Source organism: Microcoleus sp. Pol12B3 (genome assembly GCF_036701355.1).
In the GTDB taxonomy this organism is placed as follows: Bacteria; Cyanobacteriota; Cyanobacteriia; order Cyanobacteriales; family Microcoleaceae; genus Microcoleus.
Genome location: NZ_JAUBQS010000005.1, coordinates 1 through 195,828 on the forward strand (window position 1 = coordinate 1; position 195,828 = coordinate 195,828).

The 195,828-nt window shown below is 45.2% G+C and carries 156 protein-coding genes, 2 tRNA genes, 5 pseudogenes and 2 riboswitches; of the genes and pseudogenes, 84 read left to right on the top strand and 79 right to left on the bottom strand.

Annotated features, from left to right (window positions below):
- Nucleotides 1-76 precede the first annotated feature (76 nt).
- From QUA53_RS03595 to QUA53_RS03625, 7 genes and pseudogenes are all read left to right on the top strand, one after another.
- A pseudogene (locus QUA53_RS03595) lies at nt 77-1,399 on the top strand (ATP-binding protein); the annotation flags it as partial.
- A gap of 51 nt (nt 1,400-1,450) precedes the next feature.
- Nucleotides 1,451-6,280, top strand: a complete 4,830-nt coding sequence (locus tag QUA53_RS29125; RefSeq protein ID WP_445305230.1) for an ATP-binding protein — start codon at nt 1,451-1,453, stop codon at nt 6,278-6,280.
- Nucleotides 6,277-7,308: a response regulator gene (locus QUA53_RS03605; RefSeq protein ID WP_333095417.1), complete on the top strand. Its 1,032-nt coding sequence runs from the start codon at nt 6,277-6,279 to the stop codon at nt 7,306-7,308. The genes QUA53_RS29125 and QUA53_RS03605 overlap by 4 nt, the downstream gene beginning before the upstream one ends.
- An 84-nt stretch (nt 7,309-7,392) precedes the next feature.
- Complete coding sequence (locus QUA53_RS03610) at nt 7,393-8,022, top strand: response regulator transcription factor (protein ID WP_333095426.1); 630 nt, start codon at nt 7,393-7,395, stop codon at nt 8,020-8,022.
- 142 nt (nt 8,023-8,164) lie between these two features.
- Nucleotides 8,165-10,327 (top strand): flotillin family protein, encoded by a 2,163-nt coding sequence (locus QUA53_RS03615; RefSeq protein WP_333095415.1) that lies wholly within the window; start codon nt 8,165-8,167, stop codon nt 10,325-10,327.
- 749 nt (nt 10,328-11,076) lie between these two features.
- A complete protein-coding gene (locus tag QUA53_RS03620) occupies nt 11,077-11,439 on the top strand; it encodes a DUF2470 domain-containing protein (protein ID WP_333095413.1) in 363 nt (120 codons plus the stop codon).
- Nucleotides 11,440-11,625: 186 nt separating this feature from the next.
- Complete coding sequence (locus QUA53_RS03625; protein WP_333095410.1) at nt 11,626-13,263, top strand: AAA family ATPase; 1,638 nt, start codon at nt 11,626-11,628, stop codon at nt 13,261-13,263.
- A gap of 80 nt (nt 13,264-13,343) precedes the next feature.
- On the opposite strand, the gene QUA53_RS03630 is transcribed toward QUA53_RS03625, so the two are convergent.
- Nucleotides 13,344-14,417 carry a DUF3616 domain-containing protein gene (locus tag QUA53_RS03630; protein ID WP_333095409.1) on the bottom strand — a complete coding sequence of 358 codons (1,074 nt, stop codon included), beginning with the start codon at nt 14,415-14,417 and terminating at the stop codon, nt 13,344-13,346.
- A gap of 497 nt (nt 14,418-14,914) precedes the next feature.
- Between QUA53_RS03630 and QUA53_RS03635 the strand changes: the two genes are divergently transcribed.
- Complete coding sequence (locus QUA53_RS03635; RefSeq protein WP_333095407.1) at nt 14,915-16,018, top strand: site-2 protease family protein; 1,104 nt, start codon at nt 14,915-14,917, stop codon at nt 16,016-16,018.
- Between the two features lie 567 nt (nt 16,019-16,585).
- On the opposite strand, the gene QUA53_RS03640 is transcribed toward QUA53_RS03635, so the two are convergent.
- Both QUA53_RS03640 and QUA53_RS03645 read right to left on the bottom strand, forming a co-directional pair.
- Nucleotides 16,586-20,254 (bottom strand): PAS domain S-box protein, encoded by a 3,669-nt coding sequence (locus tag QUA53_RS03640; protein WP_333095405.1) that lies wholly within the window; start codon nt 20,252-20,254, stop codon nt 16,586-16,588.
- A 675-nt stretch (nt 20,255-20,929) separates the two neighbouring features.
- Nucleotides 20,930-21,319 carry an AbrB family transcriptional regulator gene (locus QUA53_RS03645; RefSeq protein WP_015179394.1) on the bottom strand — a complete coding sequence of 130 codons (390 nt, stop codon included), beginning with the start codon at nt 21,317-21,319 and terminating at the stop codon, nt 20,930-20,932.
- A 265-nt stretch (nt 21,320-21,584) separates the two neighbouring features.
- Between QUA53_RS03645 and QUA53_RS03650 the strand changes: the two genes are divergently transcribed.
- From QUA53_RS03650 to pyrR, 4 genes are all read left to right on the top strand, one after another.
- Nucleotides 21,585-22,028 carry an Rrf2 family transcriptional regulator gene (locus QUA53_RS03650; protein WP_190656033.1) on the top strand — a complete coding sequence of 148 codons (444 nt, stop codon included), beginning with the start codon at nt 21,585-21,587 and terminating at the stop codon, nt 22,026-22,028.
- A gap of 37 nt (nt 22,029-22,065) precedes the next feature.
- Complete coding sequence (locus tag QUA53_RS03655; RefSeq protein WP_333095400.1) at nt 22,066-22,467, top strand: GFA family protein; 402 nt, start codon at nt 22,066-22,068, stop codon at nt 22,465-22,467.
- A 108-nt stretch (nt 22,468-22,575) separates the two neighbouring features.
- Nucleotides 22,576-23,655, top strand: a complete 1,080-nt coding sequence (gene cbiB, locus QUA53_RS03660) for an adenosylcobinamide-phosphate synthase CbiB (RefSeq protein ID WP_333095397.1) — start codon at nt 22,576-22,578, stop codon at nt 23,653-23,655.
- 269 nt (nt 23,656-23,924) lie between these two features.
- Complete coding sequence (gene pyrR / locus QUA53_RS03665; protein WP_333095395.1) at nt 23,925-24,458, top strand: bifunctional pyr operon transcriptional regulator/uracil phosphoribosyltransferase PyrR; 534 nt, start codon at nt 23,925-23,927, stop codon at nt 24,456-24,458.
- A gap of 350 nt (nt 24,459-24,808) precedes the next feature.
- Here pyrR and QUA53_RS03670 read toward each other — a convergent pair.
- Nucleotides 24,809-24,881: transfer RNA gene (locus QUA53_RS03670), tRNA-Ile, on the bottom strand.
- A gap of 184 nt (nt 24,882-25,065) precedes the next feature.
- Here QUA53_RS03670 and QUA53_RS03675 point away from each other — a divergent pair.
- Nucleotides 25,066-25,755 (top strand): hypothetical protein, encoded by a 690-nt coding sequence (locus QUA53_RS03675; protein WP_333095393.1) that lies wholly within the window; start codon nt 25,066-25,068, stop codon nt 25,753-25,755.
- 68 nt (nt 25,756-25,823) lie between these two features.
- Complete coding sequence (locus QUA53_RS03680; protein ID WP_333147066.1) at nt 25,824-27,302, top strand: hemolysin family protein; 1,479 nt, start codon at nt 25,824-25,826, stop codon at nt 27,300-27,302.
- Between the two features lie 140 nt (nt 27,303-27,442).
- Here QUA53_RS03680 and queC read toward each other — a convergent pair whose 3' ends face one another.
- Nucleotides 27,443-28,117: a 7-cyano-7-deazaguanine synthase QueC gene (queC, locus tag QUA53_RS03685; protein WP_333095391.1), complete on the bottom strand. Its 675-nt coding sequence runs from the start codon at nt 28,115-28,117 to the stop codon at nt 27,443-27,445.
- A 312-nt stretch (nt 28,118-28,429) separates the two neighbouring features.
- Complete coding sequence (locus QUA53_RS03690; RefSeq protein WP_333095390.1) at nt 28,430-29,764, bottom strand: cytosine deaminase; 1,335 nt, start codon at nt 29,762-29,764, stop codon at nt 28,430-28,432.
- 403 nt (nt 29,765-30,167) lie between these two features.
- Between QUA53_RS03690 and QUA53_RS03695 the strand changes: the two genes are divergently transcribed.
- The 3 genes from QUA53_RS03695 (at nt 30,168) to QUA53_RS03705 (ending at nt 33,831) form a co-directional block, all read left to right on the top strand.
- On the top strand, nt 30,168-31,415 hold the full coding sequence (locus QUA53_RS03695) for a GTP cyclohydrolase II (protein ID WP_333095388.1): 1,248 nt from the start codon (nt 30,168-30,170) through the stop codon (nt 31,413-31,415).
- An 89-nt stretch (nt 31,416-31,504) separates the two neighbouring features.
- The gene (locus QUA53_RS03700) at nt 31,505-32,587 is read left to right on the top strand and encodes an adenylate/guanylate cyclase domain-containing protein (protein ID WP_333077304.1); all 1,083 of its coding nucleotides are present in this window, start codon (nt 31,505-31,507) and stop codon (nt 32,585-32,587) included.
- Complete coding sequence (locus QUA53_RS03705; protein WP_333095386.1) at nt 32,584-33,831, top strand: URC4/urg3 family protein; 1,248 nt, start codon at nt 32,584-32,586, stop codon at nt 33,829-33,831. The genes QUA53_RS03700 and QUA53_RS03705 overlap by 4 nt, the downstream gene beginning before the upstream one ends.
- Nucleotides 33,832-33,929: 98 nt before the next feature.
- Here QUA53_RS03705 and QUA53_RS03710 read toward each other — a convergent pair whose 3' ends face one another.
- Entirely contained in the window at nt 33,930-34,502 is a 573-nt protein-coding gene (locus QUA53_RS03710) for a DUF4360 domain-containing protein (protein ID WP_333095384.1), read from the bottom strand.
- A gap of 599 nt (nt 34,503-35,101) precedes the next feature.
- Between QUA53_RS03710 and upp the strand changes: the two genes are divergently transcribed.
- Nucleotides 35,102-35,737 carry a uracil phosphoribosyltransferase gene (gene upp / locus QUA53_RS03715; protein ID WP_333095382.1) on the top strand — a complete coding sequence of 212 codons (636 nt, stop codon included), beginning with the start codon at nt 35,102-35,104 and terminating at the stop codon, nt 35,735-35,737.
- 319 nt (nt 35,738-36,056) lie between these two features.
- Nucleotides 36,057-36,203: a hypothetical protein gene (locus tag QUA53_RS03720; protein ID WP_333095379.1), complete on the top strand. Its 147-nt coding sequence runs from the start codon at nt 36,057-36,059 to the stop codon at nt 36,201-36,203.
- Nucleotides 36,204-36,507: 304 nt separating this feature from the next.
- Here the strand turns inward: QUA53_RS03720 and QUA53_RS03725 are convergent, their stop codons facing one another.
- Together QUA53_RS03725 and QUA53_RS03730 are read right to left on the bottom strand one after the other, a co-directional pair.
- Entirely contained in the window at nt 36,508-38,430 is a 1,923-nt protein-coding gene (locus QUA53_RS03725) for a hypothetical protein (protein ID WP_333095377.1), read from the bottom strand.
- Between the two features lie 34 nt (nt 38,431-38,464).
- A complete protein-coding gene (locus QUA53_RS03730; protein WP_333095375.1) occupies nt 38,465-39,808 on the bottom strand; it encodes a glycosyltransferase family 4 protein in 1,344 nt (447 codons plus the stop codon).
- A gap of 76 nt (nt 39,809-39,884) precedes the next feature.
- Here QUA53_RS03730 and QUA53_RS03735 point away from each other — a divergent pair, with 76 nt between their 5' ends.
- Together QUA53_RS03735 and QUA53_RS03740 are read left to right on the top strand one after the other, a co-directional pair.
- The gene (locus QUA53_RS03735; protein ID WP_333095374.1) at nt 39,885-40,355 is read left to right on the top strand and encodes a tetratricopeptide repeat protein; all 471 of its coding nucleotides are present in this window, start codon (nt 39,885-39,887) and stop codon (nt 40,353-40,355) included.
- Between the two features lie 186 nt (nt 40,356-40,541).
- On the top strand, nt 40,542-41,498 hold the full coding sequence (locus QUA53_RS03740; RefSeq protein ID WP_333095425.1) for a glycosyltransferase: 957 nt from the start codon (nt 40,542-40,544) through the stop codon (nt 41,496-41,498).
- A gap of 232 nt (nt 41,499-41,730) precedes the next feature.
- Here the strand turns inward: QUA53_RS03740 and QUA53_RS03745 are convergent, their stop codons facing one another.
- Both QUA53_RS03745 and QUA53_RS03750 read right to left on the bottom strand, forming a co-directional pair.
- Nucleotides 41,731-42,237 carry a DinB family protein gene (locus QUA53_RS03745; RefSeq protein ID WP_333095372.1) on the bottom strand — a complete coding sequence of 169 codons (507 nt, stop codon included), beginning with the start codon at nt 42,235-42,237 and terminating at the stop codon, nt 41,731-41,733.
- A 53-nt stretch (nt 42,238-42,290) separates the two neighbouring features.
- Nucleotides 42,291-42,572, bottom strand: a complete 282-nt coding sequence (locus QUA53_RS03750; RefSeq protein WP_333084020.1) for an antibiotic biosynthesis monooxygenase — start codon at nt 42,570-42,572, stop codon at nt 42,291-42,293.
- A 206-nt stretch (nt 42,573-42,778) separates the two neighbouring features.
- Between QUA53_RS03750 and QUA53_RS03755 the strand changes: the two genes are divergently transcribed.
- The gene (locus QUA53_RS03755; RefSeq protein WP_333095370.1) at nt 42,779-43,480 is read left to right on the top strand and encodes a diacylglycerol/polyprenol kinase family protein; all 702 of its coding nucleotides are present in this window, start codon (nt 42,779-42,781) and stop codon (nt 43,478-43,480) included.
- A gap of 156 nt (nt 43,481-43,636) precedes the next feature.
- Here the strand turns inward: QUA53_RS03755 and QUA53_RS03760 are convergent, their stop codons facing one another.
- The 8 genes from QUA53_RS03760 to QUA53_RS03795 all read right to left on the bottom strand — a co-directional run bounded on the left by QUA53_RS03760 (nt 43,637) and on the right by QUA53_RS03795 (nt 50,728).
- The gene (locus QUA53_RS03760) at nt 43,637-44,485 is read right to left on the bottom strand and encodes an ABC transporter ATP-binding protein (protein WP_333095368.1); all 849 of its coding nucleotides are present in this window, start codon (nt 44,483-44,485) and stop codon (nt 43,637-43,639) included.
- A gap of 202 nt (nt 44,486-44,687) precedes the next feature.
- On the bottom strand, nt 44,688-45,554 hold the full coding sequence (locus QUA53_RS03765; RefSeq protein ID WP_333095365.1) for a methyltransferase domain-containing protein: 867 nt from the start codon (nt 45,552-45,554) through the stop codon (nt 44,688-44,690).
- 19 nt (nt 45,555-45,573) lie between these two features.
- The gene (locus tag QUA53_RS03770; RefSeq protein WP_333095363.1) at nt 45,574-46,014 is read right to left on the bottom strand and encodes a hypothetical protein; all 441 of its coding nucleotides are present in this window, start codon (nt 46,012-46,014) and stop codon (nt 45,574-45,576) included.
- Nucleotides 46,015-46,170: 156 nt separating this feature from the next.
- Nucleotides 46,171-46,315, bottom strand: a riboswitch (cobalamin riboswitch).
- Between the two features lie 38 nt (nt 46,316-46,353).
- A complete protein-coding gene (locus QUA53_RS03775) occupies nt 46,354-46,935 on the bottom strand; it encodes a Uma2 family endonuclease (RefSeq protein ID WP_333095361.1) in 582 nt (193 codons plus the stop codon).
- A gap of 217 nt (nt 46,936-47,152) precedes the next feature.
- On the bottom strand, nt 47,153-48,577 hold the full coding sequence (locus QUA53_RS03780; RefSeq protein WP_333095359.1) for an ABC transporter substrate-binding protein: 1,425 nt from the start codon (nt 48,575-48,577) through the stop codon (nt 47,153-47,155).
- A gap of 298 nt (nt 48,578-48,875) precedes the next feature.
- A complete protein-coding gene (cbiQ, locus tag QUA53_RS03785) occupies nt 48,876-49,676 on the bottom strand; it encodes a cobalt ECF transporter T component CbiQ (RefSeq protein ID WP_333095357.1) in 801 nt (266 codons plus the stop codon).
- Complete coding sequence (locus tag QUA53_RS03790) at nt 49,673-50,005, bottom strand: energy-coupling factor ABC transporter substrate-binding protein (protein ID WP_333095355.1); 333 nt, start codon at nt 50,003-50,005, stop codon at nt 49,673-49,675. Before QUA53_RS03790 ends, cbiQ begins: the two co-directional genes overlap by 4 nt.
- Nucleotides 50,006-50,008: 3 nt before the next feature.
- Entirely contained in the window at nt 50,009-50,728 is a 720-nt protein-coding gene (locus QUA53_RS03795; protein WP_333047166.1) for an energy-coupling factor ABC transporter permease, read from the bottom strand.
- A 61-nt stretch (nt 50,729-50,789) separates the two neighbouring features.
- Nucleotides 50,790-50,936: riboswitch (cobalamin riboswitch) on the bottom strand.
- Between the two features lie 174 nt (nt 50,937-51,110).
- Here QUA53_RS03795 and QUA53_RS03800 point away from each other — a divergent pair.
- Together QUA53_RS03800 and QUA53_RS03805 are read left to right on the top strand one after the other, a co-directional pair.
- Entirely contained in the window at nt 51,111-51,851 is a 741-nt protein-coding gene (locus QUA53_RS03800) for a Uma2 family endonuclease (RefSeq protein ID WP_333095353.1), read from the top strand.
- Between the two features lie 248 nt (nt 51,852-52,099).
- A complete protein-coding gene (locus tag QUA53_RS03805; RefSeq protein WP_333248682.1) occupies nt 52,100-53,674 on the top strand; it encodes an FAD-dependent oxidoreductase in 1,575 nt (524 codons plus the stop codon).
- A gap of 422 nt (nt 53,675-54,096) precedes the next feature.
- Here the strand turns inward: QUA53_RS03805 and QUA53_RS03810 are convergent, their stop codons facing one another.
- Genes QUA53_RS03810 through QUA53_RS03820 form a run of 3 tightly spaced genes read right to left on the bottom strand, consistent with a single transcriptional unit; the run spans nt 54,097 to nt 56,949 of the window.
- Nucleotides 54,097-54,417 (bottom strand): DUF2834 domain-containing protein, encoded by a 321-nt coding sequence (locus QUA53_RS03810; RefSeq protein ID WP_333095351.1) that lies wholly within the window; start codon nt 54,415-54,417, stop codon nt 54,097-54,099.
- Between the two features lie 57 nt (nt 54,418-54,474).
- Nucleotides 54,475-56,607: a pentapeptide repeat-containing protein gene (locus tag QUA53_RS03815; RefSeq protein ID WP_333095350.1), complete on the bottom strand. Its 2,133-nt coding sequence runs from the start codon at nt 56,605-56,607 to the stop codon at nt 54,475-54,477.
- A 15-nt stretch (nt 56,608-56,622) separates the two neighbouring features.
- The gene (locus tag QUA53_RS03820; RefSeq protein ID WP_333095349.1) at nt 56,623-56,949 is read right to left on the bottom strand and encodes a hypothetical protein; all 327 of its coding nucleotides are present in this window, start codon (nt 56,947-56,949) and stop codon (nt 56,623-56,625) included.
- A 97-nt stretch (nt 56,950-57,046) separates the two neighbouring features.
- Between QUA53_RS03820 and QUA53_RS03825 the strand changes: the two genes are divergently transcribed.
- Nucleotides 57,047-57,496, top strand: a complete 450-nt coding sequence (locus QUA53_RS03825; protein WP_333095347.1) for a hypothetical protein — start codon at nt 57,047-57,049, stop codon at nt 57,494-57,496.
- Nucleotides 57,497-57,598: 102 nt separating this feature from the next.
- On the opposite strand, the gene QUA53_RS03830 is transcribed toward QUA53_RS03825, so the two are convergent.
- From QUA53_RS03830 to folK, 4 genes are all read right to left on the bottom strand, one after another.
- A complete protein-coding gene (locus QUA53_RS03830) occupies nt 57,599-58,198 on the bottom strand; it encodes a Uma2 family endonuclease (protein ID WP_333095346.1) in 600 nt (199 codons plus the stop codon).
- 160 nt (nt 58,199-58,358) lie between these two features.
- Complete coding sequence (locus tag QUA53_RS03835) at nt 58,359-59,810, bottom strand: FAD-binding domain-containing protein (protein WP_333095345.1); 1,452 nt, start codon at nt 59,808-59,810, stop codon at nt 58,359-58,361.
- A 140-nt stretch (nt 59,811-59,950) separates the two neighbouring features.
- Nucleotides 59,951-60,499, bottom strand: coding sequence for an NUDIX hydrolase (locus tag QUA53_RS03840; protein WP_333095344.1), 549 nt, complete (start codon nt 60,497-60,499; stop codon nt 59,951-59,953).
- A 179-nt stretch (nt 60,500-60,678) separates the two neighbouring features.
- Nucleotides 60,679-61,167 carry a 2-amino-4-hydroxy-6-hydroxymethyldihydropteridine diphosphokinase gene (gene folK, locus QUA53_RS03845; RefSeq protein WP_333095342.1) on the bottom strand — a complete coding sequence of 163 codons (489 nt, stop codon included), beginning with the start codon at nt 61,165-61,167 and terminating at the stop codon, nt 60,679-60,681.
- 274 nt (nt 61,168-61,441) lie between these two features.
- Between folK and QUA53_RS03850 the strand changes: the two genes are divergently transcribed.
- Entirely contained in the window at nt 61,442-61,909 is a 468-nt protein-coding gene (locus QUA53_RS03850) for a hypothetical protein (protein WP_333095341.1), read from the top strand.
- Nucleotides 61,910-62,107: 198 nt separating this feature from the next.
- Complete coding sequence (locus QUA53_RS03855; protein WP_333095340.1) at nt 62,108-64,459, top strand: PhoX family phosphatase; 2,352 nt, start codon at nt 62,108-62,110, stop codon at nt 64,457-64,459.
- 304 nt (nt 64,460-64,763) lie between these two features.
- On the opposite strand, the gene QUA53_RS03860 is transcribed toward QUA53_RS03855, so the two are convergent.
- Both QUA53_RS03860 and QUA53_RS03865 read right to left on the bottom strand, forming a co-directional pair.
- Nucleotides 64,764-66,164 carry a serine/threonine-protein kinase gene (locus QUA53_RS03860; RefSeq protein ID WP_333095339.1) on the bottom strand — a complete coding sequence of 467 codons (1,401 nt, stop codon included), beginning with the start codon at nt 66,162-66,164 and terminating at the stop codon, nt 64,764-64,766.
- 54 nt (nt 66,165-66,218) lie between these two features.
- Nucleotides 66,219-67,640 (bottom strand): serine/threonine-protein kinase, encoded by a 1,422-nt coding sequence (locus tag QUA53_RS03865; protein WP_333095337.1) that lies wholly within the window; start codon nt 67,638-67,640, stop codon nt 66,219-66,221.
- Between the two features lie 175 nt (nt 67,641-67,815).
- Between QUA53_RS03865 and QUA53_RS03870 the strand changes: the two genes are divergently transcribed.
- Nucleotides 67,816-68,466, top strand: coding sequence for an ATP-binding cassette domain-containing protein (locus tag QUA53_RS03870; RefSeq protein ID WP_333095423.1), 651 nt, complete (start codon nt 67,816-67,818; stop codon nt 68,464-68,466).
- A 96-nt stretch (nt 68,467-68,562) separates the two neighbouring features.
- Here the strand turns inward: QUA53_RS03870 and larC are convergent, their stop codons facing one another.
- Nucleotides 68,563-69,972 (bottom strand): nickel pincer cofactor biosynthesis protein LarC, encoded by a 1,410-nt coding sequence (larC, locus tag QUA53_RS03875; protein WP_333095335.1) that lies wholly within the window; start codon nt 69,970-69,972, stop codon nt 68,563-68,565.
- Between the two features lie 75 nt (nt 69,973-70,047).
- On the opposite strand from larC, the gene QUA53_RS03880 reads away from it, so the two are divergent.
- Complete coding sequence (locus QUA53_RS03880) at nt 70,048-70,713, top strand: L-threonylcarbamoyladenylate synthase (protein ID WP_333095334.1); 666 nt, start codon at nt 70,048-70,050, stop codon at nt 70,711-70,713.
- Between the two features lie 68 nt (nt 70,714-70,781).
- On the opposite strand, the gene QUA53_RS03885 is transcribed toward QUA53_RS03880, so the two are convergent.
- Nucleotides 70,782-71,066 (bottom strand): DUF427 domain-containing protein, encoded by a 285-nt coding sequence (locus tag QUA53_RS03885; RefSeq protein ID WP_333037862.1) that lies wholly within the window; start codon nt 71,064-71,066, stop codon nt 70,782-70,784.
- Nucleotides 71,067-71,163: 97 nt separating this feature from the next.
- Between QUA53_RS03885 and recQ the strand changes: the two genes are divergently transcribed.
- A complete protein-coding gene (recQ, locus tag QUA53_RS03890; protein ID WP_333095333.1) occupies nt 71,164-73,359 on the top strand; it encodes a DNA helicase RecQ in 2,196 nt (731 codons plus the stop codon).
- Nucleotides 73,360-74,192: 833 nt separating this feature from the next.
- Here the strand turns inward: recQ and QUA53_RS03895 are convergent.
- Together QUA53_RS03895 and QUA53_RS03900 are read right to left on the bottom strand one after the other, a co-directional pair.
- A complete protein-coding gene (locus QUA53_RS03895) occupies nt 74,193-74,933 on the bottom strand; it encodes a peptidylprolyl isomerase (RefSeq protein ID WP_333095332.1) in 741 nt (246 codons plus the stop codon).
- Between the two features lie 85 nt (nt 74,934-75,018).
- Nucleotides 75,019-75,627, bottom strand: coding sequence for a hypothetical protein (locus QUA53_RS03900; protein ID WP_333095330.1), 609 nt, complete (start codon nt 75,625-75,627; stop codon nt 75,019-75,021).
- 28 nt (nt 75,628-75,655) lie between these two features.
- On the opposite strand from QUA53_RS03900, the gene QUA53_RS03905 reads away from it, so the two are divergent.
- The 3 genes from QUA53_RS03905 to QUA53_RS03915 are packed head-to-tail and all read left to right on the top strand — an operon-like array spanning nt 75,656 to nt 76,831.
- Complete coding sequence (locus QUA53_RS03905) at nt 75,656-76,282, top strand: hypothetical protein (protein WP_333248686.1); 627 nt, start codon at nt 75,656-75,658, stop codon at nt 76,280-76,282.
- Nucleotides 76,283-76,540 (top strand): hypothetical protein, encoded by a 258-nt coding sequence (locus tag QUA53_RS03910; RefSeq protein ID WP_333095328.1) that lies wholly within the window; start codon nt 76,283-76,285, stop codon nt 76,538-76,540.
- Between the two features lie 36 nt (nt 76,541-76,576).
- Nucleotides 76,577-76,831: a hypothetical protein gene (locus QUA53_RS03915; protein WP_333095327.1), complete on the top strand. Its 255-nt coding sequence runs from the start codon at nt 76,577-76,579 to the stop codon at nt 76,829-76,831.
- Between the two features lie 551 nt (nt 76,832-77,382).
- Here QUA53_RS03915 and QUA53_RS03920 read toward each other — a convergent pair.
- From QUA53_RS03920 to QUA53_RS03960, 9 genes are all read right to left on the bottom strand, one after another.
- Nucleotides 77,383-77,514, bottom strand: a complete 132-nt coding sequence (locus QUA53_RS03920) for a hypothetical protein (RefSeq protein WP_333095326.1) — start codon at nt 77,512-77,514, stop codon at nt 77,383-77,385.
- A 116-nt stretch (nt 77,515-77,630) separates the two neighbouring features.
- Nucleotides 77,631-77,954 (bottom strand): hypothetical protein, encoded by a 324-nt coding sequence (locus tag QUA53_RS03925; RefSeq protein ID WP_333095325.1) that lies wholly within the window; start codon nt 77,952-77,954, stop codon nt 77,631-77,633.
- 41 nt (nt 77,955-77,995) lie between these two features.
- Entirely contained in the window at nt 77,996-79,762 is a 1,767-nt protein-coding gene (locus QUA53_RS03930) for a GNAT family N-acetyltransferase (protein WP_333095324.1), read from the bottom strand.
- A gap of 143 nt (nt 79,763-79,905) precedes the next feature.
- Complete coding sequence (locus tag QUA53_RS03935; RefSeq protein ID WP_333095322.1) at nt 79,906-80,226, bottom strand: TonB-dependent receptor; 321 nt, start codon at nt 80,224-80,226, stop codon at nt 79,906-79,908.
- A 212-nt stretch (nt 80,227-80,438) separates the two neighbouring features.
- Nucleotides 80,439-80,696, bottom strand: coding sequence for a hypothetical protein (locus tag QUA53_RS03940; RefSeq protein WP_333095320.1), 258 nt, complete (start codon nt 80,694-80,696; stop codon nt 80,439-80,441).
- 242 nt (nt 80,697-80,938) lie between these two features.
- Nucleotides 80,939-81,073 (bottom strand): hypothetical protein, encoded by a 135-nt coding sequence (locus QUA53_RS03945; protein ID WP_333219660.1) that lies wholly within the window; start codon nt 81,071-81,073, stop codon nt 80,939-80,941.
- A gap of 527 nt (nt 81,074-81,600) precedes the next feature.
- A complete protein-coding gene (locus QUA53_RS03950) occupies nt 81,601-82,071 on the bottom strand; it encodes a HetP family heterocyst commitment protein (RefSeq protein WP_333095317.1) in 471 nt (156 codons plus the stop codon).
- 59 nt (nt 82,072-82,130) lie between these two features.
- Nucleotides 82,131-83,933, bottom strand: a complete 1,803-nt coding sequence (locus QUA53_RS03955) for an HlyD family efflux transporter periplasmic adaptor subunit (protein WP_333095316.1) — start codon at nt 83,931-83,933, stop codon at nt 82,131-82,133.
- A 244-nt stretch (nt 83,934-84,177) separates the two neighbouring features.
- Nucleotides 84,178-87,324: a peptidase domain-containing ABC transporter gene (locus QUA53_RS03960; protein ID WP_333095315.1), complete on the bottom strand. Its 3,147-nt coding sequence runs from the start codon at nt 87,322-87,324 to the stop codon at nt 84,178-84,180.
- Nucleotides 87,325-88,141: 817 nt separating this feature from the next.
- On the opposite strand from QUA53_RS03960, the gene QUA53_RS03965 reads away from it, so the two are divergent.
- Complete coding sequence (locus tag QUA53_RS03965) at nt 88,142-88,465, top strand: transposase family protein (protein WP_333095313.1); 324 nt, start codon at nt 88,142-88,144, stop codon at nt 88,463-88,465.
- Between the two features lie 1,299 nt (nt 88,466-89,764).
- Entirely contained in the window at nt 89,765-92,686 is a 2,922-nt protein-coding gene (urtA, locus tag QUA53_RS03970) for an urea ABC transporter substrate-binding protein (RefSeq protein ID WP_333095311.1), read from the top strand.
- Between the two features lie 495 nt (nt 92,687-93,181).
- Here the strand turns inward: urtA and QUA53_RS03975 are convergent, their stop codons facing one another.
- Both QUA53_RS03975 and QUA53_RS03980 read right to left on the bottom strand, forming a co-directional pair.
- Nucleotides 93,182-93,874: a histidine phosphatase family protein gene (locus tag QUA53_RS03975; protein WP_333095310.1), complete on the bottom strand. Its 693-nt coding sequence runs from the start codon at nt 93,872-93,874 to the stop codon at nt 93,182-93,184.
- A gap of 292 nt (nt 93,875-94,166) precedes the next feature.
- A complete protein-coding gene (locus tag QUA53_RS03980) occupies nt 94,167-94,649 on the bottom strand; it encodes a hypothetical protein (RefSeq protein ID WP_333095307.1) in 483 nt (160 codons plus the stop codon).
- Between the two features lie 180 nt (nt 94,650-94,829).
- Here QUA53_RS03980 and uvrB point away from each other — a divergent pair, with 180 nt between their 5' ends.
- Entirely contained in the window at nt 94,830-96,842 is a 2,013-nt protein-coding gene (uvrB, locus tag QUA53_RS03985; protein WP_333095305.1) for an excinuclease ABC subunit UvrB, read from the top strand.
- Nucleotides 96,843-96,914: 72 nt separating this feature from the next.
- On the opposite strand, the gene QUA53_RS03990 is transcribed toward uvrB, so the two are convergent.
- The 5 genes from QUA53_RS03990 to QUA53_RS04010 form a co-directional block, all read right to left on the bottom strand.
- Complete coding sequence (locus QUA53_RS03990; protein WP_333095303.1) at nt 96,915-97,292, bottom strand: type II toxin-antitoxin system PemK/MazF family toxin; 378 nt, start codon at nt 97,290-97,292, stop codon at nt 96,915-96,917.
- Nucleotides 97,276-97,956 (bottom strand): DUF433 domain-containing protein, encoded by a 681-nt coding sequence (locus QUA53_RS03995; protein ID WP_333095302.1) that lies wholly within the window; start codon nt 97,954-97,956, stop codon nt 97,276-97,278. Before QUA53_RS03995 ends, QUA53_RS03990 begins: the two co-directional genes overlap by 17 nt.
- An 87-nt stretch (nt 97,957-98,043) precedes the next feature.
- Nucleotides 98,044-98,394: a hypothetical protein gene (locus tag QUA53_RS04000; RefSeq protein WP_333095301.1), complete on the bottom strand. Its 351-nt coding sequence runs from the start codon at nt 98,392-98,394 to the stop codon at nt 98,044-98,046.
- Nucleotides 98,395-98,980: 586 nt separating this feature from the next.
- Nucleotides 98,981-99,505, bottom strand: a complete 525-nt coding sequence (locus QUA53_RS04005; RefSeq protein ID WP_333095300.1) for a hypothetical protein — start codon at nt 99,503-99,505, stop codon at nt 98,981-98,983.
- Nucleotides 99,506-99,679: 174 nt separating this feature from the next.
- Nucleotides 99,680-100,717: an NADP(H)-dependent aldo-keto reductase gene (locus QUA53_RS04010; RefSeq protein ID WP_333095299.1), complete on the bottom strand. Its 1,038-nt coding sequence runs from the start codon at nt 100,715-100,717 to the stop codon at nt 99,680-99,682.
- 189 nt (nt 100,718-100,906) lie between these two features.
- On the opposite strand from QUA53_RS04010, the gene QUA53_RS04015 reads away from it, so the two are divergent.
- The 5 genes from QUA53_RS04015 to QUA53_RS04035 all read left to right on the top strand — a co-directional run bounded on the left by QUA53_RS04015 (nt 100,907) and on the right by QUA53_RS04035 (nt 107,946).
- Nucleotides 100,907-102,046, top strand: a complete 1,140-nt coding sequence (locus QUA53_RS04015) for a DegT/DnrJ/EryC1/StrS family aminotransferase (protein ID WP_333095298.1) — start codon at nt 100,907-100,909, stop codon at nt 102,044-102,046.
- Between the two features lie 149 nt (nt 102,047-102,195).
- Nucleotides 102,196-103,071 carry a cyanoexosortase B gene (gene crtB / locus QUA53_RS04020; RefSeq protein WP_333095422.1) on the top strand — a complete coding sequence of 292 codons (876 nt, stop codon included), beginning with the start codon at nt 102,196-102,198 and terminating at the stop codon, nt 103,069-103,071.
- On the top strand, nt 103,071-103,787 hold the full coding sequence (locus QUA53_RS04025; protein ID WP_333095297.1) for a cyanoexosortase B system-associated protein: 717 nt from the start codon (nt 103,071-103,073) through the stop codon (nt 103,785-103,787). The genes crtB and QUA53_RS04025 overlap by 1 nt, the downstream gene beginning before the upstream one ends.
- A 132-nt stretch (nt 103,788-103,919) precedes the next feature.
- Nucleotides 103,920-105,497 (top strand): polysaccharide biosynthesis/export family protein, encoded by a 1,578-nt coding sequence (locus QUA53_RS04030; RefSeq protein WP_333095295.1) that lies wholly within the window; start codon nt 103,920-103,922, stop codon nt 105,495-105,497.
- A gap of 172 nt (nt 105,498-105,669) precedes the next feature.
- A complete protein-coding gene (locus QUA53_RS04035; protein WP_333095294.1) occupies nt 105,670-107,946 on the top strand; it encodes a lipopolysaccharide biosynthesis in 2,277 nt (758 codons plus the stop codon).
- A 256-nt stretch (nt 107,947-108,202) separates the two neighbouring features.
- On the opposite strand, the gene QUA53_RS04040 is transcribed toward QUA53_RS04035, so the two are convergent.
- Nucleotides 108,203-108,469 carry a hypothetical protein gene (locus QUA53_RS04040; RefSeq protein ID WP_333078867.1) on the bottom strand — a complete coding sequence of 89 codons (267 nt, stop codon included), beginning with the start codon at nt 108,467-108,469 and terminating at the stop codon, nt 108,203-108,205.
- 446 nt (nt 108,470-108,915) lie between these two features.
- Between QUA53_RS04040 and lpdA the strand changes: the two genes are divergently transcribed.
- Nucleotides 108,916-110,352 (top strand): dihydrolipoyl dehydrogenase, encoded by a 1,437-nt coding sequence (lpdA, locus tag QUA53_RS04045; RefSeq protein WP_333095293.1) that lies wholly within the window; start codon nt 108,916-108,918, stop codon nt 110,350-110,352.
- Between the two features lie 185 nt (nt 110,353-110,537).
- Here the strand turns inward: lpdA and QUA53_RS04050 are convergent.
- The 3 genes and pseudogenes from QUA53_RS04050 to QUA53_RS04060 all read right to left on the bottom strand — a co-directional run.
- Nucleotides 110,538-110,831: pseudogene (locus QUA53_RS04050) on the bottom strand (HEPN domain-containing protein); the annotation flags it as partial.
- A 92-nt stretch (nt 110,832-110,923) separates the two neighbouring features.
- A complete protein-coding gene (locus QUA53_RS04055; protein ID WP_333095291.1) occupies nt 110,924-111,217 on the bottom strand; it encodes a nucleotidyltransferase domain-containing protein in 294 nt (97 codons plus the stop codon).
- A gap of 386 nt (nt 111,218-111,603) precedes the next feature.
- Nucleotides 111,604-111,999, bottom strand: a complete 396-nt coding sequence (locus tag QUA53_RS04060; RefSeq protein WP_333219683.1) for a hypothetical protein — start codon at nt 111,997-111,999, stop codon at nt 111,604-111,606.
- A 161-nt stretch (nt 112,000-112,160) separates the two neighbouring features.
- Between QUA53_RS04060 and QUA53_RS04065 the strand changes: the two genes are divergently transcribed.
- The 6 genes from QUA53_RS04065 to QUA53_RS04090 all read left to right on the top strand — a co-directional run bounded on the left by QUA53_RS04065 (nt 112,161) and on the right by QUA53_RS04090 (nt 117,180).
- The gene (locus QUA53_RS04065; protein WP_333095289.1) at nt 112,161-113,612 is read left to right on the top strand and encodes an NB-ARC domain-containing protein; all 1,452 of its coding nucleotides are present in this window, start codon (nt 112,161-112,163) and stop codon (nt 113,610-113,612) included.
- 85 nt (nt 113,613-113,697) lie between these two features.
- Nucleotides 113,698-113,997: a type II toxin-antitoxin system HigB family toxin gene (locus QUA53_RS04070; protein WP_333095288.1), complete on the top strand. Its 300-nt coding sequence runs from the start codon at nt 113,698-113,700 to the stop codon at nt 113,995-113,997.
- A complete protein-coding gene (locus tag QUA53_RS04075; RefSeq protein WP_333095287.1) occupies nt 113,960-114,385 on the top strand; it encodes a transcriptional regulator in 426 nt (141 codons plus the stop codon). The genes QUA53_RS04070 and QUA53_RS04075 overlap by 38 nt, the downstream gene beginning before the upstream one ends.
- Before the next feature lie 58 nt (nt 114,386-114,443).
- Nucleotides 114,444-115,343 carry an indole-3-glycerol phosphate synthase TrpC gene (gene trpC, locus QUA53_RS04080; protein ID WP_333095420.1) on the top strand — a complete coding sequence of 300 codons (900 nt, stop codon included), beginning with the start codon at nt 114,444-114,446 and terminating at the stop codon, nt 115,341-115,343.
- 350 nt (nt 115,344-115,693) lie between these two features.
- Nucleotides 115,694-115,939, top strand: a complete 246-nt coding sequence (locus tag QUA53_RS04085; RefSeq protein WP_333055069.1) for a DUF5340 domain-containing protein — start codon at nt 115,694-115,696, stop codon at nt 115,937-115,939.
- Nucleotides 115,940-116,022: 83 nt separating this feature from the next.
- Nucleotides 116,023-117,180 (top strand): alanine--glyoxylate aminotransferase family protein, encoded by a 1,158-nt coding sequence (locus tag QUA53_RS04090; RefSeq protein WP_333095285.1) that lies wholly within the window; start codon nt 116,023-116,025, stop codon nt 117,178-117,180.
- A 55-nt stretch (nt 117,181-117,235) separates the two neighbouring features.
- Here the strand turns inward: QUA53_RS04090 and QUA53_RS04095 are convergent, their stop codons facing one another.
- The 4 genes from QUA53_RS04095 to nblR all read right to left on the bottom strand — a co-directional run bounded on the left by QUA53_RS04095 (nt 117,236) and on the right by nblR (nt 119,589).
- Nucleotides 117,236-117,451, bottom strand: coding sequence for a DUF2949 domain-containing protein (locus QUA53_RS04095; protein ID WP_333095284.1), 216 nt, complete (start codon nt 117,449-117,451; stop codon nt 117,236-117,238).
- A 115-nt stretch (nt 117,452-117,566) separates the two neighbouring features.
- Nucleotides 117,567-117,779, bottom strand: coding sequence for a hypothetical protein (locus QUA53_RS04100; RefSeq protein ID WP_333095283.1), 213 nt, complete (start codon nt 117,777-117,779; stop codon nt 117,567-117,569).
- Between the two features lie 457 nt (nt 117,780-118,236).
- A complete protein-coding gene (locus QUA53_RS04105; protein WP_333095280.1) occupies nt 118,237-118,767 on the bottom strand; it encodes a DUF192 domain-containing protein in 531 nt (176 codons plus the stop codon).
- Nucleotides 118,768-118,893: 126 nt separating this feature from the next.
- Nucleotides 118,894-119,589: a response regulator transcription factor NblR gene (nblR, locus tag QUA53_RS04110; RefSeq protein WP_333037968.1), complete on the bottom strand. Its 696-nt coding sequence runs from the start codon at nt 119,587-119,589 to the stop codon at nt 118,894-118,896.
- Nucleotides 119,590-119,847: 258 nt separating this feature from the next.
- On the opposite strand from nblR, the gene rbsK reads away from it, so the two are divergent.
- Complete coding sequence (gene rbsK, locus QUA53_RS04115) at nt 119,848-120,768, top strand: ribokinase (RefSeq protein ID WP_333095279.1); 921 nt, start codon at nt 119,848-119,850, stop codon at nt 120,766-120,768.
- 132 nt (nt 120,769-120,900) lie between these two features.
- Here the strand turns inward: rbsK and QUA53_RS04120 are convergent, their stop codons facing one another.
- Entirely contained in the window at nt 120,901-121,215 is a 315-nt protein-coding gene (locus tag QUA53_RS04120; protein WP_333082373.1) for a TRADD-N-associated membrane domain-containing protein, read from the bottom strand.
- 251 nt (nt 121,216-121,466) lie between these two features.
- Here QUA53_RS04120 and QUA53_RS04125 point away from each other — a divergent pair, with 251 nt between their 5' ends.
- A complete protein-coding gene (locus QUA53_RS04125) occupies nt 121,467-122,630 on the top strand; it encodes an nSTAND1 domain-containing NTPase (protein ID WP_333095277.1) in 1,164 nt (387 codons plus the stop codon).
- Between the two features lie 14 nt (nt 122,631-122,644).
- The gene (locus QUA53_RS04130) at nt 122,645-122,899 is read left to right on the top strand and encodes a hypothetical protein (protein ID WP_333095276.1); all 255 of its coding nucleotides are present in this window, start codon (nt 122,645-122,647) and stop codon (nt 122,897-122,899) included.
- 93 nt (nt 122,900-122,992) lie between these two features.
- On the opposite strand, the gene QUA53_RS04135 is transcribed toward QUA53_RS04130, so the two are convergent.
- A complete protein-coding gene (locus QUA53_RS04135; protein ID WP_333095274.1) occupies nt 122,993-124,273 on the bottom strand; it encodes a ribulose bisphosphate carboxylase small subunit in 1,281 nt (426 codons plus the stop codon).
- Nucleotides 124,274-124,401: 128 nt separating this feature from the next.
- Between QUA53_RS04135 and QUA53_RS04140 the strand changes: the two genes are divergently transcribed.
- The 3 genes from QUA53_RS04140 to QUA53_RS04150 all read left to right on the top strand — a co-directional run bounded on the left by QUA53_RS04140 (nt 124,402) and on the right by QUA53_RS04150 (nt 131,129).
- Entirely contained in the window at nt 124,402-125,673 is a 1,272-nt protein-coding gene (locus tag QUA53_RS04140) for an aspartate aminotransferase family protein (protein ID WP_333095271.1), read from the top strand.
- A gap of 568 nt (nt 125,674-126,241) precedes the next feature.
- Nucleotides 126,242-127,432: a transposase gene (locus QUA53_RS04145; protein ID WP_333095270.1), complete on the top strand. Its 1,191-nt coding sequence runs from the start codon at nt 126,242-126,244 to the stop codon at nt 127,430-127,432.
- A 40-nt stretch (nt 127,433-127,472) separates the two neighbouring features.
- The gene (locus QUA53_RS04150; RefSeq protein WP_333095269.1) at nt 127,473-131,129 is read left to right on the top strand and encodes a CHAT domain-containing tetratricopeptide repeat protein; all 3,657 of its coding nucleotides are present in this window, start codon (nt 127,473-127,475) and stop codon (nt 131,127-131,129) included.
- A 92-nt stretch (nt 131,130-131,221) separates the two neighbouring features.
- On the opposite strand, the gene QUA53_RS04155 is transcribed toward QUA53_RS04150, so the two are convergent.
- Nucleotides 131,222-131,656, bottom strand: coding sequence for a CAAD domain-containing protein (locus QUA53_RS04155; protein ID WP_333095419.1), 435 nt, complete (start codon nt 131,654-131,656; stop codon nt 131,222-131,224).
- 348 nt (nt 131,657-132,004) lie between these two features.
- A pseudogene (gltX, locus tag QUA53_RS04160) lies at nt 132,005-133,447 on the bottom strand (glutamate--tRNA ligase); the annotation flags it as partial.
- Between the two features lie 300 nt (nt 133,448-133,747).
- Here gltX and QUA53_RS04165 point away from each other — a divergent pair.
- Complete coding sequence (locus QUA53_RS04165) at nt 133,748-134,296, top strand: DUF393 domain-containing protein (RefSeq protein WP_333248691.1); 549 nt, start codon at nt 133,748-133,750, stop codon at nt 134,294-134,296.
- Between the two features lie 97 nt (nt 134,297-134,393).
- Nucleotides 134,394-134,603, top strand: a complete 210-nt coding sequence (locus tag QUA53_RS04170; protein ID WP_333095267.1) for a hypothetical protein — start codon at nt 134,394-134,396, stop codon at nt 134,601-134,603.
- 58 nt (nt 134,604-134,661) lie between these two features.
- Here QUA53_RS04170 and QUA53_RS04175 read toward each other — a convergent pair whose 3' ends face one another.
- From QUA53_RS04175 to QUA53_RS04190, 4 genes are all read right to left on the bottom strand, one after another.
- Nucleotides 134,662-135,324 carry a Uma2 family endonuclease gene (locus QUA53_RS04175; protein WP_333095266.1) on the bottom strand — a complete coding sequence of 221 codons (663 nt, stop codon included), beginning with the start codon at nt 135,322-135,324 and terminating at the stop codon, nt 134,662-134,664.
- 78 nt (nt 135,325-135,402) lie between these two features.
- Nucleotides 135,403-135,476, bottom strand: a tRNA-Asp gene (locus QUA53_RS04180).
- Between the two features lie 56 nt (nt 135,477-135,532).
- Nucleotides 135,533-136,615 (bottom strand): esterase-like activity of phytase family protein, encoded by a 1,083-nt coding sequence (locus tag QUA53_RS04185; protein WP_333164676.1) that lies wholly within the window; start codon nt 136,613-136,615, stop codon nt 135,533-135,535.
- 133 nt (nt 136,616-136,748) lie between these two features.
- Nucleotides 136,749-138,584, bottom strand: coding sequence for a TM0106 family RecB-like putative nuclease (locus QUA53_RS04190; RefSeq protein WP_333095263.1), 1,836 nt, complete (start codon nt 138,582-138,584; stop codon nt 136,749-136,751).
- A gap of 160 nt (nt 138,585-138,744) precedes the next feature.
- On the opposite strand from QUA53_RS04190, the gene QUA53_RS04195 reads away from it, so the two are divergent.
- On the top strand, nt 138,745-140,025 hold the full coding sequence (locus QUA53_RS04195) for an aminotransferase class V-fold PLP-dependent enzyme (protein ID WP_333095262.1): 1,281 nt from the start codon (nt 138,745-138,747) through the stop codon (nt 140,023-140,025).
- An 11-nt stretch (nt 140,026-140,036) separates the two neighbouring features.
- On the opposite strand, the gene QUA53_RS04200 is transcribed toward QUA53_RS04195, so the two are convergent.
- The 3 genes from QUA53_RS04200 to QUA53_RS04210 all read right to left on the bottom strand — a co-directional run bounded on the left by QUA53_RS04200 (nt 140,037) and on the right by QUA53_RS04210 (nt 143,675).
- Complete coding sequence (locus QUA53_RS04200) at nt 140,037-140,636, bottom strand: hypothetical protein (protein ID WP_333095261.1); 600 nt, start codon at nt 140,634-140,636, stop codon at nt 140,037-140,039.
- Nucleotides 140,620-142,059, bottom strand: coding sequence for an AAA family ATPase (locus QUA53_RS04205; protein WP_333095260.1), 1,440 nt, complete (start codon nt 142,057-142,059; stop codon nt 140,620-140,622). Before QUA53_RS04205 ends, QUA53_RS04200 begins: the two co-directional genes overlap by 17 nt.
- A 386-nt stretch (nt 142,060-142,445) precedes the next feature.
- Nucleotides 142,446-143,675, bottom strand: a complete 1,230-nt coding sequence (locus QUA53_RS04210; RefSeq protein WP_333095259.1) for a ferrochelatase — start codon at nt 143,673-143,675, stop codon at nt 142,446-142,448.
- A gap of 715 nt (nt 143,676-144,390) precedes the next feature.
- Between QUA53_RS04210 and QUA53_RS04215 the strand changes: the two genes are divergently transcribed.
- The 4 genes from QUA53_RS04215 (at nt 144,391) to QUA53_RS04230 (ending at nt 148,080) form a co-directional block, all read left to right on the top strand.
- Nucleotides 144,391-144,975 (top strand): hypothetical protein, encoded by a 585-nt coding sequence (locus tag QUA53_RS04215; RefSeq protein WP_333095258.1) that lies wholly within the window; start codon nt 144,391-144,393, stop codon nt 144,973-144,975.
- Nucleotides 144,968-145,693 carry a DUF3120 domain-containing protein gene (locus QUA53_RS04220; RefSeq protein WP_333095257.1) on the top strand — a complete coding sequence of 242 codons (726 nt, stop codon included), beginning with the start codon at nt 144,968-144,970 and terminating at the stop codon, nt 145,691-145,693. The genes QUA53_RS04215 and QUA53_RS04220 overlap by 8 nt, the downstream gene beginning before the upstream one ends.
- 197 nt (nt 145,694-145,890) lie before the next feature.
- Complete coding sequence (locus tag QUA53_RS04225; RefSeq protein WP_333095256.1) at nt 145,891-146,739, top strand: alpha/beta hydrolase; 849 nt, start codon at nt 145,891-145,893, stop codon at nt 146,737-146,739.
- Nucleotides 146,740-146,847: 108 nt separating this feature from the next.
- Nucleotides 146,848-148,080: a pentapeptide repeat-containing protein gene (locus QUA53_RS04230; RefSeq protein WP_333095255.1), complete on the top strand. Its 1,233-nt coding sequence runs from the start codon at nt 146,848-146,850 to the stop codon at nt 148,078-148,080.
- Nucleotides 148,081-148,490: 410 nt separating this feature from the next.
- Here QUA53_RS04230 and QUA53_RS04235 read toward each other — a convergent pair whose 3' ends face one another.
- A complete protein-coding gene (locus QUA53_RS04235) occupies nt 148,491-149,372 on the bottom strand; it encodes a choice-of-anchor L family PEP-CTERM protein (RefSeq protein ID WP_333095253.1) in 882 nt (293 codons plus the stop codon).
- A gap of 484 nt (nt 149,373-149,856) precedes the next feature.
- Nucleotides 149,857-151,587: a gamma-glutamyltransferase gene (ggt, locus tag QUA53_RS04240; protein WP_333095252.1), complete on the bottom strand. Its 1,731-nt coding sequence runs from the start codon at nt 151,585-151,587 to the stop codon at nt 149,857-149,859.
- Between the two features lie 814 nt (nt 151,588-152,401).
- Between ggt and QUA53_RS04245 the strand changes: the two genes are divergently transcribed.
- The 8 genes and pseudogenes from QUA53_RS04245 (at nt 152,402) to QUA53_RS04280 (ending at nt 162,086) form a co-directional block, all read left to right on the top strand.
- Nucleotides 152,402-153,586, top strand: coding sequence for a glycosyltransferase family 2 protein (locus tag QUA53_RS04245; RefSeq protein ID WP_333095250.1), 1,185 nt, complete (start codon nt 152,402-152,404; stop codon nt 153,584-153,586).
- Between the two features lie 27 nt (nt 153,587-153,613).
- Nucleotides 153,614-153,910 carry a hypothetical protein gene (locus QUA53_RS04250; protein ID WP_333248694.1) on the top strand — a complete coding sequence of 99 codons (297 nt, stop codon included), beginning with the start codon at nt 153,614-153,616 and terminating at the stop codon, nt 153,908-153,910.
- A gap of 155 nt (nt 153,911-154,065) precedes the next feature.
- Nucleotides 154,066-154,842, top strand: coding sequence for a DUF1350 family protein (locus QUA53_RS04255; protein ID WP_333095246.1), 777 nt, complete (start codon nt 154,066-154,068; stop codon nt 154,840-154,842).
- Between the two features lie 379 nt (nt 154,843-155,221).
- On the top strand, nt 155,222-156,394 hold the full coding sequence (locus QUA53_RS04260) for a sigma-70 family RNA polymerase sigma factor (RefSeq protein ID WP_333095245.1): 1,173 nt from the start codon (nt 155,222-155,224) through the stop codon (nt 156,392-156,394).
- A gap of 407 nt (nt 156,395-156,801) precedes the next feature.
- A complete protein-coding gene (locus tag QUA53_RS04265) occupies nt 156,802-157,221 on the top strand; it encodes a hypothetical protein (protein ID WP_333095244.1) in 420 nt (139 codons plus the stop codon).
- A gap of 184 nt (nt 157,222-157,405) precedes the next feature.
- Nucleotides 157,406-157,923: pseudogene (locus QUA53_RS04270) on the top strand (DUF4347 domain-containing protein).
- A 163-nt stretch (nt 157,924-158,086) separates the two neighbouring features.
- Complete coding sequence (locus QUA53_RS04275; RefSeq protein WP_333095241.1) at nt 158,087-159,001, top strand: cadherin domain-containing protein; 915 nt, start codon at nt 158,087-158,089, stop codon at nt 158,999-159,001.
- Between the two features lie 373 nt (nt 159,002-159,374).
- Nucleotides 159,375-162,086, top strand: coding sequence for a hypothetical protein (locus QUA53_RS04280; RefSeq protein ID WP_333095240.1), 2,712 nt, complete (start codon nt 159,375-159,377; stop codon nt 162,084-162,086).
- Between the two features lie 338 nt (nt 162,087-162,424).
- On the opposite strand, the gene QUA53_RS04285 is transcribed toward QUA53_RS04280, so the two are convergent.
- Entirely contained in the window at nt 162,425-162,904 is a 480-nt protein-coding gene (locus tag QUA53_RS04285; protein ID WP_333095238.1) for an anti-sigma regulatory factor, read from the bottom strand.
- A gap of 432 nt (nt 162,905-163,336) precedes the next feature.
- On the opposite strand from QUA53_RS04285, the gene QUA53_RS04290 reads away from it, so the two are divergent.
- Nucleotides 163,337-164,473: a PP2C family protein-serine/threonine phosphatase gene (locus tag QUA53_RS04290; RefSeq protein ID WP_006632014.1), complete on the top strand. Its 1,137-nt coding sequence runs from the start codon at nt 163,337-163,339 to the stop codon at nt 164,471-164,473.
- Nucleotides 164,474-164,529: 56 nt separating this feature from the next.
- Here QUA53_RS04290 and QUA53_RS04295 read toward each other — a convergent pair whose 3' ends face one another.
- The 4 genes from QUA53_RS04295 to QUA53_RS04310 form a co-directional block, all read right to left on the bottom strand.
- The gene (locus tag QUA53_RS04295) at nt 164,530-164,856 is read right to left on the bottom strand and encodes an STAS domain-containing protein (RefSeq protein ID WP_333095236.1); all 327 of its coding nucleotides are present in this window, start codon (nt 164,854-164,856) and stop codon (nt 164,530-164,532) included.
- A 239-nt stretch (nt 164,857-165,095) separates the two neighbouring features.
- Entirely contained in the window at nt 165,096-165,800 is a 705-nt protein-coding gene (locus QUA53_RS04300) for a helix-turn-helix transcriptional regulator (protein ID WP_333095235.1), read from the bottom strand.
- Between the two features lie 44 nt (nt 165,801-165,844).
- Complete coding sequence (dps, locus tag QUA53_RS04305; RefSeq protein ID WP_333095233.1) at nt 165,845-166,393, bottom strand: DNA starvation/stationary phase protection protein Dps; 549 nt, start codon at nt 166,391-166,393, stop codon at nt 165,845-165,847.
- A 95-nt stretch (nt 166,394-166,488) separates the two neighbouring features.
- Entirely contained in the window at nt 166,489-166,749 is a 261-nt protein-coding gene (locus QUA53_RS04310; RefSeq protein ID WP_333095231.1) for a sulfiredoxin, read from the bottom strand.
- Nucleotides 166,750-167,203: 454 nt separating this feature from the next.
- On the opposite strand from QUA53_RS04310, the gene QUA53_RS04315 reads away from it, so the two are divergent.
- The gene (locus tag QUA53_RS04315; protein WP_333095230.1) at nt 167,204-169,285 is read left to right on the top strand and encodes a hypothetical protein; all 2,082 of its coding nucleotides are present in this window, start codon (nt 167,204-167,206) and stop codon (nt 169,283-169,285) included.
- A 233-nt stretch (nt 169,286-169,518) separates the two neighbouring features.
- On the opposite strand, the gene QUA53_RS04320 is transcribed toward QUA53_RS04315, so the two are convergent.
- Nucleotides 169,519-170,142 carry a DUF1345 domain-containing protein gene (locus tag QUA53_RS04320; RefSeq protein WP_333248697.1) on the bottom strand — a complete coding sequence of 208 codons (624 nt, stop codon included), beginning with the start codon at nt 170,140-170,142 and terminating at the stop codon, nt 169,519-169,521.
- A gap of 253 nt (nt 170,143-170,395) precedes the next feature.
- Here QUA53_RS04320 and QUA53_RS04325 point away from each other — a divergent pair, with 253 nt between their 5' ends.
- Nucleotides 170,396-170,650 carry a hypothetical protein gene (locus QUA53_RS04325; protein ID WP_333095228.1) on the top strand — a complete coding sequence of 85 codons (255 nt, stop codon included), beginning with the start codon at nt 170,396-170,398 and terminating at the stop codon, nt 170,648-170,650.
- A gap of 82 nt (nt 170,651-170,732) precedes the next feature.
- Nucleotides 170,733-171,791, top strand: a complete 1,059-nt coding sequence (locus QUA53_RS04330) for an Hpt domain-containing protein (protein WP_333095227.1) — start codon at nt 170,733-170,735, stop codon at nt 171,789-171,791.
- Here QUA53_RS04330 and QUA53_RS04335 read toward each other — a convergent pair.
- Entirely contained in the window at nt 171,775-171,900 is a 126-nt protein-coding gene (locus QUA53_RS04335) for a hypothetical protein (RefSeq protein WP_333069419.1), read from the bottom strand. The two genes, QUA53_RS04330 and QUA53_RS04335, sit on opposite strands and share 17 nt — an antisense overlap.
- A 120-nt stretch (nt 171,901-172,020) precedes the next feature.
- Here QUA53_RS04335 and QUA53_RS04340 point away from each other — a divergent pair, with 120 nt between their 5' ends.
- The 6 genes from QUA53_RS04340 to QUA53_RS04365 all read left to right on the top strand — a co-directional run bounded on the left by QUA53_RS04340 (nt 172,021) and on the right by QUA53_RS04365 (nt 181,479).
- Nucleotides 172,021-172,482, top strand: a complete 462-nt coding sequence (locus tag QUA53_RS04340) for a Fur family transcriptional regulator (RefSeq protein ID WP_333095226.1) — start codon at nt 172,021-172,023, stop codon at nt 172,480-172,482.
- A gap of 727 nt (nt 172,483-173,209) precedes the next feature.
- On the top strand, nt 173,210-175,426 hold the full coding sequence (locus QUA53_RS04345) for a hypothetical protein (protein WP_333095225.1): 2,217 nt from the start codon (nt 173,210-173,212) through the stop codon (nt 175,424-175,426).
- Between the two features lie 47 nt (nt 175,427-175,473).
- Nucleotides 175,474-177,402, top strand: coding sequence for a DUF3685 domain-containing protein (locus QUA53_RS04350; protein WP_333095224.1), 1,929 nt, complete (start codon nt 175,474-175,476; stop codon nt 177,400-177,402).
- Nucleotides 177,403-177,614: 212 nt separating this feature from the next.
- Nucleotides 177,615-178,100, top strand: a complete 486-nt coding sequence (locus tag QUA53_RS04355) for a CRR6 family NdhI maturation factor (RefSeq protein ID WP_333095223.1) — start codon at nt 177,615-177,617, stop codon at nt 178,098-178,100.
- Between the two features lie 302 nt (nt 178,101-178,402).
- Entirely contained in the window at nt 178,403-179,935 is a 1,533-nt protein-coding gene (locus tag QUA53_RS04360; protein WP_333095222.1) for an NAD(P)/FAD-dependent oxidoreductase, read from the top strand.
- Nucleotides 179,936-180,264: 329 nt separating this feature from the next.
- Nucleotides 180,265-181,479 carry an FAD-dependent oxidoreductase gene (locus QUA53_RS04365; RefSeq protein ID WP_333095221.1) on the top strand — a complete coding sequence of 405 codons (1,215 nt, stop codon included), beginning with the start codon at nt 180,265-180,267 and terminating at the stop codon, nt 181,477-181,479.
- 146 nt (nt 181,480-181,625) lie between these two features.
- Here QUA53_RS04365 and QUA53_RS04370 read toward each other — a convergent pair whose 3' ends face one another.
- Together QUA53_RS04370 and surE are read right to left on the bottom strand one after the other, a co-directional pair.
- Nucleotides 181,626-182,498 (bottom strand): pentapeptide repeat-containing protein, encoded by an 873-nt coding sequence (locus tag QUA53_RS04370; RefSeq protein WP_333095220.1) that lies wholly within the window; start codon nt 182,496-182,498, stop codon nt 181,626-181,628.
- Between the two features lie 1,141 nt (nt 182,499-183,639).
- Nucleotides 183,640-184,317, bottom strand: a complete 678-nt coding sequence (gene surE, locus QUA53_RS04375) for a 5'/3'-nucleotidase SurE (RefSeq protein WP_333095219.1) — start codon at nt 184,315-184,317, stop codon at nt 183,640-183,642.
- Between the two features lie 577 nt (nt 184,318-184,894).
- Here surE and QUA53_RS04380 point away from each other — a divergent pair.
- The 5 genes from QUA53_RS04380 to QUA53_RS04400 all read left to right on the top strand — a co-directional run bounded on the left by QUA53_RS04380 (nt 184,895) and on the right by QUA53_RS04400 (nt 195,293).
- Nucleotides 184,895-186,964: a carotenoid oxygenase family protein gene (locus tag QUA53_RS04380; protein ID WP_333095218.1), complete on the top strand. Its 2,070-nt coding sequence runs from the start codon at nt 184,895-184,897 to the stop codon at nt 186,962-186,964.
- Between the two features lie 108 nt (nt 186,965-187,072).
- A complete protein-coding gene (locus tag QUA53_RS04385; RefSeq protein WP_333095217.1) occupies nt 187,073-192,373 on the top strand; it encodes an AAA family ATPase in 5,301 nt (1,766 codons plus the stop codon).
- Nucleotides 192,374-192,414: 41 nt separating this feature from the next.
- Nucleotides 192,415-192,612: a hypothetical protein gene (locus QUA53_RS04390; RefSeq protein WP_333095216.1), complete on the top strand. Its 198-nt coding sequence runs from the start codon at nt 192,415-192,417 to the stop codon at nt 192,610-192,612.
- Nucleotides 192,613-192,832: 220 nt separating this feature from the next.
- Nucleotides 192,833-193,567, top strand: a complete 735-nt coding sequence (locus QUA53_RS04395) for a PEP-CTERM sorting domain-containing protein (RefSeq protein ID WP_333095214.1) — start codon at nt 192,833-192,835, stop codon at nt 193,565-193,567.
- A 295-nt stretch (nt 193,568-193,862) separates the two neighbouring features.
- Nucleotides 193,863-195,293, top strand: coding sequence for a DUF3370 domain-containing protein (locus QUA53_RS04400; RefSeq protein ID WP_333095213.1), 1,431 nt, complete (start codon nt 193,863-193,865; stop codon nt 195,291-195,293).
- 206 nt (nt 195,294-195,499) lie between these two features.
- Here QUA53_RS04400 and QUA53_RS04405 read toward each other — a convergent pair.
- Nucleotides 195,500-195,828, bottom strand: a pseudogene (locus tag QUA53_RS04405) (IS4 family transposase); the annotation flags it as partial.

The window sequence follows — 195,828 nt, forward strand, 5'->3', positions numbered from 1 at the left end:
CAATCACCAAATCCGATTAGCAATTCTGAAGGCTCAACCGCCTCTATTTTCTCCATCCTTTACATAAAAGCACTACCAAATCATCGACTTTGGGATTTCGACGCAGTTGACGCGGGAGAATAACACCCTAAAAAATCCCAACATTTTAGAGGGAACTCTTGCTTATATGTCGCCGGAACAAACTGGCAGAATGAATAGAAGTTTAGATTACCGCACAGATTTTTATTCCCTGGGCGCTACCTTTTACGAACTGCTGACATACCAACTGCCTTTTGACACCCATGATGTGCTGGAATTAGTACACAGTCATCTCGCTAAACAGCCCTTGTCTCCATCTCAGGTGAATCCTGAAATTCCGCAAATTATTTCCGATATTGTCATGAAATTGATGGCAAAAAACGCTGAGGAGCGCTATCAAAGTGCGATCGGAATAAAAGCGGATTTAGAAGAATGTTTAAATCAACTGCACAGCCACAACAATATATCAGTTTTTACCCTAGGGAGTCAAGATATTTCTAACCGTTTTCAAATTCCACAAAAACTTTATGGCAGAGATCGAGAAATTGATAGCTTACTGACAGCTTTTGCACAAGTCAGCCAACAAGGAAAAGATGTCTGTGGCACAAGTTCACTGATGCTGATTTCGGGATATTCGGGTATCGGCAAATCAGCTTTGGTGCAAGAATTATACAAGCCGATTACTCAACAGCGCGGTTATTTTATATCGGGCAAATTTGACCAGTATCAGCGCAACATTCCCTACAGCGCAATTGTCAGCGCTTTTCAGGATTTAGCCAAACAACTGTTAACAGAAAGCGAAGCGCAACTTAAAGAATGGCGGGAAAAATTATTAGATGCATTGGGAATCAACGCTCAAGTCATTATTGACGTAATTCCCGAAATTGAATTAATTATCGGCAAGCAACCCGCGCCGCCAGAATTGGGTGCGGCAGAAGCAGAAAACCGCTTTAACTTTGTGTTTCAAAACTTCATTAAAGTTTTTACTAAACCCGAACATCCTCTGACAATATTTATCGATGATTTGCAGTGGGCTGACGGGGCATCTCTGAAACTGATGCAACTGCTGCTCGGCGCTTCGTCAACGGGACTGTTTTTAATTGGGGCCTATCGGGATAACGAAGTTTCTGCGGCTCATCCGTTAATGCTAACGATTGCAGAGATTATCAAAACAGGGGCAAATGTCGATCGCATTTTCCTGTCACCTTTAGATTTAGCCTCTGTTACTCAACTAATTTCCGATGCCCTGAATTGCCAGGAAGCAAGAGTCAACTCCCTTGCGGAGTTAGTCTTTTTCAAAACGGGTGGGAATCCTTTCTTTATGAATGAATTTCTCAAATCGCTTTATACAGAAGGGCTATTACAATTCGACTTTACCCCCAGGGCTGTTTCATTCTCACAAAAACCAGGGTTTTGTAGGGGCGGTGCCCCCGTGCCCCCCCAGCCGATAGACGAGGGCGATTCCCTACGGGATAGCTTCGCCGCGCGTGGGGAGATTGCCCCTACAGGGCTTTCAGATATTGTGGCAACCACGGGGGGATTGCCCCTACAAGAGAATGAAACAGACCAGTCTTACCAAGAGGGGAGCCAGGGGAGTTGGCAGTGGGATTTAGATAAAATTCAAGCGAGAAATTTCACTGATAATGTTGTCGAATTGATGGCTGGCAAAATTAAACAACTGTCACAGAATACGCAGGAAACGTTAAAAATAGCAGCCTGCATTGGCAATCAATTCGATCTGAAAACCCTCGCCTCACTTTGCGGAAAATCTGTGGGACAAACGGCGGATGAGTTGTACGCCGCCGTTGCTGAAAATTTAGTCGTGTTGCTGGGGAACATGGGAGATGTGGAATTAGAAATTGCAGGGAAATTACCCAAGTCCCAATTCCTAGAATTCAAATTTGTCCATGACAGAATTCAGCAAGCGGCGTATTCGCTAATTTCCGAACATGGTAAGCCAATTTTACATCAAAAAATTGGGCGATTTTTGCTGCAAAATAGCCGCGTAGATGGCAGCCCAAATGCCTATCCTACAGAAGAAAAAATTTTTGAAATTGTCAATCAACTAAATTTTGGTTGCGATCTAATTTCCCATCAGCGAGAAAGAGATGAACTGGCGCATCTAAACCTGATAGCAGGTCAAAAGGCTAAAGCATCAACTGCTTATGAAGCAGCGTTTGAGCATTTTAATGTTGGTCTAAAAATGTTGAGTGCAGATAGTTGGAAAAATTCCTATAACTTAACTTTGTGCCTTTATGAAGAAGCAGTAGAGACAGCCTATCTAACAGGTAATTTTATCATCATGAATCAGTTATCAGAGATTGCATTAAAATCTACAGTAATAGTAATTTCTAAAGCAAAAATTTACGATGTGATTATTCAAGCTCATATGTCTCAAGGCAACTTTAAAAAAGGAGTGCAAACAGGTTTATTTTTTCTTAAGTTGTTAGGAATTGATTTACCAGAACAGCCCAAAACTGAGGAGATTAAAAAGGGTTTTGAAGAAACAAATACCCTGTTAAAGGGACGAGAAATAAAAGAATTATTTGAGTTGCCTGAAATGACGCAACCAGAAGCTCGAACCGCTTTATTTATTTGTTCAAGAATGATAGGTACTACCTATTTAACTAATCCTGATTTAATGACACTAATTGTTTTAGCTAATGTCAATTTATCCATCAAATACGGAAATTCAATCTGGTCTGCTTTTGCTTATGCAGCCTACGGCGTTGTTTTGTGTGGAATTGTTGTAGATATTGAGGCAGGTTATGAATTCTCCCAGCTAGCCTTAAAGTTAATAGAACGCTTTAATGCTCGCCAAGTTAAGGCTAGAGTTTTAGATGCTTTTGGCAATCACATTATACATTGGAAAAAGCATCTAAAAGAAAGTAGAAAAATTTTACTTGAAGCTTATTATAGTGCAGTGGAAACAGGAGATTTTGAATTTATTGGTTATGCTTTATTCGATCGCTGCTTTAATTCATATTCAATGGGTTATGAACTTGTTGCACTAGAACAGGAAATAATAAATTATTGTGAAATTCTTAGCAAAACTCGACAAAAAAGTAGCTTTAATTGGGTAGTAATGTATTTACAAATAGTTCGCAATTTACAAAAAAAAAATACCAACACTCTTGATTTAAATAGTGATGATTATAATGAAAACGAATTTTTATCTATACATCAAGCTACTCAAGACAAACAAGGTTTAGCTTTATTTTATTTGAATAAATTAATTTTATGCTATTTATTTGATGAAGCTCATCAGGCAGCAGATAATGCAGTAACTGCCGAACAGTATTTAATTGGTATGACAGGAATGGTTGCTGTTCCTGTTTTTTATTTTTATGACTCTCTCGCGCATTTAACTATATTTAAGAAATCTGCAAACTCCGAACGAAATGCTATACTAAATCGCGTGAATAGCAGCCAAGAGAAAATGCGTACTTGGGCGCATCATGCTCCCATGAATCACTTGCATAAATTTTATTTAGTAGAAGCACTTCGGAGTGAAGTTTTGGGTCAAGTTGTGGAAGCAATCGACTATTACGATCGCGCCATCTCCCTCGCCAAAGAAAACGAGTACATCCACGAAGCCGCTCTCGCTTACGAACTCGCTGCCAAGTTCTATTTATCCAGGGGGAAAGAATTAACAGCCAAAGCTTATATGCAGGAATCCTGTTACTGCTATCAACTCTGGGGTGCGGCGGCTAAAGTTAAAGATTTAGAAACGCGATATCCGCAATTATTTACGATTGATCGACCTGTAAGTAAAAAAAGTTCAACTACATCTACTACGAACAGCCGTTCTAGTTCTTCCTTGGATATCGCTACAGTCATGAAAGCTTCCGAAGCAATTGCTGGGGAAATTGTACAGGATAAATTACTGTCCAGATTGATGAAAATTTTGATTGAAAATGTCGGGGCTCAAAAAGGATATTTACTTTTAGAAAGTCAAGGCAAATTGCTGATTGAAGCTGAAGGTGCAGTGAACGACGAACGGATAACGGTGTTGCAATCTGAACCAGTTGAAAATTGCCAGAAACTTTCTGAAACAATTATCAATTATGTCGCCCGAACCAAAGAAAATGTGGTTTTAAATAATGCCCCTCGTGAAGGCAATTTTACGAATGATTCTTACATCAAAGCTCGTCAGCCCAAATCTATTTTGTGTGCTGCTTTGATGAATCAAGGTCAACTGGCTGCTATTGTTTATCTCGAAAATAACCTCACTACACAAGCTTTTACTCCCGAACGTTTAGAAGTTTTGCAATTGCTATCGGGACAAGCGGCGATCGCACTTACCAATGCTAAACTTTATGCAGAAGTAAAAGAACGCGAAAATCGCCTTACTCAATTTATCAATGCGATGCCGATTGGAGTAACAGTAATTGACAGCGCCGGACAAATTTCCTACGCAAATCCCACAGCTTCCCAACTCAGTGGCATCAATTATATACCCGAATTAAATGCCGCTCAATTTGCCGAAATTGGTCAAGCTTATTTAGCAGGAACTAACGAGTTATATCCCACCGCACAAATGCCAATAGTGCGTTCTTTGACGGGTGAAACTGTCAAAGTAGATGATATGGAGTTCCGCCGACCTGATAAGATTGTTTCCTTGGAAGTTTCCAGCACACCAATTATGGATGAAACTGGTAAAATTAATTATGCGATCGCCACATTTCAAGATATCACCGATCGCAAACAAGCCGAAAAAGTTTTAGCCGACTACAACCGCACTTTAGAACAGCAAGTGAGCGATCGCACTCTCGAACTCCAGCGAGAAATTATCGAGCGACAACGAGCCGAACACGCAGCACAAGAAGCCAACCGAGCAAAAAGCATATTCCTCGCAAATATGAGCCACGAATTGCGGACTCCCCTCAATGCAATTCTGGGTTTTTCCCAACTGTTGAATCGCGGTTCTAACCTATTGCAGGAACAGCAAGAACACCTGGATATTATCACCCGCAGCGGAGAACATTTGCTCGGACTGATTAACCAAGTATTAGATTTATCCAAAATAGAAGCGGGGCGCACGACGCTCAACCCGACAAATTTTGACCTCCACCGCCTACTGGACGACATCGAAAATATGTTCCAACTGCCGGCAGAAAATAAGGGATTGCAGTTCTTAGTCGAGCGGATGTCAGACCTTCCCCAATATGTGCAAACTGATGAAATTAAATTGCGCCAAATCTTGATTAACTTGATTTCTAACGCGATTAAATTCACATCGGAAGGTGGCATTTATGTGAAAATTAAAAATCAGAATCTTGCTCAGCAAATCTGCTTTGAGATAGAAGACACGGGAGAGGGAATTGATGGTAGTGAATTAAACAAGCTTTTTGAAGCTTTTGTGCAAACTAAAACTGGGGAAGAATCGCAACAAGGAACAGGATTAGGTTTAGCTATCGCGCGTTCTTTTGTACAGTTAATGGGCGGTGAAATGACAGTCAGTTCTCGTGCTGGAGGCGGTACTATCTTCAAATTTGACATTAAATTTAATGTAGTTGAAAGTACCGATCGCCAACGGGAACAGCCAACTAGACGAGTTATTGCGATCGCACCCAATCAACCCCGCTATCGAATTCTCGTTGCAGACGACGCTTTTGACAACCGCCAACTGCTGGTTAAACTGCTTTCCGCGATCGGTTTTGAAGTCTACGAAGCCAAAAATGGGATGGAAGCAATAGAAAAGTGGGAGCAATATTCACCGCATTTAATCTTTATGGATATGCGGATGCCGGTGATGGATGGGTATGAAGCTACCAAACAAATTAAAGCCAAAGCATCATCTACTTCCCCCCTTGTTAAAGGTGGCGAAGATGTGAGCGAAACTCAAGCTACAGCAATTGTTGCCATAACAGCAAGTAGTTTTGAGGAAGAAAAAGCCGTTGTTCTTTCTACCGGATGCGATGATTTTGTTCGCAAACCATTTAGAGAAGCAAACATATTTGATGTTTTGCACAAACATATCGGGGTGCAATTCGTTTTTGAAGAACTAAATGCTGCCCCCAGTTTCCCAGAAAATGAAGTAAATGTATTGACAAAAACCGCATTTTCTGAATTGCCTCCTGAGTTAGTAGCCAATCTGCAGCAAGCTATTAGCAATCTCGATTTGGAACAGATGCAAACAGTAATCAGTCAAATTCGCGAAATCAATCAGCCCTTAGCTAGGGCGAGCGCAGCTTGCATTAAAAATTTTCAGTACGAACAGTTGCTAAATTTAATACACACATTGAGGGATGAGACATGAACAAAAACCTCAGTTTTACCGGCGAAGAAAGTATTTTAGTGATTGATGATTGTCCTGAGAACTTAAAACTTTTAAGTGGCATACTATCTGTCGCTGGGTATAAAGTTTACCTAGCTCCCAGTGGCCAATTAGCTCTAAACTTTATCAAAGCAAACTTACCAGACTTAATTTTACTGGATATTATGATGCCTCAAATGGATGGCTACGAAATCTGCGAGCAGATCAAAGCTACTCCAAAAACTCAAGATATCCCAATAATTTTCATCAGCGCTTTGCAAGAAGTTTTCGATAAGGTAAAAGCATTTTCTCTGGGGGGAGTAGACTATATTACAAAACCTTTTCAACAACAAGAAGTTTTAGTGCGCGTCGAAAATCAATTGCATCTGAGAAGGATGTCTAAACAACTCATAGACCAAAATATTCTAGAAGAGCGCAACCGCATGGCGCGGGAAATTCACGACACTTTAGCACAAACTTTTGCAGGCATTATCATACATTTGGGAGCTGCAGAACGGGTAATGGCAGCGAATCCAGAACAAGCACAGGGACACATGAAAACAGTCTGCGAATTGGCTCGCTCTGGACTTGCTGAAGCACGGCGCTCCGTAGAATCTCTGCGCCCGCAACTTTTAGAAGATGGCGATTTGTATAGCGCTTTCAACCAAATTGCTCAACAAATGTCATCAGATACTGATACGCGCACTATTATTGAAATGGTTGGCACGCCATATTCCCTACCATTAGAGGTAGAAAATAATCTGTTGCGGATCGGGCAGGAAGCATTAACAAATACTTTTAAATATGCCAAAGCTACAGCGATCAAAATTGAGTTTATTTACGAAACAGCCAAGTTTATTTTGCGGGTGCAAGACAACGGACAGGGATTTAATACGGAAAGTATCGGTTTGAGCAATGGCTTTGGTTTATTGGGGATGAGAGAACGCGCCGATCGCATTAACGCGCAGCTAACTGTAAACAGCAGCCCTGGAAACGGAACAGAAGTTATAGTTTCAGTTAATTGCCAGTAAAGTAAGATGCACATTTCGTACCATACATAGTAAGTTTGTAGTGATATTTTCGTTTTTTTTGATAAAATTAACAGGGTAAACATGATTAACCAATCAAATATTATTCGCGTTTTAATTGCCGACGATCATTATATTGTGCGGCAAGGTTTAGTGGCGCTGCTGGAGCAGGAATCAGATGTTAAAGTTGTGGCGCAAGCAAGCAACGGCGAAGAAGCTGTGACAATGTTCCGCCAACATCAGCCCGATGTAACGCTGATGGATTGGCGGATGCCGGTGATGGATGGAGTCGCCGCCATTGCTGCGATTTGTGCGGAGTTTCCCAGCGCCCGGATTGTGGTGCTGACGACTTATGACGGCGATGAAAACATCTATCGCGGATTGCAAGCTGGTGCTAAGGGCTATCTGCTGAAGGATGCGGAACCAGAGGAGCTTTTAGCAGCAATTCGGGCTGTTTTTGAGGGTAAAAAGTACATTCCGCTGGCAGTGGGTGTTAAGTTAGCCGATCGCCTGAGTGGGCCTGAATTGAGCGATCGCGAATTAGAAGTCATCCGCCTCATAGTCGCTGGTAAAAGCAACAGCGAGATTAGTGAAGTTCTGCACATCAGCGAAAGCACCGTCAAGTTTCACATCAACAATATTTTGAGCAAGATGGGAGTTAGCGATCGCACGCAGGCCGCGATTTCCGCATTAAAACGGGGGATTGTCAGCCTGTAGTTTAATGAGCAGTATTTTTTTTACTGAGAAATATGACTATTATGACCGCAAATAATGATAAATAAGACCTTAAGTTTTATGTAAAAACTTTTTAGTAAGGCTAAGCTGGAACTCCTAGGACAAATTAGCCCCGATCAAAAAAATGCTTTATTCATTTTTGTCCAAATCTCAAGTCAAAGTCCGCGTTTTAAAACAGTTTGCAGCGGCTGTTTCGGCGTCTTTAGCCCTCAGTGCAATAACCAGTTTGAAACCCTCGCCAGTATTAGCGGCTAGCAATATCCCCCCCGCAAATCAAACCTCGACTCAGTTAGTCGCAAAATCAGATTCTAGCTTGCAGTTAGGGCAGTTACGCACCACTGTTCCCGTGCAGACAATGCAGCTCGGTCCGGGTGGATTTATCCCGATCGCGATCGGCGGTATGATAATTATTCTGGTGCTGCCGCTATTTTTTGGCGGATTGGTGGTAATTGGCGATCGTGAAGTCGGAATTGTCAGTAAAAAGTTTAGCTTCGGCGGCAAGTCTTTACCCCCCGGAGATTTAATTGCCTTAAACGGAGAAGCTGGATATCAAGCTGATACTTTGCCCCCCGGTTGGCACTGGGGTTATTGGCCTTTGCAGTACAACGTTCGCAAAGAGTCTCTAACTGTGGTTCCCCAAGGTGAAATTGCTTTAATTATCGCCGCCGCCGGCGAGTCGATTCCGCCGCAGCGCATCCTAGGCAAAATCACAGAATGCGACAATTTTCAAGATGCTCGCAAATTTCTTAAAAGCGGTGGAGAAAAAGGTCGCCAACTCGGCCTTCTGACGGGCGGTAGCTATCGGATAAATACGGCATTATTTACGGTAATTACAGCAGCTAATGCTCCCAAACACGGGATGACAGCGGAACAGTTGAAACTGTACAAAATTGCTCCCGATAAAGTGGGAGTCGTGACAACTTATGACGGCGTTCCGATCCAAGATGGAGAAATTGCAGGACCGATTATTCCGAATCACGACAACTTCCAAAACGCCCAGAAATTTATCAGTGGCGGCGGGCGGCGCGGCTTGCAGGAACAGGTTTTGCTTTCAGGTTCTTGGAACTTAAATCCTTGGTTTGTCGGGGTGGAACAAGTGCCGATGACGGAAATCCCGATCGGCTATGTCGGCGCGGTTATTTCTTATGTAGGCAAAACCTCAGAAGATGTGAGTGGCGCTGCTTTCACTCACGGAAATTTAGTAAATGTCGGCAATAAAGGCGTGTGGGTGACTCCTCTTTATCCGGGGAAACATCCGCTGAACACTCGCATTTTGAAAGTAGAGTTAGTGCCGACTACTAATATAGTATTGAATTGGTCGGGCAAAACAGAAAGGCACAGTTACGATTCTAAACTTTCGTCTTTAACAGTGCGTTCTCAAGACGGTTTTGCCTTTGATTTAGAAGTAGCTCAAATTATTCACGTCGGCGCTTTGGATGCTCCGAAAGTCATCTCCCGCGTCGGTTCGATGCAGAATTTAGTAGACCACGTTTTGCAGCCGACAATTGGGAATTATTTCCGCAATTCTGCTCAAGCTTATTCTGTATTAGATTTTCTCTCGGCAAGAAGCGGCAGGCAAGCCGAAGCCGCCGAGTATATCAAAGCAGCTTTGCGTACCTACGACGTGCAGGCAATTGATACTTTAATCGGGGATATTTTGCCGCCAGCAGAGTTGATGCAAACTCAAACAGATCGCAAAATTGCTGAGGAACAGTGCAAGACTTATGAGGTGCAGCAATTAGCACAAACTCAGCGGCAACAATTGGTGCGGGAAACGGCGCTGGCTGAGATTCAACAAGAGATGGTCAAATCCGAACAAGGCGTGAAAATTTCTGAGTTGAAAGCGAATTCTCAGGTTAAACAAGCTCAAGGCGAAGCTGAGTCGATTCGGGTGAAGGGAAATGCTCAAGCTGAAGCTTATCGCGCGGGTGTTGTTGCTTTGGGAGGTTCGGGTTATACGGCTTTGCAGTTAATGCAAATTATAGGCGATCGCAAAGTGCGAGTTGTGCCGGATGTTGCGGTAACAGGCAACGGTAGCGGTGGCGGTTTGGTTGATGGTTTGCTGGGAATGATGTTGTGGAATCAAACGGGTAAAAATGGAGAAAATGGCGGGGAGTTGCCGGTAGTTAACCTACAGAAATCGGAATCTGCAACAAAGTTACCAGTAGCAAAGGTGCATTCAGCAAAGCCGCCGGCATCTCGCGCTAATTCCCCTGTTGCGAATTCTGAGGCTGAGATTGATTCGCAGTTTGATGAATTGCCTTTTGACGATCGATCTTTTAGTTAGGTAGTTTTTGGCAAGTTAAATGATTCGTATTTGATCATTCGTAGGGCGCGCAATGCGCACCTTCTACTACACCAGATTTGTAGGGTTCGCATTGCGCACCTTACACGGAATTTAGTCTTTTTTATTTCAGTCCGCGAAGGCGGACTTTGTTTGTGCAGACGCGAATTCTATCGGCCATAAAATTTATGTTTGTGTAGACGCCATTTTTACTCATTGCGAGTTATTAGGTGTTGGATGCAGTGGAAAGAAAACAGCCAACGAGACACCGAAAAAACCTGCAATTTTTTGTATATGTTCTGTTGTAAGTTGACGCTTTTAATGAAATATATCTGAGACAATATACTCGGCTTTCAAAATAGAAACTACGTCTTTTTGTCTAAGGCTAAATTCTTATATCAAAGCTTTTAACAGTTCTATTCCATAAATGTCAGGTATGGGTTCTCAAGTATGCTCGCATTCATAAACTAGAGTTCTAAGTACGTTTAGATAGTCGCGTTCGTCTGGAGTCAGTTCGCCTTTGTCCCACAGAGAATCGATCGCTTTTTGAGTTACAATTAATTCCTACTCAGCAGTTATGCGTCGGGGAGGAAATGTTTTGAGTAGTTCGATATAAGCGCTAGAGTTGTTCATGTGAGTACCCTCTATTGAGAAAGTAATATTTTATCATTGTAGTTGAATGATTGGATTTTTTACCGCAGATGAACGCCGATTAACGCGGATATAATTTAGTTAGTTGTCACGGATAAATCTTGAGGCAATTCATCGCGGTTGAAAACTTTGTACCGATCGCAGTACAATCGATCGATATTGCATCTGAGGAATCTCCCATGTCAGAACCGTTTTCCACTGAGATTAGCGATCGCATCTGCACTCACATGAACGAAGACCACGCGAGTGCTGTCGTGCTATATGCTCAAGCATTTGGCGACCAACCGCAGGCAACGGAAGCTCAAATGCTCGCTATTGATGCCAACGGTATGGATTTAAGCGCTAAAGTCAACGACGAAACAGTGCCTGTTAGAGTAAATTTCGATCGCACTTTAAAAGACGCCGAAGATGCTCACCACACTCTCATTGAAATGGTTAAACAAGCTCGAAAAGTTGCTAAGTAGTCAATTGCGTACTATTCTGTTATAGTTTTAACATTTGCAGTACGGACTTTAGTCTGGTTCAATAGTTGTTAAGGACTCAAGTCCTTATGGAAAACCTTTAGTTGTGTTAATTTTATTTAAAAGACTAAAATCCGTACTGCAAAAAAAATTAATAAAGTTTAATTTTACTCTAAAATACCAAATAAAATGACCGATACTTACCCCAAATCCAAAGAATTAGAGGCTGTCAATGGCAGTAAAAATAACCATTTCGACCCACTGGTAAAGCGACTAGATTTGATGATTCGCGCCCGCTATTCGCTGCTGTACATTGTCAGCGCGGAGGAGGAACCGGTCGAAGCCGTAATTGCCCAAGTAGCACTGCAAGTAACTCCCGCGCGCCGGGTGTTGTTCTGGGATCTTGTGCGCGGCTGGGAGGATAACGGTTCTGGGAAAGGTTCGGTAATGGCGGCGCTCGATCGCGTCAGCAAAACTGCTGTTGAAGAATATACCATATTTGTACTGCGGGATTTGCACCCTATTTTGAAATATCCCTACAGCGAAAAAAGCGCGGCGGTAGTGCGAGAATTGCGGAATTTAACGCGAGAATTGAAGCGCAGCAAAAAAACTATAGTTCTTACTTCTCACACGCTGGAATTGCCGGAGGAATTGAAAGAAGAAGTAACAGTAATTGATTTTCCTTTGCCCAACGTCCAAGAAATCGACAGTTTAATTTCCCACGTTGTGGAAAAGCCACAACAGTTGCAAGTTAGCGGGTTAGCAAGAGAACAGTTGGTTAAAGCTTGTCAGGGTTTGAGCCGCGCTAGAATCGGGCGGGTTTTAGCTAAAGCTTTGGCTGCAAAACAGCAAATTAACGACTCAGATATTGACGGAGTTTTGGAGGAAAAACAGCAAGCAATTCGCCAAACGGGAATTTTGGAGTTTTTCAACTCCAGAGAATCCCTAAAAAGTGTGGGCGGCTTGGAAAATTTGAAACAGTGGGTAAAAATGCGGCAAGATGCTTTTACTGACGAAGCGCGTCGCTACGGAATACCCAATCCGAAAGGCGTTTTGTTAGTAGGAATTCAAGGAACGGGCAAATCTTTATCTGCGAAAACAATAGCCTCAGAATGGCGTTTGCCGCTGTTGCGGTTGGATACTGGGAGATTGTTTGGCGGCGTGGTCGGGGAAAGCGAAAGCCGCGTCAGGCAAATGATACAATTAGCAGAGGCGATCGCACCTTGCGTTTTGTGGATAGATGAAATAGATAAAGCCTTCGGCAACATTATCAGCGGTAGCGACGGCGATTCGGGAACTTCGCGGCGGGTATTCGGCAGTTTGATAACTTGGATGCAGGAAAAAACCAGTCCGGTATTTATTGTCGCAACTGCAAATAACGTCAGGATTTTGCCGGCAGAGTTGCTGAGAAAAGGCAGGTTTGATGAAATTTTCTTTTTAAATTTGCCCTCAGAATCGGAACGGCAAGATATTTTTAAAGTGCATTTGCAGCGACTGCGGCCTACTAGATTGCGCGAGTTTGATTTGGCTGTTTTGGCGAAACGCGCTGAGAATTTTAGCGGTGCAGAAATCGAGCAAGTTGTAATAGATGGATTGTATCGGGCGTTTGGAACGTTTGTAAACGGACAGCGCCGGGATTTGATGACGGAGGATATTTTGAGGTCGATCGAGGATACTGTACCTCTAGCTGCGATCGCGCGATCGCAAATTGAAGATTTGAAGCGCTGGGCGGCGGAAGCGGGCGCGAGAACAGCTTCTAACGATACTCACTTAATTGATGAATTGAAACGCTACAGCCAGCGGCGGAGGGATGCGATCGACAATTAACTTAATTTTGCATCTGTTTGTAGTCAGGACTTTAGTCCTTATTCCTGATTCACCAAAACTTGCTCGGACTCATTTCCTCACTACAAACCCAACCTAAAAATATCCGCATAAATAGAATTTCCCTCAACCATTCTCCCCGCATCCGGCGAATCGTAAACCACTAACAGCGAATTCTGCCCACCCAAATACGAAAACAGCGACAACCCCTCAGCATTGTCCGCCCCCACCTTAAAAGGCAAGTCAAACAATACCTCCAAATCTCCCCCATCTTGTCCAGTAATACTGTCGCCCGATCGCCCTAAAATTCCCTTTAACCGACACACCCTCATCTCTCCAGATAACGTCATCGTCGGCCCGGCTAAAACAATCAAATCTTCCCCATTCCAGCACAATTCTCTCACGCCCAGACCGTTCAAATCAACAAAATGTTTCTTGTAAAATTTCTCTCCTTCCCCAATCGCCTTAAGCCTTAAAACTCCCGGTTCTGCCTCTTCAACTTCTATCTCTAAAATTATTGCCCAACCCCGCAGCACCGGCCCCCGCAAACCGAGGAAAATACGATCGCCCCGCACCGCTAACCCTTCAATATCAAAGCCATTTTCTTTACTCGGAATCGGCACAGATAAATATAGACCGAGGTGGCTGTCATCTTTGAGCGCATCTGTCAGCAAATTGCCCGTTTCTGTCCGCTGAAGGCATCCAACTTTCTGTTCTCTTTGATTGTCTGAATGGGAAATTGACTCGCACAACATTCCGTCTTTCATAGGAAGGCGCGCCAGCAAATAGCGGTTGACTTCTGTCTCGATTTGTGCTAATCTTTCAATGTCTTTTTCGGGGTTTTTGCCTTTAGCTTTTTTGCGTTTTGTGCTGTGAGAACCGACCACCCAAAGATAATCGCTGCAGAAATCAATTCCTTCGATATCGATTTCGCATTCTCCCGAAAGTTCGAGAAAATCTGCGATCGCAAATCTTTGATGTTCTCCAAAAATATGAGGCGCGACAGGCGACAAACGCTCGATCGAAGTCGTTTCATCTGAACCCAGCCACAAATTGCCGTCGGGAGTTAAAACAACAGCGGATAAGTCTGTAATAATATCAGCCGCTTCGCTGTTAAATTGCAGCAGCAGCCGACCGAGCAAAAAGGATTCTGGCATAATTATTAGGATCGAAACTATTCTTAGGGTAAGTCATTATAGTTAAACCTGCTTGAAACTGAGATCTTGCCACAGGTGTAATAGTCCGCCGGGAATTCCTTCTCCGTCTCAAATCTTGCATTCAGTTAAAACAGAAATGTTGCACCATTCTCAATAAAGCTTTTATGGGCCGGCTAGGAGCAACGGCCCACAAGAAAATTTAATTTTTGTGGAACAGGCACCTTGCCTGTTCATCAAAGAGGTGCAAGATTTGAGTTAAAACCGACAGAAAACTAAAACAGATATCCTCCTCAAGCCTCATAGCAAGAACTTCCGTTTTGAGATAAGGATTTTTAACCCCTAGCGGGTCAAACAGCAGTCGGCGGTAATTATTCCGCAAACCGAACCTCCACAGACGGATAACACCCTAATTTAAGCATTAACATCGCCGTTACCTTTCGTTACGATAAGGAGACAGAGAGAAAAACCTCTCATTCGTAAAATCAGAGGTAGCCATTATGAACGGTACATTTCGCGTCGGCAACCTGTTTGGGATTCCCTTCTTTGTCAACGCATCTTGGTTTTTAGTTCTGGGTTTAGTAACCTGGCAGTACGGCGGCGCATTAGCTGCCCTGTTTCCCACATTGGGCCCCGTAGCGCCCTGGATGCTGGGATTATTCACAGCGTTACTGTTATTTGCTTCCGTCTTGGCCCACGAATTAGGACACAGTTGGGTAGCCATAAAACAGGGAATTGGCGTGAAATCGATTTCGCTATTTCTGTTTGGCGGACTGGCTAATTTAGATAGAGAATCTAAAACCCCCGCAGAAGCATTTTGGGTAGCGATTGCAGGCCCGTTGGTGAGCTTATTTTTATCCGGTTTGTTAACAGCGATCGGCATCGGTGCTGGTCTCACAGGCCCCGCAGCCGCCATTGTCGGACTTTTAGCTTCCATCAACTTAGTTCTAGCCTTATTTAACTTAATTCCCGGCTTGCCCCTCGACGGCGGCAACATCCTCAAAGCGATCGTCTGGAAAATTACTGGCAACCCTTACAAAGGTGTAATTTTTGCTAGCCGCGTCGGTCAAATAATTGGTTGGATTGCCATTGCTACAGGCGTATTCGGCAATATTTGGAATCTAGTAATCGGTTGGTTCTTACTGCAAAATGCCGGTCAATCTGCCCAATATGCCACAGTCCAAAATAAACTGGCAGGGCTGACAGCCGCAGATGCTGTGACCCCCGAAAGTCCGATCGTCTCGCAAGACTTGTCCCTCAGAGAATTTGCCAACAACTACGTGATCGGTAGCACTCAAACCTGGCGCAGGTTCCTGGCAACAGATGATGCCGGACAATTGGTAGGGGCGATCGACCTAGACGACCTCAAAACCATTCCTACCGGAACTTGGCCCCAAGTTTTAGTTAAAGAACTCCTGAAGCCGATCGAATTTTCCACAACCGTCAAACCAGAATTATCTCTCCTCGAAGTCGTCACCCTTCTAGAACAACTCAAAGTACAAGAGCTCCCCGTCATTCGCGAAAACGGTGTCCTCGTCGGACTTGTAGAAAAAGCTGAAATTGCCCGCCTGCTACAAAGACGAGCCGAAGCGAACCCTGCGTAATATCCTCAGATACTTGACAAATAACACCTGTTTCCCCGAGAAAATGCAACTGTAGCCCCGTGCTTCAAAGTCTGGCAGTCATCAGCCATACCCAATTCTTCAATCGAAAATCGAAAATCGAAAATCGAAAATCGTATAACAGTTAACCCCCTCGATTTCCCCTTACCAAAAGGGCGATCGGGGGGGTTAACAATAGCTTCAAAAAAGTCACATTCAAACACAAATAGTCCTGGACGCAACTGTCACAATAGTTAAAGATTTTTAAGGTGCCAGTTGCGTCTAGGACTGACTAAATACTGACTAAATTATTAAGCTCCCATCAAGAATGATAATTATTATATAGTCTTTCTCAACTTTCGTGAGGTACGCTGGTGAGCAATTCCATATCTATTGCAAATACCCTGCAGATCTTGAAATTATCAGTGTTAATCTTTGTTCATCTGCCTTAATCTGCGGTTTGTCTATTAATCCAAAATTTAGGCACTCTTGTCTACTGATTACCTGACCATTCTCAACCGTACCGTACTGTTACTGAGAAAGGCTGTATCAGTTAATCTTCGGCACACTCTACCGCTCAATTTCATTAATCAAATCTATAATTTTTTGATAATCAAAATTATATAGATGATTCATCAGAACTTCCGCAAAAACATCATTATCGCTGCCGATTTCCTCAATAGTTCTGGCAATCAAGTCGAAGTCGGCCTCACGGACGGCCTGTTTTAGATTGCTCGTCCATTCTGGGGGAACTTTCGGCTTGGAGTCCAGCGTAGTAAATATTGCAGCACTATCAGATATTTTTTTTTGTACCATACTTGAACTTTGCGGTAAATCATTGACTTCAACATATTTATTGATGACTTCACCAGCACCCGCTGCGGTAACAACTTGAATGTCAAACGTGAAGACTGTCCCCTGTCCCAATTCGCTCTCTACAGTAATGTCGCCGCCCATTAATCTTATGAACTCGCGGCTGATGTTTAATCCTAAACCCGTACCTGTTTTAACTTTCTTTTCTGAGGAAGTTTGCACCAATAATTCAAATATACTTTCTAACTTTTCCGGGGAAATCCCAACTCCTGTATCGGCTATTTCAAAGCAAATAAAAACTATTTCTTGATGTTCCGCAGTATTTAAACAATCGTTTTTTGTAGGGCTAATTAGTCCTGATTCATTTTGCCATACTGTGATTGAAACAGAACCAGATTGGGTAAATTTAATTGCATTATCTAAGAGATTAATCAGCACTTGTCGCAACTTGACATCATCACTTTGCACGTATTGGGGAACATCGGGAGAGCAGTCAATAATTAATTGCAATCCTTTATTTGTCGCCGGAATCTGAAACATATTTTGCACGTCCTCCAGCAAGCGGTACAAGTCAAAAAGTTTGGCGTTGAGTTTCATGCGCCCCGCTTCAATTTTAGATAAGTCTAAGACTTGATTGATCACTTGAAGCAGGTGCTCTCCGCTGCGGCGAATAATTTTGATATTTTCTTTTTCCGGCAAAGTTAAATTAGCGCTTGGTTCCATTAATTGAGCGAAGCCGAGAATGGCGTTGAGGGGGGTTCGCAATTCGTGGCTCATGTTGGCGAGAAAAAGGCTTTTAGTTTTGTTGGCAGCTTCTGCGGCTTCTTTGGCTTGTTGGAGTTCTTGTTCTGCTTGTTTGCGATCGCTCGTATCAATGATTATGCCGTGCCAGACAATATCTCCATTTTCGCGCAATTCTGGTCGAGAATAACCTTGCAGCCATTTGAGTTTTCCCGATGCTGTCACAATCCGCCACTCGTGGGAAAATGGTTCTAGATCGGTGGCACTTTTGACAATTGCCTCAAAGTGACTGGATCGATCGTCCGGGTGCATTTGTTCGTAGAGTAAAGCAGAGTTGTTCTGGATTTCCTCTGGCTCTAATTCTTGAATTTCTCGGCACAGAGGGCTGATATATTCCATCTTGACTGAGCCGTCGGGATGCTGCACGAATATGTAAAGCTCTCCGGGAACAGTGTTGGCTAATTTGTGAAACAGAGCTTCGCTTTTTTGCAAGGCTAATTGTGCTTGTTTGCGATCGCCAATATCAATCCCAAATCCAAACAAGAAATCCAGGCTGCCACCTTCGTCGAGTACCGGTGTGCCGTACCACTCGACTAACAAAGTTCGATCGTCCGAAGTGAGAATGCGATGTTCGTTAACCGTTTGCTCCCGCGCTGTTACGCCCGTAAAAATCGAATGTAATCCGGCTCGATCGCTTGGGGGTACAAATGTAGCTAAGTAATCTTTACCTGCAACTTCTGTGGCAGTATAGCCCACAGCTTCCAGCATACTGTTATTCGCCAGCAGGATTTTACCCTCAGAGTCGATCGCCACAAAAAAAATCGGAGAATTTTCGATAATCTTTAAGTTAAAGTCCCGCTCTTGACGGATAATTTTTTCAGCTTGCTTGCGCTCCTCAATTTCGAGCTGCAAGCGGGCATTGATCGAGGCTAGCTCGATCGTGCGATAGACTACTTCAATCTCGAGGGTACGGTTGTAGTCAGCCAATATTTGCTCTGCGTGTTTGCGAGCCGTAATATCTTTAAAAACAGTAAGAACATAAAGGATATTCCCCGCACCGTCAAACACCGGCAGCGCTCGCACTTCCAAACGAATATTTTTCCCGTCTCGGCGAATTTCCATATCTTCAGCAATCACCTCGAAGCCACTCAACGCCCGCACAAACGGCATTTGCTCGGCCGGGTAGAGTTGATTAGTGCCTGCTATATAAATTTGATAAGCTTGTGGTAGCTCTTGTGCGGTAGCATCGGGCATTTCTCCCCTACCCAATATTTGCTCTCCCGCCGAATTGATGAAAATAACTGCGCCACGCGGATTGATCGCCGACACTCCAAGAGGCAAATTTTCTACCAGCTTGGCAAATTTTTCTTCACTTTCTGCCAAAGCTTGAAAAGACTGTTTCAGTTGAGCTGCCATCTCGTTAAAAGACTCGGCTAATTCGCCGACTTCCTCCAGCCTACTGACGCTAACAGCGCGATCGAACTTTCTGGCGGCAATATCTTTAGCTGCTTCGTTGAGCCGCAGCAGTGGCAGTGTTACCCACCTAGCTGTCAGCACTCCAGCAATTGTCGATAGCAGTAGCGCCACCAAACAAAGTAAAATTGTAGTGCGGGTATTTTTGTTAATTTGCCCCATGAAATCGGATTCGGGAACTGCGATCGCAATCAGCCAGTTCAAACCGTAAACATCAGAAAACGGCAGCACTTCCACAAAATATTCCTGCCCGTCTCGACTAAATTTAAGTTGCTGCGGCTGCTTAATGTCGTCCAAGTCCCCAAAGTGTTGGTACAAATATTTAGCTGCGGTGCGAATGACAGGAGTTTGGCTGTCTAAAACATTCAGCCGCTGCATTTGCTGCTTTCTTGGCATCTTTCTAAAGGGTGATTCTTGACTAGAACTGGCAACCAGCAAGCCCGATCGTTCGATCACGAAAATTTGTCCGGTTTTGCTAAACTTGATGCGATGGAGATATTGCTGAAGTTCCAAGAGCGAAAAGTGTACTGCACTAACTCCCAGCAATTTACCCTTTCGATCGCGAATCGGTTGGCTGGCAGCAATAAAAACATTCCCAGGAGTAAAACCTTGATAAATGCTCGTCCAAATCGGCTTGTTAGCTGCGACAGCTTCTTTGTACCAGGGCCGGAGGCGGGCATCGTAGACTCCGGGTTCTACCTTTAATTTAGCGGTGCGAGTTCCTAGGGCATCTGTAGCGTAGTATATGTTCTGAGACTTGCTAGACTTGTTCGCCACGACAATTTGCAAGCTGTTATCCGTGGGGTTGCGCCAAATGCCGAGATATTCTCCTGATTTTTCAGCACCGAAGGATATCCATTGAATGCTTTTAAACGATCGCATTTGCAGCCACAGGAACTTCTCTCCCCGAGGCTGCGGCTTTTCTAACTGTAAATTTAATTCACCGCGCTCGATGGCTTCAGCGTTAAGTTGATTTACCCACTGGGTATGTTCAAAAAAAGAAATCAGCTTTTCTTCAACTCTCTTTCCCGTCTCCGCGATCAAGTTCTGGGCGAGCTCTTCGACTGCTTTGTCTCCGTTGCGAAATGACAGATACCCGACAATCCCGACTCCTGCGACGATTTGCAGCACAAAAGAGGCCACTAGAAGGTGACGCAGGGAGATTTTTGTTTGGTGTTGAGAAGTTTTACTGGCGAATCGGGGCAACGGCATAGGCTGATGACTAATTGCTCCCTAACACTTTAACTGTTCCAGCCTGTAATTTCACTTACGGGCGATCGAGGTGTTTCCTGGACCTCAAAACCCCTCCCACACAGACACAAATCAGGAGCAAGCACGAGACTTATACAATTTTAGATTTTAGATTTTAAATTTTAGGTCAAATAATTGGGAATTAATGATTAAGCTCGTGCTTTCGAGCTTGGCTACAGTTGCATTCTTTTTTTTCAACTGGTATGACGCACTGTTAGCTGAGAATACCTCAGCCATTTTCTTGCTTTGGTGGATTTCCTAGCTCAACCAAACCTAATTCTTCCTTCAAACCTCTTCAGTTAATCAATTACATCCGTTAAATCCCGTACACAATTGGCGACAGAACATCCATCAATTACATCCGTTAAACCCCGTACACAATTGGTGGCAGAACTTCTCTTTAACAGGTACGCGGAAAATCCCCCGCTTGTCCACACGGATATAGCGAGGGGCGAGAATAGGTATTCTCGGAAAATATAAAGTAGTGGCAGTGGCTTTTGTCCAGCCATTGCCATCTATAGAAGCCATACTGTTTTAGGCTCACAGAAAGATTTCCGAGCCAATTCTCTGCTTGCAGTCAATGCTTGAAGCCAAACCAACCAGTTCAAGCAAGAAGTCAAAGCAAGTCGTAAAAGCCTAGGATTCTTCTTCTTCTCTATCGATTTGGCGCAGGTGAATGTGCTTGCGTCCCAGAGAGATTTCAAATTCATCTCCCGGCTGGAGTTCCATTTGTTTGGTGTAGGCGGCTCCAATCAGTAAGTTGCCGTTAGATTGAACGCTAATCCGATAGCTGGCAGAGCGTCCGCCGCGTCCATTGCCGTTTTGCTTCCCGTCTAGCTGAATGCCTTCTGCATCAATCAGCGCATTCAGGAATTTCATCATGTTGACCCGTTCTACGCCGTTCTTAGTAACGGTGTAGTAGCCACAGGCTCTAGCTTTTTCTTCCTTGGTAAGGTTCTCTAGGTCTTTGACCTTTTTGATCAGATCTTCGCCTTCAAGGGGTTCGATATTTTTCTTTTTAGCCATTTACTGAGTCCTGAAATATTCAACTGGTGTACGGATTTTTTCTCGGTTGGTTTTTGGTTTGACCAAGAAACTTTAGCTTTATAGCTGGTCGTAAAACCATATTACACCGATCGGCTCAATTGTTAACCACTATTATCTAAATATTTTTAACAACCTGTAGTCTTTCTTGAGGAGTAGCTGCAGCCGGTGCGAGCAATCTCTAAACTCGGTAGCATAAGCTATCAGCTATCAGCTAGCTGAATATTTGCCCCGCTCTTAAAATCCCATGAAGTTAACCACACGCGGACACTACAGTGTCAAAGCATTACTGGATCTAAGTTTGCAACCTCGCTTTGGCCCGACATCGGTGAAATCGATAGCGAAGCGACAGGAGTTACCCGCTCCGTATCTAGAAAAATTGCTGATTGAAATGCGACGAGCCGGTTTAGTCCAATCTGTTCGGGGTGCCCAAGGAGGATATCAATTAGCCCGCCAGCCAGCTCAAATCTCTTTAGGACAAATCTTAGAGGCTGTAGGTGAAACTATTGAACCTTTACCTCGACATTTTCCAGATGCGACGCAAGCAGAGGACTGGGTAACATTCAGTTTGTGGAACCGATTGCACAAAAAACTTGCCGAAGCGCTGTACAGTATTTCCCTCGAAGACTTATACTATGATGTCCGCAGTTGGCAAGCGGCTCTTGGGGAAGAAACTAGCTTTATCATTTAAATGGTAAGTTCATTCATTCGATCGCCAGCAATCACACATGGACGCAACACTTGTTACTTACTTTGGCGGCTGTCACTGCGGAGCTGTCCGCTTCCGTGTCGCCGTTGACAAACACGAAGCATCAGATTGCAACTGCTCTATCTGCAAAAAGAAGGGATTTTTGCACCTCATTGTGCCGCCGGAACGTTTTACCTTGCTCAGTGGCCAAGATGTTTTGACCACCTATACATTTAATACAGGAACTGCTCAACATACTTTCTGCCGAATTTGCGGCATTCACTCGTTCTATCGCCCCCGATCGCATCCCGATCAATTCGATGTCAACGTCCGCTGTCTTGACGGCGATGCCATCAAACACTTTGAGATTCTACCCTTTGACGGTGTTAATTGGGAGGAGAACGTACACTTGCTCCGCGACGAAAGTAATCTCAGCAGTTAAAATTGCTGCTAAAAAATTAAAGTGTCCAAAGGTAGCAGCACTTAAAACCTGCGCTACCCTGACGCTCGCTCCTGGCCGGATGGACTATCAAGTTTGACAAAATATATAATGATGCCGCATGAATTTCCTGTTTTGATTTTAGCTGCGGTGTTGGATTATTCGATCGGCGATCCTTGGGGTTGGCCGCATCCCGTGCAGGCGATGGGTTGGGCGATCGACCGCTATACTCGACTTGTCTTTAATATATGGAATAATCCCGCAGGCAAAATGCCTCCTGCTGGCGATCGTCCCGCTGGCGAGCAGCACAAACTGCTGCTACGATGTGCTGGTACAATACTAGCGATCGGGCTGATTGTAGGCAGTTATACTGTCAGTTGGTCGATCGTCCAAGCTGCTAGTTGGGTGCATCCTCTTTTAGGTATTGCCATACAGACGATTTTGCTGGCAAGCTGTTTTGCAGGTCGCAGTTTGAGGGCGGCTGCAGAGGACGTGCTAGCACCTTTAAATGTTGGAGATTTAGTCAAGGCGCGAGAAAGGTTGAGCCTTTACGTCGGCAGGGATACCGAAAACTTATCCGAGTCAGAAATTCTGCGAGCATTGTTAGAAACTGTAACAGAGAATGCAGTCGATGGCGTGACAGCACCGCTATTTTATGCCTTACTTGGGTTCGCTCTGCCGCATCTATTATTAAGTGTTACCGGTTCGCCGATCGATCCTAACTCGATGTGTGCGAGTGCTATAGTCCCCTTGGCGATCGCTTACAAAGCAGCCAGCACATTAGATTCTACGATCGGCTACAAAGAAGCGCCATACACAGATTTAGGATGGTTTAGCGCCAAACTAGAAGACGTGCTGACGTGGATTCCTTGCCGGCTAACAGTGATTACTTTAGCCGTTATATCTGGCAAACCGATTTACATTTGGCAAATTTGTCAGAGAGATGCTGTTAAAGATGCCAGTCCCAATTCCGGTTGGAGCGAGTGCGTTTACGCCGCCATCTTGGGAGTGCAACTAGGAGGTACTAATTCCTATCGCGGAGTTATCAAACACAAACCGTTATTAGGCGAGCCGGTACACCGTATCACAGCGCCGCTAATTTGCCAAGCATTGCAATTAACTCGGTATTGCTTTCTGATTTGGTTGGGACTATCATTGCTTTTTTATACCTTATTAGGTTTGAGCCGCTAACTGATGACCTCAGCCGAACAGTCCAGGAGGCATAAATAACTTATTTCTGTGATTGTTAGTCCTCGCCTAAGCAATCGCAGCATCTGCTTTTCATCCGTTCGGGGTAAGTCCTGCAGAAGACAGAGATCCGCCACCGACAGCACCAAAAAAAGTTTTGACTTGAGTTCAAACCCCCAGATTCATCTGTCAAGTCAATAATCTCAAATCTCAAATCTCAAATCTCAAATTGTTCGATATGCCAACAGCCAACAATTAGCTCGCAGCAACCCATGACTAAAATTATCCAAATTTTATCCCCTGATGAAGTGAGGCGCACTCTCACCCGCGTCGCTTCCCAGATTGTCGAAAAATCAGGGAATCCCTCGGAGTTAGTGTTGTTGGGGATTCATAGTAGAGGAGTGCCTTTAGCTCAAATTTTGGCAGATCAAATTGAAGTTCTCGAACAAGTCAAAGTACCCGTGGGCGCTTTAGATATTACCTTTTACCGAGATGACTTGGATCGAGTTGCGATGCGGACACCGGCTAAAACAGAAATTCCTTTCGATTTGACGGGCAAAACTGTGGTGTTGGTAGATGACGTTATATATAAAGGCAGAACGAGTCGAGCGGCTTTGAATGCGGTCAACGATTACGGGCGGCCGGAGAAAATTTGGTTAGCGGTATTAGTCGATCGCGGCCACCGAGAAGTCCCGATTCAGCCGGATTTTACGGGTAAAAAGTTGCCGACTGCAAAGGAAGAACAAGTTAAGGTTTACGTTCAAGATCTCGACGGGCGCGACGGAGTAGAGTTAATTAAGAGTTGATAAGTAGAAGGAAGAAGGAAGAAGACTTACACAGCAAGCTTGAGCGCGATCCGTATTTTTCGTTTAATTAGGTGGATCTACCGATCGTTTCCGTTGGCATTGGAATCATAATTTTCTGAGGTCGCAAGTGCGATGGACGCGCGCGGAGCCAAGATATCTCTGCAAGGAGTCGATCGATCAAATGTCTAGTTTGCCGCGCTCGCACTTGCGACCTCAGAAACCGGGTTTCTACGTATATTTATCGTTACTCAACGTAAAAATTAGTAGAAACCCGGTTTCTTGCCTCCCATGCGTCGAGGGAATAAACCCGGTTTTGGGTTCACGGGGGGAGCGTCGTGATTGATTTTAAATCGGCAGTGCAGGAGTTGAACCTGCCTGGGGCGAATTATGAGTTCGCTGCCTAAACCGCTCGGCCAACTGCCGTTAAATCGATTTCTTCGATCTAACTGAAAATGAAGTATAACATAATTTCCCAGTCCGTGCTAGAACTAGAGAACAAAAATCAAAATCTTTAGACCTGCTGAGTCCCGATCGCCTGTTAGCCAATGTGCTGGAGCCGATCGACCGGACAAAGCAGTTTCTAGGGCTCGGCATAAACTTATAGGCAATGGCAGTGAATTCGACGGTAGTGCTGACTCTAATTCTGCTCGCTCTAATGTTTGGAGCAGGCGTGACGAGTTCTGTTTGGGGATTTACTATAGGTCGCGAAGCCTTGCAAGGAACGACTCAACCCGATGTTCGTCCCAGCAACAATGCGGGCAGCGGCAAGCCTGGAACGACGGCTAGCAAAGACCAAGTGAGCATTTTGAAAGAAAAAGACATTCTCACAACCGTCAAAGCACGGATAGAAGGTCGCGATCCCGAAAAAACGGCCGGGGCAAATACTAAAACAGAGAAGGCAAGCTCTAAACCAGCCGCAGCCAAAAAACCCGCTGCACAAAATGCTAGCGCCAAGTTTCCTCTGAACAGTCGCGACGGGGGAATAACCCTGGAAGTGAGCGCGGCCAGTCAGCGCAACAATTCCATGCTGCTAGACGTGAGCATGAAAAATGAAGGCTCGCAAGCTGTGAGGTTTCTCTACAGTTTCTTGAACGTCACTGACGATCGCGGCCGGGCCCTGAGCGCGACTGCCGAGGATTTACCGTCGGAACTCCCCCCCAACGGGCAGGTGTTTTACGGTACGGTGAGTATTCCCACAGCTTTGCTGGAAAATGCTAAAGAAGTTTCGCTGACGCTGACAGATTATCCAGGTCAAAAACTTCAGTTGCAAATATCTGGCATTCCAGTGGCGAAGTAAAATAAAAGAAGACCAAACCTGTAGAGGGATTCTCAGGTTTGATCGAGAAAGTTTTTTTAGGGAGCATTGTGTCACTTTTAGGGGCGAGAGTGCAGGAGATATCTGATTTACCCGCGATGAGTTCGACAGAGGTGCTGTCGCGGTTGCTGTCAGTGCTGTTGCTGATTGCGATTAATGCTTTTTTTGTGGCGGCTGAGTTTTCGATGGTGACGGTACGCCGATCGCGCATCAATCAGTTAGTGGAAGCTGGCGACGTTGCAGCTTTAACTGTGCAATCTTTGCAGCAAAGTATTGAGCGATTGCTCTCGACAATGCAGTTGGGAATCACTCTTTCTAGTTTAGCTCTCGGCTGGATTGGGGAAAGTACGATCGCCGTGCTAGTCCGAATGTCTATCGGCTATTTGCCGCTGCCAATTTACATCAAGTCGGCGATCGCCCATTCTTTTAGCATCTCAATAGTAACTTTTTTGTTGCTAGCTTACCTGCAAATCGTACTGGGCGAACTCTTTCCCAAATCTGTAGCGTTACTGTATTCCGAACAGCTAGCCAGAACTTTAGGACCTCCGAGTTTATTGATTGCCCGTGTGTTCAAGCCCTTTGTGTCGTTTCTCAATCAATCTACTCGATCGCTCTTGCGGTTTGCGGGCATCGAATACGATCTAAGGCATCGCCCGGTTACTCCCGAAGAACTGCAATTAATTATAGCTACTTCCAGCGAATCGAGCGGCTTGGAAGCTGAAAAGCGAGAATTGCTCAACAACGTGTTTGAATTTGGCGAAGTTTGGGTAGAAGAAGTAATGGTGCCGAGGCCTAGCATTGTTGCACTTCCCAAGACAGCAACCTTTCAAACTTTGCTCGACGAAATGGCGATTTCTCACCATTCCCGCTATCCCGTGACGGGAGATTCTTTAGACGACATTATTGGGATTATTGGCTTCAAACAACTTGCAAAACCCCTAGCTGAAGGTTTGCTATCTCCCGACACGCCAATTTTACCTTGGATGGATTCGGTGAGGTTTGTGCCGGAGATGATGCTGCTGGGGGAACTGCTGCCTTTGATGCAGAGTTCGTCGGAAGAAATTGCGATCGTAGTTGATGAATTTGGCGGCATTTCCGGGTTAGTGACGCTGAGGGATTTGATTGCGGAAATTATCGGCCGCAGCTACGAGTCACCCGACAGTAAAGAAATTGCTTTGCAAGTATTGGACGATCGCACTTATTTAGTGCAAGCGCAGTTAAATGTAGATGATGTGAATCAAATATTGAATTTGGATTTGCCAGTAACTGACGAATATCAGACAATCGGAGGTTTTCTGAGCTATCAGTTGCAAAGAATGCCGGCTGTGGGGGAAGTTTGGCGCGGCGACAACGTAGAACTTACGGTTGTTTCTGTGTCCGGGCCGCGGTTGGATCAACTTCAAATTCACTTGTTGGAAGGGGCTGCGGGCGATCGAGCTTTGAGTGCAGTTGCAGCAGCGGATGAGGAAGTTGTGGGGCAAGGTCGAAAGAATAGCGGGTTGAGTAGTGTGGGAAAATTTTCTCATTAAGATTTTGATGAAAAGGGCTATCGAAATAGGGCAACTTTTTATACCAAATCTGAGTTAGCAACCCCGTTTATTCTTTAGTCTCTTAGAGAGAAACGAGAGTTGAGGGAGAAGCAATTTCAACCGCCGACTCGGAATACAGTTTAAGCATAAGCCACCGGATCTTTCAGCCCCAATTCCTCAAAAGCCGCCCGCCGCAGCCGACAAGAATCGCAAACGCCGCAGGCATTTTCCCCGCCTGCGTAGCAAGACCAAGTTTGCTCCCAAGGTACTCCTAATTTGTTGCCTAATTGAATAATTTCTGTTTTTTTAAGTTCGATCAAAGGTGTTACAATATTAATAGCATTTCCTTCTCGACCCTGCTTTGTTCCTAACCGAAATACTTCCTGCATGGCTTGGATGTAATCGAGGCGGCAGTCGGGATATCCAGAATAATCTAAAGCGTTGACACCGATGTAAATGCGCTCGGCTTCTAGAGTTTCTGCGTAGGCGAGGGCAAAGCTGAGAAAGATCGTGTTTCTAGCAGGAACGTAGGTAATTGGGATGTTTTGGGACATTTCTGCAAGATTGCGATCGATCGGCAATTCCATCTCATTATCCGTCAAAGCGGAACCGCCCCAAAGCGTCAGGTCAAAGTTTACTATCTGATGTGCCTTAACGCCTGCACCAAGTGCGATCGCCCTTGCTGATTCCAACTCCCGCCGATGCCTTTGCTTGTAGTCAAAGGAAATCGCGTAACACTCGCAGCCGTCGGCTTTGGCTTGATACAAAACTGTTGAGGAATCCAGCCCTCCCGACAATAAAATAACTGCTTTCACTTAAAACATCCTCAATAAAATTAGCTTTTATATTTATATCAAATTAGTCGCAAATTGACAATAATAATAGTTGTGTAGAACATCTAAATGTAGCTTAGGCACTGCACAGCTTACCTAAAAATTAACTGCTTCCTAGGCTCTGCCTGGGAACCGAGATTTAGAGGCTCTGCCTCGCATTACGGCCAGGAAAATTGGATGCAGAGCCTCCAGATATACGTTACCAGGCAGAGCCTAGTAACGAGTATAAAGAAAATTCATCTTTTGTAGAACAGACAAGATGCCTGTTCTTGAGATTGATGCAGGATGTCAGATTTAAGTTGCTAATAAATCATCGAGTTCGCGGTAATCGGGCAAAGTTGTATCAATTTTAATGCCCTGCCGCAAAACTGTGCGATCGCCCTGCGCTCTAGATAACAATTCGCTGAAATTCCGCGCCTTAAACAAAATCAAATCTGCAGGTAAACCCACTGCAACTCGTCCTAAATTCGGCAATCCTATTAAATCGGCTGGAGTCTTTGTAACTGCACAGGGCCAGTCTCCATAAGGCCTATCTAAATGAGCGATGCGGACTGCCATATTAAAAACTTCCAAAACATCATGGTCGCCAAATCCGTAAAACGGATCGCGACAATTGTCGCTAGCAACTGCAACGGGAATTCCTGCTGCTTTGAGTTCGTGCAGCAGTGTCACTCCCCGCCAGCGCGGTGTATGCTGAGATTCTCGGTCTTGCAAGTAAAGGTTGCACATCGGCAAGCTGACAATGCCGATATTTGCTTCCTTGACTAATTCCAGAGTTTCTGTTACTAAATCTGAGGGTTGTACGGCTAAACTACAGCAGTGTCCGCAGATAATTTGACCGGAAAATTCATGGCGGATGGCGGTTTTTGCGACTTCCCGCAATGTTACTGATTCTGGATCGTCGTTTTCGTCGGTGTGGAAGTCGAGGTTTAAATTTCGTTCTTTGGCTAAGGCAAAAACTCGATCGAGTTGTTTGTCTAAGTCGGGGTTCATATAGGCGACGCCGCCGAGAATGCCGCCAATTTGGGCAATGCGATCGGCTAATTTTTCGCCTGCGGGTGTCAGGTAATAGTCGAGGGAAACCAGGGAAGCTGCTTGTAAGATCAGCCGATCGCCCCATTCGGCTTGCAGCGCTTCAAATACTCCCAAACTAACGGTTCCCTGTTCGCCCGCGCTGTCGATGTGAGTCCGGATGGCCTTGGTTCCGCGGGCGTAGCTGCACTTTAGGCCAAATTCCATTCGCCGGTAAACATCCTCTGCATTCCAGTTTTTTTTGGCATCAGCGCACACTGCTTCGATCGCGCTGGCAAAAGTTCCATCGGGATTGGGCGATCGTTCCCAAATGTGGCCTTTGTCTAAATGGGTGTGCATATCCACAAAACAAGGCCAGATTAAGCCGCCCTGCAAATCTACAACTGAGATATCTCCAGAGGAGGATACAGGTTTTGTACCTACTGGCATAATTTGGGCGATCGTACCCGCTGCAATTTCGATATCCACCAAACAAAAATTGTTCTCACTCCCCGTTGTCGCCCCAGTAGAAGCTGAGGGCGCGAGCGATTTCATCTCTAGAAGAGACGCTGGTACGCGACCATTTTTGAGCAAATAATTAGATGTACTTGGCAACATTAATTTTGTGAGTTAGTATTTTGTTGATAATTACTGGCTACCAGTTGTAACTATAACAACCCTTGCAGGAATTGTGAACATCTCTCTTTTCCTCTTTCTCTATTTTCTAGATTCTCTACGCCCTCTGCAGTTAGTTAAACAAATATCATGCAGAAAGAAAATATAAATGCTAGAGAAACTTGGATTAAATAGGTAGCTTTGCTGTTGGTACTCCCGCCCTAATCACTGAAGCAATTATGCAAAATTTTTATATTTTCAGGACAGCGCGAAAATCAGCGTCACGAGTTTGGCTATGCCGGATACTTCCACAGCCTGAATCCTTTTGCTATCATAAATCACTGCTTCAAATTGCAATTTCACTTTCAATTAACAGCAGCATCCATAGCAATATCCCAAAAAAACTGTGTCAAAACCCAAGCATATAGTTTTAACATCTCATCCCGACAGATCTGGCACAAAATCTCATCCCATTTACTGGGGAGAAATCGATCCGCTGAAACGGGGGCCTGTGATTGGTAGCCTCACCAAATCGTCTCACCGGAATGCGATCGGCACTCATTCGGGTTCCTACTCTGTTTATCGCGCACTAGCAGTGGCTTCCGGGGCACTGCAAGCCGATCACCGCCCGGATTTTACCAACACCTCTCCGGCCGCACACATCGGGCCGCACCCGAGTTGGGGCGATCGCAATTTGATTGTTTCTCTCGATCCCTTTGGGGGTTTAGTCAGCGAAGTTTATACTTCATTTATCCAGCAGGGATACGATATTCGACCGACAATTGCGGTCACTAAAGCTCACATTAATATGCCGGAATTGCAAGATGCTATCGCTAAGGGGCGGGTGCAAATTGATGGCAAAATAGTCAAAGCAGGTGGCAATTTAGCAGTCACTAAAATTGCGATCGATCCGGTGTGGTATTTGCCGGGAATTGCGAGGCGGATTGGGGCCCAAGAAAGCGTTCTCCGCCGTGTCCTGTTCGAGCAAACAGGCGGAATGTTCTCAGACTTAGTGACGCGGCCGGACTTACACGTTTTCTTACCACCAATTGGCGGAACTACGGTTTATATTATTGGCGATGTCGCGAATATTTCTGACCCGGATAAGCAGTTGGCGGTACGGGTACACGATGAATGCAACGGTTCTGATGTCTTCAGTTCCGATATCTGCACTTGTCGCCCTTATTTGGTACACGGGATGGAAATTTGCATCCAAACGGCACAATCAGGCGGTTCTGGGGTAATAGTTTACTTCCGCAAGGAAGGGAGAGCTTTGGGGGAAGTGACTAAGTTTTTGGTGTACAATGCCAGAAAACGGCAGGAAGGCGGCGATCGCGCTGATGCCTATTTTACGCGCACTGAATGTGTTGCGGGAGTTCAAGATATGCGGTTTCAAGAACTAATGCCAGACGTGCTGCACTGGTTGGGGATCTCTCGAATTGACAGTTTAGTTTCTATGAGCGATATGAAATACAATGCGATTATCAATTCTGGCATTCAGGTGGTCGATCGCATCCCCATTCCAGAAGATTGGATTCCCGCAGACGCACAAGTCGAAATCGTCGCCAAAAAAGCCGCCGGCTACTACACGCCAGACCCGGTGCCAGATGCTACAATTCTTGCAGAAGCGATCGGACGCGATTTAGGAGATTAAGAGGGCAAAGACGCGACCGATGGGACGCGAACAATCGCGTCTTTGCTAAACAAAATTTATTGCTGGTTTTTGATCAGTCAGGGTAGGTTATGGCTAATTTGCGTTCTAGTGTGATCGTAAAAACAGATATTTGCGGATATACCGTCAGAGTCAAAAAATTATCTCAGTCGGACTTAAGTAGTTTGTTAAACGAGCATAAAACTTTTGTTTCAGATATTAGCGCCAGAAATGAAGGCAGCGTGATTAAAGGGGAAGGTGATTCATTTTGGATAATTTTTCCCAGCGTCACAGCAGCGGCGGTAGCAGCCATAGAAATGCAGCAAGAATTGAGAGCGCAACAATCTAGCAAGGCGAACGACGAACGATTGGCTATTCGCGTGTCGATTACATTAGGAGATGTCTTGCATCAAGATAAAGATATCTTTGGCGATACGGTGAATTTAACAGCGCGCATAGAATCAGTAACTCCGCCCGATGAAATATATTTGTCCCAAGCAGCATGGCTGGCACTCAACAAAGCAGAAGTGCAAACGTCTTTTGTCAACGAGTTTTCTTTGAAAGGGATGAGCGAACCTGAAAAAGTGTACAAAGTTGACCAAAGTTATAAAACGCGAATCATCAAGAATCAAGCAATAATTAAAGCAGATCTGAGAGGTTTTATTGCTTATCAAGAATCTAATTCTATCAAAGATGTTGAATATTTGCTCACCAACTTTGATACTTTTGAAAAAACAATTTGCGAAGAATACGGAGGCACAATTCGGAGTATTGTTGGTGATTCGCATTTGTTGACTTTCCCGGAAGCTCACTCAGCCTTAGCGGCAATGGAAAGTCTGTGTGAGAATTGGAAACTTTTTATTAACGCCAATCAAATACCTTGTGGCTTGTCGGTGGGAGTTGCGAAGGGCAATCTATATATATTTAGGTCTTGCACTTACGGAAAAGATATTCACATAGCCGACAGGCTGGAAGATTTAAGTAAAATAGTATCTCCGGGAAAAGAAAAAAACTCAGTGATAGTTTCCGATCACATAAAACGCGAAGTCAGCGGGTCGAAGTGGGAATATAAGCTGATCAAAATCGATAAAAATGCGATTTTAGATAATCTTTTAGATTACAGTCAGTTTGACTTTTTTCGAGAAAACGATGTTTACCGCTGTTTGGTGGTATGAAGTTGCAAAATATTGAACTTGAGACTGTAGAATATCTGAGAACGCCGGCTGCTATTCGCCAAAAGTGCGATCGGCTTTTTGATTTAGCCTGCCTGGACAAACTTCGCTACTTCCGCGTAGATTTATCCCAACTCGACAAAGCAGCAAATTATGTAATTGACACAACGCGCCAAAATTATCCCGATTTTAACATTCCCTTTCACAGTCGCTGGCGACATTTTGAGGCCGGCAACTTGTCGCGACTCGCCGAATTGGATGCAGCTTTAGCAGAATTTGCACCAGTTGAAAAAGCTAAGATCAAATTTGATTTAGCAATTATCAGCGTTTTGCTTGATGCCGGTGCTGGTGCAGATTGGCAGTATTGCGAACCAGAAACCGGGCAGGTTTACCGCCGTTCTGAAGGGTTAGCAATAGCCAGCTTGCGGATGTTTTGTCAAGGTGTTTTTTCCAGCAATCCCGCTTTTCCTTGGCAAGCTAATTATCGCGGACTTTCTCAATTAAAACTAGAAACCTTAGCTGCGGGATTTCAGGTAAGTAGAGACAATCCGCTAGTTGGTTTAACAGGCAGATTAGAATTATTGCAGCGTTTGGGAAATGCGATTTGCCAGCATCCATTATTATTTGGCACCGAAAACCCGCGTCCCGGCAATTTAGCAAAATACTTGCTCGACAGTCAGGTTTCTGGAGTCAACACTGTGAATGCTGCGATCGTATTGAGCGCTGTTTTGACAGGTTTTGGGGAAATTTGGCCGGGAAGATATGCAATTGGTGGCGTTAATTTAGGCGATGTTTGGCGGCATCCGGCTTTAACAGGAGAAAATCTGGGAGATGAATTCGTGCCGTTTCACAAACTCTCGCAGTGGTTGGCTTATTCGCTGTTGGAACCGCTGCAAGAACTTGGTTTAGAAGTCGCCGGATTGGATGAGTTAACGGGATTGCCGGAGTACCGCAACGGCGGTTTGTGTTTGGATATCGGGCTGCTGCAGGCAAAAGATTCGGCTATTTTTGAGCAGAGTTACTTGCCAGGTTCGGAAGTTATAGTAGAATGGCGATCGCTCACTGTCAATCTTTTAGATAAAATTGCTGCAGCTATTCGAGAAAAGCTGCATTTGAGTGCGGAACAATTGCCGCTGGTGAAGATTTTGCAAGGAGGAACTTGGGCGGCGGGGCGGAAGATTGCCGCCGAATTGAGGGCTGGTGGACTGCCCCCAATTCAGATTCAAAGTGACGGCACTGTGTTTTAGAAGCAAGAAGGAAGAGAGAAAATTATCCCCTCTTCCAACTTAAAATTCAAAATTCAAACCTGAAAACTATACCTCACACTACACTCCCAACAAGCTGCTTAGCGACAAGTGCGATATTTGACGTGATAAACTAAACCGCGATGAGCCAAATCGAAGGAGTCAACGGTGGCCATGCCGGTACCGCGGGCTGTCATTGCAGCATTTACTCTCATATTTACACTGTCACCACAGCGAGACCAAACATTCGCTACAGTGGCTAAGCTATCTCGAACATTGTAGTTAGTTTCACCGCTGAGATTCCGATTAAAAATGGGGCCGCGGGTTCCAGCGAAAAAGTATTCTGCTCGCAGGTTGCCTGTGGTTTTGGGTGCAACGTAGCCGCGATAATCAGCATCGTAGATAGAAATTTGGTAGCCTTGGGGTACTTTGATAGGAATGCTCAGATTGCAGCTTTTTCTGCTTTCTGTTGAGACATTTCCCAGGGCTGCAAACTTATCAAATAGGATGGTGAGTTCTTGACCGTCGGGGCTGACGCTGACGCTGGCGGAGCGATCTGGGCAACCGCTACCGCCGTAGCTTGCACCTAAAATTTGAACTGCCGGATTAGCCAAGGCGGGGCTGATAGAAGCAGTCATTAATGCCGTAGCTAGCAATAGTTTTACAAACTTCATGGATGTTCTCCTTAATAGTTCACTTGTGTGTTAGGAGCACCCTAAAAAATTGGAACTGAATTTAGGTAAGGTTTTTTACACTTGGATATGGTCACTTTCATGTGGAAAGATGAAAAGCCAGTTAAGCCAAGCTTATGACCTCATGTGCTGTTCCTATTCAGGTTTTTTCGATTAGTGAATTAATCGAAAAAAATATTTTCTGCTGATACTTCTTAAGATTCGTATCTGTTGATGAAAGTTCCGGAAGATTCCAGTGCTTGAATCCGGATATTTTTTAGTGGGCTTGGACGAAGTGCCAGACAGCTAGACCGGTCGGGAGGCTTTTGGAGCGGGATATGCGTTCTCATGAAGAGCGCGGGAAGAACAGGAAGCGAGAAAATTAATTTATTGTGATTTTTAAACCTCGCATTATTTAGTGTCGCGGTGTGCAGATGAAAGGCAAGTCTAGGAGCAAAATTTATTGGCGCAGTATTCGTGTTTGCAATACGGGTTTGATATAAGTAGTCCAGAAGGAAGGGGCTACAGAAACCTATTTTTTTGCGTCAAGAAAGCGTTGATGGCTGATAAGTTAGAATAAAGCAAATTAATTATTCAAAAAAATGAGTGCTAAAGTTACTGTCATTGACCATCCTTTGATACAGCACAAGTTAACTCTCATGCGGCAAACTAAAACGAGTACGGCGAAATTTCGCCAATTGCTGAAAGAGATTGGGATGCTGCTAGCCTATGAAGTGACGCGAGATTTGCCGCTAAAATACGAACTAATAGAAACGCCGATCGCCAAAATGAATGCACCGGTGCTGGCTGCAGAAAAGAAAATTGTTATTATTTCGATTATGCGCGCAGGTCAAGGACTGTTGGATAGTATTTTAGAGCTGATTCCCTCTGCGAGAGTAGGACATATTGGTTTGTACCGCGATCCGACAACTCGGATGGCGATCGAATATTATTTCAAAGTTCCCCAGGATATCGAACAGCGAGATGTTTTAATTGTCGATCCGATGTTGGCTACTGGTAATTCAGCAGTCGCGGCAGTGGATAGGCTTAAAGAAGTTAATCCGAAGTCTATTAAATTTTTGTGCTTGCTGGCGGCACCGGAGGGACTTAAGCACTTTCACGAACAACACCCTGACGTGCAGATTTATACGGCTGCAGTTGATGAGTGTTTGGACGAACACGGCTATATTGTACCCGGACTGGGAGATGCAGGCGATCGGCTTTACGGCACTATGTGAATTTAACAAAATGATTTTGGGCTGTATATGTCAATACATTCATTTAAAAATAAGTTTACTAACATAACTATTGGTTTGATAGTGCCAAACAATGTAAATTGTAAGATTTTAATATCAGCCAAAGCCTATATACAGCAATGGTTGTAGAATTTTCTTACATTATATTCGTAAATTGCATTGTCTCAATGTATTTACTGCATTTTATGGTTAAAATCTCTGCCTTTAGTGTAATTAATCGCAGGAATTAATTCATAAAATAGATGTAAGACGTTAACCGTTTGCGATCGACTACTAACAATTTTTGTACGAGGAAAAAACAATGGAGACTACAGCACAGAAGGAAGCCCCCGATCAGCCTGTTGAGGAAGTGAAAATTAACAATATCAACAGTTTGGAGTTTGAGCTTTGGGCTAAAGCAGTCAAACGCCAGATGATTGCAGCACTCTCTAAAAAGGGCGCGATTTGAGAGTTATGGATTTTTTGTGTGCAACTTGTGTTAATTAGATTAACAAAATTTTTGTCTGCATTGTTGTTCAAGAGCGATAAGGGGCAAGGGGAAGAGTTTTGAGATTGGGCTTCTCGATGAGTTGCGAGAGGGGGAGAAGAAAGCATTTTCCTTTTTCCTAGTTTTGGACGCATGGGTGCCAGGAAACCGGGTTTTTTTACGAAAATACTTCTGTTGCAATCGGCAGAAATGGTAAAAAACCCCGGTTTCTTTGTGTCAAGAGTGCCTCCGGGACTGTTCTATCTGCCGAATGCTTTCTGCCACATTACGATCGCTTGTCAACCGCCGCCAGCAAGCGCAGACTTCCGTCTTGAATCTGCACTGCTTTCACCGTTCCCACAGCAACTCTTTGTTGACCGTTAGCCATCGCTACCTCAATCTTAATTTTGGGGTCAGCCAGTAATCCCAGCCGCCCCCAGAGCCACTTAACTTGAGTAGCAGGAAAAGAGCGCACTTCTACATCTGAAAAAGGCGAATTAACCCAGCGGCTACCATCGTAAAAACTCGCTACTTGCACCTGATACCAAACTTGTTCTCCCGCCAATTTTAACTCGTTGTTCGGTTCGGGTTCCAGCCACTCAGCGGGATTGACACTGTTAATTAAAGTAGCAGAACCCATAATTTGACTTTTGTGGGCTTCTAAACTTTCAGCCTGAGAAACTGCTTCCTGAAGTTTGTTGACCAAATTCCGAATTCGACTTCTTGTTTCGCTGTCAGTATCTGATTGCTGGTCGAGCCAATTCATCGCCTCGCGAGCTCCGTCTTGAGAAGCTACAATCAGAGCACCCCAAGCCTTGACATCGGCGTCAGCGGCATTCACTCTCAAGGCGGCGTCTATGCGGTTCCAGATCCGCCCGCTGTCATTTTTGAGGGTTGTGGCTATTTCGTTACTGTTGCTCGGATCGGCTTCAAATACTTGCAAAGCTTCGGCCCAACGGCCGTCGATCAATTCTGCGAGAACTTGTTGACCGGGACTGGCCCAAGATGCGATCGCCTGAGCCCGAGTAATTTTAGCGTGAAATTCGATCGTTTCTAGCTGAGCTTGCGCGACTGCGGGCCAATTTTTGCCAGCTTTCCCCTTCGCCAAACGCATGACATTTAATGCTGGAGACCACAGCCCGCTTTTCGCCAGTCGCAGCCCATTTTTGTAAGTCTCGTCATTGAAAGCAATTTCTTCTAAAGAAATCGCCGTTAACTGAACGGGGTTCGGCAAAAATTTGCGCGGCCCAATTTGATAAAGGGTAAATTGCGGCTCTAAACCAACTGTTTGGTCGATCGCCAACTGCGGGTTTTCCCCCTTAACAATTTGCTGCCAATTCGGCGGTTGTCCGGCCGCACTCGCCCACTCCAACAGCGGCATTAAATGATTTTGGCTGGGGTTGTAGCGAACGACTTGTCCGTAGGGAATTTTCCTGTCGCCCCGCTTTAGTTGACCGCTGACATTAAACCAAATGCCCGAGGCGGGGGGCTTTCCGTCAAAGCGGCGCAGTTCTGTTAGGGGTAGGGACTGATTCGAGGCTTGATTGTCAGATGTAGAGTCAGCTAAAGAAGTAATGACAAAAGATTCCGCCGGGCCTTCTACGTTCACAGAACTTGCTAACTGAAAATACTGCTCTTTATCGGAACTGCGATCGGGAAGCTGCACCCGCTTGTACACGCGAAGTTCGACTATTTGACGGCAAGGATTTTTGCAAACAGTAGAAGCCTTAACAGTTCTTTCTACCATCACCGGCAATAGCAAATCGGAAATAGAATTATCGCTGGATCGATCGACGGGAAGCGGCAGAGGTTCTCCGGTTACGAATCCCAATTTGCGGATGCTGCCTTTGATTTGATCGAGAGTTTGGATCGAATCTCTGCTACCTGTAGGCAGGCGCGACCATTCCGGCACAAACTGAGAGACCAACTTGTTGCCATTGGGATCGACAATTAGCTGATAACTCAGCCAAGCGCCGCCTCCCATCAAAGCTGCACAGCCAGCCAAGACGCTGAGGGCTGTCACATTAGCTACCAGTCTTTTCCAGGGATATCTGGCGCGAGTTCGGGGAGTAGGTATGGGAAGTTGGGACTCTTGAAGATTTTTAGGGCGTCGGGTTTGGCGCCGGCGTCTTGTCGGAGGAGGAGCAACTTGGCGATTTTCTGGGGGTTTGGCTCGATTTTTTGAGGGGTTAATTTTGTGTTCCATCATGCCATTTTAGAATTTAGATTTTAGAATTTAGAGTTTAAAATTGCAATAGCCGATCGTACTGCCGACCTATGATATCCCAAGTGTATTGGCTTTCCACGAGGGATCGAGCGCTGACAGAGATCTCTTGTCTTAGCTGCTGATTTTCAAACAAACTGGCGATCGCCTCAACGTACTCCTGAACTTTGTTCGCCCGCAAGGCCCTTCTCGGTTGTGGGCCGCCATCGACGGCTAAACCCTCCAAACCTCGATCGCTGGCAACCACGGGGGTTCCCGCAGCCATCGCCTCCAAAGTTTTATTTTTAATCCCAAAACCTATCCGCATCGGCACCACACAAACAGCAGCTTGATGCAAATATTCTGCCACCCTTTGCACCCGGCCTACTACTTGAATTCCGGGAAGTTCCCCCAAGGCGAGCACTTCCGGGACTGGCGATGCCCCTACTAAGGTGAGGGTAGCATCGGGATAGCGCTGCTGCAAAGGCGGCAGTATTTGCAAACTCAGAAACCGCGCCGCGTCAATATTGGGCAAATTGTTCATTGCGCCTGCAAAAATTAAGGTGTGTCCTCCCGGATCGATCGACCGATACGGAAATTGAGTTAAATCCACGCCGTTAGGAATTACATCAATGGGAGGTACAAAAAAATCTTGTTTTCCTCGCACCCGAACCGGAGGCGACAGCAATTCTAGGAGTTGCTCTCTGTCTGTGGATGTTGTCGCAACAATGCGGGAGAATTTGGAACAGTAGCGTTTTTCGTAGCGGGCGAGTAGCGGTAAATTTAGTCGATCGCGCAGGGGTTTTTCCGAGGTGCCGGTTGCTAACATTTCCCTGCAAGTTCCCCAAACGGAACTGTGAATGTTTGCCACTGTCAGCAATTTTTGCCGCCATTCGGGACGCACGTAAATCTCATTAACGCTGTGTTCGCAGGTGACAGCATCGCATTTGCCTGCTGTTACCAATTCGTCTGCCCAATTCTGCATTGCTTGGGAGTAGCTGGAGAGTACGTTCGGAGGCGTCCCGGACAACAAAAATCGACCGAATCTGTGGAATTTTCCTATTATTTTAGAGAACCCCCCCTCAGTCCCCCCCTTATTAAGGGGGGGAGGTAAAAATCTTTCCTCAGTCTCCTGGTGGAGTCTTAGCCCCCCCTTAGCAAGGGGGGGTTGGGGGGGTGTCTGCGGATGGGGAAAAACTGCCAATTCTCCAACTTGCTGGCGCAATGTGTCGATTTGTGCATCGGTGACATCGGGCGATCGTACAGTGCCGAGAATTACATCATGCCGCCGGCTCAAGTATTGCAATAAATTAAACGTCCTTACCTGAGTTCCTCCGCGACTTGGCGGATAAGGAAAAGTCGAGGAAAGCATCAAAATCTTCATGGGATGTGGGATAAATAAAGTTGCCGATTGCGCGATAAGATTGATTGATAAAATCTTTTTAACAATCTTCGCACCTATGGACGAATTATCTGTTAAGGCGCTGCTCGAAGACTTGAAAAAGTCCGACGAAATCGTGCGCGATCGGGCAACTACAGAACTCTGGCGCACTTGGTTTAACCAGAAGGGTGACTATGGGATGCAAATTCTCAGGCGATCGCAAGTTTCGTTAGATGCAGGCGATGTTCACCACGCTTTGGATTTGCTGACGAAACTGATTGCGGAAGCGCCGGATTTTGCTGAAGCTTGGAACCGGCGCGCCGTACTTCACTATACCCAAGGAAATTATAAAAAGTCGATCGACGACTGCCAAATCGTCCTCAAACTGAACCCGGTGCATTTTGGGGCGTTGCACGGTCTAGGTTTGTGCTACGCTGCCTTGGGAGAATACATAAATGCTATTCAAGCTTTTCGTCGCGCTTTGGAAATTCAGCCTTTTGCTTTGGTGAATCAAAAGTTAATTCTCGAATGTACGGCTCGTTTGACTTAAAATTAACTGTGGAGTGAAGGAAGAAGAAAGTTCGGCAACGAGCAATGTACGGGATGTAACGGATGTAACCGATGTCAGGAAGAAGGAAGAAGGAAGAAAATTTAGGAAGAAGGAAGAAGGAAGAAAATCAATGGTTTCAGGATTTTTTTGCAATCTTAAATCTCAAATCTCAAATTGTCTAAGTTAGTGCCGAAAATTAGCGTTTGCATTCCTACTTGCAATCGAGTGCATCTGCTGGCTTGTGCGATCGCCAGCGTGCTAGATCAAACTTATACAGATTTTGAATTAATTATCTGTGATGACGGTTCTACCGACAGCACTCCTCTGTTTATGTCGGAATTTGTCGATCGCGGGATTCGCTACATTCGCCACCCGCAGAATATCGGCAAGAGTAATAATATGCGATCGGGCTTTGCCGCAGCAAGGGGTGAGTATTTTATCAAGTTTGACGATGACGATCGCCTGAGCGCGCAATTTCTAGAGCGCACATCTGCTATTTTAGATAAAGACCCCAGCATCGATTTTGTCAGTACAGATCACTGGGTGATCGACATTAACAATTATATTGACGAAAACCAGACGAAACTCAATTCGCAGCGGTGGGGCCGCACCGAGTTGTCGGCTGGAATTATTGAAGATTTGCTTTCCACAGTTTTTCTGAGACAAAGTTTGCAAATAGGGGCAACTTTGTTTCGCCGCCGCGCCCTGGAAGAAGTAGGATTTCTGCGGCCGAATTTGCAAAATTGCGAAGATAACGATTTGTTTGTGAGACTTGCGATTGCTGGCAAAAAGTGCTATTACTTGCCGGAGCTGTTGATGGAGTATCGAGTTCATACAGGACAGCAAGGAGTCGATCGGGCAATTCCGTATTTAAGCGATAAATTACGCTATTTGATCGGCTACGAGTTTGATTCCGAGAAGTTGGAAACAGTCAGGCTCAAAAGGATTGCCGAAACTCAATTAGCGCTAGGTTTGCGGCTGATTGAGGTGGGCGAAACTGAAAAAGGGCGCCTGATGGTACGGGCTGGAAAGTCTGTTTCTGAGGCGAAAATGTGGGCGGGTTTGGGATTGTCGCTGCTGCCCGTCGAGTGGCGGAGGAGGGCTTTTGCTGCGGTGCGGGAGTTGGTAAAAGGGGAGTTGTGAAGGCGTAGGATTTCTACAGAATACGCGGCGGTTGAAACCGCGTCTATACACACAAAACTCACAAAGCAAGGGTTGAAAAGTCGGGGGTTAAAATCACGTTTATACAGACAAAACCCACCGAAACAGGTTTAAATTCTTGATTTTCTTCAGTCCCCCTCTGCTGGGACGAGAGGTAAGTGTAGACGAGGTTTTAACCGCCGAGTCTTCTGGCGTGTCGCTTTACAAGCAGAAATTATCCGATTGATATAGCGGGTAGCCACGGAATATCTGTAACGCCTGGGTCGTAGCCAAGTTGTTTGAGTAGTGTGGTAATTTGCCCTCTATGGTGAGTTTGATGATTGAACATATGTGTCACCAGAACCCAAGTCGGTAGGACGCGGCATTTACCATCTACATTGCTGGTGTACTCAAACGGTTGACTCAACCAGTCAGAATTAAGGTGTGTAGACCATTCTATAATTTGCCGATCCGTTGTCTCCCGTTCTGCTCTCAAAACCTCAAAGTCAGCATAAAGTTCTTGACCGATAGCGGTAACAGAAAATGGGTGAAGAGTGAAACGCCCCATCCATGCTTTGTCACCATACAGTAAGTGATTCAAAGTGCCATGAATCGACTTAAAAAAGGCACCCATATCCTGTTTGCGCTGTTCATCAGGAATTGCCGAGCAGACCGAATATAGATTTTGATTCATCCAGCAATTGTACTCAGCCATTAGCTGGTAGTAGCTACCGTCGTACATACTCAAAACACAATCACATAGTTTGAACAACTTACATTATACAAATAGGTCTTTCACAATACTCCTGACTCTAATTGGTCTAGATAAATAAACTCAGGAGCTTTAACTCCGGCTTCTTCTCTAATTTTAACCAGTCTAGGCGACTCAAAAAACGCCCTAGCATCTGCGATTGATGTCCACGCGGAGAAATGAACAATTTTGTTCGGATCGTTGTCATACTTCAAGACCTGATAGGAGCGCTCGCCAGCTTCTTTTCGGATGCTTTCAGCACGATCGAATACCTGTTTCCAAGCTTCATAATTTTCTACTTCATGAATAATTAAGACATACTGCATAGTAATCAGATTCTCTGAGCCTCTCAAAACTTCAAACGAATAATTTTATTAGACTAACTCACCTTGTCTCCAAAACCGACCACAGGAGAGCGGGTAAATTATACCGTAGCGACGGTTGAAAATCTTCCCAACACCGAACAGAGCGATCGCGCTTTCCACTAAAGTAGTAAACAGTGCCTGATGTAAATAAGTTTTTCCTAAATATCGTGTCTATATTTTCTGAAATTCCGACTGTGTGGTTGCAAATTTCCCTCGTGGGAGTCTGGTTGGGTTTGATTTTACTGGTAGCTGAAGGGTTAAATCGCTTTACTTCTGTCGATCCTGAAGTATCGCGGAAGGTGGTACACATCGGTACTGGAAATGTGATTTTGCTGGCGTGGTGGCTGGAAATACCCGGTTGGGTGGGGATTTCGGCGGGAATTTTAGCAGGTGCGATCGCCCTAATTTCTTACCAAGTTCCGATTTTACCCAGTCTTAACAGTATCAACCGGAAGAGTTTGGGGACTTTTTTCTATGCTGTTAGTATCAGCGTTCTCGTGGCTTGGTTTTGGCCGCTGCAACATCAGGAATACGCTGCTTTGGGCATTTTAGTAATGACTTGGGGCGACGGATTGGCTGCTGTCATCGGCCAGAAATACGGCAAACATATTTATCGAGTTTGGGGAATGCAGAAAAGTTGGGAAGGTTCTGCAACTATGTATTTGGTGAGTTTTGCTGTTAGCAGTTTGATGTTGCTGGCGGTTCAAGGCGCAGTTTGGCAAACTTGGGCTGTGTCTGCTGTTGTAGCTTTAGTTGCTGCTACTTTGGAGTCGGTTTCCAAGCTGGGAATTGACAATCTGACTGTGCCGATCGGCAGTGGGGCGCTCGCCTTTTTCCTAAATCAATTTTTGATGATTGGTAATGTGTAATTTGAACTTCCCCACGGGGGGCGTTGCTGGATAAAAGTATGAATTCAAGATTTTGCAATTGCTATAAACCTGCTTGAGGGTGAGTTTTGTAACTTTCGATCAAAGGTGATTCATACCGTGAATCAGCAACGCCAATTATCAATTGTCTAAGTCTCGTTAAAGCAGCCGACGTGCTTGTAAAATTTGTTGTTGCCATTGCTCGAAAGTGGGCATTTTTGAGCGATCGTCTGTTGGAAACATCCCTCTGATTTGCTCCATAAGCTCGATCGCCAGCGGTACACCAAGCTGCAATTGTTCCAACACATCCCGCTGAGCAAAAACGGTTCCCGGTGTTCCTTCTAAAATCAGTTGTCCTCGATCCATTACAAACACCCAATCAGCCCAGCGGTAGATGAAATCGAGGTCGTGACTTGCTAAAAGGATGGTGGTTCCAGCGCTGTGAATTTGTTGAAGTAAACCGATCAGTTGTCGGGTGTGACGCGGATCGAGATAAGCGGTAGGTTCATCTAACAGCAGCAGTTTGGGCTCCAGAACCATGATATCGGCTATGGAAACCCGCTTTTTCTGGCCCAAACTGAGATTGTGAATTGGTTCGCGGGCGAGTTCGCTGAGATCGAATTGCTCGATCGCCTCCTGCACCTGTTGAGCAATTTCGGATTCTCTTAAGCCTAAATTGTACAATCCATAGGAAATATCTTCTTCTACCGTCGAAGCTACTAATTGATGTTCGGGATTTTGAAAGACGAGTCCGATTTGTTGGCGCAGTTGCATCAAGGATTTGCGATCGTAGCGAAAGGGTTCACCTTGCCAGCTAATGATTCCCTGTTGCGGTTGATATAAGCCATTTGCTAACAAAAAAAAGGTAGTTTTGCCGCAGCCATTTTGACCGATCAGCCCGCACCGTTTCCCAGCGGGGACTTTGAGATTTAAACCCTGAATTGCCACTCGCGAACCGCAGGGATAGGAGTAGGAAGTGCGATCGAATTCGAGAATCCATTCAGACATATTCGTTATTTTTTATAGCCTTGTTCCCAGGCTCTGCCTGAGAATAAATACCCGGAGGCTATGCCTCCAATTACCGATTACCGATTTCCATTGTATAGCAATCCTTGCAGGAGTCGTCAACTTTTTACCCCACCCCAACCCTCCCCTTATCAAGGGGAGGAAGTAAAAAATTCACAAATGATTTAGGATTGCTATATTTGTGTCAGCCTCGATCAGATTTTGACAACTGCCAAAGTTGCATTTCATAACAGAGATGTTTCTCAAAAAGTTGGCCCGCTTCCAATCCTTCAACCACCAACTTCTTGAACCAGCGGCGAAATATCCAGCGCAGGAATTTGTGGACGGGCGGAACTGTTATCGCAATTAAATCTGCAACATAGATCATCGTATTCAGTCCATACCTGCGGAAAGTATCGACATACAAATCGATTGTTGGCAAAATATGGGCGGAAATATCCTCAGTTTTTACTAAAGTGAATCCAGCCTGCTTTAATGCTGCATGAAGTTCCGTAACAACATGACAATTAGAGAACATTCCCTCTTTATAATTAGCATTAGATCGCAGCATATCGGCCAGCAAAACGTAACCGCCCTGATTGAGGATTTTGGCGGCACCGTTAGCAATATCAACAGCCGACATATACTGGCTACTTTCGCTAAAGAGAATAAGATCGTAGAAATGGGTTGCTTTGAAGTCTTCAAACCTCGTGAGGTGGAAGATTGCCCGATCGCCCGTACACTTAAGAAAGCGCTGCTGTTGAAACGGATCGGGTGCGAGCCCTTCCACTGCAAAACCTCGATCGAGCAAATAAGCCGCATTTCCGCCAATCCCGCAGCCCACATCGAGTATCGTATGAGTGCCTTTGGGGATCGCATCCAACAGTTTTACAGTATAAGCTTGCTGAGCCAGGCGCAATCGTGCGATCGTTAGTTCGTCAGCGGGCACAGGTAGGGTTTCCCAATAGCCGTAGTGAAGGTAGGGCGAATCTGTCAGGCCCAAATAGTAATTAAGCGCTGCATTTTGGTAGCGAGTTACCTTGGAAATTTCGATTGATTTTGGCTGCGGCATTCGGAAAATTTAGTAAGTTTTAGGATTTAGGGCAGAGTTGAAATTCTTCCCAGCGCTTGCATACTTGTTCATAGCACTCAACAGGAGAAATTGCCAAGTTTTGCAACAAATTGATATCAATCTGACCGTTGGCGATCGACAAAAATATAATTGCTTCCTTGGGTTCGTAGCTAGCAATGATTTGGAGCAGATTTGAAACAGTATTTTGCTCTATTTCTAGTTGTTGCAAATAAACGGTTGCCTCCAAGTCGGAAATAAAGTGCAGATCGTACTTTATAGTATCTACGCTCCAATTCACCGAGCCGTTAATGGGAGTATTGATTTTGCAAGCAACCAAGCCTCGTCCTCGATGCAAAAAGCCATTCCAAGCAGTATGTCCGATCGACAAAATATTCTGATGAATAAACAAGTTTTGCCAGTAGCCAAAACTACCCTGCCAAACACTATCTTCGATTCGCATTTCTTTTTCATTAAAATAATATACGCTTCAGAACCCAGAGCGAATTACATCAGCTTCCATGTGTGTTTATCTGCTCATATCTGCGGTTAAAAAACCCCAATCCAATAATAAAAAAAATAATAAACTCACCATCATCTATACCTCGCAGATGAAAAACAACAGGTAAACAAATCGGCGGGCATCCTGACTCAGAGATCCAACGATCTCATTACAGTTGCGGGACAGCGCCGGATTCGCACCGAACTTTCCCCCTTACGTCTGATGGCTGTTCTCCATCAGAGCCGATCGATATACGGGAATATTACCACTATTTGGAACATTTGACAAAAAACCGTCCGCCTATTCACCAAAGTCAATATTTTCATACAAATCTGCCAGCGAAATTTCCGCAGGAATAGAGGTTAATGTCAGCCGATCGCCCATACAGCTATATTCCGAAAAAATCCACTTATTCGCATCAGTTTTAGAATATTGCTCCACCTGTAGCCGATATTGATTGATTAATAAATATTCCTGAAAACTAGGAATAGTGCGATAAGCAGCAAACTTTTCATCGCGGTCATAAGCTTTAGTATCTTTAGATAGCACCTCAGCAATGAGCAGCGGATTAGTAATTGTATCCGTCCGTCCAGATTGCAGCTCTATCGGGCGCGCTACCACCATCACATCCGGGTAAGTATAATTATTAAGCTGCGGAACCCAAAGCCGCTGATCCGAACTAAAAGTCCGATATGGTTTCCCTTTTAATGCCAGTTTCAGCGCAACAACTAAATTAGTGGTAATTTCATTGTGAGCCGGTGTGCCGCCAGCCATCAGAGCAATCTCCCCATTGATGAATTCATGCCGCTCCTGAGAATTGATTTCCAATTCTAGATATTCCTCAGCCGTGTAGGTTTTGGTTTCAACTGGCGCGATCATCATACACAACGCTCTCCTTTCATCTACTCATTTCATTTTATATTAAAAATTTGGCTAATTCAACAGAAAATTAGATTTTAATCATGCTAAGAAACAGGCAAGATGCCTGTTCCACAAAGAGGGAATTTTATTGGGGGGAGTAGGGTTTGGGCAGGAGAGCCCGCCCCTGAAAGACTGATTGAGAATGTGCAAGATGTGAGTGCGATCGCACTTAACAAAGTTACCGCAGCGGGACAAAGTTATAGCCAGTGCTTCCTCCTTGTTTAACTTGTACTAAAATCGGCTTACCAGCCCGATCGCCCGTGGGCAAAAACTTCACATCCTCGCTCGATCCTGCTGCCGAAAAACTCGCATTTCTGAGTGCTTGTTGCAACCCTTCCCGCGTATTGCTTTGCCGCAAGCCAGCGATGACAGCTTGAGTCGCATCAAAACTCGTTGCTGTTCGCCAATTCACAATGCCTCCCCAACGCTGGCGGGCATTTTCTGGGAAACGGCTACCGGGATTAGTTTCAGGATGCCAGGGAACGGGCAAAACAAGCCCGTTAACGTCTTTTTGTCCGTCTTTTAAAGTTTGAAAGGTGTAGAGCGTAGTGCTGCCGTAGAGTCGCAATTTGCCTCGATTGCTGCGAGCCAGAGAAATCGCACGGTCAATGCGATCGATGTGGGGTGCTACCATCAATCCTTGTGCACCTTTGCTGACAGCATCTGCCAGGGCATTGTCGGGATTAAAAGAGGGTAATGAAAAGTCGCAAACAGTGGGAACTAATTTGCCTCCAGCAGCAGTAAGAGATGCCACAAATTCATCTTTAAAGGATATGTTATCCGGTGCTTGGGAGTCATAACAAACCGCAATATTAGTTTGGCGTTCTGTTTTAACTACATATTCGGCTAAGGGAGCTGCCATTACGCTAATATTGGGGACTGTGCGAAATATGTAGCTGCCAAATCCTGAGAGATTATTGGCAAAGCTCGTCGGTGTCACCATTACCAGTTGTTCTTGCTGATATATCGGAGCAGCTTCGAGAGATGCGTTGCTAGCATTGTGTCCAATTACTGCTAGTATAGTCGGATCTTTGGTCAATGTTTTTGCAGATTCTCTGACCACTTCTGGACTGTTGTCATCGTTGACAATTTCTACTTGCAGTTTTGCGCCATTGATGCCACCGCTAGTATTGATTTCATCCTGAGCTTGGGCAACACCTCGAAGGATTTCTTGGGCGACATTGGGGTTGCTACCAATGGGGACGCTGACAGCAATTTTCAAGGAAGAACCCGTGCTGGATCGGGCATTATTCAAATAGATAATGGTTTCTGGGTCGTTGCGATTTTGTTGCAGCGATTTCTGAAAATATTGGGTGGCAGCTTGGTAATTTCCCTCAGCAAAAGCTTGAACTCCTGCTTGTTTGTCAGGTGTTGTTTGGGATGTCACCAATATCTGATTTCCTAAACTGATACGGTTGGCGATCGCTCCCGATGCGATGGGGGCAGATGTAGATGTAGATGTCGATTTCGATGGAGGTGTATTTGAATTTTTGGCATTCAATAAACCGGGAAGGAACTTGTATGCGCCCAACCCAATTAAGCCGATGGCAATAATAAAAACAATGGGCGGCGGGCTGTTTCTTTTGTTAGTATCTTGATACATGACTTTTTTATGTATTTTGATACTGTAATTATTGATTCAACTACTGTTCATGTCAATTCATATAATTCATTAATTAAGTTCATAAAAGTCATATTTGTAATAGCTGTTGCAGGAAGTGCGATCGCCCTTATTCAAATCCGGCCCTCTAAACTAACGAGAATACGAGAACTATCAACAATATTCCTGGACGCACCGGCGATCGGAAACCGGGTTTTCTACTGAATCTGCGATTCTCTAACGAAGTATTTTCGTAAAAAACCCGGTTTCTGGGCCCCCATGCTAAGTCCCAACAATAAATTTAGCGGTGAAATACGACACTTAACAAACTTAAAACCGTGCAACCAAACAAAGCTTCAAATGTATATCTTCGCGAAGGTTTATAAGGGTAAGAATTCCAAACGCGCAATTCTCCATTAAAGCCGCGCGACGCTAAACTCAGCGATACTTGACGGTAGTTTTCCAAAGTTCGCTGAAGCAATTGCCCGATTAAAATACCTAAACTGTGCATTCCCAGCTTCCAAGTGCGGTAGCCACAACGCGAGTTTTGAGCAATCCAAAGTTCATCGGCGATCGCCAATAAGCTAAAAATAAACCGATACATTAGTAATAGCAGTTCTGTGACCAACTCTGGACAGCGTAATTGTCTGAGAATGTGCAAAATTTCGGTAAATGGAACCGTCAAGAGGATGAAATACATACAGCTTGTCGATGCGAAGGCGCGGGCAAATAGCAAGCTCACTTGGTATATGCCGGTGCGACTCACATACAGATAAAAAGTGCTGATGCTAATGCCCCAACCTTGCCAAATATCCCACCCAATTGCAGGGATACGATCGCCCGCAACCGCACCTAGCGCCAAAGCAGGCAAACTTGTCAGCAAAAACATCAACGGTAGCGACAGCAACCGCAAATAGAGTTTTCCCGGAATACCCGCATAGACCACGATCCAGACGGCCAACCAAAGGGCGATCGACAATTGGACCATCGCCCCAGAAACGAGAGACAGAATTAAAAGGGCGATCGCAAAGGATAACTTGTGAGATGGCGGCAACCCCCGCAAGCGATTTGTATAAGCCAGACTATCGATCTGATGGTTCATTCCGACGATTTATTATCAGACTGCTGCCGAGATTGCGATCGGCCTTTATACAACCCAATGACGTACCCAACTACGCCAGCCCCCATCGCCGCTTGAGACGCAAACAATAGACTGGAAATTTCGCTGCTAGCCGGCTCAAACAAATGATTGAACCAAGGTTTATAACCCGGTTGAATTTCCGTAATTGCTTTCTTAGCTTGGTCATCGGCACCGCCATATTCACCCCGCACAAAAACGAGAGGAAACGCTGCCAGAACAATCACAGCGCCAGCCAACAGTAAATTTAGCCGCGAAGTAGATTGCTGATTTTTTGTAGGCTTTTGATTCACAGTTTATGACTCCTGTCTCAATAATTTCAAAGTTTCCAACTCCGGCTTCCCGTAAGAATGCAGCCAATTCCAAACCAATAGAGTCAGCAACCCCTCACTGATGGCTAGGGGTACTTGAGTGATAGCAAAGATGCCAGCAAACTTGAGAAACGAAGCCATAAAACCGCCACTGGCTGCCGGAAAAGCTAATGCTAATTGAATCGAAGTCGTTACATAAGTCAGCAAATCTGCCAAAGCTGCCGCACAAAAAATTGCCGCCCGCTGGCTACCAGTTCGCAACAGCAATTGATAGATAAAATAGGCAGCGAAAGGGCCGACAATCGCCATCGAAAACATATTCGCTCCCAGCGTTGTCAAGCCACCATGCGCTAACAGTAACGTTTGAAACAGCAGGACTAAAGCCCCCAATACAGCCATCACCGAAGGGCCGAACAAAATTGCGCCCAAACCAGTACCCGTCGGGTGAGAACAACTGCCCGTTACCGAGGGAATTTTTAAAGCAGAAAGCACAAAAGTAAACGCACCCGCCAAAGCAAGCAATAGTTTAAGTTCCGGGTGTTCTTTTGTAATCCGAGTAATCGATCGCAAACCTACTGCAAAAAAAGGCAGCGCCACCATCCACCAAAATGCAGCCCACTGCACAGGCAAAAAACCTTCCGAAATGTGCATAGCTGCGGCGGGCGTTGCCGAACCCAGGACAATATAACAACTCAAGCCAGCCATCAATCCCAAGCTGACCAATTTCCGATTTCTGGTCTTCACGCTGAACCTCGCAGATGAGACTATGTAAATTAACACATCGGCGGGCATCCTGACTCAGAAAGCGACATGACTCTCATTACAGTTGCGGGACAGCGCCGGCCTTGCACCGAACTTTCCCCGTTTCCTCTAACGGCTGCTCCCCATTAGAACCGACTGGTTAGACATAGTTTAGTCGATCGTGTAAGTCGCAGCAAATATTTTACAAAAATTTATTCAGATTAACTAAGTCAAAATTCCCTATCATATTCTCTTCTTTTGCTTCGCGTCTTCGCGGTTGGTTCAATAGATACTATCGCTCAACAAATCAACGGTATAATATTAATGAGTTTTGAGGAAAGCCGCCATGTTAGATTACAAATTTCCGAGGCACTGGCCCTCAGCCGATGAACTACCAGACTCAGATGAAACGCCTGTGGATAACGAACTGCAAGAATTAATACCAGGCTTGTTAAAAGCAATATTGCTCATACTTTGGGCAGAACGCATGGACTGGTTTTTTGGCATAGATATGGGTATTTATCATCACCCGGATAAACCTGCCATTGTGCCCGATGCTTTCTTGAGTTTAGGTGTAGAAAGGTTTTATGATGAAGAATTGCGTCCCAGTTACGTGCTGTGGGATGAAAATGTTTTGCCGACTTTTGTGTTGGAAGTAGTTTCCCCAACTTATCGCAAGGAATACAGCACAAAGTTGGAGGAATATCAAGCTTTAGGCGTACTTTATTACGTCATTTATTCTTCCCGCCGCCGTCGTAAACCCCGTTTAGAAGTACACAAGTTAGTCAATGGAAAGTATGAATTACAGCCAGGAAATCCTGTTTGGATGCCTGAAATTGGCTTGGGGATTGGTTGTGAAAGGGGAAGTTATTCTGGGGTGACAAGGGAGTGGTTGTATTGGTATGATGCCGATGGAAAACGTTATCTGACTCCTGAAGAACAGGTGAAAGAATCAGCGCAGCGCGCTCAACAGGAATCGCAGCGCGCCCAACAGGAATCGCAGCGCGCCGATCGACTGGCTGAACGTTCCGATCGACTAGCTCAGCGATTGCGGGAGTTGGGGATAGATCCTGATAATTTGAGCTGATGGCAATCAAGAGTACCAGACTGACCGACTCCAGACGCTCAGAAACCGGGTTTTGCAACCGAGATCGATCGTCCTCAACGAAAGATTTTCAGGAAAAAACCGGGTTGCTGCATCCAGGAATGTGTGAATATTTATCGCAAAAATCAGGAAACAGCGAGCTAGAGTTTGGAAAAACAGAGAGTTTGACGGCAAACATTGAGATGCAGCTCCAAAAAATTAAAATCAACAGAGGTTATTAAATAATGGTCATGGATCTGCGTTCTTACGATATCATCTGTTTTGGTGATGAAGTTCCAGGAGTTCTAGCTGTTATCTCTGCCTCCAGAGAATATCTGCGCCGAACAAAGCGTTATCCGCGAATTCTACTGATGTCGAAAGCAAGCTTGCAAGAAGGAATTGGCGGGCATTTGGTAAGAGGCGGTCTTGCTTATTTAGATAGAAGTCAGATTAGTGAAGAACTTCAACAATCTTTAAAGTTAGATACCTTTGGTTCACCGGCGACAATCTATAAAGAATTTTTACAAAAATCCGGCGTTAAGGCAATTGCACTTGACCCCCGCAAAGCCAGTGCAGCGCTGAAAGAAATGCTGGTACAAGCTGGGGCAGATCTCCTCAGCAAAGTAGAAATTAAATCAGTTACTAAAGAAGGTCAAAAAATTGCCAGTATAACCACCTCTCAAGGCGTAGTTTATGCCGGCAAGCAATTTATTGATGCCACTGTCAATGCCGAATTAGCTCAAGCTGCCGGTGTAAGAAAGCTGAAGGGATTTGAAACATTGGGTCTGCCTAACTCAGAACTTCCAGTCACCCTCGTTTTTGAAACCCAAGGACTCAGTGCAAGAGCACTGAAAGAATTCGATTATATTTATCTAAAACGCTTCACAAACCGGGCCGATGCAGAGAGTCAAAAATTTTTGCTTTACGCAGCCGACAAGGATGCCAAACTAGCAGAAGAACTCCGGCGGGAAATGATCGACACCCAAGGAAATCTCAAAACTCTGTGGGCGGGTAACGATTACATCGATGTACGCTCGCCGGCTCTGTCTGTAGCTTACCACTCCTTTAGAGGAGTAAAACTATCTTTTTCTGAAAGCGGCACAATTTTAGATGAGGGAAATATAGCCATACTTCCAAATGATAGACTTTCGTGGAATGCACTTTTATTTGCCGTCACCGCCAGCGAAGCGGAAGCCTTAGCTAGAAGCGGGAGCAAGCCCACAGCTAATATGCAAAGAGAGATGTTATTTGTTACAACTTGGCTGAGGAGTTTGGGCGCTACTTCTGTTACTTATGCCTCAGAACTTTATATCAGACACGTCGGCAATGTGACGGGAGTTGTAGAACCTTTAACTGGCGCCCAAATGCTCTTAGGTGGCGTACCTGCTAATGAGGCACTGGCAACATTTAGCTATCATTTTGATGTACGGGGAGGCATCCGGGGTATTCGCGATAAAGCCAATGGTCTAGGATGGTTTAAAACTCTGAGTTTTAAACACCCTATCTTTAATATTGGCATCCGCCACGCATTAATTAAAAACGTTCCTAACCTGGCAGTGGTCAGTCCCTGTTCTGGATTTGAAGGGTTTGCTTGTTCTGTCGGCAGAATTGTGGAATTCAACGCTGCAGTTGGTCAAGGTGTGGGTATCGCTGCGGTTAATGCCATTCTAAATAACAAAAATCTAGCCGATGTATCTAACCGAGAAGTGAGACAAGTTCTCGCCCAAACAGGTCAGTTACCTAAAATTTTTGGAACTCCAAATAATGGTGAGGCAATGTTATTGGCGCAATTCGAGACTCTTGCCAGTTCGGATGCTATTGCGTAATATAAATTCCGGTTGCAGTCCTCATGATTGTTGACTGTTGGCTGTTGACTGTTGACTAAAATTATGGTTTCGCGACAACGGACTGTTTGAACCTTTGAAAAATACCGATACAACCGGAAACGATATAATAGCAATTTTAATAAACCATGCAGTAGTAAATTGGGCAGGTGGAACGAAAATCAAGCCACAAGTTTTTAGCAAAAAATGAGTGAAATTGCTATTAGTATTATGCTACCTCGAACGACAACCATCACGTTGGTTTGTAGTGAGGACTTTAATCCTCATAAAATTCTGAACACTTCCGTCGTCACTACAAACCTATAACGGTGATTTTACCGGAAATTATATAATACCTCGATCGCCTGCACCGAATTATTGTGCTGCGCGGCACTAACCGGTTAAACAACTATTCAACTTGAGACTTAACTTGATGTTTCCAGCTTGGTTTCGCGCCCAAACAAGAAAAGCGGGAAAGCACATGAAAACGAAACAAGCAAACCCAGAATTATGTACAGACCTACAAAACTTATATCCAATCGTTTTGACTCAGCGTACATCCAAGTGCTTTCTGCTACAGTTGCGATAAACAAATCTAAACTTACAGATTTCGCAGCAAGATTAGCCGAACTCTCGTTTACAAAGTCGAGCAAGCCAGCATTGCTAAAAAACTGCAAGTTATAGTACCAAGGCAGCACAAGCCCCAGAATTGCTAGGAGGAGATAAATGATTCGCTTAACGCTCATAATTACCCTACCTGTTCTTTGCTCAACTTTATTAGCCTACTCGCTAACAACCAATCCTTACTTCTTCTGCGGGCACTTCGGATGAATCCCCCCCTGCAAACAAATGTAAGCAATTTGACTTTTATCTAAATTCTTAACCTCCCCAAAATCAACTCCTAGGAATCTACCGGATTTACTACCAGTCGGATTTTGAATAAATTGATCCGAAGCTGTTTTCCCCTGAAACACAGCGCCTTTAAAATTCGCTCCCGCTAAATTCGCGCCCCTAAAATCAACCGAACTCACCTCCGCATTCCGAAAATTCGCATCTTGCAACCGAGCATCTTTAAAATTCACGTTGGCGAGTTTAGTCGAAGTCAAATCGGCATTTTGTAAGTTTGCGCCGCTCAAATCAGCACCGGACAAATCAGCACCTTGCCATTCCGATTTAGACAAATTTGTCAAGGACAACTGAGAGCCTTGAGCCTTCACTTTGCCCAAACGCGCACCCGATAAATCCGCTCCCGACAAATTCGCGCTTCCTATATCTGCCCCGGTAAAACTTGCATTTTTTAACAGTGCTTCCTGTAAATTGGCTCCAATTAAAATAGCACTGCTGAAATTAGCTGCATTCAAATTGCCGTTTGACAAATTAGCTTTGTTCATGACAGCGCGCACAAAAGTAGTCCGGTTCATTACAGCACTGTTCAAAGACGCCCCGACCAAATTTACTCCTTCCAAATTAGCGCCGCTCAAGTCAGAAATCCAATCGTCAAATGTACCAGGACGCCTGTCTTCGCCGGTGCCGTAAAAGCGAGCTCCCTGCAAGCTGGCATTGGTTAAATTGGCATTTTTCAGTTTAATTCCTGACAAGTCAACTTTGTTTAAAACTAAAGTAAACTGAGACGGGCCGGCAGGACTTTGAGCTAAATCCGTGCGGCTCAGATCCGCGCCGTTGAGTTGGCTGCTATACACTGTGAGAATTTTGCCGATCGCCCTTTGTACTGTTCGCTGGCGGGCGGCCGCTAACTCGCGTTCCGGGGCCTTGCCGCCAAACCGCAGGGAATCGAGGTCGTTGCTGAGGGCCTGATTCAATCGCTGCAAATCAGGCAAAGCTTTCGGCCCGCTACTGACTAAAGCTTGCTGGATCGCGTCCAGCATGGCGCGGTTGTCTTCTTGAGCTAGCAAATCCGCTAGCAGCGGTACGGCGCGGGAGTCTTCCACCGCCCCCAAAGCCAAAATAGCCGATCGCCTGCCCGATGCCCCGCTAGCCGATGTGGGAGACAATTTGCTAACTAAAGCCACAAATAATTCGTCGTTCCGCTGCCGGGAATCCCGCATATTTGCTTGACTTTGAGTGTAGATGAGAGTGCCGACAAACAAAGTTAAAATCAATCCCGCGCTGCAGACGGTAACTATTACTAAAGTTGTGCCTGGGTGTTGGCGCATCCAATTCCACAAACTGGCATTTGTTTTCAGGCCGCTTTGTGGAGTCACAACCAAAGCCGCAATCTGCGCGTCTTCCTCAGTCCAATCAGGACTCTTGACAGGATTGTCAGACAGTTGATTCGATCGAGCGTTGACCACCAAAGTATTGGCTAGGCGATCGTGTCCCGCTTGCCGTTTGTAACGCCACGCAACCGCCCCGTCTGCGAGCACTGCCAAGCCGCTCAGCCCCCCTAAAATCAGCAAATCTGGAAACGCACCGCTCAAGCGCCAAATGCCGTAAGCGACGCCCAGAGGCACTCCCCAGCGCCCTAAAGTTTCGCGAATTAGCACTGGCCCAAAACCCGGAGGAGTACCCGACGCTGTGACAACTTTGACCCCGAACCAGCGTTTGGGCATAGTTTGACCGGTTCTGGCGAGCAAAAACAGTTGCCACCCCGCTAAAACTGCCGGTGCCAGCAGCGCCCCTGACCAGAATAGATTAGTTAGGGGTGCGACTCTGGGGCTGCGATCGCGCACGGGTATGCCCAAGGTACGGGCGACGGTTTCGGATGCTGCTGCTACTGAGGAATTGAGCGGCACGGTTTCAGTTTCCTTGTTGACCAATGCCCCGATACTGAAGGGAACGAGGGCGCTGGCCGCTATTAACGAAATTTCGACTGCCCAAGCGCCGCACCTGCGAACCAGCAGTGGCATTTGCTTGGATTGTGTTTGCCAAGACGGATCGGGTTGATTGATCCCGCTGGGCGCGGTGGGGTTAGCCATATTTAGAAATTCCTATTATTTGTCGTTAGTATTTGAAGACTGGGGGGAAATTGCCAATTTATACGCTATGTAGATTAGCACTCCCAGAACGGCAAGAGTCATCAGCGATGAAATTAGCTGTACGACGCTATTGAAGACTGTCAGGACAATTATCCCTCCGACGGCAAAGGCTGCCACCTGCCCCGGTTTGGGGAGTCTTTGAAACTTGTGCAGTAATTGATTGTATAAGGTTCCGACGGCTTGATAGCTGTCTGAATTTTGTGTGATGAGCGGCGATCGTTCTACTTTAGCTTTTAGTTCTCCGAACGCTTGCTGCCAATTGAAGTTATTTTGAGGATTCATAAAAAAATTCGGAAGTTATTTTAGATTAATGTGTTTGGAACCGCCATTATCCCCTACCGTCAAAGAACTAGAACCAAATGTCATTGTGTGAGGAAATATGAAGATCAATTATCCGGGCGATCACGGCAAACTGTGGTTTAGCCCGATTGTGACCCTAGCCTTGGCAATGATTTTAGCGGATGCCGGTGCCCTTCGGAGCCAACCGCTACAAATTGCTCCGGGATTTCCCGAACCGCTGGGAGTTTCTGGAGTTTCCGGCGGCCCGAACAATAGTGGCGACTGCGGTTTTGTCTCCCAAGGACCGAACCACGTCATCGAAGTAACGCAGGATTTGCCTTACTGGCGGATTGCAGTACAAACCGCTGGAGCTCCGAGTTTGATGATTCAGGGGCCGAGGGGGCGTTTCTGCGTGCTGCCGGCGAATGCTGCTGCGGGCAATGTAGAATTTTCCGGTTATGGGGACAAGGGGACTTATGTTATTTTTGTGGGCGATCGAGCTCAAGGTCAACACCCTTACTCTCTCTCTATTTCCCAAAAGCGAAATTAAAAATACAAGGGAATTAGGAGGCTGGCTGTGAGAAAATGGCTTTTTTGCGATCGTCAAGAAGCCTGCTTTTTAACAGCAAGTGCGTTAACTAGGGATTTCCTATCAATTTTGTATTTGGTTTTTAACCCACTGGCGAAACAATCTGAGAGTTTGACTCGTCCCCACTGTTTGGGTTTGTTCGCAATATTGAGAAATAGCTTCAATAATTGGCAAATTGGGAAAAATCGCACTAATTTCCGATTCAACATATTTCCCATCTTGAAGCACATTAATCAGAAGCTTCTTATTTTCATAGCGCCATATTTCAGGTACTCCCAGAGCTTCGCAAGCATCGAGTTGAGTTTTGGAAGTTAGAGCGACTTCAATTGCTAAGTCAGGCGGCGGATCGACCGTTAAGTCTATCCGCTTTTTACCAATCATTAGAGCATAATTCTGGATGTAAAAGCAGTTGTCAGGTTCAATTCCTTGTAACATACTTTTTCGCTTAAAAGTCGTAGAACCAAAACATTCTCGATCAATTTCAAGTTCTTCGAGTAATATTTTCACCATATCGCCAATGATTTCCTTATTGAATTCATGTTCTGGTAGTGGCATCCTAATCTCCAAAGTTCCTTGACTGTAAGCTATTCTAGAGCCACGATGTTCTCCCAACTCTTCTAAAATTGCTTCAAATTCCTGCCAGTTGACATCATGGAACAGCACTCTCTGCCCTGGGGTAAACTGATTTGTTTTAATTGTAGATTTACCATTTCAACCTCCGATTTATTTAAGTTTATTATAGCGGATACACTCTTTTAACTGGAGAGGTCCACGGATCCACTCCACTTAATTTACTTGTAACTATCGCCAAAAATATAACCCTCTAATCTGCGTTTTTTTGCTGGTTGTAAAGTTCTTTAAACTTGCGCTGCTGCTCGTTGTGATCTACGATTGGAGACGGATAATGAAGAAGTCGGCGTTCTAAAGGTGAAATATTTCCTGTTAGCAAAATTTTAGTATCAACGCGGCGCAATTCTGGAACCCAGTGCCGAATATATTCGCCTTCTGGGTCAAATTTTTGAGCTTGACTCGCCGGATTGAATATTCGCAAAGGTTTCGGGTCCATGCCGCTCGATGCGCTCCACTGCCAGCCGCCGTTGTTAGCAGAAAGGTCGCCATCTATCAATTTTTGCATGAAGTATTTTTCGCCCCACTGCCAGTTAATAATTAAATCTTTGGTGAGGAAACTGGCGACTATCATGCGGCAGCGATTGTGCATCCAACCTGTCTGGTTTAACTGCCGCATTGCTGCATCGATAATAGGATAGCCAGTTTTGCCTTTACACCAAGCTTGAAAAAGTTTTTCATCATTCTCCCAAGGAAAGTCTTTGAATGCTTGACGGTAGGGGCCGTCTGCTAATTCTGGGAAGTTATACATGGCGTGTTGGTAAAATTCCCGCCACGCTATTTCCTGTTGCCAAGTCCTGATACTTGTGCACGCTTCTTCGCTGCGGCAAGTGTCCATTACTATCTGGGTAGCTTCCCAAACAGTGCGGATGCCAATTGCACCAAATTTGAGGGCGGCGCTGAGTTGGGATGTGCCGTTAGTTGCGGGGAAATTGCGCTGTTCTTGATATTCGTAAATTGCCCGATCGCAAAATTCTTCTAATTTTTGTTGCGCTGCATCTTCTCCGGGTTCTATTACTAATGGGTTTTCCCAAATAAATCCCAAACTAGAGGCAGTGGGCACTGTTTCCATTGCACCTGCTTCGTTTGCGGTTGCTTGTTCTTCTGCCGTTAATCCGGTCATTAATTCCAGATAAGTTATCGGCAGTGTCTCTACTGGTTGGGGTTTGGGTTTACTGTTCCATTTTTTCCAAAATGGTGTATAAACTGTGTAGGGAGTCCCTGTACCGCTGCGAATTTCATCTGGGGCGTGCAGGACTTGATCCCAGAAATTTTGAACTTTAATTCCTGCTTGTTGGAGGGCGTTTGATACGGACCGATCGCGCTGTTTTGCGTAGGGTTCTACATCCCAGCTCCAAAATACTGCTTGAGCATTTATAGCTGTTGCTAATCTCGGTATTCCTATAATCGGGTCATCTTGAATTATCAGTAATTCGCTGCCTGCTTCCCTGTAACGCGAGGAGAGTTTTTGCAAGCAGCCGATCATGTACGTGACTCTGGCTGGCGCTACGTCATCGCGATTTAGGATATTGCGGTCGAGACAAAAAATCCCGACTACTTTCGGGCTTTGCTGGCGCGCTGCTGCCAGTCCGATGTTGTCAGAAATACGCAAGTCGCGGCGGTGCCAAAATAAAATTAGATCGGACATTCGATTTTAGATTTTAGATTTTAGATTTTAGATTTTACAGTCCTGGACACAGGCGGGGTCAAAAACCCGGTTTCTAAGTTAAGATTTATCGGTTTGATGCACGATTCTTATAAGAAACCGGGTTTTTTCGTCAGTCCTATTTACATCAAAAAGGGACGTGCCAAGAAAAAGCTAGAAATTGATTTTGCATCAATGGGTTCCCCAGCTAAGATAGCTTTTTCTAATTCTTCCGGGGTGAATAAAACTGTTTCAATGTCTTCATCATCGTCTTGTGCGGGCGGCTTTTCCAGTTTTTCCAAATCTTGGGCTAAAAAAGCATAAATGATTTCGTCGGAATAACCGGGGGCGAGAAAAAATTGCCCTAATTTCCGCCATTTTCCGGCGCGATATCCGGTTTCTTCTTCGATTTCGCGTTTGATAGTTTCGGCGGGGCTTTCATTGATTTCAACTGTCCCGGCGGGAAATTCTAAAATTCGCCCTTTTGTGGCAAAGCGATATTGGCGTACCAAGACGAGTTTACCTTCGGGGGTGACGGGAACTGCAAGTGCTCCGCCGGGGTGACGAATACATTCCCACTCGCCTTCGGAACCGTTGGGAAGACGGAGGGTGGCTACGTCAAAGTTAAATTTGCGCCCTTGGTAAAATAGGCGTTGTTTGAGGAGTTGGGGTAGTTCTTGACCGATCGACATAAGCGACAAGCGAATAATGTTTGATGGCAGCGATTTAAGACATCATAGGCGATCTCATAGGATTTTAGATTTTAGATTTTAGATTTTAGATGGGGAATGACTGATAACGATCGCTGTTTGGAGCTTACCTACGGTTGCATTTTTTTTTACTGGTACGATCCGCGAATTTTGCTCAATTTTTACAAGGGCAATTTTTGCACTCCGGAACAGTCTGCTGTTTGCAGGAGTTGGACGATCGTACTTTTCGTCACCGGATGCACCCAATCCGGGGCAATTTCTGCTAAAGGTACTAATACAAAAGCTCTTTCGGTCATCCGGGGATGAGGCAAAGTCAGTGTCGGAGTTTCTAAGATTAAATCGTCATACAGTAGCAAATCTAGGTCGAGGGTTCTTGGCCCCCATTTTTCTCGGCGAATCCGATTAAATTTTATCTCGATTTCTAATAATTTTGCTAGCAAGTGTTCTGGTTCTAGTGCCACTTCTAGGATGGCACAGGCGTTGATGTAATCGGGTTGCGGCGGCCCAACGGGGGCGGTTTGATACCAGCTTGAATGAGATTTTACGGCTATTCCTGGGGTGTTGTTGAGGGTTGCGATCGCCCTAGAGAGTGTGGCGAGGGAGTCGCCTAAGTTGCTACCGAGGGCGATCGCACATTTGGTTGATTTCATAAAAAAGGAAGAAGGTTCGGCAACGAGCACTGTACAAGATGTAACGGATGTCAGTCCGAAGGAAGAGAGAAGAAGGAAGAGAGAAGAAGGAAGAGAGAAGAAGGAAGAGGGGAGAGGGAAAAAGCAAGAATAAAGAAAGATTTAGTTATCTAGCCTACAAGCCCTATTGTCGGCTAAATCTGATTCTACAAAATATTATTTTAATCACAGCTTAATTTGAGGTTAATTTTTATTGATTATGATTGACAAGTGTCAGCATTTAGTTTAAAAAATAATGAGTTTGCACCGACGCTTATTTTCAGCCGGGATTTTGGCAACGGTCATTTTTACTGCAAATATATCAGTATCTTTAGCAGAAAGTAAGGAAAGCTATCTTACCCTAGATTCGGACGGCAGTCAATCTTTTGCAAGTTTAGTGCAGCAGGCGGAAGATTTAGCGAAAGAGTCGATCGCCCGGGAGTTTCAAGAAAATCCGGCATTAACAGAAGTTACAGTCATCATTACAGCCGATCGCAGCCGACAAAGAGTTCCTGTTTTGCGATCGAGAGTATCCCGCCACGACTGGCAGAAAGATGCGAGAATCGAACAGTGGACTAGATATTTTGCCGATGCTCAATTGCTGCTGGGATTCAGAGACGGCAATACTTCGCCCGCAAATTCTGGGTCTTCGCAAGCGATCAATGTACCTGCAGCCAGTCGAGCGACATCCAGACAAAACGATCCGGGTTTTCGAGATGATTGAGATATTAATAATTGGACACGGGTAGAGGGTATTTGTCACAAACATCCAATAACTAATAACCAGTAACAAAGATATTTAACTTGTTATTAACCCAAATACAAGGTACTGTTAATTAACCTTCAGGTTAACTCCTCTTAATTGAACAGTGATAGAGTTTCATACGGAATCATCTGAGGATGTTGGTTTGAAAAGGAATTTATGTCTAAAATAACTCGCCGACAACTGTTAATTTTCTTCGGCAGCAGTGCAGCTACCACTGTGCTTGCCCCTCAACTAACTCAAACACTCTTCGGCATCAATTCCACCTCGGCGGAATCTGTTATGGGGCCGCTATCTTTCACTCCGTTAAGACTTCCCCACCCGCTGCCGATTTATCGAGAACTGCCCAGCTTTATGCCGACGGGCTTAAACGGACAGGGAACCGTGATCGCGGCCTCGCAGAATACTAAATTAACGAGTTACAGCGTTGTTGACGATGTGGTTGTGCCGCCGGAATACGAACGCTACGTGATTCTCCGCTGGGGCGATGGAGTTTTTCCCAATCCAACCGACTATTTCGGCTACAACTGCGACTACACCGCCTTCCTACCCCTTCGCGGCAGCAATGACGACGGCTATCTCTGGGTTAACCACGAGTACGTATCCTTCCCGATGTCGAAAGTGGCACCGGAAGCGCCTGCAGATGTGGCATCATTTCCAGCAACGGATCGCGCCGTACTCGGTAAAGACTTATCCGTAAAAAATCGCGATAGCTTCGGCGAATTTCTGTACAATCTCGGCGGTTCGATCGTCCGCATCACCAAACAAGCCAACGGACGCTTTGGGGCGATCGCCCGCGATCCACTCAACCGACGCATTCACGGACTTTCCGGCCTCGCAATCAACAGCCAGCGTGCCGACAAATACAAAGATGTCACCTCTTGGGGAAGCAGACAAGGGGATAACGAGTACCTCACGGGTACGGGCCCTGCAGCCACCCAAGTCTTCGCGGAAGTCAACAGCGACGGACTCGGCAACCGCATCATCGGTACAGCCTACAACTGTTCCGGCGGCACAACCCCTTGGGGCACAATCCTCTCCGCCGAAGAAAACTTCCAAGGTAGCGAACTATTCTTCGTGGGAGTTCAGGAAAACGTTAAACCCAACGGCGGCCAAACGGGCTACGCCAAGGGCACTACGGGCGAGGAATTCGGCTTAGTCGGCGAAAAATACGGCTGGATGGTAGAAGTCGATCCTCAAGATCCGAGTTTCCGCCCCCGCAAACACACGGCTTTAGGCCGCTTCCGCCACGAAAACGTCGCGATTCGCGCCGAAGCAGGCCGCAGATTAGTAGTGTACATGGGGGACGATCGGCGCGGCGGACACACATGGAAATTTGTCAGCAACGGTACTGTCACCAATCCTGCAGATAAAAACAACAGCCGCTTGTTTGAAGACGGCGTTTTGTACGTTGCCCAATACAACCGCAACGGTATTGGAAGATGGCTGCCACTGACATTTAATGCCCCGACGAATCCGGTGCGTCCTTCTAAAGTTGGCGAAGCGGAATTAGCAAGTTTTGGCAAAGCTCAAAGAGATGCAAATACTCGCTTGCCCAAACGCGCCGGGATTGCTGGTCAAACCGAAGACGGCGGTTCTTTTGTAGTAGATACAACCAATGAAGAAATAGCACTTCCTGGCTATAGCAATAAAACTCTTGCTAATTTTTACAGCAGCCAAGGGGCGGTTTTAGTTGATGCTTTCTTAGCTGCTAATTTGATTGGTGGCACTCCGACAGCGCGACCGGAAGATTTGGAAATCAATCCTACTACTAAGGAAGTTTTTATTGCTTATACTGACAGCGCACCGGGAAGCGACGGTTATCCGGATTCTCGCATTTTTACTGTTGCTAAATACACTGCCGAACTCAATAGCACTCAGCAGTCGGGAGGACTTTACAAAATAATTGAAGACAGTCCCGATGGGGCAGGTTTGACGTTCCGCTGGCAGCGTTTGGCTCAAGGTGGAGAAGCGGGTTCGGTAGCTGGGGCGGGATTTGCTAGTGCAGACAATTTGGCTTTTGACACTCAAGGTAACATTTGGGCCGTCACTGATATGTCTACTAGCACGCATAACGGTTTTGATGTCGGTGCGGCTGGAAAGCCAACGGCGATCGACCACAACAAGACTGGAAATGTGTCAGATTTTACTGGAGTTTTCGGCAACAATTGGCTGTTTTATATCCCGACTTCTGGACCGAATGCAGGAACAGTAATTCCGTTTGCTTACGGCCCGAATCGGTGCGAAATGACGGGGCCGACTTTTGTGGGAGATACGCTATTGCTTTCGGTGCAGCATCCGGGGGAAGATTGCCCGATCGATGATGGTACTGTACTGAGTCGGCAAATTGAAATGTTGGATTTGAACGGTGCTGTTTTTAATCAGACTCGTAGTGTTTCTCGCGGCAGTTTGTGGCCGAGTAATATCTCGAATGATTCGCGCAGATCGCCGATGCCGTCGGTGATTGGAATTCGTCAGATGCGATCGACTCCAACGGGCCAGTTTGTCTAGAGCGATGGGCTTCTTATTGTACGCAATATCAGTAGGGACACGGAAATCTTGTCCCTAGTTTTCATCCTATTTATATCACTTGCGATCTATTACTATAATAAAAACCTTTGGTAGTGCGGACTTGAGTCCTCTTTCCGGCTGCGGACTCAAGTTAGCAGTACGAACCTTACTTATTACTGTGGAGCGATAGGCAATAGGTAAAATAGAACATGATGATTTTTGGAAATTAGTGGAGGCGGCTCGATCGCCCGAATCACAAAGAAAGGGCTATAGACTATTTTGCAGTAGTAATTTTCTCTACTTATTATCTGTTTAAGAGTTGATTTTCTCCGACTATAAAAACAAGTTTTCCGTGTGATGTTGCACTTATTTCATTGGCTAGAACTTCTATTTCCGGGGCAGTTAAATCAGAAAAATTTATAGTTTTATAAGATTTATATTGCCACCTAAAATCCCTGGATTTCCGGATATACATAATTTTGGGACTAATATCTTCATGCACAAATGGAGCTACACGAAATTTACACCACGGGTATCGCTTAGTCACGGATATGTGTTTTCTATCTAGTTTTATTTTAGTCGTTTTGAAATAAGTTTGAATGTGGTGCGAAAATGTAATAAAAAGTGAGTACAGCAAAACAATTGAAAAGATGAGTAAAAACAGCGCACCCACTAACATAAATACTATATACCCGGTTTCAAGCATGATTTTTATGAACAGAAAAATTAATAAAACTAACCCCAACTCAACCAACATTCCTGTCCGTATCCAGTAGCCTCTCCAAAAACCCAACTTTTTTGGGGGAATCAAAATCTCTAGCTTCTCCCCATCTTTCTTCAGTTTAATCCTGCTCCCGATCAGTTTTCGTCTCGCCGCCGAGATATCTGTTTTCGGGCGGGGATTTTCCAGCGCTTCCAGCGCCTCTTTTGCAGATGCAAGGCGGCGGTTCAAACTCGGTTGTGTCATCCACTTCAGCCAATCGATTAAATCTTGGTTGAGATTAACTAATGACTCAAATTGAATTTGCAAATTACCCTGAGATAACTCGGCTGGAGACCTGCCCGTTACTAAATAAATTAATGTTGCACCCAAACTGTAAATATCGGAAGCTGGAACATTCCGCCCGCCAAATTGTTCGGGCGGCATATATCCGTAAGTACCGACAACAGTAATAATCGTACCGCCTTTTCTAGCTGCTAGTGTCTGTACGCAACCAAAATCAACTAAATAAACATCACCGACACTATTGCGCGCTCTATTTGCCAGTAAAATATTACTCGGCTTGATATCTCGGTGAATAACTGGTGGCTGTTGCCCGTGGAGGTAGTCCAAAATTTCTAGTAATGCTTTAGCTAGTTGCTTGACTTCTGCTTTGCTAAAAGTTCGCCCGCTTTTTAACCATTCTTGTAAGGATTTGGCTGGGATATAGCTTTGTACCAAGGCGCATCCTTTACCCGTTGGTGTATCCACCTCAAAGTAATCCAGATAGCGGGGAATTGCCGGATGAGAAAGCAGTTGTAAAGTTTGTGCTTCTCTTTCAAAGAGTTTCAAGTCATCCCAGCGAACATCTTCTCCAAAAATCAGTAACTTAATCGCTACTAACTCTTCTGTGTGCAAGTCGCGCGCCATAAACGTGCGCCTTCCCGCAGTTTGACTTAGCTGTTGCTCGATTACATAACGTTCTTTTAAAACTTCACTTGCCATTTTTTGCAAACCTCTTGAGGAGAGTTATTGTTAATTTCATTTGCCATCTCTACTTTATTCACTAATAGGCAAATTTAACCATTCGCTGAGTACCCCTGCTATCCAATCAATCTCGTCATCGCTGAGATGGCTGGTAATAAGTTGATATTCCCGCGTTCCGGCCCAAATTTGAATATTGCGCCCCAGGGTGGAGTATGTATATTTATCTCTTATGAATCGTAATGTAGAGATAGCTTGCCTCGGACTTGGTGGCAGAATATTGTAACGCAAAAATCCCCAGAAGTTGGAAGTAAAATAAATTTGTTCCTCATCGATTAGTAGTCGAGTGGCGATACGTCTAAGAAATACTAAATTTATGGGTTGAAAAAGTAAAAATAAACAAAAACTGCCCAAGTAAGTAACTCCGAATGCTGTGAATACTCCACCTATAAAAGAACCTTTAGTAAAGGCCATAACAATCCAGGATATACTTACTAAAAGCACGTGGTACGATGCAATTAACGGAATTACTAAATAGACACTAACTAAAAAGAGAGGAGAAAAAGTAGAAATCACAATTTCCAAACTCTTTCTGTCTTTATTCAGTTTTACATTATTACTCGCCCTAGGGTTTCGCAGGAGCGATCTCCCCCTCTGTGTCGGTTTTTCCAGTGCTTGTAACGCCCGATGAGCCGTGGTTAAGCGGCTGTTTAAATCCGGTTCAGTCATCCATTGCAGCCAGTCTACAAAATCCCAACTGACAGCGATTGTTGGCTCAAAATTAATGCGCCAATCCTCTTGTGGCAAATCGGCTGGATGGACTCCCATTACTAAGTAAATTAACGTTGCACCCAAACCATACAAATCGGAAGCCGGAACCGCACGCCCGCCAAATTGTTCTGGCGGCATATATCCGTAAGTTCCCACTACAGTAACGGTGCTACCTTCTCTCGCTGCTAAGGTTTGAACTGAACCAAAATCTACTAAGTAAACTTCACCCAAACCACCACCTTTATTAAGGGCGGAGTGTTTTTGTTTGAGGGGCGAGCGATCGGCTAGCAGAATATTACTCGGTTTAATATCTCGATGAATTACTGGCGGGTTTTGGTGTTGCAAATATATCAAAATTTCCAGCAACTTATTAGCGATTAGCTTTATTTCTTGTTCGTTAAATTTCCGTCCCGATTCAACCCATTCTGCCAAAGATTTCGCTTCAATATAGCTTTGTACCAGTGCCAGCCCTTTAGTCTTTGGTGTCTGGAATTCAAAATGGTCTAAGTAACGAGGAATTGCCGGATGGGAAAGTGACTGTAAGGTTGTGGCTTCTCGTTCAAATAGTTTTAAATCGTCCCACTGGAAATCTGCACTAAAAGTAAGGATTTTGATGACGACTAACTCCTGAGTTTGTAAGTCGCGCGCCAGCAAAGTTTGTCGTCCCCCATTTTTGCCCAGGCATTGCTGAATGGCATAACGTTCTTTTAACACTCGCTCTACCATACTTTTTACTATAAATATTGATAGCTTTTACTATATTTCAGTATTAACGAAAGTTGCTATAAAAAAGCTGATTTGTTACAAACATTAATTATGACTATTATGATATGATTATTATGAACTCAAGCAATGGCACAAGCGTTGCTAAAGTAGGCGAAGCTGTTGAGAAAATGCTGACATAAGAGTCTTACAAAAAAAGGCGGATCGCAAATCTTTGATGCAACTGCGCCAAAAAATCGGACTCGTCTTTCAAAATCCCGAACATCAATTAGTAGCTTCGACGGTAGAAGAAGATATTTCCTACGGGTTGTACAATTTAGGCTTGAGAGAATCCGCAATTGCTCAACAGGTACAGCAGGCGATCGAGCAATTCGATCTAAGCGAACTCGCCCGCGAATCAATGCACAATCTCAGTTTGGGCCAGAAAAAGCGGGTTTCCATCGCCGATATCATGGTTCTGGAGCCGAAACTGCTGCTGCTAGATGAACCTACCGCCTATCTCGACCCGCGTTACACCCGACAACTGATCGGTTTACTCCAACAAATTCACAGCGCTGGAACCACCATCCTTTTAGCAAGTCACGACCTCGATTTCATCTACCGCTGGGCTGATTGGGTGTTTGTAATGGATCGAGGACAACTAATTTTAGAAGGAACACGGGAAACCGTTTTTGCTCAGCGGGAGGTTTTGGAGCAATTGCAGCTTGGCGTACCGCTGGCGATCGAGCTTATGGAGCAAATAAGGGCGATGTTTTCAACAGACGATCGCTCAAAAATGCCCGCTTTCGAGGAATTGCAACAACAAATTTTACCAAGCCGCAGGCTTTAGTTATTTGTTATTTGTTATTGGTTGAATTAAATTCTTGTGGAACAGACATCTTGCCTGTTCATAAAAATGGTGCAAGATGTAAGTTCCTGTGATTTACTAACTTCGATCGTACCAACTTTGCAGCGCCAAGCGGTGAACTTCCCGCCAGCTAATATTTTTAAGTCTGGCAATTTCCGCGCAATCTTCGTATTCCGGCTGTACATTAACAATCGTTTTTCCAGACTTCGCAACTTTTATCTTGACTTCGCCGTATTCTGTTTTAACTGTCTGGATTTCTCGGTGTAAAATAGTTCTCTGTTGAGTCGATCGCCTAATTCCCAGAGTAGTAGTCTCGCGAAAGATCACAGCTTCGCAAGCATCATCAAATTCTGGATGACAAATCGCAGTTAACAAAACCCCCAGCCGCGACTTTTTCATCACAATTGGGGCAGTGAAAACATCCAGAGCTCCGGCGGCAAACAAAGCATCAAAAACATAGCCGATCGCCTGCGGACTCAAATCATCAATTTGCGTTTCCAATACCGTAATAGTTTCTATGGAATTGGGAATTGGGCATTGGGCATTGGGCATCGGGAATGGGGAATTAGTAGCCGTCTTTCTCCCACTCTCCCACTCTCCCACTCTCCCCCTCTCTCCTTCTGACTTCTCCCCAATCCAGAGGCGCAAAATATTAGGAATTGCCAGCATTCGAGAACCTGCACCCAAACCGATCGCCTGAATTTGCATCGACGGTGGCGGCCCGAAACCAGAGGCGAGAGTACAGGCGATCGCAGTTCCCGTAGGAGTACACAATTCGCGATCGATCCCATTGCTATAAACCGGCACTCGGTGCGTTTCCCACAACCGCATCACCGCCGGCGTCGGCACCGCTAACTTACCGTGGGCCGCCTTCACCGTACCGCCACCAGTGGGCATCGCCGAAAAGTAAAACTCTTGAATATCCAACCAATCCAAACCCAAACAAGTACCGACAATATCAATAATTGCATCAGTCGCCCCCACCTCGTGAAAGTGAACCTCGCTTGGGGGGATACCGTGTACGGCACCTTCTGCCTCTGCTAATTTGCGAAATACGGCTAAACTCCAAGCTTCCACGCGCGGAGGCAATTTTGCAGAGACGATGATTTGCTCAATTTCGGGCAAATTGCGGTGATGACTGTGGCTAATTTCTGCATCTGCTTCCCCCTGACTGTGAGAATGTTCTTCCCCGTGATGATGGTGGTGGCGGGCGTCAAAAGTCGGGGATTCGGTTTCCGAGGGATCGAGTTGGGTAGCGGAATTTTTGGGTTTTAAGCACAAATCCTGAGCTAAATCTACATAAAATTTAGTTGCTTGTTGAGTATTCCGGTGGACTAATTCCGTCCGCAACTGGTACTCTGTCGAAATGCCGAGCAAATTGAGTTTTTCGATTAGGTATTCTAAAGGAACGCCGGCGTGGATGAGAGCTCCAATGCACATATCGCCAGCAATGCCGGTTGGACAGTCAAAATAAGCTATTTTATTCATTGTTAACAATTAATTTTTAGCATTGATTGTTTCACTCGATATTTCGATCGCCCACTTAGCCTGCAATATATTAACATGGCAACTTTTTACGAAGTGCATCCAGTTGCACCCCAGAGAGACCGGATCGATAAAATTCAAAAAGCTCTGAAAAATGGGGCAGTGATGCTTTATCCGACAGATACAGTTTACGCGATCGGCTGCGATCTCAACTCCAAGTCTGCGGTAGAACGAGTCAGGCAGATCAAGCAACTCTCCAATGATAAGCCTTTAACGTTCCTGTGTTCTTCTCTGTCAAATATTACCGACTATGCTGCTGTCAGCGATGAAGCATACAGAATTATCAAGCGGTTAATACCGGGGCCTTATACATTTCTGCTGCCAGCTACCAAGTTAGTGCCGCGGTTGGTAATGAACCCAAAACGGAAAACCACTGGAATTCGCGTTCCCGACCAGCGGCTTTGTTTTACACTGTTGGAAGCCTTGGGAAATCCAATTATTTCAACATCTGCTCACATTACCGCGGATGATGAAGGTGCAGCACCAGTCCCTGCATCTAAAGCAGAAAGCTTTGGCAAAGCTGAACTTTTTGACTGTTTTTCAAAGTTAGTGGATGTCATTGTAGATGACGGTTCCGATCCGGGATATCAAGTTTCTACCATTCTCGATTTGACACAAAGCGAACCGATTGTTGTTCGCCGTGGTTTGGGTTCGGAAGCTGTCGCCGTTTGGGAAAAAGATTAAATTTTTAAGGGGCAGGTTAAGCGCCCAATTCGCCCACAACCAGCCCCATTTTTTATTTCAAAACTGCTTTAAGCCTCTACCTTAACTCCTTTCCAAAAAGCAATATATCCCGCAATATTTTTAGCAGCATCTTTGGGAGTAGGATAGTACCACGCAGCATCTTTATTAACTTGTCCGCCAACTTCGACATTGTAGTAACTAGCAACACCTTTCCAACCGCAAGTAGTGTGAGTGCTGCTGTCTTTGAAATACTCACGGTTGATGGCATCGGCGGGGAAATAATAGTTGTTGTCTACAATTTCGCACTTGTCGCTCTCGGCCAAAACGGCACCATTCCAAATTGCTTTCGGCATCAGTTTTTCTGCTTAACTTGAGATTCTCAATTATTGTAACTGTATTTGTGCTCAAAAGGCATAGAATAGTTGAGAAGCCAACAACCAACTACTGCAAATGCCAGCGTCGAATCCGCCAATATCTTCTGTGCCGCTGTCCCTGGAACAAGCACTCAAACATTTTTTTGGCTATGACTCTTTCCGTCCGGGACAGCAGGAAATTGTCGAAGCTGCTTTACAAAAACGGGATATGATGATTGTCATGCCGACGGGCGGTGGCAAGTCTTTGTGTTTTCAATTACCGGCACTGTTGAAACCGGGATTGACTGTGGTTGTTTCGCCGTTAATTGCTCTGATGCAAGACCAGGTGGAAGCTTTGCAGGATAATGGAATTGGGGCGACTTTTCTAAACAGCACTTTGAGCAGTCAGGAAACCCGATCGCGCGAAACAGCGATTCTCGAAGGTAAGATTAAATTGCTTTATGTTGCACCCGAACGCTTGCTCGGTGAGAGATTTTTACCATTTTTAGATATAGTAGCAAATAAGTTAGGAATTTCGGCATTTGCGATCGACGAAGCCCACTGCGTTTCGGAATGGGGGCACGACTTTCGACCAGAATACAGGCAAATGCAGCGAGTGCGCGATCGATATCCCGACATTCCCATTATGGCACTAACAGCCACCGCCACCGAGCGCGTCCGCCAAGACATCATCCAGCAGCTAACTCTGCGAAATCCATACATCCACGTCGCCAGCTTCAACCGCCCCAATTTATACTACGAAGTTCGCCCCAAAACCAAACACAGTTTTGCCGAAGTTTTGCAAATTATCCAAAAAAAAGGCGGTTCGGGAATTATCTATTGCCTCAGCCGCAAAAAAGTTGACGAAGTTGCCTATAAATTGCAACAAAGCGGCATCGCAGCTTTACCATACCATGCCGGGATGAACGATATCGATCGCGCCACCAATCAAACCCGCTTCATTCGCGACGACGTGCAAGTAATGGTAGCCACAGTAGCCTTCGGTATGGGCATTAACAAACCCGACGTGCGGTTTGTAATTCACTACGACTTGCCCAAGAATCTCGAAGGATACTATCAAGAATCCGGCCGCGCAGGCCGAGACAACGAACCCGCCCATTGCAGCTTATTTTTCGGCTATGGCGATGTCAAAACCATCGACTACATCATCGAGCAAAAACCTGACCCCCAAGAACAAAGAATTGCCCGCCAACAGTTGCGGCGAGTAATCAACTATGCAGAATCTACCGATTGCCGTCGCACAATCCAGTTAAGTTATTTTGGCGATTCATTCCCAGGCAACTGCGGCCAGTGCGATAACTGTTGCAACCAAAAACCCGTAGAAGATTGGACAATTGAGGCAATGAAATTTCTTTCTTGCGTCGCCCGGTGCCAAGAAAAATTCGGCATGAATCACATCATCGACGTGCTGCGGGGTTCAAAAAATCAAAAAATATTGCAATACCAGCACCACCAACTTTCTACTTACGGAATTGGCAAAGATAGAAGTGCTGAGGAATGGAAAAAATTGAGTCGTTCGCTGTTAAATCAAGGTTTTTTAGACGAAAAAACAGACGGATTTCCCATTTTGAAACTGAATGAAAAAAGTTGGGAAATTATGAAACGTCAGCGCACAGTTGAAATCGCCATTGAACCCCAGCGGGAAGTACAGGGGAAAGTTCGTTCTTTGGCAGTAGAAGTAGAAGGTTTATTTACCGTACTGCGGACGCTACGCAAGCAAATTGCCGACGAACAATTTGTGCCACCTTACGTAGTTTTTGCCGATAAAAGCTTGCGAGACATGGCAGAAAAACGCCCGCAAAATCTCAGAGAATTCGAGGAAGTTTACGGCGTTGGTAGCAACAAGCGAGATAAGTACGGCAAAGTTTTCTTAGAGGCAATTCGCACTTTTTGCCAAGAACAAGGATTGCCAAGTGGTGCTGCATCTTCTGAGGTCGCTAATCTTCCCAATGTTTCCAACGTTGCGTCTTATTCGCAGATGCAAACCTGGGAATTATACCGACAAGGTTTGACAGTTCAAGGAATAGCTAATGCGCGGGGCATGAGCCCTAATACTATTTCTGGGCATCTGATAGAATTGATGGAAATGGGCAGGGAAGTTGATATAAATTTGTTGGTGGAACCGGAACGCCAGCAGGCGATAGTGTACGCAATTGAAGTTATGGGGGATGAGAAACTGAGAGCAATTTATGATTTTTTGGAAGAACGTTATACGTTTGAGGAGATAAAGTTTGTCCGGGCTTGGTGGCGGCAAAATTATGTAGGTTTTTAACCGCAGATATATGCAAATGAACGATGAGGGACGCAGATAATTGATGGGACTAAGGAAAAATGAGAATAAAAAAGTAGCTTGTGGGGATAATATATTAGAGGGCGTTTTGAAGCGATATATTTGTTCCATTTGGCTTGGCTAGCTGGCATATATGGCTTTGGCCAAACTCCAATTTCAAAAGTAATTTTAAGAGCGCTATAAGTCAGTAAGGTTGGGTTAGCTAATCGTCTCATTATTTGCTATGCTTCGCGCAGTCGCGAGGGTACTAAAAAACCCGGAAACCATCACCGAGACTTTCTTCAGGTCTCAATTTTAGTGAGTGGCGAGGGCTATAAATTACCTTTTTCACTTAACCTTATTGAGCTATAAGTACCTTGTAAAGCCACTTTTTACCTAAGTAGTAGAGTGCGTGAGAGGGAGCAATATTTAAATCCACACGGATGAGACTATTTACACCCACGCCCCGCCCCAAGGAATGAATAACATTGATGCAGTTGGATACGATATTAGGTCTCTCTGTTCACCCAGAAGCCCCCTAAATTATAGCATTGTATGTGGTTGTGGCAAAATTATATATAGCAATCCTAAATTATTTGTGAATTTCTTACTCCCTCCCCTTGATAAGGGGAGGGTTGGGGTGGGGTCAAAAATTTACGAGTCATTTAGAATTGGGCGTTGCTGATTCATCGTATGAATCAACTTTTCGCTTGATGTTACAAAACCCACCCTACTTGGCTTATAGCCATTCCGAAAACTTGAATTCATACCTGTATTCAGCAACGCCTCATTTAGAATTGTTATATATCGGTTTTTGATGGTGAGAAATTAAGTTTCTACACTTTAGAAGTGTACAATAAATGATTGACTTCGTTAGCCAGCCATTCGTTAAACAGATTTTGCAATATTTCTTGATACCGTTCAGGGGTTAATTCTGTAGGCAGAAACTTTTCAACAAGGAACAAGTGATATCCTAGCTCTGTTTCAATTGGACGAATCACTTCTCCGGGTTTAGCACTAAATACGGCGACGGCTATGTCTGGTTTTAAACCCCACCGATAAACCTTGCCTGCGCAACCGCATAAATGCCGACGATTTTCGTCAATATCGTAAAGGTGAGCGGCATCAAAAAAGCTGATTTCTCCTTCTTGAATTTGATAAAATAGTTCCTGAGCAAGCTGGGGGTTGGCAACAACTATTTGATAAAGAATTATTTGATCGAATTGCAATTTGTTTTGAACAAAAATCTTTTCTACTTCTTTGCTGAACAAGTGTTCTGCTAGTTTTTGGGCAAGGAGCCGATCGCGAATTCCGGCTTCTAAATCTTCTACAGAAATCATCTGATCGACCAGCCAAGCAATCGTATCGGCCGCTTTCTCCAAACGCTTCTCGCGGCGGAGTTGGTCGCCCACAGCTTGAATTTCGTCGGGAGTCACAGTTAACCCCCGTTCCCGGGCTGCTTTCTCAATAACTTTTTTCTGCAAAACCTTTTGACTAAATGTTTTTAATTGCATCTCTTGCCTGAGTAGTGCGATGATTTCACTTGCTTCAATCAATGGTCCGTAAAAGTCCTTCATGTTTCTCTCTCAACCTATATAACTTTATTAACTTCATCCCCCGACGATTCCTGCGGGGTAGTTTGTGTTAACGGTTAACGCTTGGCTACACAATGTCATTTGGCAAACTGATAAAATTAGAATTGCTCAAAGTTGTTGCACCCGCTGCGTTAACTGTTCCCAAAACAACAGCTAAAATTCGATCGCCATTATTTGAACTAAACTTGAGCAGAGTCGCGTCTGTCGTACCGTCACCATCTGTATCAAACGCGACGAGTGTCAAGTCTGTTACCGAAAGTCCCTCTGTCAGCCCAATTCGATCGCCTTCAGCGGCATTGAAATCAACCACTCGATCTGCTAACAATGGATTAGCTGCTGCACTTGCTGTTTCGGGTCTAAAGGCAAAGGTATCAGCGCCGCTACCTCCAATCAATGTATCGGTGCCGAAGTCGCCGCAAAGAAAATCGTCGCCGTTGCCGCCAATCAGCAAATCTTGACCTTTTCCTCCCCGCAAAGTGTCGTTTCCATCGCCTCCATCGATCGCATCATCACCTCTGTTACCTGTGACAATATCGTCGCCGATTCCTGCAAAAATTTGATCGATCCCGCTACCGCAAATAATCACATCGCTGTCGCTGGTGCCGAGCCAATATCCGTCGCCGTTGCTGTCGTAGGTGATAGTTAATGCTGCAGGATAGTTTTCTGGGGCAACCATTTCTGGAGGCGGGGTTGTCTCAGGATTGATGTTGTTGGTATTGTCCTCGGGAAGTGCGATCGAATTATTGCTGTTACTGTTATTTATTGGCTCAGAAATTATCGTACTCTCGCCGCCACTGCCCGTACTGTCTAGAGAGAAATTGGAAGGACTTGAATTGCTAGAAGTGCCGCCAGTCACTGGGGTGAACGTTGAACCGTCATTATTTGACGGTGTGGGTGTTGGCGTAGGTGTGGGTGTGGGCGTAGGTGTGGGTGTGGGCGTAGGTGTGGGTGTGGGCGCTGTGAGATTAATTACTGGTGCAGAGTCTGTAGCAGCCGGAGCTGGCTCAGGTGCAGGCGCTGGTGCAGGTGCTGGTGTTGGGGCAGGTGCAGGCGCTGGTGCAGGTACTGGCGCTAGTGCAGGCGCTGGCTCAGGTGCAGGTGCAGGCGCTGGTGTTGGTGCAGGCGCTGGTGTTGGTGCAGGCGCTGGCTCAGGTGCAGGTGCAGGCGCTGGTGCAGGCGCTGGTGCAGGCGCTGGTGCAGGCGCTGGTGTTGGCGCTGGTGTGGCTGCTGGAGCCGAAGCTGTGGCGCTAGTAGTTGGCGGAGTATCTAAACCACTGCTAGCTGAGGCGCTCGCACTGCTAGAATTGCCGCCGGGAGCCGATGCTGTCTGAGTGCTGCTGCTGCTCCCTGTCGGAGAAGTCGCTGTCGCGGTGCTGCTACTGCTGGCACCGCTGCTGTCTCCTAACGGCGCTGGTGTTGGCGCTGGCGCTGGTGTTGGCGCTGGTGTTAGTGTTGGCGCTGGTGTTGGCGCTGGTGCTGGCGCTGGCGTTGCTGCTGGAGCCGAAGCTGTGGCGCTAGTAGTTGGCGGAGCAACGGCAGAAGTTTGCGCTTGTGCACTGGCGCTGCTAGAGGTAGCCCCCGCAGCGTAAGCAGTCTCACTACTGGTACTGGTTTCCGTTGGGGAAGTGGCTGTCGCACTGCTGGTGCTGCCTGCACCGCTGTCATCTACAAAGGCACTAGATGTGCTGGAACTACTGCTGCTGCCCGCACCAGGGTTATTCGCCAACGAATTCAAGGTGTTTAAACTATTGCTGTTTCCAACAATATTATTTAAGGGCTCAGGAGCTAATGAATCTAATGGAGGCATCGCGATTTATCTCCTTTTACCTGTATGTAAAGACGAAAAGCACTTGCACGAACACCGACATTGCCAATTTTAATGAATGCCAATGTAGGATTTTAAAGAGAGTGAAACAATTGCTTTTGACTTCAGATTAAAGACTGAAATGTTTTTAATAAATGAACCTAGGTGAGCCCGAAAATAGGACGCGACTAAACTGTTACCAATACCAATCTTGGCGATCGCTACTGATTGCCAATGGCATTTAATTTAGCCATCACCATCACTGTCAAAAGGCTTGTATAAATTTAAACTACACCTTCCTTGCACTCGCCCCTCCTCAAAAAATATTAGGGCGGGCTGCTAAAGATGAGCAAAAACCGTGTTTTACTTCGATTTACCTAAATATATCTGGACTAATTAGAGGTATGTTGCCAATTTGGCAGATTTGTTTGACATTATAAGACTTACGTAAGTTTTGAATTTTTATACTCTTTGTATCCGGGCGCGCTTGCTGGTGTTGAGCGCCGATCGACACACCGCTGCTCGCGTTCCTGAATTGTGATTAACAGAGCAGGGTTGGGCAGCATTTTGATGACTGTGGTTGAGCCGATGGGAGGGGACTTGGAACGGCGGTTGGAGGGGCTTGCATCAGCCTCGAAGGCGACGGATTTGACCCATTTGAATACGATCGCGATCGAATAGATGCGGAGTCATCGCAGGTGCAGGGCGATCGCGATCGCCCTGCACCTGCGATGATGCGGAAGTAATTAGAATAGGCATTCAGCGAGTTGGGGCGAGCGGCTCTTTCGTCGGCTAGAAACCGCTCGTACCCGCGATCCAGCGGTCAATCATTAAAAGCTAAAAAGGACTGAAGCCCTTACTACAAGCTATCACAGTTAGTGTGGCAAGTCCATCGCTTTTACAGTAACAGTCTCAAAAGCATAGTTGCCTCCTGTTCCTGATTTAATTTTTACTTTGACTTTATCAAAGCCTGCGTAGTAAACATCAACACCAGCTAGAGGATCAGTGCCAATCGCTATAGCTGTTCCCGTACCCGTTGCTTTCGTAACTTTGCGTTGGTTTCTCAAAATAATGTTTGTAGTAGTCAAAGTGTTTCCACTGTCCACTGATGAAAAGGCATCCAACGCCAATAAAGCACCACCTATAATTAAGTCTTTTTCTGCAAGATTATCGAGGTATGACAAATCAGATATCAACATAATGCTCTTCCTTTTTAAACTAATCAAAAGTAAGTTGCGGACTAGGCAGATATGGGAGTTTTTTGCTCGACGTTACTTGCGGTTTGATGTTCACCTTGTTCTTGCAGCACCACATCCAAATTATAGTGAGCCTCTGCTAAATCTGGTTTCATAGAGAGGGACTGGCGATAGTAGGCGATAGCTGTTTTTAAATCGCCTAATTGTTTGCATTTGGAGCCTAAATCATTGTTCATTGTCGCGTAATGAGCTTGTTTCTCTAAGGATAGCTTTCCTTGAGCATGAAGCGCATTAGCTAAGTTAACCTCAGCTTCAAGGCAATCAGGCTTTAGTTCTAGTGCTTTTTGATAGTAGGCGATCGCATCTTTCCATTTGCCTTGCTGCTGTAGAGCATAGCCAAGGTTATTGTATGCGGCGATCGCATCAGGCTGTAGAGCTAAGATTTGATGATAGGCTTCTATCGCATCGGATAACCGATCTTGAGTTTGATACAAATTCCCCAAACCAAATAGAGCCTTGATAGAGTTTGGCTGCACCTGAAGCAGGTTTTTCAGTAAATTTTCTGCCGTTTGGTACTCGCCTTTTTGCCTCATCAACACCCCCAGTCCATAGAGTGCCTCTGGGTGGTTTGATTGAGCTTCCAAAATCTGATGGTATCGCTGTTCAGCTTTGGTGAGTCGGTTCGATCGATGATCCCGAACAGCGAGCTGAAGTGCTAAAGGAAGAAGATCCCTAACATCCTCTTGTCTATTCTGGCAATTCTTGTATTTGGCTACGATATGCTGAATGTGGCGATCTTTAGCTCCAAAAGAATACTTATATTCCTCATTGCCCATTAAAAAGTCGTACACTTTAAATCCATTTTGAATCGCGTATCGGATTGCATCAGCATGGAGGATAAGTCCAGGTGGGAGATTTTTAAAGGTGCGATCGCGACCTGTAATCACAAATAGCATGGATTTTTGCTGAAAATCAACAAAGTTGGCGATCGCCCCTAAAGGTCTGTCTCCTTTCCACAGAACCGAAAGATACAGACAGTTATGTTCAAAACAATGACGTAAAATAAGGCGATTATAACCCATGATTGACTCAAAGCTATCCCCTTTTTGCTTTTTCCATCTGGCCTCCCAGAACTTGAGTAATATCTCAATATGAGATTCCAAATTCTCTGCGTTAACGTGGGTAATATAAAACTCGTCAGAGCTTTCAACTTGCCTTAAAAAGCGTCTTATTTTTTGGCGAGTATTGGAACCGAGATAGTTTTCCAGATATATATCCCAGTCATCTGGTAATGAAATATAAGGGGCTATATAAAGATCGGGATCTTCTCCATTCACACTTTGAATGCACAGTTGACTGAGATCAAAACTCTCCCCAGAGAAACTACTCAAGAAGAGGGACATCCGTGTATCTGTTTCTAGAATACTTTTGATATTGAAAGTAGACCATACTAACTGTTGCTGGATGTAAGCAGCAAAAGCAGGAATTGCATCTCCTTCATAACCAGGCAGGCAAATAAGTCCTGTGTAATCTGCCATGCTATTTCCTGCCATGCAGATTTCAGTTTCAAAGCCACCTCCATCCTGGTGGGTTAATAAAGTTTTTAGAGGAAAAAAGGCAACATAGGATGAATCATCGGTATCTGGTTTTGCAGCTAAGATGAACCACGGCTCATGTACCATCTGCAACCATCCAGATAACCAAATCCACGATAAGAAGAACTGAGCCTGAGAATCGGCAGCGTATAAAAAATCCCAATTTTCTCGGATTTTCTTAAATGTTTCAAAATTATCAATTTTGTCAATCTTCATATCATTTTTTCCTCAGCAATTATATTACCCATCCTTGTCGGTTAAAAGTAGCTCCTCCCTAACACTCTTGAGAGAATGTCTGAAAAGAATCTTGTGCAACAGCAAAATCGCAGTATCGATCGTCTTCCTATCAAGTGAGACTATTAACGCCCAAAAAATGAAATTGAAGTGCTGCGAATTGTAGATGAAGCAGTTTGGTTTCCAGTCGTTGCATAGGCAGTGCCTGTTGCCTTGGCTCTACTAAACTCAAGACTACCGAAGTCTTTAACTGTTGTGTTGGCTCCTGTACTTGTATAAGTCTCACTACCAATGGCAGATGCACCTACAACAGCGAGGGCATATCCAGGCCCAGCGCTTGTTGTGGCGTATGTACCAGCGTAAACATTGCCACCACCCACTACAACGCTGCTTTCGTCAATGGGTTCTAAATAACTTAAGTCAGAGATGATTAATACATTTTTCATGGTTGGCTCACCAGAATTTTCCAGCAAATGAAATTAATTTCAGATGAATTCTGAAAGTCATTTCAAAAAGAAAGTTAAAAAAACTCCCTTTCTATAAAATTAATTTCTGGCCATTTTCAAGTAGAGCTATATCGAATTCATCTACTCAGTCAAAAAGGTTTGTTTGCTGAGTAGATGAGAACAAAATAGCCCAACTATTCAACTGCTCAGGATTAGTTAGTAGCAGCGATCGAGACACTATTAGAAGAGTATGGAGTGACAGTAGCGAAGGTTTGGGTCAAAGTATCACTACCATAAGCATCAGCTTCCGCAGTAGCAAGATTACCCTTGACATAGGTCTTAGACACAACATCTTTCTTGATGTTAAAGTATTCAGAGAAATAGATTTTGCTCGAGTCATAGCCCAAGTTGAATCCACCAACAACAGAAGTTTCGGCAGTTTCCAAGTAGTTCAGGTCGGAAATAATCATGGCTTTTGTCCTTTTTATTTGTGAGTTGGTCGCTTGCAGCAACCTGTGGTTTTTCTGTATTTAATATAGCTAGGATAATCGGACCTGTGTTGCCATTTTGGCAGATTAATTGTAACAAGCAATGAAACAACAAAGGTAACTCAGTCATGGATGTACAGCGATGAAAATAGAGAGCATCCTCAGCGAGTATACCCTCTATTTTGGCTGTTATTTTCATTCTCGGACTGAACAACTGCTAAGGATTAGTTAGTAGCAGCGATCGAGACACTATTAGAAGAGTATGGAGTGACAGTAGCGAAGGTTTGGGTTAAAGTATCACTACCATAAGCATCAGCTTCCGCAGTAGCAAGATTACCCTTGACATAGGTCTTAGACACAACATTTTTCTTGATGTTAAAGTATTCAGAGAAATAGATTTTGCTCGAGTCATAGCCCAAGTTGAATCCACCTATAACAGAAGTTTCAGCAGTTTCCAAGTAGTTGAGGTCAGAAATAATCATGGCTTTTGTCCTTTTTATTTGTGAGTTTATTGCTCGAAGCAACCTGTGGTTGTTCTGTAGTTAAGATAGCTGGAATAATCCGACTTATGTTGCCATTTTGGCAGATTAATTTTAAGCGGTACTGAAAACAAAAAAGGTAGGCTACTCAATCAACTTGAGTAGGACGGGTATTGCCGAAACAGAGGAATAACTGTATTAGACTCGATCGCAAATCAGTATAAATCCACAATAGCTCAAATCGGGTTTCTGAGTATAAAGTAATTAATTTTGCTAAGGTTGCCATTTTGGCAGATTTATTGAAAGCGCGGAGTTTTGATACTTAAAAACCCGATCGCCCGCGGTGAGTCAACCAAAAAACAGGTACACCCAACGCCCGCAATCGGGTTGTCGGTCTATCGACTAAATTACTTACCCGCCCAATTAGACAAGCGCGTCTTAAATCCAGCAAAAAATCCTTGACTGGGAATTGGCAAACACTCAACCTTCTGGATCGCGAGATATTGCCCTTCCTTGACTTCAAGTCCAAAACCTCTGGTATCTGAGTGCAACTGGCTAAAAGCCTCAGTTACATAACCCCCTCGAACTCCCGCTCGTTTTTCCCTCACCACCTCCAGATGATCTAAATCAGCAATTTTGCCCAATGCAGACTTAGTTTCCGATTTACTCGACTTGCTGATTTGACTGTTTTCCTTAAGCAAGCGGTTGGAAGTACGGTAAGGGATATAGTCGAGAGGGTTGTAACCCGTGCACCGCAAAAGTAAAAAACAAGCCCAAGAATACTTTCCTGCCAGGATGGCTGAAATTATCTCATCCAATTGTTCTGGTTTGATTCCAACTTGGGAATGATTGGCAGAATTGTGGAATTGGGAATTCATTATTTTATCCTGTTTTGTGTATATAGAGTGACAAAGGACAACAACCACTTAACTAAGTTCTACAAACTCATGCCGCCTTTTTGTAGTTGCTTGAGAGGGTCAAGCAAAACGTCGGCTATGCTGCGCTGGCGGATGACAATTTCTGCAGTAGCTGTCTGGCCAGCTTTGAGTTTCCAGGTTTGATTGTTGGCTTTCACTGAGTCTCGATCGATACTCACTTCCACCCGGTAAAAAACACCCAATCGCTCGTCTGTTTTGGCATCCGGCGAAATAGATAAAACTTTTCCCGGAATCACGCCGTAATTTTGATAAGGAAAAGCATCGAATTTGACTTGCACCGGCATTCCGGTTTTGACAAATCCCGCTTCTCGGTTCGGCAAACTGACTTCCAGCACCAGAGGAGCCTGATTCGGAGTCATTTCTGCAATAGTTTGACCCGGTTGAACTACTTCGCCAGTGTTGTGAATGTTGAGTGCGGAAATCACTCCGCTAACGGGTGCGTAGAGAAATCTTTGTTTGAGCTGATTTTTTGCTTGAGCGAGCAGGGTTTGGGTTTCGGCAATTTTGGATTTGACTTGATTTAATTCCATTTCCAACTGCTGAATTTTTTGCTCTTTTTCTAACTGCGTTTGGCGCGCTGCGGCTTGTTTGCTGGCGGCTTCGGCTTGCAGTCGATCGACTTCTGCCAGTTGTTGGGCTAATTCACCTTGGGCTTTAGAAATGGCGCTTGTTCGATCGCGCAAATTTTGCTCGACTTCAAACAACCTTTCCTTAACCCCAGTTGCATCAGACAGTTGACTCCTGATGGCAGCACTTTGCCTGTCGCGAACGGTTTGCTCGACTTCAAAGGCGCGATCGTCAGCCTGAGTTGTCTCCCCCAACTGGCTTCTAATCACCGCATTTTCACTTTCTCGCAGAGCTTCCTCAGCTTGAAACAATACGTCTTTTGACAGTGCTCCTTCATCTACCAAAGGTTTGAGACGCGCGATCCGCTCTTTGTGAGCAGTTACTTTTGCTTGCAATTGCACCAGCAATTCTTGAGTCTTGCGTTGCAACGGTTTCACCTGCTCGCGCCGCCCTTGCTGCGAGTTAATATCTGTTTTCAGTTGCGAGAGCAAGTCTTGCACATTCTTTTCCAGAGGTTTGAGCTGTTGTTGCCGCGCTTGCTGAGATACTAAATCTGCTTGCAATTGCTCGATTTGAGACTGCGTGGTGGCCGCTGAAGCGCGAGCACGGGCGATCGCAGCTTCAGCCCCCCGCTGGTCTGCAGCAGCAATAGCTTGGCTCGCTTCCGCTTCAAGTCGAGTTCTCTCGATCGAACTAATCTGCTGCACCAATTGAATTCGATCGGCGTCCAGAATTTTCTCAAGACGCTCCACCTCGCTCTGGGCATTCGACGGGTCTAATTCGGCCAATAATTGTCCAGCTTTGATTTTTTGACCTTCTTTGATAGCGAGGTTAATAATTTTTCCCGTCTCCGTCGGATGAATTTTGTAAACAGCACCTTTGGGAACTAATTTGCCCTGAGCATGACCAACTTGGTCAATTTTTCCCAAAGTTGCCCACGCTCCAAAAGCTACGGAAAAAACAATTCCTCCTAATATCAACCGCTGGGGAAAAGATACTGGTGGCTGGTCGAGTACCGAGTGCAAAGAAGTAGACCAATTCTTAGCATCAGGCTGCCGTAATTTGGCAATATTGATACCGTCATTAGTTTGAGAAGAGCGATTTTGAAACTCGACTAATTCTAAAGATCGGTCTTTTTTTCGGGCTTCGTTTTCTTGCCTTGAAGCTACACCCCCATAGACTTCACCTATTTCGTTAGGAGCATGGCCTAATTCTTTCTCATCTTGTGAAAACATTGTATTTCCTCCAAGTTAATCTGTATGACTGTTGGCAGTTAGCAGTTGTTAGGAGTTGTCAGTCAGGAGTCAGAAGTTAGGAGTTAGGAGTCAGGAGTAAGTGAACATTCTCTTTAGCCTTGTGTTCGTTGCTAATGACTAATGACTAATGACTAATGACCCATGACCAATGACTAATAACTAATTACTAATGAACAATGACCAATGACTAATTACTAATGAACAATGACCAATGACTAATGACTTAAATATCGAGTTGTTGCTGAGCGAGGTGATAGTAAAGTCCGCGTTCAGCCATCAATTCGTCGTGGTTGCCTTGTTCGGCTAAAATGCCTTTGTCTAGAACCAAAATTCGATCGGCATTACGCACCGTAGACAACCGATGAGCGATAATAAACGCAGTGCGATCGCGACTAATGCGGGCGAGATTTTGCTGAAACCTGCGTTCAGACTCCGTATCCAGCGAAGAAGTTGCTTCATCCAAAACCAAAATCCGGGGATCTCCCAAAAGAGCGCGGGCGATCGCAATTCGCTGCCGCTGGCCCCCAGACAAACTCGTTCCCCTTTCCCCCACTGGAGTTTGATAACCCAGCGGCATATCTTGAATAAAAGCATGAGCTTCTGCTAGCTTCGCCACTTCTATCGCCTCTTCCAAGCTTGCAGAAGCAGCATCGTTTCCGTTTTTATACAGCGTAATATTTTCCAAAATCGTTCCCGAAAACAAGAAACAATCTTGAGGAACAACACCCAACTGAACTCGCAGCGACTGCAAAGAAATGTGCCGAATATCGTGGCCGTCAATTGTCAGCCGCCCCTTTTCTGGATAATAGAAACCTTGCAGCAGCTTCACCAAAGTGCTCTTACCGGAACCGCTGCGGCCGACAATTGCCACAGTTTCTCCAGCTTGCACCTCAAAGGAAAGATTTTGCAGCGTATTGCGTTCCTCATCCTGAGCATAACGAAAAGAAACATTGTCAAACTTGACGTTTCCCTGAATGCGAGGCAGCACCAGCATTGGCTTGTAAGGGCTTTCTTCGGGTTGGGCAGAGAATACATCATCCAAACGCTCGATCGAAACGACCACTTCTTGAAACTCATCCCACAGTCCCACCACTGAAAGCACAGGAGAAATCACGTTCCCAATCATCATATTAAAAGCCACAAATTGACCGATAGTCAACTCGTCTTGAATCACCAGCATTGCCCCGTACCACAGCAAAGCCGTGCTGCCCAAAGTATTAATCCCACCCCCAATTACCTGCAAAGAATTAGCCAACTTCTGCCCGCGAAATTTAGCATTAATCATGCAGGTTAATTGGTCTTCCCAGCGCCAGCGCATTTCTCGCTCAGCAGCAGTGGCCTTAACCGTCGCCACCCCAGTAATCATTTCCACCAAAGATGAATTTTGCTTGGCACTTTCTGTAAAAATCTCCCGCGACACTTTTCGCAAAAACGGAGTTGCCACTAAAGTCAAAATCACGATCGGCGGAATCAAAGCCAGCACCAACAAAGCCAGACGCCAGTTATAGTAAACCATCAGTCCGATGTAAACTACAGCCATCAAAGCATCCAACCAAGCCGTAATAGCTTGGCGAGTCAAAAATGCCTGAATTTTTTGATTTTCCTGAACCCGCGTCAAGATATCGCCCACCTGACGAGATTCAAAAAACTTGATCGGCAAACTAAGAGTGTGACTGATAAAGCCGCTAATTAAAGTCAGGTCAATGCGGTTCGACAAATAATCCAGCAAATACTGTCTCGTTGCGCCCAACAGCGTTCGCCAAACACTAAACAGCAGCAGTCCGATCGCAAAAACGTGCAGAGTTACTATGCTTTTGCTAACAACCACTTGGTCGAGAATTACTTGGGTAAATAGGGGAGTAACTAGACCAAATATTTGGAGCAACAAGGAGAGTATCAAAATTTTGGCAATCGCAGCGCGGTAGGGCCAGACTATGCCAACAAAATCTTTAATTTTAATGCCTTGATCTTCGGCACTGTGATTGCGGTATAGTTCCGCTGTCGGGTCTAAAATTAGGGCGTAGCCAGTCCAATTGTCGGTAAAATTTTTAACGGTCATCCACCGCTTGCCAGCGGCCGGATCGGCTACTAAAACCTGTTGATTTTTAAAGCGATAAACTGCCACGTAGTGATTGCCTTGCCAGTGAGCAATCCAGGGATTTTGATTTCGCAGCGGAGTTAAAGAAGCTCGGACGGGACGGGTGTGAAATCCCATCCTTTCCGCTGCTTTTGCCAGACTCTTGAGCGACGCGCCACTGCGGCCAATTTCTGCCAATTCGCGCAAGTAATTTAGGCTGAATTTTTTACCCCAATATTCGCTAATCATGGCTAAGCAAGTAGCTCCACAATCTGCTGTGCTCTGTTGTTGAATGAATGGGTATCTGCTGCTCAACCAGAGCCGCTGCTTGGGTTTGGGAAAGCTGATGATTCCGGCTGCGGGTTTTTGCTGAGCAAATGCGGTTAATTTTGATGGCTCGGTTTGTGAGGTAGATCGGGCATCTTGGGGCGGCGTTACTAAGCTTAAAATTTGAGGTTTGCGGATGATTTTAGGGCGGGAATTGCTTTCGGAACTAATTGTGGCCTTAGCGATTTCCCACTGTTCGCTGCTCAGCTGGTAAAGTAGCAGATCTGTTACCGCTATCCAGTCGCTCTTTACATCTGAATGCTCCCAGTTACTGCCGATAATTGGCGGTGCTTGACCTTGAATTTGACCGCTGCGGAGCCAAAAAAGATTGTTGGAGTTTTGGCAATGCTCAGCGAGGGAAACTCCGGCAGGAATTCGGCTTTCTTCTATGTAAGGAAGTAAATGCGGCCACAGAAGCTGTTGTTGGTGGGGAGGGAGCGATCGCAAATCTGTTTGTGTCTTGAAAAATATTAACCGCTGTCGCTCTTGAAATTCTTGCTGCAAATGCTGTTGCAGTTGCGGGCATTCTTCTAAAATAAGCTGCATTGTGGTGGCCGCAATTCGAGCAATTTGGCAAGTGTCGGCTGCAATTACCCTGTAAGGCAATCCGCTGTCTATAAATCGGTCATCTGTCCCAAATATTGCTCCGACTTCCAGTACAATCGCCGAAATCTCCTGCTGGTGAGACGCTTCTACCGCTAGCAGCCTGACTCTTCCCTCGCAAACTAAATAAAAATGGCGATCGCTCTGTTCCTGTTCAACTAAATTGTTGCTATTATGGGGTATTTGATATTGAGTAATTTCATCTCCGAGCTGAAACTCGCAAATTTCACAGACTGTATTTAATTTCGCCACTAATGTCGGTCCTGCACCGACTTCCTCGAAAATTTTCTGAATAGCCGGGAAATTTTTCAAGGCTTCTGGGGTTTGAAAAATGTGATTTTTAACCCCTAAAATTTTTTTCATAACTTACCCTGTCAAAAAGTTGTTTCAAATTTTTTGAATTACAACTAACCCGGTTATGAGCAATTTTTATTGGTTTAGTCGCAATTGAGTTGGCTTAAAAACTGTTTGTCGATATGTCCGACTAACACCTCTTGGTTACGGCATCCCTTCAACGCCTTTAGGATATATAAAATTGCGTTTTTTCAGGATTGTGTGGTGATTACGTAAGTGTGGTTTTGGCTGGCTCCCAGTTTAACTTATAGAATCGTGATTTGGGCTACCTTTGATGGCAATCTTTACCTAATCTTTATAAATTTACCGTAATTATACGGAGATATGTGAAGATTGTGTGAAGCTGGGAGGCAAATGTTGTGTCCGCTATACGTGTATCTACACAGAAGTTGACATTCAGGATTCAAAACCCATCAATTTTTGACGATCGTTTGTGAAGTCCAGATTCCAAACATTGTAAAGAAATATTGATTGCTATTAGTTTGTAGCAGCAATTCAAGCAATTAATGGTTCTTCCTTACTTAGTATGCTAAAATCTTATGAAGACAGCGATCGTTGAAGTTAAACATAAAAAAATTAATGACAAAAATCCTGTATCCATCTAATGTAATTTTAGGGGATAGCTTAGAGAGAGAAGCAACAATTATTTGAGAATTTACCCTCAAAAATACAACAGAATTTTGCCCAGTATGTAGCCAAACAAGCCGCCGTATTTATCAAAAAAAAACGCATTTACTTAGAAATTTACCAACGACTAATAGAAGATATTTCTATTAGTAAGATTGTGCAATAAAAAAAGATAAAAGACATTTTTTTACACAGAAACATGAGGGACCTCCTGAATTATCTTGAAAATAATCATAAAAAAACACAGCGATTAATTGCTTTGGTCTATGAACAGTTACAACAATTTATCCAAAATGCCGAACCATTACATCATGAAAAACAAGCTTTACTAGAATCCCAAAAAGTGACAATTATTGCTGGTGGAGTCGGTCAAAAACCCAAACTATCTATTCCCGAACAAATAATTTTAACTTTGTTCTATCTTAGGACTAGGACAACACTTCAACTTCGGGGCATCCCATTTGGAGTTAGTGAGTCCACAGCTAATGATACATTTAACTATTGGTTTGGACGCCTGCTTTGATTGCTACCATCTAGCTGGCTGGAAGAAGTAAAAAAACGCTGCTGATCGTGCAATAGTTAAGGAAATATTCACAGAATATTAATTAATAGTAGATACCTAGGAACAAGTCAGAGAAATACCTGGAACTCGTGCTGAACAAGAAAAATACTTTTCAGGCAAGAAGACTAACCATAAGCTGTCGTGCATTTAAATTGTAGATTTGAGGCGCGCTGGACGCCCAACCCTACTCTCCACCAGAGTTTTATTGTTTTTTAATAGACAATTTAAAGGCCGCAACAGCTTACTTTTAAAAATTAAATAATTTTCATGCCAGATGGTAGAGAGATAGTTGGTGTTGTGGCAGGGGAGTCTTAACCTAAAAGGGATATAACCTTATTCTGGGAATATCGCGAACGAGTTTGACCCTCAACAAAGATTTAAGAGATATCAAGCTTACGTTGGATAAAATTCAATAACAACTCCCATTAAAAAAATCACAAAATTAGAATTCACAACTGGACATAAAAACAAAACAAAGCGTTTGCTTGTAGCAAAAATTTTGTCTAACATCGAAATTATAACTGTCAAGAAACTTCGATATTTACAATCAATATTTAGATAAAATTGCTAAAAATATGAGCCAGTAATTTTAAGTATTTGTGGAAGAGTCAGGTTGCGAATTGCAACGCTACTACTGCCCTTAGAAAAAGCGTTGAAAGCGTCAGATACAAATTAACACAGCTCACTCAATATGTTGGTACAATTATCAACCATACACATCTCATAGTCGGGTTTGATCTTACACGCTAGCTAATTTAGGATGATTGCATTTACGTGCTACAACTTAACTATACATAAGCTTTGATTGTTTTCGGAGATGTGTTCTACAGAGGGACAGTGGTTTTTGAATTAGGGATAACCCTTCCTTTTCTGACCTTTTTTACAGCGTCTATAAAAGGTAGATATAGAAGCCCAAGCGCGTTCCGCACTGGGTTTACGGGCGGCTGACTTGAGCTTTTTCGCAAAAGCGAACTATGCAGGCAATATCTTTACAGAGTGCGTACAACATAGTCTTACTAATATCTGCGTTGTCCATCCAAACTCTGACAGCTTTTTTTCTAATGAACTGGCCTGTTCGGATGGCTTCATCAAGTGCACAGTATTGCTCTCTCGTTCTGTTTTTTAGCTTTGCTTTTCTTACTATTATGGTATGATTATATCAAACTTCAGCACTTTTTATCCAGGAAAGTCCTAGATAAAAGCCGCACATAAGTGCGGGGCTTTAAACCCCATTTTTCGGTAAAAATTATCTAAAACCCTATGGGAGCAAGGAGCAGTAACCCCCTCGAAGCAGCCGGCTCGACTCGTGAGCCGATCAAAATAGGCGTGTTGCATTCGCTGACGGGCACGATGTCCATCAGCGAAATTTCTGTTAAAGATGCGACGGTGTTGGCTGTTGAGGAAATTAATGCGGCGGGAGGGGTACTCGGACACCCCTTGGAAGCGGTTATAGAAGATGGAGCCAGCGATTTGCAAACTTTTGCTCAAAAAGCTAAGCAATTGCTCTTTGAAGCTCAGGTAGCGGTGGTATTTGGCTGTTGGACTTCGGCGAGCCGCAAAGCTGTACAGCCGGTTTTCGATCAGGGCAAAGGGTTGCTGTTCTATCCGGTGCAGTATGAAGGGCTAGAACAGTGTCCGAATATTTTCTACATTGGTGCTGCCCCAAACCAACAGATTGTGCCTGGGGTGAATTACTTGCTGGCACAGGGGAAGCGGAAAATTTTCCTGTTGGGTTCGGATTATATCTTTCCCCGCACGGCAAATCGGATTGTGAAAGCTCAACTGGCTGCACAGGGGGGAGAGTTAGCGGGGGAAGTGTATCTGCCGCTGGGATCGAGGGAAGTGGGCGAGGCGATCGCACATATCTTAGCAGTGAAACCAGATGCTATTCTCAACACTCTCAACGGGGACAGCAATGTGGCTTTTTTCCAAAAGTTGCGGGAATCTGGCGTGAAACCCGATGATTTGCCAGTGATGTCGGTCAGCGTAGCAGAAGAAGAAGTGCGGGCTATCGGGCCGTCCAATATTGCCGGACATTTGGTGGTGTGGAACTATTTTCAAACGGTGGATACACCGGAAAATCGTAAATTTGTCAAGGCTTATAAAGCCCGATACGGGGAAAATCGAGTCACCGATGACCCCATCGAAGCGGCTTATTTGGGCGTTTACCTGTGGAAGCAAGCAGTAGAAAAAGCTGGTTCGACAGATGTGGTTAAAGTCAGGGCTGCTGCTAAAAATATTGAGTTTGCAGCGCCATCGGGCAAGGTAAAAATAGATGGCCAAACGCAGCATATCTGGAAAACAGTGCGGATTGGTAAAGTGAGGTTGGACGGTCAAATTGAGGAAATTTGGAATTCCGGCGCACCGGTTCGGCCAGATCCTTTTCTCAAAGGCTATCCTTGGGCGGCGGCACTGGCTACGAGGGGAATTGCTCTGGGAACTCGGGCGTCTTTGAGCGGGCTGTTTGTGATCTTGGTGCTGATAACTTGGATGGCCGTGGGAGTTGGGTGGATGGGTTCTTTGGAGATGAAGAACTATTTGCTGACAATGGACGCTGCATCAGCTCCGGCGGGGGTTCCTGAAGCGGCAATGGCGGTGCTGGTGCAGCAAACTCTCTTTGTGGCGAGCCGCACTCAGCACTGGCTGCTGGCAGCTTTGGGTTTGAGTTTGATCGCGGGGATAGTGGCTTTTGTGTCGGTGTCGGCAATTATTCGGAATCTCGGCTTGCTGCGGGAAACTGCCGAACAGATGGCGAGCGGTGATTTGACGGCTCGATCGCCTGTGGTTTCTAATGATGCGATCGGGGTGCTATCTTCTACTCTCAATACGATGGCTCAGCAAATTAGCAGTTTGCTCAACGGTTTGGAAGTGCGGCAGCGGCAGCTAGAGGAACGATCGCGCGAATTGGAAGTTGCTAAGAACGCTGCCGAAGCTGCTAACCGGGCGAAAAGCACTTTTTTGGCAAATATGACTCACGAGTTGCGGACGCCCTTGAATGCGATTATTGGGTACAGCGAGCTGCTGCAAGAAGAGGCTCTGGAACTCGGCGAAGAAGAGTTTGTGATGGATTTGGCAAGCATTAATATGGCAGGCAAGCAGTTGCTCACCATTATTAGCGACATCCTGGATATTTCTAAAATTGAAGCAGGAAAGGTGACTCTTTTTTTGGAGACTTTTGAGGTGTGGAATTTGATCGAGGAGGTTGTCACTACTGTTCAACCCCAGCTAGGGAAAAATGGCAATACTTTGATGGTCAATTGCGATCGCAATATTGGCACTATATACTCCGATTTGTCAAAGCTGCGGCAAGCGCTGTTGAATTTGGTGACCAATGCTGCTAAGTTTACCGATCGAGGCAAAATTACGATTAATGTTTGGAAAGAAGAAGGGGAGGTTTTGCCGATCGACAATTCCGAAGAACTCTCGGCAGCTTTTTCTCGGTGTCAACAGCCTGCGATCGTCTTTCAAGTAACCGATACCGGCATCGGCATGACTGAGGATCAGGTGTCGAGGCTGTTCGCAGCTTTCGCTCAAGCCGACGATTCTACTACCCGCAAATACGGCGGCACCGGTTTGGGGCTGACAATTAGCCGGAAGTTTTGCCAGATGATGGGCGGGGACATTACGGTTGATAGCGAGTTTGGGTGCGGTTCTAGTTTTACGATCCGGTTGCCGGTTGTGGTTACAAGCCCGAAAGAAGCGCCGGACGATCGAGAAACCGCAGAAATGCAGCCGAAGTCTTCCGACGACGATTTAGAAACGAGTGCAGAATCGACTGAAGCGAAGCAAAAAGCAGTGCGATCGCAAGCGCTGGAGCTGCCCAATGCTGCTACTGTCCTAGTAATTGACGACGATCCGGACGCGCGGGATTTGATGACCCGCTGCTTGTCGAAACAGGGATTTCGGGTGCGATCGTCGGCTAGCGGTCAAGGGGGGCTTCTGTTGGCTAAGGAGTTGCTGCCCGACGCGATTATTCTGGACGTGATGATGCCGAGTATGGACGGCTGGGCGGTGCTGTCGGCGTTGAAAGCCGATCGAGATTTGGTTGATATTCCAGTGATTATGATAACTTTTTTGGACGACCAAAATCAGGGGTTGGAATTGGGAGCGGCGGAGTATGTGAGGAAGCCTGTGGATTACAAGCGCTTTGCTGCTTTATTGAGCAAATATCAGGGTATCTAGAAGTAGTTATTAGTCATATCAATTCTGGTTGCACGAGGAAGATATTGTTGACTGTTAACTGTTGGGTGTTGAGTAAAATTATGCTTTCGGAACAACTGGCTGTTTAGACATTTAAACAATACCGATGCAACCGGAAACGATATCAGCAGTCCTTAGCCCTGGAACTCTGAAAAGTGAAATACTAACTGTTATAATGTTGTGAATTCTTAACAGTTATAGCAACCGCGAAAACGCTGAGGACGTTATTAATTGTTGAAATTATTGCTTGGATAGTTTTCTGCCGAAGGTCTTCTGCTATAACTGTTACCACTTACCAAAAATATTTTAATATTTAATCGAGCGGCGTTGCTGAATCACGGTATGAAAATAGATAAGTTGGAAATTCCGAAGATGTTCTGACGCGCTGGTTTCTTTTTTTGCAGATTGAGTTGTTCATACCGTAAATCAGCAACGCCAGAGTGGCGTTGGTTGGGGCATTGTTCCAGTGAACGTAGGTTACGAGGGTTGATCGCCTGCATCACTCGCCACAGTTGCATCGGGTGCTACCGATTCTAGCTCTGGTGGCAGATGATTGGTGATGAAGGAACTCCAATGAGCTATCCCACCTGAATCAAATTCCATCTGCAAAATTGACGCATTCGGTACTGGAAAGCCTCGCGAAAATCCCAAAAGCCGATTCATCGCAACGGCATCAATTAACTTTGGGTTAGCCAAAATCTGCCACAGCATTGCTTTGATAAAAAATCCATGTGAAAAGACAACTACAAAACCGGATTGTTGTTGCAACTGGTTTATGAAAGTTCGGACTCGTTCCATCAGTTGAACCAAGGATTCGGCGTTGGTTCCATCGACATATTCAGGGTCGCAGCGATCCCAGTAAGCTTTGCTCAGAGGTTTGCGCTCCAGGATTGTGGTTGGTCGATCGAACTGTAGACCCAGATAGGTAAATTCCTGAACTTGCCAAACCTCAACGGGTGTATGTGGAAATTGTTCAATTAATGGTTGAGCAGTGAGTTGTGTTCTCAGATAAGGTGAAGTCACAATCAAGTCTGGAGTTTGTTTAACGGCGGTTGGAATACATCTTGATTGTCGATCGCCCAATTCACTTAAGGCATTTTCATGGGGCCCAATAGTTGCCAACCCTGCATTGGATTGACTTTGACCATGACGAATAATCCAAATAGACACAGTTTGATATTCCTTCTCATTTACGGTAAAAATCACTTCTAGGGTGTTGCTGAATCACGGGATGAAAATAGATAACTGGGAAATTCCGAAAATGTTCTGAAGCGCTTGTTTCATTTTTTGCAGATTTAGTTCTACCATAAATCAGCAACGCCGATTGTTAAAATTGGCATGGTCAAATAAATCACTTGAGACGATTCAATGGCTCTATCGCCTTCGTCAATAACTTATCTAAAAAAGTTTAATTAGTCATTAGTTAACAGCGAAAAACTAATAACTAATGACCAATGACTAATTAATCTAAGAAGCCCATTAATGTTGAGCTGTCGTCAATTTCGTTTGAGGCAATAGGGCGGTTTCCTCCCATTGTGGAGTAAACTTCATCAATGTGCAGAGTGCTGATGCCAATAGGGCGGGCACCGGACATACTGAACATTTCGCTGACTTGCATGGCGCTGGAGCCGATCGGGCGATTGCCGAGTGTAGCAACCACTTCAAAGTCGCTGGATTCGACTGGGCGATTGCCTACAATGCCGTAGGTTTCGCTGATGTGCAGGGTGCTAGTGCCGATCGGGCGATCCCCCGATATCGAGACGATCTCGCTGATAGTAAAATCGTCTGGCCCCACGGGGCGGTTGTCATGCAGGTGTGGCGGCTGATAAAGTTGAATTCCTGTTGCTTTGGCATCCGTGGGTTCTGTCGGTTGGCTTTTGGAACCTCCTTTGCCGCGGCGGGCGATCGCTTTGCCTTTGCCTGTACCTGTGCTCCTCGTATCCATAATTCTTTTCCTCGTTTATTGCTGTTGATTGCTGGGTTCGGACAACTGCTTTTGTGGGCTTTCTGCTTTCTATTTCGGCCGATGATTAAAATAATATTACAAAGTCTAACTATTTTTTTAACGAAATTGCAGAATCTCTGCATTTTTGTTAAGATTTATGGGTAATAGCTACATTTTCCTATGGTAACTGCGGCAGCATCTTTTCAATTGCAAGCGCCCTTCCAGCCCACAGGCGACCAACCGCTAGCGATCGAGCAACTTGTCAAAGGCATCGAAGCCGGGGATCGATTTCAAACCTTACTCGGTGCTACAGGTACGGGCAAAACCTTCTCCATTGCCTCGGTGATTGAAAAAGTCGGCAGACCCACCTTAGTCCTAGCACACAACAAAACCCTGGCAGCTCAACTGTGCAACGAACTGCGAAATTTTTTCCCGAACAATGCAGTCGAATACTTTGTCAGTTATTACGACTACTACCAACCTGAAGCATACATCGCCGTCACCGATACTTTCATTGAGAAAACGGCAGCAATTAACGACGAGATCGATATGTTGCGGCACTCCGCCACGCGATCGCTCTTTGAACGCCGCGACGTAATTGTAGTTGCTTCAATTAGCTGCATTTACGGTTTGGGAATGCCCGCAGAATACCTGAAAGCGGCTATTCCTTTGCGAGTAGGAATGGAAGTCAATCAGCGGCAAGTTTTGCGCGATTTAGTTAACGTCCAATACAGCCGCAACGATATAGATTTAGGCAGAGGCCAATTTCGCGTCAAAGGCGATGTTTTGGAAATTGGCCCCGCTTACGAAGATAGAATTATTCGCGTTGAATTCTTCGGCGACGAAATTGATGCAATTCGCTACGTTGACCCGGTAACAGGTAAAATCCTGCAGAGTTCAACGGCTTTAAATATCTATCCAGCGCGCCACTTTGTCACGGCAGAAGATAAATTAGAGGCAGCTTGCCAAGGAATAGAACTCGAATTAGAAGACCGACTGGCAGAATTTGAGAAACAGGGTAAACTATTAGAAGCTCAGCGGTTGGAACAGCGTACGCGCTACGATTTAGAAATGCTGCGCGAGGTAGGTTACTGCAACGGAGTCGAGAATTATTCGCGGCATTTAGCAGGGAGAAATGCCGGGGAACCGCCAGAATGTTTGATTGATTATTTCCCGAAAGATTGGATGTTGGTAATAGATGAATCTCACGTCACAGTGCCGCAAATTCGGGGGATGTACAACGGCGACCAAGCGCGCAAAAAAGTATTGATAGAACACGGTTTCCGTTTGCCCAGCGCAGCAGATAACCGTCCTTTAAAAGCAGAGGAATTCTGGGCAAAAGAGAATCAGTGTATATTTGTTTCTGCTACGCCTGGGGATTGGGAAATGCAAATATCTGAAGGCAGAGTGGCAGAGCAAGTAATTCGCCCTACCGGAGTAGTAGATCCGACAATTTTCGTGCGCCCGACGGAAGGACAAATTGATGATTTGTTGGGGGAAATCAAGGAGAGAGTAAGTCGGGACGAGCGAGTTTTGGTGACGACTTTAACGAAGCGGATGGCGGAAGATTTAACCGAATATTTGCAGGAAAGGGGAATTAGAGTGCGGTATTTGCACTCGGAAATCCAGTCGATTCAACGCATTGAAATTATCCAAGATTTGCAGGATGGTAAGTTTGATGTATTGATTGGTGTTAACTTGCTGCGGGAAGGTTTGGATTTGCCGGAAGTTTCGCTGGTGGTAATTTTGGATGCGGATAAAGAGGGGTTTTTGCGCTCGGGACGTTCGTTGATTCAAACGATTGGAAGGGCGGCGCGGCACGTTCAGGGACAGGCTATTTTGTACGCGGATAATTTGACGGATAGTATGGTTAAGGCGATCGACGAAACGGATCGGCGCCGGGGGATTCAGCTAGCGTACAATAAGATGCACGGGATTACGCCGCAGCCGATCGCGAAAAAGCGATCGAGTAATGCGATTTTGGCATTTTTGGATGTGTCCCGCAAGCTGAATTCTCAGCAGTTGGAGGAGGTTTACGAACAGGTGAACGAGTTATCTTTGGATGAGATTCCTCAGTTAATCGGGCGGTTGGAAGCGCAGATGAAGGCGGCGGCTAAGAAGTTGGAGTTTGAGGAGGCGGGTAAATTGCGCGATCGGATCAAGCATTTGCGGGATAAGCTATTGGGACATTAAGCTTTTTGGCAGGGAATTGAGGGGGATTTTTAACCGCAGATGCACGCAGATAAACGCTGATGAAGGGAGAATTTAAAAGCAAAACATGGCTTTTAGTCCATTGGCGATCGGTTGATACTCTTCTGCGGTTAAATCTCCTCGGTAGCCCAAAACACGCTTTATGTCTACAGCGCGTATTTGATCCAGCAACACTGTAGAGTCATACCGTATGTTTCCCATTCCAGCCTGAAGCTGCGGATATAGCGTTGAGTTTCGTGTCGCCCAATCTCCTTGTTGTGTTGTCAAGGGAACGACTATTACCAGCGAAAACCGCGTTATTCCTGTGACATTTGGCAAAGCTACAATTACCGCAGGTCGAGTGTTTTCCTGTTCGCGACCGGGGGGAATTTGAGCCGGGAAGTTAACTAGCACTACAGCCCTCACCTGCAAAAAATTAGGTAGCTGACTCACAAATTTTTTCTACCTTTTGATTAGCCATGTCGATCGCGTTTGTTTCTTTAATCCGCCACGCAGCATAGGCTAGAACTTCTTTAAAGTCTTCTTCTTCAAGTTCTGGATAAGTTTGGCGTATTTCTGCTGTCGAATAGTGAGACGCCATCATTGAGATGAGAGTTTCAACAGTTATGGGTAAGTGGCGAATGCAAGGTTTTCCCGCCATGAATTCTGAATCGGAGGTAATTCTAGTAAATGGCTGGATATCTTCTTGGCTATTCGTTGCCTTTTCATTGTCCAGAATTACCATTCCAACTCCCGGAATAAAACGCACAGGCTTGGTGCCTTCGAGGGGGTCTACATCTCCCCAATCATAGGGGGGAATTTCATTATCGATGAGGTAAAGTTGACGCCAAGGCGATTTTGCCAATGCTTCCTCGGAAATGTCAGGAAAAAATATTAGCACTTCTGCGATGCCAACGGGAAAACCATTGAGTTTGCTCAAGCCATCTATAATGGCGGCTAAGACGGATAAGTCTAGATGGCTGAGGTTTTCGGCTTTTTCGATCAGTTGGTATACGGTTTCAGGTTTGAGTGTTTCGCCGACAGCTTCGACTAAGTTTTCGGGGGTGAAACCTCGACATTTCAAGTATTCGGCTAGTTGTAAGCGAATTGTACTCATGGGTTTAGTTGAGAAAGATTTTAGGGTGAAGTGCGATCGCCCTTTACCATTGTCCTATTTTTTGGATGGGAAGGGCGATCGCCCTTTCTATGAGATTCCTAGTCTATCTGCTGCATATTCGCGATCGTGACAATCTGCATTTGATGAACCATCGTTATCCCAGGCATTAGGCTGCCAATCACGTTCGCGCCTCAAGTCATCTATTTCTTGTTGCTGTTCAAGGACTTTTTCCTCAAAGGATTGGATAGTTTTATCCTTAGCTTTGATAGTTTCATCCTTTGCTTCGTTTTCCTCAAGCAGACTGCGGTTCCACTCCGCCAAAGCGCGGTTCGACTTCGCCAAAGCGCGGTGTGACTTCGCCAAAACAGAGAGGGTTTTCTTAGTCCGCTGAAGGTTGGTGTACAACGACTCGCATTGTGGAGTATAATTATGGGACATATATTTCAAAAGTTACGTTGACTTGTGGTGGTCTGAAGTTGAGATGTCAAACCACCGTGAGTTCGCTAGCTAAAGCAAGGCCTCTGTCTGAATCGTTACTTCAGCCGGGCCTTTTCCGTATCAGATATGATTTGCTATTGCAAAAACTACAAGACATTAAAGCGTTGTCTTTCTTACACTTGGCAAGGTGAGGAAGTTTTGTTTGAGCTTGTATTTTAAGAATTTAACATTAGAGCGGTCCATTGTCAAGATAAATAAGACCGTTTGTTTTCTTTATTACGCAGATTTAAACATCCGATTGCCGACATCCGATGTCGCTTTAATCTAATACGCTTGAATAGTGCAGTCTACCGCGTTATGGGTAAAGTGGATGCCAACTCAACCTCAATTTGCCAACATCCGATGCCGCTTTAATCTAATAGGCTTGAATAGCCCCATATATACGGCTATGGGTAAAGTGGATGCCAACTCAACCTAAATATCTATTAAGAATTGAGCGCCGATTGAATCGATCGCGGGCAGACATGGTAATGGGTTTCAGAAATATATAAAAAAGGTCGATCGCCCTTCACACCACCCAAACAAACTACTTACTCAATATCGCAGCATCCGTACTGCTAGCAAAAGCCGGACGAATAAACTCCTCCTTCTCTTCCAACGTGATGTAACCCTTATCTACAGCTAGCTGCATCACTTCCTCAAGAAAACCTCTGAGTACATCTAATACTTGAGTGCGATCGAACTCAAACTGCTTTTCCCAGCACGAAGTCCCAAACTTGATCCAAGTGCAGTTAATCTTATTGTCGATCGGTACCAACATAATAGTGAACCAACTCTCACCAAAGTCTATTTCTATTGGTTTACCTTGCGATAGCTTCGCAATTTCCTTGGGAAAGTAATTGTCAATCATCATACAGATATCTGGATCTAAAAATACCTCTTTTTGAGCCTCACCTATTTCTATGAAAACTTTATGGTTGTATTCAAAACAGAAACATCGCCATCCCATTTCAAAATGAGAAAGCTCTCCCAATGGATCTTCAGGAGGATCTGCGTAGTTTTCTAAGAAACGCTCGGATAATTTAAAATTAAATTTTTGACTGCTATTCATCGCTGTTCATCCTAAACAATATAAAAACTTAATAAGTTGGGTTTCGTTTCGTGACCTCAACCCAACCTACTAATACCAAATTCGCGGTAAATTTTGCCTCTATTTCTTAGTCCGCGAAGGCGGACTTTGTTTGTGTAGTAGCGGTTTCAACCGCCGATAGAGGGAGTAATAAACTTACGGTGTCGGATTCGGATACTTAGCTTGCACCGCATCGATTTCTGCTATGATATGCTTATCCAAATTCACCTCCAAACTACCGATATTTTCCTCCAACTGTTCGAGACTTGTTGCACCGATAATAGTGCTAGTTACAAACCAGCGCGATCGCACATACGCCAAAGCCATCTGCGCCGGACTTATCCCATGTTTCCCCGCAATCTCAACATAGGCTTTCACCGCATCATTCAGATTAGTTTTATCGTAACGCTGACCAAACCCCGCGAATAAAGCCAACCTAGAATTTTCGGGAATTCCATTCAAGTATTTACCCGTTAACAGACCAAATCCCAAAGGACTGTAAGCCATCAATCCCACATTCTTAAAACGGCAAGTTTCTGCTAAATTTAGGTGAAATGTCCGATTGCTCAAACTGAAAGCATTCTGAATCGAAACAACCTTCGGCAATCCGTGTTTTTCCGCCAAAGTGCAAAACTCGCAAACTCCCCAAGGCGTCTCGTTACTCAAACCCAAATAGCGGATTTTCCCAGCTTTAATTAAGTCAGCAAATACCTCTAACTGTTCCAAAATCGGTACAGTTTCGTGCTCTTGGGCGATGTCGTAATCCGGCGCGCCAAATAAGGGCACATAGCGGTCTGGCCAGTGGATCTGATAGAGGTCGATGTAGTCAGTTTGCAAGCGCTTCAGGCTGTCATTCAGCGCTTTTTCTACATTTGGGCGATCGATCTGATTTTTCCCTTCCCGAATCCACTTTAATCGAGTGCTTCTGCCCGCCACTTTAGTCGCTATAATGACTTTATCCCGCTGCTGTTTCGCCAACCAATCGCCGATATATTCCTCTGTTTTTCCCTGAGTTTCCGCCTTTCCAGGGACAGGATACATTTCTGCAGTATCGATAAAGTTGATGCCTCTATCGATCGCAAAATCGAGCTGTTGCGCCGCTTCTGCAACGGTGTTCTGCTGGCCATAAGTCATCGTACCCAAACAGATTTCAGATACTGATAAATTGCTGTCGCCAAGTTTTTTGTATTCCATGAGTTTGATTACTGGAAAAATATCTGATTCTATATTACAGAAAAACCTTGATTTAATTGACAACTCCAGAAAAGGGCGCGATGCTTTCTCCTCTCTTCCTCTGCGCTCTCTGCGACCTCTGCGGTTAAAAACTTTTAAAAGATATCCGCACTTAAATGTTAATATAAATAATTCGTATTCGTCTGATGTATGAGTAGTCGCCCGCCAAAAGTTCCATTTGTCAACCTCTCCCTGCAACACCAACCAATCCAATCTCAAATAACAGAAACAATTGGGAAAATTATCGAGCAAGGAGACTTTATTTTAGGCCAAGCCCTCGCGGAATTTGAAACAGCATTTGCTGCAGCTTCGGGAGTAAAATACGGCGTAGGAGTGGCTTGCGGAACTGATGCGATCGCTCTGGGACTCCAAGCTTGCGGCATTAATCCGGGCGACGAAATTATCATACCCGCTAACACTTTTATTGCCACCGCGATCGCCGTCCTCGAAGCCAAAGCTATACCTATTCTTGTAGATTGTGACCCGGAAACCGCCCTGATTGACCTCACAGCAGCCGAAACAGCAGTTACCTCGAAAACTAAAGCAATTATCCCCGTACACCTCTACGGTCAAATGGTATCGCCAGGGCAGCTTTTAGATTTTGCGAAGCGCCACGATTTAATCATATTTGAAGATGCCGCCCAAGCGCATCTAGCTTCCAGAGAAGGATACCGCGCCGGTGCCATTGGAAAAGCAGCAGCATTCAGCTTTTATCCCAGCAAAAACCTCGGTGCTTTTGGCGACGGCGGGATGTTAATTACTAATGATGCACAACTCGCAGAAAAAATGCGAACTCTCCGCAATTACGGAGCACCCAGCAAATATTTGCACACAGAAATCGGTAGCAACAGCCGCCTCGACAATTTGCAAGCTGCCGTGCTCAATGTTAAATTGCCTTACTTAGAAAAATGGAATCGCGATCGCACCGCCGCCGCCCAACACTACGATACTCTACTAGAACCATTGAAACACAAAGGCATTGTACCGATCGCCAACCACAGCAGCAGCGGTCACATTTATCACCTCTATGTTATCAAAATTACTGAGGAAAGCTCGCTCGACCGCAACACCCTTCAGGAAAAACTCGGCCAACACGGAATTCAAACAGGCATACACTATCCCGTACCTTGCCACCTGCAACCCGCCTACCAAAACTTAGGCAATCGGGGCGACTTCCCCCGCGCAGAAACCCTGTGCGAACAAATTTTATCATTGCCAATGTATCCCGGATTGAGCAATACTCAGATCGAGCAAGTTGTTCGGGCGATCGTACTATCATTGAATTGCTAATTGTTCATAAAATTTATGCTGGAGGTGTTTCAACCAGTAGGGTGCGGTTCTCAAAGCGTTTTGGTGGGGAATTAACAAATCTTTAACTCACAATTTAAAACCCGAAAGCGTTGCGAATCCAGCGCGGCAATCTTAAAACTTCTCAAACCATGCACATCCAGCGCAAAATTCGTATTGTTTTCAAGCGATACCTCCTGGGGGAAGGTATCACGGTGCTCCTAGTGCTGCTGTACGCCCCCCTGTTATTACACTGGTACGACGGCTGGCTCAACAAAAGCATCAGCCTCGAACACGAATATTTCAGCCACGGACTAATTGGTTTGCCCTACGCAGGTTATATTGCTTGGATGAACCGAAAGTGCTGGCGCAGCTTGCCCAACTCACCGCATCCTTTGGGAGGCTTTTTGCTGGTACTAGCCACGCTTTTTTATCTGAGTCGCTTGAGCGATTTAGTAAATTTGTCCCTGCCCGTAATGCTGGCCAGCATTTGCTTATCTTTAAAAGGAATTCCCGGCTTGAAATTGCAGGCGATGCCGCTTTTATTCGTATTTCTGGCCTCGCCGAACCACATTCCTTACCTCATAGAACCCTACGCCTTGCCCTTACAGCAATTCATTGCTGAAGCATCAGGCTGGATATTAATTAAGATTGGTATCAACGTGAGAGTGGAAGAAATTTATCTGTACGTAAACGAGCGCATTGTAGAAGTTGCTCCACACTGTGCAGGCTTAAAAATGCTGTTTACCAGTCTTTACGTCAGCTTAATTCTGCTGGATTGGACGGGACTTTGGAACTCTCGCAAAAAAAGTCTTTTGTTTTTAGTGATTACATCCATTATTAGCATCAGTTCCAACATTTTTCGCAATACTTTGCTAACTTACTTTCACGGAACCGAAAGAGAGGCGCTTTTTACTTGGCTGCACGCCGGTTGGGGAGGGGATTTGTATTCTGCTTGTATACTAGGGTTATTGGTACTTCTCCTCAACGGGATGGAAAAGTATTTCCCAAGTCAGTCTGGCAATTAATGAAACAGATGATTTCAGCACAGAAACTACTGCGGCGGTATCAATTATCTAAAATTATGGTACTGGTGTTTTTGCTGGTATTAGTTGGGGCAGTAGCAATTCCCGGCTACGCGACGGGAAGGTGGCCTTGGACAAACCCGCCAACCCTTGCCAACCTCAAGCAATTAAGAAGTGTGCGCCAAAACGGTATAAAAATTCCTGGGTGGCAGCTTATAGCCGTTCAGAATAACGTCCAAATTGGCACTCACAGATGGTTAGTTGAAGAAATTAGAAAGGATAAAACAATTGCCATTTTATTGCTGTTGCCTCAAAATTACCCCAAAAACCAGCCCCAAGTGGAATGGCTAGATATCGATGGATTTCATCAGTGGCAAACCGATTCTCATCGTACTTTGAGCTTTACAGTAAAATTAGCACCAATACCCGACCAGCCACCGCCTACTGTCGAAGCCCGGTTTTTCCGAAGCTGGACTCCCCAACAAACTTTTGCTGTCGTGCAGTGGTACGCTTGGCCTAACGGGGGTTCTCCAGCAACCAGCCGTTGGTTTTGGGAAGACAGCATTGCTAGACTCTCGAACCGCCGCGCCTCTTGGGTTGCTGTCAGTATTATCCTTCCCATTCAACCGCAGGGGGACATTAAGATAGCTCAACCCTTGCTCGAATCTCTCGGTGAAAGTGTTCAGGCTAAATTAATTACAGAAACTTTTCGGTTTTAGTAAGCAGGTAGGTGCAAATAAATCAGCCTAGGGCGTGGGCCGATTTTGCCAAAATCAACTGCTTCCTAGTAAATATCAGGATTCAACTCGCCCATAAAATATCTTATTGTTTTTTCTCGTCGCTATATTTAGATGAAACTTACAAGTCAGGCCATTATTCAAAATAATACTTTTTTAAATCCTCTGAAAAGGCGGGGAAAATCCACAATTAAAAATCGCCTCGCTTTTTTCTTGGCAGGCCTGTATTCAACTGCTTGGACTATATCTTTTGCTGCTGTATTCTGGGGTTTTAATAGCAAAATTTTTTCGGAAACGGCTTTAGCTCAATCTGTTGTTCCAAGAGACCAGCGGCTCGTGGCGCCGCCGCCATTGCGGGTCCCGCCACCGCCGCCTGCCAATTTCAACCGGGATATTAACCCAGCTTTTCGGAATCGGCCCTACCGCCTAGGCCCGGGAGACCAGATTGCTGTTCAAGTTCAGCGCTTCCCAGAGCTAGGTTTTACAGGTCCAATCAGCCCTGAAGGCGTAATTGTACTGCCGCTAATCGGAACAGTAAATGTGCGCGGTCTTACTGTCGAAGAATCACAGCAGCGCCTGCGGGAGCGCTTTGGTCAATTTATTAAAAATCCTCAAGTCTCGGCTGCTTTGCTGGTTCAGCGCCCCGTAGTGGTGACGGTGACGGGGGAAGTGGCCAGACCGGGTTTTTATCCGCTGCAAACCCCCCAGCTTCCTGCAGCTCTGGCGGCTGCTGCTGGGACTAATCCTACGGCGGAACTGCGGGCGGTGCGGGTGAGGCGGACTCTGCCGGGAGGTGCTGTGGCGGAGCAAGTTGTTGATATTTTGACACCGCTGCAAACTGGTATTGCTCCGCCGGATTTGCGTTTGGAAGATGGAGATGCGATCGTCGTACCGTATAAACAGGTTACGCCCGATCGTAAATCGGATCAAGATTTAGCATCCAGGTACAGCCTGGCTGCCGCTGCTGTCCCCGTCCAAATCACTGTCACCGGAGAAGTCAGCAAACCGGGTTTTTACACGCTTCCGGCGGGTTCTGGTCGAATTTCAGCTGCTTTGGTGATTGCGGGGGGAGTCACGGGAAAAGCCGATTTGCGGGCGGTACGAGTGCGGCGGACGCTGATGGACGGCTCCTCGGTGGAGGAACCAATCGACCTCTACACTCCCCTAGCAAACGCTAACGATTTGTTCGATTTTCCTTTGGCATCAGGAGATGTGATTGTCATCCCGGAATTGGACGCTAGTACCAAAAACCTAGATTACGACCAAGCTCTTGTTTCGCGGTCTACTCTGATTAAACCCAGGATCTACGTTCGAGTTTTGAGTTACGCTAGTGGTGGTTTGACCTCGTTCTACGTAGAAAATGGCAGCAGGTTTTTGGATGCTCTCAACAACTTGCCTGTTAATCTTGCTAACTTGCGGAAAATAGCCCTGATTCGGTTCGACGAAAAGCAAGGTAGAGCAATCAACCGTTCGATAGATGCTAAAGCTGCTTTGGAGGGCAATGTTTCTCAGAACCCGATGCTCGAAGATAATGATGTGATTGTTATTGGTAGGAATTTGGTAGAGCGCATTGGTTATGTAATCAATACTTTTACTCGACCATTCCGGGATACTTTGGGATTTATTCTGTTCTTTGAGCAGTTGAGAAATGGGGTAACAGATTTGTTCGGCCCGTCACGTAATGATAGGTAGTCATACCATTTTCTATTGGCGACGGGCAATGACTTATGGGATATGAGTTTAGATCGCGAACCTACAGTTGCAGGTTTTTGGGGGATTGGTAGAATTAGTCAGCAGTCATTAGTTATCGTTAACAATTAGCAATCTAAAGTCTAAAATCTAAAATATAAAATCTAAAATCGTCATGACTTTATCCGTTGTCAAACGTTATTTAATTGCTTTCGACCAATACAAGTGGGTGGGACTGGCTACTTTCGCGGTGACTGTGGGGGTGTCGGGAGTAGTGGCTCTGCAGCCAAAGGCGGCGCCAGTTTACGTTGCAACAGGTACGCTGGCATACAACAGACCGAACGTGATTTTTTCTTCTACTACTACTAAAATTCAACAGGAAGGACAAGAAATAACTAAAGATATGCTGCTGGATACATGGGTGGTTAAACCTGCTGCAGAAAAACTCATCAAACCCGAAGGAAAATTAAACAAAGAAGAAGCGGAAAAAATACCTGATTTGGCTAAAAAGCTGGTAAAAGAGGTGCAGGTAAAGATGCCGAGTAAGAATAATGACCCCAGCGCTTTGATTCAAGTAGTGTACAAAAATGCCGATCGCCAAAAAGCAGTAGATGTAGTAAAGACGGTGATGAACGAAATGGTGGTTCGCAGCAAAACTATTAATACTTCTAGACTGCGAGTAACGATCGCCCAAATTAACGAGCGTTTGCCGAAAGTAACTCAGGAACTCAGAGAAATAGAAGCAAAACTTGAAGCCTACGAAAAACGAGAAGGAACTTCAATTTTAGCAGCTCAGAGCGGTGCTTTGCCGCTAGCGATTACCAGCAGCCAACAGCAGCAGCGGCAACTCCGCGTGCAGTTGGGAGGAATTGAAGCTCAAATTAACAGTTTGCAGGAGCGTTTGGGATTGAATGTGGAGCAAGCTTACGTCGCTCAAGCACTCTCTGCCGATCCAATTATTGCTCAACTGCGAGTGCAATTGTTTTCGATCGAATCTCAGCTCAAAATTCTCCGCAGCGACTTGCAGGAGGAACACCCAAAAATTGTAGAATTGCTCAAACAAAAACTTGCTTTTGAGCAGCAGTTGCAGCAGCGGCAATCTGAGGTACTCGGCGGTAACGGGGTGGCTGCTCCGCTCAGAAGTGCCGCTCGAATTCGGGTAGACTCTTCTTTAGATCCGGCCAGACAGCAGTTAGCTCAAACTTTGATTGCTTTGCAAACGCAGCGGGATACGCTGCAACAGCAACTCCAAGGAATCGAGAAAACTGAACAAGAATTGCGTCGGGAACACGCCACAATCCCCAACAAGCAGTTAGAACAAGCGCGGTTAGCGCAGCAAGTGGCGTTCAAAAAAGCTCTCTACGACAAGATGCAGTCGGCTTTGGTAGATGCTGAGGCGGCGGTAGCTGAGACAACGGGGAGTTTGACAATCGCCCACCCTCCCAAAACTGATGACGTTGAGTCAAACAAGAGAGGTTTGCCCGTGATGCTGGCGGTGGGAGGATTTGTGGGATTGCTGCTGGGCGGCGGGTTGATATTTTTGTTGGGGATGCTCAACGGCAAGTTTTACAGTTGGGAAGAAGTGCGGGCGGCTTTGGTGGAAAAAGAGGTGCCGATACTGGGAGTTTTGCCTGAAGTGACGGTGTTTGATTCTTACGGCGATGAAATAATGCCACTCGCCTTGGAGGTAAATTCTCCCTATTTGGAATTTTACGAGCGGTTGCGTACTAATTTGCGCCGGATCGGGAACAAACCGGTGAAGGTGGTGTTGCTGACTTCGGCGGCGCCTTTGGAGGGGAAAAGTTTTAGTGCTTACAATTTGGCAATTGCATCGGCTCGATCGGGTAAACGGACTTTGCTAATTGAAGCAGATTTGCGATCGCCTTCTAATGTTGAATCTTTGAAAATTGCTGCCGATCCTTTGGCGACTGTGGAACCTTTGCACTATTACGGCAATATTAGCGAGTGCGTCCTTTTGGTTCCAGAGGTAGAGAATCTATACGTTGTGCCGAGTCCTGGCTTTTTGCGGCAAGCCTCCGCGATACTAGAATCAAGCGAAATGCGGAGATTGTTTGAGGATGTTCGCAACCGCTTTGATTTTGTGGTGGTGGATTCTCCGGCTTTAAGCGAGTGCAACGACGCGCTAACGCTGGAACCGTACACGGACGGTATGATTTTGGTGGCGCGGCCTGGTTACACTTTGTCTAGTATGTTGTCTGAGGCGGCCGATCAGTTGCTGGAATCTGAGGAAGACGAGTCGCATAAATCCGGGCCGCGGCTGTTGGGAGCGATTATTAACGGTGCTGATATTCCGGTGAAGTTTCGCAATGATATTGATGAATTGGAGTTGCCTTTGAGTGCGATCGGCGATCGCGCGATCGAAGTGCGAGCGAGGCAATTACCGCAGCCGTCAAAGCCTAAAAACAAGGCTATTAATAGTAAATTGAGATAATTTATTTGGCTTGATTCTTGTAAAGCAATCCTCAACCAAATGTGAATATTTTGTAGGTGCAATCTAAGCAGCTTAAGCCGAAAGCACCGTTAACAGCCAGTCGATTTGAGATTTGAGATTTGAGATTGAAAAATTTACTCCACAGATGAATCTGGGAGCTGGAACTTCGGTCTAAAATTTTTCGCTTGTCAACAGTGAACAGTCAACAGTGAAAAGTCAAGCTCAACATTCATTACTTGAAAATGAGTCGATCGCACTATTGATTGGATTCCGGGCGTTTCTGGTGTTTGCTCTGGATAAACTGTTCCAAATCGGCGATCGCATCTTCAAAATCCGACAAATTAATTTTCGCAGGTCTAGTCTTCTTCGGCTGACTCGAAGACTTAGCCTGATGCGGTGGAGATTGAGGTTGTGCAGCTTGACTGCTGTTCGATTCTATAGAATCGAACAATTCATCCAGGGACTCAAAAAATGATTGAGCCGAGGCCCGGCGTAAATCTTTCTGGTCATCGTCATCCGTCATAAACCACTCCATAGAGTCCAAAAGTTGCCAACAAAGTCTGTCCGCCCAGGCGCGTGCAGATATTAGACCTGAAAACCGACTAAAACAAGCAGGGGGACAGAATTTAACCGGGCGGTGGGAATGCCTGTGGCCCAAGTTGCTGCCCCAATATCAAACCTGCTGCGGGCATTGTCAGCCTTCAAACTGTATTTAACTGTACACCCACCTACTGAGTGATTTGAGACGTTGTGTAGACCCAGCTCCAAATCATCGACCCTGAAAAAATCTCAGTTAAGGCTCTTTCGTTGTCTAATTAACCCTAGTCTAGTCGAGAATAAGGAGACAGGACTTATGCAACTATTACCGCTGTTCAAGGGTTGCGATGGCAACGCGCCACCTCGAAAGGACGGAGAGACGGTGTTTTTTGCTTGAGTCCTAAGATTTCAAAGGCATTAGGAGATTTTAAGGTGACTCAGGGATTTGATTACGATTTAGCAATTATCGGCGCTGGCGTGGGCGGACACGGCGCGGCCATACACGCGGTTAGCTGCGGGCTGAAAGTGGCAATTATCGAAGCAGGGGACATGGGGGGGACTTGCGTCAACCGCGGCTGCATTCCCTCGAAGGCGCTGTTGGCGGCTTCCGGGCGGGTGCGAGATTTGCGGAATGCCCACCACCTGAAGACTTTGGGAATTCAATTGGGCAGTGTGGATTTCGATCGCGGGGCGATCGCCAATCACGCTAATACTATTGTTAGCAAACTTCGCGGCGACTTGACCAACAGCCTCAAACGTTTGAACGTCGATGTCATCCAAGGTTGGGGCAAAATTGCCAGTGCTCAAAAAATTACCGTCGAAACCGATACAGGCGAGAAAACTATTACCGCCAAGGATATTATTCTCGCTCCCGGTTCGGTTCCCTTCGTCCCCCCCGGGATAGAAATTGACGGCAAAACTGTATTTACCAGCGATGATGCTGTCAGGTTGGAATCGCTGCCGAAGTGGATCGCAATTATTGGCAGCGGTTATATCGGTTTGGAGTTTTCGGATATTTACACAGCCCTGGGCTGCGAAATTACGATGATTGAAGCTCTAGATCAATTGATGCCGACTTTTGACCCGGATATTGCTAAGTTGGCAGAACGAGTGTTAATTGCACCCCGCGATATTGAAACAAAAGTAGGTGTTTTGGCGAAGAAGATTACTCCCGGTTCGCCGGTAATTATTGAATTAGCTGATTTCAAAACTAAGGAAGTTGTCGAAGTTTTGGAAGTTGATGCTTGTTTGGTAGCAACTGGTCGGGTGCCGGTAAGCAAGAATTTGGGGTTAGAAACTGTTGGGGTGGAAACGATGCGCGGTTATATCCCGGTTAACGATAAGATGCAGGTTTTGGCGGCGGGAGAACCGGTGCAAAATTTGTGGGCGATCGGCGATGTTAACGGCAAAATGATGTTAGCGCATTCTGCGTCTGCTCAGGGAATTGCCGCAGTAGAAAATATTTGCGGCCGTGCCCGCGAAGTTGACTATTTGAGTATCCCGGCAGCGGCGTTTACTCACCCAGAAATTAGCTATGTGGGGATGACTGAACCTGCGGCCAAAGAGTTAGGAAAAGCTGAAGGGTTTGAGGTAGCTTCTGTCAAGACTTATTTTAAGGGAAATTCTAAAGCTATTGCTGAAGGGGAAACCGACGGTACGGCTAAGGTGATTTTCCGGAAAGATACTGGAGAATTGTTGGGAGTTCACATTTTCGGTTTGCACGCTTCGGATTTAATTCAGGAGGCGGCAAATGCGATCGCCCAGCGCGATTCTGTGAACAATTTAGCATTCCGAGTTCACACTCACCCGACGCTTTCGGAAGTGTTGGATGAGGCTTTCAAACGGGCGGCTGGAGCGGGCAGTCATTAATCTGTAGGGGCGGTGCTCTTGTTTTACACTCCTGGACGCACTCCACGCAAAGAAACCGGGTTTTTTACCTAATCTGTGGGTAGAACGAAATATTTTCGTAAAAAAACCCGGTTTCTCGCCCCCGCGTAAGTGCTATTTTTAGATACCCGACTTTTTCAAGAAGTCGGGTATCTGGGTATTCTATTTTAGGGCGGCGGTAGAGTGCCGATCGCATTTTGGGCTAATTCTAGAAATTCTTCAGCTTGGGCGATCGATTCTGCGGCTTGAGCGCTGGTAACGGCATCAAGTTCGCCGTAATCTCCAGCATTTCGCAATTCTTGAGCTCTGATGAGGTATTGGTGAAACTTAACAGGAACTCTTCCTGTACGAGCAAATTCTCGGCCAAAGGCGCTAATGACTGCGGAATGTTTAGAAAAAGATAACCCTTCTCCTTCTAAAAATGCTTCGGCTATATAAAACATGGTGTAGTAGGCGCGAGATGCTGCATAATCCGGGTATTAGCCATCTAACATTAACTTAGCCGCTGAAAGGCTTTGACGAGCTTTTGCGAGTAAGTTTAATTGAGCCGATGTCATATTAAAATTCCCTCTTTACGGATATTTCTGAGCAAAGGGCTTTGATAATTAGTGAATTTTTCTTCATTCATAAACTGGCAGCTAATCACTTCATCATTTTGGAGCGACAAATCTGCTACTATCTGAAGAGTTCTATCAATTTCTTCGCCCGCTTGGACTGGCGCTTTCAGAACTACTAAAACATCTATATCTGAGTCGGGATGTGCATCGCCTCGCGCTTGGGAACCGTAGAGTACCATTTGGGTGAGGCGATCGCCGTACAGTTGCTCGAAGTGCGATCTTAATTGCATCAGTATGTTCTTAAGTTTATCGTTAATGCTCATATCTGTTATAAATGATTGGAGGGCGATCGGGATTCTTTCGTTATACCAAATATCCCACTCCGATTTTCTCCTACTCACTATAGTTTGTCTTATGAATGGTTGTCAAAGCGGTAAAAATTCCCTATGGTGTTGGAGAAAAAGAATTAGTGATACTCAAAAAAAGAGCGATCGCACTTCAATAATAGAAGGGCGATCGCCACGAGCAGTTTACGTTTTTTCTTATTTCACTCCTGGGAATTGGCAATCAAGCTGCCAATAGAAAATGAAGGGTTTCAGACTACGACCTAAAAAATGTCCGGACTATTGATTTAAGAACGGTACTTAGTTGTAGCTTAGCTAGCTTAATAATCGGCTTACTTACAAGTTACTTTCGTCAGGTACATTGTACATCTTTCACAAAATTCCCATTGCTCACTTTTTGGATTCCACTGCATAGTGCCGACGGTACTATCACGTGCGTAATCAAAAGTTAGGGCTTGGGTATATTGATTTGCCTTGCAAAAAGCATTGGCGCCTTGCTGACGTGCTGTCTTATTTGTCCCACTAGCACCTTTTACTGTTACATCAACTGGAATATTATCTCCTTCCGTTGGATTGCGAAAAACCTCTACATCATCATTCTGAGCAATATAACCAGACTTACCAGTATTTCCAGTGTTTAGATTGCTTTGGGCTTTTGTTGGGAGGTTAAAAGCAAGGATCGAAATAGTTAAACCTAGAACGAAGAAAACACCGGAAATTCGTTTCATACCTTTCATAACTGTTGAGTGGAAATCTTTATGTAAACATCATCTGCAAAAACTTCTTTTTTGCCAGTCGGAAAAAGTCGGGACTTCAACAACCGACTCAAATCGAAAAAAGTCGGAAAAAGTAGGATATAATCAGTTAAACTCTAATAACAACGCAACCTATGGACGTTCAAGAAGTCTTAAAAATTGCAGACGACCTAGTTTTTGTTAATACGGGAAAACACTTAGACAATCTGCAAGAGATGATACTGCGGGGTACTTTACAATGTCAGAAATACTCAAGAATAGCAGATGAATCTCACTGTAGTGAAGGCCACGTCAAAGATAGTGCATCTGAATTATGGAAGCTACTATCAGAATTATTAGGTGAAGAAGTCAATAAATCAAATTTTAGAGTCACATTCGAGCGATTAAAATTCTCAAGTTTCGGGAACTTCTATAAAGATTTTGTACACATTGGTAACGTCAGCGTCTGTGAAAATAGTTTGCAGTCCCCAAAAGTCCCCAATTCACCAACCGATGAAGAACCTCTAAACAAAGGCAACACTGAACCAAAATTGCGTCAATTCTTAGCTGAAATGCCTAAGTTGGGAATTTTCTACGATCGCACATCCGAACTCGCCACCCTCAAACAGTGCATTCTCCACGAAAACACCCGCCTACTCGCCATACATGGCATAGTCGGCATTGGCAAAACCGCACTCGCGGCACACCTAGTAGAACAAATCAAACATGAATTTGATTTGGTCATCTGGCGAAGTCTCGCCACATCTCCACCCCTGCCAATACTTCAAACAAGTATAATTCAATTCTTCAGTAGGGGCGGTGCCCCCGTGCCCGCCCCAAATGCCGATAGTGTAGTTGTCCCAGAGAATGGGGCAACCACGGGGGGTTGGCCCCTACTGAACTACTTACAAAAATACCGCTGCCTGCTGATACTTGATGACGTACAAATGATAAATAGCAGCGGACAACTCGCTGGCAATTACAAACCTGGATATGAAGATTACGGCACACTATTCAGACAGGTAGCAGAATTATCTCACAATAGTTGTTTAGTGTTGCTCAGTTCGGAAAAGCCTAGAGAAGTCGCCGCATTAGAAGGCACAAACCAGCCAGTGCGATCGTTACAACTCAATGGTTTAGGTGCTGAAGGGGGGGAAATCCTTAGAGAAAAAGGTTTAGCTGAACATGAAAAATGGTCAGAACTAATTGAACAATACAGAGGCAATCCCTTGTGGTTAAAAATAGTTGCTACCATGATTCAAGATTTGTTTAACGGCAGCCTATCGGAATTTTTGTCGGATGATACAATATTTTTAGGTGATTTAGAATCTTTACTGCATCAGCCATTTAATAGCTTATCCGAGTCAGAAAAACAGGTAATGTCATGGCTAGCTAGTGAAACCGCGCCTGTTTCCCTCTCAAAAGTGCCAGAGAATCTGCATTTATCTAGATCGCAATTTTTGAAAATTATGCAATCCTTGGGACGGCGTTCATTAGTTGAAAAAATCCCGGAGGGCGATCGCACATTTTTTACCCTTGCACCGGTACTAAAAGAGTATGTCAAAACTAACTATTCCCGCCTAAAAATAGAAAAAGAAGCCCGATAGACCTTTTAGTAAAATTGGGGTTTTAGCCGTTCGCACTTAAATTTGATAGAATTAGGTATCTGCAAAACATCTGAACGATCGCTAAATGCACGTTATCAGTCGCAAAAAATTAAGAGACTACTGCCAAAATCATGCTGATTCCTGCGAAGCCCTCGATGATTGGTACAAGATTGCTAGTCAAGCCAACTGGACTAAACTTATTGATGTTCAAACTATTTATCCTCAAGCTGAAGCAGTTGGAAATTTTACAATTTTCAATATCAAAGGAAATAAATATCGATTAATCGTAAGTCTTAACTATCAAAAGCAGATTGTTTATATCAAGTACATTTTGACTCATGCAGAATATGACAAAGACAACTGGAAAAACGACCCTTACTTTTGACTCCGACAGGTACAGCAGCCTGCTGTCTCAATATCAACCTCGAATCATCAAAAATGAAGATGAAAACGAGACTTTTTTAGAAATAGTTGAAAACTTGCTATCTCGGAACAATCTAACTCCCGAAGAAGATACTCTGTTAGAACTTTTAGTCAAACTAATTGAGGATTATGAAGAAACTCACTATCAACTGAATGCCTCTACTCCCCACTCAAGACTTCTTCATTTGATGGATGCTAGAAGTTTAGAACTAGCAGATTTAGTAGAAATTATTGGCACAGTTGAGACGGTAACTGAAATCGTTAACGGTCAGCTAGAAATTAGCAAAAAACAAGCTGAGGCTTTGGGAAAATTTTTTAATGTAAATCCGGGTTTGTTTCTGTTTGATTAATCGTAAACCATTATATAATACGTTGAAACTTGTTACGATCGCCCTTTATCCCCCTATCATGCTTCAAATCCGCCGCCGTCCCCCCAGCACATCCGTCTCCGTACTCTACCTCAGCTACCAAATCGCCGTACCCGACGCCGAACCCCAGCACATCCTCGAAGAAATCGTCTGGGAAAAAGAAGCTGAAGTGGCCCAAAAGCGCGATCGCACCCCGTTATCCGATCTTCACAAAAAACTCCCGTTTTCACCGCCAACCCGCGACTTTCTTGCCGCCCTTAAAAACGGCAAAACCACACCTGCTATCATCGCCGAAGTTAAAAAAGCTTCCCCCAGTAAAGGCGTAATTCGCGAAGATTTCGACCCAGTGGCGATCGCCCTAGCTTACCAACAAAACGGCGCTAGCTGCATCTCCGTACTCACCGATGAAAAGTTCTTTCAAGGCAGTTTCGACAACCTCGCTAAAATCCGTGCCGCCGTCGATTTACCCTTACTTTGCAAAGAGTTTATTATCTATCCCTACCAAATCTATCTCGCCCGGATTCACGGCGCCGATGCTGTATTGTTAATCGCAGCCATTCTATCTGACAAAGACTTACAATACTTTGTAAAAATTGTCAAGACGTTGGGCATGACAGCTTTAATAGAAGTTCACACTCTCGAAGAACTCGATCGAGTATTAACCCTAGAAGGCGTTAACCTGATCGGCATCAACAACCGCAACCTAGAAGACTTTTCCGTCAGCCTAGAAACTACCGGTCAACTATTAGCCGATCGACAAACCGAAATCCAAGAAAAAGGCATCCTCATCGTCAGCGAGTCAGGAATCCACACTCCCGACGACCTAGCTAAAGTTGCCACCACCGGAGCAGAAGCCGTTCTCATTGGCGAATCTCTGGTCAAGCAGCCCGATCCGGGTGCCGCTTTAGCCTCGCTGGCCGCTCGCCCTCCCAGCCTGTGAAAGGCGAGACCGCTTGACAAACCACCCTTAATTCTGATAAAAAATGATTAAGTAGGTAAATAATGAGAATTTCTAGCCTGCATCGACTCAAGCGCTACTGTAAAAAAGAAATAGCACTGAAAGCTATATTGCATAGAAATATTTTGCCAGAAAGCAATTAAATCTATTCTGTAAGCCTGTCGATCGCAAGATTTAGCGTGTCCAACGCACCCAGCCCCGAATATTTGATCGGCAAAGCAGGGGTTATTGTACGGTTAGAACACAAATAAAAAATCGGGCATCTAATGTTCACCTGTGATGCCTCATGCAATTGCAATGGGGTGTCGGTTCGCTGAGGTATGTTAGCTTTCATGGAGCCAATCCCCCTTCCTTCGTACATTCATTATGAATTGCTACTTCAATTGTTAGAGCGCAAAACGATGTTTGCTGTCAGTCCACAATCGCCGCAGCAGCAACAAGTTCACCAACTTATTATTACACTGCGTAAAGCCCTTGCCATTCAAAAGCAATTAGAACAAAGCTGCGAGCGATCGAACTTAGCGGTAGAACATCGCTGGGCTCTAAATGAAATTAACCACAAGGGAGTTAAAAGTTAAAAAACTTAGAGTATCGACGCGACGTGACGTATCGTATTTGATTTATTCTATATAACTCCCACAGAAAAACTTAGGACAATATCATGGACAACAAATTAATGCTGATGATTCCCGGCCCGACGCCGGTGCCTGAAGCGGCATTGTTAGCGATGGCAAAACACCCGATGGGCCACCGCAGCAAGGAATTTGACGGGATTTTTGCAGAATGTACCGAAAACTTGAAATGGCTGCACCAAACAAAAAGTGACGTGCTGAGTTTAACGGTTTCTGGTACCGGCGCGATGGAAGCTGGGATAATTAATTTCCTAAGTGCGGGCGATCGAGTTTTAGTCGGATGCAACGGCAAATTTGGTGAACGTTGGGCCGAAGTCGCCGAAGCTTACGGTTTAAACGCCGAAATTATTAAAGCCGAGTGGGGCCAACCTTTAGACCCCGAAAACTTCCGCGAAAAACTCGAAGCAGATACAGAGAAGCAAATCAAAGCTGTCATCATCACCCACTCGGAAACCTCCACGGGCGTCCTCAACGACCTCGAAACCATCAACCGCCACGTTAAGGCCCACGGTGAAGCTTTAATTATGGTCGATGCTGTCACCAGTTTAGGCGCTGTCAATATTCCGATGGACGCTTGGGGCATCGATGTCATTGCTTCGGGTTCTCAGAAAGCTTACATGATTCCTCCAGGTTTGGGTTTTGTGGCTGTCAGTCCCAAAGCTTGGGAAGCTTACAAAACTGCGAAACTGCCCCGCTATTATTTGGATTTGGGCAAATATAGCAAAGACGCTGCCAAAAATACCACTCCTTTTACTCCACCGGTCAATATGTTTTTTGCCCTGCAAGCATCGCTGCAGATGATGAAAACAGAAGGGTTGGAAAATGTTTTCGCGCGGCACAAACGGTTGATGACAACTACTCGCGCTGCTGTAAAAGCTTTAGGTTTACCGTTGTTTGCCGCTGATGATGCGGCCAGCCCTGCGATTACTTCGGTTATGCCGCCAGAATCCGTAGATGCTCAAAAAGTACGGACTTTGATGAGAAAGAGATTTGACATTGCTCTCGCCGACGGACAAGACCATTTGAAAGGTAAAATCTTCCGAATCGGTCATTTGGGCTTTGTGTGCGATCGCGATATTCTAGCAGCAATTTCCTCTTTAGAAGTCGTGTTGCGAGAATTGGGTCATGAAGGCTACACTCCTGGTGCCGGGGTTGCCGCTGCTGCCAAATTCTTGGCTGAATCCTAATCTCAGTTGTTAAAGGATTTTAGATTTTTGATGCTCTCTAAAATCTAAAATCCTTTTAATATGCTTCGGATAACCAATCAAAGATTTTATCCAACTGTTCGAGAGTGACTAAACCGTATTGCCACAGAACCATCGGCAAGGAATTCGGGTCTTGATCGCGCTGCCGCTGTTTGTTATCGCCGACACGTTCGGCGACAGCAATTGACGCGGGGGAAATTGCCAAATCTTCTTGTAAAAATCGAATTAATCGAGTGTATTTAGCGGGTGCCATGTGATTTCACCTCTAAGTATAGGACACCATTTTCTGATGTGAACCTGATGTTTTGGATGAGTAATAAGCCAGTTTTAAATTTGTCTTGTTACCGTCGATAGCTTTTAAAACGCTATTAGCGGTTGAACTGCCAAACGTAATGCTGAGTGCAAGCGCACAAGCTAACCTTTCCCAAAAAGTGAAAGGTTTTGCAATTTTGCTGATGTCTGCCCGATCGACTGGTAATCGCGATCGAACCTAAACTGAATACCTCGGCATCTTTGCAGCGCGAATCAGAATAAATTCTGCTACCTAAAACTACTAAACCAAGTTCAGAGTTTAACTTCATCTGCCGAAATGCAGAATCCGCAAATCTACTTCGGGAAAATTAGTTAGATATTTCGATCAAACCTGAAACTGCTACCAGAAGTTAAGTTTGCCAATTACCGCCAATTAACTTGGCTCGTAGCATATTACTTTAGATAGGTTTAGTCGATTTAGCTCGATCGCCAGAACTTCCAGAGAATTTCTTTTCGTGTTGCTACACCTTGAGGCTGAGTATCGTCTCTCAGGATTGGTAACGAGTCGCTGACTCGTCTCATACCTGCGACCAACCATCTACAGCTTCCGGAAACAAGCTCAAGTCCTGACTGACTGAGATCGACATCGTAGCAAATCTTTCGGTGTTTGTACTGAATCTTACATTAATATTCTAATAGATTTTATCAATTTTTGTAAAGTTTCTAAATTTTCGCCGGTATTCCGAAGGCAGGGGGATCTCTGGGCGAGGGAAACCGGGGGATTGTTTATTGATCGAGGTTTTCGTTAAAAAACTCGATTTCAATACGATCGCCCACTTTGACACCGAGTTCAGCAGCCCGCCCGCCCCGGAGTTCAATAACTCGATCGACAGCAGTATCGGGCCCGTAGGTAGGACAAGGATCGGCAGTACAAGGAGGTGCAGAAACTTCGATCGCCTCAACCACCCCATCCCGCAGAAAAATCATATCCAGAGAAATCTTGCAATTTTTCATCCAAAAATTGACCCGCCGCGCCGGTTTAAACTCAAACAGCATTCCTCTGTCATCCGGCAAAGAAGTTCTGTACATTAAACCCATAGCCTGCTGTTCCGCTGTTTTCGCCACTTCGAGTTCGATTGGGCGATCGGCTATCCGAGCTCTAGCAGAAACAGGCAGCAGTTGACCCGATGTTTTCGCCGTCGGAGACCGATCCGCCAAAATACCAGTAGCACCAGCATTCGCGATGGGTAAAGTCGGCGAACATCCCAGCAAAAATATACTTACTCCAATACCGAGCAAATTAGTTAAATAACTCATAATGATTTTAGATTTTAGATTTTAGATTTTAGATTGCTAATTGACTATTGGACATTGGATATTGGACATTGGAACTAGCCAACAGTCAACAGTCAACAGTCAACAGTCAACAGTCAACTGACCGCTTCAAGCTTCCCGCATCACATAGCCAACACCGCGCACCGTCTGAATCAAGCGCTTTTCGCCCTCATCTTCAATTTTGAGCCGCAGATAGCGGATGTAAACCTCAATTACATTCGACTCACCCAAAAAGTCGTAACCCCAAACATTTTCCAGAATTTGTTCCCGAGTCAAAACCTCGCGGGGATGTTCCATCAAATACTTTAGCAGTTCAAATTCCTTCATCGTCAGGTCGATCGCCCGTCCGTTGCGTAAGGCCCGCCTAGAGGCCAAATCCAAAACTAAATCGCCAAACCTCAATTGTTCGTTGCTGCTGTTATCCGGCTGCAAATACAAGCGCACCAACTGCAAAAACTCCTCAGTGCGGTAAGGTTTCAGAAAATAATCATCCGCGCCAGCTTCCAGACAAGCGACGCGATCGTCCACTGTATCACGACCGACCAATAGCAGCACCGGCACCCGATTGCCAATACTTCTGAGGTAAGAACACAGTGACAGCCCCGACTCAGCGCCAAGTATCCGGTCAATTACAATCAAAGCAGGCTGCAATTCACGGGCTAAATTTTGGCCGGTGGCGGTGTTAGAAGCTACTACCGGTTCATAGCCGGAGGATTTTAAGTCGAGACTCAAGTGTCCGGCGAGAACTTCGTCTGTTTCAACTAGCAGGACACAGGGATTGCGATCGAGAGTAATTGCAGCCATTGAATTGACCGATGAAGACCATAACTGTTCTAGCACGTCTTAAGGAAGAGAGGGAGAGTGGGAGAGTGGGAGAGAGGGAGAGGGGGAGAATGGGAGAGTGGGAGAATTACCAATTACCAATTACCAATTAAACTATTTGGCATTTAAATTGAAAATCGATCGCCCCGGGCTATCCTGCCAGCGCCACAAGAGTTTAAGTAAAAAGTAGCTTACAAATTAAATGCGCTACAGCTTACCAATTACCAAATTGAATAATTTATGAGCATCATCGTATTCGGCAGTATCAACATCGACCTAGCAGCAAAAACTCCCCGGTTGCCGCAGCCAGGGGAAACTATCATCGGTAGCAATTTTTTCACGGCCGGCGGTGGCAAAGGAGCAAATCAAGCCGTCGCCGCCGCCCGTCTTGGCACTGCCACCCACATCATCGGTCGCGTCGGCAACGATAAATTTGCTGAAGAATTATTGACAAATTTACAATCTTATGGGGTAAATACAGACAATGTATTAATCGACCAAAATACTCATTCAGGAGTGGCAATTATCGCCGTAGACGAGACAGGCCAAAATAATATTATTGTGATTCCGGGCGCGAATAACAATGTCGGTGAAGCAGATATAGAACGTCTCAAAAAACTGTTAACAGCAGCTACATCTGTGCTGTTACAGTTAGAAATTCCCCTGGAAGTTGTCCAAAAAGCTGCGAAAGCTGCTCGTCAAGCGGGGGTGCGGGTTATTCTCGATCCAGCACCGGCTAGGCCGGATTTGCCGATCGAACTTTATCCCCTAATTGACATTATCACGCCGAATGAAGTGGAAGCGGGCCAGTTAGTCGGTTTTCGGGTGAATGACACCGAAACCGCGATTGTAGCTGCCAAACACTTGCAGGAGCGCGGTGTCAAGAATGTTATTGTCAAATTGGGCGATCGCGGGGCTGTTGCTGTTACGGCGGATGAAACGTTTTTTGTACCGGCTTTTGCTGTGGAGGCGATCGACACTGTGGCTGCTGGCGATGCTTTTAACGGCGGGTTGGCCTCGGCCTTAGATGCCGGTGTGTCCTTGTCAGAAGCGGTGCGGTGGGGCGCAGCAGCAGGCGCTTTGTGCACAACTAAAGTGGGTGCTCAAGGTGCTATGCCCGATCGGGCAACTTTTGATGAATTTTTGCAGAATTTAACTTGAATTTGTCAGGTGCGCGTTAGTTGAATTTGTAGGGTGCGGAATGCGCGCCCTACTTTGACTTGTAAACCGCGTATTAGTGGAATTGGTAATTTGTCAGGTGCGGAAGGCGCACCCTACTTTAACGATTTTTATTTAATCGTCGTCTTTGAATTCTTTGGCTAGGCGATCGAGTCTGTCGTTCGTTTCTTTTGTAAACTTGAGTAACCTACCGCTGACAATATTTAATGTTAATCCGCCAGCGGTGGCAACTGAGCCTTCTGTGACTTTTCCAGAAAACAACAGTACGATGACTAAAATACTCATAAAGGCGTTTACTATTTTTAACCCAATAGTCACGTTAAAACTAAATTTAGCTTGACGCAAACGTTCTTGAATGACATCTCGCTCCATTTCTGGGTAATCATCAGAACGGAATGGTGGGTTGGAAGTGGACTTATTAAGAAGCATTTCATTTCTTTAAACTGTACACTGTCTATCTTCCACCTACTGAAACAGCTTTGGGACGATTCTGAAGACGATAGGCAGGAACTTTGTAGATTTTGAGTAATTAACTTTGCCATCTCAGTTCCAGCTAGCTTTTCAGCTTGGGAGGCTGAGATCCGAGCAAACTTGGTTTACTGGCTTAAGTTCATATAAACTATTACTATCTTCCTTAAGTTCGGGAATATCGTCACCCGAACGTTAAACTTCGCCAATTTATGAATTCACGGACGCAGCAGCGCGATCGCGGTGTGATACTGACACCCACAGGAAAGCAGAAACTTCAGGCTGAGATAGATCGGTTGGGTATCACCAGCGAAAGATACGCCGTCCGTAAAATCCATGAAAAAATTCAACTTGAGCTCAACGGCGAAACGTTACATCCTGATACAGTCAGGAAGATAGTGCGGGGTCAGGGAGTCGAAAAAAGCTCTCTTGAACTTGTTTTTAGGGCGCTTCGGCTAAAACTGGAGGAGGTTGACTGTGATTTGGCTCCTAAAAATCAACTGCAAAATGCAGAAGATAGCGAAACTTCCTCGTTTGTAACTGGCACTCCCATCACCCATCCGCGCTACTTTTTCGGGCGGCAGAAGGAACTAAAACGCCTATTCGACTTACTGAAACGCCGTCCCCTGCCAAATGCTGCCATTATCGGCAAGAGCGGCAGTGGCAAGACTTCTTTGCTGCAATACTTGAAAAATATTACCACCACCCCAACAGCACAGTTGCGTCCCGGTCAAAAATCTGACTGGTTGCCCTCTCCAGAAAACTATCGCTGGATTTTGGTAGATTTTCAAGATCCGCGACGGCAGAGTCGGGAAGGGTTGCTGGGCTACATTTTAGAATGCCTAAAAATGTCAGTTCCCACCCCTTGCGACTTAGAGGGATTTATGGATGTGGTTAGCAGTAATTTACTTCAGCCTACAGTCATCTTATTTGATGAAATTGGTGTAGGTTTACAGCGCTGTCCCGAATTAGATGATGAGTTTTGGGAGAGTTTGCACTTTTTGAGAACATACCAAACCAATGGGAATTTAGGGTTTGTCTTGGCCACTCCAGAATCGCCGATCGACTTAGCACGTCGCACCGGACATAGTTCGCCTTTTTTCACTATCTTTGGATATACCGCAAATCTGGGTGCTTTGACTGAATCTGAAGCGCGCGAGTTCATAGCCAGTTTGCCCATGCCTTTTGCGGCTGAGGATGTCGAGTGGATTTTGACTCAAAGTATATGCTGGCCTCTGCTGCTGCAAATCCTTTGTCGAGAACGATTATTTAGTCTGGAAGATGGGGAAATGGGGGATGATTGGCAGGAAGAAGGGTTAAAACAGATGCAGTCCTTCGATAATTTATTTAATCCTTTCTTTGATATAGTTTTCTAGCGATCGTTATATTTATGAAACTACTCAAAATTAAGTACGTAAAGCAATTTGATCGCAAGCCCTGCAATCAAGCAGATGCAGCAGGATTAGCTATTTTGCAGTTTTTGGCAGCACGAGGAGAAGGGGCAACAGTCAGCAGATTAACTATTTTGCAACACTTTCCCAATAAATCTGATGCTCTCAATTTACTTCTGCAACGCGAATGGATTGAGGAAGTTAGTGAGGGCTACCGTTTCCAAGTAGAATTAATTCGCCACTGGTTTGCATAATCTCTGTCTGTCCAGTAGTCTACGGCGAGATGAAGATATTGCCTGTAGGGACACAACATTGTTGTGTCCTTCATAACTTTAACTACTTTAGCTTTAACCCTGCGGCCGCTGAATAATAGTTTCAACTACCCGCCGCTTGACTTTTGGATCGATACCAATCAGCCGCACGTATTCGCCGCCGTGTTCCGCCAAACAAGTTTCTAAAGATGCAACCACCTCTTTTTCCTGTGCATTGTTAATCGTCGTGCAACTTTGCCAAGAACCAGTCTTAAATCGGCGATTATCTGCATATTCCATCCCAATTTTGCAGCCTCTTGCTAATAACTGCTTTACTTGTTCCAACACCTCGGAACTCAGCCGCGCCGCATGACCGTTACCCGCTTCAGAACTTGGCTCCACGTAAGCCTTATAATATTTGGATGACGGGTCGTTTAATTCACTTTGCGTGGGCGCAGCAGCAGCAGGGGCATTGGGGGTTCCTTGAACGTTAAACAGCCGCGATTGGTTGTATTCATCTACTAAGCGCATTTCCTTAATCCGCTTTTGTTGGCCCACCATCAAACTGCCCATTTCTAATAAATGAGCGAGACTGAAATTCGGGTTATGAAAATCTGGCGCTGCTTCCAAAGTGTTTACCAAACGCTTGGAAACTCGCTCGATTCCTACTTTGTGAATGAATTCGCGGATTTGTTCGTCATAAATGCGCGATCGCAAAGCACTAAAAAAGTCGATCGCCTGATCGGCAAAATTATCCACTAACGCCACAATATCGGTTTTTGACAATTTGTCCGACTCAAAAATTCCCCCAACAATGCCAATTTTATCATCCCGGCTGGGTTCCCAATAAAACTTCTCCATCCGCCCGTCGCGAATCAGCGGCGCGTACAGCGTTGAAAAATCATTTCCGGTGACAATAATCGGCACTCGGTGCAGCGGCGTACTGTCGTAACTTCCCGGTAACTGCACGTTAGTTGGATTATCAGCAATATTCATCAGAGTCGCATTGACCATCTGAGTATTGACAGTATATTGAGTAGTAGTATCGAACCTGCCAGCACCAGCATCCAAATCGTTAATAAAGATGGCGCACATCTCGCCCCGCACCCTAATTTGCTCCGCAGCTTCCCGGTAGCGCAAGCGAATTAAACGCGCCGGATCTCCTGCATCCGGGCTTTCTAATTCCCCACCAGATATCATCACCGGTTCAAAGCCCATTCGCCGAAAAACCAGTTCGGTTTGAAAAGTTTTGCCTTCTCCTTTGCGGCCGTGAATTCCCAAAATTAGGGGAACTCTTACCCCGGGTAAATTTAAAAAGTTCTTAGTGACGTGCACCGCAACTTTATCGAGAAAGTTAGGAGAAATGTAATAACTCATCAGTAGATTTGTGAGGGATTAATTGTTGTTACTGTTATGATTTTATGACAAAACTAACAGCCTGCACCGCTAACCTGGATTTTTACCGTACAATCGAGGTCTGCATATTATGTGTTAAGGAGCGATTCGTGAGTCCAGAAACCTTACTAAAAGAACCAAGCGTGCAAGCCGAAGCCAGTCCCTTCAGTTCTGAGAGCTTCGACAGCTATGTAATGACGACTTACGGGCGTTTTGCGATCGCCCTAGAACGGGGCCTGGGCTGCCGCGTTTGGGATACCGAGGGCCGCGAATATCTCGATTTTGTGGCTGGTATTGCTACCTGCACTCTGGGACACGCGCACCCGGCAATGATTGCAGCGGTAACTCAGCAAATTCAAACCCTACACCACGTTTCTAATCTTTATTACATCCCCGTACAGGGCGAGCTGGCGAAGTGGCTTGTAGACCATTCTTGCGCGGACAGAGCCTTCTTTTGCAACTCCGGCGCTGAAGCTAATGAAGCGGCAATTAAACTCGCCCGCAAGTACGCCCACGAAAAATTAAATATCTCGAATCCGACAATCATTACCGCTGTTGCGAGTTTCCACGGGCGGACTTTGGCGACAATTACGGCAACGGGACAGCCTAAATATCAGAAGGGTTTTAGCCCTTTGGTTCCCGGATTTCACTATGTGCCCTACAACGATATTAGTGCGATCGAAACGGCGATCGAGCAACTCGACAAAGACGAACGCCAAGTTGCTGCAATTATGCTGGAAGCGCTGCAAGGCGAAGGCGGAGTTCGCCCCGGAGATATCGCCTACTTCCAGCGCATTCGGGAAATTTGCGACGAAAAAGGCATTTTGCTCATTCTCGACGAAGTGCAAGTCGGGATGGGACGCAGCGGCAAATACTGGGGCTACGAAAACCTCGGCATTGAACCGGATATCTTTACATCTGCCAAAGGATTGGGCGGCGGTATCCCGATCGGCGCTATGCTGTGCAAATCTTTCTGCGATGTATTTGAACCGGGAAGTCACGCCAGCACTTTCGGCGGCAATCCTTTTGCTTGCGCTGTAGCTTTGTGCGTTTGCCAAACTTTAGAACGGGAAAACCTTCTAGAAAACGTGCAGCAGCGCGGGGAACAGTTGAAAGCAGGGCTCAACAAGTTGGCGGCCACATATCCGCATTTAATTGCCGAAGTGCGCGGCTGGGGTTTGATTGTCGGGATGGAATTGCAAGCTGACATCGAACTGACATCGGCTGATATTGTCAAATCTGCCATCGCCGCAGGAGTTTTGTTGGTTCCTGCAGGGCCAAAAGTGCTGAGGTTTGTCCCGCCGCTGATTGTCACTGCTGCTGAAGTTGATCGAGCTCTGCAGGCAGTGGAATCAGCGCTGCGTTCTCAAGCGGTACAGTAAAATTTACTGAGTTGATTTTTGTTAGCTGTAGCGCTGAAACTCGCGCCATATCCTAGATAACTCACTTAGTCGAGGACACACTCTTCCTCAGAAACCGGGTTTCTTTCGAGATTCCTCGTTACCAAACCCAATAGTTTCCCATAAGCCCGGTTTTTTGGCCTAAGTCCGATCGGGGTAAAAGTAAACCCGCCCCGCTGCAAGTCTGTCAGGGCGGGTTTGTCAAATTTAGAACTGTCTGTGAAACCCGCCCTGACAGACTGACGGTGTTTTGAACTGCGATTTTACTAAAGAGCAGCGCGCAAAATTATACTATTAGCGATCGTAGGTGCTAGTTTCCCTATGTGAGTGTCTGTTGGGTGTGAATCGTGGTTTAATTTCGCGCCCTTCCAACTCAACTGAGTACCGTTATAGTGGGAAGGGGGGGGTGACGACGATTGCATCCTCAAGTAATTTTGGGGCTCGCTTTCTAGAGAGAAATATGTAATCCTCGTCACAAAATTTTTTCGTAATGCTTTGATCGTCAACTGTATATTGTGAGAGAATAGAAGAATCAAGGAGGTGATGTTGATTGCTACACAAGGCTATCCAAGTTCGTTTGTATCCTACCCAAAATCAACAAATACCAGTAGCTTCAACTTTTGGGGGTGCGCGTTGGTGGTCTAATTACGATCTAAATAAATCAATTAAAGTTTATAAAAAAACTGGTAAAAAACGTGGCTACTCCGGCCTCAACACACTTTTACCTGCTATCAAAAAATCCGAGGGAAGTGTAGGTTTAAGTCAGTGTTACAGCCAATTTGGGCAAGATGCTACACTCAACTTAACGACTGCATACAAAAAGTTTTTTGATGAAATAACTGGGTTTTATAAGTTACCATATCAAGCTAAAAAACTGTTATTTCAGAATTCTAAAAAAGTTAAATTTGTGCGTACTATAATTTTAAATTATAGGAAAATGACCTGGAAAAGAATAAAGAGATATAGATTAAGTGAGGGAAAAATTGAGACTTCACTTATTAGTAAAAAATATTCCGATAAATATCTGGTATCTATACTGACTAAAATCAAGAATGCTGAGAGCCATAAAACAAAACAAGGTAGAATTGCTGGCAATTTAAAAGGATATAAATATGACAGTTCCAAGCATTTTGCCAAGCAGGAGAAGAACTTGAAGCACCAGCAGCAAAAGTTAAAAGCCCAGCATAAAAGCAGTAATTCTGAACACAAATATAGAAAAGCTGTGGCAAAGGTAGGCGAGCGGTTTAGGAAATTGTGGCAATATTTTCTACATAAACTTAGTTATAAGTTGGTCAGCGATCGACTCGCGGTCAGAGTAGAAAAATTTCATTTCTGGAACAGGATTCGCAATCAAAATTTGGCAAAAGCAAGATCGGATGAGGTTTGGGAAAGTTTTACCAACTTCTTAGCCTACAAGTTGGAACGCAAAGGCGGGAACTTAGTCCAGATTGATAGAGGGGTTTCCAGTTCTAAACTCTGTTCTAATTGTTTCTATCAAATGACCGAGATGCCATTAGATATGAGGGAAGAGACTTGTCCTCACTGTGCTACCGATCGCGCTCGCGAGAAGAAAGCAGGGATAAATATGAAAGCAGAAGGTATCAAAATACTAAAGGCGCAAGAAGGTTCAGCCATTTCGGCTTTAGGATGCGAGGTAAGACCAAAGGTTGGACGAAAGTCTAAGCTAAGGCCCTCGCCTATGAGTACACAAGCCCCTACTATATTCGGTACTACGATTTAGCGGTGGGTAGTTCACTTGGTTGCACGGAAGCAGCGCTCCTATGGTTAATAGTTTGGCGGAATGCACGATGGACGAACAGCGTCGCAAAACTGATGTTAATATGCTCCAAGCGCTGCTGGAAAATCCTGGGGACTCAGGAATAGATTTGATTTTGAGGACGAACCCAAAGTCGATCGACTTTGGGTTCGTGCAAACGCTTTATTTGGAAGAAGTGGTACTGACGCGAGAAAGCTTGCTGAAAGCTGCAAAATTTTTCCAAAGGGCGATCGCACCCTTAGAATCGGCAAAAGGGAATTATAAATTGCCCGCAACCGGGGCAGCATATCTGGCTTTTTTAGCAGAAGTATTGCAAGCAGTCGCGCGCGGTGCTGATTCGCAGCACCTGTACTCGCTTCTGAGAAACAATTTAGACAAACTCGACCAGAATTTCGCAGAATTGCTGCGCCACTGGGCCAATTTGGTGTTCTCTGCTGCCAAAGAATCTGAGACTAGGCGCATTGCAGCGTTAATCGGCAATCTGAGCAACAAAATTGGGCGGTTTCCCCTCGGCAGCAAAGCTCACAACTTGGAAATCGAAATTGCCGGTTACGAAACAGTTGCTAAGGTGTTTACCCGCAAAGACTTTCCCCAAGAATGGGCGGTGATGCAAAACAATCTGGGCAACGCTTACAGCGATCGCCCCAAAGGTGATAAGGCTCAAAATATCGAACAGGCGATCGCTTGCTTTGAAAATGCCCTACAAGTACGCACGCCCGAACAGTACCCGGAACAGTGGGCGACGCTGCAAAACAATCTAGGCAACGCTTACAGCGAGCGTCTCAGGGGAGATCCGGCAGACAATCTAGAACAGGCGATCGCCTGCTATCAAAACGCGCTGCGAGTTCGCACCCGCGAAACTTTCGGGGAAGAGTGGGCGAGCACTCAAAACAATCTCGGCCGTGCTTACAGCCGCCGGCTGCGGGGCGACAAAGCCCAAAATCTGGAACAGGCAGTCGGTTGCTACCAGAATGCTTTGCAAGTCTACAACCGCAAGGTGTTTCCCCGGCGTTGGGCTACAACTCAAAATAATTTGGCAAATGCTTACTGCGAGTTGCCGCAGGGCAACCGAGCTGAAAATCTCGAATACGCGGTTACGTGCTATCAGAGAGCTTTGCAGGTGCGGACTCGGGAAGCTTTTCCGCAGCAGTGGGCGACGACTCAAAGGAATTTGGGTCGGGTGTTTGTCGATCGCATCAAAGGCGATCCGGTGGAAAATATGGAAATGGCGATCGCCTGCTATCAAAATGCTTTACAAGTCTACACCCGGATCAAATTTCCCGAAGCCTGGGCTTCGATCCAAACTTACCTCGGTAGGATCTACAGTCGGCGGGTGAAAGGGGAAAAAGCCGAAAATATGGAAATGGCGATCGCCTGCTATCAAAATGCTTTGCTGTTTTGCAACCGCCAAAAATCTCCAGAACGCTGGGCAATGCTGTGTGCCTACCTCGGCCGCGCTTTCTGCGAACACGTGAAAGGGGAAAAAAACCGCAACCTCAAAAGCGCGATCGCCTGCTATCAAAATGCGGGCGAAGTCTACACCAGGCAGGCCTATCCCAACCGCTGGGCAATGCTGCAAATTTATCTCGGCAGAGCTTATTCGCAACTGACGGAGGCGGAAAATGTGTCGCACATGGAAAGCGCGATCGGCTGCTATCACAGCGCCTGTCAAGTCTACACTCGCGAAACCTATCCCCACCGCTGGGCTGAAATTTTATTTTATTTGGGTCAAGCTTACCGAGTTCGAGGCGACTTGCTTCGCGCTTACGGGGTTTTTACTGCTGCGGTCGATACTGTTGAATTCTTGCGTTGCGAAGTTGGGGTTGATACAGTCGATTTTGGCGATCGGACGAGTACCGAAAAAGTCAAATTAACCCGCACTTGGGCGGGACTCTATAAATGCCTGGTGCAAGTTTGCTTGGAACTCGGCGCTACCCAACCTGAATATTACGCTAAGGCTCTGGAATACGCCGAACGCCACAAAAATCGGAATTTGGTAGAACTGCTGGTTAAATGCCACTTGACTCCGAAAGCCGAAATTCCTGCAGCGGTGCGAAGCGAGTTAGAGTCACTGCGACTGGAAATAGCGGGGGAACAGCGGCACCAAGAACAGGGAGAACCTGAGCCGAACACGACCTTAATTTCTGAGGGCGATAGCCAAGGTTTGAACAGCGGTTCTCTGGTGCCGAACTCGGACTTCATGCACTTAAATCAATTGTGGAAGCAGTTTGATAGGTTGATTGCGCGGGAGGTGCAGGCAAACGATCCTTTCTTCAGCCTAGCTCACAAAGTTGAACCGATCGCTTTCGAGCAAATTCGCCAATTGTTGCCTGATGACAATTGCGCTGCTGTGGTGTGGGCGAGTTTGGGAGAGTTGCTGGTTGCTTTTGTGGTGGTAAAGAGTGCACAATATCCCGCCGTTCACCTGTGTTCGTCGGAAAATGCTTTGGCTGCCGAAAGTTGGGGCCAGGAGTACCTCACCGCTTATTCTGAACAAAAAGGTCGCTGGATCAATCATCTCCCGGCTCGCCTCAAACGCTTGGCTACGATGCTGGAAGTCGATCGAGTGGTGGCGCTGATTCCCGATAATTGCGATCGGCTGATTTTTGTGCCGCACCGATTTTTGCACGCTTTGCCACTCCACGCTTTGCCTTTGGCGGGGAGAGACGGGTTTGATGATGGTGGGGGAATTTTTAGGTCTGGGTGGAGCGATCGCAGCGGTTTTGATCTGGAAACCTACAGCCTTTCGGATTTTTCTCAAAGTTCGTCTTTTGGCGACGTTGCAGCGCCTGCTGCTTATTTGATCGATCGATTTGCCGGAGGAATTCGCTATGCTCCTAGCTGTCAGCTATTGCTGTTGAGACAAAGTGCACACGGAGCGGCTCTTGGTCGGTACAGACCCGGTTTGCAGCAGCTTTTGGCAATTCCAACTTTCACCAGAGATGCGTTCTACAGCAACATTGAAATCGGCACTATTTCCCAGTATTTTGCCAGTACAGAAGTTGTGCGCCATAAGCCGGCAATTAAAGAGGCTTTTTCCCAAGAAATGTCTGCTAATAATGGAAACTCGCCCCAGGAAATAGGGCAGTTGCAGCAGAAAAAATGCGCTCACTTTGCTTGTTTGAGTTTGCTTAATTTGGCTTGGCCACTGAAATCCGCAGTGTTTTTGAGGAATGATTCTCTGAGTTTGGAGGAAATTTTCAATCTAGATTTTCGACAATATTTTTTAGTTACTTTATCGGGTTGCGAAATTGCCGCGGGCGGAGTTAGCGGTGCTGGAGGAGATTTTGTGGGTTTGTCGGCGGGTTTGTTGTATGCTGGCACGTCTAGTGTGGTTAGCAGTCTTTGGAAGGTGAACGATGTTTCTACGCTGCTGCTGACGAGCAAGTTTTATGAAAATCTGGGACGGTTTTCTCGGTTGCAGGTGGGAGATGTGGCGATCGCGCTGGGGGACGCTCAAAGGTGGCTGCGGGATTTGACTAGCGAGGAATTGGAGGTGTTGCTGGCGGATTTTCAACCTCAAATTTCGCAAATGTTCGATCGGCTTTCTCAAAGTTCTCGCCTGATTGCGGAGGCTTCTTTGCAGCAAATTCGCAACCGCAAACCCTATCCTTTTGCTAATCCTTATTATTGGGCGGCTTTTACTGCGGCTGGGGTTTAGTCATTAGTTATTAGTCATTTAAAAACCCGACACTAACAACTTATTTAAAGTTATCAGTGTCGGGTATAAATTCAACAAATTACCGCAAAAATTTAGGATTTTTTGCCGAAAATTTGTTCTTTCAAGGCTTGAATTTCTTGACCTAATTGTTGTCGATTGGACGATCGCAGCAAATAGCGGTAGACAAACCACACGGTGTATCCGATACCAATTAGCTCGAATGTGGGTGCTAACAGGGGGATGTCGTTGAGTTCGTCTATTACGCCCAAAAGCACTTTCAAAGAGACAATCGAGGCTACAATTACCCCGATAACAGTCAGGGGACTTTTGTACTGTTCGTAAAAGCTGCCGATGTAAGCGGGAAACTCGGACAAAATTGCTATAATTTGTTCTTTGATCTGCTGGGCCTGACTTGGCGGTTCTTCGGTAATTATGACTTTTGTTGTACCGCTTGAACTGTCTGCTTCATTTCCGGCAGGAACTTCGGTGATGATAACGGTTGTTTCTGGTTCGTTTGATGAAGTCATTTCTCCACTCGCAATAGTTTTTTGCTGGTTGGCGGCAGGTATTTCAACTGCTGCTGCGGCTGTTTCAAGAGCCGGTATTTCGACTGCTGCAACCTCCCCGTCGGTTGGTTCAAGACCCGACACTTCGCCTGTTTCTGAAGTCGGTATTTCGACTGCTGAAACGGACGCCGCCACTGCTTCAGGAGCCGATATTTCGACTGCTGAAACCTCTGGTGCTGAAGTCGGTATTTCGGCTGGTGAAACGGACGCTGCCGGCTGTTGTGCGACAGAAGTTTCGGTTGCAGTTTCCGCGTTTTGCTGTTCTGGGGTAGGAGTTTCGGCCGCGACACCAACAGCCGGCAAATTCAAGTTGCTAATGGCATCAACCAAGCGGGTTTTAGCCGTTCCTCGCTGGTGAAGGATTACCCAAGATTCTATCAGGTCGGGGCCGTGCATTGCACCTGTCAGAGCGGCTCTGAGCGATCGCATAATTAGCCCTTTGTTAAGATTTTTCTCTTTACTGAGCTTTTTAGTGATTTTCTGAGCTTCCGCTGATGTCAGGGAGGAATGACTTTCCATCGCTTCTACAACTGCTTGTAAAGCCTGTGCAGCCCCTGGTTGCTGCAACTGTGCGAGTGCTTCTTCTTCGTATTCCACGGTGGTGGAGAAGAATACCTTACACATATCCACAGCATCGGTTAAGCGAACGAGACTCGGCCCGATTAAAGCAGCTATTTGTTCGAGCCAAGGGCGGTCTGCCTCCAAGTCAAACTCATAACCGCCTTTCTGCCACCAATAAGGTATCAGCAAATCTGTCAATTGCGGCACTGGCATTTTGTGCAGGTATTGACTGTTTAGCCAATTGAGTTTATCCCAATCAAATTTTGCACCAGCTTTGTTGACTCGATAGAATGTAAATAATTCTGCTGCTTCCGACAGTGTAAATATTTCCTGCGTTGAATCCGGCGGAGTCCAACCGAGCAAAGTCATGTAATTAACTAAAGCTTCGGGCAGGTAGCCCATATCTTTGAAGTCAGAAATCGAGGTTACGCCGTCGCGTTTAGAAAGCTTTTGCCCTTGGGAGTTTAAAATCAGCGGCGTGTGGCCAAATTCTGGGATTGTCGCGCCCAAAGCTTCGTACAGCAATATTTGTTTCGGAGTATTGCCGATGTGATCTTCGCCGCGGATGACGTGGGTGATGCCCATGTCGATGTCATCGACAACTACGGCGAGGTTGTAGAGGGGTTGACCGATGACGCCGCCGCTGGATGCACGGGCAATTACCATATCGCCGCCGAGGTCGCTACCTTTCCAGGTTACGGTGTCGCGCACCATGTCGTTCCAAGAAATTGTGCGATCGTCGTCGATGATAAACCGAATCACAGCTTGTCGCCCTTCGCCTTCAAAAGCTGCGCGCTCTTTGCTTGTCAAGTTGCGGTGCCGGTTGTCGTAGCGGGGGGCTTGTTTGTTGGCTTTTTGTGCTTCCCGCATTTCGTCGAGTTCTTCCGACGTGGTGTAGCAGCGGTAGGCGAGTCCATTGTCGAGAAGGGTTTGGACTGCTTGGCGGTATATTTCCAGACGCTGCGACTGAAAACTCGGGCCTTCGTCCCACTCCATACCCAGCCAGGTGAGGCCTTCGAGGATGTTATCGGTGTATTCGCTTTTAGAACGTTCTACGTCTGTGTCTTCTACCCGCAGGATGAATGTGCCGCCTTGGTTGCGGGCAAACAGCCAGTTGAATACGGCGGTTCTGGCGGTACCGATGTGTAGGTTTCCGGTGGGACTGGGGGCTAGACGGACTCTGACATTCATGTAGATTTTTGCTTTTAGATTGGGGGCGATTTGCTGGTTGGGGGAATAGCTGATGTTTAAGACTTCAAATTTTATTATATTTTGTTGCCGAATTAACAGTTGTGCTTGGCAGGTGCTTTGCCTCGATTTGTCTGATATTTGACTATCGGGCGATCGGGCGAAAGTCTCCGGCAAGGCACGAGAAGGCATCTTGATGATATTAGCATTGCGGGTGGCCAAGACTGGATTGACCTTTGGGACTATTTTTCACACCACAAATAACTGCTTTAGGAGTACCCAAGGTGCTCCTGATAACTATTGATGCTTGTAAAATGTTTGTGTGCGATCGACGACATTAAAATATATTTCCCTATGTCTGCTACTAAAACCGAGTTTTCCGAATCTGTTGCGCCCTCACCCAAGTCTGTTGCGCCTGCTTGGCAGATTGAGTTACTGTACGACGGTGAATGTCCTCTGTGCGTGCGGGAGGTTAATTTCTTGAAAAAACGCGACGCAGGGCGAGGTTTAGTGTCGTTTGTGGATATCGCGGATGATGGCTACAACCCGGAGGCCCACGGCGGAATCGACTACGAAACGGCGATGGGGCGGATTCACGCGGTGTTACCCGACGGTACGACTGTTAAAAATGTGGAGGTTTTTCGTCGCACTTACGAGATTTTAGGTATGGGCTGGGTTTATGCTGTGACTAAGTTACCAGCGATCGGGGCGATCGCCAATTGGCTGTACGGAATTTGGGCCCACTGGCGGCTGAAGCTGACGGGAAGGCCGGATTTAGCAACAATTATGAGCGATCGAACTCAGCGGATCGAGTGCGAAAGTCAGGGTCGCTGCCAACCCAACTCAAAATGAGTCATATTTAATAAGTTCGATCGGTCTATCAGAAAATGTCAGCAGAAACAGACTGCAAGTAACATTAAAGATGGACTACTATTAAAGGTCAAAAAAAATGCAAGATGCAGGCTATACAGTCTTCATGGGCTTCGGTGGTCTCTGGATACTTATGGGAATTGTCGCTGTAATTTTCCTGTTCAAATCGGACGGTCAAAAACTTAGGTTTGGCAAATGGGGACTGCTAGTGGCGATTCCGATTCTCGTACCCATCGTCCTAGTTCTGACATATCAGATCGCCCGACCGTTTATTTCCTCGCACCTTTGAGCGCTGCTGGGAGTCGATCGTCCGTGGGATAAAGGAATTAGTTAAATTAAGTTTAGTATTATTGCTCATTTTCGGGCGATCGCAACTGGTGCCTCACCCATACTCGCAAAGCCTCAATTATGGTAGTATCATCCTCCGTCTCGGCCATCTGCAAAAATTGATTGATTATTTCTGAAGAAACAATCGGAAAAGCGCTACTGTATTCACAGCTCGCATATTCTCCGTTCTGAAGTTGAAAAAATTGTACAGTCTCTCCGAGATATCTCCAAATTTCTGGAACTCCTAAGTTTTTGTAGATAGTAAAGCGATTAGTAGATGGACTGGTGAGATCGACTTCAATAATTAAATCTGGTGGCGGGTCGATTGACAAGTTAATTTTTCGGCCGCGAATACGATCGACATTTTGGATATAAAAACATGAATCCGGTTCTGCACCTTGCTTTAAATCTTCACGGTTGAGAGTCGTCGAACCAAATCCCTTGCGTTTCAATTTTAATTCGTCACTTAAAGTAGTCACAAACTGTTTCAACAAACAATTAACAGTTTCATGCAAATCTGATGGCATGATAATTTCTAATACTTCTTGAGAATACGAAAAACGCGAGGATCTCTTGTCTCCCGCTTCTGCTAATAAGGTTTGGTAAGTTTGCCAACTGATATTAGATAATACCACCCGCTGTGTAGTTTTTTCTGGGGAGGGGTTAATGAGCGTAACTGTCATATTTCGCTCCTCCTTACTCAATTAATAAAATACCAAAAGCTTAAACTTTGTATTTTAAACTTTTTATTTACGAGAGAACGGGACAGACGGGGCTCGAACCCGCAACTTCCGCCGTGACAGGGCGGTGCTCTAACCAATTGAACTACTGTCCCTCGTTTTGCCGTTTTTTCAGGCACAATTTCTATTATGCCTATAACTTCACCTTTTGTCAAGAGGTTTTTTGAACTTTTATTTGGAAGCCCAAAATTTGAGTCTCTTGCAGGGGACTGAAGTTGTTGTCGCTCACCAAAATCAGACCTCTGCTAGCATCCGCCAGGGCGGGGCCAAATGTCAAGCCCTCAATGTTGTCTAGAGGAATTTTCAGGGTTTCCAAATCCAGAAGCAGGCGTTTTTGAGCGGGAGAAACCTCGCTGAGACGGCTTTTGAGGCTTTCGAGTGCTTCAATACGATCGCCCTTTTCCAGAGAAATCTCAAAAATTCTGATAGTTGTGCCGGTTTCCAGGGAGAAAGCACGCTCTAAACTCAGCAAGCGGTTATCGTCGATCGCCACCAAATCCACTAAACCGTTGCTAGTTAATTTTCCCACAGGATTCGCACCAGGAGGTAGCGGTTCGGTGATGTAGAGAAACGATGCTTCTGGAGTGCCGCTCACCGCATCGTAGCGCACAATCCGGCAGGGACTCCCGGTTTCCAGGGAAACTACGGCGCCATCTTGAACCAAGGCGTTTTCGGTGGCGGTGAATAGGTATTTGCGATCGGGCGTTAAAGTTAAACTTTCAAATGATAGATTGTTGCGGATGCCTTTACTGCCTTTGTCGTCGGGCAAAAATAGTTCAGGAATTGCCAGCGTTTTCAGGAGTTTACCATCGAGAGAGAACTCTTTGATAAAAGGATTTATTTGGCGATCGACATCTCCCTCAGAAGAAACAAACACGCTATTGCCAGTAAAAGCTATCCCTTCCGGATCTAAACTTAATTCAGGAAAACCTTTACCGTTTTCATCTAATAAAGTAGTGACACCACTAAAAGTAATTTGCTCTTTTTCCAGTTTCCCAGATTGCAAGTTGATTTTGAGAGTATAGAAGCGCGCCGGAGCCTTGCTGCTGCGGTCATCAGAAATGGCATAATAAACTTGTTTCTCGGCATCATAAGTAATGCCAGAAAGTCCGCCAATTTCCGTCCCCTGAAACGGAGAACCTGTAGGAAATATTGCTCTGCCGATAAAATCTATTTTCGTAACAGCGAAAGATTTGGCTGACTGGTTTACCCAAATAGCAACAGTTGCTGCCATCAAAAAACAGACAATAAATATAGTTGCTTTTGCTAGCCTTCGCATTTTACCAATAAATACATTATTACCTATCTTCCTCTTCCCTTTCTTCCTTCGCGCCCTTCGCGTCTTCGCGGTTCATTACATCCAAAAATCACGGTTCATGATTCAGCAAAAAATTGGTCAACCAATCTTTAACTACATAAGTAGCACGACAGTCGTCCTCATTGTAGCGGACGATCGCCTCTAGGAGCGATCGATCGCCAGTTTTGAGCCAATCGTCGTACCAGCAGACGCACTGAGCACCATTAGCCTTAGCATCTCGCCAGTCAAAACCCAGCCAGCGGGCAATTGGTTTGAGCGCGTAACTTTCCACCGGCATAATCGCCTTTTGCGTCACTTGTTTGTGAATATCTACAAACCGTTTCAGCACAGGTTTCCACAAATAAGCGGGAGTATTGTAAAGTTTAGCCAGTCGCTTAAAAGTCTTGACTTCGTAGTCGCAAAAGTGGAAAATCGGAGCAATGGGGTAAGCCCACATTAATTCTAAAAATTGCTGCCAGATTGCACCTTCCTCTGCTGCTGATTCTGCTAAAAAACCGTGGAATTTTTCCGTCTTGTTGTACCTGTCAACAACTAAGACTCCGTGGAGGTAATCCAAGTTTAACTCGGGTTCCGCTTCAATGTCAAAGTAGAGTTCGATTGGGGCGATCGGCAAAAATACAGATTGAGAATATGGAATTGGTTTCTTGCGGAGAATTGGCGCAGGTATAGAAGATGTCGCAGGTTTATTTTCTCTAATTTTTACTTCCTCAACTGCGATATCATTCAAGATATTATCTACAATATCTGGTACTATTTCAGAGGAGTTAAGTTCTTCTGAATTCTCACTTCTACCTTCTCGATCGTTAATCCCTGTATCCGTGTCGTGCCTCCCTTCTTCCTTCTTCCCTCTTCCTTCTTCCTTCTTCCTGACATCCGTTACATCCCGTACATTGCTCGTTGCCGAACTTCCTTCTTCCCGCAACAGCGGTTGATTTAGCAAATGCGATTTAGCTTGCTGCACCACATCAAAAGCAACTCTGTCCGGGAATTCGGGATACTCAGCCAGCAGTGCGGAACTAGCATTAGCGAGAGCTTCAACATCAGTAATTTCGAGAGCTTTTAGTCTAGCATAGCGGCTGGCAGTAACTCCCGGCAATAAGGAAAGATGTCTAATAGATTCGGCTTCGGCGTGACAGATAGTATACCAACCGCAAAGATTGCACTTTTGCCTCGAAATAAACACTTCTGGCTTATCCCGATTTTCTATCATCTGAATGCAGTTGTCTAAAATCTCGAACATCTGAGGAGTTCGCTGGTCGAGATTAACCTGCCACAGCCCTTTTTTTCGCAGCATCAGCCACGCAGTATCGGGCATTGTTTCCTGTACGGAAGCTAAAACATGGGCGTGAAAAGCTGCGATAATTTGATACTCTTGTTTTGGTCGTTTACTAAGCCAAATATCCGCAGTAATATAACTCCAATTGCCAAATTTTGATTTTCCCGGCTGTTTGATTAATAAATGGGGACGGCTGATCAGGGTAATGTTTGAAGAGTGCAGATTGGAGGATGAAAGATGAACTGAAGTTTCGGGAATTTCACCAAATTCTGGGAAATATTGACTGTCAATTCCTACCAGAGAAGTTGTTGCGGCGTTGGTTTGACCGAATTCGCCCTGGATCAGAACTCCTCGGTAAATGCGATCGACCCCTTGCTGCATTAAACTCAATGTAGCGGCCGCGCCGGCTTCCCAATCCCCTCTAGGATAATATGGTTGTTGGTAAGTCTCGTGTTCCAAAGCTTGCTGCTGGTATGCGGCGCTGTCGCGCATCAGTTTCAGCAAAAAGTCGCTGGGGGGATCTAGTTGTTTCCAGTCTCCGCAGGTGTCTAAAAATGCTCGGAGATGGCATCGCTGATAGGAAAGTAGTAGTTTGTCAGTTATTAACATTTAGTATTCGCAAGGCATAGAATAATTAGAAGGAAAGCACGACACGGATTTTGAGACGGATACACGGATTGATTATTTAGCTTGAGGCAAAAGTCAAAGGATAGAAAGTTCACAGCATTAGTTATTCAATATTAACGCTATCAATAATTCGCCCAAAAAAATGACAAAGGACAATCACCGGCAACAATTCCCAGCTTTGGCCAATAAAGCTTATTTTAACTACGGCGGACAAGGGCCGCTGCCTGAGCCTGCTTTAGAGGCGATTTATGAGGCTTACAAACGGGTGCAGCTTGGGGGGCCGTTTTCGGGGGAGGTGGGGGCTTGGGTGGTTCAGGAGGCGATGCTGACGCGACGTGCGATCGCATCTGAGTTGACGGTACCTCCTGAAACCATCGCCCTAACTGAAGATGTCACCGTCGGCTGCAATATTGCGCTGTGGGGCATTGACTGGAAAGCAGGCGACCATTTGCTGCTTTCTGACTGCGAACACCCCGGCATTGTAGCTAGTGTAATGGAACTTCAGCGCCGTTTCAACATTGAGGTTTCGGTTTGTCCGTTGGCGGCAACTTTGAATGAAGGTGATCCGGTGGCGGTGATTGCTGATAGTTTGCAGCCAAATACTCGCTTGTTGGTTATCAGTCACATTTTGTGGAATACGGGCCAAGTTTTGCCTCTGGCTGAGATTGTGAAAGTGTGTCATGAACCCCCCCTAACCCCCCCTTGGCAAGGGGGGGGACAAGAGGATTTTTCCCTGATTCAAGGGGATGGGCAAGAGGATTTGTCCCTGATTCAAGGGGGGAGACAAGAGGATTTGTCTGCAAAGAAGCACAAAGTTAGGGTGTTAGTTGATGCGGCTCAATCTGTGGGGGTTTTGTCTTTAAATTTGATTGAATCGGGGGTTGACTTTTATGCTTTTACTGGTCACAAATGGTGCTGCGGCCCGGAAGGTTTGGGGGGACTTTATGTGAGTGCTGAAGCTTTGGCAGATTTGCATCCGGTGTTTATCGGTTGGCGGGGAATTGTGACGGATGCTAATGCTAAGGTGCTTGGGTGGAAGTCTGGATCGCAGCGCTATGAAATTGCGACTTCGGCTTATCCTTTGTATGCGGGTTTGCGGAGTGCGATCGCCTTGCAACATGAATGGGGTACGATCGAGGAAAGGTATGCAGAAATTTGCCGTTTGAGTAAGTATCTCTGGGAACGTTTGTCGGAACTTCCCGATGTGGAATGTTTGCGGAAATCTGCGCCGGAAGCTGGTTTGGTTTCGTTTCGATTAACTAATGGGATGCCGCACAAAAAGCTTGTCGATTTGTTGGAGAAACAGGGAATTATGGTGCGGACTATTCTTAATCCTGACTGTGTGCGGGCTTGTGTTCACTATTTTACAACTGAGGCGGAGATTGATAAGTTGGTTGGGGCGATCGCAAATCAATTAGTATAGCCGGGGCGGGTTTATTTATAGTCCTGGACGCACGGGTAGTCAGAAACCGGGCGATGGCTAAGATATCTAACCACCTCTTCGTCTGGTAGTAAGTTTATTCCGAGGATAGAACAAATAATTTTACTTAGTTCTACCCTTTTCTCTCGGTAGTCTTCACGAATAATAAGATCTCTAAATTTCCTTTCATTTTTAGTCAATTCAATAAATGTGTTTAATTTTTTATATCCTTCCGGTAAGTAATATTCTACTTCTCCTTTACTAAGAACACAAATTTTATCCTTCTCCCTTTTTTCTGTGATAAATATTTCCAATAATTGCAATTGTTGATCGGTTAGATTCTCGTCTAACTTCATTTTTCTAGACTTGATATAATTACAAAGGTTTGTTAGTTGGTCTAAATTTTCACTCTTTATAGCCTCTTCAATTTGCTCAAACAATGTTTGACCATCAATACTTTTTTTGTCCTTAATAACCTCTCGATCTATTTTTGCATAATCCGGTCTAAACATTTTCTTGAGTTCTTCACTACCAATGTCTAAAATATAATCTAGGTCTGCAATTATGTAATTGTCCAACTCAATTTTTTTTAAAAATTTACGATATTTTTCCATGTACCTCCAAAACTTCTATAATTTCACTGTTTTCGGCTTTATTATAAATATTAATTAATTGCTCCAAAAAAATCCTATCGGTAATTCCTTCCACAAGAACTACCTTATCTGCAAAAAATATTTTCTCGTTGTTGTGCCTATTAATTATGTGGAAAAGGTCTTTACTTTCGTCAAAATTGCTTGTAATAAAATTTTTGATAGTGCTTTTACCACTCGATTTATACACCCTCACAATCTTCGATATAGTCCTCTGATTAATAAATATAGGAGAATGGGTTGAAAAAATAAATTGGTTCTGTGTGAAATCAGCTAAATCAAAGAATAAGTCAAGGAGTAGAGATTGCCATTTAGGGTGTAAATGAACTTCAGGTTCATCTACAATGATCAAGCCATTTTTAATATTATATGCAAAAATCCCCAATAAAAAATTTAGAATTTCTTTTTCTCCCGAACTCGCCTGATCTAAAGAAAATTTTGTATTTTCTTGGATTTTTAGCAGAATAATCTCATAAATATTTTTGTTTGCATCTTTAAGCTCTACCTTCCATGAATATCCCAATTTTTTTAAATGTTTAGTTACTAACTTAACTTCTTCATCTGCATCCCAATCTTTTTCGTATCCTTGAGTCTTAGCAAGCGTTTCATACTTCCGTCTCTTTTGTACAAAGTACATTGATGCTAGCTCTATTAAAGAAGTTGTACTTCGAGACGTAGCTGATGAATAATTACTTAATAAATTATAATAGCTCTGACCCCCTAAGTTGACTTGAAGTAGCGCAGCTCCTCCTCTGTAAGGCGAAAAATATACATATTTTGGGGTAAGGCGAGTATCAAGAGGTAAAAGCTCCAAATCAATAGCCTTCTGTATAACTATTGATAAAAGTTCATAATAGTTCAAAAATTTAAGATAAATTAATTCGGGTGAATTCAAAGAGGGTTGTACAAGTACATTGTTGACTATGCGATATACTAACTCTTGATTTTCTGCTAACTCACCCTGTTTCCAATTTTCAACTTCATCAATTATTGGAGGAGATAAATATTGAATTTGGTAGTGACCAAAAGCTGACTTTATTTCTGTTTTATATTGATTGATTGTTGCTATATTTTTTATATCTTGAGCATCTACTTTAAAAGTTATTTTAATTTTAGATTCAGAAGCATCGGCACTGAATTTATCTAGATGATTCTGTGCTGGATTAAATAAAGGCAATCGCTGAATCTGCGTCGAACCAGTTCCGATGAAATCATCAGAATAACTATATAAAAAGAATCCTTTTAAAATTATCAGCAGGATATCTAAAAAATTACTTTTTCCGCCCCCATTGGGGCCAACTAATATATTAAATTGGGGATCAAATTGGATATCTACTTTGTCTTGAAAGTTTTTTACATTGGTAATTTCTAAACGAATAATTCTCATTTATTTATTTTCTCATTTTTACCGCAAGTGCTTCAATTATATCGCCTCGACTCGGAAAGTAGGGATTTGATTGTGTCACCCAACTTCGTTCGCCACAGGCACTCCACTATCAATCTCAGTATGAATGCAGAAAAGCTTATCAGTTGGATGATAAAAAAGCAAATCGCCCCTTCTCTAAAACACCAAAGGACGATCGACTTTTGACCTCAATTAATCTGAACTCACGCACTCAATTAGTATAGCCGGGGCGGGTTTATCTAGATTGTTTGTGAGCCTCAAATATTATCTGTAAAACCCGCCCCTACAGGCCTGTAGGGGCGGGTTTTACCAGCCATCTATGTGGGAAACCAAGAATATAATAAACCCGCCCCCACCCAACGACTCAATTAATGACTGTGCCCGTGCCCGCCATGAGAATGCCCGTGCCCGCCATGAGAATGCCCGTGATCACCATGAGAATGACCGTGCCCGCCATGAGAATGACCGTGCCCTTCATGAGAATGACTGTGCTCGCGGTGCGCCGCAGCCAAACTCGGATTAACAGCAACCGCAGTCTCACTCAACAACGCTTCAATCTGCGGATTTGCCCACTCAGCCGCCATTTTCAGAAACTCTGGATGGTCGTTAACGCAAGGCAATTTGCGGTAAGTAACTCCTTGACGCTGTTTCTGCAAAGACTCAATAATGTGGTCTACATCTAACAAAGTTTCGTGATTTTCTGTCGCAAATCCGATCGGCATAAAGACGATCGCAGTTGCACCCAAATCAATCAAATTCTTCGCAGCCAACGTCGCATCCGGCTGTGTCCATTCAATCAGCGGTGTGTCGTGATTCAGCCAACCCACCGAAATCAAAGGATAGCGATACATCAAACGTTCCCGCACGCGATCGTACAAAGCTTGACTTTCCACAATTCCCGAAGTAAAGCCCTTCGCCTTGTGCGGACAACCGTGATTCATCAGCACAATCCCAATCTGAGAAGGCAAATGCGCTACAGCTAAATCGTTCTTAATTTCCTCTTCAACCAAATCCGCCATTAGCTGGATGTAAGCAGGTTCATCGTAAAAAGAAGGAATGTAGCGCTGTCCTTTTACCCAATGTTCTTTGCCATCAAAGGTTTGTGCTAAAGCTTTATTCACCTGTTCGACTGCAATGCCGCTGGTGAAAACAGAATCAACTACCAACAGCGGATAAATCAGAATTTTGTCAAATCCTTCTGCTTGAATTTGAGGGATTACTTGTTCCGGCAAAAACGGCGCGCAAAAGTTAAAAGCTTTGAACACTTTTACTTTATCGCCCCATTTCTCCTGTAAATTCTTTTCAATCCCGGCGCGCTGCTGTTCAAAAATTGCATTGTGCGGCGAAACGAATTGACCGTGTTGGTGACTCCACTCGTGCAAGTCAAAGATTGCTAAAATCTTCGCCAGCGGCGGATAAATCCAAAGCGGTACTGGCGCAAACTTTGCCGTAAGCAAATTTAAAGCTTGTTCGTTGTAGTTGGCAAAATCGTCGTAGCTTTCGACTTCGCCATAACCCATCAGCAATACAGCAACGCGATCGTTACTTGCGGGTGCTGCAGATGTTTTGAAATCGATTTTTTCTGGAGAAGCAACCACTTTGTATTCCTCAATTTTATTTATTCTAAGAGATCCAGGCAGGATGAAGGGGGAATCGGAGATTTTTCATTGTGTGCGATCGCACGACAGACGTGCGCGGGGCTGATTCCCGGTTTCTTGGCCCATACTTCCCGGTGCAACCTCTTATTTATCCTAGAAACCGGATTGATGAGCATCAGTCCTAAGTCGGTTTTTTGACCAAGAATTTCTTCATGTGGTACCCGCCACGTGATTTATCCGTGGAATCAATCCCAAATCGAAAATCCTCAAGCCTCCGCATTTATCTCGCGCAAGTCAATCTCAAATCTCAAATCTCAAATCTCAAATCGATTGACCCTGACCCGAAATTCGTAGGGCAGCTAAGCTGGCAGGCCTCTAATTTTCACAATCCTGTTTCTTTAAGCTTTTTTGGACCGGGCTTCGACGCCGCCAGAAAAGTTAAATCTAAATACAGAACTGCTTAAAACTAGAATCTGGCTTTGCTAAGCTTGACAGGGAATGGGGTCGGGGGGGATAAGTTTTATGTTTTCTTAAGACTCCCTGACCTTGCCTCAGATTAATGGGGTTTGGAGCGTTCCCAGCATTTAACTTGGGGGGATACTCTTCAAACTTGACTCTATTATAAGTTTAACACCCTATCCCCTGGGGTAGTATATGATATAGTAGGCATATGATAAAGTTATGTTGCGAACTATATTAACTTTCTTGACGAACTATGAGACTGGTAATTTGCCCCGGATTCCACGAACCAAAGCTAACCGACTGTTTCCTGACGGGACTTTCGGGGCTTTGGGGACTGGTAGCCGATCGCCCAAACCAGCAAATAGTCGATCGTGTCAAGATTTTTCCCGCTCATAAATATCCACCTTTCTCGGCTCTTGACATATTGCACTTTTTGTGTAGCGAAGAGTTAGCAGGAGAAAGTCTAGTATTTGTCAGCTTTTCGGCAGGAGTAGCCGGGGCGATCGGGGCGGCTCTTCTGTGGCAGCAACTCGGCGGCAAAGTCGGGGCATTTTTTGCCTTAGACGGTTGGGGAGTACCCCTGGGGGGCAATTTTCCCATACACCGAATCAGCCACGATCGCTTTACGCACTGGAGTTCGGCAATTCTCGGTGGCGGTGGAGAAAGCTTTTATGCAGATCCCGCGATCGAACATTTGGATTTATGGCGAGATCCCCAAACGGCAAAAGGCTGGCACGTCAGCCAAACCGCCGCCGGCATTGAGACAGTCGGACCGACAACCGCAGCAAAATTTTTAGTCCACCTATTGAAACAATACGGAGTCCAATCAGTTGTTTAATCTAAATTTAGTATCCTCAGCGATCGCACCTATTGCCACCATCGCCCGCCTCGACAATTCTGTCACTTCAGCCACAACAAACAGCATCAAACCGTGGTTAATATTTAGCGCCTCAGCATTTTTAGTCTCAATTCCAGTCTTCGTGCAAGCACCATTAGTGCGTTTATATCCAACCATCAGTTTGCTATCAACTATCCCCTGGTTCGTACTTAGCTTAATCCTGATTTTCCGCCCCAAAACACAACTTTGGGGAGATTTATTATTAGGATTTGCCGGATGCTGGCTGGCAGGTTCTATCTATTGGGGCTGGTTTAGATGGGAACCAATTTTACATCTACCTATAGAAGCAATTGGCTTGCCTTTTGCTATTTGGTGCTTGGGCAAATCTTGGGGAAAAGTTGGCGGCTATTTTTACTTGGGTTCCCTATTGGGTACTGCCATTACTGATTTATATTTTTACTTAACAGGGTTGATGCCCTACTGGCGGCAAGTGATGCACGCGGAACCGGAATTAGCTATGCCGATTTTTCAAAGTGCGATCGGTCAAATTGAAACTCCTTGGGGCATAGGCTGTGCTCTAGTTTTAATCGCTGTGTTGCTAACAGTGGGTTTGCTGAGTTTGCGCGATCGAGAACTGCACTGGCGCGCTTTCAGCGGAGCTGTGTTAAGCACGCTTTTGGTAGATGGTTTATTTTGGCTCGCTGCTTCTGCTGCTTAATATCTATGATTATTTTTTATGTGGGTGATTTTTGACCGCAAATGTGGGCGGATTGACGCAGGTTAACGCAGAGTTTTTTGATGGATATAGTCTTAAGATTCCTGACTTTTTTTTAAGAAGTCGGGAATTTGGGCATTTACTGAACAATTATGAGTTAAAATCTAAAATCTAAAATCTAAGAATCCCAAATCAATATCATGTCTTTCATTTCAATTCGCGGTGTAGAACATTATTACGAGTGGATAACGGCAGATAACACGGCCCAACCTAGCGGGAAACCAGTGATGGTATTTCTGCACGGCTGGGCGGGTTCAGCGCGCTACTGGGAAAGCACGGCCCGGGCTATTGCTGATGATTTTGATTGTTTGCTTTACGATATGAGAGGTTTTGGTCGATCGCCCTTGCCAAAAGAGCCTCCTGAGTCCAGCTACGAACTCGAAACCTACGCCCGTGACTTAGCTGAATTATTAGAATCTCTGAATTTAAGTCGCGTCTTTCTCAATGCTCACTCCACAGGAGCATCAATTGCTACTTTATTTCTCAACCTTTACCCCGAAAAAGTAGAAAAAGCAATTCTCACTTGCAGCGGTATTTTTGAATACGACGAAAAATCTTTTACAACTTTTCACAAATTCGGTGGCTATGTGGTAAAATTTAGACCCTCTTGGCTGGCATCCATCCCGTTTGCCGATCGGCTATTTATGGCTCGGTTTTTGCGCCGTTCCCTGCCCACAGAGGTAAGTCTGGCGTTTCTCAAGGATTTTTTAATGGCAGACGAGCAAGCTGCTATAGGTACAATGGTGACGGCAGTCAGCAAAAGAGCAGCCGAGGAAATGCCCCAAGAATTTGCGCGGCTGAGTGTTCCCACACTGCTTATTGCCGGAGAATTCGACCAAATTATCCCCGCCGTCATGGGAGAGCAAGCAGCCTCCCTGAGCAAAAAAGTAGAATTTGTTATAATTCCTAATACGGCTCACTTTCCGATGCTGGAGGATGCCGCAACATACTTGCAGCTAATTCGAGACTTTTTGCCAGCAGCGGCTTAGCTGAGTTATTGTTCATCTAATGTACGATCGGACAAGCAAGCTTTGAGAACGGCTTTTGCTCCGATCTTAATTTTTAATTCCTAATTTCTTAATGCGAAAGGTGGTACAATGAACGACCTCGACCAATACTATAAAGTGCTGGGACTGTTGCCGGGAGCTTCCAGAGAAGAAATTAGCCAAGCCTACAAGGATTTAGCGTTCATTTGGCACCCCGATCGCATCCCCAAAGACAATCCCAGACTACTACAGAAAGCTGAAGAAAAGATTAAGGAAATTAATCAAGCTCGCGAAAAATTGCGATCGATTCAACCAAGAGGTCAGAATCAGAACGTTCAGCACAAACATACTCAGCACAAACACACCCAGCAACAAAACACCCAGCACAAACATACCCAGCACCAAAACACCCAGCAACAAAACGCTCAGTACAGAAACACTCAGCAACAAACTACCCAGCAACAAACTACTCAGTACAGAAACACTCAGCAACAAAATACCCAGCAACAAACTACCCAGCAACAAAATACTCAGTACAGAAACGCTCACCAACAAAATACCCAGCAACAAAATACCCAGCAACCCAATACTCAGTACCAAAACACTTCATACCAAAACACTCAGCAACCCAATACTCAGTACCAAAACACTCAGTACCAAAACACTCAGCAGCCCAATACTCAGTACCAAAACACTCAGTACCAAAACACTCAGCAGCCCAATACTCAGCAACCCAATACTCAGTACCAAAACAATCAGTACAGAAATACTCAGTATCCAAACACCCAGCACCAAAACACGCAGCCACCACCGTCCACCCCAAAAGAACCCCGCTACTCTTATGAACCCTCTTCAGGAAAATATGCTGGAAATTATGCGGGAAACTATGGGGGAAACCCTGCAGGGCCCTATTCAGAGGCGTCGCGCTACCAATCGCAGCCGCCGCCATCTCAGTCTTACCGCCAAGCTGGGCCGCAAGCTCCCGATTTGAGCGGTTCCAACTTCAAAGGAGCTTCCTTAAAAGAAAAGGATTTTTCAGGAAGAAACTTGAGCAATGCAAACCTGAGTGAAGCCGACTTAAGCGATACTTTTCTACACAACGTCAACCTCACAGGCGCGAATTTGCACAAAGCAAACTTGTTCAGGGCCAATTTGTTAGGAGCTTGTTTGATCAATGCCGACTTGAGAGAAAGCAACTTAATCGGAGCCGATTTGAGCGGTGCTGACTTGAGCGGTGCTGACTTAACAGGAGCGAAAATCGGTTACGGCGATCGAGTGATGGTCAAACTTACCCGGACTACATTAACAGGTACAATCTTACCCGACGGTACTGTTCATAGTTAAATTATTTAGTTCTTAGTCAGTGGTTGTAGACGCGGGTTTTACCCGCAATAGTTGCTGCAACTCCAAATACAAAAAAATCCGCCCTTTGCGAATTTGGGATAAAAACTTATATTCTTTCCGCTAGAACAACCGCAATAAAATTGGTTCGTAGTGAGGGCATTCGTTGTCAGAATTGTATGAGGACTTGCATTCCTCGCTGCGTACCCATAATGCTTAAATTAATTGACCTGATATTACGCGATCGCGATCGCACAAACAGAGCTTTTTACCCTGTTCAAGAACTGCAACGAGGTCTTTTCGTTCATCAAACCCCGTTTGTCTCTCCAACACGGCTAATCGAGATTCATATTACAGCAACCGCCAAAATGGTTCCTGTTCTGTTTTTTCCTTCTTCCTTCTTCCTTCCATTATTAATTACTTCCGTCACGGCGATTGCGTAACTTTCGTCCAGCAGCGAGCATAGCGCCTCCCGCCATCAAACCCCCCACAGTCATCGGTTCGGGAACCGGCTCAGCTTGAACCGTCTCCACAGAACCGCCTTTAATAAATACAGCAGAATCTAACTTGCCATCGCCCACATCTTTAATGCGGATGCTGAGAACATTCCTCTGATTTTGCTTGAGCAAACCCTCAAAACCTAAAACTTTAGTAAAACCGTCCAGCTTAATGATGTTAGCAGCAATACCTGTCAAACTTGGGTTGTCAATATAGTCGGGGTGATCCTTAGAGCGATTATTTGGCTCTGGAACAAGATTATTAATCGTAACTGTTTTTCCGTCGCTCAATTTTGCCAAATTAGTGCCGTTCAGCAGCAGTTCAAAATCGTCATTATATTCTTCATAAGCCCCGAATTCAGGAAACTCCTCAGAAGCAAATACATATTGAAAGACTAACTTTTCAACCGTGCTATTAGCAAAAAAGCTAAGGTTTAGCTGAGTCAAATCCCCCTCTTCACCATAAGGCCCAAAGTCCGTGCTTAAATCGCTGTTTTCGATCGTGAAGTTATCTTTCCGATTCTTACCCCGTATATCGGCGACTTTACCAGTGCTCAGAACAACACCTGATGTCAAACCGAAGGGATCATTAGTGAAAGTACCAAAAGCAGCCGCATTACCCGTAATTGAAACAGAGAAATTACTCAAACCGGCTGTATTAGCTCCCAATAAATTATTTTTTAAAGTTTCAATGTTATTAGTTGCCCCTATGGAAAATGCCATTGCTGGCGCTGCCAACAAACTCAGAGAAGTAGTTAATGTAGCTGTTAAGGCGGCAATTTTGTGAGTAATTATCATAAATTTTTCCTGGAAGATACAAACCTGATCCTATCCACAACTTAATTTTTACATTATATAACTATTAATGTCTAGTGCCTTTACCATAACTTTACACGTAAGTGAATATACGCTTTTGGTGATTATTTGTTTTGGTAAATGTTGGCAGTTAGTCACCCAATAAACCTCAGCGCAAAAATAGGGATGCAAAAATAAACGTACATAGACGAATAATTTCAGGACTTACGCACTGGAGACAAAAGAAACCGGGTTTTAATACCGTTTGCGATCTCCCAAATGACTAATGACTAATAGCTAATGACTCAGGAAAGATGACCTCGCCCAAAAAACGTATACAAGCGCCCGATTCCTGTTTTAGAGATATCAAAATTTTTGACCATAGTTCAACATTTCAGATTCATCTGTGGAGTAAATCTCAAATCGTTGAGTCACCGAAGTCTCCCTCCCCTGTAAAATTTAAAATCTCTAATCGACTGACTGTTGACTAAAATCCCCTTGCTTCTCCTTCCCCGCGCCGATCAGCAGCCCCTTCCAACCAACCGTCTGCAGTCAGGACGATCGCATTGGCATTGCCCCAGTCGTCACGTTCGAAAATCAGGTGTCCCCGCCGCCGCAACTCCGAAAGCGTCGCAATCTCAAAACCTCCCCGTTCCACCATCAGGCGATCCGGTTGCCACTGGTGGTGTACGCGAGGTGCAGACACAGCATCGCCGACTTTCATGTCGTAAACCAATACGTTCAGTACAATTTGCAGCACCGTGGTAATAATCGTGCTGCCTCCGGGAGCTCCCGCAGCAAGGCGAAATTTGCCATTTTCTGTCACGATGACCGGCGTCATGCTGGATAAAGGAGTTTTGTCCGGGGCGATCGAATTTGCCTCCCCGCTCACCAAACCAGACGACAAATTCGGCACTCCTGGCGCCGCTGCAAAATCATCCATCTCGTTGTTGAGCAAAATTCCCGTACCCGCGGCCACGGCTCCAGCCCCAAAACCCCCATTCACCGTAAACGTTAAGCTGACTACGTTGCGCTCTTCGTCGACTACCGTCAGGTGGGTAGTTTCGGGAGACTCCCACAGCAGACGATTCAAAGTTTCAGCGTCAACAGCCTTTACCTCGCTAGAGGGTCTGGCTTTTGACATCTGGATTTGCGATCGTCTCAATTTGGCATAATTGCTGCTAGTCAAAGCTTTGACCGGTACACTCACAAAATCCGGGTCGCCCAGATACTCAGCCCGGTCAGCATAAGCAATCCTCATGCTCTCTGCCAGCAAGTGCAAAGTATCTGGACTTTGCCTCCCCAACCTCTTGAGCTCGGTATCTCCCAGAATATTTAAGATTTGCAACAAATGAACACCGCCGGAAGAAGGAGGGGACATCGCGCAAATTTCGTAAGTGCGAAAGTTGCCACAAACCGGATTTCGCCAAATCGGCGTATAGTTTTTCAAATCTTCGAGAGTGATAATGCCGCCGTTTTTAGCCATATCAGCGGCGATCGCCCGCGCAATGTCCCCGGTATAAAAACTCTGCGGATTTTGTGCAATCTGCCGCAAAGTCCGCGCCAAATCCCGCTGCACCAAAAGCTCACCCGGCTGGTATAAAATGCCACTACGAGTAAAAACCTCCCGCGCTGCCCGGTTTTTTTTGAACACATCCTGTCGTCGCCCGGTAGCCGTGGTAAACCGCGAACTTACCGGAAAGCCTTTTTCAGCCAGGGCGATCGCCGGCGCCACCACCGCAGCCCAAGGCAACTTACCATACTCGCGGTGCAGCGTATAAAGTCCAGCAACAGTACCCGGAATACCCGCCGCCAAATGCCCGTCCCGACTTGCCCTTGGGCGCACCTTACCTTGCTTGTCGAGGTACATATCCCGCGCCGCCCGTTTCGGAGCTCGTTCCCGGAAATCCAGCGCTTGCACAGTCCCCGTTTCGGCCCGCCGCAGGAGCAAAAAACCCCCGCCGCCGATACCCGCCGAAAAAGGCTCCACCACCGAAATCGCCAAAGCCGTAGCAGCCGCCGCATCCACTGCATTGCCTCCCTGTTGTAGCAGGGCCAGCCCCGCAGCGCTCGCCAGAGGGTGAGCTGAAACTGCCATGCCCTGTTTGCTGCGCTGCTGCAGCAAGGTTGGGTGTAGCTGTTGCTGGCAGCCGCCCAACACCAGGACTGTTAGGCAACAAGTATAAATTTGCACTTTGCTCAAGAACTTTGGCAACATTTTTTACGGATGAGGCGAGAATTTTTTATAGTATACTTTTAGAAGCATCTTCCCTAACACCTAGCGGTACTGAGTTCAACCGCAAATAAATTACCTGTTATGCCAGATGGGAAAACGATTTGACCCTGGGAACCTCTCGCGGTACAAGAGGAATAGAGAAAAGAGGGACACCTTATGGCAATTTAATAATTAAACAAGTTGAAAAAAGCATCTTTTTTGAAAAGCTAGTGATTTCAAAAAAGCTGATAATCGGCTAGAAACTGCATTGCTGATTTACGATAGGAAATGCTAAAGAGGCAAATTAGAGAAACCAATATTCACAAATATTCTGAATTTTCAAATTATTTTTTTTCCTAGCCTGATTAAGCATCCCCAGTAAATGAAACCTCAAAAATAATTAACTCACACTTTTAGGTGATTGCTATGGTAATGCCACACATAGCAGACTTAGCAGATCAGTTTTTCGGAAGTTGTTCTACTGATGAGTTAATCAATAAAACAGGTTTGTGGCCAGGACTTTGACCTCAGTCCCACGCCAGGGGGGGTCGGAGAAAAAATTTTACGATCGCCGATTAACTGACATCTATCTGAGTCAGAAAGTAGGTTTTTTAGTAGATATCTAATTCTCAAGCCAATAATTTTGGGTGAGGCCCAGTTTTTCTGGGTAAGCGGTATTAAAGCAAAAAGATGCGATCGACTTTAGGAAAATTCCAATCCCTCTACCAAACCCTAAATGCCTAGCAACCGAGGTCTGTGTCAGAAAAACTGCCTCCCAAATAGTCTGCACTCCGTCTTTTAACGGCTTTCCCCCCTTATGGTAGATAACACTGAGGTTGGTAAGCCTGTTATATTGGCAGTATCTAGGCAAGTTTCCTGGCTACAGGTACTTGCACGTAAAGGAGTTAGAGTGTCTGCTGAGAGACTATACTTCGGCGAACAACTACCAAACCACACCTTAATGCAAGTTATGAACAGCCAAAAAGTTAGTGTAATCATTCCTGCATTCAATGCTGCCGACACTCTGGCTGAGACAGTTGCCTCCGTACTCAATGGCACCCACAAGAATCTAGAAATTTTAATTGTTGATGACTTTTCTACTGATGCTACAGACAAAGTTGCTGCTAAGCTGGTCGAGCAAGATTCGAGAATTCAATACTTCAGAAATCCCCAGAATTACGGGGTTTCTAAGTCTAGAAATTTAATGATATATCGCGCCACAGGCGAGTATGTAGCGTTTATCGACAGCGACGATACCTGGGAACCCAATAAGTTAGAAGTTTGTTTGAAGATGCTCGCAGACAATCCCGAAGTCAAAGCTGTGGCTCACGCTTTGCGATATTTAGACAAGCACGGTAAAAAGTTGAGTTATATTCCCACCTATCCTACAACTAAAGCAGAAATGCAGGCGATTAAGGAGACAGGCGAAAGTCCTTGGGTTTTCCCGTCTTCTGTTGTAGTTTATCGCTCCATTATTCTCAAGGAAGGCGGGTTTGCAGAAGATTGGCAGGTAGGAGAAGATACAGAGTTATTTACCAAACTTGCTCAAAAGTATGGCTTGCTAGCGGCGACAGAACCCTTGGGAAATTATCGAATTAGAGGGAACTCTCTCACAGATAAGCATTGGCTGAAAAAGCGTATAGCTTCTGATTGTGTCAAGGAAAACCAACTGCGGCGCTTGCGGGGAGAAAAAGAGTTATCACTCCACGAGTACGAACAGTTATGTTTTAAGAATTTGCCGCTTTTGCAAAGGCTTAACAAATTTCGAGAAGTTTTGGCACTGCACTACATGAGAAAGTTGGGACAAAGTTGGTTAAATCGGGAGGTTTTGCCGACTCTTGTTTACGGCGTGGCTACCACAGTGCTCAATCCTCAAGCTACTGTGCACAAGTGGAAATGGATGAAGGCTCACGAAAAGTTGAGTCATCAAACGGCAGAAGGTATGGGTCATTCGCCAGAATTAAACCCCCAGCGATCGTCTGAAATCGGGGGGCTGTCCTAAAGGATGTGACAGTTGTATGCGGGTTTAGTGAAGAAATTAGGTGCTGCCAATCAAGCCGAATCGAAGCCGATCGCCCAGAGACTGGTTAATACGCGATATTGGGGTTGGGAGCCGTATTTGACTGTTAATATCCTGTCTGGTCAATTACCGGCAATACCAGCTACAGTGGCTTGCAGCCGTGCGATGGGACACGATATACAAATCTTTGAAAGCCACCAGCCGATGTCAGCCTTGATTTATTCGGCCGCCAGCTTCAACCCTATACAGTGTGCAAATAGCAGCGTGCGCCGATCGTTCTATTTGCTGCGACAACAGTTACACTAAATATCATAATATAAGTAAAGAGCAAAGTTGATTGAATGAAAAAATGGGTAGCAAGCGCTTTTTTACTACATAAAATAAAAACAAAAATTTAGAAAAAATTCTGCTTTCTCCCTTCAGAAGAAGCTCGCCTTTTTATTTGGAATTAGATTGAATTTATGGACTGGCAAGAAATTTCTGGCAATTGGGTATTAATTCCCTCAAGACCGATCGCGATCGTGCATTTTCTCGGCGGCGCATTTGTGGCGACAGCACCGCAACTCACCTATCGCTGGCTGTTAGAGGCTTTGGGGAATCAAGGATATCTTGTAGTAGCAACGCCGTTTGTCAATACTTTGGATCATATTGCGATCGCCCGCGATGTCCTCAACAAATTTGAAAATGCCCTCGATCGCCTGCGCGGCACTAAATTGCTCAAATCTTCCTATCTCCCCATTTACGGTATGGGACACAGCATGGGATGCAAACTGCACTTGCTGATCGGTTCTGTATTTGACGTAGAAAGGGCAGGTAATATTCTGATTTCTTTCAACAATTATGCGGCATCCGAAGCAATCCCGATCGTCGAGCAAATTTCCCCCGTCTTTAACGTCGAGTTTACCCCTTCCCCACAAGAGACTAATCGCCTCGTCCAAGATAGCTATCAAATCCGGCGCAATCTTTTAGTCAAATTTAACGGCGACAACATTGACCAAACTCTGCTGTTAACCAAACTGCTAAAAGCACGATTTCCGGACATGATTACAGTTCAGACTTTAGCCGGCAACCATCAAACGCCATTGGGGCAAGATGTTAGCTGGCCTGTGGGTCAAATTTTTACACCCTTCGACGCGATCGGGCAGTGGGTCAAACAAGAAGTGTATCGAGAATTAAATCAATTAAAACAGACAATTCTGCTGTGGCTTAATCCTCTGTTCAAGGATTTTAAATCTTAAAGTTCAGATTTTAGCTTGGTGACATTAAATTGAAAAATTACGCATAAACTCTATCTGTAGGGTGCTTATGGCGCACACGCTACTTAGGAATTACGCATAAACTCTATCTGTAGGGTGCTTATGGCGCACCTTACGCTACCAATAGTGTTAAAAAGCCGTTTGCCTAACTCCTAAAACTGCCAAGGGATGTCTCAGCTATGCACTCATAGCCGCGATGATCCTACTTTTCCGACTTTTCCGACTTAAAAGATCCGACTTTTCCGACTGACATGAGCCTGAGTGGTGAGTCAACATGGTGATAGGTGCATCTGAGGCTAGGTAAATTACGGCCTAAATTAATCGCCAGTTGTTTGTCCACTTAGAGTGTCGGCACCCACAGATGTTAATTTCTAGTTCTGCATCAGTCCCTTCCTCATGCACTCCAGATATAGATTCAGCTTTTTGGAAATTATGGCAGGATAATCAAGATTATCTTTACCGTTGCTGTCGCAAGTGGATGGGCAATCCAACCGATGCTGAAGATGCCCTCAGTCGCGCGATGCTGAAAGCTTGGGAAAAAGCAAGAGATTCTACGGATGATATCAAAAACTTTAAGGCTTGGTTAACCAAACTGACTTATAACCTGTGCGCCGATATCCATCGAGAGCGCAACAGGGGTGCAGTAGGAGTTGACAGTTTAGACACCATTGCTATAGGAAACGAAACCGAATTAATTAGCCAAGAAGAAACACCTGTTCGCGCTGCTATGCGGGGAGAAGTTGAATTATTTTTTCGCGAGGCAATAGATGAGTTGCCCGATAGATTTCGCGAGACTTTTATTCTCCATTTTGAATCAGGGCTATCTTATCCAGATATTGCAGAACAACTTAATATTTCCTACGATAACGTCCGCAAGCGCATTTCCCAGGCGCCGGCAATTTTGCGTCAGCGGTTCAAGGAAAATTTCGGTGAAGATGGGACTGACTCGGATTTTTCTAATCCTAAGTCGAGGGTTTCTCCTCAGTCGGCCAAAGGGAAAAAGTCTCAGAATATTGTTGAAAAAAAACCGATTACAGAGGAGATTGAAGAAAGAGAAATTGTTGCAGGTGGGGAAGTTCAAGAGCCGGTTTTAGTGAATGCTAAATCTGATGGGGAGATAAAAGAAAGAGAAATTGTTGCCGGTGAGGAACAGCAAGAAGCCGCAGTGTGTATTTTGCATCTAGACGCGAAGGATTATTCGTCCCTACGGATCTTGGCAAATAGTCTGGGGAATGACAGCGAAAAAGCGATCGCCCCTAACCCCTACAGCGGATTACTTTCTGAGTCTGGGGAAAGCCAAAAAGCTCTTGGTGTGCAGGCATCATTAATGCAGCCCGCACAGGGCTGTTGTACCATCAGCGACTGCAATCCGCTGTATTCCCAGTTTCTCAACAGAGAAAACCAATACTTGACCGATGTTCGATCGCGGGAAATGCGATCGGGCCAGGGTGCCGGAGGCATATCGCGCAGGGTTGCGTCTTCTGTATCGCTTTTTCCACTGTACAGGAGGAGGTGGGCAGACAGTGGTGGTTGACTTTCTTCCATCTGAAAAATAGGCAGGCAGAAAATCGCTTTAAATCAGTTTTTACAGCCGATTGCTTTCTGAGTCTTGGGAAAGCCAAAAGCTATTGGCGTGCAGGTGGCATTAATGCTGCCGCGAGCTGCAATCCCCTATATTCCCGCTTTCTCTATGATTGGCGCTGGGCGCGATATGGCCCTAGGCCGAATTTGGCATGGAAAAATTCGGCATCCCGTTTCCTCAATCTAGATTTTCAGTGAAGAGATGGACTGCGTAGCAAGAATTTGTCAAACCCTCCCTCGCTCCGCCTTTTCACCCCATAAGTCATAAATGTCATCTATCTAAAGACTGAATTATTCACAAATCGCCTTCGGGAAACGTCTAACTAATAGAACACAAAAAACCAACCCTGGAGTTGAAAAATGATGATTCGTCGTATTGCTTTCGTTAGTGGTCTCGTTATTCTCAATGCTTTTGGTTTCGCTACCGTAGCCCGTGCCGGTGAAGGTGGTATAGCAGGTTCTGCGGCTTTCACCGTTAACAACAATGCGGTTACAGGTGTGGCTGTCTCGGCTGCTGTGGGTAAAGAAAATGCTTCTGCTGCTGCTTTCAACTACAGTGCTGCTGGAGGGGGCAATGTTTTACAGAACTCAGCTTGGGCTCTGGGTAGTGCAGGGATACAGGCTTTTACGACTGTCGGCAATCCGACTGGTTTCGACGTTACGCCCGTTGCTGACGCCGAAAAAGCTAACCCACAAGACAATACCTTTAGTGCTGGAACTGTCACCGTGCAGCTTGGTACCGCTACTGGCAATGCTGTTGTTAAGTCTCCCACTCCCTAGAACGGTTGTGAAAGGTTAGCAGACTAGCTAACCTCGCCCATCAATCAATTTGATCTCGTTTCAGATATCTGATCAGGATCTCAGCGACCCTCCAGCCAGTTAGTCAGCCGAGATCCTTATTAATAGGGTGTTTTTATCCGCAATACCTTCTGATGAATAACAGGACATTCCCCAGATGAAACCCATGCTAAATACTTCAAAAACTATCAATCCAGCCACCAGAATTGTTTTTATCGATGCCGGAGTAGAAAACGCCGATCTACTCATTGAGGGTGTCATTCCCACTACTGAAGTCTTTGTCCTAGATGGGACGGCCGATGGCATCGAGCAAATTAGCCTGGTTTTACAACACCGTCAGAATATCGATGCCGTTCATATTATTTCCCACGGTTCCCCCGGTTGCTTGTATCTGGGAAATAGCCAACTGAGTTTAGATACCCTCAACGGCTACGCGACTCAACTGCAACAGTGGGATGTTTTGCCAACCTCCTCCTCTATGGCTGTAACGTTGCAGCCGGAGATGCAGGAGAAGAATTTATTACACGACTCCACAAACTAACAGGCGCTCAAATCGCTGCTACAGGACTCGGTGATCCTCTGTTGCTCAATAGCGGTGTGGTGAGGACGAACGGTATTAGCTTCCGTAACAATTCAGCAATTGGCGGCCACGGCGGCAACTTCTGCGACTTTTCTGCACGCTGACCTCTGTAACTATTTCACCGCCAAGTTTTCAGGTGTGTATGGAGGTAAATTATCTCTTCGCTACTTTGACGCAAATTCACTATTTTTTAGGAGAAAGTATTTCATGGAGTACGAGTATGACTACTTACCATTCCCAATGTACCCCCCCTATTATCCATTCCCAATGTACCCCCCCTATGATTGGGAATACAAACCCAAAAACGCCCCCACTGGGCTGACTCTCCAAAATACCAATATTGATGAAAACGTACCCGCTAACACCTTGGTTGGAACTTTCAGCACCACCGACCCCGATGTGGGTGATCAATTTACTTACACCTTGGTAGAAGGCTCCGAGGATAACAATGCCTTTATCATTGACGGCGCCCAACTGAAAATCAAGGATTCCCCCGACTATGAAACCAAGTCAACTTACAACATCCGTGTTCGCACTACCGATGCTGGAGGGCTGAGTTACGAGAAGGAGTTGGTGGTTAATATTAATGATATCGATGAGACCATCAACAAGACGATCTCCGGTACACCCAATAACGACATTCTGCGCGGTACTGCAGCTGGTGACAAAATCGACGGTTTAGCAGGTAGCGATGTCCTCTACGGTAACGCCGGAAACGATACCATCAATGGTGGTGACGGCAACGATATTGTCTATGGTGGCAATGATAACGATGTGCTGTTGGGGGGTAATGGCAGCGATCGCCTTTACGGTGATGCCGGTAACGACGAACTCCTCGGCGATGCGGGTGATGACATCCTCTATGGGGGTGATGGTGACGATATCCTCAATGGCGGTGCAGGGAGCGATCGGCTCTACGGGGATGCAGGTAACGATACCTTTGTCCTTGCACCAGGAATGGGTCAGGATCTGATCTATGGCTTCCAAGGTAGCCAAGACATAATCCGATTACAGGGAGGTTTAACTTTCGGCGCTTTAAAGATTGCCCAAAGTGGTAGTTCCACCTTAATTAAAATTGCATCAACCGGAGAAACCCTCGCTTCTTTAGTTAACACAAATTCCGCCGGGATTGGGGAGGCTAATTTTATCCCAAAATCCGGCGGGTCTGACGGATTATTATAGCGCTATCGCGTCTGTCTAATTGTCTAAATTCTGAAATAATCAGGTGCGTTAACTTCCGTTAGCGCACCCTTGATTTGGATTTTATAATTATTAAATATTCAAAATATTCATCTCAATAAATATTTTTTTATTGCATCTTCTATAGCCAGCCTAAATGAATTCTGTAATTCTTCTAGCGGCCAACCCTCCGTGGTGGTCCCGATCCGTGGGGGTTTGCACCGGGCACTACGCCTACATCTTTGTACCAATGATTTAGATGCGCTATAGATAACAATATTAAAGCCAGAAATTGAATTGTTATTAAATCATCAGGATCTCCGAGTTGAATCACTGTATTAACTAATATATTTAATCCCTACTTGCCGCGCTTCTAATGATAATTAACTTGCTAAAATTTATCGTTAACCCTACTGCGCTCCTCTCAACAGCATACAATGGTAGTATTGTCGTCGGTTTGACTCTCCTGAGCATCGCTTACTCAACCCCAGCCATAGCAGAAACTCGCTCCAATTTACTCGACACATCCAATCTACTGGATGCCTCTGCTGTGAGTGTTTCCGACCTTCCAGAAACCAGCCCTTTATCAGAAACACCCAACTGGTTTACTTCTGCTACAAACTTGGAACCCTCATCCCCAAATTTAGCCTCTGAACCTCAACCCACAGAACCCCAATCAACTAATAATCCTAACGGATTGTCCCAAGCTTCTGCGCCATCTACTGACCCCGATTACATTATTCCACCTCGAAGCGCTCCAAGCGTTTCCGACCTTCCAGAAACCACCCCTTTATCAAAAACACCCAACAGGTCTACTTCTGCTACAAACCAGGAACCCTCATCCCCAAATTTAGCCTCTGAACCTCAACCCACAGAACCCCAATCAACTAATAATCCTAACGGATTAGCCCAACCTTCGGCGCCATCTACTGACCCCGATTACATTATTCCACCTCGAATCGCTCCAAGCGTTTCCGACCTTCCACAAGCCACCCCTTTATCAGAAACACCAAACTGGTCTACTTCTGCTACAAACCTAGAACCCTCATCCCAAAATTTAGCCCCTGAACCTGAACCCACCAAACCCCCATCAACTAATAATCCTAACGGATTACCCCAACCTTCGGCGCCATCTACTGACCCCGATTACATTATTCCACCTCGAATCGCGCCCGACGAAAAACTTAGCCCCTTCACGACTACTTTACCTCTCAATGACATTCCCATCAGCCATCTAACTGAATGGGAGTTTAGTGGTTTCCATACTTTTGCTGACACCACAGACAGCGATATTTTTTTAAATGGCACTCTCAAACTTAACAGTCGAGTCAGTGAAAGTTTAAGCCGAAATAATATTTATAGAGTAGACCAAAAAGGCACTTATTTTCAACTGCGGACTGTTCCCCTAGAACGAACAATTACAACCACAACTACCGCACCCCAAACCATGACTGGGTTAGAAATTCAAATGAGTTTAACGGGGGCTTGTATTTTTCCCAATACTCCCAGTGACCAACAATGTACTTATACCCCAGGTTTAGCGATCGATCGCAATAGTATAGATCCCGAGTTTTTCGTACCTACCCGCGTCTTTCAAACGTCTCAGGTTGGGGAGGTTGTCAAACCGGAAACTTTGGCTTTTATGCAGCTTCCCGGCTTTCAAGGGGGAACCAGCAGTCAACCGATTGGCGTCGATTTTTATTTTCCCAATTCGGGTGCTTATCCGGGAAACAGCCAATCCCAAAAAACCAAAGTTGAGAGAAAAGAAGAAAATGACTATACGATTGCAGGTACTGTTTCCCGAGTTCGTCAAGTTGTTAAAGCCAATGATAGAGAAGCCGTTTTAGGGCGGACTATTCGAGGATTTACTCTCTTTGTTGATGATGATGAAAATCGCTGGCTCAATACGGCAATTCAAGCGGGCGCGCAATTTTTACCCGATGTCATTCCTGACCTAGAAGGCAGTAAAAATCCCGTTAATACTAATATCAACCGCAACTTATTTTTAGCGGCTAATAATACTCGTTTACCCAGCAGTAGTTTTACGATCTATTCCGCCGGACTCGGACGGGCCGAAAGTTTAACGCCTAATGTCACCAGCTTAAATCAAGTTCCTAAAGCGAATTATAACAGCCTTTGGCTCGGTCTTTCTCCCGTGATCGATCGCAATATTGAAGATGGTCGAATCTTTTACGATCCAACAGGGCCACAAGTCACCCTTGTGGATGCTGGTGCAGAAGGTGGAGCAAATACCAATGTACAGTTATTCTCTGCGGTTAACCAAAATCAGTATTCTACTGCCAATTTACAGAATTTTTATGCCCAAGTTTATTTAGGTTTTTTACAGCAAGATGTCAACTTTGTTAGAGAAAGTATCTATGGGGAAAAAACCTCTTACTATCCTCATCTCAGCTTTACCGGAAACTGGACGGGAGGTGAAGATATCCTGCGATACTATACGGGTGTGATTGCTTCAGAAAAGCCCAAACTCTACCTCGGTGCTGATTACACCAGAAACACGCTAAACAATTGGAGTTTTCGCGGCGGTGCGATTGGTTATCTCAACCCCGATCGCGATTATTACAGCCAACTTTGGGGGAGTGTCGCCAAAACCTTTCGTTTCAGTAGGCGGGCAAATTTAACCTTATCAACTGGCTTCAATTATGCTCTCGATCGAGAAACAAGAATTGGTGATTTAGTTAGTATTTCACCAGCTAGTGAAGTTGCCGTTAGCGCTCGCCTGAATTGGGGAATTTTTTCTCTGGGTTTGACCAACTATTTTGGTGATATCCTGCCGAATTCCTACGACGATCGCTTACTCGCTGAGTTAACCATCCGTCCTCTAAGCACTCTCACTCTGTCTGGTTATATCGCCCCCATCGATAAAAACTCGACTCGCTCTCTCTACGGTGCTAGTGTAAGTTGGCAACTGGAAAATAACTACAACAGTCCTACCCTATCCCTCAATTGGCAAAATAAGCAATATGATTATGGTGATGATGCTTTTGGGAATCGTTTATTATTGAATGATAATGTTTTTACAATCCTTTTTCGCATTGGTTCTCCAGCTAATCCGCTCTCTCGTTAATCTTACTCAGATTAGAAGCGAACTAATCTGCTCAAATAAAAAATCCGACTTCTGGCTCATCCCAGCCTGTGAACCGTTTGAGAAAATCTAAGCCAATAGGGACTCTCACCGAGATTACCTACTTTGCGAGTTAATCTGCTTCGGACTGCAGTGCCATAATATTTTAGGGCACTAAGTACGGAAGAACCGGAAATACCGATGCTATGGGAATTGCCAGTATCTAGGGAAGCAGTCAAATCAAAAGATCATAAGCTGCTACGCAGCTTAACAGTGACGCAGGGTTCTTAGGGAAGAGTTGAGGGGCGATCCTCAACCCTTACGCGCTAAAAATATTCGTGTTATTTTCGATCGTCGATACAGGGCGAATAATTTTTGACTATCGACAAACAGTTCCGTCCATCAGCCATTCTTTCATAACTAATACTGTCTGCGATGTCTTTGATTAATTTTAGGCCCCGCCCGCCCGGAGAGTGAATATCGACTGTTTCCGAAATATCTTTGATTTTTTGCTCTAAATCAAACGGATCGCCCGAGTCCCAAATTTTAATCTCTAAAGATTCAGCGAACACCGCCACCTGAATGTCAACAGGCAAATCCGCTGGTTTGCCCTTGTGGGCGTGACGCACCGCATTCGTAAAGCCCTCAGCCAAAGCCAACTGACACCTTATCCACACACTTGTAGGAATTCGCGAGTCGTACAATTGTGCAAACCACGACAAAACCCAGCTTAATCCATTCAGACCTGTATTGACTTGAAGATCCGCTTTTTTTAGCATCGGCAACTTTTCGGAACCCTTTAATTCAATCACGCTCACCACAGAAGTTCTTCATCGGCCGGTGGGCAAAATACAACGAGACAAAATACAACCAGATAAAATACAACGAGACAAAGTATAACGGTGGCAAAATTGAATGGTAGTTTGAGGATACTAGCTCTGGTGGGCCGTGGATCAATGTCTAATCGAATAATCGGTTAGCAACTGTACCATAAATAGCACTTCCATGTCAACCAGCGCCTGTGGCAAATAAAAGTCTATAAAAATTTATATTCTGAGTATAAACTGAGTGAAGTTCGATCGCGCCAAATTTCTATCAAATTTTAACGTAAATTGAACTCAACGACCCGCCCTCAAAAGCAATTACCTCGAAAGCGATGTCAATAAACTATACTCAATCTCAGACAAGGGCGCTGACAGGATATATTTTAAATGACCCCCAGACCTTGAAAAACTTGTAGTACCTAAGTGCCCATGTTTCAAATTCTGGTTATTGACGATGATACGGCTGTTCAAGAACTGCTCAGAAGAACCCTGAAAAAACAGGGTTACGAAGTAACAGTAGCAAGCAATGGCGAAGACGGTGTAGCCCAGGCGCAAAAATTGCGTCCGGCCCTGATAATTTGCGATTGGATCATGCCGCGCTTGACCGGCATAGATGTCTGCCGTCGAGTTAAGGCAGATCCGGATCTGTCAACTACACAATTCTTTTTGTTGACTTCTTTGGGTTCGATCGCCGATCGAGTCAAAGGTCTCGACGCCGGTGCCGACGATTTTATCTCGAAGCCGATCGAACTCAACGAGTTACAGGCAAGAGTACGCGCGGGATTGAGGCTGCACCAACTCAGCCGAGATTTGAAAATAGCCAAGCAAAGTCTGGAAGCAGAGTTAGCCGAGGCGGCCGAGTACGTGCAATCGCTGCTGCCAGATCCTATGACGGAACCTTTCAGCATCGAAGCAAAATTCATTCCCTCCCGGCAGTTGGGGGGAGATTGCTTCGACTACAACTGGCTAGATGCCGATTATTTGGCGATTTACTTGCTCGACGTAGCCGGTCACGGTTTGCGGGCGGCGCTACCTTCGGTGGCCGTGCTGAATTTGCTGCGATCGCGCACGCTCCCCAACATAGACTATTACAAACCTAGCGACGTTTTGCGCGCCCTCAACACCACCTTCCAGATGAGCTACCAAAATGACAAGTATTTCACCATCTGGTACGGCGTTTACAACCGCATTTCTCGCCAGCTAGTTTATGCTAGCGCCGGCCATCCACCGGCCGTGTTAATTTCCCAGTCCCCTGCGAGCACCGCTAAAATCCAGCGATTAAAAACCCCCGGAATGCCGGTCGGGATGTTCCCCGACGCCCCCTATGTCGATAATTGCTGCGATGTCGAGGATTTGAGCACTCTCTACATCTTTAGCGACGGGGTATACGAGATCCACCAACCTGACGGCAATATCTGGGGGCTTGACCCTTTCGTAGATTTGTTAGCAGCTTACAACGGTGCAAGTGCCGACCAGTTAGAGCTGGTTTTGAACTACATTCAAAAGTTGAACGCTAAAGCAGTTTTTGATGATGATTGGTCTTTACTCAAGGTAAACTTTGGCTAGCTGACTTCTTGCATTGCATCTGCGACCAAATAGCAAGAAGGCAGCATTCCAAAGATTTAGCTAGTTGAGAGAATTTTGCTATTAAAAGCATCGCGGGTCTGAAATATCTCGAAAACTCGATCCATGCTGGTGAGTTCAAATAAGATGCGGATTTGCTCGTTGATAGAACAGACAACTAATTGACTCCCAGCGGCCCGGACTGTTTTGAGCGCCAAGACTAAAGCGCCTAAACCAGAACTATCCATAAATGTCACATCAGTGAAGTCTATCAATACCACATCGGCTCCCGCTTCCACTAGGTCGCTAATCTCTTGGCGGAATTGACTTGCCTTGGTGCCGTCTAAAATGCCAGAGGGCTGAATAATTTTAACTACAGGACTCATATTTTGCAGTGGGAATGTCAGAATTTCTAGCCAGACTAGGCTAGTATAGCTGCGAGATGGACTCCGATCCAAATAAGAGAGGGGAAAGCGCCAGAGCCTGAGAGCGGGAGAAGAGTTTTGAGTCCAAAAGATGGTGCTCGTCGCGGATCCTAACGCCGATCGGAGTCGCAGCGCTTCGCCGGGAGTAAATTTGGAGATAGGGACAATCTTTGTTCTGCCGAATGCCCTTCTGGTATTAATCAAACTCGGCTAACTTTGGCCCGGTAGAGGAGTTTGTCGCCTTGTCTGTACCCTGTGTAGCGGACTTTGACGGGTTCTCCGGGTTCGCCTGTTCCTTCCATGAGCAGGTGTTGTTCAGGGTTGTAGGGAATCTGGGCTCCGACTGGGGCGATCGACTCCACTCCCCAATGCTCCAATAACTGCTCGACGGGCCGCAGCAAGGGCAGTAGTTTCTGAGCCCGCAAGTTGTGATTTTCCTGAGCTTTGCTCGCTGCAGTCGGCCACTGCAACATCCAAGATTCTAAAATTTGCACGCTAGATAGCTGGAATTCCTGCATTAAAGATTCTCGCTGCTGTTCGATCGAAGCTTGCAAGCGCTGATATTCTTGTTCTACGGCTGTCGGTAGTGCCTTTTCTAACTCTACATAGTTTGGCGCCAAGGTTGCGAGCAGTTCGGTTAAGGAAATTTGCAAAGCTTGACTGATTTTGAGCAGGATGTCGGCTCGGGTTTGCAAAGCTAAGCCGCGACGCAGGCGACTTAGCTGGATCTCGGAAACTCCTGCTTTTTGGCTGAGTTCTCGATCGCTCGAAAGCCCCGCCTGTTCCATCAGGCGTTGCATTTGAGGAGCATAATCTGGAATATTGGCAGTCACGAAAAACTCATCCAAATTAATAAATGGACATATTCTCGATCGTAAACTGTCACGAGCCTTAAGGAAATACATCTGTGGGGCGGGCTCGGGCGCCCACCCCACAACTTTTTTTGTGGCTATTTGACTGCTACTTTTTCGGCGGCGACTGTTGCAGTTGTCGCAGAACTTTGCAAATGCGCTTCTAGGAACCACAAACGCTTGTCAATTGCCCGCGAAATTTCGGTGTACAGATCCGCTGTATCAGCATCGCCGAGTTCGCCAGTTTTGTCGATGGCGACTCGCAGGTGTTTGGCGTAGGGTGCGTAGCGATCGGCCAAAGCCGTCACGTATTCTTTGCCGTCTAAAATGTCGAAAGGAAATTCTGGCAAAATCGAATCAGCAGCCGCACTGCGGGCTGTTCCCACAGCCAAACCGCCCAAAGCTGTGACCCGTTCGGCAACCAAATCGATGTATTCTTCGAGTTCTGTTGCCATTTCGTCAAACAGCAAGTGCAACTGGTAGAAATCCATGCCTTTAACGTTCCAGTGAGCTTGCTTGACTTGAGTTTTTAAGTCCAGAGTCGTTGCCAGCGTGGCGTTGAGCAGCCCGACTACTTGAGAGCGGGTGGCGGCTGACATATCAATGCGGGTCGGGTAAAGATGTTGTTTGTGGTTGTTGGTAGTCATAGGTTTTTACCTTGTTATTAGTGATTGTCGATCGAATATCTTAGAAAGGTGTGGGCAAGAGAATATTTGCCTGTCGTGAATTTCTGTTGAAAGGCTCAGGCTAGGTGCATCTGCAACACCGCACGGGTAGCTCGGCGTACTTTACAGCGGATAGTTTCTAAACCGAGACGCTGGCAAGCTTCGTACCGATGGCAGCCCGAAAATCCGTAATACTGACCATCTACTTCTAGCACGTCGATGGGTTCGTTTAAACCTACCTCGCGGATTGATTCCATGAGGGTGGCGACTTTGGTTTGGTCGTTGACTCGCGGCAGGGGGCGGCGAATCTGGTTGAGGGGTATTTCTTCGATCCTCATGGCGTTGGTCTGTTTTGCTTCTTATTAAATCATACTCGTAATGACTTCGTTTTAGCAACAAAAATGTCAGGAAATTTTGAGATTGGCAGAACGGGGGCGTGCGATCGCCCGTTTGCTGTAGTGTCGCGGGATCGAGGGTGATCGGCTTTGGGTGGGAAAATCAGCATTAAAAATTCCTTCCCATCACCTAGATAGCTCAATTCATTGTCGGTGTCTTGACGTTGGAATGCCCTAAAGTTATAAATTTATTAGGCAAAGCCTAGGGGTAGTCGTTACGACTGCCGCATCATAACCGCTGAAAAATAACCCCTGAAAATGCGGTTTTAGCGTTTTTTTAGAGAGCGGATTTCATTGCCATGTAATGGTATGTCTTGAGGAATCTTTCAGCAATTTTTGAAGTCCACTAGAAGACTATCAATGATAGCTTTGTTGCTCCCACCCTACCAGTTAATTAATGAAAAATATAAAGCAAATTGCACAGGATTTAAAGCAAGCCATCTCAGACAGAGATCAAAAGCTAGCCTTAAACTTATTTCGAGCGGGATTACAACAAAGTGAGGCGGAATTTGTAGGTCAACTACGAAAATTTGGTGTACTTCGATGCTCAAACTATGATTACCAATCTCAGATACTTAATTCTTTGATAAATGAAACTGGGAAAATAAACATCAGCCAGGATAGCCAAATTTACTTTAAATCTATAAAATCGCTTCTTTCCATCTCAAGAAATATTCAAACCTTATTTAAGGTTTTACTTAAAGAGGTTGATTATCTTGAGATTAAAAGTTACCTAGTTGCAGTTGATTCATTCTTCTGGCCACTTGATGATCCTCAAGAAGTTGATTCATTGTTCTGGCCAGTTGATGGTCTTCAACAAGACCGCGCTAATCGCTACTCTGTATGTAAGGAAGAGCTAGCTTCAGCCTTTTCTTTATATCTTTATCATAGCCATGACAAAAAGGTTATAGATAAATCAAATATTAATAAAGTCAATGAAAAACGCTTAAACGATAAATATTACCTTGACAAATTAGAGGATTTTAACAAATTAATTTTTTTTCAAGAGTCTGAAGTGCTTGTAGATAGTTTTGGTTATACAGCTATACAAAATGATGCAAAAATTATTTTAAAAGCACCTGACCCAAAGTTCGAGATGAGCCGTTGTCTCGGCTACACAAGACAATCTATGCAAGAAATTGCTAACTCGTTTGATTCTCTGTCAGAATTATCAGAAATAACAGAAAAATCCCCCTCTATATTGGAATTTTCAAAGGCGTATTATCAAAAGTTTAAAGACTCTACATTTAAGATTATAGACAGTCCTTTAAAACGCATTGTCATGCAATTTCACCCTCAAATTTTAAGTAAGTTTTTGGACAGTAACAGTCTTTTTGTAGAAGAGGAGATTATTCTCAAACAACTTGAAACTAATTTATTTATTGACTATAAAAAAGTAAATGAAATCCCAGTTTCCCAAAGTTTATCATTATTCGATATCATTAAAGTACAACGGTTATTTGCATTTATGTTATTCGTTCTTACGGAGTATATAGACTCTAAAAATCTCTTTAAGTCTAAGTTATTTTGGCGATCTATGCCTGTTTTACAAGCCAATGAACTCAAAGATTTATTGGCTAGTTTTTTGGGAGAACAAAAGGCAAAAGAAATTTTTGAGTTATTTACTTGGAGATTAGACAAGAAGAGATTTGATTTACAAACGCACCCATTTATTAATGTTGAAGATTGGATACTTTTACCTCTGGGAATTTTAACTAACTCTGATCTTTGTAGAAACATTCTTCAATCAATTAATTTTAGATTTGATTCAGAATCATCTGCAGATCCACTTGTTCTGGAGATGGAGAGATGCTTAAAACCAGTATCATCAATATTTGCAACCAATTTAAAATATTCTTTTGAGGGGACTCAAGGCGAGGTAGATGTCTTAGCTGTTGTAGATAATTGCCTATTTATATTTGAATGCAAAAACTCCTTGCATCCTTGTAATGTATTTGAATTGAGAACCACTTATGATTGCATTCAGAAAGCCGCAACTCAATTGACTCGCTTCCAAGATTTATGGCAGCAAGAACATTTCAGAACGTATTTAGCAAAGAAGATTAAAACACAGCCTAATTTTTTGCCATCCCAATTATGTTCATGTATTGTCATGGGAAATCGAATGTTTTCAGGTTTACGTGAACAAGGGCATAGCGTCAGACCAATCCGGGAGCTTTGTTACATCATCTCTAAAGGAGAAATTCTACTTAATGCATATAATATTTATGACCCAGATGCAGGTAAAAAGAGCATTATCAAATTTAAACTATGGAAGGAAGACCAATTAAAGGCAGAAGATTTATTGGGTTATATTCAAGAAGATTATCTTCATAATTACTATTTCAATTCTCTGATCAGAATTGAGCAAACAATTAAACTGAAGAACAAATCTCTAGTTCAAGAGTCGTATGCTTTTAGTCATGAGAGGTTTCTTGAGCAGTTAGTAGATAACTTTAGATTTACAGAGAATCTGTAGGGCTTTCATAGGTATCCTCAGAGTATTACACCAAGCTGTTTTTAGCTTATTTTTATCTCTAACCTCGCGCTAACTCGCTCCTGAAAACTAAAATTTTCTATTGAGTTATGCAAAATTTGGTGATTAGCCTGACTTTCTTGCGTCTAACACTGGAATTCGGGCAATAAGCAGCGCCCTAAAACAAGCTCGATCGCCCATTTAAAAAAAATCCCAGCATCTGCGACAGAATCATCTCAACTCAATCCAGCAATAATATTGACACTCATAGCCAGAATAGCAGTGTTAAAAAAGAACGACAGCACGCTGTGAAAAAGCACGAGATACCTCGTGGAACGAGAAGTGATCTGCACGTCTGCAACTTGGCAAGTCATCCCAATACCAAAGGAGAAATATAAAAAATCTTTGTAGTCAGGTTCCTCGTCGCCCGGAAAATCCAAACCCTCCGCCTGTAAGTAACTGTCGTGCTGCTTGCTGCGGTTTTTGTAGTAGCTGCGGGCATAGTGCATGGTGAAGATAGTGTGCACCTGCATCCAAGACCCAACAATTGTGAGGACAGAAAGCCCCAAGTGCAGAAATAGCAAATTCGGCGACAGGCCTTTGGTATCGCGCAGCAGGAAGAAGATGGCTAACAAGCTAGCAAAAGCCGCTGCCACGATCGTACTTAAGATTGTTAAGCGGCCGGCATCCAACTGCTGAGCGTGGTGGCGCATCATTTCGGGAGTGCCTTGCAGCATCAGCATCCAAGTCAAAATCAGAAAACTGACCGCGCCCGCGTTCCAAATGCACAGCGTCCGAGTCAGGGGGAGATAGTCAGGTGGCAGCAACACAGCAACTGCCATAGCAAAGAGAACAGACACAAACAGGCGGTGCCGGACGCTCCAGACCCAGTGCATTTTAGATTGGGAAACATTTTTCACAGTAATCTAGTGTAATTTACGCACAGTAAGGGTTAGAAAATCTCAACTACTGCCATCTTCGCAGGAACTCCCAAAAAATAGGTATGAATTGGTAACACTCAGTACAGATAGGATTTTTCATGCCTTTCGATAGATCGATCGACCTCAACGTTCTAGGTACAGTGGGAGAAAAGATAAATTGTGGCTTGAAATTATGGCATCCTCCCAACCCCTCAAAGGCATTGAATTGATCGACTGCGCCAAAGCTAACGCCCAACAAGGAATCGCCACAGCCGCGAAGCTTTGCGGCTACGGAGACGACCTCAACACCTTCGAGCGGGAACTGAAAAAGGCTTGCCAAGACATCGGCGTCGAAGTCAAGGAGTTAAGCGACTTGATTACGGCTCAGCAGATGATGAAACAAGGAATGGGTATTGAAGTCGCTCCAGATACTCCCTCAGAACTCTAGGCTCAATCTCCACCGCACCAGTTTTAGAGCTAAGATTGCCCTGACACCAGTATTTTGAGTCTGCTAGCTGAGGCAGGCTAGAATGTTTTGCATGGGAGCTTCCGACTCTGGGCAGGAGTCGCGTTTTATCCCGCGAAGAGGGTGCTTTCTGGAGGGTGCACAGATTGTTAGGAGGACTGTCGTGTCAGATCAGCAAGACCGAATTATGCGTTTGTTTATAGAGGAGGCTAAGGAGCACCTCGATACTCTAGAAAATGGTTTAGTGGATTTAAAGTCCACGATGAAAGACCCCGAAAGCGTCCAAGAGATGTTTCGAGCCGCCCATTCCGTGAAAGGAGGGGCGGCTATGCTGGGCTTAGATAGTATTAAAACAACCGCTCACCGCTTGGAAGATTGTTTTAAGGTGCTCAAGGACGGGCCCGTCAAGCAAGTTGACCAAACGGCAGAATCCCTATTTTTAAAGGGAGTTGATACGCTTAAGGACTTGCTGGGGCGACTGGAGGGGCCTTTCGGCTTGAGGAATGAGGAGGGAGAAAAACTCGTGCAGCAGGTGATGCCTGTTTTTGCTCAACTGGAAACTCACCTCGATAAATTGGCGTCGGGCAAAGTGCAGGCTGCTGGGTCTGCTACCCCCGCAGCTTCAACAGCGGGCGCTGTGCCGGCGAATTTTGCTGTTGAAGTGATGACTTTACTCAAAGAAATGTTGCAGGTGTTCAAGCAGAAAGAATCGGCTGCTAGTCGCTCTGAGTTGACGGCTGTGTGCGTTCGCCTCTATAAGTTGGGAGGTAAAATTGAGACTTGGCAAAATTTAGTAAAAACCGCTAGAGCAGCGATCGTTAATCCCAAAAACTCTTATAAAGTCTTAGCTCCGCTGATTATCAAAGAACTCAAGGAAGCTGGCGATTTAGTACAAGTGGGGAAAGTCAAGACGATCGTTCCGAGTAAAAATTTGCTACTTTTGGCAGCAAGCCCAAAACCAGCAGAGGCAAGCGCCCCAGCGGCCCCAGCCGCAGCGTCGAAGCAAGTAGCACTTCCAGCCGAACCGAAGGCGGTAGTCAAGCTTTTGCTCAAAACTTTCAACAAAAAGCAACTCTCGGAAATTGCCAAGTTACTGGTTAACGCCATCAAATCCTCGAACTAGGAGGTGTTGCAGTAGAAGATAGAGTCAAAGCAATATTTGTGAGGCGGATAATTTTCTGGTGGGTGCTGACAGCCGCTCGTTGAGCAGCAACTCGAAAAAATTCACTCATTCGAATTTTTTGCCCTCTACCTTCTACTGTTGGGCAAGCCTGCGTTAGAATTAGTGGATATGTAGGCGTGCAATATTGTACCAGAATTAAAAATCGAGCAGGCTTTATAAGGCGGTAGCTGTGAAACCAATTCGTTCATTAGAAGATGCTTTAAACCGCTGTCAGGCGATGGGAATGCGCTTGAGCCGCCAGCGTCGATTTATTCTAGAACTTTTGTGGGAGGCAAAAGAACACCTCTCCGCTCGCGAAATTTACGATCGCCTCAACCAAAAAGCGCATTCGATCGGTCATACTTCTGTCTATCAAAATCTAGAAGCTTTGTCGAGAGAAGGGATTATTGAGTGCATAGAACGCTCGGAGGGACGTTTGTACGGCAATGTCAGCGACTCTCACTCTCACGTCAATTGTATTGATACGGCTCAGATTCTAGACGTTCATGTGGAATTGCCGATCGACTTGATCGAGCAAATCCAACAGCAAACGGGTGTCAGAATTGTAGACTACCGGATAGATTTCTACGGATATCGATCGGCCGAGTCCGCCACGCCATCGAATGTCAGCGATACGCCAAAGGCTTCGTAACGGATAAAGCCGCGGCTGTTGGAAGCAAAACCGATCTTTGTGCTCGGCCGGTCGGTCGTATAAAATGATTTAAGTATTTAGCTGGGCTCGATCGGTTTTTTTGCCGTCTCCCGCCGGAATAGGACACAGGAGAAAAAAGGAAAAGAGCAAAAGGAAACTCGATCGGCAAGTTTGGCGATCGGGAATAAAATTTACGATTAAACCAAAAAAATTAGTTCTAGTCGCTACAGCTCAAAGTGTAGAGCAAATCCGGCTTTACTGCCCCCTTTATTTTTTAATCCGCTTGGAGTGGAGGATAGTTTGTTTTGGATTGGTTTCAACCGCTGAGTCTGATAAAGGGATTTCTGATCCGGATTTAATATTAGACCTTAGTTTAATCCCTCCCCTACTTGATCTGCAGAGTGAAATCTAAAATCTAAAATCTAAAATCTAAAATTGATGGACTGACGGGGCTTTACACTGTTTTTTCTGCTAAACGGCCCCGGGATCTGTCAATAAATGTGTGATAACTGATATGATTTACGTGCTTCGAGAGCCTAAAATACTCGGAAGCAAACAGTGGGGCTGGACACGAACCTCACTATAAAACGCCGTAGAGGGAAAGATGGCCAGTACCTTGAAGGAAGTTCTCGATCTCCTTAACAGGAGTCAGAAGCCGACATCATAATCTATAGATTTGATGTGGGAGTGTCGCATTCTAGTGCGCATTACAGGACAGGCTGAAGTAATGGCGAGACGACAATCTGACCAATTCCACACACCACCGCAATACAACCCATCCCCTAAACCGACGGCACAGTTCAGTGCAGAGGCGACAGGCGATGCGAGTTCCTCAGTAACGGCGCTGCCGACCGAGGGAAAAAGAACTTTTTGGCAGTGGCAGCTTATCTGGCTGAGTCTCCTGGTGGGATTTGGAGTGACCGGTGCCGCTGCATTTCTGTGGTTGCTGACGATGCCGCCACCGCCGAATTGCCAGCAACTGTCGCCGCTGGCGGCGGACGGAGAGCGACTTTACTGCGCTCAGCAAGCTGCTAAGTCGGGCAAGCTAGAACAGCTAGAATCGGCAATGGCACTGGTGCAGGCTTGGCCGAAAGAACATCCGCTATACTCGCAGGGTCAACATTTGATAGGGGAATGGTCGAAAGCCATTCTAGGATTTGCCAGGGCAAAAATAGAGAGGGGCGATTTGAAGGGTGCTCTGGAGATTGTGGCGAAAATTCCGAAAACCAGTCCGTCTTACCCAGAGGTACAGGAGGCGGTTACTGCTTGGGAAAAAAATTGGCAGGAGGGCCAAAAACTCTACGATACAGCCCTAGCAGCTTTGAAAAGTGAGGATTTAAGGAAAGCCTGGGATTATGCTCAAGCTCTATTTAAGCTGGAAAATATTTTCTGGAGTCAGAAGCGTTACAACGAGCTGATCCAGCAGATTTCTTTGGAAAGAAACGGCTGGCAGCGCTTGCAAGAGGCTAGAGATTTGGCGAAGGACGGAACTCCGCAAAAGTTCGCTGAGGCGATCGTCCTGGCTCGTAAAATAGACTCGCAGCTTTTTGCCCGCGCTAAAGCTGAGAAGGAAATTGAGGGCTGGAGTCGGACTTTGCTGGCAATGGCTACTAAGCGGTTAGGGGCGAAAGACCTGCCGGGGGCGATCGAGGCTGCTTCAGTGGTGCCGCAGGATTCGCCGCTGTTTGCGGAAGCTCAAGATTTGATGCAGTTGGGTAGAGCTCAGGCAGTGACATGGAACCAGTCGATATCAACTCCGCTGCCGCAACACATTTTTAGCTTGCTGGAAGGGCAGGGGGCTGCTAGCCAAATTGCTCCGGGTCGCCCTCTTTACAAGCAAGCTCAAGTTCAAATTGAAAATTTGCAGGTGCAGTTTCAAGATTTGCTGCGTCTGCAAGTGGCGAGCACGATCGCTAGTGTAGGTCAGATAGGAACGTTTGCACTCGCGATCGAGCAAGCGCAAACGATCGGAATTAAGCAGCCACGGCGGGTTCACGCTCAAACTTTGGTGGCTGCTTGGCGTCGGGAAATTCAGCGGATCGAAGACCAATCTTTTCTGACTCTGGCGAAGCAGTTGGCAGAACCGCAAACGGTTGAAGGACTCAAGGGCGGCATGGCTCAGCTACTCCTGATCGCTCAAAACCGCCCCCGCAGGATAGAGGCGCAAACTCTATTGGCTCAGTGGACGAAACGCATAGAAGTTATTCAAGATCAGCCTTTTTTGGATGAAGCAATCGCCCTGGCGAAGCAAGGAAAACTTAGTGCTGCTATTGAAAAAGCTTCGGCAATTAAGAGCGGTAGGACTTTGTATGCGAAAGCTCAGGATAATGTCTATCAGTGGGTGAGCGAACTGCAAGTTGCTCAAGACAGACCGATTCTCGATCGAGCTGCGGAATTGGCATCTCAAGGCAGTCTAGGAGCGGCGATCGAGACGGCTTCCCAAATCGGTTACGGTAGGGCCCTGTATTCAGAGGCGGCAGGTGCGATCGGGCGCTGGAGTGCTGAACTCAGAGCTAACAGTGCACCGCCGCCGGAACCCGCTCGCGATTACGCGCCGGCTCCGCAACAGGAGTACGCGCCGGCTCCGCAACAGGAGGAGTACGCGCCTCCTCCCCGACAAGAGGAATACGCGCCTCCTCCCGAGAAGGCTCCGGCTCCCGAGCCTTACTATCCCCCCGCGAGCCAAGAGGCCCCGGCTCCCGAACCGGAACCTTACAATCCCCCCGCAAGGGAACCGGAACCTTACTATCCGCCCGCAAGGGAACCGGAACCGGAACCTTACAATCCCCCCGCAAGGGAAGCGGAACCTTACTATCCACCCGCGAGAGAAGAGGCTCCGGCTCCGGCTCCGGAACCTGCTCCTCCGGCTCCGGCTCCGGAACCCGCGCCGCCCTCGATTCCTGAATCGGCTGGGCCTCCTGATGCTAATTTGATCCCCGAATAATTGGGTTTTCGCGCGATCGAGCTCTAAAATCTCCAATCTAAAATCAAGTGAGTAATTTCCAAGTGCTGACGATCGATGGCGACCCTATTTTCCGGCTGGGGCTGCGAGTCGCTTGCGAGCAGTATCCAGACTTGCAAGTTGTCGCAGAGGTTTCAACGGAAACCGAGGTTTTGCGGGTTTTAGAAGCTCGCTCGATCGGCTCTGGAGCAGCCAAGAAGCCCGCAGATTTGGTAATTTTGGCTGTGGAGATCCTAAATTCGCGATCGGGCCAAACAGAGGCGCTGGCCTTTTGTCGCGAACTCAAAAGTTTGTACCCCAACCTGCCCCTGTTGCTGCTAGGCGGGCCGCTGACACCGGAGCTGTTGGCCCAGGTACAGGCGGCGGGCGCGAATGGCTATTGTCCTAAAGGTAGAGATATTTCCTTGACAATCGAAGCTATTCGCGCGGTGGCATCTGGCTGCACTTATTGGGCGACGGATGCGGGCACTAACCCGGAAATAGAACTAAATGCAGCGGTTGTTCAAACAGTAGAAAACTCCGCAGCAATTGCAGATAAAAATGCCGATAATCCGACAGTTGATACGCCAGTACACAAAAAAATGCTGGCTTATTTTTGTCATTCTGGACTACGGGAAATAGATGCAACTTTGGCGGTTGTCCAAGCTGATTTGCAAGAGATTAAAGCGGCAGATCCGACAGATTTACCCTCTATTTTAGATGGGCTTGTACTCAGCGGGCGCCGCCGAGAATTGCTGGCAGCTCGCTGGATTGTCAGTCAGTTATTATTTGAAGGAAAAGAAGAGAAGGTATTCGGCAGAAAGCAAAGGGGAGAAGGCGGAGGAGAGAAAGCAGAAATTAGAGGCGAGAATTTGTTAAATAATTCTCAATCGCAATTAGCAAATTCCCAAGTTTCGGGTGAATCTTTGGTGGTTGGAACTAATTGGCAAGGTAGCTTGTTTGACTCGGCTGCAGCTAAATTGCAGTTTGATTTGGTGAATTTGACTGGCTTGCCTTTGGAAATCGATATTTTGCGATCGCCCAAAAAGCGTGAATTGATGACTTCCATTCTGCGGAAGTTAAAGGATTTGCTGGAAGAATTGCGCTTTTCGCAAGTGCAGCAAACTCAATTGTTGTCAAAAATGCCTGCTATTTTACGGAATTTGTGGGAGGCTACAATCATAGATTTTTTTGGCAGATACTATACACTACAAACGAAAGAAAATTTGGTTTTTGATGGCAGTCAAGCAAGCTTCAAACTCGAAGAAAACCAAGAGGGAAGTGCTGCTTATTTCTTGGCAGGCAGCGGCATAGAAGTTGTGCCTATGCTGCTGGCAGATGCTGATGTAGTTGCAGCAGAAATCCTTGACAAAATACCGATGACAGTTGATTTTTTTGCACATTTGCTATTTGAAGTTCCTCTAAAAGTTGACAATATTTCTTGTGTTGCTGGCAGCCCGGAAGCGATGCAGCGAGCTGAAGCTTTGTTAGAAAATTTGGCCATACAAGTTGCTAGCGGGGTGGTACAGCCTCTACTAAATAATTTGGCAAATCTTGAAGAAATTAAGCAAATTTTTTACGATGGTAAGTTGATTTCGACGCGAGAAATTGAGAGATTTCGGAATGATTTGTCGTGGAGATATAGCTGGGATAGATATTTTGTGGAACCGAAAGCTATTTTTGAAAGCAGGTTTTGGCTGTTTGTTTTGGGCGATTCTGGAATTAAGAGAATTTCTATTTATGCTCCTAGAAATCTAGAGTTAGCACAGCTTTATGGGTGGCAGTTAGCCTTGACTTTGCTGCTGGAAACCAGGGATGCGATCGCACCTAGAGTTCGCGCGGTTATCTCGCTGTTGGGTGCTGGCGTTGTTTACGTTTTGACTCAGGTTATAGGGCGGGGAATTGGTTTGATCGGGCGGGGAATTATCCAGGGGATTGGCAATTCTTTGCAAGATAGCAAGTTTGGGAAAAATGGGTGAGAGTTCGGCAACGAGCAATAGGAACGATTACATAAATCTTTGCTCGAAGATTGAAACCACAGGTTAATGGGTAGTAACGCAGATGTCTTTCAAGATATTTTGCGAATGCCTGCAACATTTATAGTATACGGGATTTAATAGATTTGATATAATTGGTGATTGGTGATTGGTGGTATTATAGAGAAAACTTAACGCTATAAGGTTGAAATTTTATGAGTATTATGATAGCGATAGATGCCGATCGCATAAACAGTTTAGATTTGTCTCCGGTGCGGACTGTGATTGAAAAGTGGCTGGCCGAAGGAGCGATCGCCCAAAACGAACAACAGCTACAATTTGAAATTGAGTATCCGCGCGAAGAGTTAGATCCGCGAGAAATTTCGGAAATTCCCGAAGTACGGCTGTGGTTTATTCGCTTGGATGCTTGTTACCCTTGGCTGCCATTTTTGCTGGATTGGAAAGCGGGAGAATTGGCGCGCTATGCCGCGATGTTGGTGCCACACCAGTTCCACCGCACCCAAGGTATTCAGTACAATCCTGAAGCTTTGGAAATGTTTTTGATGAACAAAATTTTTGTGTTGACTGATTGGTTGCATCAGCAGGGAATTCCCAGTAAATCGAAGTTGATGGCGATGTCGCAGATGTTTGGTTATGATTTGGAAGATGCTTTTTTTGATGTGATTGTGCCCCACAAATAAGCGAGGGCGCCTCTAATTAAAATCGTCCTAATTAGGTAGGCTCCTCTACCTTAAGACTAAGAACAAAAGTATAAACCCGATTTTTTCCCTTGTGGGGCGGGCTTTCCAGTCCGCCTCCGCAGCTATAAGTTCTATCCACAACAGGTTAATTAAGCTTAACCGCAACCGCACTCAGACTTTAATACAATCCTTAAACCAGCGCGCCTCAAAAAATTGTTGCTGGACTTCAGAATATTCTCAGAATTGATAGTTAGTTTAAATAGACAACGATCGCCCCATTCAATCGATCGAGGAAATTTACCATGAAAACAGATTACCTCATCGTCGGCAGTGGTTTATCAGCACTGGTTTTCGGAGCTTTGATGGCAAACTCCGGCAAAACCGTACACATCCTCGAAGCTCACGAGCATCCCGGAGGCTTTGGTCACACCTTTACGATGGCCAACCAATACACGTTTAATGCCCAATTCCACTACGTTTGGGACTGCGGCGAAGGACATACAGTCAATCGAGTTCTCAAAAAACTCGGTCTCGATCGAGATGTCACCTTTGAACGGTACGATCCGAATGGCTACGACCACATGAGAATGCCTGGGTATGCGCTGGATATTCCCTCGGAACCAGAGGAACTGATCCGGCGATTGTCGGCGCTGTTTCCCGAAGCGGGCGAGAGAATTCGCCAATTCGTCAACGAAGTCGAGAAAACCGGCGAAGGACTCAGAAAACTCGCTCCTCCGGTCAAACCAATTGAATTGCTCAAAAATTTCGGTGACGTATTCTGTGCCGTCCAACACCTAAATAGTACACTTCAGGACGTTTTCGACAAGTTCCAACTCCCGCAAGCCGCCCAAACCTTATTAGCCCTGCAATGGCCGGACTTTTTGCTGCCTCCAAATCAGCTTTCTTTCTATGCTTGGATTGCCTTGTTTAGAGGCTATCAAGAAGGTGCATTTTACCCGACGCAGCATTTTGAAGATGTCATCAATTCTTTAGTTAAAGTCATTGAATCGAACGGTGGGAAAGTTCTACTAAACCATGAAGTTACAAATTTTAGGGTGAAAGATAGAACAGTAACTGGAGTTGAAGCGATGGATTTGACCACGCATCAAACCCATGAATTCACGGGTGACACGGTGATTTGCAACCTTGACCCGAAAAGAGCGGCCAAGATGATTGGAGAGGAACTTTTCTCTAAAACAGTGCGGCGGAAACTTAACTATGAGTATTCTGCATCTAACTACATGGTGTACTGCGTTGTCAAAGATATCGATCTCCGAGACTATGGATTTGGCAAGTGGAATACGTTTCATTCGGAACACTTGGATCTAAATGAAGCTTTTGCTCAAATGTATGAGCAAAATGATTTTTCTCGTCCGAGCTTTGCAATTACAACGCCAACTTTACTGACGGAAGCGCGCCGGGATTGTCCAGAAGATTGTCAAATTGTCGAATTTCTGACTGTTGCTAATTACAGCTATTTTAAACAGCTTTGGGAGAGCGATCGCAAAGCTTACAGAGAGAAGAAACAAGAGATTCTGGACTCAATTTTAGATGTAGTTGAAAAACACTATGTTCGGAATTTCCGCAAACACATGGTCTTTCATATTACCGGAAGTCCGACGACTAACGAGCGCTTCTGTTGGTGTCCTAACGGTAATTCCTACGGTTCCAGCCTGACGCCGCGCAACATGGGAGTCGATCGACTAAATCATGAAACATCCCTCAACAATTTCTATTTCTGCAACGCCTCCTCGGGCTATCCAGGCTTTGCGCCGACATTTTGGACGGGGGCGCTGCTTTATCAACGTTTATCCGGCGATGCGATTTTAGGCTAAGGAAAATTAGCAATTGGTTATTTTCCTGTTTCTCTCGTTCCTTGGCTTTGCCAAGGAATAAATTTCACTCTTACTCTGCCTCCTCTTAAAAATCTCTCGTTTCTGCTCTCATTATCTCGTTCCTTGGCTCTGCCAACGAATGAATTTCTGGAGGCTCTGCCTCCTCTTAAAAATGACGAGGCACAGCAAGACTGAAATGCGTTTCCAGGTAGAACCTGGAAACGAGAATTTCTTCTTCTTCCATCTTCCATCTTCCTTCTTCCTGACATCCGTTACATCTTGTACAGTGCTCGTTGCCGAACTTCCTTCTATCAATCTAGGAGTGAACTATGAGAATTGCAATTGTTGGGGGCGGAGCCAGTGGTATGGCAGCAGCCTACTGGCTCGATAAACAGGGGCATCACGTCACTGTGTTGGAAAAGCAGCCAATTTTAGGCGGACACATTCGGACACTGAACAAAAATGTTGTACCCAATCAATCGGAGTGCAATGAAATATTAGAAAATGGGGTGCTGGAATTTCCGACGGTCTTTTACAATTTCGTGGCTTTTATGCAGGAACTAGGCGTTGAATTAGAACCTGTGAAGATTGGTTCCGCGCTATTTTTTAAAGATGGCACCCACTTTTTGTCTGCGGTATCTATCCAAAAGAATTTCACCGGAATCCAACGCCTGATCGAGTATTTGCGACTTGATAGTCTCTACGCTCGTTCGGCTGGGTTTATTTTAAAAATGCGGTTTGCCCAACAGCACGATTTCTACGATGTGCCGCTTTCTGAGTCTTTGAAAAGCTCGTGCGTCCGCAATTATTGGCTGAAGTTGCTGACGATGTACAGCTACTCGATACCGTTTGAATTGCTCGACAATTTCCCGGCAGAATTAGCGATGCCTGTTTTGCGCGAATATGCCTCGGTCAACTGGGTGAGGATTAAAGGCGGGGTGTATTCTTACATTGAAAAGATTTTGGAGCGATTTAAGGGCGATATACGGCTAAATGTGGAGATTGCCAATATTTTTAGAAGTGCGGATGCGGTAAAAATTGTGCTTTCTGATGGGGAAATCCAGGAATTTGATAAGGTGGTTTTTGCGATGCCGCCCGACCAAGTTATGAGGCTGTTGTCTGATCCTACGGATGCGGAAAAGAAGCGGTTTTCGGCGTGGAAAGCCAATTATGCAACCACTGTACTGCATTCGGATACATCAATGTACGATCGCTACGGTATCCGCAAGTTATCAGAATTTGATTTTTTCGAGACGGACAAGGGATGGGGATATAATGCGAGCTTGAATCAGCTTTGCGGCATCTCATCGCCACGAGAGTACAGTTTAGCTTTTCAATTGGAGGAGTCTATCGCGCAAAAGCACATTATTCACATTCAGAAACATCACACGCCGCTATACACTGTCGAGTCTTTTCGATATCGAGATGAAGTTATAGAGACTAATGGCGAGAACAACACTTATCATGCGGGAGCTTATTTGGGGGATGGTTTGCACGAAGGAGCGATTACCTCTGCTTTGCGAGTCGCGAAATTAATCGGGTGAGCTCAATTGTGATGCTACAAACTCTCGCAAATATCAGTAAATTTCTTGCCGGTGCAACACTCTCACAAAAGTAATGATGTCTGCATCAAAAGTTAAACTAATGCGAGAGCCGTCCACTCGGATGAGAAATTAATTTTTGGCGTTCCCTAAGCTGCGACACCACGTGCTGCAGTTAAGTAGACATCATTGCTCAAAGATGGGGGCATTGTTGATCCGGCTAACTGAGTACCCTCAAAGTTGGTTCCCGTGAATGTTGCCCCCCTCAAGTCGGCTTCACTCAAGTCTGCATAGCACAGCCTCGCCCAATCGAGGTTTGCCTGCACCAAAGAAACTCCCACCAGATTTGCCCTGGTTAAATCTGCTCCCATCAACTGGACGCCCCGCAACTGAGCCCCGCTGAGATTGGCGGCTAACAAGTTCGAGCCTTCCAAATTTACCCCGTTCAGTTTGGCTTCGCTCAGGTTGACGCCATTGAGATCCGTCCTGCTCAGGTCGATGCCATTGATGTAAGCTTTGCTGAGATAGATGCCTGTTAGTTGAGCGCCAAACAGCTTTGCACCGCTGAGTTTTGCCCCTCCGCAGTTGGCCCAGTTGAGGTTGGCTCCCGTGAGGTTAGCGCCCCGCAGATTGATGAACTGCAGGTCGGCTGTACATAAATTGGCGTTCCAGAGGATAGCGCTCCGCAGGTTGCTACCGATGAGTTGAGCGCCACTCAACTTTGCCCTGGGGAGTTTTGCTTTGACGAGGAAAGCTCCGCTGAGATTGGCTTTGGTAAGTTCTGCGTCCGCTAGTCTGGCTTGGCCCATTTTGGCAAAACTCAGATTTGCCCTGTAAAGGTTTGCGTCGTTTAGTTCTGCTTTGGTCAGATGCGCCCGACTCAGGTTAGCTCCCGACAGGTTAGCCCTCGAAAGGTTTACCCCTACCAACATAGCTCCGCTGAGGTTTGCTCCGCTTAGGTTTACGTCAGCAAAGTCTCTGTTTCCATTTTCGTACTCTTTGAGCAGCTCGGTTACTTCCATACGGGTCACATTCCTAATATCGGAAATTTATCTAGAAATAAACACTCTTTATAAGTATTTTAGCTCTAACCGAGCGGATGCGATCGCACTTTCAAGAAAGCTGACAATTAACTTTATATTTATACATATACTTTGTGCTTTTTCCAGAGTCCCGACCGTTTTGAGGTCATAGTCTGAAACCCTTGATTTATCGTGGGTCTCTAGTGTGCTTCGGCAACCGTTGCGATCGTACTGAGATCGGTGAAACCGTTATTCTCAATAGGTAAGCCATCAAACACTGTCCGAATGATTAATCAATACTAAAATAATATTCTTGTTGTCCACTGTGACTAACAGCTTTTTTAAACGGAGACTGCAAATTTGTTAGTTGTGTTTGCTTCAGGTGTCGGGCAGGCTGGCATGGTCATAGCTGCATATTTTATCTGCTGTCATTTTTGATTCAAATTAAATGTGAAACAACAGCTTAATAAGTGAGAATTTTTCTCCCTAGTCTCGCAGCAGTTAGACGAGCGTGCTTTTCGATATTTCCTGGAGTCATCGGGGTTAAAAGGAATTTCAGACATTCTACTTCTGAGGAATTTATCGATATGCCTAACGGTAGAGGGTATTCGTTCAAAACCTAGCAGATAATATACTGCAGATTGTACAAAACTAACAGCGAGTAATATCTGTATAGAATCACCCCCTCTACTGGCAGTTAGGCAAATGTGTCAATCTATGTTATGCTGAGTCAAAATTGAGGAAGAATCATGTCAAAAGAAAGAAAAAGCAATAAAGAAATCAAAAAGCCAAAGAAACAACCTGATGGTGTTGCTAAGCCGAAGGATGACAAAAAAAATTATGGTAGCACCGAGGGCCGCAAGTAGAGATAGCTGCCACTCTCGGAATTGCGATTAATTTTGTGTAAGTTTTATTAGTATCAATTCTGAATAAATTACAATATCCTAATTTGGGGATAATCGGAAAACAGGTTTATTATACCTAGGGTATATGCACTCCTAAACCCAAAGTATAATGAAATCTGTTTTTAGCCATGAATATGAAACATTCTGTCGCCGATCGAATTTAACACCATTTTTTTAGACTTGGTTGAAAAAAATAGAGTTCGATCGCCCAATCCCATCAAATCCCATCAAATCTATCACAGTGATATCTCAGTAACTGCAATATTACCCTCAAAACACACGTCAACATCAGTCCCCGCCTCCCGATCGCGCGATCCGTACTCTCCCGCATAATAAAAGTATTCTCCCTCCACCCGGTAAACCACTGGCAGCGGCTGCGTTGAAGGCCGGCAAAACACAATTTCCGGTTCCGCACTTCCGGGGGCTAAATGCGGCAAATTCACATTCCAGAAACACCCCGACTTTGGTTCCCGGTTCAGCAAATCCGCCAACACTCGCGATGTCCAGCGAGTAGCGACATCCCAGTCTATTTCGAGCGGCCTTTTAATCCGGTGGGAAATTGCGATTCCCGGAATACCGTGCATGGCTGCTTCCCGCACCGCCGCCACCGTACCCGAAATATACACGTCAACCCCCAAATTGCCACCCGCATTAATACCCGAAAGCACCAAATCCGGCTTCGCACAAACGTGATGAAGAGCAATACGCACGCAATCTGCCGGTGTTCCCCCTACAGCATATTCCACGGACGATCGCCGATCGACATGAATCGGACTGTGAGCCGTCACCTGATGCCCGCAGCCGGACAATTGCCCCTGCGGAGCCACCATAATTGTTTTGCCTTCTACAGCCTGCAAAAGTGCTTGAATGCCGGGAGCATCTATGCCGTCGTCGTTGGTTAAAATTATCGTCATTATGTGTCGGTTTTATAGAACCGATTTGAGAGCGCAGAGGCTGGCAACCTTCTGGTAGTTCTAGCCCAAATTGGTTGTTGGTTAGTGGCGATCGTCAGTATGAGCATTGCCACACATTTATATCATGGCATTAATTGAACAGTTGCCCCAGAAATGTGGCGCGCCACATTTTAGCCGAGTCGCACCTTGATATGACAGCTAAAGCGACTTGTTACGCTTGCCCCAGTGCAGCATTCATGACATCAGTGTCGATGCAAACATCAATTAATCACATAATTTTTTCCTCGGCTCTCCCCGATGCTTGGTCTTAAAAGTAGCAGAGGATACTAAGTATCTGAGACTGAACGTTGAAACTCTCGATCCTGCTAAATTATTAGCTTGCGTTATTACCATAAGTATGAGAGATCCGATAATAAGTTAATGTCGATTCCAATTGCGCTTTGAGGCAGGGGATGGGAGAATAGATATGAAATCTTTATCAAAGATAGTATCTAAGTTACAGTCCTCATTTCCCATTCATAAATCAAATACTTATCTACACTGTTACCATTATTACATTTTAACTAAGGAGAGCCACATGAGCGAACCCACTCAGAGCAATACCAAAGCAGGCTGTCCCACGGTTCCCGAATCGCTTGTCAAAGCTAAACGGGATGAACTCACCGACATCAAACTCAATATTACCAAGATGGGTGAGAAAGAATTACCAGATGACTTGCGGGGTCATGTCTTTATCATTGCACCAGTCGGAACCATTGAATCAGGAGGTCTTCCCTTTACAAATGGAGACTCATTCTTAAGCGGCGACGGTATGATTTACCGATTCGACTTCCAGCAAAAGGGTGAAGTTTTATTAACTACACGGATTATCAGGCCACCAGATTACTATGCGGATGAAGCAAGCCAACCTGGTGAAAAATATGCCAAGTATAAATTCCGCAATCATGGCATCATCAGGTTTTCTTGGTGTCTTGGCTCTCGCAATGATTTAAGTATTGCCTTCCTGCCAATGAAATTTGCTGAGGACTCCCAAGAACGCCTGCTAATTGCCTATGATGCGGGTCGTCATTACGAAATTGATACGGCAACTCTTGAAGTGGCAACTCCTGTAGGCTGGAACAAAGAGTGGCGAGGAGAAATTGAGCTAAATTTTCCCTTGCAGTGCCTGAATTTTCCCTTTTCACCCGTGCTTAGCACTGCTCACCCGGTATTTGACGTTCGCAAAAGCGAAATGTTCACGGTCAATTATGGGATGTCATTAAAAACTTTTCTCGGCATCGTAACTAATACGGCAAATAAACTAAAGAAACAAGTAAAGAAAGTTTTTCCACCAGCGAGACCATATCTGGAAAAATTCAAGCTTCCAGAAGATTTCATCTATCTAATGCGCTGGGATGGTAAAGGAGAACTAGAGCGATGGCAGCTAGTCTTGCCTGATGGTTCGCCTGTCAAAATTAAGCAAAGCATTCACCAAATTGGATTCTCTCAAAATTACGTGGTAATTGTAGATACCTCTTTCAGAACAGGGATAGAGCAGATAATTAACAACCCTTTTCCGGAAAACAAAAGATTAGAAGAATGCTTGCGAAAAAAACTGGATGTCATGGAGTTAGCAACAACTCCTGTCTATCTCATACCTCGCGATCGCTTAATCAACGGTCAAAAATCTGGGATTAGCGATCGCAACGAAGATGTGCCAACAGTGACTGTGCAAAAAGTAGAAATTCCCCTAGAGGTGACCCATTTTCTCGTAGATTACGACAATCCCGAACAACTGATTACCCTCCATGCAGCACATACTTGTGCTTGGGATGTGTCTGAATGGATACGTGCCTATGATGACTCTCCTTATTTTGACCCTAAGTTACCTCGCCCAAACGGGATGGAACAGAGCGAGATGGACATCAGTCGCGTCGGACGCTACGTCATTAACGGAGAAACTGGAGAAATCATTGAACAGAAGGTTATTCCAGAGAAATTTATCCCTGAAGCAGAAGAGTGCAAATGTACTTGGGGAGTAGCACTTTATGCTTATCTTGACCGACTTCCTTCGGATCTCTATCCCACCATGCCGCCAGGTAAGCTTGATAATATCTACTGGATATCTTTGGGACTCTGGAAGGATCTAGTCAGTAAGTTTATGGTTGATTTCTTCAAAGACTATCCGTCCAGAGAAGTGCCACTAGAGGAATTGCTCAGAATTGCCAAAGAAGAAGGCAGACCAAGTAGCTTGTTCCGGATGAATACTTCTTCAACTGAATCGATGAAGATTGCCGATTCCTATGAATTTCCTCCTGGTTGTATCGGTCTTTCGCCCCAGTTTATACCGCGCGGTGATGGTAACAGTTCAACGGATGGTTACATTACCTGCACTGTTTGGTTGAACAATACCTACGAGATCTGGATTTTCGAGGCTTGGGATCTCAAGCAGGGTCCTCAGTGGAAACTGAGCGATTCCTCTCTGAACTTTGGGTTAACTTTGCACACGACGTGGTTGCCAAGTATTGGACGCCGCCAAGCTAGCTACAACGTGCCTGTGAGGGAGGATTATCAGGAATTAGTGGCTCAGAAGCGATCGCAGGAGATTCAGGATCTGTTTGATGAAAAGGTGTACCCTCACTTTGAGAAAAAATTAAAATCGATCTGAGAGCAACGGTAATATATTTAACAAGGTTAGAGGTCAAAGCTACTTTAAACTAGGTCATCCTGACCTCTAGTCTTTTTATATTTAAACAAAAAAAGTAAAAGTAAAAATATGATTATTCTCCCCGGCTACACAATTGTAGAGACAATTTATGAAGGAGACAGAACAGTTGTTTGCCGAGGAATCAGAGAGCGCGATAGCCAGTCAGTTATTCTTAAGATAATTAAAAATGAATATCCGAACATTGAAGAGATTACTTGCCTAAGACAAGAATACAGCATTCCCCAAAAATTAGACATCCCAGGAATTGTCAAGCCATACAATCTGGTTAGCTATCAGAATAGCTTTGCTTTAGTATTAGAAGATTTTGGTGGTCGAGCTATTAACAAATTATTGACATTTAAAAACGTTAAATTAGAAGATTTTTTAAGTTTGGCGATTTCTTTAGCAGAAACGATCGGTCAAATCCATAAAGTAGGGATTATACATAAAGATATTAAACCTAGCAATATCATCATCAACCCCGAAACGAGGGAAGTCAAAATAACTGACTTTAGTATTGCGATCGCCTTACCCAAAGAACAGCAAAGTATTGTCAATCCCAATTTGCTAGAAGGGACTCTCGCCTATATGTCACCCGAACAAACGGGAAGGATGAATCGAGCAATTGACTATCGCACCGACTTCTACTCTTTGGGAGTGACTTTCTATGAAATGCTGACCAACCAGTTGCCATTTACTACCACCGATCCGATGGAGTTGGTTTACTGTCATATTGCCAAACAACCCGTCCCACCTAAAGAGGTAGCAGAAATTCCTCAAGCGGTTTCAGATATTGTCATGAAACTGTTAGCAAAAAATGCGGAAGACCGATATCAAAGTGCAGCGGGATTAAAATTTGACCTGGAAACTTGTTTGCAGCAATTGCAGACAACTGGAAAGATTGAAAATTTTCCCATCGGTCAACGCGATCGCGGCAACCAATTACTCATTCCCCAGAAGCTTTATGGTAGAGAAACCGAAGTCCAAATTCTTCTAGATGCCTTTGGACGAGTCAGCCTCGGTGCCACCGAGATGATGTTAGTTTCCGGCTATTCCGGGATTGGTAAAACTTCAATCGTCAATGAAGTTCATAAACCAATTGTAGCAGCTAGAGGAGCTTTTATTGCGGGTAAGTTTGACCAGTTTAAGCGCAATATTCCCTATGCGGCGTTAATCCAAGCATTTCAAGAATTAGTTCGTCAGCTATTAACTGAAAGTTCCGAAGAGATTGCTATTTGGAAAGAAAACTTATTAAATGCGCTAGAGAATAACGGTCAAGTTATTATTGATGTTATCCCCGAAGTCGAACTAATTATCGGTAAACAGCTTGAAGTTCCTCAACTGGGGTCATCGGAATTCCAAAACAGATTTAATCGGGTATTTCAACAATTTATTCGCGTTTTTTGTCAACCCGAACACCCGCTAGTCATATTCCTAGACGATTTACAGTGGGCAGATTCGGCATCTCTAAAGTTAATCCAACTCTTAGTCACTGACCCAGATAACAAATATTTGTTAACGATTGGAGCTTATCGAGATAATGAAGTCAGTCCCGTTCATCCTTTAATTCAGACAATAGAAAAAATTCAAGAAACTGAAACGGTGGTGAATAATATCACCATTCAGGCGCTGGCTTTGGATAGCGTCAACCAATTAATCGCCGACACTCTGGATGCCAGCGTAAATTCAGACGAAATAAAAGTTTTTTCAGAGTTACTTTTTAATAAAACCCAAGGCAATCCGTTTTTCTTAACGCAGCTACTCAAAACGCTGTACTCCGAAAATCTGCTGGTTTATCAAGTAGATACAGACCGCTGGGAGTGGGATATTCAACAAATCCAAGCAATTGGTATCGCAGATTTCAATATTGTTGAACTGGTTGCTCGCAATATTCGCAAACTCCCTGAAACAACCCAGAAATCATTAAAATTAGCGGCTTGTATCGGCAACCAATTTAACTTAGAAGTTTTATCAATTGTCAATGAAGAATCAAACATAGCGACGGCTGCTCATTTGTGGGAAGCACTGCAAGCGGGTTTGATTCTGCCGCTGTCTGAAAATTACAAAATTCCTCTACTCTTTGCCCAGGAAGAGTTGGCATCTGTACGGAATATCAAAGTTGAATACAAATTTTTGCACGATCGCGTGCAACAAGCAGCCTATTCTTTGATTCCAGAGTCAGACAAAAAAGCCACTCACCTGAAAATTGGTCAACTACTGCTGGATAATACAACAGAGCAAGAGCGAAAAGATAATATTTTTGCTCTGGTTAACCAACTGAATTTTGGCACAGATTTGCTAACTAATCAGTCAGAAAAAGATGAGTTGGCAGAATTAAACCTGATTGCTGGACACAAAGCAAAGGCAGCTACTGCATATGAAGCCGCTGTTAATTATTTGAATGTAGGTATAGAACTCCTGAGTCAAGATAGCTGGGAAAGTAGATACGATCTGACATTTAATTTTTATCTGGAAGCGACGGAAGCCGAATATCTCAATGCCAATTTAGAACGAGCGAAAATTTTGTGCGATCGCACTCTCCAAAAAGTCAAAACCATCCTCGAACAAGTCAAGTTATACGTACTGAAAATTAGAATTTACCTCGCTAAAAATCAAAATAATGATGGCTTAGATGCCGGACTGCAAGTTCTAAAGATGCTAGGAGTGACCCTATATGAATCACCCCCGCAAGAACTCAATATTGAGGAGTTAGCAAACCTGCCTGAAATGAGCGAGCCCTACAAGCAGGCGGCTATGCAGCTTTTAGTTCTTATATTCGCACCTGCTTGCTTTGCAGAAAGCCCGCTATCGCTACCTATTATATATACTATGGTGGAACTTTCTCGTCAGTACGGGAATTCGCCGCAATCTACTTACGGCTATTCTGTTTACGGTATATTAGTATCTTGGCTATTCTCAGATATAAATTTATCCTATCAACTGGGGCAACTGGCTTTGCAGCTATTAGATAAGTTAGATGCTAGAGAGTTTCGTTCTAAAGTTTTAGTTAGTACCTATCTTGGTATTATCCACCTCAAAAAGCATACTAGAGAAACGATAGAACCCCTTCGTCAAGCAATTAATAGCGGCTTAGAATTTGGTGACATAGAATTTGCTTGTCATGCTGCTGATTTCTATTGCTGGCATTTATTTTTTAATGCCGAGCATCTGGACTACCTGCAAGAACAGCAAAAACTATATATTGACTTGGCAGAGAGATTGTCCCAAGAACACCAGTTATATTTACTCAAAATTCTCGGTCAATTAGTAGAAAATTTAAGGGGGATGACAGATAATAAACTGATCTTGATAGGCAGCATATTAAATGAGGAAAAAGCTATCTCTTATTTAAGAGAAGTAAAGAATTTCATTTGCTTGTTCAGGCTTTATTTTGCCAAAACAGTAGTTTGCTATTTGTTTAAGCAGTATGAAGAAGCTATCGAGTTTGCGAGAGAGGGGTTGAAATATTCAGTTTACGTTCAATCAAATATTAGTTTTATTGAACAGAATTTTTACTATTGTCTGATTCTTTTAGCCCAGTATGTTCAGGAAGATTCAGGAGAGGAAGAAAAGAAACAAGAATACCTCAACCAAGTAGAAGAAACTCAGAAAAGCATGAAAAATTGGGCTTTCCATTGCCCAGCCAATTACCAACATAAGTATGACTTAGTAGAAGCAGAAAAAGCCCGCGTATTAGGGCAATCTTTCTCAGCAATGGAATATTACGACCTGGCGATAGATGGAGCCCAGGAAAATGGATACGTCCAGCACGAAGCCCTCGCCAATGAACTAGCAGCAGAATTTTATTTAGCATTAGGTCGTCAGAAAGTAGCGCGTACCTACATGATAGACGCTTACTATGCTTATATTCGCTGGGGAGCAAAGGCAAAAGTTAAGGATTTAGAAGAGCGCCATGCTGAATTACTCGCACCAGTCGTCGGTAGGAAAAACAGCCTGACGAGTGGAAGAGACGAAATGATTGTTCAGACCCGAACCCCTGTCACTTCTACCAGTTCAGGTGTTGCAAACGAGCTGGATTTATCAACAATTATCAAAGCCTCCCAAGCGCTCTCAGGGGAAGTTCATTTAGATAAGTTACTCTCGAATTTGATGCAAGTCTTGCTGGAAAACGCGGGAGCAGAAAAATTTTATTTCATCATACCTGACCCAGCAGGTAAGTGGAAAATTGAAGCTCAATGTACGGGTGAACGATGTGAATTAATATCCAAGTCAGGGACTGAAAATCAAGTGATTCCTATCTCGCTGATTAATTATGTAGAACGCACGCAAGAAACTCTTGCGATCGATGATGCAACCACTGAAACTAGGTTTGCCTCTGACCCGTATATTATTCAGCAGCGACCTAAATCTATTTTGTGTAGCCCCCTGATTAATCAAGGTAAGTTGGTGGGCATCCTATACCTAGAAAATAATTTAACAGCGGGGGCTTTTACGCGCGATCGCCTAGAAGTCCTCAACATTATTTCCGCCCAAGCTGCGATCTCCATCGAAAATGCCCGTCTCTATCAAACTTTAGAAGATAAAGTACAACAACGCACCGCCCAACTCGCCCAAGCAAATCTGGAAATTAGCTCCCTCAACAACAAACTTAAAGCCGAAAACATCCGCCTCAGTGCTGAGTTAGAAGTCACGAAACGACTGCAACAAATGATCTTGCCCAAACAATCAGAACTTGATAAAATTAAAGGATTAGAAATAGCTGGATATATGCAACCTGCCGATGAAGTTGGCGGCGACTACTACGACGTGCTAACCCGAAATGATAAGGTAAAAATTAGCATCGGCGATGTTACGGGACATGGTTTAGAAAGTGGTGTATTAATGATTATGGCGCAAACCGCCGTCCGCACTCTCCAACAAATGAACGAAACCGATCCGGTGAAGTTTCTTGATGTGTTAAACCGCACCCTTTATGCCAATATCGAGCGCATCGACTCGTCTAAAAACATGACCTTGGCTTTGTTAGATTATCAAGATAGTAACTTCAGCCTCAGCGGTCAACATGAAGAAGTTATCGTAGTCCGTACTGATGGTAAAATCGAACTGATCGATACACTGGAACTCGGTTTTCCCCTGGGATTAGAGGAAGATATTTCGGGTTTTGTTTCCCAAATTCAAGTGCATCTTAATCCAGGGGATGTAGTAGTGCTTTACACAGATGGAATTACCGAAGCTGTAAATATAAATAAAGTGTATTACGGCATAGAAAGATTGTGCCAAGTGGCGAAAGAAAATCGCCACAAAACGGCTGAAGAAATTCGACAGGCAGTAATCGATCATCTGCGACAACATATTGACGAACAGAAGGTTTTTGACGACATTACGTTGGTAGTCCTAAAACAGAAATAACGGAAGTTGGGAATTGGGAATTGGTAATTGGTAATTGCTAATTGGTAATTGGTAAATTGTTTGAGCGTCCGACGATCGAAACCGACTTCACGCTCAACAATTTTGGAAATGGTGCGCGGACTCAGGAAGGTGCGATCGACAAACTGATCGCTCAATTTTTGTATAAATTAAAATTTATCAATCAGTATAATTACGCAATTATTCGTGGTAACAGCCGATGGTACCGAAAGTTGCAATAACGGATAGTTAGCCGTGGAATGCCTCAGCAACAGTCATCCTAGCGTTTGCGATACAACCAGGTTTACGAAAGGTTTAAGAATAAACCTCGAAGAATATTGTTTTGGTAAAGGTATCAAAAATGTATAGACAAACACTTTTAAATGAGCGATGTTGTAAATAGGTATCAGAGGAAATCAATAAAGTCAATCCCCCCAACGATATAAAAAAGGTATTACTCTTATGAAAACCAACTTCGCCCAACCACTAACCGCGTGTCTAGCTACCGCTGGTTTAGTTGTTGCTTCTTCCTTACTAACTGCAACGCAAGCCCAAGCATTCAGTTTATCCGTGGCTCCTCAGTACGGTACGACCAACGGCATTGGCACCGGCGCTACTGCAACATTGGACTTCAACGTTGTCCAAAGTGGAGCCGACTTGCTCCTGAATTTGGGCATCACCAATACCACTGGCACTCAGGCTACAGCCGGTGGTGCAACAGACTCTTCTCTCGTTGCCGTGGCATTTGACGTATTGAGCGGCGTTAGTGCATCGGTTAAATCGACTGCAGGCAGCACTTTTACATCGTTTTGGCAAAACGTTGATATTAGCGGTTTGCACAACGGTTTCGACTATGGCATTAGCACTCCGCGCAATAGCTTTAATGGTGGGAACGCTAATGGAGGCTTATATAAAAATCAGTCTACTTTGGTTAGCTTTTTGCTAACTGGCAGCAGTCTGAGTGCGGCTCAGGCAGAAAGTGCTTTCTTGACGGGATTTCAGAATGGTACGCTCAAGGCAGGGGTTCGCTTCCAGCAGGTAGCTGGGTCTAGTGTTGGTACCAGTGACAAAGTTATGGCGGGAGTTTCCGCTGATGCTGAGCCAGTACCCGAACCAACTACTATCGCAGGTATGGTGATGGGGTTGGGAAGTTTAGTCGCCGCCCGCCGCAAGCAGGCAAAAAAAGCTCTTGCTTAAATTTTCTCAGGGGTGCAGGCCATCCATCGGCAGAAAAGCTCGTCGCATTTCGAGTGAATTCAGGTTAACTTCTAGTATCAACTCATAAGAGCCAGGGCAGCTATCCCGCCTCTGGCTCTTATTTTTGCTCTACATTTTGTCAATGTAGAACAAAAAATTTGCGATGCCAGAATTTCGGCAAAAATTGACCTAACGTCCCAAAATCACCAGAAAATATCAACCAACTTGTGGTAAGTTTTTGTGTCGGTTGCTATGTGGCAATCTTCTGCAAGTTCAGTTAAAAGCGTTTATAGCAATGTTTTTGCCAATTTTCCCCCTAGCTCAAACCATCCCCGCACCTCCCGCCCAACAACAACTGATCATCGACCCAGAAGCCCCCGCACCCGAAAACGAACTGGATTTGCCGCCACAGCCAAGCAGCAGCCCCCTGAAAACCCTGACGGTGCCTCAGCAAGTGCGCGTTTTACCGGGAAAACTCGACAACATCCCGGTTTTCAACAGCAACAGCCCCGAAGTCGTGCAAACCGAAGGCATTTTGCTCTCCACATTTCCCCCGGAAGGAAAACAAGTACCTTCTGCACACTTAAACTTTCCCTTCAAAGGCCGATTTGACATCTTTGCCCACCACATCGCCAAGGCTAAAAATCGCCAAGAAACTCGCACCTTATTTCAAGGAATAATTGTCCACAATCCCAACTCGAAACCTGTTACTTTAAAAGTATTGCAAGGAGCGACCTATTTAACTCGGCCGGATGCTTTGTTTGTAGATTTGCCGTCATATTTAGAGAATCGATTCGGCACTGTGTTTGCGGGGCCTGGAAGCCGCATCAGCAGCGATGTGCTGCGGGGATACAGACAAGCTATTTTGCCGGCTGCGATCGAGATTCCGGCGAATCAGAGCCGAATGCTGATGAATTTGCCGATACCTGTGGGGAATGTGACGCCTTCTTCCAACGGTCGATCGACCTTGATGCGAATGTCGAGCAGCAATTCGGTTTATGTAGCATCATTAGCAATGTTTGCTCCTAAAAGTCAAGGAGGAGTCGAGCAATATCCCACATTAGAACAGTGGGAAAATATTTTAAATACCAAAGGTTTAGCGGGACCAAGAGATTTAGCACCAACTCCGAGAGGCGAAAATCCGGTGCAAAAAATTTACGGCCGCGTAGCGGGAGTAGCGGAAGGTTCCCAGTGGCAAGCTAAAATTACGGACAATTCGAGAACTGATTATTTAACGATTCCCAAGCGCGGCGAGTCATTTTCTTATGCTTTGAGCACTACTGATACGGGGACTTTTGGCACTGGTCAAGTTCAAAGCGCTAAAATGTTAGCTCGCTATCCTGATACTGCTTATTTTGCTCACGGTAATTACGGGATTCAATACAACTTAACTTTTCCCCTTTACAACAAATCTCGTGAAACCCAATCTGTTAGCATTAAAATGCAAACACCGATTAAAGCAAATACAGAATCGGGGGGATTGATGTTTTATGATCCTCCTGAAAATCGGATATTTTTCCGAGGTACGGTGCGGGTGATGTTTAATGATGATACGGGCAAGATTTTGACGCGCTACATTCACATCGTGCAGCGCAGAGGACAGCAGGGGGAACCTTTGGTGAATGTGAAGATGAAGCCGGGGGAACGCCGTTTGGTTCAGGTGGATTTCTTGTATCCGCCGGATGCGACGCCGCCGCAAGTTTTGACTGTGCGATCGAGTAATTAGTTGGTGGTTAAGGGTTGACTGTTAACGGTTGACTGTTAACCTTTGGGTTTTTGTTTTAATGAGTTAAGATAGCCATTAAGTTTTGGTGAAAGTTAATTTAATAACGGATGCACTCGATCGCTCTGTTCTTGAGCATTGCTCACAAGTTAAGCTAAAAACACTATTGTCAATGAGTAATCTTACTCATTTTTTACCTGTTGACCCAATTAAAATATGACTCCATTTGTTCCTTTATTATTGAAAAAAAATTGTTCGGGACTTCTTTGAGTTCCAGGGAAAGGTGAAATAATTAGCTTGACATGAGGTTTTCGCCGTCGCTTAACAATCCCTAAATCTTGATTTTCGTCGGCGGCAAAATACTTAACTAGGTCAGAAGCTAATCCTTTTTGATAGGCAACAGAAAAATGATACATCCCCCGATAAATCATTTCTAATGAAATCCGTTCAATTGGTACTCTCAATTCATCCGCGACAGCATCTCCCAAATCTACTAAAACTGCATAAAATAGCCAAGTAGCCCAGATTTGCAGCTTGA

What these genes read in the sequence shown, in the direction of transcription:
- QUA53_RS03920 (WP_333095326.1), bottom strand. Translation starts at nt 77,514, where the DNA reads ATGCCTATTCTAATTACTTCCGCATCATCGCAGGTGCAGGGCGATCGC.
- QUA53_RS03885 (WP_333037862.1), bottom strand. Translation starts at nt 71,066, where the DNA reads ATGCCGAAAGCAATTTGGAATGGTGCCGTTTTGGCCGAGAGCGACAAG.
- QUA53_RS03725 (WP_333095377.1), bottom strand. Translation starts at nt 38,430, where the DNA reads ATGATGGAACACAAAATTAACCCCTCAAAAAATCGAGCCAAACCCCCA.
- QUA53_RS03995 (WP_333095302.1), bottom strand. Translation starts at nt 97,956, where the DNA reads ATGAGTACAATTCGCTTACAACTAGCCGAATACTTGAAATGTCGAGGT.
- QUA53_RS03930 (WP_333095324.1), bottom strand. Translation starts at nt 79,762, where the DNA reads ATGAAGATTGACAAAATTGATAATTTTGAAACATTTAAGAAAATCCGA.
- QUA53_RS03825 (WP_333095347.1), top strand. Translation starts at nt 57,047, where the DNA reads ATGAAGATCAATTATCCGGGCGATCACGGCAAACTGTGGTTTAGCCCG.
- QUA53_RS03640 (WP_333095405.1), bottom strand. Translation starts at nt 20,254, where the DNA reads ATGCCGTTGCCCCGATTCGCCAGTAAAACTTCTCAACACCAAACAAAA.
- QUA53_RS03925 (WP_333095325.1), bottom strand. Translation starts at nt 77,954, where the DNA reads ATGTTGATATCTGATTTGTCATACCTCGATAATCTTGCAGAAAAAGAC.
- QUA53_RS03655 (WP_333095400.1), top strand. Translation starts at nt 22,066, where the DNA reads ATGGACGCAACACTTGTTACTTACTTTGGCGGCTGTCACTGCGGAGCT.
- QUA53_RS03690 (WP_333095390.1), bottom strand. Translation starts at nt 29,764, where the DNA reads ATGTTGCCAAGTACATCTAATTATTTGCTCAAAAATGGTCGCGTACCA.
- rbsK (WP_333095279.1), top strand. Translation starts at nt 119,848, where the DNA reads ATGAGCATCATCGTATTCGGCAGTATCAACATCGACCTAGCAGCAAAA.
- QUA53_RS04360 (WP_333095222.1), top strand. Translation starts at nt 178,403, where the DNA reads ATGAAAACAGATTACCTCATCGTCGGCAGTGGTTTATCAGCACTGGTT.
- pyrR (WP_333095395.1), top strand. Translation starts at nt 23,925, where the DNA reads ATGACTAAAATTATCCAAATTTTATCCCCTGATGAAGTGAGGCGCACT.
- QUA53_RS04280 (WP_333095240.1), top strand. Translation starts at nt 159,375, where the DNA reads ATGATAATTAACTTGCTAAAATTTATCGTTAACCCTACTGCGCTCCTC.
- urtA (WP_333095311.1), top strand. Translation starts at nt 89,765, where the DNA reads ATGGGAGCAAGGAGCAGTAACCCCCTCGAAGCAGCCGGCTCGACTCGT.
- QUA53_RS04325 (WP_333095228.1), top strand. Translation starts at nt 170,396, where the DNA reads ATGGCATCCTCCCAACCCCTCAAAGGCATTGAATTGATCGACTGCGCC.
- QUA53_RS03605 (WP_333095417.1), top strand. Translation starts at nt 6,277, where the DNA reads ATGAACAAAAACCTCAGTTTTACCGGCGAAGAAAGTATTTTAGTGATT.
- crtB (WP_333095422.1), top strand. Translation starts at nt 102,196, where the DNA reads ATGCACATCCAGCGCAAAATTCGTATTGTTTTCAAGCGATACCTCCTG.
- QUA53_RS04370 (WP_333095220.1), bottom strand. Translation starts at nt 182,498, where the DNA reads ATGGAAGTAACCGAGCTGCTCAAAGAGTACGAAAATGGAAACAGAGAC.
- QUA53_RS04070 (WP_333095288.1), top strand. Translation starts at nt 113,698, where the DNA reads ATGCACGTTATCAGTCGCAAAAAATTAAGAGACTACTGCCAAAATCAT.
- QUA53_RS04150 (WP_333095269.1), top strand. Translation starts at nt 127,473, where the DNA reads ATGGTTAATAGTTTGGCGGAATGCACGATGGACGAACAGCGTCGCAAA.
- QUA53_RS03770 (WP_333095363.1), bottom strand. Translation starts at nt 46,014, where the DNA reads ATGCGAATCGAAGATAGTGTTTGGCAGGGTAGTTTTGGCTACTGGCAA.
- QUA53_RS04090 (WP_333095285.1), top strand. Translation starts at nt 116,023, where the DNA reads ATGGACAACAAATTAATGCTGATGATTCCCGGCCCGACGCCGGTGCCT.
- QUA53_RS03955 (WP_333095316.1), bottom strand. Translation starts at nt 83,933, where the DNA reads ATGTTTTCACAAGATGAGAAAGAATTAGGCCATGCTCCTAACGAAATA.
- QUA53_RS04000 (WP_333095301.1), bottom strand. Translation starts at nt 98,394, where the DNA reads ATGTCCCATAATTATACTCCACAATGCGAGTCGTTGTACACCAACCTT.
- QUA53_RS04345 (WP_333095225.1), top strand. Translation starts at nt 173,210, where the DNA reads ATGGCGAGACGACAATCTGACCAATTCCACACACCACCGCAATACAAC.
- QUA53_RS04055 (WP_333095291.1), bottom strand. Translation starts at nt 111,217, where the DNA reads ATGCAATTAAGATCGCACTTCGAGCAACTGTACGGCGATCGCCTCACC.
- trpC (WP_333095420.1), top strand. Translation starts at nt 114,444, where the DNA reads ATGCTTCAAATCCGCCGCCGTCCCCCCAGCACATCCGTCTCCGTACTC.
- QUA53_RS04100 (WP_333095283.1), bottom strand. Translation starts at nt 117,779, where the DNA reads ATGAAGTTAAACTCTGAACTTGGTTTAGTAGTTTTAGGTAGCAGAATT.
- QUA53_RS04120 (WP_333082373.1), bottom strand. Translation starts at nt 121,215, where the DNA reads ATGCTTCTTAATAAGTCCACTTCCAACCCACCATTCCGTTCTGATGAT.
- QUA53_RS03880 (WP_333095334.1), top strand. Translation starts at nt 70,048, where the DNA reads ATGGCAACTTTTTACGAAGTGCATCCAGTTGCACCCCAGAGAGACCGG.
- folK (WP_333095342.1), bottom strand. Translation starts at nt 61,167, where the DNA reads ATGAAATCAACCAAATGTGCGATCGCCCTCGGTAGCAACTTAGGCGAC.
- QUA53_RS03630 (WP_333095409.1), bottom strand. Translation starts at nt 14,417, where the DNA reads ATGCCAGAATCCTTTTTGCTCGGTCGGCTGCTGCTGCAATTTAACAGC.
- QUA53_RS03635 (WP_333095407.1), top strand. Translation starts at nt 14,915, where the DNA reads ATGAACGGTACATTTCGCGTCGGCAACCTGTTTGGGATTCCCTTCTTT.
- QUA53_RS03735 (WP_333095374.1), top strand. Translation starts at nt 39,885, where the DNA reads ATGGACGAATTATCTGTTAAGGCGCTGCTCGAAGACTTGAAAAAGTCC.
- QUA53_RS04355 (WP_333095223.1), top strand. Translation starts at nt 177,615, where the DNA reads ATGAGTATTATGATAGCGATAGATGCCGATCGCATAAACAGTTTAGAT.
- nblR (WP_333037968.1), bottom strand. Translation starts at nt 119,589, where the DNA reads ATGGCTGCAATTACTCTCGATCGCAATCCCTGTGTCCTGCTAGTTGAA.
- QUA53_RS04165 (WP_333248691.1), top strand. Translation starts at nt 133,748, where the DNA reads ATGCTTGTAAAATGTTTGTGTGCGATCGACGACATTAAAATATATTTC.
- QUA53_RS04385 (WP_333095217.1), top strand. Translation starts at nt 187,073, where the DNA reads ATGATTATTCTCCCCGGCTACACAATTGTAGAGACAATTTATGAAGGA.
- QUA53_RS04395 (WP_333095214.1), top strand. Translation starts at nt 192,833, where the DNA reads ATGAAAACCAACTTCGCCCAACCACTAACCGCGTGTCTAGCTACCGCT.
- QUA53_RS03900 (WP_333095330.1), bottom strand. Translation starts at nt 75,627, where the DNA reads ATGGTTGCCCCAGAAAACTATCCTGCAGCATTAACTATCACCTACGAC.
- QUA53_RS04380 (WP_333095218.1), top strand. Translation starts at nt 184,895, where the DNA reads ATGAGCGAACCCACTCAGAGCAATACCAAAGCAGGCTGTCCCACGGTT.
- QUA53_RS04035 (WP_333095294.1), top strand. Translation starts at nt 105,670, where the DNA reads ATGACTTTATCCGTTGTCAAACGTTATTTAATTGCTTTCGACCAATAC.
- QUA53_RS03840 (WP_333095344.1), bottom strand. Translation starts at nt 60,499, where the DNA reads ATGTCGATCGGTCAAGAACTACCCCAACTCCTCAAACAACGCCTATTT.
- QUA53_RS04365 (WP_333095221.1), top strand. Translation starts at nt 180,265, where the DNA reads ATGAGAATTGCAATTGTTGGGGGCGGAGCCAGTGGTATGGCAGCAGCC.
- QUA53_RS03810 (WP_333095351.1), bottom strand. Translation starts at nt 54,417, where the DNA reads ATGAGCGTTAAGCGAATCATTTATCTCCTCCTAGCAATTCTGGGGCTT.
- upp (WP_333095382.1), top strand. Translation starts at nt 35,102, where the DNA reads ATGAGTGCTAAAGTTACTGTCATTGACCATCCTTTGATACAGCACAAG.
- QUA53_RS04200 (WP_333095261.1), bottom strand. Translation starts at nt 140,636, where the DNA reads ATGGAAAAATATCGTAAATTTTTAAAAAAAATTGAGTTGGACAATTAC.
- QUA53_RS04400 (WP_333095213.1), top strand. Translation starts at nt 193,863, where the DNA reads ATGTTTTTGCCAATTTTCCCCCTAGCTCAAACCATCCCCGCACCTCCC.
- ggt (WP_333095252.1), bottom strand. Translation starts at nt 151,587, where the DNA reads ATGTTGCCAAAGTTCTTGAGCAAAGTGCAAATTTATACTTGTTGCCTA.
- cbiB (WP_333095397.1), top strand. Translation starts at nt 22,576, where the DNA reads ATGATGCCGCATGAATTTCCTGTTTTGATTTTAGCTGCGGTGTTGGAT.
- QUA53_RS04190 (WP_333095263.1), bottom strand. Translation starts at nt 138,584, where the DNA reads ATGTTAATAACTGACAAACTACTACTTTCCTATCAGCGATGCCATCTC.
- QUA53_RS03645 (WP_015179394.1), bottom strand. Translation starts at nt 21,319, where the DNA reads ATGGCTAAAAAGAAAAATATCGAACCCCTTGAAGGCGAAGATCTGATC.
- QUA53_RS03795 (WP_333047166.1), bottom strand. Translation starts at nt 50,728, where the DNA reads ATGGCTGGCTTGAGTTGTTATATTGTCCTGGGTTCGGCAACGCCCGCC.
- surE (WP_333095219.1), bottom strand. Translation starts at nt 184,317, where the DNA reads ATGACGATAATTTTAACCAACGACGACGGCATAGATGCTCCCGGCATT.
- QUA53_RS04310 (WP_333095231.1), bottom strand. Translation starts at nt 166,749, where the DNA reads ATGAGGATCGAAGAAATACCCCTCAACCAGATTCGCCGCCCCCTGCCG.
- QUA53_RS03625 (WP_333095410.1), top strand. Translation starts at nt 11,626, where the DNA reads ATGACCGATACTTACCCCAAATCCAAAGAATTAGAGGCTGTCAATGGC.
- QUA53_RS03940 (WP_333095320.1), bottom strand. Translation starts at nt 80,696, where the DNA reads ATGATTATTTCCGACCTGAACTACTTGGAAACTGCCGAAACTTCTGTT.
- QUA53_RS03800 (WP_333095353.1), top strand. Translation starts at nt 51,111, where the DNA reads ATGTTAGATTACAAATTTCCGAGGCACTGGCCCTCAGCCGATGAACTA.
- QUA53_RS04290 (WP_006632014.1), top strand. Translation starts at nt 163,337, where the DNA reads ATGTTTCAAATTCTGGTTATTGACGATGATACGGCTGTTCAAGAACTG.
- QUA53_RS03820 (WP_333095349.1), bottom strand. Translation starts at nt 56,949, where the DNA reads ATGAATCCTCAAAATAACTTCAATTGGCAGCAAGCGTTCGGAGAACTA.
- QUA53_RS03710 (WP_333095384.1), bottom strand. Translation starts at nt 34,502, where the DNA reads ATGAAGTTTGTAAAACTATTGCTAGCTACGGCATTAATGACTGCTTCT.
- QUA53_RS04135 (WP_333095274.1), bottom strand. Translation starts at nt 124,273, where the DNA reads ATGAGTTATTACATTTCTCCTAACTTTCTCGATAAAGTTGCGGTGCAC.
- QUA53_RS04315 (WP_333095230.1), top strand. Translation starts at nt 167,204, where the DNA reads ATGAAAAATATAAAGCAAATTGCACAGGATTTAAAGCAAGCCATCTCA.
- QUA53_RS04195 (WP_333095262.1), top strand. Translation starts at nt 138,745, where the DNA reads ATGACAAAGGACAATCACCGGCAACAATTCCCAGCTTTGGCCAATAAA.
- QUA53_RS04275 (WP_333095241.1), top strand. Translation starts at nt 158,087, where the DNA reads ATGTACCCCCCCTATGATTGGGAATACAAACCCAAAAACGCCCCCACT.
- QUA53_RS04125 (WP_333095277.1), top strand. Translation starts at nt 121,467, where the DNA reads ATGAATTCACGGACGCAGCAGCGCGATCGCGGTGTGATACTGACACCC.
- QUA53_RS04075 (WP_333095287.1), top strand. Translation starts at nt 113,960, where the DNA reads ATGACAAAGACAACTGGAAAAACGACCCTTACTTTTGACTCCGACAGG.
- QUA53_RS04260 (WP_333095245.1), top strand. Translation starts at nt 155,222, where the DNA reads ATGTTAATTTCTAGTTCTGCATCAGTCCCTTCCTCATGCACTCCAGAT.
- QUA53_RS03960 (WP_333095315.1), bottom strand. Translation starts at nt 87,324, where the DNA reads ATGAAAAAAATTTTAGGGGTTAAAAATCACATTTTTCAAACCCCAGAA.
- QUA53_RS03855 (WP_333095340.1), top strand. Translation starts at nt 62,108, where the DNA reads ATGTCTAAAATAACTCGCCGACAACTGTTAATTTTCTTCGGCAGCAGT.
- QUA53_RS03935 (WP_333095322.1), bottom strand. Translation starts at nt 80,226, where the DNA reads ATGAAAAATGTATTAATCATCTCTGACTTAAGTTATTTAGAACCCATT.
- QUA53_RS04225 (WP_333095256.1), top strand. Translation starts at nt 145,891, where the DNA reads ATGTCTTTCATTTCAATTCGCGGTGTAGAACATTATTACGAGTGGATA.
- QUA53_RS04010 (WP_333095299.1), bottom strand. Translation starts at nt 100,717, where the DNA reads ATGGAATACAAAAAACTTGGCGACAGCAATTTATCAGTATCTGAAATC.
- QUA53_RS03775 (WP_333095361.1), bottom strand. Translation starts at nt 46,935, where the DNA reads ATGATGATCGCGCCAGTTGAAACCAAAACCTACACGGCTGAGGAATAT.
- QUA53_RS04040 (WP_333078867.1), bottom strand. Translation starts at nt 108,469, where the DNA reads ATGACGGATGACGATGACCAGAAAGATTTACGCCGGGCCTCGGCTCAA.
- QUA53_RS03760 (WP_333095368.1), bottom strand. Translation starts at nt 44,485, where the DNA reads ATGTCTGAATGGATTCTCGAATTCGATCGCACTTCCTACTCCTATCCC.
- QUA53_RS04060 (WP_333219683.1), bottom strand. Translation starts at nt 111,999, where the DNA reads ATGAAACGAATTTCCGGTGTTTTCTTCGTTCTAGGTTTAACTATTTCG.
- QUA53_RS03965 (WP_333095313.1), top strand. Translation starts at nt 88,142, where the DNA reads ATGAGGGACCTCCTGAATTATCTTGAAAATAATCATAAAAAAACACAG.
- uvrB (WP_333095305.1), top strand. Translation starts at nt 94,830, where the DNA reads ATGGTAACTGCGGCAGCATCTTTTCAATTGCAAGCGCCCTTCCAGCCC.
- QUA53_RS03745 (WP_333095372.1), bottom strand. Translation starts at nt 42,237, where the DNA reads ATGTACGACGGTAGCTACTACCAGCTAATGGCTGAGTACAATTGCTGG.
- dps (WP_333095233.1), bottom strand. Translation starts at nt 166,393, where the DNA reads ATGACTACCAACAACCACAAACAACATCTTTACCCGACCCGCATTGAT.
- QUA53_RS03980 (WP_333095307.1), bottom strand. Translation starts at nt 94,649, where the DNA reads ATGGATACGAGGAGCACAGGTACAGGCAAAGGCAAAGCGATCGCCCGC.
- QUA53_RS04175 (WP_333095266.1), bottom strand. Translation starts at nt 135,324, where the DNA reads ATGACAGTTACGCTCATTAACCCCTCCCCAGAAAAAACTACACAGCGG.
- QUA53_RS04185 (WP_333164676.1), bottom strand. Translation starts at nt 136,615, where the DNA reads ATGGCAGCAACTGTTGCTATTTGGGTAAACCAGTCAGCCAAATCTTTC.
- recQ (WP_333095333.1), top strand. Translation starts at nt 71,164, where the DNA reads ATGCCAGCGTCGAATCCGCCAATATCTTCTGTGCCGCTGTCCCTGGAA.
- QUA53_RS03700 (WP_333077304.1), top strand. Translation starts at nt 31,505, where the DNA reads ATGGCTAATTTGCGTTCTAGTGTGATCGTAAAAACAGATATTTGCGGA.
- QUA53_RS04065 (WP_333095289.1), top strand. Translation starts at nt 112,161, where the DNA reads ATGGACGTTCAAGAAGTCTTAAAAATTGCAGACGACCTAGTTTTTGTT.
- QUA53_RS04295 (WP_333095236.1), bottom strand. Translation starts at nt 164,856, where the DNA reads ATGAGTCCTGTAGTTAAAATTATTCAGCCCTCTGGCATTTTAGACGGC.
- QUA53_RS03805 (WP_333248682.1), top strand. Translation starts at nt 52,100, where the DNA reads ATGGATCTGCGTTCTTACGATATCATCTGTTTTGGTGATGAAGTTCCA.
- QUA53_RS04015 (WP_333095298.1), top strand. Translation starts at nt 100,907, where the DNA reads ATGAGTAGTCGCCCGCCAAAAGTTCCATTTGTCAACCTCTCCCTGCAA.
- QUA53_RS04030 (WP_333095295.1), top strand. Translation starts at nt 103,920, where the DNA reads ATGAAACTTACAAGTCAGGCCATTATTCAAAATAATACTTTTTTAAAT.
- QUA53_RS04205 (WP_333095260.1), bottom strand. Translation starts at nt 142,059, where the DNA reads ATGAGAATTATTCGTTTAGAAATTACCAATGTAAAAAACTTTCAAGAC.
- QUA53_RS03765 (WP_333095365.1), bottom strand. Translation starts at nt 45,554, where the DNA reads ATGCCGCAGCCAAAATCAATCGAAATTTCCAAGGTAACTCGCTACCAA.
- QUA53_RS04005 (WP_333095300.1), bottom strand. Translation starts at nt 99,505, where the DNA reads ATGAATAGCAGTCAAAAATTTAATTTTAAATTATCCGAGCGTTTCTTA.
- QUA53_RS03950 (WP_333095317.1), bottom strand. Translation starts at nt 82,071, where the DNA reads ATGAATTCCCAATTCCACAATTCTGCCAATCATTCCCAAGTTGGAATC.
- QUA53_RS03730 (WP_333095375.1), bottom strand. Translation starts at nt 39,808, where the DNA reads ATGAAGATTTTGATGCTTTCCTCGACTTTTCCTTATCCGCCAAGTCGC.
- QUA53_RS04300 (WP_333095235.1), bottom strand. Translation starts at nt 165,800, where the DNA reads ATGTATTTCCTTAAGGCTCGTGACAGTTTACGATCGAGAATATGTCCA.
- QUA53_RS03675 (WP_333095393.1), top strand. Translation starts at nt 25,066, where the DNA reads ATGGCAGTGAATTCGACGGTAGTGCTGACTCTAATTCTGCTCGCTCTA.
- QUA53_RS03850 (WP_333095341.1), top strand. Translation starts at nt 61,442, where the DNA reads ATGAGTTTGCACCGACGCTTATTTTCAGCCGGGATTTTGGCAACGGTC.
- QUA53_RS04170 (WP_333095267.1), top strand. Translation starts at nt 134,394, where the DNA reads ATGCAAGATGCAGGCTATACAGTCTTCATGGGCTTCGGTGGTCTCTGG.
- QUA53_RS04105 (WP_333095280.1), bottom strand. Translation starts at nt 118,767, where the DNA reads ATGAGTTATTTAACTAATTTGCTCGGTATTGGAGTAAGTATATTTTTG.
- QUA53_RS03720 (WP_333095379.1), top strand. Translation starts at nt 36,057, where the DNA reads ATGGAGACTACAGCACAGAAGGAAGCCCCCGATCAGCCTGTTGAGGAA.
- larC (WP_333095335.1), bottom strand. Translation starts at nt 69,972, where the DNA reads ATGAATAAAATAGCTTATTTTGACTGTCCAACCGGCATTGCTGGCGAT.
- QUA53_RS04255 (WP_333095246.1), top strand. Translation starts at nt 154,066, where the DNA reads ATGGACTGGCAAGAAATTTCTGGCAATTGGGTATTAATTCCCTCAAGA.
- QUA53_RS04155 (WP_333095419.1), bottom strand. Translation starts at nt 131,656, where the DNA reads ATGACTTCATCAAACGAACCAGAAACAACCGTTATCATCACCGAAGTT.
- QUA53_RS04085 (WP_333055069.1), top strand. Translation starts at nt 115,694, where the DNA reads ATGGAGCCAATCCCCCTTCCTTCGTACATTCATTATGAATTGCTACTT.
- QUA53_RS03780 (WP_333095359.1), bottom strand. Translation starts at nt 48,577, where the DNA reads ATGTATCAAGATACTAACAAAAGAAACAGCCCGCCGCCCATTGTTTTT.
- QUA53_RS04245 (WP_333095250.1), top strand. Translation starts at nt 152,402, where the DNA reads ATGGTAGATAACACTGAGGTTGGTAAGCCTGTTATATTGGCAGTATCT.
- cbiQ (WP_333095357.1), bottom strand. Translation starts at nt 49,676, where the DNA reads ATGAACCATCAGATCGATAGTCTGGCTTATACAAATCGCTTGCGGGGG.
- QUA53_RS03835 (WP_333095345.1), bottom strand. Translation starts at nt 59,810, where the DNA reads ATGTCCGATCTAATTTTATTTTGGCACCGCCGCGACTTGCGTATTTCT.
- QUA53_RS03860 (WP_333095339.1), bottom strand. Translation starts at nt 66,164, where the DNA reads ATGGCAAGTGAAGTTTTAAAAGAACGTTATGTAATCGAGCAACAGCTA.
- QUA53_RS04130 (WP_333095276.1), top strand. Translation starts at nt 122,645, where the DNA reads ATGAAACTACTCAAAATTAAGTACGTAAAGCAATTTGATCGCAAGCCC.
- QUA53_RS04330 (WP_333095227.1), top strand. Translation starts at nt 170,733, where the DNA reads ATGTTTTGCATGGGAGCTTCCGACTCTGGGCAGGAGTCGCGTTTTATC.
- QUA53_RS04095 (WP_333095284.1), bottom strand. Translation starts at nt 117,451, where the DNA reads ATGGCACCCGCTAAATACACTCGATTAATTCGATTTTTACAAGAAGAT.
- QUA53_RS04335 (WP_333069419.1), bottom strand. Translation starts at nt 171,900, where the DNA reads ATGAGTGAATTTTTTCGAGTTGCTGCTCAACGAGCGGCTGTCAGCACC.
- QUA53_RS03865 (WP_333095337.1), bottom strand. Translation starts at nt 67,640, where the DNA reads ATGGTAGAGCGAGTGTTAAAAGAACGTTATGCCATTCAGCAATGCCTG.
- QUA53_RS03615 (WP_333095415.1), top strand. Translation starts at nt 8,165, where the DNA reads ATGCTTTATTCATTTTTGTCCAAATCTCAAGTCAAAGTCCGCGTTTTA.
- QUA53_RS04215 (WP_333095258.1), top strand. Translation starts at nt 144,391, where the DNA reads ATGAGACTGGTAATTTGCCCCGGATTCCACGAACCAAAGCTAACCGAC.
- QUA53_RS03650 (WP_190656033.1), top strand. Translation starts at nt 21,585, where the DNA reads ATGAAGTTAACCACACGCGGACACTACAGTGTCAAAGCATTACTGGAT.
- QUA53_RS04265 (WP_333095244.1), top strand. Translation starts at nt 156,802, where the DNA reads ATGATGATTCGTCGTATTGCTTTCGTTAGTGGTCTCGTTATTCTCAAT.
- QUA53_RS03905 (WP_333248686.1), top strand. Translation starts at nt 75,656, where the DNA reads ATGTTGTTGGTATTGTCCTCGGGAAGTGCGATCGAATTATTGCTGTTA.
- QUA53_RS04235 (WP_333095253.1), bottom strand. Translation starts at nt 149,372, where the DNA reads ATGATAATTACTCACAAAATTGCCGCCTTAACAGCTACATTAACTACT.
- QUA53_RS03705 (WP_333095386.1), top strand. Translation starts at nt 32,584, where the DNA reads ATGAAGTTGCAAAATATTGAACTTGAGACTGTAGAATATCTGAGAACG.
- QUA53_RS03895 (WP_333095332.1), bottom strand. Translation starts at nt 74,933, where the DNA reads ATGAAGGACTTTTACGGACCATTGATTGAAGCAAGTGAAATCATCGCA.
- QUA53_RS04025 (WP_333095297.1), top strand. Translation starts at nt 103,071, where the DNA reads ATGAAACAGATGATTTCAGCACAGAAACTACTGCGGCGGTATCAATTA.
- QUA53_RS03750 (WP_333084020.1), bottom strand. Translation starts at nt 42,572, where the DNA reads ATGCAGTATGTCTTAATTATTCATGAAGTAGAAAATTATGAAGCTTGG.
- QUA53_RS04230 (WP_333095255.1), top strand. Translation starts at nt 146,848, where the DNA reads ATGAACGACCTCGACCAATACTATAAAGTGCTGGGACTGTTGCCGGGA.
- QUA53_RS03815 (WP_333095350.1), bottom strand. Translation starts at nt 56,607, where the DNA reads ATGGCTAACCCCACCGCGCCCAGCGGGATCAATCAACCCGATCCGTCT.